Here is a 226782-nt window from a genome sequence, read left to right as displayed (position 1 = left end):
CAGCAGCGCCTCACGCCAGCAGGCGGTGAGCCCCTGACGGTCGAGGTACTGCGGGTGCAGCGACCAGAGCCTCACCCGCGCGCGGCCCACCACGCGAGCAGCGCCTCGCGGGCCTCGTCCTCGCCGACCGGCCCCCGCTCCATCCGCAGGTCGAGGAGGAACTTGTACGCCTGGCCCACCAGCGGCCCGGCGGGGATGCCGAGGATCTCCATGATCTGCTTGCCGTCGAGGTCGGGACGGATCGCCTTGAGCTCCTCGTGCGCCCGCAGCTGCGCGATCCGCTCCTCGAGGTCGTCGTACGCGGCAGAGAGCCGCATCGCCTTGCGCTGGTTGCGCGTGGTGCAGTCGGCGCGGGTGAGCCGGTGCAGCCGCTCGAGCAGCGGCCCGGCGTCGGTGACGTAGCGGCGCACCGCCGAGTCCGTCCACCCGCCGTCGCCGTAGCCGTGGAACCGCAGGTGCAGCTCCACCAACCGGGTGACGTCCTTGATCGTCTGCTTGTCGAAGCGCAGGGCCTTGAGACGCTTCGCCGTGAGCTTGGCCCCGACGAGCTCGTGGTGGTGGAAGCTGACCCCGCCGCCCGGCTCGAACCGGCGGGTGGCCGGCTTTCCGACGTCGTGCATGATCGCCGCGAGGCGCAGCACCAGGTCGGGGGCGGGAACTGGCCCGTCCGGCCCGGTCTCCAGCGCGATGGCCTGGTCGAGCACCGTCAGGGTGTGCTCGTAGACGTCCTTGTGGCGCTTGTGCTCGTCCACGGTCTGCTGCAGCTCCGCGAGCTCGGGCAGCACCACGTCGGCCACCCCGGTGTAGACCATGAGCTCCAATCCGCGGCGGGGGTGTCGGGAGGTGATGAGGCGCTCGAGCTCGGCGCGGATCCGCTCCGCCGAGACGATCCCGAGCCGGTCGGCCATGGCGGACATGGCGCTCATGACGTCGGGGTCGACGTCGAAGCCCAGCTGGGCGGTGAAGCGCGCCGCCCGCATGATGCGCAGCGGGTCGTCGTCGAAGGACTGGGTGGCGCTGACGGGCGTCCGCAGCAGGTGCTCGGCCAGGTCGCCGAGGCCGTCGTGCGGGTCGACGAACGTCAGCTCCGGCACCCGCACCGCCATGGCGTTGACCGTGAAGTCGCGGCGGGAGAGGTCGCCCTCGAGGGTGTCGCCGTACTGCACCTCGGGCTTGCGCGAGCCCACCTCGTACGCCTCGGTGCGGTAGGTGGTGACCTCGACGACCGTGTCGCCCCGGCGCGCGCCGATGGTGCCGAACTCCTTGCCGATGTCCCAGGAGGCGTCGCCCCACGCGGCGAGCAGCCGCTCGGTCTCGTCCGGGCGGGCCGAGGTCGCGAAGTCCAGGTCGTGCGAGACCACGCCGAGGAACGCGTCCCGGACCGGCCCGCCGACCAGCGCCAGCTCGTGCCCGGCGTCGGCGAACGCCTGCCCGAGCTCGCGGACGGAGGCGGGCAGGGCGGCGAGGGCGGAGAGGGCGCGGCGCTGGAGGTCGAGCCGGCGGTCGTGGCGGGAGGTGGTCGGGCTGGGCACCGACCAAGGGTGCCACGCCGAACAGTGGGCCCCGCAACGCCCCCGCGCGGGTGTCATTACAGTGTCCACATGCCTGCCGCCTTCCCTGTGCCGCGCCCCCAGGTGCCGCGGCCACCCCGGAACCGGCTGGTGAACGCTCGCACCTCGACGCTCCCCGTGGTCGACGAGACCTCGGCCGGTGGCCTGGTCGTGGACGTGGTGGAGGGACGGGCGTTCACCGCCGTCATCGCCCGCCGCAACCGCGCCGGGCGGCTCGAGTGGTGCCTGCCGAAGGGGCACCTCGAGGGCGAGGAGACGCCCGAGGAGGCGGCCGTGCGCGAGATCGCCGAGGAGACCGGCATCACGGGCCGGATCCTGCGCCACCTCGCCACCATCGACTACTGGTTCGCCGGCACGGACCGGCGCGTGCACAAGGTGGTCCACCACTTCCTGCTCGAGGCGACGGGCGGGGAGCTGACGATCGAGAACGACCCCGACCACGAGGCGGAGGACGTCGCCTGGGTCGAGCTCACCGAGGTGGCCACCCGGCTCGCCTACCCCAACGAGCGACGCGTCGTCTCCACGGCGCGGGACGTGCTGGCCGGGCGGGCATGACGCTGCGACGGGCGGCACGGCGCCCGGTCGCGGCCCTGACGGTCGCCCTCGGGGCGATGGGGGCGCTGCTGGCGGCCCCTGCCTCGGCGACGACGGCGCCCCCCACCGCCGCCCCGGCCGTGTCCGTCCCCGCGGCGGCCGGACCCGTGGCGGGCGGACCCGCGGCGGCCGGACCCGCGGCGGCCGGACCCGCCGTCGCCTCGGCCGGACCCGTGGCCGCATACGGCGGAAGGGACGCCGACCCGGTCACCGGCCCCGTCCCCGTCGGAGGCGCCGTCCCCGCGACGGCAAGGCAGTCGTCCGACGAGAAGACCGAGCTCGACGTCGAGATCACCGACCTCGGACCCCCGATCCTCCGGCCCGACGAGACCCTCACCGTCCGCGGCACGATCGACAACCAGACGCGCAAGGACGCCGAGTCGCCCGTGCTGCGCCTGCGGCTGCAGCGCTACACGCCGGTCTCGCGCACGGCGCTGCAGCGCTGGATGGAGCCGGGCTCCTACTCCACCACCGTCGTGCTGGCCCGCGAGGAGCTCAGGTCGATCCCCGCCGGTGCGAGCTCGACGTTCTCCGTGGAGGTCACCCCGGAGGAGCTCGGGCTGTCGTCGGGCTCGGCCACGTGGGGCCCGCACGGCGTCGAGGCCGCCGTGAACGACACCGCCGGCACCGACCTCGCCGGCGCCGACCGGAGCATCCTCCTGTGGTACCCGGACGTCGAGGTCGAGCCCACCCCCGTCAGCGTCCTCGTCCCGATCACACCGACGGCGCACGAGCGCACCGAGGCCTCCCTCGCCGGCACCACCGTGGGTGACGCCGCCGCCCCCCGCCTCCTCGAGCTGCTGGGCGCCGTCGACCGTCCGGGCGTGACGGCGGCCGTGGACGGCTCGCTCCTGGCCGCCCCGCCCGGAGAGGTGGGCACCGCCGTCGGGGCCGCCGCCGCCCGCGGGGGTGGGGAGCCGGGCGGGGACGAGGCGACGGACGACGGCGGCACCCCGCCCACGGGGGACGGCACCCCCGGCGGCACCCCGGAGAGCACGGACCCACCCGCCCCGGCCCCGACGTCGGACGGCCGGACGGAGCCGCCTCCCGGCTGGTCCGCCCTGCTCGACGCCGTCACCACCATGGGTTCCGCCTCCGGCCGGGAGGTCGCGGTGCTGCCGTGGGCGGACGCCGACGTCGCCGCGCTCGCGCACACGGGGTCGGACGCCGAGCTGGCCAGGACCACCGCGGAGGCCGCCGCGGCCGCCCGCGCCGCGGGGCTCGGTGACGCCCCGGTGCTGACCTGGCCCGCGACGGCGCGGCCCGACCTCGAGACGGTCGCCGCCGGGGACGCCGCCGGCACGGACGCCGCGGTGCTGCCGGTGACGGCCGCGACGCCGTTGGACGAGCTGACCTACACGCCCGAGAGTCGCGCGGACCTGGTGGTGGGCAGGGGCGCGGACCCGCACACGGTGCCGGCGGTGCTGGTGGACGACCGCGCGTCGGCCGTCCTGTCCGGCCAGATGCTGCCCCGGGTCGGCAGCGGTGAGGACGGTCCCGTCCACCTCGACCCCCTCGACGCCCGGCAGCTGCTGCTGGCCGACACCGCGGTGATCTCCCGCGAGCGCCCGTCGGACCCGCGCGCCGTGGTGCTGGCCCTGCCGCGCGACCAGGCGGGTGACGAGGAGGGGCTGGCGGACACCCTCAGGACCCTGCTCGACGCTCCGTGGGTGGCCCCCACGGAGCTCTCCGCCGTCGTCGACCGGGAGGCGCCCGAGCTCGAGCGCGGCACGCTGCCCGAGAGGGAGGTCGACCCGGACGAGATCGGCCGCGGCGAGCTGGCCGCGATGGACGCCACGGTCGCCCGGGCGCGTTCCTTCGCGTCCGTGACCGCCTCGCCCGAGCAGGTGGTCGACCCGGTCGTGAACGCGCTGGAGCCGGCCCTCTCGGCCGCGTGGCGCGAGCGTCCCGCGGGGCGGGCGGACCTGCTGGACCGGGTCGCCGCCCAGGTCACCGCGCTCGACTCCCGGCTCGTGGCCCTGGAGTCTTCGACCTACAACCTCATCAACTCGTCGGCTGGGCTGCCCGTCCACGTGCGCAACGAGCTGTCCACGGACGCCACGGTGGAGGTCTCCCTCAGGCCCTCGGACCAGCGCCTCCAGGTGCCCGGCCCCGTGTCGCTCACGATCCCGGCCGCCTCCCAGGCCTCGGTCACGGTGCCGGTGCGGGCGGTGGGCAGCGGCGACGTGACGGTCTCCGTCGAGCTCCTCGGCCCGGACGGGCGCACCGTGGGCACCCCGGCGGACCTGCGGGTGCGCGCGCGCCCCGACTGGGAGAACGTGGGCACCGCCGTCGTGGCCGGGGTGCTGGCGGTCATGCTCGTCGTCGGCCTGGTCCGGACGGTGCGCAAGGGACGACGGATGGACCCGGACACGCCGCTGCCGGAGGAGGAGACCTGATGAGTGCCGCACGTCGGCGGGGGGTGGCCGGATCGTCGGCCGTGATGTTCGCGGGCACCCTCGTCTCGCGCGTGCTCGGCATGGTCAAGTCGCCGCTGCTGCTCGGTGCCGCGATCGGCATCAACTTCGGCGCCGCGAACGCGTTCTCGGTGGCGAACAAGCTGCCGAACCTCATCTACATGCTCATCGCGGGCGGCGTGCTCAACGCCGTCCTCGTCCCGCAGATCGTGCGGGCGATCCGCAACGACGCGGACCGCGGCCAGGCATACGTCAACCGGCTGCTCACCCTCGCGATGGTCGGCCTCGGCTCGGTGACGGTGCTGCTCACCCTCGCCGCGCCGCTGCTCGTCAGCCTCTACGCCGTCAACCTCCCGCAGGAGTGGTACGACGTCGCCGTCTCCTTCGGGTACTGGTGCATCCCGCAGCTTTTCTTCTACGGCATGTACACGCTGCTGGGGCAGGTGCTCAACGCCCGGGAGATCTTCGGGCCGTACATGTGGGCGCCCGCGCTGAACAACGTGGTCGCCATCCTCGGCCTGGGGGCGTACCTCGTCGTGTTCGGCGGCACCGCGGCCGCCGACGACGCGAGCGCCTGGACCACCTCCCGGGTCGCGCTGCTGGCCGGCACGGCGACGCTGGGGATCGTGGCGCAGGCCGTCGTCCTGCTCGTGCCGCTGCACCGGTCCGGGTTCCGCTACCGCCCGCAGTGGGGCCTGCGCGGCTCGGGCCTGGGCAAGGCGAGCCGCATGGCGATGTGGGTCTTCGCCGCGCTGGCGGCGAACCAGGCCGCGTACGTCGTCGTCTCCAACGCCGCGGCGTACGCGTTCCGGGCCGGTGGCGGCGCGCGTGACGTGGCCGGCAACGGCGCCTACGACACCGCCTTCCTCATCTACACGCTGCCGACCTCCCTGGTGACCGTCTCGCTCGTCACGGCGTTGTTCACCCGGATGTCGTCCAAGGCCGCCGCGGCGGACCTGCGCGCGGTGCGCGCGGACCTGTCCGTGGGCCTGCGGACCGTCTCGGTCTTCACCGTCTTCGCCACCGGCGCGCTCATGGTGCTGGCGCTGCCGGTGGTGCGGATCATCGCCGCGACGGTCACGTACGCCGAGGTGCAGTCCATCGCGAACGTCGTGGTCGCGATGCTGGGCGGCCTCGTGGCGGTGGGCGTGTTCACCATGTGCCAGCGGGTGTACTACGCGTTCGAGGACGCCCGCGGGCTCTTCCGCCTGCAGATCCCCATGATCCTCGTGCTCGCCGCCGGGGCGGCGGCGTCGATGCTGCTGCCGCCGCGGTGGACGGTGGTGGGGATCGGCGTCGCGATGACCCTGTCGAACTGGATCGGCGCGCTCGTGACCTACCTGGGTCTGCGCCAGCACCTGCGCACGATCGACGGCGGCCGGGTCCTGCGCACCCACCTGCGCCTGGTCCTGGCGGCGGTCCCGTCGACCCTGGTGGGGTGGGGGCTGCTGCACCTGCTCGGCGTGGACTCCGGCCTGGGCATCTTCGGCGCGCTGTGGCGCATCGCGGTGGTCGGGACGGTCATGGGCGTGCTGTATGTCGTGGCGCTGCGCCGGCTGCGGGTCGACGAGCTCGACACCCTGGCCCGCCCGGTCGGGAAGGTGCTGGTCGCCGTGGGCCGGCGGGCGCCGGCCCCGGTGGGCGGGATGCTCGTGCGGGCGGGGGCGGCGCTGGCACCGGCCGCCGTCGCGACCACCCGGTCCGGCGGCCCTGACGACCACGACGGCGGACCCGGCGGTGGTCCCGACGGCGGACCCGCCGGAGGTCCCGGCGGCGGACCCGGCGGAGGCCCGGTGGGTGGTCCCGACGGTGGTCCCGCCGGTGGTCCCGGCGGAGGCCCGGGGTGTGGGTCCGACAGCGGGTCTGGCCGTGGCCCGGAGGGCGGGCCCGGCGGTCCGGGCCGGTCCTCGGGCGGCGGCCCCGGCGACACGTCCGTGCCCGACACCGGCAGCCCCGTGCCGGCACCGGTCGCGGCCGCCGAGAACGTCACCGTGCCGCCAGTCGGCGCGGCAGCGGGCGACCCGGTGCGTACACTCGGCCACGACGCCCGAACCGGGGCTGAGCACGACGCGGACAAGGGGAGCACGGCACTGGAAGCGCGCACGGACGACGCCGGCCGGGGGACCCGCCACGTCCTCGACGAGCGCTACGAGCTCGGGGCCGCCCTCGAGACCACCGTCGGCGGGGTGGACCGGCGCCGCGCCCACGACACGATCCTCGACCGGCCCGTCGAGGCGCTGGTGCTCCCGCCGGCAGGGTCCGGGGTGGCCGACGTCCTCGACGCCGCCCGCCGCGCCGCCCTGGTGGAGGACCACCGGCTGGCCCAGGTCCTCGACGTCGGGTCCGACGGCACGTCCGCCTACGTCGTCACCGACCCCGTCACCGGCCCCAGCCTCGCCGAGCTGACCGCGCACGGCCCGCTCGAGGCGGAGCAGGCCCGCGCCGTGATCGGCGAGGCCACCAGCGCGCTGGAGTCGGCCCGACGCCACGGGGTGCGGCACCTGGCCCTGCGCCCGGAGGCGCTGCACGTCACGCCCGACGGCGAGGTCCTCATCACCGGGCTCGGCACCGACGCCGTGCTGCTCGGCCTCGCCGACCCGGACGGCTCGCCGCTCGCCGCCACCCGCCGCGACGCCACCGACCTGGTGCGCCTGCTCTACCTGTGCCTGACCGGGCTGTGGCCGGCTGTGGACGAGGAGCCTCCCGCGCCCCGCAGCCTCAACCCCGAGGTGCCCGGCGACCTCGACGAGCTGTGCACCCGCACGCTCGTGGACAACGACGGACCGCGCAGCACCGGTGAGCTGATCCGGCTCCTGGCGCCGTGGCCCGACGTCGACGCCGCCTCGGTCCTGGGCCCGCCGCCCGCCCCGCCGTCGGCAGCGCCGGCTCCCTCCGCACCTCCTGCCGCCGAACCGGCCGAAGGCGCACCCGCCCCCGGTTCGTCCCGCACCGGGGAGGCACCGTCTGCAGGGCCGGCAGGCAACGGCGGCTCGACCGGTGCCGGGGCAGCCGCCGCTGTCGCGACCGGTGCCGCGGGCGCTGCCGGGGCCGCCGTTGCCGGTTCGACCGTGGCGGGCGCCGCCGCCGGCACGGAGCAGGCGGGCGGGCACCGCCTGGTGCCCACGTGGGCACGCGTCCACGCCGACCCGGAGCCGGTCACCGACCCCGCCGCGGCCGCTCCCCCCGCTCCCATGAACGACCCGACAGCCACGGCACCGCTCGACGCGGTCACCGCCGTCGACCCGGACGCCGTCGACGATGCCGCCGTCACCGTCGCGGGCCCAGCCACCGCCGTGCAGCCAACCGCCGGTGGCCCGGACGCCGGTCCGGCACCCGCGCCGCCGTCCACCGACCCGGCCGCCGTCGTCGGCCCGCCGCCACCGCCCCCTGTGGTCCCGTCCTCCGCCCCGGCGCCCGCCGGAACGGCCGCACTGCCGCTGCAGGCCGCGACCGACCGCCCGGCCACGGCACCCGGCCCGCGCACGCTGTCGTGGACGCCGAAGCGGCCGGCCAGCCCCGCCCAGCCCCCGGGCTTCCCGCAGATCCTCGACGTCACCGACGCCGACCGCGCGACCCCGTCGAGCCGTCACACGAAGAACCCGGGCGCCCTGGCCGGGCTCGCGGTCATCGCCGGCTCCGCCGTCGAGTCGCTCAAGCAAGGAGCCCGGAAGGCTGCCGAGGGGACGAAGGAGGGGGCGCGCAAGGCCGCCGAGGGCACCCGCACGGCGGCCGCCGCGACCCGCGAGACCGTCGGCTCCGCCGTCGTCGCCGGCAAGGAGAAGGTGGCCGAGGCCGGCGAGGCCCGGCGCAGCCGCCCGGAGACCGCGCCGATCCCGACGCAGCAGGTCCCCGTGCGGCCGTCGTACGACGACGACTCCCTCTCCGCCGTCGACGGCCCCGAGGTGCCGTTCGCGGAGCGCCGGATCAACCCCACGCCGGTGGTCCTCGTGGCCGTCGCGGCGCTGGTGCTCGTGCTCTTCCTGGTCGCCACCCGCACGCTTCTCGCCCCGCCCGAGCCGGTCTCCCTGCCGCGCAACAACCCCGCGCCGACGGCGAGCGCCGAGCCCACCCCGACGGCGGAGCCGACCCCCGAGCAGAGCGCCACCACGCAGGAGCCGGCCGCCGGTCCGCCGCTCATCGCCTCGCTCGCCCCGCTCGACCCTGAGGGCGACGGCGGCGAGAACCCGGACCTCGCCTCCCGGGCGATGGACGGGGACCCCGCGACGTACTGGCGCTCACGCTCCTACGTCAACCCGGAGTACGGCATGAAGACCGGCATCGGTCTTGCCGTCACGCTCCAGCAGCCCGCGACCGTGAGCAGCGTCGAGATCGACCTGCGCGGCACCGGCGGGCTGGTCCAGATCCGCAGCACCTCCCCGGAGACCCCGACCGAGGGCGACGTGCTCGCCGAGGGCGAGATGGGTCCCGGCACAGTCTTCAGGTTCGACCCGGTGGAGACCGAGAGCCTCGTGCTGTGGTTCCCGCGCCTGCCGACGGCCGAGTCGGACGGCAAGAACCGCATCGAGCTGGCCGAGGTGCGCGTCGGCTGACTGTGAGGATTCCTCTTGCAGCCTGTTGATGGTGGGCTGTGGGCGGTGATTGCGGACGTGACCCTTCGACTGACTGGCTTCGTGCCTTGCGCGCGACTTGTCCGTTCGTGGTCGCCGGCCCCGGCCCAGCCGGAGCAGCTGGCCTGATCAGGAGCTTGACCGTCGGCGTAGCCGCGCCGACGTGTCCCGTCACAGTCCTGCCGAAGCTCCGACCTGGACCGGAACCGTTTCGCGTCCGTCCAGGCAACAGGAGAACGCATGACCAGTGTGACCAGACTGTCCGAGGTTGTCGACGTCATCATCGGTGTCGACACCCATGTCCAGACCCACACCGCCGCGGCCGTCGAGGCCCGCACCGGGGCGCTGCTAGGCCAGATCACGGTGGAGACGACCCCGGCCGGGTACGAGGAGCTGACCGCCTTCGCCGATGAGCACGCCGCCCTGCGGGCCTGGGCGATCGAGGGCACCGGTGGCCACGGCGCGGGGCTGGCCCGTCACCTCGCCCATGACCAGGAGGTCGTGGTCGAGCTCGACCGGCCCGAGCGGGCCCGCCGTCGCAACGGGGCCAAGTCCGACCCGCTCGACGCCGAGCGTGCCGCCCGGGAGGCGATGGCCCGGACCCGGTTGGGCACCCCGCGTGCGGGCGGGGACCGCCAGGCCCTGTCCGTCCTGCTCGCCGCCCGCCGCTCCGCGGTCGAGGCAGCCACCCTCGCTCAGCGTCAGCTCTTCAGCCTGGTCATCGCCGCCCCTGAACCGATCCGGGCCCGGTTCCGCGGAAAGAAGATTCCCGCCATGGTCGCCACCGCCGCCGTGTTGCGGCTGGACCCGTCCTGGGACACCGAGACGACCACGACCGTGACCGTGCTGCGCTCTCTCGCCCGGCGTGCCCGTGACCTCGCCGCCGAGGCCGCGGAACACGAGAAGGCGATCCTGGCCATCGTGCGGGCCTGGCGCCCCGATCTCCTCGACCAGATCGGCGTCGGCCCCATCGTCGCCGCGACCGTGCTCTGCGCCTGGTCCCACCCCGGGCGGGTGCACTCCGAGGCCGCGTTCGCCATGCTCGCCGGCGTCGCCCCGATCCCCGCCAACAGTGGCCAGACCACCACCAGGTACCGCCTCAACCGCTACGGCGACCGCCAGCTCAACCGCGCCCTGCACACCGTCGCCCTGTCCCGGCAGCGCTACCACCAGCCCACCCGCGACTACACCGCCCGCCGCACCAGCGAGGGCAAGACTCCGCGAGAGATCAAACGCTGCCTCAAGCGCTACATCGCCCGAGACCTCTACCGACTCCTCGAGAACCCCTCACCCACCACTTGACGAACCATAGGAGCGTCGTCCGTGAGACCGAGGTCGCAGGGTCGGGGGAACATCGACCGCCTACCATCGGTTGAAGGACGTAGAGGTCCCAATCACGTGAGGAAGATCATGGCTGCACAGCAGAACACGCCCGAGGTCCGCGACGTCATCATCGTGGGGTCCGGCCCCGCCGGGTACACCGCGGCCGTGTACGCCGCGCGGGCGAACCTGCGGCCGGTCGTCTTCGCCGGCTCCGTGACCGCGGGCGGCGCGCTCATGAACACCACCGAGGTGGAGAACTTCCCCGGCTTCCCCGAGGGCATCCTCGGCCCGGAGCTGATGGAGAACATGCAGAAGCAGGCCGAGCGCTTCGGGGCGGAGATCCGCTACGAGGACGTCGTCGCCGTCGACCTGTCCGGGGACGTCAAGACCGTCACCACGGACGACGACGAGACGTTCGCCGCCCGCGCGGTGATCCTCGCCAACGGCTCGGCCTACCGCGAGCTGGGCCTCGAGGGCGAGAAGCGACTCTCCGGGCGCGGTGTCTCCTGGTGCGCGACCTGCGACGGGTTCTTCTTCCGCAACCAGCACGTCCTCGTCGTCGGCGGCGGCGACTCCGCGATGGAGGAGGCCACCTTCCTGACCCGGTTCGTCGAGAAGGTCACCGTGGTGCACCGCCGCGACGAGCTGCGCGCCTCGAAGATCATGGCCGAGCGCGCCATGGCCAACGAGAAGATCGAGTTCGCCTGGAACAGCGAGGTCGCCGAGATCCACGGCGATCAGAAGGTCAGCGGTGTGACCCTGCGCGACACCGTCACCGGTGAGACGCGCGAGATCGACGCGACCGGCATCTTCGTGGCCATCGGCCACGACCCGCGCACCGAGATCCTCAAGGGCCAGGTCAAGCTCGACGACGAGGGCTACATCGTCGTCGACCACCCGACCACCGCCACCACCGTGCCGGGCGTCTTCGCCTGCGGCGACGCCGTGGACCACATCTACCGCCAGGCGATCACCGCCGCGGGCACCGGCTGCTCCGCCGCGCTGGACGCCGAGCGCTACCTGGCCCGGCTCGACGAGGCGGGCGAGCCCGGCACCGACGCCTCCCAGACCCCCGAGGGCGCCGTCCTCGTCTGAGGCGCCAGTCCCTCCGAGTACGCCACCGGCCGACCGACCGAAAGGAACCCATGAGCACCGTCAGCGAGGTGACCGACGCGACCTTCGACGCGGAGGTCCTCAACTCCGACCAGCCTGTCCTCGTCGACTTCTGGGCGACGTGGTGCGCCCCGTGCCGCCAGATGGCGCCGATCATCGACGAGATCGCGGCCGCGCACGGCGACAAGATGAAGTTCGTCAAGCTCGACACCGACGCGAACCCCGCCACCGCGCAGCGCTACGGCATCGTGTCGATCCCGACGTTCAACGTCTACGTCAAGGGTGAGCTCGTGAAGTCCATCGTCGGCGGGAAGCCGAAGAAGGCCTTCACCGAGCAGCTGTCGGAGTTCCTCTCCTGACCGAATCTCGCGTCGAGAGCTGACCGTCGCCCCCGTTCCCGGACTTCCCGGGAGACGGGGGCGACGTCGTTCTGTGCCGGGGCGACGGGGGCGTCGTTCCGTGCCGGAGGACCGACGACGCGCCCAACTGGCGTCGCTCGCGGCGACCTCGTCCACCGCGGTGGCAGACTGCACGGGACGGTGACGAGCCGCGTCGCCGTCGTGACGACGTCAGGGAGCTAGGGATGAACGCACAGGGTGCGCAGGCAGGGCAGGGCGAGCACAGCGGGCACGAGGTCGCCGCCGCTGCCGCCGCCCGCGCCGGCACCCGGCTCGACCCCTGGTTCTCCAGCTACGCCGACCGGGCCCACGGCATGCGCGCCTCCGAGGTGCGGTCGCTGTTCGCCGTCGCCAACCGGCCCGAGGTGGTCTCGCTCGCCGGCGGCATGCCGAACATCGACGGGCTCCCGCTCGACTTCCTCGCCGAGATGACTGCGAAGCTGCTGCGCGAGCGCGGTGCGCGGGCACTGCAGTACGGCGGCGGCCAGGGCGAGGAGGAGCTGCGCGAGCAGATCGTCGAGGTCATGCGCTACGACCACATCCACGCCCACCCCGACGACGTCGTCGTCACCACGGGGTCGCAGCAGGCGCTCGACCTGGTCACCGAGATCTTCATCAACCCGGGCGACGTCGTCGTGGCCGAGGCCCCGAGCTACGTGGGCGCGCTCGGCGTCTTCCGCGCCTACCAGGCGGACGTGGTCCACGTCCCCATGGACGACGACGGACTGGTGCCCGAGGAGCTCGACCGCACCCTCACCGAGCTGGCCCGGGCGGGCCGCCGGGTCAAGTTCCTCTACACCGTGCCGAACTTCCACAACCCGGCCGGCGTGACGCTCTCCCTCGAGCGGCGCCCCCAGATCGTGGAGATCTGCCGCCGCCACCGCGTCCTGATCCTCGAGGACAACCCGTACGGCCTGCTCGGCTTCGACGCCGACCCGCTGCCCGCCCTGAAGAGCTTCGACTCCGACGGCGTGGTCTACCTCGGGTCGTTCTCGAAGACGTTCGCCCCCGGGTACCGGGTGGGGTGGGCGCTCGCCCCGCACGCCGTCCGGGAGAAGCTGGTGCTCGCCAGCGAGTCGGCGATCCTCTCGCCCACGATGATGGGCCAGCTCTCCATCGCCACCTATCTCTCCACCTACGACTGGTACGGGCAGGTCAAGCAGTACCGCTCGATGTACCGGGAGCGGCGCGACGCCATGCTCGGCGCGCTCGCGGAGTTCCTCCCCGAGTGCTCCTGGACCGTCCCCGACGGCGGCTTCTACACCTGGGTCACCCTGCCCGAGGGCCTCGACGCCCAGGCCATGCTCCCGCGGGCCGTGACCAACCTCGTCGCCTACGTCTCCGGCACCGCCTTCTACGCCGACGGGCAGGGCCGGGACCACGTGCGCCTGTCCTTCTGCTACCCGACGCCGGAGCGCATCCGCGAGGGTGTGCGTCGCCTCGCGACCGTCGTCCATGCCGAGAGCGAGCTGGTGAAGATGTTCGGCACCGCTCCGCACGGCCGCGTCGGCGACTCCGTCGAGTTCCCGTCACCGGACCAGGTCTGAGGAAGAGGTATCGATGTCCGACCAGCCCACCAGCGAGCTCACCGTCGCCATCCTGGCGGGCGGCCTGTCCCACGAGCGTGACGTCTCGCTGCGCTCCGGGCGCCGCGTCGCCGGCGTGCTGCGCGACGAGGGTGTGAAGGTGCACGTGCTGGACGTCGACGCCAACCTGGTGCCCCGCCTCGACGAGCTCCGGCCGGACGTCGTCTGGCCGCTGGTGCACGGCTCCACGGGCGAGGACGGTTCGCTGCAGGACCTGCTCGGGCTGCTGGACCTCCCGTTCGTCGGGAGCGAGGCGGCCGCCTGCCGGCTCGCCTCGCAGAAGCCGGTCGCCAAGGCGCTCCTGCGCCAGGCCGGTCTCCCGACGCCGGACCACGCCGCCCTGCCGCAGTCGCTCTTCCGGGAGGTGGGTGCTCGCACGCTGCTCACGGCCGTCGAGCGGAAGATCGGGCTGCCGCTGGTGGTCAAGCCCGCCGGCGGCGGCTCGGCGCTGGGAGTGACGGTCGTCGAGCGATCCGAGGACCTGCCCGAGGCCATGGTCGCCTGCTTCGCGTACGGGGACGAGGCCCTCCTCGAGCGCGCCGTGCGCGGCACCGAGGTGGCGGTGTCCGTCGTCGACCTCGGGGACGGGCCGCAGGCGCTGCCGGCCGTGGAGATCGTGACCGAGGGCCCGTACGACTACGACGCGCGTTACAACCCGGGCCGCAGCGAGTACTTCGTGCCGGCACGCCTCGACGAGACTCAGACACGCACCGTCCAGGACCTCGCCGTGGCAGTCCATCGCAGCCTCGGTCTTCGACACCTGTCGCGAACCGACATGATTCTCGACGACGATGGCGTGGCCTGGTTCCTGGACATCAACGTCGCGCCCGGCATGACCGAGACCTCCCTGTTCCCGCAGGCGGCACAGGCCGGGGAGTCGAGCACGGGCGAACTCTACGTCTCTCTGGTCCGGGCGGCGCTCCGGGGCTGAGATCCACCCGACGCCTCCATGACCGCCCAAGGCCAGGCATCCCGCAGCGCCTCGGCCCGGGTCTGGAATGCGCCGACGCCTGAATGACGAGGAGCCCCTTCCGCGGTCGGAAGGGGCTCCTCGTCATGCTGCTCCCGGCTAGCTCGCTGAGATGTGCTCCTCGCCGGGCGCCAGCACGTCGAGGATCCGGTTGAGGTCCTCCACGCTCGCGAACTCGATCGCGATCCGACCCTTGCGCTGACCGAGGTTGACCTTGACCCGGGTGTCGAGCCGATCCGCCAGGCGCGTGGCAAGGCGGTTGAGGTCCTCGGCGTGCGCACTCGCCCGCGGGCGGCGGCGCATCTCCGGGGCCACCGGCTCGTCCCCGAGGGCGACGATCTCCTCGGTCGCACGGACGCTGAGCCCCTCCGCCACGATCTTCTGGGCCAGGCGCTCCATCGCCGCACCGTCGGAGAGGCCGAGGAGGGCACGGGCGTGCCCCGCCGACAGCACGCCGGCCGCCACGCGACGCTGCACCAGCGGGGGCAGCTTCAGGAGGCGGAGCGTGTTCGAGATCTGCGGTCGTGAGCGGGCGATGCGGGACGCCAGCTCGTCGTGGGTGCAGCCGAAGTCCTCGAGCAGCTGCTGGTACGCGGCCGCCTCCTCAAGAGGGTTGAGGTCGGCACGATGAAGGTTCTCGAGCAGGGCGTCGCGCAGGAGCTGCCCGTCGCCGGTGTCGCGGATGATGGCGGGAACGGTGTCGTTCCCCGCCTGCTGGGAGGCGCGCCACCGGCGCTCGCCCATGATGAGCTCGTACTGCGGGCCGTCCGCCGACGCGCCCTGCAGCGGCCGCACGACCACCGGTTGGAGGACGCCGACCTCCCGGATGGAGGCGGCGAGCTCGTCGAGGTCCTCCTCGTCGAAGACCTGCCGTGGCTGCCGCGTGTTGGGCACGATGAGGTCGACGGGGACCTCGGCAAAGGTGGCTCCCGGAACCGGGAGGAGACCGCCGTCGTCAGCTTGCTCCTGCACGGTCGTCGCCGTGTCGGTCGAGGCAGCGTCCCCCGGGGTGTCGTCTCCCGCGGTGTCGTCTCCCGGGGTGTCGTCTCCTGGGGTGCGGTCTACCGAGCTGACCTCGTCCGTTGTGGCCCCGTCGGAAGCAACGTCCGCGGTCGACGACACACCCGACGCCACAACGTCCGACGGCGGCACCTCCGGGAGGCCCTCGGTGGCTGTCTTGCCGGCTGACTCAACGGGCTCTGCCGCCACGACTGAGTCGTCCGCTACGGGTGTCGCTTCAGCGGCGGGGCCGGCGTTCGGCGTCGGGGCAGAGGTTGCGGACGCCTCGTCGGCCGACGCGGAGGACTTCCGGTCGGTGACGCGCTTCCGTGATGTTGTGCTCTTGCTCCGGGAGCGCGACTTGTCGGGCTCCATCAGGGACCTGGCCGCTGCCGAGCGCGGTGCACGTCGCTGTGGTGCCCGCCCGTCGCCGGTCTCGGCATCGGTCGCCGGCACCTCCTCGGCGGAGGAGGCCGAGGTCGTCGAGGCAGCGAAGAACACATCCATGGGTCGAGCCACGGTCGCCGTTGCCACCGGACCGTCGGTAGCGGCGGCGTCGGCAGCGGGCTGCGGCGGCGCGCTGGGGATCAGCGCACCGATCCCACGCCCAAGTCCGCGTCGCTTCTCGCTCATCGGTTCTCCTTCTCGGCCTCGGCCGTGTTCTGCTGACCACGCCCCTGGTGGTCCGTGGTCGTCAAGGCGCCGCGCTCCGCGATCTCCTGGGCTGCCTCCCGGTAGGCGAGCGCACCGGTGGATCCTCCGTCGTAAGTCAGGACGGTCTGCCCGTAGCTGGGCGCCTCGGAGATCCGGACCGAGCGGGGAATCGTCGACTCGATCGTCTCGTCAGGGAAGTGCGACCGAACCTCTTCGGCCACCTCTCGGGCCAGGTTCGTCCGACCGTCGAACATCGTGAGCAGGATCGTCGACACGTGTAGATCAGGGTTCAGGTGACCGCGGATCAGCTCGATATTCTTCAACAACTGGGTCAGCCCCTCCAACGCGTAGTACTCGCACTGGATGGGGATGAGTACCTCGCGTGCCGCGACGAACGCGTTGATGGTGAGGAGACCGAGACTGGGCGGGCAGTCGATCAGCACGTAGTCAAAGGGCTTGAGGCCCTCGCGCTCGCGCCACAGCACGTGATCGCGGATCGCGTTCCTTAGCCGGTTCTCGCGCGCGACCATCGAGACGAGCTCGATCTCAGCGCCCGAGAGGTCGATCGTCGCAGGAGCGCAGAAGAGACCCGGGACGGCTTCGCACGGTTGGATCACATCGCCGAGCGGTACGTCGTCGATGATGACGTCGTAGATCGATGGCACGCCCGAGTGGTGATCAATGCCGAGGGCAGTCGAAGCGTTGCCCTGGGGATCGTTGTCGATCACCAGCACGTTCAGGCCGCCCATCGCCAGGGCAGCGGCCACGTTTACGGTCGTGGTGGTCTTGCCCACGCCGCCCTTCTGGTTAGCGATGGTAAAGACGCGGGGTTCGCTCGGGCTGGGGAAGACGGCCCCCTGCAGCTTTATCCGCCGGCGGACGTCTTCTGCCAGCTGTGCTGCGAGGGGAGTCGTCTCGTCTGCTTCCGGCACGCTCCGAAGAAGGGCGGCCCGCCGTCGCTCGTCCGGGCCGGCAAGGCTCTGACCTGCGGCGATACCTTCTGAGCCACGTTGTTCGTCCTGAGGCACAGCGTCCCCTTCACTCGATAGTGATGCCTGGTCCACATCGTAATTGCGTATCGCGCCGGGCCCCCGCATTGTCCACAGCGAGTCGGGTTTCACGTGAAACCGACGTCTCACCTTGGAACGACTCGCCACTCATTGCGCGGTGCCAGGCACCTGCTGGCCCTGGGAGAGCCTTTGGTATCGCAGATCCGCCCTGATGGCCAAGACACCGCGCCCCGGCTCCAGGCTGCCCGCTCCTGACTGACGTCTAAGCCCACGGAGACGAAGTTGGGCTTCGAGCCGCTACTTAGAGCCCGCTCCGCCGCTGTGTTTCACGTGGAACCGGCATTTCGACTGCCCGTCGCCGTTGGCCCTGCGCTGCGAATTTGAAGGCGCATCCTCGTCACCGTCTAGCCGCGCGGTTGCGATATCGCGAAGCTAAACGCGAGTGTCCCGTGATGGCGCCGAGTCCCGACTGCCCGCCACCGTCTTCAGGACGGTCTCTCGGCGATGTTATTGATACGGGGACGGGTGTCGACGGTGGGTTTCACGTGAAACGAAGACTCAGATGGACGTGAGGGCTGTGTCCCTCTGGGGAGTGCTCTTCGCCGGGGTCGAGGCGGCACGCACCGCCGCGCACCGATTGGATGGGGAATGGCCGCCGCAATCGTTATGAGGGATTAGTGGAGGGCACTACCCTCACAGTGCTTTAGTAAGCCAGCCGGGACGCTGGCGGAAGTGATTGCCCTTCATAAAGTCGCGCCGCTTCTGTTCCACATCGAACGGGCCGCACGTGGCCACGAAGCCGCGGGGGCACAGCCCCCTCCCGCCTGTCACCGTCGCACAAACCGAGGCGACACTTCCCGGTTCACGAGGGAGGCATGTAACTGATCGCTGAGCCGAGCGTCGCGGTCTGGAAGCAGACAACTCCTAGTCGGGCCCTGCGTCGCCAGGAGGAGAGGGGCTCCTGGGCGGGGTGGCCATTGCCGGCTAAAAAGCGCCCGGCGCTGAGGAGCGTGCGTTTTACGGGCATCTCCGGTGTTTCACGTGGAATCAGCACCACGCTAGGAGCGGCGCAGGAACTCCACACTTATCGGCTGTATCGAAGCCCTTTTCCCCGCGGCACCGCACGGCCACATCGTGTTCCCCCGCCCCCCTCGGGGAGGACCGGTATCCGGTGTTTCACGTGGAACAAGCAACACGCAAGGAGGGACGCAGGAACTACACACTTCTCCGCAGCATCGAAGGCCCTTTGCGTCCACCGCTCCGTCCCTGCCCATTTCAAATCCCAGACGCTGCAGCCAGGACCGCCTTTCCGTCGTGTCACGTGGAACCAGCGTCACTTCCGGAGGGGCACGTAAGCGCGCCCGCGACCGCTGTATCGGCCCCCTTGCCTTCGCGGTACGGCCACGGCCCTTTTGGTATCCCAGCCCCGGAACTACACCACCAGGCCGCGCCGTGTCCCTGAGGTTCCGGCTCTCGCTGCGCGCAGCGGCTCTCAAGCTCGGAACGATTCCGTCCGGGCATCCGACGCGCCACCAGTGGACGACGCACAAGTCAGCGAGCGCGCGTGGCGCGTACCCATGGGGTTGGCAGCGGGGCTCGGTTTCACGTGAAACGGGGCCGGGAGCCGCCGGATCGAAACGCCCGGCCCTTTACTCCCCGCCTGATCAAACTATGCGGCTGGTAGTTCATTAGATCACTCGGCTAGCCGGGCTGGCCACGGCCGCCGCCGTGGCTGCTATTAGCAACTGCGGCACAACGGAAAGCGCGGAACTCAGGAGCCCACGAACTCAGGAAGGCAATAGACAGCCGACCTTCGTCCTTCCAGTAGGACCGCGGCCGGCTGCCCCGCTCGCCCGTGCGTTTCACGTGAAACCGCGACCACCCCGCCGTTCTTCCCTTGCCGACTCGAAAGAGGCGCCAACACTGCGCCCGCGCATATCCGGAGGCGATGCCAACTGAGGGACTTCCCCGTAGACGCGCTCATGCGGCAAACAGGGCGAGGCCCGCACAGAATGGACGGGGCGAATCGCTGTGGTAGCGGCTGCCCCGGTACGCGCCGATCCGCCTACGCCTAGCCAAAGATGAAGAGGAGTACTCCCTATACGCGGCCAGTCCGCCGGGCCTACTGGCGGGCAGCAACCAGCATGAGGGCGTCCGGACGAAGTCCCACAAAGGCAACTGCGCGTGCAGGTACACCCACGGCAGGACAGTGGGGGCCGTTTCACGTGAAACCGGCGTCCGATTGATCGCAAATTCGGCGAGCGGCATGTGCTGGTGGCCGTGCGTGAGCAGGCGCTGGCGCCGACCGGCGAACAAGCCACACAGCCGAACCCACGCTCGCGCCTTTTGCCCGCTCGCTCTCTGACCCGTGGTGGAGCTCGGCCGCGCCCACGGTTGTGACCGGTCGGGACAGGCGGCGGCGCACCTAATCGCTGCCGGCCCTGGCGGGTCGGCCCATCTAACCGTCTGAGCGATCACGGACCGGATCGCCCCCACGCTGGCCCCGGCCGGTTTCACGTGAAACCGGCCCGTACCGGGGCTTTGCTCCCGCAACCCAGGGAAGCTTCGCCGCGACAGCACGCGGAGCGAAGCAGCGGCTACGCTAGACCGCTCCGAACAGTAGTTGTCCATACGAATTGGCCATTAGCCGGGTGGATCGGGCGATCCGTGCCGCCGTCGCCAGCGCGTGACAGGAACGGGCCGCGCCGGCAGCGAAGCGGCCGGCGCGATCTGGTTCTCCTCTCTCACATGGTCCGCCCACAACCGTCGCGCCCCATATGAAACGGCACATCCTGACGACCGCAGGGTTCCTGGCGCGCTGCTTTGGCTGGCCCGCATCGGCGACGCCCGCGCGACATCGCACGTTATTTTGCAGACACCGCAGGTTTCACGTGAAACGGCCGGCCATTTTCGCCCTGGCGTCCGCGGCGCAGGATGCCAGTGGGCATTGAACACCGGCCACGGCCCCGGCAGTAGTAGGTCGATCGGTCGGGAACCGGGAGACCTAAGAGCGCACATGCCGCTCGAGGACTACACAGGTCGTCAAAACGAGCGCGCATACGCAGGCCATCCCGCCGGGGCGCTTGCTTCTGCGTAGCTCACTCAACACTTGCAGCTTGCGTGGACGGAAGCCTAGCCGGGCCTACACCGGACAGACGTGAGCCGACATGCCCGCAAGTACCGATCGAGATGCACCCTCCCAGCGAATGGGGTGAGGCAAACAGGCCGCCGCCGAGGACGAGGAGCCGAGCTCGCCGTTCCGTGTCGCGGTCGGCGCGGTCGTCAGCGTCGACTGCCCCATGGACGGGACGTGAGTCGCAGACTGCGCCCGCCTAATGTGCCTCCGGCGACTCCCAGTCGACACAATCGCTCATCGATACTTATCGATCACTACGATCGTAGTGCTTTCCTCGCCGCGCGCTGGGTGCACGGTCTCGATCCGAGCCTCCCGCCCGCCAAGCTTCTTGACGACGTACTTGGCCTTCTCGACCTCGTCCTCCGCGCGCTGGCCTTTCAACGCGACCACGCGTCCCCTTGGCTTCGCCAGCGGGAGAGTCCATCGAGCAAGTTTGTCGAGAGCCGCAACGGCCCGCGCGGTGACGACGTCGTATGACGCCTTGCCGTGCAACTCCTCTGCCCGCGCCTGAACCACCGTGACATTGTCGAGATCAATCTCTTCGACGACGTCCGTCAGCCAGGCGACTCGGCGCTCCATCGGCTCGATCAGGTGCACCTCGAGGTCGGGCCGGATGATGGCCAGCACGACACCCGGGAACCCGGCGCCCGACCCGACGTCGGCCACAGTTCTCTCCTCACCGATGAATGGGGCGACCGCAGCGGAGTTGACGATGTGCCGGGTCCAGAGACGCGGCAGCTCCCGCGGCCCGATCAGACCGCGCAGCTCACCCTCCTCGACGAGCATCTCCGCGAAGTGCTGGATCGGCGCCCACGAGAGCCCGAACAGCTCGCGCACTGCTTCCGAGGGGGTCTCGACGGCCTCGTCCGCGGAACTCGTCATCGGATCACGCCGGATGGATGACCACGTGACGCTCGGGCTCGACACCCTCGGAGTCACTGACCAGTCCGGCGGCGGCAACGACGTCGTGCACAACCTTTCGCTCGAACGGGTTCATGGGCGGCAGCGCCTGCCGCGATCCCGACGCGCGAACCTCGCGGATCGCCTGCTCGGCGATCTCGGCGAGCTCCCGACGGCGGCCCTTGCGGTAGCCGGCGATGTCCAGCATGAGACGGCTCCGCTCGCCGGTCCTGGCCTGGACCGCGAGCCTGGTGAGCTCCTGCATCGCGTCCAGCACCTCGCCGTCCTTGCCGACGAGACGCTTGAGCCAGCGCGAACCGTCCTCCTCGGAGACGATCTCCACGGCTGCACGCCCGTGATCCACGTCGATGTCGATGTCGCCGTCGAGGTCGGCGATGTCGAGCAGCTCCTCCAGGTAGTCGGCGGCGATCTCGCCCTCCTCCTCGAGGCGCTTGATCGTCTCGGAACTCGCGGGTCGGGGGGTCTCGACGCCGGCCTTCTCGTCCTCGCTCACGGTGTTCCCTTTTCTCGTGCCTGACCGCCGCGCCGGCGGTCCAGTGGTTCGCGTGCGCCCGGAAGGCGCGGTTGCTAGTTCTTCTTGCCCTGGTTCTTGGCCTGAGCCTTACGCCTGGCGGCCGCTGCACGGCGCTGCGCAGCCCGCTCGTCGTACCGCTTCTGAGCCCGTTCCTCGGGGGTCAGGCCATCCTTGCCAACCCGGGCAGCCAGCGCCTCGTCGTCCTCGTCCACGTCGTCGGCTGCCGATGCGGCGCTCGGTACGGGAGTCGTGCCGGCGGGCCCGCTCTTCTTCGCACGGTCCTTGCGCTTGGGCTGCACGCGCTGCCCGCGCGGCTCCTCAACCACAGCGACCGCCTTCTCTTCCTCGGTCTCCGGAGGCAGGCCCTTCCGCGCGCGCTTCTTGGCAAGGCGCTCCTGGCGCGCCTTGTGCGCCTCAGACCCGGGCGCCGGCTGCCGGCGAATCGTGTAGAACTGCTGGCCCATCGACCACAGGTTCGACACGGACCAGTAGATGAGCACACCGATCGGGAAGTTGACGCCCGAGAAGGCGAAGACCAGCGGCAGGATGTACATCAGCATCTTCTGCTGCCGTGCCATCGGGTTGTCCAGCGCGGACGCCGGCATGTTCTTCATGGTCAGCTGACGCTGGGTCAGGAACGTCGTCACCGACATCAGGATGATGAGGAAGACGGTGACGATCTTGACCGACGTCAGATCCGAGGACAGGAAGGTGGCGGAGATGGGCGCGCCGAAGAGAGTGGAACTCTCCGCCTCCGCCGCCAGCTGCTGCGTGAGCGGGCCGATCGAGTCCTTGGGGTAGTCCCCGGTGGACAACGGACCGAGGCTGTTCAGCACCCGGAAGAGCGCGAAGAAGATGGGCATCTGCAACAGGATCGGCAGACACGACGCGAACGGGTTGGTCCCGTGCTCGCGGTAGAGCGCCATCATCTCTTCCTGCATCTTCTGGCGTGATGCAGGGTCGGTCTTTCCCTTGTACTTCTTCTGGAGCTTCTGCATCTCGGGCTGGACTAGCTGCATGCCTCGAGCGGCTTTGATCTGCTTGAAGAAGAGCGGGATGATCAAGATTCGGATCACGATCGTCAGCCCGACGATCGAGAGCACCCAGGCCCAGCCCGAGCCGGCCGACATCCCCAGCGCGACGAGCAGGTCGTGCACTCCGACCATGATCCACGCGACGGCGACCTTGATCGGGTACAGGATTGTGTCGAACCAGTCCATACCGTGTGCTCCTAGTGATCCTGCGGCGCGGTAGACCGCGCCCCCCGAGTATCTGCACCGAGGGTACGGGTTACGGGCCCCTCGTCCGAACAGTCGTGCTCAACGCCACTCGCCGTGGCGTCGTGGGTGCTGCCGTTCGACCATCGTCCGCGCGGTGGCACGTGATCCACGCCGCCAAGGCTCCAGGGGTTGCACCGCAGGAGCCGCCACGCCGCCAACGCGGTGCCCTTGAGGGCGCCGTGCCGTCGCAGCGCCGTCACCGCGTACGCCGAGCACGACGGGTAGTACTTGCAACTTGGAGGCAGCCAGGGCGAGACGACGGCCTGGTAGACGCGGACAAGTCCGAGAAGCAGCCAGGTCAGCGGGTTACGTGGGCGGCTGTCGGACGACGACGCAGCCCGGGCCGCGGTGTGAGCGTTGCGCGTCATCGCACGCCCCGGTCTGCGGCGGCTCGCACGCCGCCGCGCCGCTGCGCGCCGGCAAGCGCCTTGTCGAGGTCCCGGGCGAGCTCCGTGCTCGACGCACCGGCGGCCGCGGGAAGCGCTCGGACCACCACACGTGTGTCGTGCTCCAGACGGCCGACCCGCTCGGACATCAATGCCCGCAGGCGTCGCTTGACCTCGTTCCGTCTGACGGCGTTTCCCACAGCTTTGGGCACGACGAAGCCGACGAGGGCCGCGTGGTCGTCGCGGCCGCTCGTCGGCGTAAGGCTGGTCTCCGCGCCCGTTCGTAGGTGGACGACCAGACGGCGTCCACCGCTACGGGCACCCCGGCGAACGGCGTCGGTGAAGTCGTCCGACCGACGCATGCGATGCCGGGCGGGCAGCACCGTCGTCTCAGGCGGAAAGCTCGGAACGCCCCTTGCGACGGCGCGCGGAGAGAATGGCGCGGCCGGCGCGGGTACGCATCCGGAGGCGGAACCCGTGCACCTTGGCCCGGCGCCGGTTGTTCGGCTGGAAAGTGCGCTTGCTCACGGCATTACTCCAAAAACGATCGGTGATTCGTCAGGCCCCGCCACGGTCGGGCAGTGCAGGTCAGACCCGTCTGTGCGGGACTCACGGTTCGCACGCGGTCCGCGGGCACACCACAAGATCCGTCGAGACGGCCTCCCTACGGTACGTGAGCCGGAATCGGGGGTCAAACGCCACGGACGCCTCCGGTCCTGTGGATCCAGACACACATCCTGTGGACAGCTGCCCCCGCGACGGGTGTAGCGGCAGTCGTCCCACGTCCTCCGGCAACGGCTCCATGACGCGCAGATGAACACCTGTAGTTCTACCCACACTTGTGGAGAAACGTGTGGATGACCCGTGGTCCGTGCCAGACTCGCCTTCCTAGCCCACACCGCCACAGGGGGAGAGCAGTGCCCGAGAACGAACCGATCGCCGAGAGCTGGACGCGTGCGGTCGAGCTTCTGACCACCCGTGGTGAGATCGGCCGGGCACAGCTCGCATTCGTCGGGCTCACCCGCCCCCTCGGCGTCATCGACGGCACCATCCTCCTTGCAGTCCCCAGCGACTTCGCCAAGGATTTCCTCGAGACACGGGCGCGCATCCCGATCACCGAGGCCCTCAGCGAGGTCGTCGGTGCCCCCGTCCGGTTCGCCGTCACCGTCGACCCCTCGCTGGACGTCGCCCCTCCGCCGTCGTCGCCGCAGAGCCCGGCCACCCCGCCCGCGGGCAACGACTTCCGCACGCCGCCGACCGGGAACGACTTCCGCGCTGCGCCAGCCGGGAACGACCTGTGGACACAGCCCGCGGGCGATTTCCGGTCCGCTCCCTCGGCGCGTACGCCGGCCCGAGCCGGCGACGAGCGCCCGGTCCCGCACCGCAACAGCGCGGACCGCGGATCCTCGACCGCCGACAACTCGGTGGACTCGTCCCGGCTGAACCCCAAGTACACCTTCGAGACGTTCGTCACCGGCTCGTCGAACCGCTTCGCCCACGCTGCCGCGACAGCGGTGGCGGAAGCTCCGGCCAAGGCCTACAACCCGTTGTTCATCTACGGCGGGTCAGGACTCGGCAAGACGCACCTGCTGCACGCCATCGGCCACTACGCCCGCAATCTCTACCCCGGCATCCGCGTGCGGTACGTGAACTCGGAGGAGTTCACCAACGACTTCATCAACTCCATCCGTGACGACAAGGCGGAGAACTTCCAGCGGCGCTACCGCAACGTCGACGTCCTCCTCATCGACGACATCCAGTTCCTGGGCGGCAAGGAGCAGACGGTCGAGGAGTTCTTCCACACCTTCAACTCCCTCCACAACGACAACAAGCAGGTCGTGATCACCTCTGACCTGCCCCCGAAGCAGCTCAACGGCTTCGAGGACCGGCTGCGGTCGCGGTTCGAGTGGGGCCTGCTCACCGACGTGCAGCCGCCCGACCTCGAGACCCGCATCGCGATCCTGCGCAAGAAGGCCGTCAACGAGAACCTCCAGGCGTCGGACGAGGTGATGGAGTACATCGCCTCGCGCATCTCCACCAACATCCGCGAGCTCGAGGGCGCCCTGATCCGGGTGACCGCGTTCGCCAACCTCAACCGCCAGCCGGTCGAGCTGTCCCTGGCCGAGATGGTCCTCAAGGACCTCATCACCGACCCCGAGGGCGAGGACATCACCCCGGCGCTGATCATGAGTCAGACGGCGAACTACTTCTCCGTCTCGATCGAGGCGTTGTGCTCCGCCGACCGCTCGCGGGTGCTGGTCAACGCCCGGCAGATCGCGATGTACCTGTGCCGCGAGCTCACCGACCTCTCTCTCCCGAAGATCGGTCAGCTCTTCGGCGGCCGTGACCACACGACAGTCATGCACGCGAACCGCAAGATCCGCGAGCAGATGGCGGAGAAGCGTTCCACCTTCAACCAAGTGACCGAACTGACGAACCGGATCAAGCAGAAGGCACGCGGCGCCTAGGTTCCGCACGTCCGCGCCTGCCCCGGCGGGCCGGACCATCCGCGGCCGCCGCACCCACACGCGGCCGCCGCACGCATTCGTGACCGCCGGAGTGAGGTCGCCGCGGCCGCCGGATCGCCGGCGGTGACCTCCGGCACGGCTCTGGCGCGGACACGAGCCCGTCTCCACCTGCGCCCCGCTTTTTGAGCGCGGCACTGGCTCTTCTTTCTGATCGCTGAGCCGCTTCCTTGTGTGCACGCCACGTCGTCCTTCTTGCGCTCGCTGCGTCGCGCGCCTCACTGACCGCCGCACGACGCGCACGGCAGCGGGGCTCGTGACTGCCGGACGTGAAGTCGACGACCTCTCGACATTGGGGATCACCAGAAGCGTCCTGAGCGCAGGAAGACGCGCATCGCCGCCGCCGCGCGGACGATCCCCAGCCCTGGGGACTTGCCAGCGAACGTTCTGGCCTAGTAGTGGAGATTCACAGCTGTGCACAAAGCTGTGGATAGCGGTGGACAACTCAGAACCTTGTCGTGGACGAACGACAAGGTCTCGGTGGACGGCTGATGGGGACGAAATTCCGATCCACTGCCACGAGCCTTGGTGCACAGGCACGACCACGGACCGGCCCACACCCGCTCCGACCGCCCCACCTGCACAGATACGGGTTCTCCACAGTTTCCACACAGGCTATGACGATGAAGACACCTATAGAGAGCGAGTTATGTGGACGACCAACGACGCCCGGACCGGCCCAGTCCGAAGTTCGGGGTCACAGGTTTGTCATTCGGGTACCGGGCCGTTGATTCGGTCGCGTAGGGTTGGCCTGCGCTCCGTGCGCCCTCAGTGAGTCATCGAGAGAAGGTCATCCATCGTGAAGTTCAGGGTCGAGCGTGACGTCCTGTCCGAGGCTGTCACCTGGACGGCACGTTCCCTCCCCACGCGCCCGCCGGTCCCGGTCCTCGCCGGTGTCCGTCTCGAGGCCGACGCCGACGGGACGCTGACCCTCTCGAGCTTCGACTACGAGGTCTCCGCCCGCTCCGAGGTCCCCGCGGACGTCGAGTCCGCCGGCGTCGTGCTCGTCTCGGGCCGCCTGCTCGCCGACATCTGCAAGGCCCTGCCCGCCAAGCCGGTCGATGTCGACCTCGACGGCTCCAAGGTGGTGCTGACCTGCGGGGCGTCCCGCTTCACGCTGCTGACCATGCCGGTGGACGACTACCCCGCCCTGCCGGGGATGCCGGACGTGAGCGGCAGCATCGAGGCCGGTGTCCTGACCGAGGCCGTCGCCCAGGTCACGATCGCCGCCAGCCGCGACGAGACGCTCCCGCTCCTGACCGGTGTGCGCATGGAGATCGAGGGCGAGAAGGTCACGCTCCTGGCCACCGACCGCTACCGCCTCGCCATGCGCGAGCTCACCTGGCACCCCGCCTCGCCGTCGATCAGCTCCGCGGCGCTGGTCCGCGCCCGCACGCTCTCCGACGTCGCGAAGTCCATGACGAGCGCCGGCTCCGTGAACGTCGCCCTGGCCACCGAGGGGCCCGCGGCGCTCATCGGCTTCGAGGCCGGCGGCCGCCGCACGACGTCGCTGCTCGTCGAGGGCGACTACCCGCCCGTGCGCCGCCTCTTCCCCGAGACGACCACCACCCACGCCGTCGTCGGCACGCACGTGCTCGTCGAGGCGGCCCGGCGCGTCAGCCTCGTGGCCGAGCGCAACACCCCGATCCGACTGACCTTCTCCGAGGGGCAGGTCGTGCTCGAGGCCGGTCAGGGCGACGACGCGCAGGCGTCCGAGGCCCTCGAGGCGACGCTGACCGGTGAGGAGATCACCACCGCCTTCAACCCGCACTACCTGCTCGACGGCCTCGGCGCCCTGACGACGCCGTTCGTGCGCATGTCGTTCACCCACCCGTCCAAGCCCGCGGTGATGACCGGCCAGGGCTCGCTCGAGGGCGACGACGACCCGGAGTTCCGCTACCTGCTCATGCCCATCCGGTTCGCCGGCTGAGCCCCGCCGGGCCAGACTGGCCACGGAGCACGCCGCACCCCGCCGCCCCCCGGCGGCGCGGCAAGGGCACGAGCGGGCATGTCCCGGAGGGAGCCGAGATGCACATCGGAATGGTCGGCCTGGGTCGCATGGGCGGCAACATGGCCGAGCGACTGCGAGACGCCGGCATCCAGGTCACCGGCTACGACGCCAACCCGGAGAACACCGAGGTCGCCACGCTCGCCGAGCTGGCGGCGACGCTCCCCGGCCCGCGCCGGGTCGTGTGGGTGATGGTCCCGGCCGGTCCGCCCACGGCCGCCGTGCTGGAGGAGCTCGCCGGCGTCCTCGAGGACGGCGACATCGTCGTCGAGGGCGGCAACTCCCACTTCGAGGAGGACCGCGAGAACGCGGAGACCCTTGCCGAACGGGGGATCCGCTACGTCGACGTCGGTGTGTCCGGAGGCATCTGGGGCCGCGAGAACGGCTACGGGCTCATGGCCGGCGGCGACGCCGACGACATCGAGCACCTCATGCCGGTCTTCGACGCGCTGCGCCCCGAGGGCCCGCGCGAGGAGGGCTTCGTCCACGCGGGCCCCGTCGGCGCCGGCCACTACGCCAAGATGGTCCACAACGGCATCGAGTACGGCCTCATGCAGGCCTACGCCGAGGGCTACCAGCTCCTCGAGGCCCGTGACGACCTCATCCCCGACGTCGGAGCGGTCTTCGGCGCGTGGCGCCGGGGCACCGTGGTGCGCTCCTGGCTCCTCGACCTGATGGTCCGCGCCGTCGAGGAGGACCCGGGGCTGGACGACATCTCCGGCTGGGTCGACGACTCCGGCGAGGGCCGCTGGACCATCATCGAGGCCATCGACGCCGCCGTGCCGGTCCCCGTGATCTCCTCCGCGCTGTTCGCGCGGTTCTCCTCGCGCCAGCCCAACTCGCCCGCCATGCGGGCGGTCGCGGCGCTGCGCAAGCAGTTCGGCGGCCACGCCGTCCACGCCGCCGACGGCGCCGCCAAGGTCGCGACCCCGCCGGGGGGCGCCGCGGAGACCGGGTCCGTGGCCGGATCGCGTTCAGGGGCCGGACCCGGTTCGGGCGCGTCCGCGGCCGCGCACGGCACGAACGAGTAGCACCAGGAGCAGTCGAGGAAGGAGCAGGGCGAGGATGTACGTCTCGGACCTCGCCCTGAACGACTTCCGCTCCTACCGGGAGGTGGTGCTCGCCCTCGAGCCCGGCGTGACCGCCTTCGTCGGCCAGAACGGCCAGGGCAAGACGAACCTGGTGGAGTCGGTCGCCTACCTCTCGACGTTCACCAGCCACCGCGTCGCCGCCGACGCCGCCCTCGTGCGTCAGGGCACCGGCGGTGCCGTGGTCCGCGCCAAGGTCTTCCACGGCGAACGGCCCACGCTGGTGGAGCTCGAGATCGTCGCCGGCAAGGCGAACCGGGCGCGGCTCAACCGTGCCCCCGCCCGCACCCGGGACGTCCTCGGCGTGGTGCGCACCGTGGTGTTCGCCCCCGAGGACCTCGAGCTCGTCAAGGGCGACCCGGGCGTGCGCCGTCGCTTCCTCGACGAGCTCACCGTTCTGCTCACCCCCCGGCTGGCCGGGGTCCGCTCGGAGTACGACAAGGTGCAGCGCCAGCGCGGCGCGCTGCTGAAGTCGGCCGGCGCCGCACGTCGGCGCGGTGGGCGCGTGGACCTGACCACCCTCGACGTGTGGGACGCCCAGCTTGCCCGGGCCGGCGCGCAGCTCGTCACCGCCCGCACCAAGCTCGTCCGCACGCTGCGCCCCCACGTGGCGGCCGCGTACGAGCAGGTCAGCGCCGGTCAGGGGACGGCCCGCATCGACTACCGGGCGAGCATCGACGTCGTCGACGAGGTGCCCGACCCGACCGCGGAGGAGCTCGCCGACGGCGGAGCGGCCGGAGATGTGGCGCGCGCCGGCGTCGAGGCGCGCGAGGAGGCACTGCTCGACACCGAGGCCGTGACCACCCGGCTGGTCGAGGCCATGGGCCGCCTGCGGGACCGCGAGATCGAGCGCGGCGCCAACCTCGTCGGCCCCCACCGCGACGACCTGGTGCTCTCCCTCGGCAGCCTCCCGGCCAAGGGCTACGCGAGCCACGGCGAGTCCTGGTCCTACGCGCTCGCCCTGCGCCTGGCCTCCTACGAGGTGCTCCGGGCGGACGACACCTCCCCGTGGGGCCGGGACGGCGAGCCGGTCCTCATCCTCGACGACGTCTTCGCCGAGCTCGACACCCGGCGCCGGGAGCGGCTGGCGGGGATGGTCGCCGGCGCGCAGCAGGTACTCATCACGGCCGCCGTCCCCGACGACGTCCCCGCCTCCCTCGCCGGCGTCCGCTTCACCGTCCACCAGGGGCAGGTGACCCGTGCCTGAGGAACCTGGACCGGCCCAGACGCCTGATCACCTCGAGCCCCCCGCGGCGGAGGAGTCCGAGACCGAGGACCGCGACGCCGTCGCCCGCATCGCCCTCGAGCGTGCCCGGGAGGCGGCGCGCGCGAAGGGCCTCTACCGCGCCCCGGCGCCACGCCGTCGTCGGGGGACGACGGCGGAGCCCACGACCGACGTCGCCGACGACGCCCCCGCCCCCGGCGCCTGGCGGCCCGGACCCGGCCTCGGGTACGGCATCAGCGGACCGGGGCCCTCTCGGCGCGACCCCGCGGCGCTCGGCGGCATCGCCGCCCGGCTCTTCACCCAGCGGGGCTGGAGCGTGCCCCTGAGCGTGGGCGGCGTCGTCGGCCGCTGGCGCGAGGTGGTCGGGGACCAGGTGGCGGACCACTGCCAGGTGGAGACCTTCGAGGAGGGCGCGCTGGTGCTGCGGACCACCTCGACGGCCTGGGCGACGCAGGTCCGCCTGCTCCTGCCCCAGCTGGAGCGGCGGCTGGCCGAGGAGGTCGGCGAGGGGACGGTCACCTCGATCACGGTGCTCGGACCGGGTGGTCCGAGCTGGAAGCACGGCCGGCGCTCGGTGCCCGGACGCGGCCCGCGCGACACCTACGGCTGACGCCGGCCAGGCACTGTCCACCTGTGGACAGCGCCTGTGGATATTCGTGGTTTTCGGCCCGTTCGCTGTAGAATCGAGCGACCCACCCATGGGGCGCGAACCCGCGTCCAGGGGATCAAGCGGTAGCCCCGCGCCCGGCCCGAGCGCCAGGTGGTTTTCGGTGCGCTGCCCGCGAGACGAGGAGAGCCTGCGACTGTGGCTGACCACCGTGCTGACGCTGCCGAGAACACTGCCACCCAGGACCTGCCCCCGGCAGAGTCGGCACCCGAGGCACCGTCGGCGCACAGCCCCGGCACCGTGCCGACCTCCCAGGAGTACGGCGCAGGCAACATCACCGTCCTCGAGGGTCTCGAGGCCGTGCGCAAGCGCCCGGGCATGTACATCGGCTCCACCGGCGAGCGGGGCCTGCACCACCTCGTGTACGAGGTGGTCGACAACTCCGTCGACGAGGCGCTCGCCGGCTACTGCGACCACATCGGGGTGACGCTGCTCGCCGACGGCGGCGTGCGGGTGGTCGACAACGGCCGCGGCATCCCGGTCGACATCGTGGAGTCGGAGGGGAAGCCGGCCGTGGAGGTCGTGCTGACGATCCTGCACGCCGGCGGGAAGTTCGGCGGCGGCGGCTACGCCGTCTCCGGCGGCCTGCACGGTGTGGGCGTCTCCGTGGTCAACGCGCTCTCCCACCGCCTCCAGGTGGAGGTCAGGCGGGAGGGGTTCATCTGGCGCATGGGGTTCGTCGACGGCGTGCCCACCGGTCCGCTGGCCAAGGGGGACCCGACCGAGGAGACCGGCACCAGCGTCACGTTCTGGGCCAACGGTGACATCTTCGAGACCACCGAGTACAGCTTCGAGACGCTCCGGGCCCGCTTCCAGCAGATGGCGTTCCTCAACAAGGGGCTGCGCATCACCCTGACGGACGAGCGTTCGGGCGTCACCGACTCCGGCGACGAGATCACGGGCGACGAGACCGGTCCCGGCGACGACGCGCGGACCGGCCACCGCGAGGTCTCGTACATGTACGAGGGCGGGCTGCGTGACTACGTCAAGCACCTGAACTCCACCAAGAAGGTGGAGCTGGTCCACCCCGAGGTCATCTCGCTGGAGGCGGAGGACACCGAACGCCGCATCTCCGTGGAGATCGCGATGCAGTGGACCAACGGGTACTCCGAGGCCGTCCACACCTACGCCAACACGATCAACACCACCGAGGGCGGCACCCACGAGGAGGGTTTCCGCGCGGCGCTGACGACCCTCATGAACAAGTACGCCCGCGACAAGGGCATGCTCAAGGAGAAGGACGACAACCTCACCGGCGACGACATCCGGGAGGGCCTGACCGCCGTCATCTCCGTCAAGCTCGGCGAGCCGCAGTTCGAGGGCCAGACGAAGACCAAGCTCGGCAACACCGAGGCACGCACCTTCGTCCAGACCCAGCTCTACAACCACCTCGGCGACTGGCTGGACTCCCACCCCGGTGAGGCCAGGGACATCTTCCGCAAGTCCCAGCAGGCCGCCGCCGCGCGCATGGCCGCCCGCAAGGCGCGGGAGGCCACGCGCCGCAAGGGACTGCTCGAGTCCGCGTCGATGCCGGGCAAGCTCAAGGACTGCTCGAGCCGGGACGCGCGGGTCTCGGAGATCTTCATCGTCGAGGGAGACTCGGCCGGCGGCTCCGCCGTCCAGGGCCGCGACCCCGAGACCCAGGCGATCCTGCCGCTGCGCGGGAAGATCCTCAACGTCGAGAAGGCGCGTCTGGACAAGGCGCTGGGGAACCAGGAGATCCAGGCCCTCATCACGGCCTTCGGCAGCGGCATCGGCGAGGACTTCGACATCGCGAAGCTGCGCTACTGGAAGATCGTGCTCATGGCCGACGCCGACGTGGACGGCCAGCACATCACGACGCTGCTTCTCACGCTGCTGTTCCGGTACATGCGCCCGCTGGTGGAGAACGGCCACGTCTACCTCGCCCAGCCGCCGCTGTACCGCCTGAAGTGGTCCAACGCGCCGCACCAGTACGTCTACTCCGACAAGGAGAAGGACGCCTTCCTCGCCGAGGGCGCGCGCGCCGGCAAGCGGCTGCCCAAGGAGAGCGGGATCCAGCGCTACAAGGGTCTGGGCGAGATGAACGACCAGGAGCTCTGGGACACCACCATGAACCCCGAGACCCGCACCCTGCGCCAGGTCACCATCGACGACGCGGCCGCCGCGGACGAGACGTTCTCCATCCTCATGGGCGAGGACGTCGAGTCGCGCAGAGGCTTCATCCAGCGCAACGCCCACGACGTGCGTTTCCTGGACATCTAGCCACCGTAGAAGTACCCGGACCACTCGCGGCGCACCGGCCGCGACCTCCAGACGAGAAGGACACCCGTGACCCAGCCACCCGAGGACCAGGGACCCACCGAGCTGCCGGAGGGCACCGAGGACCCGGTGGTCGCCCTGCGCGACCACGTCGAGCAGGTGGACCTGCAGCTCGAGATGCAGCGTTCCTACCTGGACTACGCGATGTCGGTCATCGTCTCCCGCGCGCTGCCGGACGTGCGCGACGGGCTCAAGCCGGTGCACCGCCGCGTGCTGTACGCGATGTACGACGGCGGCTACCGCCCCGACTCGAGCTTCTCCAAGTGCTCGCGCGTCGTCGGGGAGGTCATGGGGCAGTACCACCCCCACGGCGACACCTCGATCTACGACGCCCTGGTGCGGCTGGTCCAGCCGTGGTCGATGCGCTACCCGCTCGTCGCCGGCCAGGGGAACTTCGGCTCCCCGGGCGACCTCGGGGCCGCGGCCCCCCGGTACACCGAGTGCAAGATGGCGCCGCTGGCCCTGGAGATGGTCCGCGACATCGACGCGGAGACCGTCGACTTCCAGGACAACTACGACGGCCGCAACCAGGAGCCGGTCGTCCTGCCGGCACGGTTCCCGAACCTGCTGGTCAACGGGTCCGAGGGCATCGCCGTCGGCATGGCCACGCGCATCCCGCCGCACAACCTGCGGGAGGTGGCCGAGGGCGTGAAGTGGTTCCTCGAGCACCCCGAGGCCACCAAGGAGGAGCTCCTCGGCGAGCTCATGCTCCGGATCAAGGGTCCCGACTTCCCCACCGGGGCGATGATCCTGGGCCGCAAGGGCATCGAGGAGATGTACCGCACCGGCCGCGGGTCCATCACCCAGCGCGCCGTGGTGACGGTCGAGGAGATCCAGGGCCGGCAGTGCCTGGTGGTCTCCGAGCTCCCGTACCAGGTCAACCCGGACCGGCTCTCCCAGAAGATCGTCGACGGCGTCAAGGACGGCAAGATCACCGGCGTCGCGGACATCCGCGACGAGTCCTCGGGCCGTAACGGCCAGAAGCTCGTGATCGTCCTCAAGCGCGACGCCGTGGCCAAGGTCGTGCTGAACAACCTGTACAAGCACACCCAGCTGCAGGACAACTTCCCGGCCAACATGCTGGCCCTGGTCGACGGCGTGCCGCGCACCCTCAGCCTGGACGGTTTCGTCCGGCACTGGGTGAACCACCAGATCGACGTCATCGTCCGCCGCACGCGGTTCTTCCTGCGCAAGGCGGAGGAGCGGATCCACATCCTGCGGGGGCTGCTGAAGGCCCTCGACGCCCTCGACGAGGTCATCGCCCTCATCCGTCGCTCGCCCACCGTGGAGGAGGCGCGCACCGGCCTGATGGAGCTCCTCGACATCGACGAGATCCAGGCCGAGGCGATCCTCACCATGCAGCTGCGCCGCCTCGCGGCCCTGGAGCGCCAGAAGATCCTCGACCAGTACCAGGAGGAGGAGGCGAAGATCCGGAACTTCAAGGCGATCCTCGCCTCCCCGGAGCGGCAGCGCGAGATCGTCGGCGAGGAGCTGACCACGATCGTCGACAAGTACGGCGACGACCGGCGCACGACGATCGTGCCGTTCGACGGCGAGATGTCCATCGAGGACCTCATCCCCGAGGAGGAGGTCGTCGTCACCATCACCCGCGGCGGCTACGCCAAGCGCACCAGGACCGATAACTACCGGTCCCAGCGCCGCGGCGGGAAGGGCGTGCGGGGGGCACAGCTCCGCGAGGACGACATCGTCGAGCACTTCGGGGTCACGACGACGCACCACTGGCTGCTGTTCTTCACGAACCTCGGCCGCGTGTACCGGGCCAAGGGCTACGAGCTGCCCGAGGGCGGCCGCGACTCCAAGGGCCAGCACGTGGCCAACCTGCTCGCGTTCCAGCCGGGCGAGTCGATCGCCCAGGTGGTCGCCCTGCGCGACTACGACCAGGCCGAGTACCTCGTCCTGGCCACCCAGCGCGGCCTGGTGAAGAAGACCCGCCTGCAGGAGTACAACACCAACCGCTCCGGCGGCGTCATCGGCATCAACCTGCGTGAGGACGACGAGGGCAACCCCGACCGCGTCATCGCCGCCCGTCTGGTCAACCCCGAGGACGACCTGCTCCTCGTCTCCCGCAAGGGCCAGTCCCTGCGGTTCACCGCCACCGACGAGGCGCTGCGCCCCATGGGCCGCGCCACCTCCGGCGTGACGGGGATGAAGTTCCGCGACGGCGACGAGCTCCTCGCGATGGACGTCCTGAAGGACTGGTACGAGAACTCCGCCCTGCTGGTGGTCACGGAGGGCGGCTTCGCCAAGCGCACCGACGTCTCCGAGTACCGCGTCCAGGGCCGCGGCGGCCTCGGCGTGAAGGTCGCCAACCTCGTCGAGGCCCGCGGTGACCTCGTCGGTGCCCTGCTGACCGGGCCCGACGACGAGGTCATGGTCATCATGGAGAGCGGCAAGGTGGTCCGCTCCGCCGTCAACGAGATCAACCTGACCGGCCGGAACACCCAGGGCGTCACCTTCGCCCGGCCGGACAAGGGCGACCGGATCATCGCCGTCGCCCGCAACGTCCAGCGCGAGGTCGACGCGCAGGTCGGCGTGGAGGGCTCGCCCGCCACCGGCGAGACGGCCGGGTCCGACGACACCGCCGCCACCGGCTCGACCCCGGAGGAGACGCCGACGTCCGGCGACACCGCCGCGGCAGCGCTGACGGCGGAGGAGTCCGACGCGGTAGCGTCGTCCCCTGAGGATGCCGCCGACGGCAGTGACGGAGGAGACGCATGAGCAGCACCACTCCTGGTAGGGACGGCAGCCCGCCGCCCCCACCTCCGCCCGGCGACGACCGCTCGAGCACGCAGACGCTGCGCCGCAGCGTCACCGACAGGTTCGGGGCACCGGGCGGCCACGCGGGTGACGCGCCGTCCGCCGGCTCCGCGCGGTCCGCGACCTCCGCGGGCGAGGCGCCCGGCACCGCCGCGCGGCCGGCCCCGGTCGCCGGCGGCCCGCGCCGCGTGCGGCTCTCGGTCTCCCGCATCGACCCCTGGTCGGCGATGAAGCTGTCGTTCCTGCTGTCCGTCGCGCTGGGCATCATGATCGTCGTCGCCGCGGCCCTGGTGTGGTTCGTGCTGGACTCCATGCAGGTGTTCGCCGACATCGAGGACCTGCTCGTCTCGATCGGGTCGGAGAGCTTCCTGCAGCTGATGGACTACCTCGCGTTCGACCGGGTCATGTCCTTCGCCACGATCGTCGGCGTCGTGGACATCCTGCTGCTGACCGCGCTCGGCACCATCGGGGCGTTCCTGTACAACATCGTCGCCGCGCTCGTCGGCGGCCTGCACATGACCCTGACGGACGACTGACCGGGTCCCGTGACTCTCGTCACCCGGGCCGGGATCGGTTTGGGACGAGCGCGGGCTCTGGGATAGTCTTGCTGCCGCGCACAGCGCACGCCCCCCAAGGATCTTCTGGTCCTGCCGGGTCGGCGGGGGCCTATAGCTCAGTCGGTTAGAGCGCTTCCCTGATAAGGAAGAGGTCGCTGGTTCGAGTCCAGCTAGGCCCACCCCGTACCGCCCCTGCGGGCCCCGAGGGGCATCACAGGAGGTACCGACGTGAAGAAGGCACTGATGCTGACCGCGGCTGCGATCGCGGGCTACGTCGCCTGGATCAAGGTTCGGCAGGACCGCGAGGAGCGGGACCTGTGGGCAGAGGTCACGGACAGCTTCGGCGAGCAGCCGCCCGCCCGCTGACCGCAGCACCCGCACCGCCAGGTGCGCAGGGGGCCATGGCGCAATTGGTAGCGCACCTGCTTTGCAAGCAGGGGGTTACGGGTTCGAGTCCCGTTGGCTCCACCGGACGAGGCCGCGACCTGCAGAGGTCGCGGCCTCGACTCGTGCACGCGTCTGCGCCGACTCGTGCACGCGTCTGCGCGCCCACCGCCGCACGCACGAGGCCCCGGCGAGCAGCTGCTCACCGGGGCCTCGGCACACGCTCTCGGGCGTCAGACGGTGCTCGTGCCGCCACCCTCCTGGTCGGGCTTCGCCTTGTCGGACTCCCACGACTGGCCCGGCTTGGCCGTGTCCTTCGCCTCGGACAGCTTGTCCTTGATCTCGCCGGCCTTCTCCTTGGCCGTCGCGGCGGCGCCACCGGCGGCGGACTTCGCCTTCTCCGCCGCGCCCGGCTCGGTCGAGGCTGCCGGCGAGGTGACCGTGGTGTCCTCCCAGTACTCCTCCGCCCACGGGTCGTCCACCGGCTGGCTCCGGCGCCACAGCAGGTAGCCGGTGCCGGCGGCCGCGGTGCCCACGAGCACCCAGCCGAGCGTCTTGCCGAACACGTGGCCGCCCTTCTTGGGCTCCTCGGCCAGCGCCTTGCGCGTGGCCTTGCCGGCCTTGGACGCCGCGGCAGCCTTGGCGCCACCCTTCGTGACCGCCGCAGCGGCCTTGGCACCCTTGGCGGCCTTGGCGGCCGCCTTGCCGTTCGCCGTCGCGGCGGCGTCGGCGGCGTCGTGCATGGCCTTCTGCACGCGGGGCAGGTAGTCGTCCACGATCCGCTCGTAGGCGTTGTCGACGACGGGGCGGACGGCCTCGGTGGCGTGCTCGACCTTCGGCGCGGTCGCCTTGACGGTCTCGCGCCACGCCTTGTCGACCTTCGGCCCGGCCCAGGCGGCGGCGGCCTCGACGCGCGGGGTCGCCCACTCCTTCCCCTGCTCGGCCAGGTGTGCTGCATGCTGACCGGCGAGCGCGGCCTGCTTGGCGGCCAGCGTGGCCTGCTCCTGTGCGATGGCACCGAGCTCCGCGGCCTGCTTACGCATCCGCTCCACGTCGATCTTGCGGACGTGCTCCGCCTCGATGGTCTTGCGCTTGCCCGACATGTGCTCTCCCTGATCGTCTCGAAGGACAGGTCCTGCGGCGGTGCGGACCACGGCGTGGTCCGCACTCCTGTGACCCATCTTGCACTCTCTCGCATCAACGTGCCCGCTCTTGGATCGTTCCGGGGCCGGCGCCGGCCGCGCACGTGGATCCCGGTGCCTGCTCTGGGTCGGAGGTCCCGGCCCGACGGCGGAGGCTGGACCCGCCGTGCCGCCGGGCGCCCGGGCGTGCGAGGATCGGGGCATGGAAGCCACTCTGCACACCTCCGCAGGCGACATCACCGTCGAGCTCTACCCGAACCACGCGCCGAAGACGGTCGCGAACTTCACCGAGCTCGCCACCGGCAGGCGGACCTGGACCGACCCCGCCACCGGCGAGCAGACCAACCGTCCGCTCTACGACGGCGTGATCTTCCACCGAGTGATCCCGAACTTCATGATCCAGGGCGGGGACCCGCTCGGGACCGGTACCGGCGGCCCCGGCTACCAGTTCGACGACGAGATCCACCCCGAGCTGAACTTCACCGAGCCCTACATCCTGGCCATGGCGAACGCCGGCAAGCGCATGGGCAAGGGAACGAACGGCTCGCAGTTCTTCATCACCACCGCGCCCACCACCTGGCTGCAGGGCAAGCACACGATCTTCGGCAAGGTCGTGGACCAGGCCTCGCGAGCCGTCGTCGACAAGATCGGCAGCACCGCCACGGGACCCATGGACCGTCCCGTCGAGGACATCACCATCAACTCGGTGACCGTCACCGAGTAGCGGCATGACGGAGCAGGCTCCCGGGCAGATCGGCACCCCGCAGGTGCCGGTCTGCCCTCGTCACCCCGACCGGGTCTCGTACGTCCGCTGCCAGCGCTGCCAGCGGCCCGCCTGCCCCGAGTGCCAGCGCCCGGCAGCCGTCGGGATCCAGTGCGTCGACTGCGTCAACGAGGCGCGGTCGCGGGTCCCCACGACCCGCACGGTGCTGGGCGGGCGGGCCCGCGAGGGCCGCCCCGTCGTCACCATCACGATCATCGCGCTGTGCGTGGTGGTCTACCTCGCCCAGCGGGTGCCGGGCCTCATGGTCACCCCCAGCTTCATCTTCATGCCGGCCCTGGGCGACCAGCAGCCCTACCGGTTCCTCAGCTCCGCGTTCCTCCACGGCGGCACGCTGCACCTCGCCCTGAACATGTACGCCCTGTGGCTGGTGGGCTCGGTTCTCGAGCCCGCCCTCGGCCGATGGCGGTTCGTGTCGCTGTACGTGCTCTCGGCCATCGGCGGGTCCGTGGCGGTGCTGCTGCTGGCCGACCCGTCCGGGCCCTCGTGGAGCACGTCCGTCGTCGGCGCGTCCGGCGCGGTGTTCGGACTGTTCTCCGCGATCTTCCTCGTCATGCGACGGCTCGGCCGGGACGCGACGCAGATCCTCGTGCTCATCGCACTGAACTTCGTGATCGGCTTCGTCGTCGCCGGCATCTCGTGGCAGTCCCACCTGGGCGGCGCCGTCACCGGTGCCGCGCTGGCGGCGGCGTACGCCTATGCTCCGCGCCGGCACCGCACGCTCGTGAGTGTGGCTGCGACGGTCGCGGTCGCCCTCCTCCTGGTGGTGCTCACGGTCGCTCGGTACGCCGCGGTCTGAACCGCCAGGCGTAGCCGCCGGACGGACGCAGCCCGGCTCAGGATCAGCGACGTGCTGGTGGCAGCGTGCCGCTCCCGCAGCGTCCCCGCGCAACTGGCGCGCCCCGAAGGCGAAGGGCGCGACCGGCCCGCTGTCGCGTGAGGCCGGCCGTCGCCGACAGCTCTCTGGCACCCGCCACAGACAGAGGCCCCGGGCCGCTGACGGCTCCCCGTCTCGTCCGTCCGGACGTCGGAGCCGCGCGCTGAGGACCTCGGCCGGTCCGGATGTCTGAGGCGGGAGAGATGCTGCCCCACGGCGGGGTCGTGACCCGGACGGGGCCGCTCCACCCGGGTCACGATGTGCTGCCCCGGCGGCCGGGCGGCGACTCTGTCCACAGGGGTTTCCCCAGCTGGGGACAATGACAGCGATGTAAGTTTCCACCGCTGTGCGCACAACTGTGGATAACCCCCGTGAACGGGTCCACAGGTGTGAAGAACCCTGTGGAGAACTACACCGGTGTTATTTCCTTCGCCCAGCGCCTCCTGAGCGCCGGAATTCCGGGCAGAACTGGCCGTCCGCGGAAGGCCCCGGACCGGTTTCCCTGAGCGGCTGTCCATAGGGCCGCGCACCATCTCCCCACATGTCCACAGATGCCCGTGTGGACAGCGCTCCGACCAGCATGGCTCTGCGTCCACCGCATGTGGACGGCCTGGTCCAGAGGTGTGGACCAGTGTGGGTTGCGGCCCGGCACACCCCGGAGAACGCCCCGACTGGCCCGCGACCAGGTGGAGGCGGCGGACGTGGGAGCGGGACCTGGCAGCAGTGAAGGGCGGACGTCCGCCGCGCCGACGCTTCGCACCGCTGCCGGGGAGAGGCGGTCGTGGTGACGCACGCAGACCCTGGCGACGTCGTCGAGGGACGGAGCCCGATGCGCGGTGCGTCTGGCCATGGGCCGGGCAGGAGTCACGCCGGACGGCGTGCCACCAGGGGGACGCGGCCGGAGGCGGGACGAAGCGCCGCCGTGGAGAGTCGTGCTCGGACGGCCCAGGCGGCGTGGACCGCCGGCGCAACCGGTGCGTGACGGGGCGTCCGGTGGGGTCGCTGGGGGCGGCGCGCAGGGCGGCGCCAGTGCCGGCCCAGTACCGGCCGGACGGCTGGCCTCAGTGGCCCGCCGACGCCCGTCCGAGGAGCCGGCAGGGGCCGGCCCGGGCCGTCGCCGGTGCAGGCCTGGTGAGGAGAAGGCTGCGGCGCCTCAGCGCCACCGCAGGGTCATGAAGAAGCCCACGATCATCACGCCGAAGCCGATGGCGAGGTTCCAGTTCCCCAGGCTGGGGACCGGCAGGTTGCCCTTGGTCAGGTAGGTCAGCACCACGAACACGAGGCCGAGCACCATGAGGGTCACCATGGTCGGCGCCCACCACCGCGGGCTCGCGGCAGGGGTCGCCGCCGGGCGCGGCTGGTTGCCGTTCGGGGTGACCTTCTTGCGCTTCTTGGACTCCGGCATCCTGCTTCTCCTCACGGGCGCTCCCCGAAGGGGGCCCACGTGTCTGCGCCCGGGGAGCTCCCGGGCACACGTCGCCGGCGCGACCCTTGGGCCGTGCCGATCACCTACCGTAGTGTCGCATGCACAGGACGCGGTTCATCCACGGCGCCGCGTCGGCCGGGAGGAGGACAGTGGGCGCTTCTCCCGCTCCGGCACCCGGCGCCCACGGGGGCCGGCGTCGGCGCCCGTGGTCCCGCCTCTCGCTCGGGACAGGACTTGTGGGTCTGGTCGCGGGGCTGCTGTTCGCCGCCAACGCCTCGGTCTTCGCCGACGACGGTCTCCGGCAGCCGCAGGACCTTCAGGGACTGGCACGGGCAGAGGCCGACCGCCTCGAGCAGCTCGAGGAGGAGAACGCCGACCTGCGCGCGGACATCGCGCCCTATCTCGAGGGTGAGACAGGGGACGAGGCGGGCGCCGACCCGTCGACCGACGGGCCTCCCCCCGCCGCCGTCGGGCTCGAGGCAGTCCACGGCCCCGGTGTCGAGGTGCAGCTCTGGGACGCTCCCCACGGTGACGGCAGCCCCGCCGGCTTCGCCCCCGACGACCTGGTGGTGCACCAGCAGGACCTCGAGGCCGTCATGAACGCCCTGTGGGCCGGCGGTGCCGAGGCCATGGCCGTGCAGGGCCACCGTGTCGTGTCGACGACCGGGGTGCGCTGCGTCGGCAACGTGCTGCACATCGCCGGCCGGACGTACTCCCCGCCGTACGTCATCCAGGCCGTCGGCGACCCCCACGCCCTCGAGGCGGCGCTCCACGCCTCACCCGGCGTCGCCGTCTACCTCCAGTACGTCGAGGCCGTGGGGCTCGGCTGGTCGGAGACCCGGCAGTCCGAGCTCCAGCTGCCCGCCTACTCCGGGACGATGTCGCTGCAGCACGCCGAGGTGCTGGAGGACGCGTGAGAGCCGGACCGATCGTGATGCGCCCGCGCAGGCGTGGTACCTATCTTCTGCGACCCTCCCAGGGCCGTGAACCAGCAGTCAGAACCGTGGGAGCGCACTGATGTCCCGGATCCTCGTCGTCGACAACTACGACAGCTTCGTCTACACCATCGTCGGCTACCTCCAGCAGCTGGGGGCCGAGACGACGGTGGTGCGTAACGACGCCGTGCCCGAGACCCTCGACGGCTACGACGGCGTGCTGGTCTCCCCCGGGCCCGGGACGCCCAAGGAGGCCGGCTCCTCGATGGAGGTCATCGAGGAGTGCGCGACGCGCGAGCTGCCCATGCTGGGGGTGTGCCTGGGCCACCAGGCTCTCGGAGAGGTGTTCGGCGGGGTCGTCACCCACGCGCCGGAGCTCATGCACGGCAAGACGTCCGACGTCACGCACGGCGGGACCGGCGTCTTCGCCGGACTCGCGAGCCCGTTCACGGCGACCCGCTACCACTCGCTAGCCGTCGTCCGCGACACCGTGCCGGAGGAGCTGGAGATCACGGCGGAGACGGCCACGGGGATCGTCATGGGCCTTCAGCACCGCTCCCTGCCGCTCCACGGCGTGCAGTTCCACCCCGAGGCGGTCCTCACCCAGGGCGGGCACCGGCTGCTGGCCAACTGGCTCGCGGTGACCGGCGACGACGACGCGGTCGCCCGCTCCGAGGGCCTCGCCCCGCTCGTCCGCCGCTGATCCACCTCGGCGGTCGGTCACCGGCCCCAGAGGCGGTCGACCCGCCCCTGCGGTCGTTCGCCGGCCCCGGCGACCGCCGAGCGGCACCGGAGGCCGCTGACAGGGCCCAGACCTTCGTCGACCGACCCGGCAGACCCGGGACCGGCCGCGAAGAGGGCTGGCGCCTGCGTCGTCAGCCGGTGTTGCCCGGGTTGTCGGTGTTGCCGTTGTTCCCGTCGGAGGGCGCCCCGTCCGACGGCTGGTCGGACGGCGGCGCGCTGGTCTCGGACGGCGACGGCTCCGGGCTCGGCTCGGGTGGCGGCGCGGTGGCGACCGTGAGCGTGACGGTGGTGCCGCGCTGGACGGCGCCCGCGGGGTGGGACTGCTGGACGACCTTGCCGGGGTCGGCCTCGCCGGTCTGCTGCTGGGTGATGCGCACGTTGAGGTCGAGCTCCGACAGCTTCGCGGAGGCTTCCTCCTCGGGCATGCCGCGCAGGTCCGGCAGGTCGACGAAGTTGCTGGCGACGGTGAGGTTCACGCGCGAGCCGGGGGCTGCGGACTTGCCGGCGGCCGGGTCCGTGGCGACGACGTCGCCCGGTGCGGCCTTGGGGTCGTTCACCTCGTTGACGGATCCCGACGCCAGGCCGGCGGCCTCGAGCGCGTTCGCCGCCTGCTCCTGGCTCATGCCGACGACGTTCGGGACCTCGACCGCCTCGGGGCCTGAGGAGAACGCGATCTCGACCTTCGTCCCGACCGGGACGTTCTCGCCGACCGCCGGGTTCGACTGGACGAACAGCCCCTCCTCGACGGTGTCGGAGGGAACGTCGTCGACGATGCTCGGGACGAGATCGACCGCCTCGAGCTTCTGGCGGGCAGCCACCTGGTCGAGCCCGGCCATGTCGGGCACCTGGACCATCTCGGGTGGCGGCGGCTCCTGGTTGCCCGGGTTCATCACGAGCGCGACGATGCCGACCGCGGCCGCCACGCCGAGCAGCGCCACCAGCCAGATCCACCAGCGGGACTTCTTCTGCTCCTCGTCCTCCCCCGGGGCGGCAGGTGGCGGTGCGCCCGTGCGCGTCGCGGTGCCCGCGGAGCTCATCATGCGCGTCGCCTCGGCCGCGGCCAGCGGGGTGGTGACCGCGGTGGCGGCCGCTCCGCCCGCCGCGCCCCACACGGCCGTCGCAGGCGCCTCGACCCGGCCGCCGCGCACGGCGGCGAGCAGGTCGGCGCGCATGTGCGCCGCGTCGGAGTAGCGGTCGTTCCTGTCCTTGGCGAGGGCCTTCAGGACGACGCGGTCGAGCACCTCCGGGATGTCCGGGGTCACGCTGGACGGCGTCTTCGGGGTCTCCCCCACGTGCTGGTACGCGACGGCGAGGGCCGAGTCACCGGTGAAGGGCGGCTGCCCGGTGAGCAGCTCGTACAGGAGGCAACCGGTGGAGTACAGGTCGGAGCGGGCGTCCACCACCTCGCCGCGCGCCTGCTCCGGGGAGAGGTACTGGGCGGTGCCGACGACGGCGTGGGTCTGCGTCATCGTCGCGGCGGAGTCCGTCATCGCGCGGGCGATGCCGAAGTCCATGACCTTCACCTGCCCGGTGGGGGTCAGCATGATGTTCCCGGGCTTGATGTCCCGGTGGACGATGCCCTCGCGGTGCGAGTACTCCAGCGCCGAGAGCACGCCGACGACGATCTCGACGGCCTCCTCGATCGGCACGGGGTCGCCGCCGGAGAGGAGGCTGCGCACCGTGTGCCCCTCGACGTACTCCATGACGATGAACGGCACGGTGATGTGCTGGCCGCTCGGTGTGGCGACCTGCTCCTCACCGGTGTCGTAGACGGCGACGATGGAGGGGTGGTTCAGCGCCGCGGAGGACTGAGCCTCGCGGCGGAAGCGCGCCTGGAAGGTCGCGTCGCGGGCCAGGTCCGAGCGCAGCACCTTGATCGCGACGGTGCGGGAGAGGCGGTTGTCGTACCCGATGTGCACCTCGGCCATGCCGCCGCGCCCGATCAGCTCACCGACCTCGTAACGCCCCGCAAGCACGCGCGGGATCTCGTCCACCACTAGTCGTCCTTCACTGAGATCGTGGGATAGGGAACCGCCGGTCCTCCGGCGGCGGAGCTGTCGGCGCCGCCCAGACTACCCAGGGCGGCGGCGACCAAGATCGTGAGCACCAGCAGGATGACCGCCATCGACCCCAGCCAGACCCGGTCGGAGGCCAGCTCCGCCCACGTGGGCAGCCGCCACCGCGAGGCGGGTGCGGCGCCCTGGCGGCGCGCCGGGTCGGCGGGATCGACGTCGGGGGCGAGGCGACCGACCACGGCGACGAGCTTCCGGCGCACGGCGACGGCCCTCCGGCGCAGCTCGGCGGACCGGCCGCCGGCCGACCGGAGCTCGCGGCGGGTCTGGATCACGGGCACGGCGGGGCTGACGACCTCAGGCGTCGCGACGGCCGAGCGAGACCCGGCGGACCGGGTACGGGCCGGGGTGGAGGCGGGACGGGACTCCGCGGACCGGGTACGGGCCGGGGTGGAGGCGGGACGGGACTCCGCGGACCGCGCGCGGGCGGGGCCGGGGGCGGCGCGGGTGGCCGTGGGCGGGGTGGCGAGCAGCGTGCGCACCGCGGACGAACCGTTCCGCGGCTCGGGCTGGCCACGACGTGACCGCCGCGGGCTGCCCGCGTAGAGCGCGGCCTCGAGCTCGCGCGCGCACACCAGCGCGCTCGCCGGCCGCCCGGCCGGGTCCTTCGCGAGCATCCGCTCGACGACGGCGGCCACAGGCGCCGGCACGCTGGCGGGCAGCGGCGGGAGCGGCTGGTTGACGTGCGCGAACGCGATGTCCACCTGCGTGGACCCGGTGAACGGGCGGTGCCCCACGAGGCACTCGTACGCGAGGATGCCGAGCGCGTACACGTCGCCGGCGGGGGTGGCCGCCCGGCCCATCGCCTGCTCGGGCGGGAGGTACTGCGCCGTGCCCATGACCATGCCGGCGGACGTCATGGGCGCCTGGTTCGTGCCCAGCGAGATGCCGAAGTCGGTCAGCTTGACGGTGCCCTCGGGCGTGATCATGACGTTCGCGGGCTTGACGTCCCGGTGCACCACGCCGGCGGTGTGGGCGGCGTGCAGGCCGCGGCACGCCTGGACCAGCAGCGGCACCAGCTCCCCCGCGGAGAGGGTTTCCTCGCGGTCCAGCCGGTCGGCGAGCGTCTCGCCGAGCACGAGCTCCATGACCAGGTAGCCGGAGCCCTCCTGCTCGCCGTGGTCGAGGAGCATCGCCACGTTCTGGTGCTGCAGGCCGGCCGTGTTGCGCGCCTCGGTGCGCAGCCGGGCGAGGAACAGCGCGTCGCCCACCAGCTCCGGGCGCAGCACCTTCGCGGCGACGGTCCGCCCGAGCCGGCGGTCGACCGCCTGCCACACCTCGCCCATGCCGCCGACGGCGATGCGGGTGGTGAGCTCGTACCGCCCGCCGAGCAGGAGCCCGGTGCGCGGGGCCATGGGCGTCGTCGGGGTCATCGCAGCACCGCCTCCATGACCGCGCGGGCCACGGGACCGGCGTTGGTGCCGCCGTCGCCCCCGTTCTCCACGACGACGGCGACCGCGACCTCCGGGTCGTCGGCCCCGGCGAAGCCGAGGAACCAGGCGTGCGGGGCGACGTCGGCGGAGATCTCGGCGGTGCCGGTCTTGCCGGCCACCTTCACGCCGGGGATCTGCGCGGCGGTGCCGGTGCCGTTCGCGACGACCTCGACCATCATCTCGGTGAGCTTGTCCGCCGTCTCGGGGCTGACCGACTCGCGCAGCTCCTTCGGCTGGGTGGTGCCGACGACCTCGAGGTCGGGCGAGAGCTCCCGCGCCACGAGGTACGGCTGCATCTGCACGCCGTCGTTGGCGACGGCGGCGGCGACCATCGCCATCTGCATCGGGGTGACCCGCACGTCCGACTGCCCGATGCCGCTCATCGCCAGCTGGGGCGGCGTCGGCTCGGCGGGGAAGCGGGACGGGGTGACCTTCAGCGGGATCTCCAGCGGCTCGCCGAAGCCGAACGCCTCGGCCTGCGCCCGGAGCGTCTCCTCGCCCATGTCCATCGCCAGCTGGGCGAACGTGGTGTTGCAGGACTGCCGGAACGCGGTGACGAGCGGGACCTCGCCGGAGCCGTCGCCGCAGGCCCGCTTCAACGGGTTCTGGATGATGTGGCTCGTCTGCGGCAGGGACAGCTCCGTGGGGCCGGGCACGAGCGTGTCCGGGGTCATGCTGCTGTCTTCCTCGAGCGCGGCGGCCGCGGTGATGACCTTGAACACCGAGCCGGGCGCGTACTGGTCGCCGGCGATGGCGCGGTTGACCAGCGGCTTGTCCGGGTCCTCGGTCAGGGCGGCCCAGGCTGCCTCGGCGTCCTCACGGTTGTGGGTGGCGAGGGAGTTGGGGTCGAAGCTCGGGCTGGAGACCATGGCGAGGACCGCCCCGGTCCTCGGGTCGAGCGCGACGACGGCGCCCTTGCGGTCCCCCAGCGCCGCGGCGGCGGCCTGCTGGGCGACCGGGTCGAGGGTCAGCTCGACGGCGCCGCCCTGCGGCTGCTGGCCGGTCACCAGGGTCTGGATCCGCTGGAGCAGCAGTGAGCTGGAGGTGCCGTTGAGGATCTCGTTCTCGGTCTGCTCCAGGCCGGTCAGGCGGTTGAAGGCGGTGGAGAAGTACCCCGTGGTGTGCGCGTAGAGCGCGCCCGGGGAGTACGAGCGCTGGTAGCCGTACACGTCGTCGACCGGGGTGGAGGTCGCCACCGACTCCCCGGCGACGACGATCGGCCCGCGGTCGCGGCCGTACTCGCGGTAGACGGTGCGGACGTTGCGGGAGTCGTTGTTGAGCGCCCCGGCCTGGAAGAACTGCACGGAGGTCGCGGAGACCATGAGTGCGAGGAACATGAGGGCGACGACGGTCGCCAGGCGGCGGATCGGCTGGTTCACAGGCGCACCACCTCCGTCTCCTGGCCGTCGGTCGGCTCGGGGCCGCGGCGACCGCCGTCGCCCACCTCGACCGGGGCGGCGGGGGCCGCGTCCTCGGGCGCCGGCTCCGGGGCGGGCGGGGCTGGCCGCCGGGCGGCGTCGGAGATGCGCAGGAGCAGGGCGACGATGATCCAGTTCGACACCAGGGAGGAACCGCCGAGCGCCAGGAACGGCGTCGTCAGGCCGGTGAGCGGGATGAGCCGGGTGACGCCGCCGACGACGACGAACACCTGGAACGCCAGCACGAACGCCAGCCCGGAGGCGAGCAGCTTGCCGAACCCGTCACGCACCCCGATGGCCGCGCGCATGCCACGCTGGGCCAGCACCAGGTACAGCAGCAGGATCGCGAGCATGCCCGTCAGGCCGAGCTCCTCGCCGAGGGAGGCGACGATGAAGTCGGAGTTCGCGTACGGGACCAGCTGCGGGTACCCGTACCCCCACCCGGTGCCGGTCAGGCCGCCGGACGCCATGCCGAACAGGCCCTGGACCACCTGCCCGGACCCGCCGGGGCTGCGGTTGTAGATCTCCGGCTCGAGGGCGTGGAGCCAGACGTCGAAGCGGGCGCCGACGTGCGGGAACAGTGCGGCCGCGGTGACGGCGCCGCCCGCGAACAGCGCCAGGCCGATGAGGACCCAGCTCAGCCGCTCGGTGGCCACGTAGAGCATGGCGACGAACAGCCCGAAGAACAGCAGAGAGGTGCCGAGGTCGCGCTCGAGGACGAGGACCGCGAGGGAGACGCCCCAGGCCAGCAGGATCGGCCCGAGGTCACGGGCCCGGGGCAGCTGCAGCCCGAGCACCTTCGGACCCGCGAGGGCGAGGGTGTCGCGGTTGGTGACGAGGTAGCCGGCGAAGAACACGGCCAGGACGATCTTGCCCAGCTCGGCCGGCTGGAACGACATGCCCAGCAGGCTGATCCAGATGCGGGCGCCGTTGATGCTCACCCCGAGGCCGGGCACCAGCGGCAGCACGAGGAGCACGAGGCCGACGACCATGGCGGTGTAGGTGTAGCGGCGCAGCACCCGGTGGTCGCGCAGGAACCACAGCACCGCGACCGCGGCCACGACGCCCACCAGCGTCCACATCAGCTGCCGGTCCGCGTCCCCGCCGTCGCCGCCCCGGGCGGTCATGGCCAGGTCGATCCGGTAGATCATCGTCAGCCCGATGCCGTTGAGCGCCACCACGATGGGCAGCAGCACAGGGTCGGCGTAGGGCGCCTTCCACCTGACGAGCATGTGCGCGGCCAGCGCCAGGAGCGCCAGCCCGCCCGCGCGGGTGGCGAGGTTGGCGGGCAGCTCGCCGCTGACGGCGAGCGAGACCTGGGCGTACGCGCCGACGACGAGCACGAGGGCGAGGCCGAGCAGCGCCAGCTCGGCGCCGCGGCCCGTCCGCGCCCGCTGCTGGGTGACGATGGCCATCAGGCGGGCTCCGTCGTCGGGGAGGCGCTGGGGGACGGCGAGGCCGTCGGGGACTCGGTGGGCTCCGCCGTCGGGGCAGGCTCGGCGAGGGACTCGCGCAGGTTCGCCACGACCTCCTCCGCGTCCGCGAGCGAGGACCGCGTGATCGGGCTCTGCAGGCGGTCCTGGGCGACCGGCGTGAGCTGGTCCACGCGCAGGTCGGTGCGTTCGTGCAGGCTCGCCAGACGGACCGGCCCCACCTCCTGCGGGATGCCCCGGTAGATGGCGACGTAGTCGCCGTAGGGCGAGACGAAGTACTGGGTCTGCGTCCACGAGTACCCCGCGTACCCGAGCCCGGCGAGGGTGCCCAGGACGAGGATTGCGGCGACGATCCGGCCGATCCACCTCCGCGCACGGGACGGGGCGGGATCGTCGTCCTCCTCGGGGGTGTCCGGGGAGGCGGCGCGGGCGACGTTCGTCAGGGCCGCCGCGCGTGCCGCGGCCCCACCCCCGCCGCGCGTGCCGCGCAGCCGGTCCTTCGCGGCCGCGCCGACCACCTGCGGTGAGTTGTCGGGTGAGCCGTCCGCCACGACGTCGGCGACGACGCAGGTGACGTTGTCCGGCCCGCCGGCGCGCAGGGCGAGGTTGATGAGGTCGTCCGCGCACTCGCCCGGGTCGCTGACGGTCTGGAGCGTCTCGGCGATGGTCTCGTGGGAGACGACGCCGAACAGGCCGTCCGAGGCGAGCAGCCAGCGGTCGCCGGGTAGGGCCTCGCGGAGGGACTCGTCGAGCTGGACCTCGCTGTCGTTGTCGCCCAGGGCGCGCAGGATGACGTTGCGCTGCGGGTGGCGCTCGGCCTGCTCCGGGGTGAGGCGGCCGGTGGAGACGAGGTACTGCACGAAGGTGTGGTCGGTGGTGACCTGGGTGAGCTCGCCGTCGCGCAGCAGGTAGGCGCGGGAGTCGCCGATGTGGACCATGGCGAGCTTGTTCCCCGCGCGCAGCACGGCGATGCAGGTGGTGCCGAGGCCGGCGAGCTCCGGGTCGGCCTCCGAGCGCCGGATGAGCTCGTCGTGCGCCGCGCCGACGGCGGAGCGCAGGAGGTCCAGGAGGTCGTCGGCGCTGTGGGCGTCGTCGAGCTCGGCGAGGTGGGCGACGGCCACCGAGGACGCGATGTCGCCGCCGGCCGGACCGCCCATGCCGTCGGCGAGGACGAGCAGGTGCGGTCCGGCGTAGCCGGAGTCCTGGTTCGACGCGCGGACGAGGCCGACGTCGGACCGGGCGGCGAAACGCAGCTGGACGGGCACGGGGCTCACCGGCGCAGCTCGATGAGGGTCTGGCCGATCCGCACCGGGGTGCCGGGCGGTACCTGCACCGGCTGGGTGATGCGGTCACCGGCGACGACGGTGCCGTTGGTGGAGCCGAGGTCCTCCACCCACCACGCGCCGTCCTTGGGGAAGAAGCGCGCGTGCCGGTTGGAGGAGTAGTCGTCGTCGAGCACCAGGGTGCAGGCGGGCGCGCGGCCGACCAGCACGGCCGAGGGGCCGAGCGGGATGGTGGTCCCGGCGAGCGGGCCCTGGGTCACGACGAGGCGCGTCGGGGCGTTACGGGGCGGACGCGCGGGGCGGGCGTCCGCCGTCGTCCGGCGGGAGGGGCGGCTGCGGCCGGGGCCGCGGGCGGTGACCCGGGTGCCGAAGAGGTCCTTGCGCAGCACTCCCAGGGCGGCGAGGACGAACAACCACAGCAGGATGAGGAAGCCGAAGCGCAGCAGGGTGACGACGAGCTCGCTCAAGCGTCACCTGCCGCCGTCGTCGGGCTCGTCGGCACCGGTCCAGAACATGATGCGGGTGCGTCCGACCGTGATGGTGTTGCCGTCGACGAGGGTGGCGGCGTCGACCCGGTGGCCCTCGACGAAGGTGCCGTTGGTGGAGCCGAGGTCGGTGGCGATGACGCCCGCGGGGGTCACGCGGATCTCGAGGTGACGACGGGAGACGCCGGAGTCGTCGACGACGATGTCCGCCTCGCTGCCGCGACCGATGACCGTGACCGGCCCGGTGAGCAGGTAGCGCTGGCCGTCGATGTCGACGATGGGGTGGCGCGAGGTGGCGACCGGCGAGGTGGCGGGGGCGACCGCGCCGCGGCGGGTGGCCGACCGGACCTGGAACCGCCCGGTGGTGAGGGACTCGTCCTGGGCGAAGCTCACCTCGACCGGGCCGACGAAGGAGTAGCGCTGGGAGGAGGCGTGCTCGGTGGCCGCGCCCACCATCTCGTCGGCAAGGGCGTCCGAGCCCCACTGCTCGACCTGCTCGAGGTCGGTCGGGGAGAGCTCGACGACGAACTCGTTGGGCACGACGGTGCGCCCCCGGGACACGGCGGCGGCGCGGTCGTCCATCTCACGGCGCACGGCGGAGGCGATCTCCACGGGTTTGACCTCGCTGCGGAACGCCTTGGCGAACGCGGCGCTGACGACGTGCTCCACGCCCTTCTCGAAGCGGTCGAGGACACCCATCGCGCACCTCCTTCCCCGGGGCGGGTCGCGGCCCGGATCGTGTCCGGCTCCTGCCGGCTCCTGTACCGGACCGTGCGGCCCGATGGTCCGTCCCCGGACTGGCCGTCCGGTGTCGCTCGCCGGGTGGCGCCCGGCACCGGCGCACAGGTCCGGCACGACGATCCTAACGAGGAGGGCTGCGAACAGCCGTATTGGGTCGACGGCGCGCGGGAGACCTCCGGGCCCCGCCGCACCAGGACGCGCCGTGCGGTCGGCGCAGGTGTCCAGGATCACGGCCGCGGGCGGGCGGACGGGTTCGGTGACGGACCGACGTGCGTGCTAACGTTTCCTTCGCTGTTCAAGCGAGCGCGAGTGGCGGAATAGGCAGACGCGCACGGTTCAGGTCCGTGTGCCCGAGAGGGCGTGGGGGTTCAACTCCCCCCTCGCGCACAGCAGAGAGTGGCGGAATCCCGGTGACTGGCCGGGGCTCCGCCACTCTTTTTGATGTATGACCTGAGCCCGGACCCCGGCCTGCCGCTGCGCGAGTGCCACATCGCCTCGAGCGCGCCGTCGCCGACGACGACGACGGCGACCAGGAGCACCGCCGGGCCGGCCCAGTGAAGGATGCGGTCGGCGGCCGCCTCGTCGCCCAGCCGCGGGCCGGAGGCCGGCGCACGGCGAGGACTGCTTCGAGCCGCGTCCCCAGTTGAAGGGGATCCCCGCTCGTTCGCCAGCGCGTCGGCGCGGTCGTCGCAACCATGGGGGTTCCTCGACGGAGGGGAGTGGCCATGGCCGCCGGCACGAAGACTGTCCAACCTGGCGCGGCAGCGCGAACCGCGACCCTGGTGCTGGTGGGGCTGCTGCGGGTGACCGGCGTACTGCTGCTCGGGGTGTCCGTGGTGTGGGGATGGCGGGCGTCCTGGGCCCGGTTCGGGGTGTGCTTCGGCGGTGCGGAGCCCGCGGTCGATCTGCCCGAGCCGCGCCGGGCGAGCGCGTGCGTGTACATGCAGGGTGACCTGTACGACCAGTACATGCCCGAGGTGCCGTGGGTGCCGATCGCGGACGCCGCACGGCTTGAGGGGCTCAGCCTGATGGCTCTCGGGGTGGGGCTTGCCCTGGTCGCCGCCTCGCTGGCGGGGCGGTGGTTCGTCTGGCTGCTGTCGCTCGTCGGGGGCTTGGGCATCGGTGCGGTCTGGGTCGCGATCGGGATCCCGGTGTGGCGGACCGCCCTGGCCGGGGAGCGGGTCGGGTACGAGGAGTACATGGCGGCGGTCTTGCTGACCTGGGGCACACCGTGGGTGACGACGGGCCTGGCGGTCCTGGCCTGGCGCTGGGGTGGCCGGGACGGGCGCCTGGTGGCGGCGTTCTGGGCGACGATGACGCTCGCCCAGCCGCTGCCGGAGGCCTTCATCACCCTGTTCCTGTGGCCCTCGCACGACACCTCTCCGCTGCACGGGATCTTCCGGTGCGTCCTGGTCGGCCTGGCCGCCCTGATGGTGCTGGTGTCGTTCCTGCCGCCGGCGTGGCGGAGCCGCTTCCTGGCCGGTCCGTTGAGGCGGGCGGGGAGCGGCATCGCGCGCGCGGCGGTGAAGGTGCAGCAGTGGGACGTGCGGGTGTCTCCGCGTCGCGACGGTGACGACCCGGTGGCCTGACCCGCGCATCGTTGCGGGCGCGTCTGTGAAGCGACGAAATACGCGTCGAACCTGCGCACTTTCCGGTCGGGTCTTCCAGCCGGTGGTTTCTGGTCACTAGCGTCCTGCTCGCGGCGCGGGTGCCGCACCCCTCACCCCTCTCGCAAGGACCACCACCGTGATCAAGTCGATGCCCTGGGCCCGCGACGCCGCGTGCACGAAGGCCCCGCCGGACGCCCTCTTCGTGCGGGGCGCCGCGCAGCGCTCCGCGCGTGAGCTCTGCTTCTCCTGTCCCGTCCGGATGCCCTGCCTCGTCGAGGCGCTGGAGTCGGAGACCGAGTTCGGGGTCTGGGGCGGGATGACCGAGCGGGAGCGCCGCGCGCTGCACAAGCGGTACCCCCGTGTCACCGACTGGGCGGCCTGGCTGGCCGAGCACCGTGACGACGTAGAGCCGCCGCAGGCGCGGGCCCGCCGGGCCCGGGCGCTGGCCGCCGTCACCGGCTGACCGCTCGGGATCGTCCGCTCATCATGGGGGACCGACACCAGTGTGCGGTGCGGTGCCTCCCGCTGATTGCCGTCGAGCTCTAGGTAGCCCTGCCGAGCTGGGCCGACGCTAGCGAGGCGGCCGTCGCCGCGGCTGCGGCACTCCGTGTCTCCGTAGGAAGAGGTGACGGGTCCCCGAGGCGCGCGAGGTGTCCGTGTCCGCCCGCCGCAGCCGGGGACGGATCCCCTTTCGGTCGAGGACGATGGCGATCGTCGAGGTCACGGCCCCGATGATGAGGAATACCGTCAGTCCGCCGGCCAGCCCCGTCATCGGGCACATGCTGGCTAGATACTGTCACGTCCGCCGAAAAAGGTCCGGGCGTCGTCGGCAACTGCCAGCATGTCGCCATGACACAGACCTCACGGCACGGGCGGTGCGCGGCACGGAGCTTCAGATTGCTGGTGCGGTCAACGTGAAGGTGCTGCGGTTGGCTGCGACCGCGCTGGTGCTCGCCGGATCGACGGCGGGCTGCAGCACCGGGTACTTCACGTTGGAGGAGAACCCGCCGGCCGCCGCGTGCGTGGCGCCGCACGTGAGCGTCGAGCCTGCCGTCGCGCGGCCGGGCGACGAGGTGACGGTCCGCGGCGTGGCGATGGTCGACGGGTGCGCCGACGCGATCAGCGTCGACGAGCACGGCAACCAGACGCCGAACGAGACGCAGTCTCCCATCGGTTCGATCGACGTCATTCTCCGCACCGGGGAGTTCGACATCGTGCTCGCGACGGTGGACGCGGACGCGAACGGCGAGTTCGAGGTGACGGTTGTCGTCCCGGAGGGCACACCGTCGGGGACCATGCAGGTGAGCACAGACGTCGAGCACACCGAGCCGGACGAGCTCGAGATCGTGCCCGAGTCCTAGGAGCACGGCAACGACCCCGCGCAACGTCCGGGGAGTGCCGCGCGTCAGTCCGTCACCGTGTGGACGAAGAACACCTCATCACCGCGCATGCACCGGTGCTCGAGATCGATGGAGCTGACCTCGTACGAGCCGCCGCCGAAGGCGACCTGGTCCCCGACCGTGAACGGCGCCCCGTCGACGGTCACGGTCTCAGCGTCCGGGTCCCAGGTGACGGTCTCGGGAAGTGCGACGGCGGCCGTGATGACGTTCTCGACATCGACGGCCAAGCAGCCGTCCTCGATCACCAGCGTGCCCGCGAGGCGAGCCTCGGGCGCGAAGTCGGCGCGCTGAAAGGTGGGAAACGGGAGATCGGCCGTCTGCCCTGCGGGCGGCGGGCTGACGGCGCACCCCACCAGCAGTCCCCAGGCAGCTGTTGCCAGCATCGCGGACCTCATCGTCACCGCCTCCGTGGTCGTGGCACCACCGTATCGAAGCAGGTGGGCGCGCGTCCCGACTCTTGCGGCGGTTCCGGCTAGGTGGCCGGCGCGGCCGAGGGGATCGGCTGCACCCCGTCGTCGAACGTCCGCCTCTGGGCCAAGGGCATCAGATCGCCGATCACGACGCTGCGAACCCGTGCTCGGTGGGGAGCAGAACGCGGATACCGGGGTGGTGGTCGAGGAGGACCTGGCGGTCCCTCCCGCACGGGCCGACCGGGCCTCGGCCGTGGTTGCCCACCGCGACGATGGTGGTGATCTCCTGGGCTCCGCCTGCACGGGCCGCGCCGAGGGCGACCAGCTCCGCGCAGGGTCCGCCGGTGAAGTGGTAGAGGTTGACGCCCGTGAACGTCCGTCCGTCCGCGGCGCGGACCGCCGCCCCCATGGTGTGGACGCCGTCCTCGTCCGGCCCGGCGTCGGTCGTGGCGTCGATCGTGGCGCGGGCGAGCTCCACGAGCTCCCACTCGTCGGCGGTCAGTTCGCGGGCGGACGCGGGTAGGGTCACCGCGCCAGCGTGCCACGAAGCGTTCGGTCAGCATGGCGAGCGGCCGTGGACACGCGGGCGAGCACCCGGTGACGGGGCTCCGCGCCGTCGGCCGTGCCGCCGAGATGCCCTAGGCGAACCTTGGCATGACCGTGCCGGTTCCGACGACGTAGATGAGCACCCCGACGATGCCCGTGGCAGCGATCCCGACCGCGGCGCCCGACAGTGCCCTCCCGGCCGGCCGCCGCACTCCGACGAGCCCCAGGACGAGGCCGAGGACGTCCAGGACGAGCACGATCCCCAGCGTGACGAGGGGGAACGTGTAGATGTTGTCGTAGTCGTAGGTGTACACCGCCCGACGCATGGCCCAAGGGGGGTCACCACGACCGAGACCCACGCGAGCACCGCTGCCATCACCGAGACGACCAGCGCCGCCCAGCCCACGCCGGAGCCCCGCGAGACCTGTGCGGGCGCCACTGACATCGCGTCCGGGTCCGTCCGCGCGTCGCCCATGCCCGAAGACTAGAGGTATCGGTGTTGTGCGTGTGGTCCGGCGTGGGGTGCTGCTATGAAGGGTTGCGCCCGCGCCGCTCCCTGAGGAGAACCGATGTCCCAGAGCCCGTACCAGCCGTACGAGCCGCAGCCCCCGTACCGGCAGGAGCCCTACCAGCAGGGCCCCTACCAGCAGGGCCCCTACCAGCAGCACCCGTACCAGGAGGGCCCGTACCCCGGGGCCGGCTACGGCCCGGCGACACCGCCGGCCCACGGCCACGACCGAGCCTCGGCCGACGCCAGCAGCGCCGCGACCCTCTCGATCATCTTCGGGGTCGTCGGCATCGTGCTGCTGCCGATTCTCGCCCCGTTGGCGGTCTGGCAGGCGAACAAGGCCGAGAAGCTCGGCACGCCCGCGACCGCCGGCAAGGTGCTCGGCTGGGTCGGCGTCGCGCTCCTCGTCGTCTACCTGCTGCTCGCGGTGCTGCTTGTCGTCTTCCTCGCCAACCTCGACCTGAGCGGGGTCTACTGACCGGCGGTTCCGCGTCGGCGACCGTGTACGACGGCTCTTGAGCGGCGTAGCGTGAACGCACCTCAACGGTGCGTCGACCATGAAGGTGATCGCTATGGCCGTGCTGGTGATGGCGCGACTGTCAGGTGACCCGGACGAGCTCGCAGAGAAGGTCCAGCAGCACCTCACTCCCGTGATGGACGAGGTGGCGCCGCCGCGGGGCGCGCTGTGGCACGCCCTCGCCAGGACGCCGGACGGCGTGATGGTCGTCGACGTCTGGGAGACCGCGGAGGGACTCGCCGGCACGCTCGGTGAGCAGCGGGTGCAGGACGCTATCGCGCAGGGTGCGCTGCCCGACCCTCAGATCGAGGTGTACGACCTCCTCGACCACCGCACGCTCTGAGCCTGTCGACAGCTCGACAGCTCGGCAGGTCGATGCGCTGCCGTGCACGGAACGGGCGTCCTGGCCCGACCACATGGTGGTGCCGGCGGACCAGCAGGATCGCCCCGGGGGAGAACGACCCTGCCGGCTCCGCCGGCTGGAGCCACCACACCATCGACGGCGGAGCCGGGTGTGCGTGTTCGCGGAGGATGCCGGGTTGAAAAGCGACCGCGGCAGGGTGAGGAGGCGCCCTGGAGAGACCACACCTTCGTACGCCGTCGGGACCGACGTCCCACAGTGACGGACGGCTGGGGGCCGATAGTCGAAGCGGACATTCGACCCATCTCAGGAGACCAGCCATGTCTGACCGATCCGCCACCGTCACACTGCTCACCGGACGCATCTGCCCGTACTACGCCGAGGTGCTGCACGTCCTCGACGAGGTCTCGAAGAGCTTCCCGCTCAAGATCCGTGAGGTTCTGGTGGGTTCCGTCGAGGCGGACGACCTCATCGAGGAGCACGCGCCGGCGATGCTGCCGCTGGTCCTGGTTGACGGCGCCTACCTCGGCGAGGGACCGCTGTCCCGCGAGACGTTGGAGCAGGTGCTGGCCGCACGCACCGCGGCGGCGCCCGCCTAGCGACCGTCCGCCTGCCCGGCCCTCGACGAGCGGCGGACGACGACCGACCATAATGTGAGACTCATGACGAGACTGGGATACGTGCGGGTCGACCGGCTGGGCGACGACGACAGCGATCAGCACGAGGCGCTCCGTCGCGCCGGTGTCCGACGCGCCAACATCTTCACCGACACGGCGTCCAGTACGACGACGGCGAGCTCGCGACCCGGCTGGCGGCTGCTGCTGGAGGAGCTGCGGCCCGGCGACACGGTCGTCGTCAGCCGGCTGAGCACCCTCGGTGGCGACCCGACCGACGTGGCTCTCACGCTCGGGGCGCTCGAGCTCATGGGGGCCTCCGTGCGCGCCGTGCACGAAGGTCTCGACACCGGTGAGCGACCCGGCCCGACGCTCGAGGCGCTCGCCGTCATGCTGGCTCCCAGCCCGCCCACTCTCAAGCCGTCGGCGGCCTGACAGCAGCGGCAGGCGCCGTTTCGGCGCTCCCGTCGCGCGACGTCGCCGGCAGCAGCACAGCAACGGGTACCCAGAACCTGTGTTGCACCCATTTCCCGTCGCATATCAGCGCTTCGCCGTAGCGTGACGCCTGACCTGTGGCGATCCGCGGTCGCGCGTCGACGCACGGCCGAGGCTTCCCCGCCGCAGCCGACCGGCGACGCGAGCGCTGCCCGAGGCAAGGAGGCAAGGGTGAACAAGTCCGTACGCGTGGCCGTGGTCACCGGCGTCTCGCTGCTGGTCGCTGCGCTGGCGGCCTGCAGCTCTGACGAATCCCCCGACGCTGCGGGGACGCCGTCGGCCAGCGCGGAGATGGCGGCGGAGCCGACCGCGGAGGCGCCGGCCGTCCCGGGCCACGGCGACATCATCACCGCCGGCCAGCTCAACCTTGTACCGGACGAGCTGACGGTGTTCGAGATCCCCGATGGCGAGGCCGTCGTGGTCGACCCGGCGCAGCCCTTGCCGCAGCCGATCGTCGACTATCTCGACTCGCTCACCGTGACGGAGCCGCCCGAGAAGCTCGACATGACCGACGCCGACAACGACCCGTACATGGCCAAACCCCTGGCGGCGACAGACGTCACGGAACGCACCGGCCGGTCGCTGGCATGGGTCGCCCACGTCGCCCTGTACGACACGGACGGCAAGCTGCTCGAGACCGCGTACACCGTCCAGGTGACCGGTGAGGCGAGCGACCTCCGCAACGAGGACGTGAAGTCGGGCGACTTCGACGCCTTCGCCACCTATCCCGACAAGGCCCAGGCCGAGGCCGGCCTCGAGGCGTTGCTCGCGCGGGTGAGCGACCGTTCCGTCTACGACGTCCTCCCCGCCGAGGGCTGAGGCGCCCGGGCACGACGGCGTCAGCGCGCGCGACGAGGTGCCGGTCGGGCGGATTCAGGCGGCGGGATCCGGACCAGGGATCCCGCCGCCGTCGCGCTCGGTGCTTCCGGACATGCCCGGCGACCGGGGGCGGTCGTCCGGCGCCGGGGTCAGAAGGAGCTGGGGTCCGCGGCCATGCCGACGAAGAGGATGATCGCGCCGATGATCCCGATGATCACCAGCGCGATCGAGATCCACCCGAGCACCTTGCCGGCCGTGGCGGACGCGCCGAGGCGCTCCGCCTTCTTCGCCTGCCACAGGGCGAGCGGACCGAAGACGATCGGCAGCAGGAGGATCCCCAGGATGCCGAAGACCCACGAGAGTGTCGCAGCGCTCTTCGCCTCCTGCGGGGTCGCGTCGTAGCCGTAGGCGGGCGGGGCGGAGGGCACGTAGCCGCCGCCGGGGCTGTTGTAGGAGCCGTACTGCCCCTGGGGGGTCTGCGGCTGGTTGGGCTGGTACGGGTTCTCGGACATCGTTCGTTCTCTCCTGATCGTGACGGCGCGGGCCGTCGCCCCGCGCACGTATGGGGAGCCTAGGGGGATTGTGCCGGTTTCGGGACCGAACCGGTCAGGAACACCCCGGCAGCCGGCCAGCCCGCGGTCCGTTGGCAGCAATCGGCCATGGCAACTATTGCCTCCGGATTTCGGACGTTCACGCAGCGAAGTGTTGGCAGTGTCGTGATGTCGGTACCGCACAACGGTCCTCTCCGCCGCCGCTGCGGTCCAGCACCTCGTCACCGGGAGTCGTTCTTGTCCAGACCCACGCTCAGCGCTGCAGCCACCACGCTGGCCGGCGCTGCGCTGCTGCTCGCCGCGGCTGTCCCGCAGGCTTTCGGGTCCGTGGACGCCGGCGCACCGATCACTCCGGGCGCGGTGAAGGTGGAGGCCGTGGGGGCGACCGTCACCGCCTCCGGCCGCGAGGCGGGCGACGAGCTCGTCGTGGTGCCGGGCGAGACCGTCACCTTCACGACGACGGCACGCGTCACCGTCGAGGGGGAGGGGCTGCGCGCCGTCCTCCGCCTCGACACCAGCGAGCTCTTCGCCGTCGCGCCCGACGCGCTGCGGGAGGAGCTCGACGCCGCCGTCGACGTCCAGGTGGCCGGGCTGAGTCCCGCCGACGCCGGCGAGAACACCTGGGTGGTGCCGGGCCGCAGCGAGCCCTACGAGGTCACGGCCGTCGTCAGCGTCGAGATGCCGGACCTCGACGACGTGCAGGGACAGCCCCTGTCGACCGGGGAGCTGACCTGGTCCGTCACGCAGGCCGCCGGCGGGGGTGAGCGCGGGTAGGTCGGGCGTTACCGTGTTCGCGTGCCGACGGTGACCGACCTTCCCGGCCCGGTGCCGCTGCCGCTGGTCGGCAACGCGCTGCAGCTGCGTCGTGACCGGCTCTCCTTCCTGACCCGGTGCGCCCGCGTGCACGGGGACGCCGTGGCGCTCCGGATCGGCTCCTCCCCCGTGGTCCTGCTCTCCCACCCGGACGCGGTGCGGGAGATGCTCACCGTCAGGCAGCACGACGTGACCAAGAGCCCCGTCCTGCAGCGGGCGCGGGCCGTCCTCGGGGACGGCCTGCTCACCAGCGAGGGCGAGGCACACCTGCACGACCGGCGGCTCCTGCAGGGCGCCTTCAGCCGCAGGCGCGTGGCCCGCTACGGCGAGGAGATGCTCGACGTCGCGGCAGCCACCGCGGACCGGTGGGTCCCGGGGCGCCCGCTGGACCTGCACGCGGAGACCGTGCGCTCGACCCTGACCGTCGCGGGCCGCACCCTTTTCGGGACGAGCCTGGACGACGACGTCGCGCTCGTCTCGGCGGCCGTGCGCGACCTGCTGTCGGCCTACCCGGTGCTCATGCTGCCGATGGGCGGCGCTCTGGTCCGGCTGCCACCGACCCGGTGGCGCGTCCGGCGCGGCACGCGGGCGCTCGACGCGCTGACGAGCCGGCTCGTCGCCGAGCGGGCGCACCGCAGAGGCGGTGACGACCTCCTCACCCTGCTGCTCGAGGACGCCGACCCCCGCCACGCCCGGGACCAGATCGTCACCATGCTGCTCGCCGGCCACGAGACGACGGCGAACGCGCTGGCCTTCGCCGGGCACCTCCTCGCCGCGTACCCGCAGGTCCAGGACCGCGTCGCCGCGGAGGTGCAGGACGTCACCGGGACGGGTCGCGGACCGTCGGTCGACGACCTCGAGCGCCTGCCCCTGACCCGTGCGGTGCTCGCCGAGGCGCTCCGGCTCTTCCCGCCGTCGTGGGCGATCGGGCGGCAGGCACGTGTCGCGACCCAGCTGGGCAGGGTCGAGATACCCCCCGGCACGGTGCTGCTCGCATCGCAGTGGGTGGTCCACCGGGACCCGCGATGGTGGCAGGACCCGCGATCCTTCGCCCCGGACCGGTTCCTGGGGCCCGGCGGCGAGCGGCCGCGGTTCGCCTACTTCCCCTTCGGTGGCGGGACCCGGCAGTGCATCGGCGAGCAGTTCGCCTGGACCGAGGGCATCCTCACGCTGGCGACGATCCTGGCCCGCTGGCGGCTCCGCCCGGTGCCGGACCGGCCGCTGACGCTCGACCCGCTCCTGACGCTGCGCCCGCGAGACGGGGCCTGGGTGGTCCCCGAGCCCCGGGCGTGATGCTCGCGGCCGCCGTCGGACTCGCCATCCAGGTTCCGGACTGTGGAAAAGAGTCCTGCGCGCAACGATTTCCCGGCAGGATGGGACCGAATCCTCGCGCGCCCGACGCCATCGGCGCGTCCGACGAGCGAAGGGCAGACCCGTGGAACTCATTCTCGGCAGCATCCCGGTCCTGGGGATCCTCATCGTGGCGGCTCTCGTCGTCTTCGTGACGATCCGGCGGTCCATCCGCACGGTGGACCTCAACGAGGCGCTCGTCATCGTCGGCCGCAGCGACCGGGGCGGCCCCACGGGCAGCCTCGACGCTCTTCCTGGCTCGACCGACGTCGCCGAGGGCAAGGGGCCGCGCGTCGTCATCGGCGGCCGGGCGTTCGTGAAGCCGTTCTTCGAGTCGGTCACCAAGATCTCTCTCGAGCAGCGACAGCTCTCCCTGACGGTCGAGGGGGTGGACAAGAACTTCATCGCGGTGGGCGTCAAGGCGTCGGTGCTCTTCAAGGTCCGCGGCGACGCCGACGGCGTGCGCCGCGCCGCCCAGCGCTTCACCAGCCAGCAGGCGAACCTCGAGCAGCCGCTCCAGCAGGCCCTCGAGGGCGCGCTCCGGCCGGTGCTCGGCTCGATGACGGTGGAGGAGATCATCTCCGACCGGGAGGCCCTGCAGCGGCAGGTGTTCGACTCCATCCGCCCGGACCTGCACCAGCAGGGCTTCCACATCGACCTGGTGAACCTCTCCGACATCTCCACCCCGGGGTCGGACTACCTCGCCAACCTGGGGCGCGCGCAGGCGGCCCGCGCCCGCCAGATCGCCGAGGTGCAGGAGGCCGAGGCACGTCTGGCGTCGGAGACCGCCCAGATCCAGGCGCAGGAGCAGATCGCCGAGCGCCAGCGCGACCTCGCCCTCAAGCAGGCCGCCATCCAGGCGCAGACTGACCGCGCCGCGGCGGAGGCCCAGGCCTCCGGGCAGCTCGCCCGCGCCGAGCAGGACCGGCTGGTGGCGGAGCAGGAGCGCGAGGCCCTGCAGGAGAAGGCCAGGGTGGCCGAGCAGCAGCTCGACATCGACGTGCGCAAGCCGGCCGACGCCTCCGCCTACGCCGCGGCCAAGCAGGCCGAGGGTGAGCGGGACGCCAGGAAGGCCGAGGCGGAGGCCGAGGCGTTCCAGCGCCGCACCCTCGCCGAGGCTGAGCTGGCCGCGCAGAAGAACGAGGCCGAGGCTGTCGAGACGCTCGGCCGGGCCCGCGCCGAGGCGGCCCGGGCGGAGGGTCTGGCAGCCGCTGCGGCCACCGAGGCCCAGGCGAAGGCGCTGGCCGAGCAGGGGCAGGCCGTGATCGTCCAGCAGCTCGTCACCACGCTCCCGGAGATCATGCGCGCGGCCGCGGAGCCGGTCGGGCAGATCGACAACCTCACGGTGGTCTCGACAGACGGTGCCGGCGCGGTCTCGAAGATCGCCGGGCAGGTGCTCGGCGAGGGCCAGGCCGTGGTGCAGGGTCTGTCGGGGATCGACCTCGGTGCCCTGCTGGGTGGTTTCGCGGCCCAGTCGGGCGGCACGGTCCGCTCCACGGATGACCGCCGGGCCACGGGCGACGGGCGCTCCACGGGCGGCAGCCGTGCCACCGGCGGCAGCCCGGCCGACGGCGGTGGAGAGCCCGACCTCGTGCCGGCCGAGCGGATCAGCGAGACCCGGTAACCCCGGCCACTCGGCGCCGGTGGACGCTCGTCCGTGCGGGGGCCGACTCCGTCAGGACCCCGCCGGGTTCGTCGCTACGCGTGGCCGGCCCGTCCGGAGACGAAACCGGCCCCGGCCTGGACGACCATGGCGCCGATGAGGAGGGTCAGCGGAGCGGTCCAGCCTCCCGTGGTCGCGTGGAGGAAGCCGACACCGAGGGGGCCGACGATGGCCAGGAGGTACCCCAGGCTCTGCCCGACGGCGGAGAGCCACGCGGTGTCGGCCGGGGTGGCCGCCCGGAGGCTGAAGAACGCCAGGGCCAGCGGGAAAGCGCCGCCTCCGACACCCAGGAGGATCGCCCAGAGCAGCGCCGCCTCGGCCGGGGCCACGAGGAGTCCGGCGAGACCGACGATCGCCGCGGCGGTCAGACCCACGGCCCACCAGCTCTGGTGGTGGTTGCGGGCGGCCAGCGACGGAACGGTGAACGAGATCGGCACCCCCACGAGGATGGAGACGGCGAGGAGTGTGCCGGCGCCGGTCTCGCTGAACCCGGCGTCCCGGTAGATGGCCGGCAGCCAGCCCATCACCGAGTAGGCGAGCAGGGACTGGGTCCCGAAGAACAGCGTCAGTGCCCAGGTCCGCGGGCTCGACCACAGGCGGCGTGACACGGGACGCTCACGCGGGCCCCGTCCGGCGCGGCGCCGGCGGTCGGCCGATCGCAGCGCACCCGTCGCCGTCCACCACGTCACGGCGGCCAGGGCGGCCGGGACGGCCCAGACCCCCAGGCCCAGGCGCCACCCGCCGGCGAGGGCGATGGGCGCCGTGACGCCCGCCGCCAGGGCGGACCCGGCGGCGAGGGCCGCCGTGTAGACGCCGGTGACGAAGCCGATGCGCAGGGCGAAGCGCCGCTTGACGACCACCGGGATCAGCACGTTGGCCACCGCGATGCCCGCGCACGCCAGCAGGGTGCCGGTCAGCAACCAGGTCGCGTCTCCCGCGAGGCGGACCACGAGCGCGACGGTGAGGAGGGACACCGCCGCGCCCATCACGCGGTCCACGCCGAACCGGCGCACCAGGGCAGGGCTCGCTCCCCCGAGGAGGGCGAAGCTGAGCACCGGCAGCGCCGTCAGCACGCCGGCCTGCGCCGTCGACAGTCCGGTGGCCGCGCCGACCTGGTCGAGGATGGCTCCCACGCTGGTGATCGCGACCCGGAGATTCGCGGCGACGAGCGCGACCGCCACCAGCAGCCACGCAGCTGAACGGTTCGTCCCAGGGTCTGTCGACGTCGAGACTGACCGCGCGGGAGTGGCGTCGTCTCGGGGCCCGACCGGTGGGCGAGCCCGGCCCTCGTGGGCGGAGTTCTCAGCCCCGTTCACAGGCTCCAGCCACCATGTCTACTTTCTGCATCGCGAAAGACGCTTTTCAGCGGCGATGCTAACAGCGGAGTGCGCCGGGAGAGCGGGGAGAGCCGCCCCAGGTGCTGTTGTCGTCCTCACCGCCTCTGCGAATGCGTGGGTCTGGTGCCCGGGTGAAGATGCTCGAGAGCCGCCCTGACGAACGCTTGGAGACTCGTTGCTGATTCACGCCGCCACCCCGGGGACCTCGCTGGCCACCATCGGGACGCCGACGCTGTGGACGGTGACGATCGGGTTCGTCGTCGCGCTGCTCGTCCTGGACTTCGCGGTGACCCGCAAGCCGCACGAGGTCTCCATGAGGGAGGCGGTCGGCTGGAGCACCTTCTACATCGCTCTGCCCCTGGCCTTCGGTGCCTGGATCTGGGCCAGGTACGGGTCGACGACGGGTGTGGAGTACCTGACCGGATACCTGGTGGAGAAGTCCCTCTCGGTCGACAACCTCTTCGTGTTCATGCTTCTGCTGTCCGCGTTCGCGGTCCCCGCCGTCCTGCAGCAACGCGTGCTGCTGTTCGGGATCGTCGGTGCGCTGGTGCTGCGCGGCATCTTCATCGCCCTGGGTGCGGCGGTCCTGGCGAACTTCAGCTGGGCCTTCCTGCTGTTCGGCGCGATCCTGCTCGTGACCGCGGCGAAGATCCTGCGGGACCAGCTCGCCGGGAGCAGTCATGACGTGGACGTGTCGTCGATGCGGTCGGTGCGGATCCTGCGGCGGTTCATGCCGGTGACCGAGGACTACCGCGGTCCCCGCCTGAGCGTCGTCGAGGGTGGGCGCCGGATGCTGACACCGCTCGCCGTCGTCGTGGCCGCGGTCTTCGCGACGGACGTCGTCTTCGCCGTCGACTCGGTGCCGGCCGTGTACGGCATCACCGGAGACCCCTACCTGGTCTTCGCGACGAACGCGTTCGCCCTGCTGGGGCTGCGGGCGCTCTACTTCGTCCTCCAGGGCGCGCTGAGCAAGCTGGTGCACCTGGGCTACGGGCTGGCTGCGATCCTCGGGTTCATCGGGGTCAAGCTCGTCCTGCACTGGGCCCACGGCGTGTGGCCCGGCGTGCCGGAGATCCCGACCCTGCTGTCGCTCGCGGTCATTCTCGTCATCCTGGCCGTGGTCACCGCCACCAGCCTGTACGCCACCCGTGAGCGGGGAGACGCCGAGGGCTCCGCCCACGTGGCACAGCCCCGGGGTCACCACGAGCGCGGGCACTGATCGACGGCTACGGCCGGGCGGCGGACGAGGTCCCGCCCAGCCCGGCCAGCCGACGGCGCAGCAGGTCCCGCTCCGCCTCGTTCCCGGTCAGGCCGATCGCCCGCTCGAGCGCTGTCGCAGCCTCCGCGCGGCGGCCGAGCCGGGCCAGCAGGTCCGCGCGCACGGCGTGGAACAGGTGGTAGCCGTCCAGGTCCAGGCCGTCGACCACCGCCAGGGCCTCCGCGGGCCCGGCCACCTCGGCGAGGGCGACGGCGCGGTTCAGCCGGACGACCGGCGTCGGCGCCATGGCCAGCAGCTGGTCGTAGAGCGCGAGCACCTGGGACCAGTCCGTCTCCTCCGCGCTCGCGGCGTCGCTGTGCACGGCGGCGATGGCGGCCTGGACCTGGTAGGGACCTGGCGCGTTGCGGCGCAGGCAGTCGCGCACCAGCCGCTGCCCCTCGGCCACCAGGGCCCGGTCCCACCGCGAGCGGTCCTGCTCCGGCAGCGGTACCAGCGCACCGTCCTCCGTGGTGCGGGCGCCGCGGCGTGACTCGGTGAGGAGCATGAGGGCGAGCAGGCCGCGGACCTCCGGCTCGTCCGGCATGAGCTCCAGGAGCACGCGTCCGAGCCGGATCGCCTCGGCGGAGAGGTCGGGGCGGGTGAGGTCGGCGCCGGCCGAGGCGACGTAGCCCTCGTTGAACACCAGGTAGATCACGGCGAGCACGGACCGCAGCCGGTCCGGCAGGTCATGGTCCTCCGGCACGCGGTACGGGATCCGCGCGGCGCTGATCTTCCGCTTCGCCCGGACCAGGCGCTGGGCCATCGTCAGTTCCGGCACGAGGAAGGCGCGGGCGATCTCCGCCGTCGTCAGCCCGCCGAGGGTGCGCAGGGTGAGCGCCACCCGGCTCGCCGGCGCGAGGGCCGGGTGGCAGCACGTGAAGAGCATGCGCAGCTGGTCGTCTCTCACTGGCCCCACCGGTTCCGGTCCGTCCTGCGCGAGCAGCAGCGCCGCCTGGGCCTGCTTGTCGTCGCGCTTGGCCTCCCGGCGCAGGCGGTCGATCGCCCGGCGCCGGGCGGTGACGACGATCCAGGCCCCCGGGTTGGGCGGGACGCCGTCGGCCGGCCACCGCTCGACGGCCGTGGCGAAGGCGTCCTGGACCGCGTCCTCGGCGGCGGTGAGGTCGCCGAGGACGCGGGTGAGGGTGGCCACGCACCGGCCGTACTCCTCGCGGAAGACCCGGCCGACGGCGTCCGTCGCCGCCGTCGTCACCGCACCACCGCCGTCGTCACCGCACCACCGCCGTCGTCACCAGGCCACCGCCGTCGTCACCAGGCCACCGCCGTCGTCATCGGACCACCGCCGTCGCCACCGCGCAGACGTCACCGGCGGGCGCCGTCGTCACTCCGCCTGGAAGGGGCGGACCTCCACCTTGCCCATGCAGGCGGCCGAGGCCTCGCGGGCGAGGTCGAGGGCGGCGTCGAGGTCGGGCGCCTCGAGCACCCAGAAGCCGCCGAGCTGCTCCTTGGTCTCCAGGAAGGGTCCGTCGGTGACGACGGCGTCGGCTCCGTTCGACGCGTCGACGGTGGTGGCGGTGCTGGGCGCCTCGAGACCGCCGGCGAAGACCCACGCGCCGGTCTCCTGCATCCGCTTGTTGAAGGCCTCGACCTGCGCGTACGCCTTCTCCATGACCTGTGGGTCGGGGTTCTCGTAGGACTCCTCCTCGGTGCCCCACACGGAGATCAGGTACTGAGTCATCCTCGGCTCCTTCGTCTGGGGGACGGACCCTCTGTCCGTCCCTCACCTGCTCAACGAACGAGGGTGCCGCGGATCGACACCCGGAGGGAAGGGAAAAACGGGCGGTGCGCGGGACGGCCGCCGGAGGGCCCGGCCGTCCCGCGCACCGCCGCGCCTCAGCCGTCGAGGAAGATGTACCTGGCCACCAGGAGTGCGGCGACGAGGTACAGGATGATGTGGACCTCGCGCCCCTTGCCGGTGAAGAGCTTGATGGCGCAGTAGCTGATGACGCCGAGGCTCACGCCGTTGGCGATCGAGAAGGTCAGCGGCATCGAGATGATCGCCAGGAAGGAGGGGACGCCCTCCGAGATCTCGTTCCAGGCGATGTTGCGGATGCCGTCCATCATCAGCGCGCCGACGAGGATCAGCGCCGGGGCCGTGGCGGCGCCGGGGATCGCGCCGGCGAGGGGCCACAGGAACATGGCGGCCGCGAAGAGGATGCCCGTGGTCGCCGACGTCAGCCCCGTGCGGCCGCCGTCCTCGATGCCCGAGGCGCTCTCCACGTACGCGGTGGTGGTCGAGGTGCCCATGAAGGCGCCGAACATGGCGGCGAGGCCGTCCATGGCGAAGGTGGTCTTGGCGCGGGGCATGTCGCCGCGCTCGTCGAGGTAGCCGGCGCGCTGCGCGAGGCCGGTCAGGGTGCCGGTCGCGTCGAAGAAGTCGACGAAGAAGAAGGTGAAGACCACGCTGAGGAGGCCGAGTCCGACGGCGCCCGCGAGGTCGAGCTGGCCGACGAGCTCGGAGGGCCAGATGGGGGCCGCGACCACGCCGTTGCTGAACCCGCCGAAGGACTGCATCTCGCCGTCGGCGCCGGGGTAGACCTTGGCGCCGCTCGCGATGGCGATCACCGAGCTGCCGAGGATGCCCCACAGGATGGCGCCCTTGACCTTGAGCTGGAGGAGCACCGCGGTGACCAGCAGGCCGATGATGGCGATCCAGGCGGTCGGGTTGCTCAGCGACCCCAGGCTGACCATGGTCGCCTCGTTCGTGACGACCAGGCCGGCGCTGCGCAGGCCGAGGAAGGCGAGGAAGCAGCCGATGCCGGCGGTGATGGCGAGCTTGAGGCTCATGGGGATCGCCATGACGATCGCCCGGCGGGCGCCCACGGCGCTGAGCACCACGAAGAGCACGCCGGAGATGAACACGGCGCCGAGGGCCGTCTGCCACGGTACCCCCATGCCGGCCACCACGGTGTAGGAGAAGAAGGCGTTGAGCCCCATCCCGGGCGCCTGGGCGAACGGGTAGCGGGCGATCACACCCATCACGAGGGAGCCGAAGCAGGCGGCGATCGCCGTCGTCATCAGCAGCTGGACCGAGGCGTTGGGCACGTCGATCGCGGCCGAGAGGACCTGGGGGTTGACGAAGAGGATGTAGCTCATCGTCAGGAACGTGGTGAAGCCGGCCCGCAGCTCGCGCGGGATGGTGGAGCCCTCGGCGGTGATGCCGAAGTAGCGGTCGAGGAACCCGCGGCGCGCCGCGGTGTCCGTGGCCTTCCTGGTGCCGATGGTGGTGCTCATGTGGTCTCCATGGGGGAAAGGGAGCCGTCACGGCTCAGCTGTGCCGGCGCGGTGACGACCTGGCCGGCGACCCACACGACATCGATGTCGGCGGGGGTGCCAAGGGTGAAGATCTTGGCGAGTGCGTCTGTGGCGTCCTTGGGGTGGCGGAGCGCGACGTCGAGGGTGCTGCCCGGCCGGGGGTGGAGCCGGACGGCGTCGAACTCGCGCCCGACGCCAAGGTCACCGACCCGGTCGCCGAGCCCGAGGGCGAGCGCACCGGAGCGGGTGGCGAGGTGGAGCAGGTGGGCGGGCGTCAGGGTGAGCCCGTCCGGGCCGAGCAGCTGCTGGACGAAGTAGGCCTGCAGGCCCTCCTTCAGCAGGGAGAAACCGGTCCCGGCGCCGACGTCCGTGCCCAGCGCCACCCGCACGCCCGCGTCCAGGTGGTCCCGGAGCGGGAACAGGCCCGACCCGAGGGCGGAGTTCGAGGACGGGCAGTGCGCGACCGCGGCGCCCGCACCGGCGAGCACGCCCAGCTCGGCGGCGGACGGGTGCACGTTGTGGGCGAGCACCGAGCGGGCGTTGACGAGCCCGTGCGCGTCGTAGGTGCCGAGATAGTCCGCGGCGCCCGGGAACAGGCGGTTCACGTGCTCGATCTCGTCGACGTTCTCGTTCAGGTGCGAGGTGAACCACAGCCCGGGCGCGGCGTCCATGAGCGCCGCGCAGGACTCCAGCATCGCCTCGCTGGCCGAGAGGGCGAACCGCGGGCTGACGGCGTAACGCAGCCTGCCGCGCCCGTGCCAGCGGGCGACGAGCTCCTCGCCGTCCCGCAGCGCCGCCGCCGGCGTGGTGTGCAGGCCGGGGGCGAGCAGGCGGTCGCTCACCACGAGCCCGGCGGTGATGCGGAGCCCCACCGTCTCGGCCTCGGTGAAGAGCGCGTCGACGGCGTCGGCGAAGTGGGAGCCGAAGACGAGCGCCGTCGTCGTGCCCGCGTGGACGAGGCCGCTCAGGAAGTCCCGGGCGACGCCGTGGGCGTACACGGGGTCGGCGAGGCTGAGCTCCTCCGGCAGCGCGCACTCGCGCAGCCAGTCGAGCAGCGGCATGCCGAGACCGCCGACCACCCGCACCTGCGGGTAGTGGACGTGGGTGTCGACGAACCCGGGCAGCAGCACGCCGCCCCGCAGGTCGACGACCTCCTCGTCCGGGAACGCCGCCCGGACGCCGGCGAAATCGCCGCGGAACGTGATGATGCCGTCGTGGACGACGAGGCCGCAGTCCTCGGACGCGCGCAGGCCGTCCGCCGTTGGCAGGTCCCCGGGGGTGTCGAGCACCGTCGCTCGGTAGAGGGTCACGTTCGTGCCCCCGCCGTCGTCAGGGCCCGGGCCCGGTCTGCGCGTCGCAGAGCTGGCGCCATGGCGCACTCCTCCCATGCCACGGTCCGTCGGTGGACCGGCATGGTTGAGGACTCCGCCCGACCCGCAGGTTATCCATGCCAACAACGGCGTCGGTGAGCCAGGACCATAGTCCCTGGTGATCTGGACCACAAGGAATTACGGAAGAGAATTTCCGCGGCGTGGAGCCTGGACGGGGGCAGGTGGCGGCCGAGGCCGTCAGGAGCGGGGGTCCGCGCTCCCCGCCGGCGTGTCGTTGGCCTCCGGCAGGTCGGCCTCCCGACGGCGGCGCTCGAGCTCGAGCCGGCGCTCGAAAGCGCGCCGGGCGCGGGCGACGGCGGGGGTGGGGGAGTTGTAGCCGGACCTGCTCATGCTCTCGATCGTCATCCGCCGCCACGACGGGCGGCTGGGACTTTCGGACCGCTCCGCCGGTGAAGATGCTCTCGTTCGTCCCGCTGTTCCGGTCTCAACTCGTCCGTGCCAGGATCGGCGGAAGAGGTGTCGGGTTGAAGGAGATCGACATGGCGCGGTGGACGTTCCAGGGGCACGGCGGCGAGATCGCCGCGAGGTCGTGGCCGGTGCCGCGAGCTCGCTACGTGGCGGTGCTGTGCCACGGCTACGGCGAGCACATCGGCCGGTACGAGCGGGTGGCCGCCACGCTCAACGACCACGGCGCCGCCGTCTACGGGCACGACCACGTCGGTCACGGCGAGAGCGCCGGCGAGCGGGTCCTCATCGCGGACTTCGAGCCCGTGGTCGAGAACCTGCACCTGCTGGTGAAGCAGGCGATCGAGCAGAACCCCGACCTGCCCGTGGTGCTGATCGGCCACTCCATGGGCGGGATGATCGCCGCGCGCTACGCCCAGGAGCACGCCGACGAGCTCGCCGCCGTCGTGCTCTCCGGCCCTGTGCTCGGACGGTGGGACGTCGTGGGCGAGCTGCTCGCCCAGGACCCGATCCCGCCGACGCCGATCGACCCCGCCACCCTCTCGCGAGACCCCGCCGTGGGCAGCGCCTACGCCGAGGACCCGCTCGTGTGGCACGGGGACTTCCGGCGCCCCACGCTTCAGGCCATCAGCGAGATGCTGACGACGATCAACGCCGCCGGGTCGGTGGGCGAGCTCCCGCTGCTGTACCTCCACGGCGAGGCCGACGAGCTCGTCCCGATCGGGCCGAGCCTCGAGGGCCTGGAGGCGATCCGCGGGCCGCGCACGGAGAGCCGGACCTACCCCGGCCTCCGCCACGAGATCTTCAACGAGACGACGAAGGACGAGGTTCTCGCCGACGTGACCGCCTTCGTGGACCGGGTGCTCGCGGCGGCTCCTGGCTCGGCGGTACCCGAGCTGGCGGACGCCCCGACCGAGTGACGCGGTACTCCGGGCGAGGGCGCGCCCGTGGTGGCGCACGCCGTCGTCGTCCCGCCTTCGGAGGAGGGTCGGCCGGCGATCGTCCGGATGCCGGAAGGAACTGGTCTACCTACTGTGGAGCAAGGCGGTGGCCGGCCTCGGCCGGGGCACCGCAACGTCGCCGAGGGAGGGCCTGATGTCGCAGAACGGCGCACGAGACCGGACGGTCGCCGCGTCCGCGCCCGTGCGGCCGCACCTGCGCGCGGCTCGTGCAGTGGGCCGCTGGCAGGTCCGCAGCCCGGCCGACCTTCCGCTGCTGCGCCGCGCCGTCCTCGCCGCGGAGCTGCGGACGGGGGCGGGCGCGCGCGAGGCGAGCCTGGACCACAGCAGGCTGGCGCTCGTGGCGACCGAGCTCGCCACGAACGCCCTGAAGTACGCCTCGGGGCCCTGCGTGGCGGGCATCTCCCGCGCGGCCGGCGGTTGGCTGCTCGAGGTCATCGACTCCAGCCCGGAGAGCCCTCCGGTGCGCTGCCCTCCGGAGCCCGGCCGTCCCGGCGGCAACGGGCTGCTCATCATCGAGCAGCTCTCGTCGCGCTGGGGCTGGTACCGCGCGACGGACGGCGTCCACAAGCACGTCTGGGCCGAGCTGGCCGACTGAACCGTCCCGCCGGAAGGCCGGTCCGGCAACCTCATGCCGTCTCACATGATGGCCACGTCGGTCCACACTTCGGGAACCCTGCGTAACGTCTCCTGGTCAATTCCGGAACAGGAGACTCTCTCGTGAGCACGACCAGCACGAACACCGACACGGCCGGCGCGGTCGAGACCGGCGCCACGCCCGTCCCCCGGGGGCGGGTCATCTTCGCCAGCCTCGTGGGCACGTCGATCGAGTTCTACGACTTCTACATCTACGCCACGGCGGCCATCTCGGTCTTCCCGCTTCTCTTCTTCCCGGCCACCAGCGCCACCGGCGCGCTCCTCGCGTCCCTCGCCACCTTCGGCGTCGCGTTCATCGCCCGGCCGGTCGGCTCGGTCCTGTTCGGGCACTACGGCGACCGCACCGGCCGCAAGGCGACGCTGCTCGGCTCGCTGCTCGTCATGGGGATCGCCACGGTCCTCATCGGCCTGCTCCCCACGTACGCGCAGATCGGCCTGTGGGCGCCGGCGATGCTCGCCATCATGCGCTTCTGCCAGGGGCTCGGCCTCGGCGGTGAGTGGAGCGGGGCCGCGCTGCTGGCCACCGAGTACGCCGAGAAGGGCAAGCGCGCCCGCGCCGCCATGTGGCCGCAGCTGGGTGCGCCGATCGGGTTCCTGTTCGCCAACGGCTTCTTCCTGCTGCTGACCGTGTGGATGGGCCACGACAGCACCGACCCGGCCCACGACGGCGCCTTCCTCACGTGGGGCTGGCGAGTCCCGTTCCTGGCCTCCGCGGTGATCGTCGCGCTCGGCGTCTACGTCCGCGTCAAGCTGGAGGAGACCCCGGTCTTCGCCCGCGCCGTCGCCCGGGGCGAGAAGGTCAAGACCCCGCTGAAGACGGTGTTCCGCACCAGCTGGCGCCAGCTGATCCAGGGCACCTTCATCATGCTGGCGACCTACACGCTGTTCTACCTGTTCACCACGTGGATCCTCAGCTACTCCATCGGTGCGGTCGAGAACGGCTTCCTCGGCATCCCGTACCAGGACTTCCTGGTCCTCCAGCTGATCGCCATCCTCTTCTTCGCCGCGTTCGTCCCGGTCTCCGGCGCGCTGGCGGACCGCTTCGGGCGCAAGCCGTTCCTCATCGTGGTCACGTCGCTCATCCTCATCTTCGGGATGACGTTCAACGCCTTCCTCAGCCCCGACGTCATGGGCACCGGCGAGGCCGCCAACATGGGGCTGATGCTGGTCTTCCTCATCATCGGCATGATCCTCATGGGCCTGACCTTCGGCGTGCAGAGCGCGATCCTGCCCGAGCTCTTCCCGACCAACGTGCGCTACACGGGCTCGGCGATCGCCTACAACTTCTCCTCGATCCTCGGTGCCGCCGTGGCCCCGTTCATCGCGGCCTGGCTGGCGAGCAGCTACGGCGTGGGCTGGGTGGGCGTCTACCTCGGCTCCATGGCCGTGCTGACCCTGCTGGCGCTGTTCTCCACCCGGGAGACGCGCGACCTCGACCTCGACAACGTGGAGGACGCGGCGGTCTCCGCCTGAGGCCTCCCTCGGCCGGCACGACCTCGCCGGCTCCCCTCACGGGCCCCGTCACCCTCCGTGGGTGACGGGGCCCGCGTGCCGTGCCGGCCGTTGCCGGAGCTGGAGGCGGACCTAGAAGGAGTCGGCGGTGCGCTGGAGCCGCCCGACGTAGTCGGTCCACCACTGCTCGTCCCGGTCCGGGAGGTTCGACACGCCCTTGCGCAGCCCGGCCTGACCGTCGATCTGCTCGCGGAGGATGTCGAGGTGCCCCGCGTGCCGGGCGGTCTCGGTGAGGACGTGCACGAGGATGAGGTGCAGGGTCACGGGACCGGTCCTCCACCACGGCACCTGCCGCTCGGTGTCGAGCGGCACGGCGTCGATCGTCCGCAGGCTGTGCTCCAGGGCGCGGTCGTACAGCTCCAGGACGAACTCACGGGACTGGTTCTCGGTGGCCCACATGTCGGCGTTGTCCTCGGCGCCCTCCTCGAACCAGGGCAGCGCGACCCCGTGCGGCTCCCCGAACAGCTCGAGGTAGCCGAGCTCGACGCTCGCCAGGTGCTTGACCACGCCGAGGATGTTGGTCCCGGTCGGGGTGAGCGGCCGGCGCAGGTCGCGCTCGCCGAGCCCGTCGACCTTCCACCGCACCGCCTCGTGCAGGCCTTCGAGGTACCGCTTGAGCGTCGCCTTCGTCGCATCCATGGTCGCGACACTAGGGCCGCCCGGCCGGTCTCGCCTCAGAGCCGGTGCAGCGCCACGTCCAGCTTGCCGGGGCCGTCGAGCACGGCGGTCATGTAGGTGCGGTGCGGCTGGCGCCGCCGGTCCGTGGGCGAGCCGGGGTTGAGCAGCCGCAGGCCGGCCGGCGTCGTCGTGTCCCAGGGGATGTGGCTGTGGCCGAAGACGAGGACGTCGTCGTCCGGGAACGCGGCGTCCATGCGGCGCTCGCGGCCCTGTGCCTGGCCGGTCTCGTGCACGACGGCGAGGCGCGTCCCCTCCAGCGTCACCCGGGCCACCTCGGGGAGACGACGGCGGATCTCCGGCCCGTCGTTGTTGCCCCAGCAGGCGACGAGCCGCCTCGCCCGCTCCTCCAGCTCGTCGACGAGCCGCTCGTCGACCCAGTCGCCGGCGTGCACGACGACGTCGGCCGCCTCCACCGCCTCCCAGACCGGCGCGGGCAGCTCCCGCGCGCGCTTGGGCCAGTGGGTGTCGGCGAGCAGCAGCAGGTTCGTGGTCATCCGTCGGCCTCCGGAGGTCGGGTCGATGCCGAACGATAGGCCGTCGGACACGCTCGGGCGTTGTCGGCGTTGTCGGCGTTGTCGGGCGTTGTCGGGGTCCTCGGGAGAGTCGGGCCTCGCCCCCACAGCGTGGGGCGGCGCGCCCGCAGGTGCGCGGATAGCCTCGGTGGATGGCGACGACCCGGTCCGTCACCGAGGGCGCCGGGTTCGCCGGACGCGTCCGGCGGGCGGTGCGGAGCCTCGCGCCCGGGTACTTCGCGCTCGTCATGGGCAGCGGCATCATCTCGGTGGGGCTGCGGCTCGAGGGTTTCGACGTCCTCTCCGCGCTGCTCGGGTGGGTGTGCGCCGGCGCCTACGTCCTCCTGGTGCTGCTGACCCTGTGGCGCCTGGTGAGCTACCCGGCGGACGTCCGTGAGGAGTTCGACGACGCCCGGCGCGCCTTCGGGTACTTCACCTTCGTCGCCGGCACGAACGTCCTCGGCGTGCGGCTGGCGATGGACGGCCACGTCGGGTGGACGGCGGGTCTGCTGGTGCTGTCCTTCGTGACCTGGCTGGTCCTCGGCTACGTGGTGCCGTGGACGGCGGTGCTGGGCCGGACCGAGCGACCGGTCGTGGCGACGGCGAACGGGACCTGGTTCATCTGGGTCGTGGCCAGCCAGTCGGTCGCCGTCGCCTCCGCCTCGCTCCAGCCGGGGTCCGACCAGGTGCGGGGCGGCCTGCTCGCGGTGCTGGCGGTGGTGTCGTGGTCCGTCGGGATCTTCCTGTACGCCGCCGCCGGCGTGATCGTCGCGCTGCGCATGCTGCTGTACGAGCTGCGGCCCGTGGACCTGACCCCGCCGTACTGGGTGGCCATGGGCGCCTGCGCGATCACCGTGCTCGCCGGCGCCCGCATCGTCGAGATGGACGACGCCCCGATGGTCAACGCCACCCGCGGACTGGTCGCCGGCCTGTCGGTGGTGTTCTGGGCGTTCGCGACGTGGCTCATCCCGCCGCTGGTGGCCGCGGGGTGGTGGCGTCACCGGCGGCACCGCGTCCCGCTCGTCTACGAGGCCACGCTGTGGAGCATCGTGTTCCCGCTGGGGATGTACGCCGTCGCCGGTATCTACCTGGGGCAGGCCGACAGGCTGCCTGTGGTCGGAGCGATCGGCGCGGTCGAGCTGTGGGTGGCGTTCGCCGCCTGGTGCCTGGTCCTCGCCGGGATGGTCGTGCACCTCTGGCGCACCGTGGCTACCTCGCGGTCCTCGTTCCCGCGGAGAGAATGACATCTCACCGAAGAGATGACATCTCAGTGAGGGAATGACATCTCAGCGAGGAGATGACTTCTCGCCGGGGAGGGGGGAGGCGGAGACGTCGGGGCCGCCACCCGCACGACGGCGCGGTGGCGGCCCCGGTGGGGGACCCGTACCTCAGGTGAGGGGGCGGTCCTCGGTACGGGCCGGTCCGACGTCGCCCTCGTGGCGGCCGTGCGGGCGGTCGTCACGGAAGTCGTCGGCGTCGGGATCCAGGGCGGAGGCGTCCCGCTGGTGCTGCTCCGCCTCGTGGCGCACCCGCTCGGCCTCCTCGGCCCGCATCCGCGCCTCGTGCTCGAGCCGGTCGGCCTCCACGCGCGCCTGCTGGGCCTGGGCCTCCGTGGCCGCGGCCTGGGCGGCGCGCTCGCGGGCGGCGAGGTCCTGCTCCTCGCTCCGTGCACGCAGGTCGCGGGCCTGCTGGCGGCGCTCCTCCTGAAGGGCGAGCTCGCGCTCCTTGCGCTTCCGGCTCGCGGTCATGACGACCGCGATGATGATCGCCACGACGACGACCGCGATGACGATCCACATCCAGGTTTCCATGGACCCTGCCTCCTTAGGTTCGGTCCTGCGTGGTCCCATGGAACCGGAGGCGCAGGGTTCCGGCCACCGGAGAGCGCCTCCCACCTGGGCCGATGCCGCAGCCTCCGGCGCTCGCGCGTCAGGGTCGGCGGCCGGCCGGGGCTGCCGCCGACGTCCGCCCGCCGTATCCAGGACAGGGCAGACTTGCCCCATGACGAGGCCGGGGCAGGGTTCGATGATGCAGATCGGGAAGTTCGCCGATCGCTCCGGGGTGTCGATCCACACCCTCCGCCACTACGACGAGGTGGGCCTGCTGCGTCCCTCCGGGCGGAGCGAGGGCGGTTTCCGTCTCTACACCGAGGAGGACCTGGAGCGGTTCCTGGTGATCCGCCGGATGAAGCCCCTCGGGTTCTCCCTGGAGGAGATGCGGCAGGTGCTGGAGGTGGTCGACGCCCTGCCCGGCGCGACGGACTCGCAGAGGGATCAGCTGCACGCCCGGCTGGACGGCTTCATCGAGGCGGCGCGGACGCGGCGGGCGAAGGTCCTCGAGCAGGTGGCGATGGCGGACGAGCTCATCGGCCTGCTCGAGGACCAGCGCCTTGCCTAGAGGTCAGCGCCTTGCCTAGAGGTCTCAGCCTCCGCCGGCCAGGTGGCCGGCGAGGCGTTCGTGACGCTCGGCGCTGGACCCGTTCAGGCCGATGATGGTGGCCTTCTTCCCCTTGGCCGCGTACTTGGTGGTGATCGCGTCCAGGGCGGCCACGGTGGAGGCGTCCCAGACGTGGGCCTCGGACAGGTCGATGACGACGTTCTCCGGGTCGCCGGCGTAGTCGAACTGGTAGACGAGGTCGTTGCTGGAGGCCCAGAGCAGCTCCCCGCGGACGGCGTAGACGCGGGTGCTCTCGTCGGGGTGCGCGACGTCGACGACCTCGGTCAGGTGCGCGACGCGGCGGACGAACATCAGCGCGGCGACGACGACGCCGGTGATGACCCCGTACGCGAGGTTGTTGGTGGCCACGGTGACGGCGACGGTCGCGAGCATCACCAGGGTCTCCGAGCGGGGCATCCGGCGCAGCGTGGCCGGCCGGACGGAGTGCCAGTCGAAGGTGCCGACCGACACCATGACCATGACCGCGACGAGCGCGGCCATCGGGATGGTCGCGACGACGTCGCCCAGGCCGACGACCAGGACCAGCAGGAACGCACCGGCGAGGAAGGTGGACAGGCGGGTGCGTGCCCCGGAGGCCTTCACGTTGATCATGGTCTGGCCGATCATCGCGCAGCCGCCCATGCCGCCGAAGAGGCCGGTGACGACGTTCGCGACGCCCTGGCCCCAGGACTCGCGCGTCTTGTCCGAGTGGGTGTCCGTGACGTCGTCGACCAGCTTGGCCGTCATGAGGGACTCCATCAGCCCCACCAGGGCCATGGCGACGGCGTAGGGGCCGATGATCTGGAGCGTCTCGAGGATCATCGGGACGTCGGGGACCATCAGCGTGGGCAGGGACTCGGGCAGGTCGCCCTGGTCACCCACGTTCGGCACGTCAAGCGCCGCCACGACGGTGATCACGGTGAGGACGACGATCGCGACCAGGGGCGCCGGTACCACGTCCGTGAGCTTCGGCAGCAGCACGATGGTGGCGATCCCGGCGGCGACCATGGCGTAGACGACCCAGGAGACCCCGATCAGGTGCGGCAGCTGGGCCAGGAAGATCAGGATCGCCAGGGCGTTGACGAAGCCGACCATGACGCTGCGCGGGATGAACCGCATGAGCTTGGCGACCCCGAGCACGCCGAGGAGGACCTGGACGACGCCGGCCAGGATCACGGTGCCGATGAGGTGGTCCATCCCGTGCTCGCGCACCACGGGGGCGATCACCAGGGCGATGGCGCCGGTGGCGGCGGAGATCATCGCGGGCCGGCCACCGAGGAAGGCGATCGAGACGGCCATGGTGAAGGAGGCGAACAGGCCCACCCGCGGGTCCACGCCCGCGATGATCGAGAAGGAGATCGCCTCCGGGATCAGGGCCAGGGCCACGACGAGACCGGCCAGGACCTCGGTGCGCAGGCGTCGCGGGTCGCGCAGCGCGCCGATCACCGAGGTGACGCCCTCCGTGCGGGCGAGCTTGCGGTCCTCAGGGGTGGTGCGCCGGGCGCGCAGGGCGGCGAGGGGCGATGTCACACGGACTCCCAGGGGCTGTGGGCGCGCAGCGACGCCCGACGGTCAGGTCAGAGGCGGCGCACCGTCGCACCAGAGAGGAGTGCCGGCACGGGGCGCGGGACGGGGACGCTCCGGCGGGCACCGGCAACTCTAACCTAACCCGAGAGTAGAGAGGGTGTGACGTCAGCCATGGCGGGGGACCTCAGCCATGACGGCGGAGCACCTGCTGCACGAAGGCGTCCAGGCGTCGCCCGTGCGCCCCGTGCCAGTACGGCCGGCCGCACCCGGTGCAGCGCCGGAACTCGCGGTACGTGCGCAGCGTCCCGGGCTCGAGCAGGTGCGCCACCTCGTCGGCGGCGACCGGCTCCAGCTCGCCGCCGCACGCCACGCAACGGGTGAACGGGGCGAGGCGGGGCGCGAACCGGTCGAGGACGTCGTCGAGCTGGTCCGTCACCGCGCTGCCGCGCACGTGGGCCGCCCGCGCGAGCGGGCTGCTGCCGTCGGGCGCGGGGGCGGGCACCAGGGCACGACGGCGGAGCAGCGCGTGGTCCTGCGTGAGCAGGACGCGTTCCTCGGCCAGCGCGCGGGCGACGAGCTCGGCGTCCGCGGTGTCGTTGCCGTAGGCGACGTCGGGGCCCAGGAGGCGCAGGCGACGGGCCAGCGCGCCGAGATGCACGTCGAGCAGGAAGCGCTCGGAGACCGCCGGCTGCGGCCGCGCCACCGGGAGGACCTCCACCACCTCTCCCGGGGAGGGGCGATGCACCGGAGGCACCTCAGCGCCCTCAGGGGCCGCGCCGACCGGTCTTCCGCTGGGCGCCGCGCCGTCGACCGCTCCGCCGTCCACGCCGCCGTCGACCACCCGCAGTGCCCCGACCTCGGTCAGCGGGACGCCCGCGGCGGGGACGAGGTGGGTCAGCGGGGTGCCCGGGTCGAGCGGCACGTCGAGCCCGCCGTCGTCCCGGGAACGCGGTGGGAGGAAGGCGCGCAGCTCGGGCGCGACGAGGAGGCGGACCCATGGGTGCGCCGCGCCGCGCCGCAGGTCTCGCACCGGCGCGCCCATCGCACTAGGCCCCGAGCGCCGCCAGGACGACGACGGCGGCCCGCTCGGCCGCCTCGTCGACGCCGAGGTGGAAGTCCTGGTCCGCCTCGGGCCCGCACAGGTCCGAGATGCCGCGCACCGAGAGGAACGGCAGCGAGTAGGAGTGGGCCACCTGCGCCAGGGCGGTGGTCTCCATGTCGGTGCTCAGCGCGTCCGGGAAGTGGGCGCGCACCTCGGCGACGTTGACGTCGGTGACGAAGGAGTCGTCGGAGACCATCTGCCCGACGCGCAGCGTGCCGAGCGGCAGCTGCGCGCGGGAGGCGGCGGCGAGCAGGTCAGGGCCGGCGTCGTAGGCGACGGGCATGCCCGGCACCTGCCCGCGGACGTAGTCGAACGCCGTCGCGTCGGCACCCGCGTAGGTGTAGCGGTCGCCGACGACGACGTCCCCCACCTCCACACCGCGGGCGAGGCCCCCGGCCGACCCGGTCGAGACGATCGCGCGTGCGCGAGCCTGGGAGAGGGCGGCGACGGCCGCCGACGCCGCGTTGACCAGTCCGATCCCGCTGCGCACGATGAGCAGCGTCGCGGCGCCGATGGTGACCACCTGGCCGCGGGCGTTGCCGCGCTGGACCACCGGGCCGGCCTGGGTGGCGCGGCGGGAGTACGGCCGGATCTCCTCGTCCATCGCCCCGACGACGACGGCGTCCACCCGCGGGCCGTGGCCGGGCGCGGTGGCCTCGGCGCCGGGGTCGCCGGTGGGGTTGTGGCCCTCGGTCATGCCGTGACCTGGGCCCACTCCTCGCGCCGCTCGAGCATGGCGCGCGCGGCGTCCTGGGCGCCGGTCAGGGTGTGGCTGGCGGCCCACCCGCACTGCGTCTCGTTGGCGGCGGGGACCTCGGTGGCGTCGACGACGTCCTGCAGCGTGGTGGCGACCAGGTCGAGGACCTCCTCGTAGGGGTGGTCCCCGACCAGCAGCAGGTAGAAGCCCGTCTGGCAGCCCATGGGGGAGAAGTCGACGACGTCGTCGGAGTGGTTGCGCACGTGCTCGGCGAAGGTGTGCTCGAGCGAGTGCACCACCGGCATCTCGAGGTGGTCGACGTTGGGCTGGCAGAAGCGCACGTCGTACTTGGTCAGCACGTCACCGCCGGGCAGCTGCTTGGTGTCGGCGACGCGCACGTACGGCGCGGCGACGGTGCGGTGGTCGAGGTTGAAGCTCTCGACGTTCATGGGCATGGGGTGCTCCTTCGGGTCTGGGGTGTCATCCGGCGGCGGGCGCGGGAACGAGGAGCGCGCGGATCTGCTCCGCGTCCACCTCGTCCACCCGCGCGGGCGACCAGGATGCCTTGCGGTCCTTGTCCACCAGGACGGCGCGCACGCCCTCGGCGAAGTCGGGGCGGGCGATGAGCCAGACGGCGGCGCGCAGCTCGTTCTCCAGGCACTGCCCCAGCGTGGAGGCGGCGCCGGCCTTCAGCAGCTCCAGGGCGACGACCAGGGAGGTGGGGCACATGATGCGCAGCGCGGCCGCGGTGCCTGCCGCCCAGTCGTCGCCGGCGTCGTCCAGCCGCTCCAGGATCTCGGTCACCGTGCCGGCCGAGAACGTCGCCTCGATCCGGTCGCGGTACGGCGCCAGGGACGGCTCGCCGGCCTCCGCCGGGTCGGCCGCGTGCCGGGCGAGGGCGGCCGCGGTCCCCTCGGCCCCGGCGTCGTCGAGGAGGGCGTCGACGGCGTTCGCCGGGACGAAGTGGGTGGCCAGGCCCAGGGCGAGGGCGTCGGCGGCGCCGATGCGCGCGCCGGTCAGCGCGAGGTAGCGGCCGACGGCTCCGGCGGGGTCGCCGTCGAGGTGGGAGAGGAAGTAGGTGGAGCCGACGTCGGGGGTGAAGCCGAGCGCGGTCTCCGGCATGGCGAGCGCCGCCCGTTCGGTGACCACGCGGGCGCTGCCGTGGATGCTGACGCCCAGGCCGCCGCCCATCGCGACGCCGTCGATCACGGCGACGTACGGCTTGGGGAGCTCGGCGATCGCGCCGTTGAGGGCGTACTCCTCGGCGAAGAACGTGTCCGCGAGCTCCGCGCGCCCGGCGAGGACGGCCTCGCGCGCCGCGCGGACGTCACCGCCGGAGCAGAACGCCCGCCCGCCGGCCCCGGTGATGACCACCTCGGCGACGTCGTCGTCGCTCCGCCAGCGGTCGAGCGCCTCGCGCAGCCCGCGGATCATGTCCAGGTCCAGGGCGTTGAGCGCCGCCGGCCGGTCCAGCTCCAGGCGACCGACCGTCCCGTCGGTCCACGACCTCACCTTCATGCCGTCACCTTCTCACGCCGGGCCGCCAGGCGACCGCGGTGCCTGGTGTCGCGGTCGAGTACCGAGACGGCCGCAGGGCGGGTGCGGGTCGCGGCAACGGTGAGGACTCGGCGCGCCTGCGCCGTCGGGTCCCGTCGCGTCGGGACCGCTGGGACATCACGAGCACCGGGCGCCGGAATGCTACAACTTCGACGCCCTGCGCCGTCGGGTCCCGTCGCGTCGGGACCGCTGGGACATCACGAGCACCGGGCGCCGGAACGCTACAACTTCGACGCCCATATCGCACCGAAGTTGTAGCGATCGTGGCAGGTGGCAGGTGGCAGGTGGCCCGTGGCCCGGCTGCCAGCTCAGCCCTCGGGGTGGCTGACGAGCCCCTCGGAGACCATCCAGTCCATCGCGACGTCGGCCGGCTCCTCGCCGTCGACGTCGACCCGGGCGTTGAGCTCGATGAGCAGCTCGTCGGTCAGCAGCGGGGTGATCTGCTCGAAGACCTCGGTGACGCGCGGGAACTCCTCGACCAGGTCGGTGCCCAGGTACGCGGCCACGTTGTAGGACGGGAAGTACGCCGCGTCGTCCTCGAGCACGGTGAGGTCGAGGGCGAGGATGCGCCCGTCGGTCGTGAAGATCTCGCCGAAGTTGCAGGCTCCGTTCGCGGTGGCGGCGTAGATGGCGCCCGTGTCCATGACGCGGATGTTGTCGCTGGGGACGCCGTCGGGGGAGTCGAGCGGGATGCCGTAGTGCTCGAGCATCGGCTCCAGGCCGTCGTCGCGGCTGCGGAACTCGCTCTCGACGCAGAAGGTGCGCTCCTCGACCGGCAGCTCCTTGACCTGGGAGAACGCGGTGATCCCCAGCTCCGCGGCGGCGTCGGGGCCCATCGCGAACCCGTAGGTGTTGTTCATCGGGGCGGGCGGCAGCCAGGTCAGCCCGTTGGCGAGGTCGGCGTCGTGGACCGCCTGCCACTGCTCCTGCTGGTCCGGGATGCCCTGGTTGCCCATGTAGACCACCCAGGCGGTGCCGGTGTACTCCCACTGCATGTCCGTGTCCCCGGCCAGCTGGCCCTCGCGGGCGGCCACGGAGCCGGGGATGTTGGTGGAGTCGGTGACCTGGAAGCCGGCGGCCCGCAGGGCGAGGACGGCGATCTTGCCGAGGATGAGCTGCTCGGTGAAGTTCTTCGACCCCACGCTCACCGAGACCTCCTCGGCGCCGTCGATCGGCTCGATGGCGGCCGGGGCGACGGCGGGGACGTAGCCGGTGGCCGGCTGCAGCCCGCAGCCCGCCAGGCCGAGGGCGGCGGTGGCGGCGGCCAGGGCGGCGGCGGTGCGGGTGCGGCGGGGGGTCCGGTGGGTCATCACAGTCCTCGGGGGTGGGCGACGTGCTCGACGACGCGGCCGAGCCAGTCGATCAGCAGGGCCAGCAGCGCCACCAGCAGGGCGCCGGAGACCAGCAGGTTGGGCAGGTACAGGTTGATGCCGGTGGTGATGAGGATGCCCAGCCCGCCGCCGTCGATGAACACGGCGAGGGTGGCGGTCCCCACGAGCAGCACGAGCGCGGTGCGCACCCCGGCGAGGATGACCGGCACGGCCAGGGGCAGCTCGACGCGCAGGAGCACCGACAGGGCGGACATGCCCATGCCACGGCCGGCCTCGACGAGGCGCTCGTCGACGCCGCCCAGGCCGACCATCGTGTTGCGCAGCACCGGGAGCACGGCGTACGCGACCAGGGAGACGACGGCGGTCCACGGCCCGAAGCCGAGCCACATCGCCAGCAGGACGATGAGCCCGATGGCGGGCGCCGCCTGGCCGACGTTAGCCACGGCGATCACCGGCCCGGCCAGCCGGCGGAAGGGCCGACGCGTCAGCAGGATGCCGAGGGGCACAGCGAGAACGACGACGATCGCGGCGGAGACGAACGTCAGCCGCAGATGCTCGCCGATGGCCGGTCCGAGGGAGCCCCAGGAGAGCGGGCGGCTCTCGACGTCGGAGAGCTCCGCCGTCGCCAGCCAGAGGAAGTACCCCGCCAGGACGACGGCGATGAGGACCGGCTGGACCAGCAGGCTGCGCCAGGACCGCCCGCCCTCGGCGGACTCGATGGCCGCCTCGACCGCGCCGGCGTCCTGGGGGCGGCCGGGCCCGCCCGCGGCAGGGGCGGGCAGGCGGGCCCCGGACTGCGGCCCGGCGTCCGCCTGCGCCGTCACGACGCCGCCTCCTGCGCCGGGGCGTCCGGCGTCATGTGCGACATGACCTGGTCGACGGTGACGAACCCGAGGTAGGCGTCGCGGCGGCCGGTCACGATGACGCCGTTCTGCGAGGCCGTGAGCATGGTGTCCAGCGCCTCGCTCAGGGTCGAGCGCCGCGCGAGGGTCGGCAGCATGTCGTCGAGCGTGCCGGCGATCGTGGTCTCGGCCTCGAGCTCGTCCACCGGGTGCCAGCGCCGGGGCCTGCCCCGTCCGTCCAGCACGACGACGTGCCTGTCGCCGGCGGCCCGGGCGCGGGCGGCGGCGTCGGGGCCGGACTCCCCGATCTTCGCCGTCGTCCCCTGCTGCAGGGGCAGGTCGCTCACCCGGGTGAGCGAGAGGGTCTTGAGGGCGGCGCCCTTGCCGATGAAGTCGGTGACGAAGTCCTCGGCGGGGTTGGCGAGGATCTCCTCCGGGGTGTCCAGCTGGACCACCCGGGCGCCGACGTCAAGGATCGCGATGCGGTCACCGAGCTTGACGGCCTCGTCGAAGTCGTGGGTGACGATGACGATCGTCTTGCCCAGCTCCTCCTGGATGTTGAGCAGCTCGTCCTGGAGCCGCTGGCGGGTGATGGGGTCCACCGCGCCGAACGGCTCGTCCATGAGCAGCACCGGCGGGTCGGCGGCCAGGGCGCGCGCGACCCCCACCCGCTGCTGCTGGCCGCCGGAGAGCTCGCGCGGGTAGCGGTCGCGATAGGTGTCCGGGTCCAGGCCGACGAGGTCCAGCAGCTCGTCCACCCGGGCCGCGGTGCGGGCCTTGTCCCACTTGAGCAGGCCCGGCACCAGGGCGACGTTCGCCCCCACCGTCATGTGCGGGAACAGGCCGCCCGCCTGGATGACGTAGCCGATCCGGCGGCGCAGCCAGTCCGGGTCGGTCCGGGTGACGTCCTCGCCGTCGACGACGATCCGCCCCGAGCTGGGCTCGATGAGGCGGTTGATCATCTTCATCGTCGTGGTCTTGCCGCAGCCCGACGGCCCCACGAGCACGAGGATCTCGCCGGCGCGGATCTCGAGGTCGATGTTGTCCACGGCGGGCCGCGCCTGCCCCGGGTACTGCTTGGTGACGTTCTCGAGGTGGATCGAGACGCCCGTGGTGCCGGCGTCGGCGGTCTCGCGCCGGTCGCCGGCGGCTGCGCCGACGCCGGGTGCGGTGGGTGCGGTGGTCTCAGGCACGGATCCCCCTGGGGATGGTGAGGCGGCCGACGAGCACGAGCAGCAGGTCGACCACGAGGGCGAGGAGGACGACGGCGATCGTCCCGGTGAGCGTGGAGTAGACGGAGTTGGCGCCGCCGAGCCGGGCGAGGCCGGAGAAGATGAAGCCGCCGAGACCGGGCCCGAGGACGTACGCCGCGACGGCGGCGATGCCCATGACCATCTGGGTGGACACCCGGATCCCCGCGAGGATGACGGGCCAGGCCAGCGGCAGCTCCACCCGCGCGAGCGTGTCGAGCCGGCTCATCCCGATCCCGCGCGCGGACTCGACGGTGGCGCGGTCCACCCCCGCGAGCCCGACGACGGCGTTCCGCAGGATCGGCAGGGCGGCGTAGAAGGTGACGGCGATGACGGCGGGCAGCACGCCGAAGCCGAAGGGCGCCAGCAGGATGCCGAGCAGCGCGAACGAGGGGATCGTCAGGCCGATCGCGGACGTCGAGTTCGCGAGGGAGGACAGCCGGGGGCTGCGGTACACCAGGACGGCCACGACCAGGGCGATCACCGTGGCGAGCAGCACGCACTGGATGACCAGGCTCGCGTGCTGGTACGAGAGGAAGAGGATCTGCCCGCGTCGCTCGAGCACGTAGTCCCACATTGCGGTGGTGTCTCCTCCTGCGCCGAGGTACGGCGCCGTGTCGGTTCCGCCCGCGACGGGTCGGCCGCCGCAGTCGGTGCGGGGGCAGGGTTACGGGCGGCGTCAGACCATATAGGTGTTCGCGGGTGTGCGCGACCGGAGGGCCTCGCCCCGACTGCTCCGGTCTTCCTGTCCGGGCCGCCCAAGCCGACTCGCGGCCGGCCAGGTCGGCACCGGCGGTGCCGGGACGGACGACACGCCGGGGCGACCTCGACACGCCGGTATTTCGGAGCCGCATCTCCACTGTCTGGGCAGTCAGTCCTGGTGCCAGATGCACAACGTGTGGACGACGCGCCGCGCGACCGGTCCACAGCCCTGTGCGCGGAGCTGGGGGTGCCCCGATGTCAGTGGGCGCTGGAAGTCTTCCGTCGTGGGCCCGCAACGTCAGCAGGGCTGCCGGAGCGGTCGTCCACAGGGTGTCCCCACATGGGGAAATCGAATCCACAGAAGGCGGACGGTGGTGTGGACAGGGAAAGTGGCGCGACACGCACCGCCACATCATCTTGGGGTCCTCGGGGAGAAGGACCCCAAGTTGTAGTGTTCGAGACCCGGGATGACGTAGAGTTCACCCGAACCACACACCTGTGGTTACACCAGTGTCAGACACCGTTTCTGACCAGTGACGACGCACGAGGCAAGGAGACCGGCTCAGATGAGCATCACCGTCTACAGCAAGCCGTCCTGCGTCCAGTGCGACGCCACGTACCGGGCGCTCAACAAGCAGGGTCTGGAGTACGAGGTCGTGGACATCACGACCGACGCCGAGGCGCTCGAGAACGTCAGGGCGCTCGGCTACCAGCAGGCCCCGGTCGTCTTCGCGGACGGCGACCACTGGTCCGGGTTCCGTCCCGACAAGATCAAGGCGCTCGCGGCGCACAAGGCCGCCGCACTCAGCGCCTGACGTTCGCCACTCAACTTCGGCCGGGTCATCGCGACCCGGTGGCCCGGCCGAGCACCAACTGCGCCGCCCGCGGCGCCGTCTGGAGCACCGGGAGGGTAGGAATGGGCAGGATCGTCTACTTCTCCTCCGTCACGAACAACACGCACCGCTTCGTGGAGAAGCTGGGGCTGCCCGCGGACCGCATCCCCGTGCGGCCGGGTGACCCGTTCCTCCGCGCGGACGAGGAGTACGTGCTCGTCCTCCCGACCTACGGCGGCGGCAACGGCCGGGGAGCGGTGCCCAAGCAGGTGATCCGGTTCCTCAACGACGAGCACAACCGTTCGCTCATCCGGGGCGTCATCGCCGCCGGCAACCTGAACTTCGGTGCGGGCTACTGCCTCGCGGGCGACATCATCGCCGCGAAGTGCAAGGTCCCGTACCTGTACCGATTCGAACTGATGGGAACTACCGAGGACGTCACGCGCGTCCGCGAGGGATTGGGGCAGTTTTGGCAGCAACGCTCACAGATACCGGCGTAGAGGTCGCCAGCGCACCGGAGCTCGACTACCACGCGCTGAACGCGATGCTCAACCTGTACGACGCGGACGGCAACATCCAGTTCGACAAGGACCGCGAGGCGGCCCGCCAGTACTTCCTCCAGCACGTCAACCAGAACACGGTCTTCTTCCACACGCTCAAGGAGAAGCTCGACTACCTGGTGGAGGAGGGCTACTACGAGGGCGAGGTGCTCGAGAAGTACTCCTTCGACTTCCTCACCCGGCTGTGGGACCTGGCCTGGTCGAAGAAGTTCCGGTTCGAGACGTTCCTCGGCGCGTTCAAGTACTACACCTCGTACACGCTGAAGACCTTCGACGGGAAGCGCTACCTCGAGCGGTTCGAGGACCGCGTCGTCATGGCCTCCCTGGCCCTGGCCGACGGCGACGAGGCGCTCGCGACCAACATGGTCGAGGAGATCCTCGCCGGCCGTTTCCAGCCGGCGACGCCCACGTTCCTCAACGCCGGCAAGGCCGCCCGCGGCGAGCTGGTCTCCTGCTTCCTCCTGCGCATGGAGGACAACATGGAGTCGATCGCCCGCGGCATCAACTCCGCGCTGCAGCTGTCCAAGCGCGGCGGCGGCGTGGCGCTGTCCCTCACCAACATCCGTGAGGCCGGCGCCCCGATCAAGAAGATCCAGAACCAGTCCTCCGGCGTCATCCCCGTGATGAAGCTCCTCGAGGACTCCTTCTCCTACGCCAACCAGCTCGGGGCGCGTCAGGGCGCGGGTGCGGTGTACCTGCACGCCCACCACCCCGACATCATGAAGTTCCTCGACACCAAGCGGGAGAACGCGGACGAGAAGATCCGCATCAAGACCCTCTCGCTCGGCGTGGTCGTCCCGGACATCACCTTCGACCTGGCGAAGAAGAACGAGGACATGTACCTCTTCTCGCCTTACGACGTCGAGCGCGTCTACGGGGTGCCCTTCACCGAGGTGAGCGTCTCGGAGAAGTACCACGAGATGGTCGACGACGGCCGGATCAAGAAGACCAAGATCAACGCGCGCGAGTTCTTCCAGACCCTCGCCGAGCTGCAGTTCGAGTCGGGCTACCCCTACATCGTCTTCGAGGACACCGTGAACCGGGCCAACCCGATCAAGGGCCGGATCACCATGTCGAACCTGTGCTCGGAGATCCTGCAGGTCTCGACGCCGTCGGAGTACAACGAGGACCTCAGCTACGCCGAGGTGGGCAAGGACATCTCCTGCAACCTGGGGTCGCTGAACATCGCCAAGGCGATGGACTCCGGGGACCTGGGCCGGACGGTGGGCACCGCGATCCGCGCGCTCACCGCCGTCGCCGACCAGACCCACATCTGGTCCGTGCCGTCCATCGAACGCGGCAACAACGACTCGCACGCCATCGGCCTGGGGCAGATGAACCTGCACGGCTACCTGGCGCGCGAGCGGATCCACTACGGGTCCGAGGAGGGCCTGGACTTCACCAACATCTACTTCTACACGGTCGCCTTCCACGCCGTGGCCGAGTCCAACCGGATCGCCATCGAGAAGGGCCGGACCTTCAAGGGCTTCGAGGACTCCAAGTACGCCTCCGGGGAGTACTTCGAGAAGTACGTCAACGGCACGTGGGAGCCGCGCACCGAGCGCGTGCGCCAGCTCTTCGCGGACGCCGGCGTGCACATCCCCACCCAGGACGACTGGCGTGCGCTGGCGGAGTCGGTGAAGACGCACGGCATCTACAACCAGAACCTCCAGGCCGTGCCGCCCACCGGGTCGATCTCCTACATCAACAACTCGACGTCCTCGATCCACCCGATCGTGTCGAAGGTGGAGATCCGCAAGGAGGGCAAGATCGGCCGCGTGTACTACCCGGCGCCGTTCATGACGAACGACAACCTGGAGTACTACCAGGACGCGTACGAGATCGGTCCCGAGAAGATCATCGACACCTACGCCGAGGCCACCCAGCACGTGGACCAGGGGCTGTCGCTGACGTTGTTCTTCAAGGACACCGCCACCACGCGCGACGTCAACCGGGCGCAGATCTACGCCTGGCGCAAGGGCATCAAGACGCTGTACTACATCCGGGTCCGCCAGCTCGCTCTCGAGGGGACCGAGGTCGAGGGCTGCGTCAGCTGCATGCTCTGACCCACCCCCTGCCCGCGAGATGTCATTTCCTCCGTGGCAGGCAGTGGCCGACGGCGGACGCCAGGTTCCGCCGTCGGCCCTCGGTGGGAGGATCCCACCCGGGCAGCCCCCGCTCCCGAGAAACGCCACACACCCCGGCCGCGCGCCGGAAGACGAAACAGGAGAGGCACGCACCGTGTCGGAGAAGCTCAAGCTGGTCAGCAGCGTCCAGGCGATCAACTGGAACCGTGTCCAGGACGAGAAGGACGTCGAGGTCTGGGACCGCCTGACGTCCAACTTCTGGCTGCCCGAGAAGGTGCCGCTGTCCAACGACATCCAGTCGTGGGCGACGCTGAACGAGGCCGAGAAGCTCATGACCACACGCGTGTTCACCGGCCTGACGCTGCTCGACACGATCCAGGGCACCGTGGGTGCGGTCTCGCTGATCCCGGACGCGGTGACCCCGCACGAGGAGGCCGTCTACACGAACATCGCGTTCATGGAGTCGGTCCACGCCAAGAGCTACTCCTCGATCTTCTCCACGCTCATCTCCTCCAAGGAGATCGACGAGGCCTTCCGCTGGTCGGAGGAGAACGAGAACCTCCAGCGCAAGGCGCAGATCGTCATGGACTACTACCGCGGCGATGACCCGGAGAAGCGCAAGGTCGCCTCGACCATGCTCGAGTCCTTCCTGTTCTACTCGGGCTTCTACGCCCCGATGTACTGGTCGAGCCACGCCAAGCTGACCAACACCGCCGACCTGATCCGCCTGATCATCCGCGACGAGGCCGTCCACGGGTACTACATCGGCTACAAGTACCAGCGTGCGCTGGAGAAGGCGTCGCCCGAGCGTCGCCAGGAGCTGAAGGACTACACGTTCGAGCTGCTCTTCGAGCTCTACGACAACGAGGAGCAGTACACCGAGGACCTCTACGACCCGCTGGGGCTGACCGAGGACGTCAAGGCGTTCCTGCGGTACAACGCCAACAAGGCGCTCAACAACCTCGGCTACGAGGGCCTGTTCCCCAAGGACCAGACCAACGTCAACCCGGCCATCCTGTCCTCGCTGTCCCCGAACGCGGACGAGAACCACGACTTCTTCTCCGGCTCGGGCTCGAGCTACGTCATGGGCAAGGCCGTCAACACCGAGGACGAGGACTGGGACTTCTGAGTCCACGCACCCCGTGAGTGCCGCCCCGCCGTCGTACGACGGCGGGGCGAGGTGTCTCCGTCGACCAGCAGCCGTGTGGCAGGGCGCGGGGCATCTCCCGGACACGGGGCGCCGGTACGAGGCGCCACGCGCGACTCAGCGGGTGAGCGGGCCGAGGGTGTCCAGCGCGCGGGCGAGGATGTCCGGGAACGGTTCGCGCGGCACGGCGGAGCGTGACCAGGCCCGCAGCGCGGCGAGGAAGGCGCCCGCGTGCGCCCTCCCGAGAACGTCGGCAGCGAGGTCCTCGGCTCCCCGACGGCGGAGGTGGGCGGCGATGATCTGGCCCGCGCGGCCCTGGCGGCGGGCGGCGGACTCCTCCAGCTCCTCGGTCACCCCCATCGGCTCGGCGTTCGCGAAGGCCAGGACGACCGTGCCGGGCTCCATCCCGGCGGCCAGCCGGAGCAGCGCGTCGCGGACCTCGGCCACGGCGGCGCGCGGCCCGTCGCCCCGGCCGGTCGCGGCCAGATCCGCGGCCAGGGCCTCCAGCGCGTCGTCGACCGACGTCCACAGCAGGTCGCTCTTGGTCGGGATGTAGTTGAAGAACGTGTTGCGGCTCACGCCCGCGCGCTGGGTGATGTCCGCCACGGACGTGGCGCCGTACCCCTTCTCGAGGAACAGCTCGCAGGCCGCTTCCTCCAGCATCTCGCGGGACGCAGATCGGGGCCGGCCCGCCCGGCGTCCTGTGCCCATACCGCGATCGTACGGTCCCCGGGGCTGGACGACGGGTTATTGTTGGTCCCCGCCCAACAATCGACCGAAGGTGCTGATCCATGGTCACCCGGCTCTTTGACCTGCCCACCCGACGTGGCCGGACGGCAGCGGGGGCGGCGGCGCTGACCCTTGCTCTCGCCGCCTGCAGCGGCGGCGGTGACGACACCGCGAGCGGCGAGGGCGAGCCGGTCGACGGCGGCACCCTCGTCTACGCCACCGGTGACGCCGAGCCCACCTGCCTGGACCCGCACGTGGGCGGCAACTACCCCCAGGCGCTCATCAGCACCCAGTACCTCGAGCCGCTCGTCGGCCGGGACGCGGACGGCGAGATCCAGCCCTGGCTCGCCACCGACTGGACGGTGCGCGACGACGGCCTGACGTGGGACCTCACCCTCGCCGAGGGGATCACCTTCACCGACGGCACCCCGCTGGACGCGGAGGCGGTCAAGGTCAACATCGAGCACCTCCAGGACCCGGACACCGCCTCGTCCACCGGCTGGCTCGCGGTGCAGAAGATCGCGGAGGTCGAACCGGTCGACGAGACCCACGTGCGCCTGCACCTGTCCGAGCCCGACTCCGCGCTGCTGGAGTCGCTGTCCATGCAGTGGACCGCGATGCAGTCGCCGGCGGGCATCGCGCGCGGCATGGAGGAGAACTGTGCCGCCCCGATCGGCACCGGTCCCTTCGTCGTCGCGGGCTGGGTGCCCCAGCAGCACGTCATCCTCGAGCGCAACGAGGACTACGCCACCCCCGGCCCCCAGACGGAGAACGACGGCCCCGCCCACCTCGAGCGGATCGAGTGGCGCTTCCTGCCCGACCCGGCCACCCGCTGGGCCGCGCTGCAGTCCGGCGAGGTGCACGTCATCGACAACCCCGAGCCGGAGGCCATCGTCGCGGCCGAGGCGGGCGGGGAGATCACCCACATCGACGCCCCGCGCCCCGGGTCGGTCAACCGGATCGAGCTCAACTCCGCGCAGGCCCCCTTCGACGACGTCCGCGTGCGTCAGGCGTTCGTCCACTCCGCCGACGTCGACCCCGGCATCGAGACCCTCTACCAGGGTGTGGCCACCCGCTCCCACTCCCCGCTCTCCAGCGTCGAGCCGATGGCCTACTCCGACCCCACGCTCTTCACCACCGACCTGGAGGAGGCGGAGCGGCTGCTCGACGAGGCCGGCTGGTCGCAGGTCGACGACGAGGGCTACCGCGTCCGCGACGGCGAGCGGCTCACCGTGCGCCTCCCGGTGAGCACGAACCAGTCCGTCGCCGCCGAGCAGGCGCTCTTCGAGCAGATCCAGGCCAACACCCGCCGGGTCGGCTTCGAGGTCGTCCTCACCCCGCTCGACCTGTCCGCCTGGTACGGCGCCCTCGCCGCGCCCGAGGACGGCGGCAAGAATGACTACGAGGCCGTCAGCGCCCCGTACACCAAGGTCGGCCCGGACGTGCTGCGGATCCTCTACCACTCCGACAGCACCGTGCCCGCGCCCAGCGGCTACTTCGCCAACCTCTCCCAGGTGACCGACCCCGAGCTCGACGCCCTCCTCGACGAGGCCGCCCGCAGCACCGACCCGGAGCGGCGCGCCGAGCTGTACACGGAGGTCCAGAAGCGAGTCCTCGAGGGGTACTACATCCTTCCCCTGTACGACCAGCAGAACCACTTCCTCGCCCGCGGGGTCACCGACGTCCGGACGCTCGGCACCGTGTCCACCCCGACCTTCGTCGACGCCCGCCTGACCTCCTGAGGGGACCTACCTCATGACCGTGCTGCGCTGGCTGCTGGGGCGCCTCGCCGCAGCGGCGCTCGTGGCGTGGGTGGTCGCCACCGTCGTGTTCTTCGCGCTGCGCGCGGCAGGGGGCGACCCCTCCGAGGCGATCCTCGGCGGACCCGGCTCCCAGGCGAGCGAGGAGGCGATGGCCCGCGTGCGGGCGGAGTACGCCCTCGACGAGCCGCTGGTGGTGCAGTACCTGCTCCAGCTCGCGCGCACCGTCACCTTCCAGCTCGGGGACTCCTACGCCCGACGCCGCCCCGTCGCCGAGCTCGTCGGCGACCAGCTCGGCGGCACCCTCGCCCTGGCGGCGCTCGGGCTCCTGCTCGCCTGGCTCCTCGCCCTCGCGGTGGCGACGGCGGCGGTCCGGGCCCGTGGCCGGGTGGCGCGCCGGGCCGTCGGCCTGCTGCGCGCCGGGGAGGTCGTCGCCTCGGTGACGCCGCACTTCTGGCTCGGGGCCGTGCTCATCGCCGTCGTCGCCGGCGGCGCGGGCTGGCTCCCGGCCACGAGCAGCGACAACTCGCTGCGCTCGCTCCTCCTGCCCGCGGTCACCCTGGCCGTGCCGGTGGCCGGTTTCCTGGGGCAGGTCATGCGCGACGGCCTCGAGGAGGCCCACACCGCGCCGTTCGCGACGACGGCACGCACCCGCGGCGCCTCGGAGGGCTGGGTCCTCTGGCGGCACTCCCTGCGCCACGCCGCCCTGCCGGCGATCGCGCTCAGCGGCTGGGCCTTCGGCTCGCTGCTCTCCGGCGCCGTCGTCGCCGAGACGCTCTTCGGGCGCCCGGGCCTCGGTCGGCTGCTCGTCGACGCCACCCACTCGCGCGACGTCCCCCTCGTCATCGGCGTGGTGCTCGTCATCGCCCTGGGGTACGTGGCCGTCATGACCGTCGCCGACGTGCTCGAGCGCGTCGTCGACCCGCGGCTGCGCGTCCGGGTCGAGGCCGTGCGGACCGCGCCCGCCGGCGAGGTGGTCGCGTGACGCCGGACCTCGCGCTCAACCGGCGACGGCGCGACGCGGTGCGGGAGGCCACCACCCGCTGGGCACGCACCCTGGGCCCGGGCGGTGCGGTGAGTGCCGCCGTCGTCGTCCTCGTCCTCCTCGCAGCGCTCTGGCCGACGCTCCTCGCCCCCGGCGACCCGACCGCCGTCGCCCCGGCGCAGGCCTACACCCCGCCCGGTCCCGGCGCCGTGCTCGGCACGGACGCCTCCGGGCGGGACGTCTACACCCGGGTGGTCCACGGGGCCGGCCAGTCCCTCGGCGTCGGGGCGGCGGCCACCGCGATCGGCCTCTCGCTCGGCGTCGTCCTCGGCTTCGGGGCCGCGCTCGGCCCGCGCCGGCTCGACGCCGTGCTCAGCCGGGTCGTCGAGGTGCTGTTCGCCCTGCCGAGCCTGGTGCTCGCGCTGCTGCTGGTGGCGGTGCTCGGCGCAGGCGTGGGGCCCTCGGTCCTTGCCGTCGGGCTGGCCACCGCGCCCGGCTACGCCCGCATCCTGCGGGCCCGGGCACAGGCCGTCGCGCAGGGCCCGTACGTCCAGGCCGCGCGGCTGGAGGGGATGTCCGCTCCCGTGGCGTTCGTGCGGCACGTGCTGCCCAACACGCTGTGGCCGCTCGTCGCCGTGGCGACCCTGGGGATCGGGCAGGCGATCGTGTGGGTCTCGGCCCTGAGCTACCTCGGCCTCGGTGCCCTGCCGCCGTCGCCCGAGTGGGGCGCCATGCTCAACGCCGGCCGGCTGCACATCACCACCGCCTGGTGGCTGACGGTCGCGCCGGGACTGGCCATCACGGTGACGGCGGCCGCGCTGACCTTCCTCGGCCGGCGCCTGGGCACGGTGGCACCCGCATGAGCGCCGTGCTGGACGTCGCCGGGCTGACCGTGAGCTTCCCCGGGGTCGGGGAGGTGCTGCGCGGGGTCGACCTGCGCCTGGAACCGGGGCGCTGCCTGGCCGTCGTCGGGGAGTCCGGCGCCGGGAAGTCCGTGCTGGCGCGCAGCGTCGTGGGCCTCGCCGGCGAGGGCGGGGCACCCGCGACGGTCGCGGCCGAGCGTTTCACGGTGGCAGGGCAGGACGTCACCCGCGCCGACCAGCGGCGGTGGCGCCGGCTGCGCGGGGAGCAGGTCGGCTTCGTGCTGCAGGACGCGCTGCAGTCCCTCGACCCCCTGCGGACGGTGGGCGCCGAGGTCGGCGAGTCGCTGAAGCTGCGCGGGGTCGGACTCCCCGAGCGGCGGCGCCGGGTGCTGGACGCCCTCGCCCGGGCCGGCCTGGACGAGCCGGAAACCCGCGCCGCGCAGCGCTCCGGCGAGCTGTCCGGCGGGATGCGGCAGCGCGCTCTCATTGCCTCGGCGATCGTCTCCGAGCCCTCGCTGCTGGTCGCCGACGAGCCGACCACCGCCCTGGACGCGACGGTGGCCCGCGGGGTGCTCGAGCTCCTCGGGCGGCTGCGCGACGCGGGGACGGCGGTGCTCCTGGTGAGCCACGATCTCGGCGCGGTGGCGCGGCTTGCCGACGACGTCGTCGTCCTCGACGGCGGTCGCGTCGTCGAGGCGGGGCCGGTCGGCGAGGTGCTGGGCGACCCCGCCCACGACGTCACCCGGGCGCTGCTGGCCGCCGTGCCGCGCGGGGCGCGCCGCCGTGCGCCGGTGCCGGCGAGCGAACCCGAGGTGCTGCGCGCCACCGGCCTGCACCGCCGGTACCGGCTGCCCGGCGGCCAGGCGGTGGACGCGCTGGACGGCGTCGACCTGGTCGTGCGCCGCGGGGAAGCGCTCGGAGTGGTGGGGGAGTCCGGGAGCGGGAAGTCGACGCTGGCGCGGATGCTCGTGGCCGCCGAGCGGCCGGATGCGGGGCGGGTGGAGCTGGCCGGGGAGCCGTGGAGCGAGCTGCCCGAGCGGCGGCGCCGGTACCGCCGTCACCTCGTCCGCCTCGTGCCCCAGGACCCGCTGGCCTCCTTCGACCCGCGGTGGAGCGCCGGACGGATCCTGCAGTCGGCGTTGCGGATCGCGGGCAGCAGCCGCACCCCGGCGCAGCTGCTGGAGCTCGTGCGGCTGCCGGCGTCGGTCCTGGGCCGGCGGCCACGGTCACTGTCGGGCGGCCAGCGTCAGCGGCTGGCCATCGCCCGAGCGCTGGCGGCGGAGCCGTCCGTCCTCGTGCTGGACGAGCCGGTCTCCGCACTCGACGTCACGGTCCAGGCCGCAATCCTCGACCTGCTCGTCGACCTGCAGGAGCGCACCGGGACCGCGCTGGTGGTCATCTCCCACGATCTTGCTGTCATCAGGAAGGTCTGCGAGACGGTCGCCGTCATGCACGACGGGCGGATCGTCGAGCACGGCCCGGTCGAGCAGGTGTGGCACAACGCGACCGCCCCCTTCACCCGTGCCCTGCTGGAGGCAGCGGCGAGCGACTCGTGAGCGTCTGGCCCTGGGAGCGTGCGGACCGGTGCGGTCGCCGAGTGGCGGCCGCGGTGATGCGGCCGCACGCTGAGTCATGGCTAAGCACACGCTGACGGTCGAGATCGACGCCGAGATCACCGACGAGGCCGCCCTGGTGGACTTCGTCCGATCGGAGACCCCGGAGGGATCGCTGTCCCCGGACGACATCCGGGAGGAGGACCGTGCGGCCTCGTCCGTCGTTGCGGGCGTCTCCAAGGTGCTCAAGGATCTGTCGGTCCCGGGGCTGACGATCCACGAGCCGAAGGTCACCGCCCGCGACGCCTGAGCCCGACGCGTGGGCCGGCTGTGCCCGCGGGACTGGGCCCCCAGGCGCTGACGCCGCGGAGCAGAGGGTGCCTCGGTCAGGTGTCCGGCACGAGCACGATCTTGCCCCTGGTCGCCGTGCTCTCGAGCAGCTCGTGGGCGTGGCGGGCCTTCCCGAGCGGCAGGCGCTCCGCCACCACCGGGCGGATCTGACCGCGGCGCAGCAGGTCCACCAGCACCAGGAGGTCCTTGCGGAACCAGTCAGGTCGGCGCGGGCCGCCGCCGACGAGTCGCGCCGGACGGCGCCCGGCCACCGGCAGCAGCTGACGGGAGTCCCTCAGCCGCTGGATCCGGTAGACCAGCACCTGCCGGTGCGGCGAGAGCAGCCCCAGCAGCGCAACGGCCGCCGTCATCCCGTACCACTCGAACCAGCCGCGCCAGCTCTTCCGCCCGCCCGCCATGGTGGCGTAGTGCCCGTACAGGACGAGCCGACCGCCCCGCCGCAGCGTGCGGAAGGAGCGCAGGGAGATCCCGCCGCCGAACCCGTCGAGCGCGACGTCCACGCCGTCGTCCGTCAGCTCGCGCACCCGGACCACGAAGTCCTCGTTCCGGTAGTCGATCGCCGCGGCTCCGTACTTCTCCACGGCGCCGCGGTCGCGGGCCGACGCGGTGCCGATGAGACGCAGACCTGCCAGCGCCCCGAGCTCCCGGACGGCGGTGCCGACCCTGCCGGCGGCACCGTGGACGAGGACGGACTCGCCCGGCCGCACCCGGGCCGCGCGGTGCAGCAGCTGGTACGCCTTGGTGTAGGTGAGGACCAGGCTCACCACCTCGGCGGGGTCGAGGTCTGCCGGCACCTCGACCGCCTCCGCCTCCGGCACGCAGACACGTTCCGCGTACGCGCCGTAGGCCGTCAGCGCCGCGATCCGGTCCCCGGGCCGCAACCGGGAGCACCCGGCACCCAGCTCCTCGACGACGCCCACGAGCTCGTAGCCCGGTGTGAAGGGTGGCCTCGGCACACCGAGGTACGTGCCCGCACGCAGCAGGGCGTCGGTGAAGGAGACGCCCGCGGCCAGGACCCGGACGAGGACCTCGCCAGCACCCGGCCGGGGCTCCTTGCCCTCCACCGTGCGCAGCACCTCAGGACCGCCGAAGCGGTCGACCACGACCCGCCGCATGCTCCAATGCCAACGCCGAGCGTGCCCTCGGTCGAGGGACCTTCGTCCCCGGGGAGAACGGTGACGGGCCGGGCTTTCGCCGCCCGGCACTAGGCTCGTGCCGTGGACCAGTTCTGGCAGTTCGTCGGCTCGTTCTGGTGGCTGATCTTCCCGCTCGGCGGTGTCATCGGCGGCGGCATCAAGGGCCTGCAGGAGTGGGACGAGCGGCGCCGTCGGGACAAGATCGAGCTCGCCCGGATCAAGTACGGCCAGGCGACCCAGGCACCGCCGGCTCCCCGGCCCGCTGCCTTCGGCAGGATCACCGACGCGGACGTCCAGCGCCTGCTCGCCGAGCACGACGAGGTGAGGCGTCGCTGGCTCAGCTACGAGCTCAACGTCGCGAAGCTCATCGACTACCCGATGATGAGCGACATGCGCGAGCCGCTCACGGTCGAGTTCCACCGGGCGAGGCGCAACGCGGACGGTCTGCGGCCCGCGAACCCGAAGGACCTCCGGGACGCCGACCGTTTCGTCGCCTACCGCACCGCGGTGCAGGACCTCGCCGTCGCGTTCGACGTGGCGGAGCGGGAGGCCCGCCGGCGCCGCACCTCGGACTTCACCGACACGGAGCGGGAGGTCCTGGGCCGTGCCAAGCACCTCATCGCCCTGGCCGAGGACCGCGGTGCCTCCCGAGAGGAGCGCCAGACGGCCTACCGGCGTGCCATGCGCGAGCTCGAGGGCCTCATCGTCGTGCCCGAGGAGGCGACCGAGGCGCTCGAGCAGCGCATCGCCGGCCAGCTGCCCGGTGCCCCGGGCGCACGAAGCCCGGAGAACGACGAGCGCGGCGGGCGCGAGACGCCGCACGCGTAGGCGTCGTCAACGGCCCGTCGGCCGAAGACCTCTCCACAAAGTCGGTGCGCCACGCACCGGCCTCGACGATGATGAGGCCGACCGCTGCTGCGCGAACAGGGAGTCGGCTCGATGACGAAGTACCTGATCTCCTTCCCGAGCGAAGCCATAGACGTCCCCGAGGGGGAGCTGCAGGCGGTCGCGGACGCCGCGCACGCGGTCGCGCAGGACGCGAAGGACGCCGGGGTCTGGGTGTTCGGTGGCGGCATCGACGAGAGCGTGCCGCCCGTCGTCGTCGATGCCGACGGGACCGTGACCGAGGGAACGTACCCGCAGACGAGCCAGATCGAGGGCGGTTACACGGTGCTGGAGCTGCCCTCCTACGAGGCGGCGCTCGAGTGGGCCGCGAAGTTCGCGCACGCCTGCCGGTGTGCGCAGGAGGTCCGCGCGTTCGGGCACGACCCCGCCAGCTGAGCCGCCGAAGCCCGTCAGGCCCCGGCACCCGAGCGGCGGGGGAGCCGGGGCCGTCTGTGCGCCGGGACCAGGGTCGCGGCGACGGTGCACGCGCCGACCGCGACGACGGCGCACCGGAAGAAGCCCGACAACGGCGACGAGTCGTGCGACGCCCACAGCGTCAGCGTGATGAAGAACTCTGCGAGGGGATGCGTCGCCACCATCGCCAGCCAGAACACCGCGAGGAGCCTGCCGTCCGGGTCGAACCCTGCTGCGGCGCGGCGCCAGGACAGCACGGCGAGGCCGACCGGCACCAGGGGAACGAGCAAGATCAGCGCGGCCACCGCACCGGGCGGACCCACGTCGACCGGCTTCCCGGCCAGCCCGCTCTGCAGCGTCGGCACCCCGGCGGCCAGCCACGTGGCGCCGATGGCGGCACCGCCGGCCACGGTGGGCAACGAGACGGACCACCGGTCCACCACGGAGAGGGAGACGAGCAGGACCGCAACCCCGAGCGCCATGAGGCTCAGCCCCTCCCGCTGCGCGGCGTCGGCGATCGGCACCCAGGGCTCGGTGGGGAAGGTGTAGTCGTACAGGTGGTTCTGGAGCGCCACGCAGCCGCCGGCGCCGTCCTCCGGCAGCCCGGCCACCGGCGGTTCCCCGCCCACGAAGCACACCGACCACCGCGACCACGCCGCCTGGATGCCCAGCACGGCCGAGGCAAGGAGCGTCACGACCGCCGCCACACGGACCGAGACCGCCACGCGTCGTCGCCGCAGCGTCCGCTGCGCCGTGAGGGTCGGGGCACCCGGCACCATCGCCGCTCCTTCCGCCGCTGAAGGAGCCCCCATGGTGCCCGGTCCCGTGGCTCTCCGCCGGCGAACGGGCAGTCGGAGCGGGCCCGTTCCCCGCCCGGGGTCGCCGCTACGCCTGCCGGAGCGAGGAGGGCGTGGTGGTGGACCTTGCCGGCGATGGTCTTCTCCCTGGGCGCCGTCATGGTCGGTGCCGGCACGACCTTCGACGGGTGGCAGGAGTCGCGCAACGACTGCAGGCAGCTCTTCTGCGACGCGGGCCTCTACCTCGGCCCCGTCGTCCTCGGCTGGTTCATGCTCGTCGCGGCGGCCGTCGCCTACCAGGCGAGGCTGCTCCGGGGTGCCCGGGGGCCCGAGGCGCTCGCAGCCCCCGGCTGAACCGGCGCCTCGAGGTGCGCGTGGAGTCCGGCCCGGCCGGAGGGCCGACGGCGTAGCGGCCCCCGCGCCGTGCCCCGGGTCCGCTCGTTACCGTGAGCGGATGCGTCCCCGATCGCCCGGTCCCCGCCGCACCCGCCAGCGCTTCGCCGGCAGCATCACCGGCCTGGGTACCCGCGAGGGCACTCGCGCCGTCGTCGGGCACTGGCCGGTCTCGCCGTTCGGCGCCTTCGCGGACGTCATGCTCGAGCGCGCGGACGGCCACCGTGTGCTCCTCGCCCCGGACGACGACGTCGCCGAGTTCGTCTCCGCCACCTACGTCTTCGACGAGGTCGTGACCACGTCGGTCACCGTGACCGCCGACGGCGACCGGCGGGCCGTCCGGGCCGGTCCCCTCGACCTGTGGTTCGTCGTCGGCGGACGGACGGCGCTCGGACACCTGCTCCGGGCCGTCCCCGGCCCGCTGGCCGAGAGCCCCGGCTGGGCCCGGCTGACCGACCCCCTGGCCGCGGCGGTGCTGCCCGGTGTGCGCACCGTGGGGACCGCGGGCGGCGGGCGGCGCGAGTGGTACGCCGCCCGGGACTTCCGGCGGGTGGCCGCCGCGCGGCTCCGCTGGGACGGCACCGAGCTCGGCGACCTCCGCCCCGTCGACCCGCCCGCCCGCTTCGGTTTCAGCTCCACGCCCGCCGGTCCCAGCCACGTGACGGTGGTCAGCACCGTGGAGGTGGAGGCGGCCGCTCCGCCGTCGTCCCTCGGGTGAGGGCGCCGGTCCCACGACGCCGACAACCGGTCAGACGAACGCCGACACCCCCGTCAGGGCCCGGCCCACGATGAGCTGGTTGATCTCCTGCGTCCCCTCGTAGGTGTACATGGCCTCCGCGTCGCCGAAGAGTTTGGCCATCTCGTAGTCGGTGGTCATGCCGTTGCCGCCGAGCAGGTTCCGGCCGAGCGCCACGGTCTCCCGGGCCTGGGCGGTGCAGGTGGCCTTGACCATCGCGGCGTGCGCCATCTCCAGCGTCCCGGCGTCCTGCAGCCGCGCCACCTGCACCATGAGCGCGAGCGAGGAGGCGGCGTTGCCGGCCATCCGGGCGAGGGACTGCTGCACCAGCTGGAACCCGGCCAGCGGCCGGCCGAACTGCTGGCGCTCGCGCACGTAGGACCGGGCGACCTCCAGCGCCGCGAGCTGCAGCCCCACCGCCTGCCAGCCGACCCAGGCGCGGGAGTGGCGCAGCACCGTGTTGACGGCGCCGAACCCCACCGCGCCGGGCAGGCGGCTGCTCTCGGGCACGCGGACGCCGTCGAGCGTGACGTCGGCGTTCTGCATGATGCGCAGCCCAATCTTGTTCCTGATCGGGACGGCGGCGAAGCCGGGAAGGTCGGTCCCGACGACGAACGCCCGGACCGTCCCGTCGGCGACGTCGCGCGCCCAGACGATCGCGAACTCGGCCACCGTGGCCAGTCCGATCCACCGCTTGGCGCCGTCGAGGACCCAGTCGGTGCCGTCGCGCCGCGCCGTCGTGGTCAGCCCGCGGGCGACGTCGGAGCCGTGCTCCGGCTCGGTGAGCGCGAACGCACCGAGGCTGCGCATGGCGGCCAGCCGGGGGAGCAGGGCGCGGCGCTGCTCCGGGGAGCCGAGCGCGTCGACCACCCCGACGACGAGCTCGTTGTGGACGCCCAGTACGGTCGACATCGACAGGTCCGCGCGGGCGACCTCCGCGTGGACGAGCCCGCGGAACAGGGCACTGGTGCCCTCGAGCTGGAGCGCGCCGAGCCCGGCGTCGGCCAGGACGGCGAGGAGGTCCGGGGCGAACTCCTCGCGGTTCCACGGGTCGACCGACTGACGGCGCAAGAGTGTCTGGGCCAGGTGGTGGACGTCGGCGAGACGGGCCCGCTCGTGCTGGTCGAGGAGCCCGGCGGCGCCGAGCAGGTCCAGCTCCGCGAACCCGCCGTGGGCAGGCGACGGTGGTGCCGATCTCACGGCGGCCGGCGACGCGGCGGGTGTGGACGTGGTGGCCGGTGAGGGGGCGGCGGTGGGCGCCGGCGCGGGGGAGGGTGGCGTGGGCGGCTCCATGGGCACGGCGGCCGGTGCCGGCGCGGACGGGGAGGCGGCGGGGACGCGGGGCAGCGTGTCGGTCATGTCCTCGCCCCCCTCAGCGCGGCGCCATGCGCAGGGCGCCGTCCATGCGGACGGTCTCGCCGTTGAGGTAGTCGTGGTCGACGATCGCGAGCACGAGCTTCGCGTACTCCTCGGGCCGCGCCAGCCGCTGCGGGAAAGGCACGCCGGCGGCCAGCCGGGCGCGGAACTCCTCGTCGATCTGCCCCATCATCGGGGTGTCGACGATGCCCGGCGCGATGGTGCACACCCGGATGCCGTGCTGGGCGAGGTCGCGGGCGGCGGGCAGGGTCAGCCCGACCACCCCGCCCTTCGAGGCGGCGTACGCCACCTGGCCCACCTGCCCCTCGAAGGCGGCCACGGACGCGGTGTTGACGATGACGCCGCGCTGCCCGTCGCCGTCGGGCTCGGTGGCGGCGATCCGCTCCGCGGCAAGGGCGAGGAGGTGGAACGTGCCCACCAAATTGACACCCACGACCTTGGCGAACAGCGCCGGGTCGTGCACGCCCTGCCTGCCGAGCAGTCGCGCGCCCGGCGCGATGCCCGCGCAGCTGACGGCGATCCGCAGCGGCGCCGGTCCCTCCGCCGCGGTGGCGACGGCGGCGCGCAGCTGGTCGTGGTCCGTGACGTCGGCGGCGAGGTACTCCACGCCGTCGTGCCGGGTCGCCCGCTCGAGGGCGGCGGGCAGGTCGACGGCGAAGACGGCGGCTCCGCCGTCGGCCAGTGCCGTGACGGTGGCCGCCCCCAGGCCGGAGGCGCCGCCCGTGACGACGGCGGCAGTGCCGGAAAGTTCCATCCGTGAAGCTCCTTCGCTCACGTGCCGGGGATCACCCCGCACGCCGGTCAGAAACACGGCGTCGGGGCGGGAGCTGGTGTCCCCGGTTCGTGGCCTGGCCCCGTCGCCGCTCACACCGTACCGGGGACCGCCCATGACCGAAATGTCGTTCGGGGCGGACGCCTCAGGCGCGGGGACGCCAGTCCTGCTGACGGAGCCGCTCGAACCCGTCCAGCAGGAGGTCGAGCGTGAACTCGAACTCGAACTGGTCGTCGCAGCCGCCGCCGACCACGTAGTCCGCGCGGTGGGCGGCTCCGGCACCGGCGATCTCGGCGATGTGCGGCCACCGCGAGGTCACCTGGCGGAACATCGCCTCTCGCAGCGCCGGGTCCTCGGGCGGCGGGGCGCTCGGGAAGACCTCCTGGGTGAAGCCCCACATCCGGCTGCCGAGCGCGTGCATCACGTGATGGGTCAGCTCCGCCGAGAAGCCGCCGGCGCGGAACATCGCCACGAGCGAGTCCATGTGGTCCAGCACCGCCGGTGAGGCGCCGGTGCGCGTCTCGATGACGGGCCGCGCCCACGGGTGACGCAGCAGCACCCGCCTCGCGGAGAGCACCCGCTCCCGCACGGCGGCCCGCCAGTCGGCCGCCTCCAGGGGCGGGTCGATCTCGGAGACGACGACGTCGACCATGCCGTCGAGGAGCTCCTCCTTGTTGGCCACGTGCTTGTAGAGCGCCATCGGGACGACGCCCAGGCGCTGGGCCAGGCGGCGCATGCTCAGCGCCTCGATGCCCTCCTCGTCGGCGAGGGCGACGCCGGCCCGCAGCACGCGGTCCCGGCTGAGGGGGCGTCGCGTCGTCCCGACCTGAGAAGCCTCCATCATTCCCCCGCCTTCCGATCAGTCGACCAAACCCCTTGACGAGTGTACTGCGTACACCTATCTTCTGGGTGTACGGCGTACACCTGCCGTGCCCCACGAGAGAGAAGACCGACATGGCCCCCACCGCGCCCACCGAGACGCCAGCCAGAACCCGCATGAGCTCGCCGAGGAAGATCGCGCTGCTGGCGGGTGCGCTCTACCTGACCACCTTCCTGGCGTCGATCCCCGCCGTCTTCCTGCTCGACCCGGTGCTGAACGACCCGAGCTACATCGTCGGGCCGGGCCAGGACACACGCGTCCTTCTCGGCGGCCTTCTCGACATCGTCAACGCCCTGGCCTGCATCGGCACCGCCGTCGTGCTGTTCCCCGTGGTCAGGCGGCAGAGCGAGGCTCTCGCCCTCGGCTTCGTCGCGGCCCGGATCCTCGAGGCCGCGATCATCTTCGTCGGCGTCATGAGCCTCCTCGCGGTCGTCACCCTGCGGCAGGACCTCGGCGGCACGGCCGGTGCGGACGCGGGATCGCTGATCGCCGTCGGGGCGGCGCTCGTCGCGGTCCGTGACTGGTCCTTCCTGTTCGGGCCGGGCCTCGCCGTCGCCAACGCCCTGCTCCTGGGCACGCTGATGTACCGGTCCCGGCTCGTGCCGCGCGTGATCCCGCTGATGGGTCTCGTCGGGGCGCCGCTGCTCCTCGCGTCCAACACCGCGACGATGTTCGGCATCAACGACCAGTTCTCGCTGCTGTCCCTGGTCGCTCTGCCCGGGATCTTCTTCTGGGAGCTCTCGCTCGGCGTCTACCTGGTGGTCAAGGGGTTCAGGCCCTCGCCCCTCACCGAGGCACCGAGCGTCGGAAGCGGGTCGGGCTCCGGAGACATGCGCGCCCTTGCCCGCTGACGAGGACCTTCCGTAGCGTGACGGTCCTGACGAGGGAAGGGACGACGATGTCCGGTGAGCTGGCCTTCTTCGAGCTCGGCGTCCAGGACGCCGCCCGCGGTCGCAGGTTCTACGAGTCGCTGTTCGGCTGGGCGTTCTCGCGCGGCCCTTCCGGCGGCGACGGCGGCATGATCACCACGCCCAACGTGCCGGGCGGGATCCACGGCGGCGACGCCGGCGCGTCGCCGTACCTGTTCTTCCGGGTCGACGACATCGACGCCGCCGTCGCCCGGGTCCGCGAGCTCGGCGGGTCGGTGGACGGCACCGACGTCGAGGGCGACGAGGAGGTCCAGGCCTCGTACGGCCGCTTCGTGCTGTGTCGGGACGACCAGGGCTCGCCGTTCGGGCTCTACCAGGCGCCGAAGGGATCAGCGACGACGGGCTGACGCCGCGGCACGCGCGTCGACCTGCTGCGCCGCGGGTCACGCCGTGCCTACGCTCGCCTCGTCGGCCGGGGCGCCGACGGGCAGGGGACGGAGCAATGACGCGCCAGGAGCCGTACGCCGACCGTCGCGAGGCCGGGCGGGACCTCGCCGACCAGCTGGCCGAGTACGCGGGTCGGGACGACGTCGTCGTGCTCGGCCTGCCACGCGGCGGTGTCCCGGTGGCCGCGGTGGTCGCGCAGGCCCTGGGGGCGCCGCTCGACGTGGTGGTGGTGCGCAAGCTCGGCGTGCCGGGCCAGCCCGAGCTGGCGATGGGCGCCATCACCGGCGTGGGCGAGGACGTGGTGCTCGTGCGCAACGAGCGCGTCCTCGGGCACACCGGGGTGCGCGAGCACGCGTTCCAGCGGGTGCTGACCGCGGAGCGTGCCGAGCTGCGACGGCGGGAGGAGCTCTACCGCGGTGACCGCCCGCCGGTGCCCGTGCGCGGCAAGGTGGTGATCCTGGTCGACGACGGGCTCGCCACGGGGTCGTCCATGCGGGCGGCCATCGCGGCGCTGCGCCGCCAGGAGCCCGCGCGGCTCGTTGTTGCCGTGCCCGTGGGGTCGGCGTCGAGCTGCGCGGTGGTGGGCCAGGAGGCCGACGACGTCGTCTGCGCCTGGGCGCCGGAACCGTTCTACGGGGTGGGGCAGGGCTACTACGACTTCTCCCAGACCTCCGACGCGGAGGTGCGGGACCTGCTCGCCACCTCGCGCGCGCAGTGGGACAGTGCCGGGCGTGACGACGGCGCACCACGCGCCGGCGGCGACGCCGCGCCCCGCGGGGACCGGCCGGTCCTCGAGGACGCGGTCCGGATCCCCGTGGGCTGGGCGACCCTCGACGCCGACCTCACCGTGCCGGGGAGGCCGCGGGCCGTCGTCGTCTTCGCGCACGGGTCGGGCAGCGGGCGCCACAGCCCACGCAACCGGCACGTGGCCGCGGCGCTCAACCGGGCCGGGTACGCGACGCTGCTCATGGACCTGCTCACCGAGGACGAGGAACGCGTCGACCTGCGCACCCGTGAGCTGCGCTTCGACATCGGCCTCCTCGCCACCCGCCTGACCGGCGCGGTGGACTGGTGGACGGCGGAGCACGGGACCGACCTGCCGGTGATCACGTTCGGTGCCAGCACGGGTGCGGCGGCGGCGCTGATCACCGCGGCGGAACGCTCCGCCGTCGTCGGCGTCGTCTCCCGCGGCGGGCGGCCCGACCTGGCGGGCGGCGCGCTCGGGCGCGTCGTCGTGCCCGTGCTCCTCGTGGTCGGCGGCCTCGACCACCAGGTGCTCGACCTCAACCGGCGGGCGGCGGCCGCGATCCCCGGACCGGTGGAGCTCGACGTCGTCCCGGGCGCCACGCACCTGTTCGAGGAGCCCGGCACGCTCGACGAGGTGGTCCGGCTGACCGTCGCCGCCCTCGACCGGTGGCTGGCGTCCCCGGCCGGCTGACCGCCCCCGTCCGGCTGACCGCTCCCGTCCCGCTGACCGTCGCCGGCCGGCTGAGCTACGGCTCGACCTGCGGCCCCGAGACGGGGAAGACCACGCGGGTGCGCCAGGTGCCGGGGTCCGGGTCGGACTCGGGGCCGGCCTCGTAGATCTCCCACGACTGGTCGAGCCGCTGCAGGTCGTGCTCGGTCATCCAGCGCGCGACGGCCTCGTACGTCTCGGGGAGGCGGTCGTACGTGCCCTCGTGGATCGTCTCGACCGCCCGGGCCGCCGGCAGGGTCTCGCCCTGGACGTCGCCCGACCCGGGGAACGGCTCGCTGACCGGGAAGCCGATCTCGACGTCGACCGTCTCGCCGATGTCGCCGTGATACCGGGCGTAGGGCGCGCCGGCCGGTGCGACCCCGGCCGACTGCAGCGCCTGGAGCACCTCCTGGAAGCGGGTGTCGAAGATGGTGGTCATCTCGTCCATGCGGATCCGCTGGCGCACGCCGGCCACGGCCTGCTCTGGGAGCTCGATGAGGTGGATGTCGCCCATGATCATCTCCTTCGTCGTGCCTCGATGGTGCCGCGAACCCCGGCGTCCGGTCCAGGGCGGCGGATGGTCCCGGACCGGCCGGCCGGGCAGGCTGTGCCAATGGGGGAGGAGCGATGGCCCATGGGGGACGAGCAAGGGCACGACGGAGGCACCCGCCCGGTCGCGGTGCTGACGTGCGGGCCGGCCGGCGCGGGCAAGACCACCTACGCCCGGGAGCTCGAGCGGCAGGGCTACGTGCGGCTCTCCCACGACGTCGAGGTGCGGCGGCGGTTCGGCCGCTACGGCCGCGACACCCCCTTCGAGCGGTTCGAGGAGTACAACGACGCCGTCCGCCCGGTCGTGAAGGAGCGGCTGGCCGAGCTGCTTCGCCAGGGCCGCGACGTCGTCGTCGACCTCTCGCTCTGGCGCCGGGCCGACCGGGACGCCTACAAGGCGATCGTCGAGGCCGCCGGCGGGCGCTGGCGCCTCGTGTACTTCGACGTGGCGCCGGAGGAGCTGCGGCGCCGTCTCCGTGCCCGGCGCTCGCGGGACGACGCCGACGCCTTCCCTGTCCCCGACGAGCTCCTCGAGCGTTTCCTCGCCGGTTTCGAGGTTCCGGCCGGCGAGGGCGAGGAGGTCGTCAGACCTGCAGCGCCCTGACGACGGCGGGCAGGGTCCGAGGGTCCGTCTGGATGATGAGGGTGGTGACAACGCTGGCCTGCCACGCGGCGAGCTGCTCGCGCAGCTGGGCCGGGCTGCCCGCGAGGGCGACGTCGAGCACCAGTTCGGTGGGGACCGCCGCCACGGCGCCGGGGCGGTCGCCGTCGGCCCACCGCCGGGCGATCTCCGCGCACGCCGCCTCGTACCCCAGCCGCTCGACGGCCTCGCGGTGGAAGTTCGTCGACTCCGACCCCATGCCGCCGATGTAGAGGGCGAAGTACGGCCGCAGGGTGTCGGCGGCCTCCTCGACGTCCTTCCCGAGGGCCACCGGCACCGCCGCCGAGACCTCGAACGCCAACGACGGCGACCGCTCCCGTGCCCGGCGCGCGAACCCGGCCGCGAGGTGCTCCGCGTAGGTGGCGGACAGGCGGGGGGAGAACAGGAACGGCAGCCACCCGTCGGCGATCTCGGCGGCCAGCGCCGTGTTCTTGGGACCCTGCGCCGCGAGGTGGATCGGCAGGTCGGTGCGCAGCGGGTGGATGGTGGGGCGCAGCGCCTTGCCCTGGCCGGTGCCGCCCCGCAGCGGCAGCTGGTAGTGGGCGCCGTCGAGCCGGACGGGCTCCTCGCGGCGCAGCACCTGGCGGACGATGTCGACGTACTCGCGGGTGCGCTCGAGCGGGCGCGGGTACGGCTGGCCGTACCAGCCCTCGACCACCTGCGGCCCGGAGGCGCCCAGGCCCAGGACGAACCGTCCGCCGGAGAGGTGGTCCAGCGTCATGGCGGCCATCGCCGTGGCCGTCGGGGTGCGGGCGGACATCTGCGCGACGGCTGTGCCCAGCCGCACCCGCCGGGTGCTGGCGCCCCACCACGCGAGCGGCGTGAGCGCGTCCGAGCCGTAGGCCTCGGCGGTCCAGACGGAGTCGAGCCCGAGGTCGTCCGCGGCGGCGACGGCCTCCGCCGCGCCGGTCGGCGGCCCGGCCGACCAGTAGCCGGTGGAGAACCCGAGGCGGAGCGGGGTGGCGTCGTCGTCCATGGCGAGCATCATGCCCGACGGCGAAGGTCGCCAATTCCCTTGGCCGCCCGTCCCGCACCCGCCACACTCGGTGAGAGGTCATCTCCTCGGTCAGAAGTCATCTTCTCCCTGACGACTTCTCGCGGAGGACTTGACGCCTCGCGGAGGACTTGACGACTCACGGAGGAGTTGACGACTCGGCGCGTGACGGGAGGAGGACGGGGATGACCGAGGACGAGCTGGTACTGCCCGACGTGGCCGCCTGGCGTGCGTGGCTGGCGGAGAACCATGCCTCCAGCGACGGTGTGTGGCTCGTCGTCGGCAAGAAGAACGGGACGACGACGGCCCTCACCTACGAGCCCGCCGTGCTCGAGGCTCTGTGCTTCGGCTGGATCGACGGCCAGGCCCGGCGCCGCGACGAGCACACCTACGCGCAGCGGATGACCCCGCGGCGGCCGAGGAGCCCGTGGTCGGCCAGCAACGTCAGGCGCGTCGCCGAGCTCGAGGCGGAGGGCCGGATGACGGAGGCCGGGCGTGCGGCCGTCCGCGCCGCCCAGGCCGACGGGCGCTGGGACAGGGCGTACGTGGGGCAGGCGGACGCCGAGCCGCCCCCGGACCTGGTCGCGGCGCTCGACGCCGAGCCGCGGGCGCGGGCGATGTTCGACATCCTGACGAGGTCGAACCGCTTCGCCGTCATCTACCGGGTGACCGAGGCGAAGCGGCCCGAGACACGGGCGCGCCGGATCGCGGGATTCGTCGAGTCGCTCGCGCGCGGCGAGCCGCCGTACCCCCAGAAGCGGCGGCTGGAGGACCTGCCCGGCTGACGGTGCGTCCGCCGAGCCGGCCTCCGCGGTCAGCTCGCGGCGAGGTCCCGACGGCGGTAGCCCACCAGGCCGAGCACCACGAGCCCGGCGGCGATCGCCGCCGTGACCAGGACCGGCGTCCAGCGCATCGCCTCGACCGGCAGCTGCGGCAGCTGCGCGAACGGCGTCAGCTCGAGCAGCCAGTCGGGCAGGTTCAGCAGCGCCCCGATCCACGTGACCACCAGGGACCATCCGACCACCAGCCAGGCCACCCACCCGAGGCGCGGCAGCCAGCCGAGCAGCAGCATCCCCAGGCCCGCCACCAGCCACACCCCGGGCAGCAGGGCCGCCGCGCCGGAGACGACGTCGCCCACCACGCCGGGGTCGCCGTCGGCGACCGCCTGCGGCACGGCCATCAGCGCACCGCTCGCCAGGATCAGCACGGTAGGCACCACCAGGGCCAGCTGGAGGTGCGAGCCGGCGAACCCGGTGCGCCGCACCGCCGTAGAGAGGACCACCTCTGCGTGGCCCGCGGTCTCCTCCTGGTGCAGCCGCCCCAGCAGCTGCAGCCCGAGCGCCGCCACGACGAGCACCACGATGCTGAGCATGGCCACGAAGAACCCCTGGGTGAGCTCCTCGGCGCCGGCACCCATCCGGCGCAGGACCATCTCCAGGCGCGGCACGTCCTGGAACATCGACGAGAAGCTGGTGGTCAGCGAGCCGATGGCCACCGAGAACACCAGCAGACCGATCGTCCAGCCGAAAATGGTGCCGCGCTGCAGCCGCCACGCCAGCCCGGCGGGGGAGGAGAGCAGCGCGCCGGCCCCCGGCGGGCCCGGGCGGGGCGGCCATGGCCCGGAGCCGTGGTCGCGCCGGGCCTCCAGGCGCACCGCGAGAGCCACCAGCACGGCGGTCAGGGCGGCGGGGAGCAGGAGGACCCACCAGCGCTCGTCCGCGTAGGGGCGCGCCAGCGCCATCCACTCCACCGGCGAGACCCACTGCAGGCGACGCACCGGGGAGTCCGCGGCGACGCCGTCGGCCAGGGCGCGGAGCAGGTAGGCCGCGCCCAGCACCGCGAGGGCGATCCCGCGCGCGGTGCGGGCGGAGCTGGTCAGCTGGGCCGCGAACGCGCCGACGCCCACGAAGACCGCCGCGGTCAGCGCCATCCCGAGCCCGAACGCCACCGAGCCGGTCGCGTCGGTCCCCGCGCCGGCCATGCCGGCGGTGACCAGCACCCCGAGCACCGCGCACGCGGCCAGACTTACCAGGACCGCGGCGACCAGCGGGACGTGACGCCCCACGACGCCGGAGCGGACCAGCTCCGTGCGGCCTGCCTCCTCGTCGGCCCGGGTGAGGCGGACGGTCGCGAGGATCGCCATCACGCCGGCGACCGTGGCGACGAAGGTGCCGACCCGCCAGACCGTGAACCCGCCGGGCTCCACCAGCGAGAACGGGGGGCCGAGCATCGCCCGCATGGTGGGGTTGTTGGACAGCCCCTCGATGATCGGTCCAGCCTGCACCGGGTCGGGGATCACCTGCTCGTAGGCCGTGGCCGTGGCGGGCACGACGACGAACAGCCCGAGCAGCCACACCGCCAGGTACAGGCGGTTGCGCCGGGCCCCGAGCCGGACCAGCGTGCCCAGGCCGTTCATGGCGCCAGGCCGCTCATCGTGCCGCTCCGTTGATCGCGCTGCGCCGCTCATCGGGCTGCGCCGCTCATCGGGCTGCGCCGCTCATCGCACGGCCGGGGCGTCCTGGTAGTGGCGCAGGAACAGCTCCTCCAGCGTCGGCGGGCTGGAGGAGAGGCTGCGCACCCCGAGGGCGCCGAGACGGGCGACCAGGCCGGCCAGGGCGGCGTCGTCGACCTGGCACGCGAGCCGGTGGCCGTCGACGACGGCGTCGTGCACCCCGGAGAGCCGCACCAGCTCGTCCGGGACGGGCCCGGGCAGGTCCGCCACCACCTGCGTCCGGGTGAGGTGACGCAGCTGGGTCAGCGTCCCGCTCTCCACCACCCGGCCGGCCCGGACGATGCTGACCCGGTCGCACAGGTGCTCCACCTCGGAGAGGATGTGGCTGCTCAGCAGCACGGTGCAGCCCTCCCGGCGCTCCAGCACCACGCGGCGGAACTCGGCCTCCATGAGCGGGTCGAGGCCGGCGGTGGGCTCGTCGAGGAGCAGCAGCTCGACGTCGGAGGCCAGCGCCGCCACGAGCGCCACCTTCTGCCGGTTGCCCTTGGAGTAGGTCGCGCCCTTCTTGCGCGGGTCGAGCTCGAAGCGCTCGATCAGGGCGTCGCGGCGAACCGGGTCCAGGCCGCCGCGCAGCCGGCCGAGCAGGTCGATGACCTCGCCGCCGGTGAGGTTCGGCCACAGGGCGACGTCACCCGGCACGTAGGCCAGCCGCCGGTGCAGCTCGGGCGCCTGCGTCCACGGGTCGCCGCCCAGCAGCCGCAGCGTCCCGGCGTCGGCGCGCAGCAGCCCCAGGAGGAGGCGGATGGTGGTCGACTTGCCGGCGCCGTTCGGCCCGAGGAGACCGTGCACCTCACCCTCGGCCACGTCCAGGTCGAGACCGTCCAGCGCGACGGTGTGCCCGAACCGCTTGACCACGTCCCGGATGGCGACGGCGCCCATACGGCCGACGCTACTCCGGCGGCCGGGCCGCCAGGTCGGCTTCGCCGTCGGCCCTTCGGGGGTTCGAGGTCGCCCGCCCGCGCGCGCCGCCGGGCGTCGCGCAGCCCGGGCTCGCAAGGTCTCGCGCAGCCCGGGCTGGCCATGTTTTGCCCTAGTCGAGCTTGGCCATCACCTCGGAGGCGATGAGGTCCAGGTGCTCGAGGTCGGAGATGTCGAGGCACTGCAGGTACACGCGGCTCACGCCGATCTCCGCGAGGGCGCCGATGCCGTCGAGGACCTCGGCCGGGCTGCCGGCGAGGCCGTGCTCGCGCAGCTCGGCGGGCTCGCGGCCGATCGCGTCCGCCCGGCGCTGCACCTCGGCCTCGTCGGAGCCGACGCAGGCCACGAACGCGACGGAGTAGGTGAGGTCGTCGGGGTTGCGGCCAGTCTCCTCGCAGGCGTCACGCACGCGGGCGATCTGCGGGGCGATCGTGTCCTTCTCCGGGAAGGACTGGTTGTACTCGCTCCCGAACCGGGCGGCCAGGCGCGGGGTGCGGCGCGGGCCGTTGCCGCCGACGACGATCGGGACCGGCGACTGCGCGGGCTTGGGCAGTCCCGGGTTGTCCGACAGCTGGTAGTGCTTGCCGTCGAAGCTGTAGCGCTCGCCGACCGGCGTGGACCACAGGCCGGTGACGATCTCGAGCTGCTCCTCGAGCATCCCGAACCGCTTCTCCGGGAACGGCACGCCGAGCATGGAGTGCTCCTCCGCGAACCAGCCGGTGCCGAGGCCGAGCTCCACGCGCCCGCGGGACATCTGGTCCACCTGGGCCACCTGCACGGCGAGGATGCCGGGGTGGCGGAAGGTCGCCGAGGAGACGAGGGTGCCGAGGCGGATCCGCGAGGTCTCGCGGGCCAGGCCGGCCAGCGTGGTCCAGGAGTCCGTGGGACCGGGCAGGGGGTCGCCGTCGCCCATGCGCAGGTAGTGGTCCGAGCGGAAGAAGGCGTCGAAGCCGAGCTCGTCGGCGCGCTGCGCCATGGCGAGCTGGTCGTCGTAGGAGGCGCCCTGCTGAGGCTCGGTGAAGATGCGAAGGTCCATGCCCCCAACCCTGCCAGCAGCCCGGTCACGTCGCCGACCGGGGCCGGTCGCTGGACCGGGCCAGCTCGCGGGAGATGCCATTCCTCTTCGGGTGAGGCGTGCGCGAGGTCCGAGGTTTCCGGGGGTGTTCGAGATGCCCGTAGATTCCGTGTGAGCGTGAGCGACCACCATCAGGATCGCGCCTGGGTGCCACCGTTTCCACAGCGGACCACCTTGTCGGGGCCGATGTCAGTGGGTCGCACTAGTGTTCGATACATGGATGCGGAGCGGGGTCGGCAGGTTGGCGGGTGGTGCTGCCCGGAGGACGGGTGGCGTGGCCCGTGCGCGCATCTGCGGGCCCTGGCCGGGCGGGCGGGCGCGGAGGAGCGCGTGGCCCGGGCGCGGGAGCTGTCGACCGTGGGGCTGGCGGGGCTGGGGGTGCTGCTCGAGGCCGGGGACCCGTGGGCGCAGGAGGTGCTGGCGGACCTGATCGGCCCGGACGACTCCCCGGCCACGGCCACTCCGACGTGCGACGGCGAGGGCGGGGCCGTGCTGGCGGGCCTGGCGCCGGCCGGGTTCACCCGCACCGGCGCCCTCCCGGACGACGACGCCGGTCACGGCAACGACGCCGCCGACGAGCCCGGCACGGGCACCGGCGGGACCGCGTGCCAGGTCGCCGGGGCCGGCGACCCCACCGGTGACACCGACGCCAGCGGTGAGTCGGACGCGGATGACGCGGAGGGGGTCGGGCCGGCGTGGTCGCGGGCGTTGCGGCGGCGGATGGAGACGGTGTTCGACCCGGGGGAGGACGTCTCGGTGCTCGGGGTCGGGATCGCGGCCCTGGCCGGGATGCGCGCCGGGGCCGACCTGGCCGCGGTGCTGACCGGCACGCACACCCGCACCCTGGGGCGGGCGGCGGGGATCGAGGTCCTCGCCGCCCACCGCCGCATCGAGAGCTGGGCCGCGGGGCAGGTCGCCCGCGCCGCCGCCGGCCTGTCCGACGCGGCGACCTTCTTCGCCCACCCGGCGGTCGAGAAACCGGTGGACGTCACCGCCGAGGAGATCGCCATGCGCCTGGCCGTCTCCCGCCAGGAGGCCCGCACCCTCATCACCGTCGGGCACGGCCTGACCCGCACCTTCACCGAGACCGCCGCCGCCGTGGCCGCCGGGGTGGTGGACTACCCCAAGGCCCGGGCCATCGTGACCACCCTGGCCACCTCCCCCGTCCCCGTCGCCGTCCAGGTCGAGCACGACGTGCTGGAGGAGGCCGACGGGCGCACCGTGGCCCAGGTCCGCCGCGACCTGGCCAAGGCCCTGGTCACCGTCGACCCCGCCGACGCCCAGGCCCGTCACGCCCGCGCCCGGGCGAAACGGCACGTCAACCACACCCGGGCCCTGCCCGACGGGATGGGCTCGATCTACGCCGTCCTGCCCGCCCAGGACTGCGTCCAGGTCGACCTGACCCTGAACCGCCCCGGGTTCCGTGGAGGGTTCCTTCCTTGGAAGGATCGATCTCATGTCGAAGACGACGAAGCGGTACCCGGAGGAGCTCAAGCAGCGCGCTGTGCGCATGGTCCTGGAGCACCGGCAGGACTACACCAGCGAGTACGAGGCGATCAGGACGATCGCGGAAAGGCTGGGGGTCGGGCACGAGACGCTGCGTAAGTGGGTGCGCCGGGCCGAGGTCGACGCCGGCGCAAGACCCGGGGTGACCAGCGCCGAGGCGACGCGGATCAAGGAGCTGGAGAAGGAGAACCGCGAGCTGCGGCGGGCGAACGAGATCCTGAAGTCCGCGGCGTCTTTCTTCGCGCGGGAGCTCGACCCGCCACAGCGGTGATCTGCCGGTTCATCGACGAGAACCGGGCCAGGTTCGGGGTCGAGCCGATCTGCCGCGTGCTGACCGAGCACGGCTGCAAGATCGCCCCGAGCACCTACTACGCCTACCGCTCCCGCCGGCCCGCGGCGCGGACCGTCTCCGACGCCACCGTCCTGCACGAGCTGCGCCGGCTGCGCCTCGACGCCCACGGCCGCCCGACCCCGGAGAGCCTGTACGGGTACCGCAAGACCTGGCACGCCCTGCGCGCCCGCGGCGTGACGGTCGCCCGCTGCACTCTCGAGCGGCTCATGCGCGAGCACGGGATGCGCGGAGCGGTGCGCTCGGGGAAGGTCCGCACCACCGTCCCGGGCAAGGACGGCAGCCGGGCCGGGGACCGGCTCAACCGCGACTTCACCGCCGCGGCCCCCAACCTGGTCTGGGTCGCCGACTTCACCTACGTGCGGACCTGGGCCGGGTTCGTCTACGTCGCCTTCGCCGTCGACGTCTTCTCCCAGGCCGTCGTCGGCTGGCACGCGATGACGACCAGGCACACCGACCTGGTGCTGACCTGCCTGCGCATGGCCACCTGGGCCAGGAGCCACCAGGGACACCCCGTCACCACCGGGCTGATCCACCACTCCGACGCCGGCAGCCAGTACACCTCGCTGCGCTTCACCGAGCACCTCGACCTCGAGGGCATCGCACCCTCGATCGGCAGCGTCGGCGACGCCTACGACAACGCCCTGATGGAGTCGATCGTCGGCCTGTACAAGACCGAGTGCATCAAGCCCGACGTCTTCCACGCCGGCCCCTACCGGTCGATCGCCGACGTCGAGTACGCCACCATGGCCTGGGTCGAGTGGTACAACACCCGACGACTCCACTCCGCGCTCGGCTACCTCACCCCGACCCAGCACGAAGCCAACCACTACGCCAAGCACGACTCCGTCCAGCCGGTCGGAGCCAACAACTGAACTCTCCACGGAACCCGGGGCGGTTCAGAGCCGTCCGACGCCGACCTCGACACGGGCGCCGAGCGCGCCCCCGGAACCGGCGCCGCCACGACAGCCACGGACACCGCCGGCGCCGACCCGGCCAGCACGGACCCCACCGACGCCGAGGGGGCCGAGGGAGCCGAGGGGGCCGAGGACGAGCAGCCCATGGAGGCGGCCCACCTCGACGGGTACGGCCCCATCACCCCCGACATCGCCCGCGCCCTCGCCGCCGGCGGCACCTGGCGCCGCCTGATCACCGACCCCCTCAGCGGCGTCGTCACCGACCTCGGGCGCACCCGCTACCGACCCCCCGCCGCCCTCCAGGACCTCGTCCGCGCCCGCGACACCACCTGCGTACGCCCCGCCTGCACCGTCCCGGCCCGCCGCGCCCAGATCGACCACACCAAAGCCTGGTCCGCCGGCGGCACCACCGCCCTCCACCAGCTCGGCTCCATGTGCAACCGCGACCACACCACCAAGACCGTCGGCGCCTTCCACGTCACCCAGCCCGAACCCGGCATCTTCGTCTGGACCACCCCCTCCGGCCACACCTACCGCCGCGAGACCAACGGCACCACCACCCTCATCGCCATCGGTCCGCCCCTCCACAGCGTCCCCGAACCCCTCCACGACCACGACGACCCGCCGCCCTTCTGAGCACGAGCAAATTGGATACAAAGGGCGGCCAGCGGCCGCGTAGGCTCGACAATCGCGCGTTCACGCACCGGTCCGCTCCTACGATGAGGCGCATGCTGACCCGGACGGAGGTCGCGCTCCTGAGGCTCGTCGCCCAGCGCGTGGTCGGACCCCGCTGCCCGACCGCCACCGAGACCGTCCGTCACCTCTGCGCCCTCCAGGCCCAGGACTTCCCCGCCGCTCTCGCGGCCGTCACCCTCCGCACCGAACCGGCGGACGACGGTGGGATCGTGGGCTCTCTGGACCGTGGTGAGGTGGTCCGTTCCTGGCCCATGCGCGGCACCCTGCATCTTGTCGCCGCCGAGGACCTGTCCTGGATGCAGAGCCTGACCACTGACCGTCTCATCACGGGCGCCGCCCGCCGCCGCGCCCAGCTCGGCATCGACGACGCGATGCTCGACCGTGCGCTCGAGGTCGCCACGGCTGCGCTGAGCGGCGGCCGGTCGCTCAGCCGGTCGGAGCTGATGACGCTGTGGAATGAGGCTGGCCTCCTCGAGGCGGGGCAGCGCGGCTACCACCTGCTGTGGAACCTGGCCCAGCGGGGGTTCCTTTGCCTCGGCCCGACGGCGAACGGCGAGCAGCGCATCGTCCTCCTCCACGAGTGGGTGCCGGAGCCACGCCAACTGGAGCGCGAGGAGGCGCTGGGGGAGTGGGTGCTCCGGTACTTCCGGGGTCACGGCCCCGCGACCCTCAAGGACTTCACCTGGTGGACCAAGCTCACGGTGGCCGACGCCAAGATCGGTCTGGCCGTCGCCCGGCCGCACCTGGAGAGTGTCGAGGTTGACGGCGTCGAGCACCTCATGGACCCGACGACGCCGGAGCTGCTCGCCGAGCACCGGCGGGCGGCCCGAGGGGTGGTGCTCCTGCCGGCTTTCGACGAGATGATCCTCGGCTACCAGGACCGCTCAGCGACCCTCCCGCCCGAGCACGCCGACCGCATCGTCCCGGGCGGCAACGGGATGTTCCGTCCGATCGTCGTGTCCGGCGGGCGGGTGGTCGGGACCTGGCGGCGGGTCGGCAACGGCAGCAGGAGACGCATCGAGACCGAGCCGTTTGCGACCCTCACCGCGACGGTGGAGCGGGGCGTCACCCGAGCGGCCGACTCCTACCCGGAGCTCGCCCTCGGCAGGGCGTGACCACGCCGGGGCTCGGCCCGGTCGACGAAGGCATGACGCGCCGAGGGCGACACCGGCGGGCCTTGCGGGCATCCTCCGCTAACTTCTCCGAACAACACGCCGGGCGTGTGTCGCACCGGTGCGGGATGGCCCAGCAACGGAGATGGAGATCAACCATGACACGTCCCACCAGCCGCGGAGCGGTACGAGTGGACCTGAACATCTCGCTCGACGGCTTCATGACGACGACCGATCAGACTCCTGAGAACCCGTTCGGCGACGACTGGTCGCGACTGACCGGTGCGTACACGGCGACCCGTACCTTTCGTGAACGGGTCCTCGGCGACACGAGCGGAGCGGGCACGACCGGCGTCGACGACGCCTACGCGCAGGCGTACTTCGCGGAAGTCGGTGCCGAGATCATGGGCGCCGGGATGTTCGGGTTGCACGACAACCCGGACGATCCCGAGTGGCGCGGCTGGTGGGGTGACGAGCCTCCGTTCCGGGTTCCGGTCTTCGTCCTCACTCACTCCCCGCGTCCCTCGATCGAGATGGCCGGCGGCACGACCTTTCACTTCCTGTCGGCGTCTCCCGCCGAGGCGCTCGAGCGTGCGCACGCGGCAGCGGCCGGCAGGGACGTGCGGATCGGAGGCGGCGCCACGGTCGTCCGAGAGTTCCTGGCCGCGGGTCTTGTCGACCGTCTCCACGTCGCGATCGCGCCGATCCTCCTCGGTCGCGGCATCCGCCTGTGGGACGACCTCCGGGGCCTGGAGGCCGGCTACGAGGTCACCGCCGAGACGGCACCGAGCCAGACCACGCACATCACCTTCGATCGATAGGTCCCTGCTCGCAGCCGAAGAACATGGATCCCGCCGTCGGCCGTCTTCCGTCCTGCCCAGTACATGCCATCCGTCGTGTAGGCCCGCTAGTTCTTTGAAATGGTCACATCTGAACCGTCAGTAGTTATGGGTGGCATGGTGCCCGACGCAGGGATTCAGCGGAACCTCCTTCGGCCAGGTCATGTCCGTCCGGTTCCGGGATCGGCTACCGGACGGCGTCGGAGGCGACGAGTTCGACCTTGAACCGCTCGGCTTTCTCCAAGAAGGCGGCGTAGTGCTGGTCGCCGCCTGCCCGCGGGTGCCGATCGGCATAGAGCCGACTCCAGCCATTCTGCGGCGCTGCCGTCCACAGGCGATCCACGTTCTGCATCGTCCCGGCGTGGAAGGCGAGGTGGCTGAGTCCGGGGAGACGGCGATCGTGTGCACCGCCTCGTGAAGCGCTGGCGAGGACGATGTAGGTAGACCCGTGCCGCCAGCCGCGACCGCCACTCCACTCCTGATGAGGCGTGTATCCGAGTGCGTCGAACAACCATGTCCAGGTATCGACGGATGACCGAAGATCGGACACCTGCTGCAGCTCAACGTGATGAAGCGATCCGAAGTTGTCCACCCCGCCATCCTTGCCTGGCAGCAGGTGCGCCCTGCAGAGGGATCCTCACCAGGGGCGCGATCATCGATGACCTCCTGGTCGCTACAGCACGCAAGTCCCCTTCCTAGCGTTTGGTACTTGCACGACTCCCACCTTTGGGGCGAACCCCAACCTAAGGTAGTAGTTGGAAACGGCCCAGGCAGCGCCCGGACTCGGCGTCGCCCCGCTTGGAATCCCGCCAGAGGTTCGCGGGCACATGTCGTGACAAGGAGAACTCATGAAGGCCCTGATCTACACCGCGCCCGGCGAGACCGAGGTCCAAGAGGTTCCGGATCCGGTGATCCAGGAGCCCACCGATGCCATCGTCGACGTCATTGCGACGTCCATCTGCGGCTCTGACCTGCACGTGGTTTCAGGGGACCTGGTGCCGGACACCGGATTCGTTCTCGGTCACGAGATGGTGGGCCGCATTCGTGAGCTCGGCTCCGCGGTGAAGAACTTCTCCGTCGGCGACCGCGTGACGGTCTCCCCCGCTCCTTACTGCGGTGCCTGCGCTAGCTGCCGCGGCGGGAACTATGCGCATTGCGAGTTCGGCGGCGTGTACGGCTGCGGTGAGACGTATGGCGGTTTCGCCGGTTCTCACGCTGAGTTGCTGCGCATTCCCTTTGCCGGCCGCGACATGATCCGGGTACCTGACCACGTCTCCGACGAGTCCGCACTCGCGATCTCGGACGCACTCACCACAGGAGCCGGCGGCGTCACCAAGGCCGTGACGCAGCAGGGGCGCACGATCGCAGTCTTCGGCTGCGGTCCGGTGGGGCTCTCGGCCCTCCACTACGCGACGATCTGGAAGCCGGCGAGGTTGATCGCGATCGACCCGGTACCCGAGCGCCTCGAACTCGCCCGCCAGTTGGGGGCCACCGACGTCATCTCAGCCGCTGATCCCAGAGAGGATCTGCAGCGCATCACCGGAGGCGCTGGCTTGGATGCCGCGATCGACTGCGCAGGCGTGGAGGCGACCTTCCAGGCGGCGCTGGACTCTCTCGCCCCGGAGGGTTTCCTTTCCATTATCGGAATCCCCCACAAGCCCGTCAGCTTCGACATCGCCGCTGCACTTAGCAAGGGCCTGAACCTGTGGACGGGCCTCGCGGATGTGGGCCCCGCTCAGACGATCATGGATTACATCGCGGATGGGCTGCTCGATCCGGACGCGATTTTCAATCACGAGGCCAGCCTCGATGAGGCGCCCGCGCTCATGAAGACCCTCATGACTAGCCGCGACCACGGCATCGTCAAGGCCGTGATCAGGCCGTGAGCCCGTTCTGAGACGCGGCGGCCGGCAGACGCTTGCGAACCCCGTCCCTCAGCAGCACGCGCAAGGGGCGCCCACGCCATTCGTGGGTGCCCCTTGCGCGGTATCTGGCGCGCCTCAGGCGGCGGCGGTGACTACTTGAAGCTCAGGTAGCCGTCGTCCACGGGGATCACCGACCCATTGATGGCGTCAGCTGCGTCAGAAGCGAGGAACGCGACAACGTCGGCGACACGCTCGGGCTCGATCACGTCGTTCCTCATGTGCTTCACCTTGATCGCCTCAAGCGCCTCCGCCGGGTACTCCTTGAGGATGTCGGTGTTGATAGTGGCAGGCGCGACGCCCACGACCCGGATGCCGTGCGGGGCGAGGTCGGCTGCTGCCGTCTTCGTCGCCTGCACCACCGCTGCCTTCGCCATGTTGTAGGTGATGTTGCTGGGGTAGGCAAGGAACGCGAAGGTGCTGGCCGTGTTGACGATGACGCCCCGCACGCCGAGTTCCTTCATCTTGTCGGCACCGGCCTTGATTCCGTAGAAAACACCGTGCTGGTCCACGCTGATCAACTTGTGGTAGTCCTCGATGTCCTCGTCGAGAACATTTGCCACGTGAGAAACGCCGGCATTATTGAAGAGCACGTCGAGGGTGCCGTACTCTCGGACGGCAAAATCGACCATCGCCTCAACTTCGTCGTACTTGGAGACGTCGACCTTGAAGAAGGTGGCCTCACCACCCGCGTCCTCGATCTGCTGGACCGTCTCCTGGCCGTTGGCCTCGTTGACTTCGGCGACGACAACCTTGGCCCCGTTCTGAGCGAAAGTCAGTGCTGTCTGGCGACCGATGCCCGAGCCTGCGCCCGTGATGATCGACACCTTGCCTGAAAGATTACCCACGTAAGAATCACTCCTTCTCAAAGCTTGCACGAGATGCAGTGGTCTTCCCGTCCCGCAGTCGCCCGATGTTGCGGGCGAAATTTCGCAGGGCGGCCGATCTGCATTTCACGAGGTATAACCACTGGTTATTCGTGTCTATTCCGCGACTTTACCGTCTCGTCACAGATGAGGGTGTAGAAAGGGGTCGGTTTCGCATCTGCGTGGCGGGGTTCTCCCGCTAGCGGGGTACGGCCCGGCCCCGTGCGGACGACTCCCGATAGTCGTGCGGACGACTCCGGAATGACCGCGTCCTGCGACCACCTGACTCACGCGACGTCCCGACGCGCCGTTCGCCACAGCCCGAACGTGAGCGGCAGCAGCACCCACACCGCCGCCGAGGTGCCGAGCCGGGCCCATGCGTCGCCGGTCATCTCGCCCGCCATGAGAGGCAGGACCGCGGTGTTCAGGTCCAGCCACTCGGCCGGTCCGCGCAGGGTCGACACCACCATCGTGAGAACGGACCAGACGGTGGGCAGCCCGAGGTAGGCCACGATCGCGACCGGGGTGCTCAGCAGCGACAGGCCGAACGCGACGCCCTGCGTCACCAGGATCAGCAGCGAGAGCGACATCCCGGCCAGCACGGCCCACTCCATCGCCCATGAGCCGTCGCCGTCGCGCCACACCAGGCCGACGACGTTGAACACCGCCCCCGCGGCCAGCGCGAGCACCATGACGACCACCCCAAGCCCGACGGCGGAGGTGAGCTTCGCCAGGTTGACCCGGGTGCGCCGCGGCTCGAGGGCGAAGGTGGTCAGGGCCGTGCGCTGCGACCACTCGCTCGTGGCCGCCATGATGCCGATGAGCGGCAGGAGGAGCATCTGCCCCCACGACGACGCCCCCGTGAGCTCCAGCCACGTCAGGTACTGCGGCTCCGCGTTGAACAGCGTCAGCAGGATGAACCCCACGTTGACGGCGACGATCACGCCGAGCAGCCAGGCCCCGGCGCGGGTGTCGACCTGCTTGCGCAGCTCGACCCGGACGAGACGGGCGAACGGGACCGGCCGTGCTGCGCCGTCGGCCGCGGCCGCAAGGCGAGGCGTGGGCGCCGGTGAGGTGCGGGAGTTCGTCGTGACGGTGCTCATGCGGGGATCTCCTCTCGCCCGTGCTGGGCGGTCATGTCGAAGAACAGCTCTTCCAGCCCGGTGGTGGCCGCCGGCCGCAGATTGGTCAGGACGACGGCGGCGGCCAGTGCGGCCCGGCCCACCTCCTCGGTGGTCGCCGAGGTCGACAGGCCCTGGCGGGCCGGGGCCACGTGGTGGCCGGCCGCCGTGAGTGCGCGGGCGAGGCTGTCGTCGTCGGTGCTGCGCACCTCGGTGCCCGGGGCGGCGAGGAGGTCGGCGGCGCTGCCCTGGGCGAGGATCCGGCCGCCGCCGATGATGACGAGGTCGTCGGCGACGGCCTCGACCTCGCGGAGCAGGTGCGAGGACAGCAGCACGGTGCCTCCGCCGTCGGCGAAGGAGCGGAGCAGGTCCCGCATCCAGCGGATGCCGGCGGGGTCGAGCCCGTTGACCGGCTCGTCCAGGACGAGCACCTCCGGGTCGCCCAGGAGGGCGTGCGCCAGCCCGAGGCGCTGGCGCATGCCGAGGGAGTAGGTGCGGGTCCGGGCGCCCGCCTCGCGGGAGGTCAGACCGACGAGGCGCAGCACCTCGTCCACCCGCCGCCGATCCAGGTCCATCAGCCGGGCGGAGAGCAGCAGCGTCTCGCGGCCGCTGCGGCCGGCGTGCTGGGCGGAGGCGTCGAGCAGCACGCCCACGTGCCGCCCCGGGTTGGGCAGCTCGCGGAACGGCCGGCCCAGGACGGTCGCCCTGCCGGACGTCGGGGTGGTCAGCCCGCACAGCATGCGCATGGTGGTGGACTTGCCCGCCCCGTTGGGGCCGAGGAAGCCGGTCACGCGCCCCGGGCGGGCGGTGAGGGAGACGCCCTCGACGACCGTGCGGTCCCCGTAGCGTTTCGTCAGTCTCTCTGCGGTGATCATGGCGTCAACCCTCCCGACGGCGAGGGCGCGGCGGATCGGCATGACGGCTCGCCCTGATCCACCTTTGGTCGGAGACCCCCGAGCCCGACGGCGGAGCCTGCCGGGCGCCGTCGTCCGTAGGGTGATCAACCGTGACCACCCCGGCCGTCCGGCAGCTGCCGCCACCCCCGCGCCTTCGACCGTGGTCGCGGATCTGGCGCTATCTCCTCGCGGGGGGCCTGGCCCTCGTCGCGTGGATCACTGTCGTCGACGACCTCCTGCCCGACGAGCCCGCCGCGGCCGTGCCCGACGTCGTCAACGGCGTCATCGTGCTCGACCTGTTCCTCGGCGTCGTTGCGCTGGCCCTGCTGCCCCTGCGCCGGCGCTACCCGGTGCTCGTCGCGTCGGGGACGGTCGCGCTGTCCGCGGCGTCGGCCGCGGCGTTCGGCGCGAGCGTGCTCGCCGCCGTCTCGATGGCCACGCGGCGGCGCGTGCGCGGCGTGCTGGTGGTCGGGGCGTTCTGGCTGGCGGCGACCCTCGTCTACGAGACGATGTACGGCCGGACGTTCGAGGCGACGGGGGTCGACTACCCGGCCGTGTACTCCTGGGTCGGCGGCGGCCTGGTGCTGGCTGTCTACGGCATCTGCGTGGCCACCGGCTTCTACGTCGGGGCGCGCCGCGAGCTGGTCGCCAACTTGCACGAGCGCGCCGTGACCGCGGAACGGGAGCAGGCGCTCCGGGCCGAGGCTGCCCGGGAGGCCGAGCGCACCCGGATCGCCCGGGAGATGCACGACGTCCTCGCCCACCGCATCTCCCTCGTGGCCATGCACGCCGGCGCCGTCGCCTACCGCACCGACCTCAGCCGCGAGGAGACGACCCGGGCGGCTGGCATCATCCAGGACAACGCCCACCTCGCGCTGACCGAGCTGCGGCAGGTCCTCGGCGTGCTCCGGTCGGACGACGGCGCAGCGTCCTCTCGCGACGGCGCCGCCTCCCTGCGCGGCGGCGCAGCGTCCCTTCAGGGCGGCGCGACCTCCGGTGAGGGTTCCTCAAACGGCGGGACGTCGGCGGAGCGCCCGGTCGAGCCGCCCCAGCCCACGCTCGCCCAGCTCGACGTGCTGGTCACAGAGACCACGGGCACCGGCTCCGCGGTGCGCCTCGACGTCTCCGGCCTGCCCGGCGGTGACGCGGCGGCCCTGGCGGAGCTGCCGGTGACCACCTCGCGAACCGCCTACCGGATCCTGCAGGAGGCGCTGACCAACACGCGCAAGCACGCCCGGGGCGTGCCGGTCGACGTGCGGCTCGGCGGCGGGCCGGGCGGGCTGCTCACCATCGAGGTGCAGAACGCGTCCGCCATCGCCGCCGCCACCGCGCGTGCGGGCACCCCGCTCGCCGTGGCTGCGCCGCCGGGCGCGGGCGTCGGGCTGACCGGGCTGACCGAGCGGGCGCACCTCGTCGGCGGCGTGCTCGAGCACGGGTTCGAGGAGGACGGCTCGTTCGCCGTGAGAGCGTGGCTCCCGTGGGAGGACGAGTGAGCAGCGCCGAGAACGCACCGGCGTCGCAGGCGGTGCCGGCGGCGGCAGGGCCGGCCCCGCGCGTGCGGGTCGCGATCGTCGACGACGACGCGCTGGTGCGCGCGGGCCTGCGCATGATCCTCGGCGGTGACCCCGGGATCGTCGTCGTCGGTGAGGCCGGCGACGGCCACGACGGCCTCGACCTGGTGGACCGGGAGCGGCCCGACGTCGTGCTCATGGACATCCGGATGCCGCGGCTGGACGGGCTCGTCGCCACCCGCCGGCTGGGCGAGCGCGGCGCGAGCACCCGGGTGATCGTCCTGACGACCTTCGACACCGACGAGATGGTGCTCACCGCGCTGCGGCACGGCGCCGCCGGGTTCCTGCTCAAGGACACCCCGCCCGAGGACCTCGTGCAGGCGGTGCGCCGGGTGGCCCGCGGCGAGCCGATGCTCTCGCCGAGCGTCACCGCCCAGCTCATCGCCGCCGTCGCCCAGCCGCCCGACGCCCGCGAGGGCTCTGCCCGGGAGCGGCTCGCTCGCCTGACCGACCGGGAGCGGGAGGTGGCGGTCGCCGTCGCCCGCGGGCTGTCGAACGCCGAGATCGCCCGGGAGCTCTACATGGGTGTGGCCACCGTGAAGACCCACGTCGGCCACCTGTTCGCCAAGCTCGAGGTGGCCAACCGGGTCCAGATCGCCCGCTGCGTGCACGACGCCGGGCTGGTCTGAGACCGTGCGGCGGCGAGGGGGCGACGGTGCGGGCGCGGTCGGCGTGGCGGCGGTCGACCTCCGGGGTGACCGGCTCGTCGTCTACGCGAGCTCCCAGACGAAGGACGGTTTCTGGATCACCAACGGCACCTTCGAGCTGCTGGACCACGACGCCGGGGACGAGGAGCTGGGCGCCGCGGTGCTTCGCGTGCTGGCCACGTCCCGGTCCGGGGTCCGCACCCCGAACCTGCGACGGGCACCGTCACCTTTCACGCCGGTCCTCGACGCCCTGGGGCTGGGCTCGTGGAACGCCTACGCCCGCGGGGTCCGGCACGTCCACGTCGAGCGCACCGGGAGCACGGTTCAGGTGTCGCCGAGCCGCAACGGTGGCGCGAAGGAAGGGTTCGTCGGCGCCGCCGAGCCGGCCGCCGTCGTCACGGATCCGACGGCGGAGGCGCTGGGTGCGGCGGTACGGGCGGTGCTGCTGAGGTCGACGTGAGGTCGGGGCCGCCGACCGGCGTCCGGGCAGGGAAGAGCCCGCGGGTTCCCGGCCGATCGGCCGGGGTGCCGTGATGGACGATGTCACGGCCCCCGCGGGTCCCGGTGACCACCTGGTTCTCGCCGCCCGTCGGGCGGGAGGACCCTGAGGTCCGTCCACAGACGGGCTAGCGGGTAGCCACCTCACGCGTCCGAAGAATATTCACCTCTGGACCACCTCCCTTCTCGTGTGCGCACAACCGTAGGTCGCGTGCCCGGCGGTGTCACTACCTTTTTCGAGACTGATCTCGGACGACGGCGGCAAGGAGGTCGGTCGCCACGACGACGGGGCCTGGGAGGTTGGTCACCACCACGACGGCCGCCGTCGGGCCCCTGGCACCATGGGGGGCATGACCGCTTCCGCCGACCGGCCCTTCCGCATCCTTGTCGTGTGCACCGGCAACATCTGCCGCTCCCCGATGGGCGAGGTCGTGCTGCGTGAGCGGCTCGCGGAGGCCGGGCTCGACGGCGCCGTCGAGGTGGCGTCCGCCGGCATCAGCGACGAGGAGCACGGCCGTCCGATCGACCGCCGGGCCGGCGCGGTGCTCGCCGAGCACGGGTACCCGGTGCCGCAGCACCGAGCCCACCAGGTGGCCCCGCACGAGCTCGCGGAGTATGACCTCGCGCTCGCGATGACCAACCAGCACGCGCGGGCGCTGCGGCTGCAGGCCGAGCGGGACGACGACCCGCGCACCGCCGAGGTGCGCCTGTGGCGCGAGTTCGACGACACCGCGCCGGACCTGGCGACGGCGGGGGAGTACGACCTCGACGTCGCCGACCCCTGGTACGGCGACCAGGAGGGCTTCTACGACACCCTCGACGTTATCGAGCGGGTCTCCGACGCGCTGGTCGAGCACCTGCGCGAGCGGCTGGGGCGGTCGGTCTCGGCCGTGCCGAGCTCCTGATCGTGAACGGCTGACCGGACGCGCCTGGCCCCGGCGACGCCCGTCGGCGCCTCGTCGGCCCGCCCCGCGTCGCTACCTGTAGAACCCCTCGCGCAGGTTGATGCCGTGCTCCACCCACGCCTTGAGGGCGGCCAGCATGCCGGTCCAGCCCTCGCAGTTGCCGAAGGCGCTCCGGGCGCCGTCCGGCGTCGGGCGCCACGACGACTCCGTGATGGTCACCAGGGTGCGGGTGTCGCCGTCGAGCGGCTCGAACTCGAACGTCGTGGTGGTGGTGCCCCGGTCGTTCGCCGTGGCCTCCCCGTCCCACTCGATGACGATGCGCCGGGGCGGGTCCGCCTCCATCACCCGGACCGCGAACTCGCCCGGGAAGTCGTGGAAGTCCCACGTGACGTCGTGTCCCGGCTCGAGCCGCCCGCGCGCACCGCCGGTGGTGAAGTAGCGCGAGAGCTGGTCGGGGTCCGCCACGGCCTCGTAGACCTCGGCGCAGGGGCGCGAGACCCGGCCGGAGACGGTGAAGGAGAGCTCGGTCAGTTCGTCCTGACTCATGTGATATTTTTACAACGTGTCGGAGGGTCGCGTCAACGGGTCCGACGACGACCGCGTCTTCAAGGCCCTGGCCTCGCCGACCCGGCGCCGCATGCTCGACGTGCTCAAGGGCGGCTCGCGCACCACGGGGGAGCTCTGCGAGCACTTCCCGGAGCTCGACCGCACGACGGTGCTCCAGCACCTGCGGGTGCTGGAAAGGGCCGAGCTCGTGACGGGACGCAAGGTGGGCCGTGAGCGGCACCTGTCCCTGGCGCCCGTGCCGATCAAGCGCATCTACGACCGCTGGATCGGCGAGTACGCGCGCGCCGCCGTCGAGCTGCTCGACGAGCTGGACAGTACGTGAGGGCACCGCGGCGGCCCGCCGCCGCGGGAAGAAGGGCTCAGAACTCCTCGGTGACCGGCGGCTGGGAGGACCAGGGGAACATGATCCAGCGGTCGGTGCGGCGCCACACGTAGTCGGGGTCGATGACGGAGCGCGGCTTGGCGTAGATGACCGCCGAGCGGGCGTCGACGGCGCCCGAGAAGTCCGGGGTGCCGTCGCCGTCGAGGTCGCCGCCGGGCAGCCCCTTGGACCGGACGAGGTCCATCACCAGGGCGAGCGTCCGACCGGAGTCGGCGACGTCGTCGACCACCAGCACCTTGCGGCCGGGCAGGTCGGAGGTGTCCATGAGCGGCGGCAGCACCACGGGCTCGGGCAGCGTCTCGGCGACGCCCGTGTAGAACTCGACGTTCAGCGTGCCCATCGCCTTGGTGCCGAGCGCGTAGGCGACCGCGCCCGCCGGCACGAGCCCGCCGCGCGCGACGGCGACCACGAGGTCCGGGACCCAGCCCGACCGGACGACCTCGCGCGCCAGCTCGCGCGCGGCCTCGCCGAACTGCTCCCAGCCGAGGACCTCGCGCTCCTCGGACGTGGAGGTGCTGGCGCCGTCGTCGAACGCGGTGGCTTCGCTCATCGCGCCATCGTAGGACCTCGCCGCGGGCGCCTCGCCGCAGGGGCCCCGCGTCGCCCGGCCTACCGGGAGCCGGGCTCCGACTCTGCGGGTGACGTCTCGTCCGACGTCGCCCGCGGCGCGCCCGGGACCAGCTTCAGCCCGATGACCGCGGCGATGATCCCGGTGATGAAGACGACCTTGCCCACCGAGATGCTCTCGGTCCCGGTCGCCATCGCGTAGGTCACGGTCAGCGCCGCACCGACGCCGGTCCACACCGCGTACGCGGTGCCGATCGGGATGTCCCGGACCGCCCGGCCGAGCCCCAGCATGCTCAGCGTGAGCGCGACGAAGAACACGACGGTGGGCACGGGCTCGGTGAACCCGTCTGCCATCCCCAGAGCCGTGGCCCACACGGCCTCGAAGAGGGCGCTGACCAGCAGGATGATCCACGCCACGTCAGCTCACCGCCTTCAGGCCGATGACTGAGCCGACCAGCAGGCCGAGCAGCAGGACGCGGGCGAGCGTCGGCCGTTCCTGCCCGGTCACGAAGCCCCACACCACGGTCAGCGTCGCGCCGATCCCCACCCAGACGGCGTAGGCGGTGCCGGTGGGCAGATAGACCATCGCCCATGCCAGGCCGGCCATGCTCACGGTCATCGAGACGAGGAAGAGGACGGTGGGACGCCACCGTCGGAAGTTCTCGGAGGCGGACAGTGCCGAGGCCCAGACGGCCTCCAGCATGCCCGAGACGACCAGGACGATCCACGCCATGACAGCTCCTCGTGAGTCAGTCTTGTCGTGGTGCGGGTACTGCTCCCTCGTCCGCGAACCCGGTCGGGGTTCCGGCACCGATTCTACCGAAACCGGACCGCTTCGGCCGGTCAGACCGGTCACCACGTCCTACCCGCGCAGCGAGACGTGCACGTGGTCGTAGTGCCCGCCGGTGGCGTCGCCGGGGTCGTACACCCCGCCACCGGTGTAGGGCGCCCAGCCCAGCTCGGCCCGGTCGGCCATCCAGATCCGCCCCTGCCAGATGACGTAGGAGACGTCGAGCGCCTCGGCGTGAACCCGCAGCCACTGCGCCGTGCGCCAGCCGTCCACCAGGTCCTCGCCCTCCGGGAACTGCCCCGCGGCGCCGAAGAAGACGTCGCAGCCGCGCCCGGCCGGGTGGTCGGAGGCGGGGTTCCACGCGTGCTCCGACCAGCACGTCACCGGCCTCGTCCCGACGGCGGAGCGCAGCTTCTCCACCAGCCACGCGGTCGCGCCGGTGACGCAGCCTCCGGTCCCGCTGGGGTCCGGAACCGTGCAACCGGTCCGCCCGCCGGTCCACGGCTGGGGCGGCTCGGGCAGCTCGACCACCGGACCGACGTTCGCGCTGAGCGCCTTCGGCGGCGGACCGCCGACGACGGCGTGCACGGCCGAGCCGGCACCGACGAGCAGCAGCAGAACCACGACCGCCCGCATGATCCGGACCCGACGGCGGACCACCTGGCGGCGCGCCGGGGACGACCGGCCGCCGGCGGTGGTGCGGCTTGCGGAGCCCGTCCGGCGCGCCGAGGCGGTTCGCCGTGCCGGCGCCCTCCGCCGTGCCTGCCGCGAGCCGTCCACCAGCTAACCCAAGCACGCCCGCGCGCGGGGAGAGCGGCATGCTGGGGCCGTGCCCGACGTGACCACCTGGCGCCGGCGTGCGCCCGGACTCGTCCTGACCGCCGTCGTCGCCCTCCTCGCCCTCGCGGTCAACCGCGCCGTGCCGGTGATCTCCGCGCTGCTGGTGGCCATCCTGGTCGGCGTGCTGCTGCGCAACACCCGGCTCCTCCCGGCCGCCACGGAGGAGGGCGTGCGCTACAGCGCGCGGACGGTCCTGCGCCTGGGCGTGGTGCTGCTCGGGCTGCAGCTCTCGGTCCCGGAGGTCGTGGGCCTGGGGTGGGGCGCGATCGTCGTCGTCGTCCTCACGGTCGCGGGCACGTGGGCGCTCACGCTGCTGGTGGGCCGGTTGCTCCGCGTCCCGGCCGCGCTGCGGCTCCTGCTCGCCACCGGCACCGCGATCTGCGGCGCGTCGGCGGTCGCCGCGATGGCGGCCGTCGCGGAGGAGGGGCAGGGGTCCGACGAGGAGGACGTCGACGCGGCCGCCACCACCGCCGTCGCCGCCGTCACCATCTTCGGGACGGTCGCGATGCTCGGTCTGCCCCCGCTCGCCGCGGCCCTCGCGCTGGACGCGCACGCCACCGGGGTGTGGCTCGGGGCAGGGATCCACGAGGTCGGCCAGGTGGTCGCGGCCGGCGGGCTGGTGAGCGAGGCGGTGCTCGCGACGGCGGTGGTCACCAAGCTCGGCCGCGTGGTGCTGCTCGCGCCGCTGGTCGCCGGCGTCGGGTACGCCGTCAGCCGGCGTGCGCGGGCGGAGGCGGAACGTCGCGCCGCCGTGGAGTCCGCCGACGCCGTCCTCGAGGGGGCGGAGCCGGCGGCGCACCCGGCCGGGCCGCCGCTCGTGCCGGGCTTCGTCATCGGGTTCCTGGTGCTGGTGGCCGTGCGCTCGCTGCTGCCCGTGCCGGCGGAGGTGCTCCACGCGGTGCAGCTCGCCTCCACGTTCCTCCTCACCGCGGCCATGGTGGCGCTGGGCACCGGGGTGAACGTCCGGGCGCTCGTGACCCGGGGCGGGCCCGCGCTCCTGCTCGGCCTCGTCTCCGCCGTCCTCGCGGCGGGGATCTCGCTCGTGGGCGTCCTGACGCTGCTGTGACACCGGCGGCCCACACCCCGGGCCCGTGACCAGCAAGAGGGACGAATGCTCCCGGGCCGTGAGACGAACGCGCACTCCGATCGTGCGGACCGCACACCGCCCCTACGATCAGCGCCATGGCAGCAGCGACGGGGCAGCGCCGTTACGTCCTCGAGAGGATCGCGAAGGGACTGTGCGCCCGGGCGTCCGACGCCCAGGTGCTCCGGGTGGCGATCGACGGCCCGGACGCGGCGGGGAAGACCACCTTCGCCCGGCAGCTCGACGACATCCTGCACTCGATGCTGCCCCCCGGGCCCGAGGTGCGGCGGTTCAGCGCGGACGACCTCATCATCCCGCTGCACGTGCGCCGCTCGAACCAGGCGGCGGACCCGCAGTGGGTGTACGAGAACGTCTACCCGCTCGACCGCATCCGCGAGATCACGGTCGGCGACCCCGCCCACGAGAAGCCCGGCACGGTGGTCCTGGTGGACGGCATGAGCCTCCTGCGGCCCGAGCTCGCGGACCTGTGGGACGTGACCATCTACCTGTCGGTGCCGGAGTCGGTCACGGTGGGCCGGGTGCTCGACCGGCTCGACGCCGAGGACGACGAGCCGGACGCCGTCGAGGCCCGCTACCGGGACCGCTACCTGCCCGCCCTGAAGCTGTACCGGGAGATCGCCGACCCGGTCAGCAGCTCCGACGTCGTCATCGACATGGTCGACGCCGACAACCCGGTGGTCCTGCGCTGGGGCGGGATGTAGCCCGGAGCAGGGGCAGGGCGGCACGCCGCTCAAAAGGGGACAAAGTCCCATGTGCTCCCCGTCTCGCCGCCTAGGCTCGATGGGGTGAGCATCATCGCAGCGCCGCGAGAGCCCGCTCCGGAGACTCGTGTCGCCCTGGTCCCGGAGGTCGTGGGCTCGCTCGTGCGCGCCGGCCACCGGGTCCTGGTCGAGTCCGGGGCCGGCACCGCCGCCCACCACGACGACGACTCCTACACCGACGCCGGCGCGGAGGTGATCCCCGCGATCGACCTCGCCGCCGTCGACATCCTCGCCCACGTCACGCCGCTGCCGGCCACCGCCCTGGGACGCCTGCGCGAGGGCGCCGTGACGATCGGGCTGGACGCGCCCCTGGACGACGACGAGCGCCTCGCCGCCGCCAACGCCCGGCGCATCACCATGCTCGCCTTCGAGCGGCTGCCCCGGACCTCCCGCGCCCAGGCGATGGACGTGCTCTCCTCCCAGGCGCTCGCGGCCGGGTACCGCGCCGTCCTCGAGGCCGCGGTCCGCCTGCCCCGGTTCTTCCCGCTGGCGATGACCGCCGCCGGCACCGTCCCGCCCGCGAACGTCGTCGTGCTCGGCGTCGGCGTGGCCGGGCTGCAGGCCATCGCCACGGCGCGGCGGCTCGGCGCGAAGGTCTCCGCCAACGACATCCGGCCCGACTCCGCCGAGGAGGTCCGCTCGGTCGGGGCGACGTTCATCGACGTCGGCCTCGACGCGGCCGAGGGCACCGGTTCGGGCGGGTACGCGCGGAGCCTCGGCTCCAGCGCCGCCGAGCGGCAGCAGGCAGCCCTCGCCCCGCACATCGCGGCCGCCGACGTCCTCATCACCACCGCCGCCGTGCCGGGCCGCCGCGCCCCGCGGCTGGTGACCGCCGACATGGTCGCGGCGATGCGGCCGGGCTCGGTCGTCGTCGACCTCGCCGCCTCGACGGGCGGCAACGTCGAGGGCTCCATGCCCGGCATGGACATCGCCGTCCCGAGCTCGCGCGGCGGCGGCACCGTCACCGTCGTCGGCCTCGCCTCCGCCGCGTCCGACCTGCCCACCGACGCCTCCCGGCTCTTCGCCAAGAACGTCGCCAACGTCGTCGCGCTGCTCACGGGCAACGACGGCGCCCTGGTGGTCCCGCTCGACGACGACATCGTCGCCGGCATGGCCCTGACCCACGACGGCGTGACCCGGGACCGCGAGGGGCGTCCCGTGACCGCCGCCGCGGAGCCGGGCGAGCTTCCCACCCACAGCTACGCGGAGGGGTCCCGATGAGCGGGCTGACCATCCTCACGATCTTCGTGCTCGCCGCCTTCGTCGGCGTCGAGGTGGTGTCCAAGGTGTCCTCCACCCTGCACACCCCCCTGATGTCGGGCGCCAACGCGATCCACGGCATCATCCTGGTCGGCGCGGTGATGGTCACCGCGCACGCGACCTCCCCGGTGCTCCTCGTGCTCGGCGCGATCGCCATCCTGCTGGCCACGGTCAACCTCGTCGGCGGGTTCGTCGTCACCGACCGGATGCTCGAGATGTTCTCCGGGAAGAAGCCGGCGCAGCAGCGGGCCCAGGAGCCGGTGGGGAGCGAGCGGCCGTGAACGTCCTGCCCTCTCCCGTGACCGAGCTGGCCTACCTGGCCGCCGCCGTCTGCTTCATCCTCGCCCTCAAGGGCCTGTCCTCCCCGCGCTCCGCCCGCCGCGGCAACCTCCTGGGTGCTGCGGGGGCCGCGGTCGCCGTCGTCACGGTGCTGCTCTCCACCGACTTCGAGGGCGCCAACCTCGCCGTCGTGCTCGGCTCGGTGGGCGTCGGCTCCGCCGTCGCCGTGCCCGCCGCACGGCGGGTGAAGATGACCGAGATGCCGCAGCTCGTGGCGATCTTCAACGGCGTCGGCGGCGGCGCGGCCGCGATCGTCGGGATCATGGAGCTCGCCGAGTTCGCGGGGCACGACGTCAAGCTCGTCGTCGCGGGCACCACGGCCTTCGCCGTCTTCGTCGGCGCCACCTCACTCCTCGGCTCCCTGCTGACGTTCGGCAAGCTCCAGGGCACGATCACCTCCCGGCCGATCGTCCTCCCGGGCGCCGGGGTGCTGCTGGTGGCCGCGCTGGGGGCGGGCCTGGGTGCCGCCGTCGCCGTCACCCTCACGGCCGACGTGTGGTTCGGCGTCGTCCTGGCGCTGCTGGGCCTGGCGTTCGGCGCCCTGCTCGTGCTGCCGGTCGGCGGCGCGGACGTCCCGATCGTCATCTCGCTGCTCAACGCGTTCACCGGGCTCGCGGTCGCCGCGTCCGGGTGGGCGATGGGCTCGACGCTCCTGCTCGTGGCCGGCACCCTCGTCGGCGCCTCCGGCACCATCTTGACCCTCGCGATGGCGACGGCGATGGGCCGCTCCGTCAACGGCATCCTCTTCGGTGCGCTCAAGGGCGGCTCGACCGCCGGGTCCACGCAGGTCTCCGACCGTCCGGTCCGCCGGGCGCAGGCGGAGGACGTCGCGATCACCCTGGCGTACGCCAGCCGCGTGGTCGTGGTGCCGGGGTACGGCCTGGCGGTGGCGCAGGCGCAGCACGTGGTGGCCGAGCTCGTCACCGCGCTGCGCGCGCGGGGCGTGGACGCGGTCTACGGCATCCACCCGGTGGCGGGCCGCATGCCGGGGCACATGAACGTCCTGCTGGCCGAGGCCAACGTGCCCTACGAGCAGCTCATCGAGGCCGACGACATCAACGCCGCGATGCCTTCCACGGACGTGGTCGTGGTGGTCGGCGCGAACGACGTCGTCAACCCTGCCGCCCGCACCGACACCTCGGCGCCCATCTACGGGATGCCCATCATCAACGCCGACCAGGCGGGGCAGACGATCTTCCTCAAGCGCTCCATGCGGCCCGGGTTCGCCGGCATCGAGAACGAGCTGCTCTTCGCCGACCGCACGCAGGTGCTGTTCGGGGACGCGAAGGAGTCGCTCACCAACATCGTCTCCGCGCTCAAGGACGTCTGAGCGCGGTCCGCTTCCGGTGCACGTTCCTGCGTTCGGTGTGTGGTGCAACCGGCACCGAACGCAGGAACCATCACCGAGACTGAGGCCGGGCGGCGCGGCGCTCAGCTGCCGGCTGCCGCGCGCTCCGACCGGTCGTCGGGGAACGGCTGGTCATGCCCGGGCGGGGCCGCGCTCCCGCGGCCCTCGGACAGGTCCACCGGGCCGTGCAGCGCGCGCTGGAGCAGGGCCTGCATCTCCGGGCTGGGGGTCAGCCCGAGCTCGGTCTGGAGCAGCTCGCGGCACCGGTGGTACTGCCAGATGGCCTCCGCACGGTTGCCCTCCGCGAGGTGCGCGAGCATGAGGGTGCGGTGCGCGCTCTCCCGCAGCGGCTCGACCGCCAGGGCGAGCAGGCCGGCCTCCACCGCGTGGGCGTGGTCCCCGCTCTCGCTCAGGTGCCGGCTCAGCACCTCGAGCGCGTGCAGCCGGAGCTGGCGGAAGTGGTGCTGCTCCGCGGCCAGCCAGTCCTCGGACCACGACGGCAGGAAGTCGTGGCGCAGCGTCGCCAGCGCGGCCGACGCCGAGATCTTGCCCGGCCCCCGGTCGATGATGCGCATCGCCAGGCGGCGGGCCGCCTCCACGTCCACCCGCACGTCAGGGCTGAGCTGCACGCTCGTCCCCAGGGCCGTCACCGGGCTGGGGCCGAGCCGCGCCAGCCCCCACAGCGTCGAGCGCAGGCTCGAGTAGGCGCGCGACGCGGAGACGTCCGGCCACAGAGTGCCCGCGAGCTCCGCCCGGTCGACCGGGCCGCCCCGGACGGCGAGCAGCACGAGGACGCGCTGTGACCGGTGCGCCAACGGCACCGACTGGCCGGCGACCCGGAGGTCGAAGGTGGGCAGGCACCTCAGCTCGGTCAGCTGCTTGGAACTCCGGACTCCCTCGGGCACCATGTCGACTCCAGCGTGACAGGTCCTCAACACTTCGGTGATCCCCCGGTCACATCCACGGTAGCCGCGCGAGAGGGCAGCGACAATCGCCCTTCCGGCCGGACCGGGACGCCTCGGATCATCCCCCGGACGGTCCCCGCTACCCCCGCGGTCGTCCTACGCTCGGGCCCCTGCACGAGGTCGAGCCGGAGGCTCGGGCGCCCCGCGGACCTCGGCGGTCCGTGCTCCCGGACCACGACGTCCGCCCGCCCGGACCACGGCGCTCCGGCGATCCGGACGGTCTCCGGCCGACGGCGGTGGCAGAGTGGGCGCAGACGCGACGAGGCGAGCACCGAGAGGGATCCATGACCGTCCGCACACCGGCCCCTTCGGCGACGAGCCGTGAGCATGGCCTTCCCGACCACGGGCGCCGCGACGCCGACCCCGGCCGCCCCGAAGCCGACCGCAGGCCCTCCGACCTGGCGGCCGTCACGCGGGCCGCGGGCGCGGACCACGTCTCGACCGCCGTCGTCGACCGGGCCCGCCTCGCCCACGACGCCTCGCACTTCCTCCTGACACCGTCCGCCGTCGTCACCGCGACGTCCACGGAACAGGTGGCCGCGGTGCTGGCCGCCGCCACCCGCTCCGGCACCCCCGTGACCTTCCGCTCGGGCGGGACCTCCCTGTCCGGGCAGGGCGTGACCGACGGGGTGCTGCTCGACGTGCGGCGCCACCTGGCCCGGGTCGAGGTCCTCGACGACGGCGCCCGGGTGCGCTGCGAGCCCGGTGCGGTGCTGCGGCGCGTCAACGCGGCCCTGACCCGGTACGGCCGGCGTCTCGGCCCGGACCCGGCGAGCGAGATCGCCTGCACCATCGGGGGCGTCGTCGCGAACAACTCCTCCGGCATGACGTCCGGGACGGTCGCGACGGCGTACCGCACGCTGGAGTCGATGGTGCTCGTGCTGCCCTCCGGGACGGTGGTGGACACCGGCCGCCGTGACGCCGACGACCTCCTGCGCACCCTCGAGCCGGAGCTGTACGCCGGGCTGCTGCGGCTGCGCGACCGGGTGCGCGCAGACGTCGCCCTGCGGGCGCGCATCGAGCACCAGTTCTCGATGAAGAACACGATGGGCTACGCCCTCAACGCCCTGCTCGACCACGACTCCGCGGCCGACATCCTGGCCCACCTCGTCGTCGGGTCGGAGGGGACGCTCGCCTACGTCGCCGAGGTGACGCTGCAGACCGTGCCCGCGCTGCCGCACGCCGCGACCGCGCTGTGCGTCTTCGACACCATCGACCGCGCGACCGACGCGATCATCCCGCTGACCGAGGCGGGCGCCGTCGCCGTCGAGCTGCTCGACGCCTCCTCGCTGCGGGTCTCCCAGCGCGACCCCAAGGCGCCCGATCTCATGCGCGCCCTGGACGTGCGGGAGCACACCGCCCTGCTGGTCGAGGTCCAGGACGCCACCGCCGACGGGCTGGCGGCCGCCGCGAACCGCCTGCGCCCCGTCGTCGCCGGGCTCGACCTGACGGCGCCCGCCGAGCTCACGACGGACGCCGCCGCCCGGGCGCGGATGTGGGTCACCCGCAAGGTCCTCTACGCCGCCGTCGCCGGCGCGCGCCCGCAGGGGACGACGGCGCTGCTCGAGGACATCGTCGTCCCGCCGCCGGCGCTGCCGGGCGCCGTCCGTGACCTGGGGGCGCTCCTGCGCCGGTACGCCTACGACGACGCGGTGATCTTCGGCCACGCCAAGGACGCCAACCTGCACTTCCAGATCAACCCCCGGCTCGACGACCGCGCCGAGCTGGACCGCTTCGCCGCCTTCACCGAGGACCTCGTCGAGCTCATCCTCGGCGCGGACGGCTCCCTCAAGGCCGAGCACGGCACGGGCCGGATCATGACCCCGTACGTGCGGCGGCAGTTCGGTGACGAGCTCTACGACGTCATGCGCGAGCTCAAGCGCCTCTGCGACCCCGCGGGCGTGCTGAGCCCTGGCGTCGTCCTGGGCGACGACCCCGAGGCCCACCTGAAGAACCTCAAGACCTTCCCCGCCGCGCACCCCGAGCTCGACCGGTGCGTCGAGTGCGGGTACTGCGAGCCGGTGTGCCCCTCGCGCAACACCACCACCACGCCGCGCCAGCGCATCGTGCTGCTGCGGGAGATGGCGCGGTCGACGCCGGAGCGGCGGGCGGCGCTGGAGCGCGAGTACGACTACCAGGCCGTCCAGACCTGCGCCGCCGACTCGCTCTGCGTCACCGCCTGCCCGGTGGGCATCGACACCGGCAAGGTCATGAAGGAGTTCCGTGCCGAGACGCGCCCCGCTCCGGTCCAGGTGGCGGGCGACCTCCTCGCGAGGAACTGGGCCCCGGCGACGACGGCCCTGCGCACCGCCCTCGGCGTCGCCGACGCGGTGCCCGGCCCGGTGCTCGCGGCCGTCACCAGGGGGCTGCGCGCGGTGGCGGGGGAGACGCTGCGGGACTGGATCCCGCAGGTGGGCGAGGACCTGCCCGGCCCCGGCGGGTCGCGGGCGGCGCTCGCGGAAGGGTTCTCTGCCGTCGTCGGGACGGCGGCCGACGTCGTCTTCTTCCCCGCCTGCATCGGCTCGCTCTTCGCCGCCGAGGGCGACGGCGAGGGCGCGGCCGCCGCGTTCCTGCGGCTGTGCGAGCGGGCCGGGCTGCGCGTGGCCGTCCCCGCGGGGATCGACGCCCTGTGCTGCGGGACCGTCTGGGAGTCGAAGGGCCTGCACGACGGCGCCGCCACCATGGCCCGGAAGGTCGCCGACCAGGTCTGGGACCTCACCGACGGCGGACGCCTGCCGCTCGTGTGCGACGCCTCCAGCTGCACCCACGGCCTCACCGGCATCGGGCGCCACCTCGACGGCGAGGCGGCCGAGCGGTGGTCGCGCGTGAAGGTGGTGGACGCCGTCGTCTTCGCCCGCGAGCACCTGCTGGACCGGCTGCCCGTGGCGCCCGGCCGGCGGCTGCCCTCCCTCGCCGTGCACCCCACCTGCTCCGCCGTGCACCTGGGAATGGTGGCCGACCTCGTCACCGTGGCCGACGCCGTCGCCGACGACGTCACCGTGCCGCCCTCCTGGGGCTGCTGCGGCACCGCCGGCGACCGGGGCATGCTGCACCCCGAGCTCCCCGCCGGGGCCACCGAGGCCGAGGCGGCCGAGATCGCCGCCGCCGAGCGGTCGGGCGGGCCGTTCGCCGCCTACGCCTCGTGCAACCGCACCTGCGAGATGGGGATGACCGCGGCGACGTCACGGCCCTACCGGCACGTGCTCGAGCTCCTCGAGGAGGTCACGCGGCCGCCCCTCGGACCCACGTGACGAACGCCCAGGTCTCAGCACCCGGACATCGCCCGACCCCCCTGGGGCCGGTGCACGGCAGCGGGCTACGCTGCGGACAGCGGTAACTGCCGACGTGATGCGTCCGTAGGGCCGGGTGTGCTGCACCTGCTCGACGACGTGTCACGGGTCCCGACGTCCGAGGGGAAGTCCACACTTGCCGACGCCTGCTGCCGCCCCCAAGGCCCTCGACCACGTGGTCGTCACCACCCCCGACCTCTCCGCCGCCGTGGCGGAGTTCGAGGCCGCCACGGGCGTGCGGCCCGAGGCCGGCGGCGTCCACCCGACCTTCGGGACGAGGAACTACCTCGTCACCTTCGGTGACGACGCCTACCTGGAGATCCTCGGCGTCGACCCGGAGAACGCCGGGTTCTCCGGTGTGCGCCCCTTCGGCGTCGACGACGTCCGGGAGACGGCCGTCTCGACGTGGGTGGTGCACCCCGACTCGATCGAGGCCGCCGTCGAGGCGGCCCGCGCCGCCGGTCTCGACCTCGGTGACCCGTTCCCCGGCTCCCGGCGCACGGCGGACGGGACCCTGCTGGAGTGGCGGCTCACGCCGGACCACGCCGAGCCGACCGGGCTCGTCCCCTTCCTCATCGACTGGGGCACGAGCACCTCGCCCGCACGCAGCACGGACGCTCGGGTCAGGCTGATCGAGCTCTCCGCCACCCACCCGCGGCCCGAGGAGATCTCCGCCGTGCTGGCCGCCGTCGGCACGGACCTCGAGGTCCGGCCCGGCGAGCCGTCGCTCCGGCTCACGGTCGAGGGCCCGGCCGGCCGCCTGACCATCTAGCCCCGCACGGCACCGCGCACCCGCGCCGCTGACCCGGCACCACTTCCCCGCTACAGAAGGACACCATGAGCAAGACCATGCGAGCAGTCGTCCTGGACGCCCACGGCGACGTCGACGACCTCCGTCTCACCGACGACCACCCCTATCCCGCCCTCGAGCCGGGGCACGTCGTGGTCAGGGTGCGCGCCACCTCCCTGAACTACCACGACATCTTCACCGTCAAGGGGATGCCCGGGATCAGGATCCCGTTCCCGGTGGTGCCCGGGCTCGACGTCGTCGGAGAGATCGCGGAGCTGGCGGACGACGTCGAGGGCTGGGAGGTCGGCGACCGGGTCCTCGTCCACCCCCTGCGCGGCGCGGACCTCATGGGGGAGACCGTCGACGGCGGGCTGGCGCAGTACTCCCTCGTCGCCGCCGAGCAGCTCATCGCCCTGCCCGACAACGTCACCTTCCCGCAGGCCGCGGCCCTGCCGGTGGCCTACGGCACCGCCCACCGGATGATCGTCGACAAGCAGACGATCAAGGCCGGCGACAAGGTGCTCGTCCTCGGCGCCTCCGGCGGCGTCGGCACGGCCTCGGTGCTGCTGGCCAAGAAGCTGGGCGCCTACGTGGTGGCCGCCGTCGGCTCGCACGACAAGGGCGAGCGGATGCTCGAGATCGGCGCAGACGAGTACATCAACTACCGCGATACCGACTTCTACGAGTGGACCAAGGAGCACGTCGGCAAGCCCAGTCGCATCTCCGCGGACACGGGCTTCGACGTCATCGTCAACTACACCGGCGGCGACACCTGGAAGCCCACCCTCAAGAGCGTCAAGCTCGGCGGCAAGATCCTCGTCTGCGGCGCGACCGCCGGGTTCGACCCCAAGGAGGACCTGCGCTACATCTGGACCTTCGAGATCCAGGTCATCGGCTCGAACGGGTTCAGCGACCGGGACTTCCGCGCCCTTCTCGACGACGTCTCGGCCGGCCGGCTGGACCCCGTCATCGACGACGTCGTCCCGCTCGAGGGTGCCGTCGACGCCCTGCGCCGTGTCCGGGACCGCGGGGTCATCGGCAAGATCGTCATCGACCCGTGGGCGCAGGCATGAGCGGCGCTCGCACCCTGCCCACCGCCGCCGAGGTGGAGGAACAGATCCTCCGGAGCCCGTACCACCGCTGGCTCGGTCTGCGCGTGGTCGAGCTCGACGCCGACCGCATCGTCCTCGAGGCCACCGCCCGCGAGGAGTGGGCGAACGCCGACGGCGCGGACGTGGTCCACGGCGGGATCCTCGCCGGACTGCTGGACCTCGCCGCCGACTGGGCCCTCGTGGGCGCGCTCGGCACGGGCGTGCCCACCATCGACCTGACGGTGAACTACCTGCGCGCCGCCTCCCTGGGCACCCTGCGCATCACCGGCCGCGTCATCCGGCCCGGCCGCCAGGTCTCGGTCGCCGAGGCGGAGATCCACGACGCCGGAGGCCGCCTCATCGCCGTCGGCCGCGGCTCCTTCCTCTCCGCCGTGGTGGCCCCGCGATGAACCTGCCGTTCGCGAACCAGGGCGACGCCGTCGACCTGAGCCGCCCGGACCACGAGGCCATCGTGGAGGTCCGGGACGGCGCCACCCGGCGCGTCACCTACCGCGCGTTCGACGCGGCGGTCGAGGCGCTGGCCGACGACCTCGCCGGCTCCGACCTGCCGGCGGGGTCGAAGGTGGCGATCCTCGGCGCGAACGGCACGGACTGGCTGGTCGCCTTCTACGCCACCCTGCGCGCCGGGCACGTGGCCGTGCCGGTCAGCTACAAGCTGCCGCCCGACGGCCTCGCCTACGTCCTCGAGAACTCCGAGGCCGCTCTCGTGCTGGCCGATGACGTCGACCCGGTCCGTGCGGTCGCGGCGGCCGGCGTGGAGGTGCGACCGCTTCGCGGCCTGGCGGACCTGGGCCAGGCGGGCGGCGCCGCTGGCGGTCAGGGGGCCGCCGCGGCCCGGTCTGCCGCGACCGCCCGGTCCGCCCGGCCCGCCCGGCGCCCCCGCTCGCTCGACGACCCCGCGATGATCCTCTACACCTCCGGCTCCACCGGGTACCCCAAGGGTGTCGTCCTGTCCCAGCGCAGCCACCTGTGGGTGATGTCGGTGGCGCTCGAGCGCGGGATCGACCCGGCCGCACGGTTCGTCGTCGCCGCCCCGCTGTACCACATGAACGCGCTGTCGAACGTGCAGACCGCGCTCGCCGGCGGCGCCACCGTCATCCTGCTCGACCGGTTCGAGCCCCGCGCCTTCCTCACCGCCGTCGCCACCGAGCGCGGCACCCGGGTCACCGGCGTGCCGCCCATGTTCGCCATGATGCTCGCCGAGACAGACCTGACCACCACGCTCGACCTCACCTCGGTCGACGACATCTTCGTCGGGTCCGCGCCGGCCGGGGACGCCCTGCTCGAGAGCATCGAGCGGCTCTTCCCCAACGGTGCGCTGCACTTCGGGTACGGCACCACGGAGTCCGGCCCCGTCGCGTTCGGCGACCACCCCGACGGCCTCCCCACCCCGCGCGGGTCCGTCGGCGCCGCGTCGCCGGCCGTGGACCTGCGACTGGTCGACGACGCCGGCCGGCCCCAGGAACGGCGCGGCGTGCTGGAGATCCGCTGCCCGGCGCTGCTGACCGGGTACTACCGGCGCCCGGACGTGCCCACGCCGGTCACGCCGGACGGGTTCTACCACACCCGTGACGTGTTCGAGATGGACGAGAACGGGTTCTACTTCTTCGCCGGCCGCGAGGACGACATGTTCTCCTCCGGCGGGGAGAACGTGTACCCGCGCGCCGTGGAGCAGGTGCTGGAGTCCTACCCGGGCGTGCTGCACGCGGCCGTCGTGCCGGTGCCCGACGACGTCAAGGGGGCCAAGCCCGTGGCGTTCGTCGTGCCGGTGCCGGGGCAGGAGGTCACCGAGGCCGAGCTGCGCCGGCACGTGCTGAGCCAGCTCGAGCCCTACGCCCACCCCCGCCGCGTCTTCTTCGTCGACGAGCTGCCCCTCGCGGCCACCAACAAGGTTGACCGGCACGTTCTCGAGGAGCGGGCCGCCCGTCTCCTCCGGAGCGGCGGATGAGCGCGGCGACGCAGGCCGACGGCGCCCGGTCCGCCGTCGGGAGGGGGCGCCCCGCCCGGCGGTCCGGCAGGTTCGCCGGGCCCTGGCTGCCGCTCGGCGTCGTCCTCGGCTTCCTGGTGCTCGTCCAGCTCCTCTCCGTCACGGGCGTGCTCCCGCGCGCCGACTTCCCGCCCCCCACCGAGGTGGCGGCCGCGCTCGGGCAGCTCCTGACCACCCCGGCCCTGTGGACGGACGTCGCCCAGACGCTCGGCGGGTGGGCCGTCTCCCTGGTGATCGCCGTCGTCCTCGGAACGGCGCTCGGCGTGGTCCTCGGCCGCGTCCGCGTGGTGCAGGCGCTGTTCACCCCCGTCATCGAGTTTCTCCGGCCGATCCCGTCGATCGCGCTCATCCCGCTGGTCATCCTCACCATCGGGGGCGGCAAGCCGGGCGAGATCTTTCTCGCGGCCTACGCCGCGGTCTGGCAGATGCTGGTCGCGGCGATCTACGCCGTCGGCTCGGTCGACCCGGTGGCAGCGGAGACCGCCCGTGCGTTCAGCTTCTCCCGGCGCGACACCCTGCGCTGGCTCACCCTGCCCTCGATGCTGCCCGGACTGGTGACCGGGGTGCGCATCGCCTCGGCGACGGCCCTCATCATCGTCATCACCTCGGAGATCCTCATCGGTGTCCCCGGCCTCGGGTCGGGCCTCAACCTCGCCCGCAACGCCGCCGCCGTGGACCGCATGTACGCCTACATCGTGGTCATCGGCCTGGTCGGGTACGGGCTCAACGCCGCCATCCGCGCCGTGGAGCGCCGGGTCATCGGCTGGCACCCGTCCGTCCGGAAGGAGGGCCGATGAGACTGACCGCGCTGAAGGTGCTCGGCGCCGTGCTGGCCGTCGCCCTGTGGTGGGTGACCTCCTCGGCGTCCACGAACCCGTACTACCCGCCCCTGCCCAGGGTGCTGGAGTCTGTGCAGTCCTACTGGATCACCGGACCGGGCCAGGAGGACTTCGCGTCGAGCATGAAGAACCTCGGTGCCGGCCTCGGCCTGGCGATCGTGCTGGGGATCGCGGTCGGGCTCGTTGTGGGACAGAACCGGGTGCTCGACCGGGCGCTCTCGCCGTCCTTCGAGTTCGTCCGGGCCATCCCCGCCACCGCGCTGCTGCCCTTCGCGATGCTCATCTTCGGCCTCGGCACCGGGATGAAGGTCTTCATCATCGCCCTCGGGTGCTTCTTCCCGATCCTCCTCAACGTCATCGACGGCTGCCGCGGGCTCTCGCCGACCCTGCACGACACCACCCGCAGCTTCGGCATCAACGGGTGGTTCCGGCAGGTGTTCGTCGTCGTCCCGGCCGTGGCGGCGCGGGCGGCCGCGGGCATCCGGATCGCCATCCCGCTCGGCCTGATCCTCGTGGTGACCTCCGAGATGACGGGCTCGAACCAGGGCATCGGCTACGTCCTCAACAACGCCCAGAACTCCTTCAACCTCGTGGCCGTCTGGTCCGCGGTGCTCATCCTGGGCACCCTCGGCGTCGTGCTGAACCTCGTGTTCGGCGCGATCGAGCGGCGCGGCCTGAGGTGGTACTTCGACCAGCAGGCCCGCACATGACCGGAGACACGATGCTACGAGTCACCCAGCTGTCCAAGACGTACGGGGAGGGCAGGAACGCCTTCCAGGCGCTCGCGGACATCACCGTCGAGATCGGCCGCAACGAGTTCTTCACCATCGTGGGGCCCTCCGGCGCGGGCAAGACGACGTTGCTGCGCTGCCTGGCCGGGCTGCAGCCGCCCACCTCGGGGACGGTGGAGTTCGAGGGGCGCGTCGTCGACGGGGTGCCGCGCGAGTTCGCCGTCGTCCTGCAGGACTACTCGCGCTCGCTCTTCCCGTGGTTCACCGTCGAGCGCAACGTCGCCCTGCCGCTGCGCGCCGCCGGCGTGCCCGCGGCCGAGGCGCGCACCCGCGTGGCCGAGGCGCTCGAGCAGGTGGGCCTGACAGCCGCCGCCCGCAAGCACCCGTGGCAGCTCTCCGGCGGCATGCAGCAGCGCGTCGCCATCGCCCGCGCGATCGCCTACCGTCCGGCCGTGCTGATCATGGACGAGCCGTTCGCCTCCGTCGACGCCCAGACCCGCGCCGACCTCGAGGACCTGCTGCTGCAGATCCGCAACGAGTCCGACATGACCCTCGTCTTCGTCACGCACGACGTGGACGAGGCCGTGTACCTGTCCGACCGCGTCGCGGTCATCTCGAAGTCGCCGAGCCGTATCACCACGATCGTCGACATCGACCTCCCGCCCGAGCGCGACCAGCTCTCCACCAAGGAGCTGCCGCGCTTCAGCGCCCTGCGCTCGCAGGTCTTCGCCGAGATCCGCGACCTCGTCCGCGCGCCCGTCGCCGGCGCGGGCACGACCGACCAGCACCAGCCCGAGTACACGATCTGAGAGAGCACCACCATGAACCGCAGGTCCCGCACGTCCCTCGCCGCGGCGCTCGCCGCGGCAGCCTCGCTCGCCCTGGCCGCCTGCTCCGGCGGGTCCGCGCCGCAGCAGAACGAGGAGGGGCTCACCGAGCTCACCGTCATGCAGATCCCGACCATGGACGCCGGCCCGCTGCACCTCGCCGTGGAGGAGGGCTTCTTCGAGGACCACGGGCTCGACGTCGAGGTGAAGATCGCCGAGGCCGGCTCCGCCATCGTGCCGTCGGTGGTCAACCAGGAGAGCCCGATCGGTTACGCCAACGTCGTGTCCGACCTGCAGGCCATCGACCAGGGCCTGGACATCAAGCTGGTCTCCAACTGCTGCGGCACCGGCTCCGACCCGGAGAAGGACACCTCCCGCATCTACGTCCTTCCCGACGGCGACATCCAGTCCGTCGACGACCTCGCCGGCGCCAACATCGCCGTGAACTCGGTCAACAACCTCGGCGACCTCACCATCAAGGCCGCGTTGGAGAAGGAGGGCGTGGACGTCTCCGGGCTCGAGTTCACCCCCATGCCGTACTCGGACATGCCGGCCGCCCTGGAGCGCGGCGATGTCGACGCCATCTGGTCCGTCGAGCCGCACAAGTCCATCTCGGACAGCCGCGGCTTCAAGCCGCTGATCTCGAACTTCGTGGAGCCCTTCCCGGACACCATGCTCGGGTACTACATCACCTCGGGCGCGTTCGCCGAGGCCAACCCCGAGGTCGTCGCGAACTTCCAGGCCGCGATGGACGAGGCGAACCAGTTCGCCACCGACAACCCCGACCGGGTGCGCGAGATCATCTCCGAGAAGCTCGAGCTCGACCCCGAACTCGTCGCGAAGACCAACCTGGCCGTCTACCCGCCCGGGCTGGACGAGGAGAGCGTGCACACCTTCGCCAAGGCCGCCGTGCAGCACGGAATGATCAGCAAGGAGCCGAACTACGACGAGATCTTCGTGCGTCCCGAGGGCTGATCGCTCGCGTTGACGTGCACGGCGGGCGGTCCTTCGGGGCCGCCCGCCTCGTGGTTCCACGCTGCGGGCCGGGAGTTCTCGGGGGCAGCGAGGGGAACGCCGCGGTCAGCCCCGCGGGCCCGGCGTGATTGTCAGGTCGGTGACCTCGGCGTCGGCGGGCGCGGTCAGCGCGTGGCGCACGGCGGCAGCGACCGAGGCCGCGCTCATCGCTGTCGTCGGATCGAACTCGGCGCCGCGCTTGGCGGCGATGTCCCGCTGCATGCCCGTGTCCGTGCGGCCAGGGAAGACCGAGGTCACGCCGACCCCGTGAGGGCGCTCCTCGACCCGCAACGTGTCCGCGTACGCGCGCAGCGCGGCCTTGGACGCAGAGTAGGCGCCCCAGCCGGCGAACGTCTGCAGCGCTGCTGTGGAGTTCACGAACACCACCCTGCCGCGGCGGCGCCGCAGCCCGGGCAGCAGCTGGCGTGTCAGCTCGACCGGTCCGTTCAGGTTCACGGCCAGGACCGACGCGAGGAACTCGGGCTCGAGGTCCGCGGCGGAGGCGGTGCCCTCCACGCCGGCACAGTGGACCACGCCGTCGAGGTCGGGGAGCTCGCTGCACGCGCCCGCGAGGGAGGTGATGTCCGCCAGGTCCAGCAACAGTCCGGTCGCCGCGGCGCCCGGGGTTTCCGTGCGCACACTCTCGACGACGGCGGCGACGTCCTCGGCCCGGCGGCCCACCACGACCACCTCGAAGTCCGGGGCCAGTGCCACGGCGACGGCCCGTCCGATCCCGCGGGTCGCTCCGGTCACGAGCACCCGCCGCCCTCGGGACGTGCTCTCGCTGCCGCAGGTTCCGGCGTCGTCCATCTCTCGGCTCTCCTTCGCTCGCGCAGGGGACCGGTCCGGCCCGTTCTTCCCGGCGAGACCCTACCGACGGGTGACCGGCCACGGAGCCGCGTCGATCCCCGGCAAGGAGAGCGTCGGGGTCGACTAACGTTGCGCCGTCGGGCACCGGCCCTAGGAGTTGCCATGGCTCAGCGCATCCCCCCGAGCACGTCCAGGCCCGACCGGTTCGTCCGGTTCCGGTGGTGGGGTCTGCTCGCGATCAGCCTCGGCGTCGCCCTCATCATCATGGACTCGACGATCGTCTCGGTCGCGGTGCCCTCGATCGTCGCGGACCTGGGGATCTCCAGCACCGAGATCCAGTGGGTGCAGGAGGTCTACACGCTGATCTTCGCGGCGCTCCTGCTGACGTGGGGACGCGTCGCGGACCGCTTCGGCAGGCGCCGGATCATGCTCACCGGCGTCACGCTCTTCCTCCTCGCCAGCGTGCTGTGCGCGGTGGCGGGCAGCGGTGCCGTGCTCATCACCGGGCGCGCGCTCCAGGGGCTCGGCGGGTCCATGATCCTGCCCACCTCGCTCGCGCTCCTCAACGCAAACTTCCACGGGCGCGAGCGTGCCATCGCATTCGCGGTGTGGGGCTCGACGATCGGCGCCATGGCCGCGATCGGTCCGCTCGCCGGCGGATGGCTCATCGAGAACGCCAGCTGGCGGTGGGCCTTCGGCATCAACATCCCCGTCGGCGTGCTGATCGTCGCGGGCCTGCTCCTGTTCGTCGCCGAGTCGAGGGAGACGGCGACCGGGGCGCTGCAGCGGCTCGACCTCAGGGGCGCGCTGCTGTCCGTCGTCGGGTTCGGTGCACTCGTGTTCGGCCTGATCGAGGGGCGCAACTACGGCTGGTGGGCGGCTGAGCCCACGGCACCGTTCACCGTCGGCGGCCTCTCGCCCGTGCCGTTCGCCTTCGTCGTCGCGTTCGTCGCCCTCACGAGCTTCGTGCTGTGGGAACGGGCTCGTGGGCGGGCCGGCAAGGGAGTTGTCCTCGACCTCACCCTGTTTCGCATCCGCTCGTTCGCGAACGGCAACGTCACCGCGCTCATCGTGAGCTTCGGCGAGTTCGGCCTCATCCTGTCGCTGCCGCTGTGGTTCCAGAACGTGCTCGGCTACACGGCGTTCGAGGCCGGGCTGGCCCTTCTGCCGCTCGCCGTCGGCGCCTTCCTGGCCAGCGGGGCGGTGGCGGGGCTCTCCCGCAGGCTGTCGCCGATCCGGGTCGTGCGCGTCGGGCTGTTGCTCGAGATCCTGGCGATCTCCTCCCTCGCGCTGCTCATCCGACCTGACAGCACGGCATGGCTGACGTCCCCGGTGCTCTTCGTCTACGGGATGGGGGTGGGGCTCGCTACCGCGCAGCTGACGAGCGTCGTGCTCGCGGAGGTGCCGGTGGAACGCAGCGGTCAAGGCTCGGCGACGCAGAGCACCGCGCGGCAGACCGGTTCCGCGCTCGGCATCGCCGTGCTCGGCACGGCGTTCTTCAGCACCCTCAAGCTCGGCACGGAGGACCGGCTCGCGGCCGAGGTCGCCGCGAACCCGGCGGTCCAGCCGCTCGTCGACTCGGTCAACGCGACGTCGGGCGGCGTGATCGCCCGGCTCGCCGCCGACCCGCAGACGGCGTTCGTGGCCGACGCCGCCCGCGCGGCGATGACGGACGGGGCCTCGCTCGCGGCCTGGATCGCCGCGGGGGCGCTCGTCGTCGGGCTGCTCTCGAGCCTGCGGATCGGCGCGACACCGCAGGAGCCACCGGTCAGCGCGGGGGCACCGGCTCGACATAGGCGAAGGGCACGGTGAGGCGGTCCTCGCCGCGGCGTACGTGGTAGCGGGTCCGGGCGCTCTTGAGGATGGTGACCCTGCTGCCGAAGTACTTCCCCGGGGCGGTGATGCGGACGACCGTGCCCGGCGTGAGGCGACCTCGGGCCGCCAGGTCGCGGGCAGGGTCGCGCTCGGGGGCGAGCGTGCCACCGCGGGCCGCCGCGTCCGACGCCGCGCTGGCTGCGGCGCGCCCGGCGGCACCGAAGGCGTCCGGCAGTCCCGGGATCGGCAGGCCGGCCCGGTCGCCGCCGCGACGGCTGCGGGCACCGAGGAGGCGTGAGAGCTCGCGCTCGTACTGCGGGCCCGGGGAGGTGGCCCGGCCGTGGAACGTCCAGGTCAGCAGGTAGTCGGGGTTGAACCGTCGGTCGCACCGGGTGCAGCTGGCGGGCCGTGCGGGGCGGCGGTGCCGGTCGTACGTGTGACCGTGCGGGCAGGTCCCGCGCCACGGCGCGGGCGCCCGCGGCGCGTCGGCGTCGACGAGCCGGGATCCGGAGCACCCGATCGCCAGGGCCTTGGCCCGCCAGACGCGGTCGTGCCCGTGCTTCGGGCCGACGAGGGCGTGCGCGATCTCGTGCAGGATCGTGTCCCGGACGTGCTCCTCCGAGTACAGCGCCATGAGGTGGCGGGAGACGGAGATGGTGCGGGTGTCGAACTTGCACGCACCGGCCCGGCGCTTCGCGTTGTCGAACGCGAACCGCCACGACGTCAGGCCGTGGAGCGCGAGGAGCTCCACCCCGAGAGCGCGCACCGCCCGCAGCTCCATGCACGTGCTCCTTCCCCGACTCCCCGGCTCCCTGACTCCCCGGACCGACTGCCGCCGCTGTCCAGCCGGTCTGCTGACCGGACGTCATCGAGACTACGGGGCGCCGCCGACACCGGGCGTCGCCGGTGTGGAACGCCTTGGTCGGGCCCGCCGGGCTGTGGACGACCGGAGTGGGACGCCGGTGTGGGACGCGGGCGCCGCAGTCACTCCTCGGGCTCGGCGGGCCGGTCGGTGCGCCGCTTGAAGTACGTCCAGGGGAACGAGACGTCCCCGGCCACCTCCCAGCCGTCGTCGACCATGCGCCGCAGCCGGGCGCCGGTGCTCCAGACCGTGCGCCGGTGCTCCCACTGCCACGGGGACTTCTCCACCAGGTGGTGCAGCGTCCCGGAGCTGACGACGTGCCAGCCGTGGCGCCCCGCCTCCTCGAGCGCGGCCATCTCGGTGAAGGCCGTGACCGGGGTGATCACCCGACGGGACGCCCTCGCCGACCCCGCGTCACCACCCGCCCCTTCCACGGGGCGTGGCGCGGCGAACCGCTGCTGGGCGGCCTGGCGGCTCACGCCGAGGACCTGACCGATCGCCTCCCAGCTGTGGCCGGCCGACCGGGCGCCGTCGACGGCCGAGCGCAGCAGGGCCGCCGTCTGGTCTGCCGCCTCCCGGGCCGAGGCGACCAGCAGCAGGTGCGCCGCAGGGTCGCTCTCGAGCGCGTCGGGGAGCCCGTCGTGCGCGGTGAGCACCGCGGTGGTCACCGCCTCGCGGATGTGGCTGGCGGCCTCGTCCGTCAGGCTCGGTGCAGCTGGTTCAGCCATCGCTCGCTCCCTTCATGTCAAGAACCCCTTGACGTGGTGTCAACGTACCATTGACACAGCCGTGCCGTGGCCGATGCCACGGCGCCGTCCGGAAGCCTTTGTCGTCGGCCCGCGTTGTCACGGACATGACCACCTCTCCGCTCTCGATGCCGCATGCCGGCCTCGAGGCGGCGCGCGCTCGTCCCGACGAGACAGGCGGCCCCGCCTGCGAGGCTGTCCCGGTCGACCTCGTCGTGATCGGCGCGGGGCAGGCCGGACTCTCGGCGGGCTACCACCTTCGCCGTCGCGGGTTCGTCCCGGCGCTCGGCGCGGAGGAGGAAACGACTTCTCGCGGAGAAGATGACGTCTCGCGCCCGGAGGGGGTGGGCGCGGAGGACATGACCTCTCGCGCGGGAGATGACGTCTCGCGCTCACACGGGGCGGGGACGTACGTCATCCTCGACGCCGAGGACGGACCCGGCGGGGCCTGGCGTCACCGCTGGCGCTCCCTGCGCATGGCGACCGTCAACAACATCTACGACCTGCCTGGGATGGCCCAGCCCGAGGTTGACCCGCAGGCGCCCAGCGTCGACGTCCTGCCCGCCTACTTCGCCGACTACGAGCGCACCCTCCACCTCGGCGTCCTCCGCCCGGTGAAGGTCCGCGAGGTCCGTCGTGCCAACGACGACCCCTACGGCCGCCTGCTCGTCGCCTCTGACGCGGGCACGTTCGCCGCCCGAGCCGTCATCAACGCGACCGGCACCTGGACGAAGCCGTTCTGGCCCTACTACCCCGGCCAGGAGAGCTTCCGCGGCCGCCAGCTCCACGTGGCCGACTACGTCAGCGCGCAGGAGTTCGCCGGCCGGCACGTGGTGGTCGTCGGCGGCGGCATCTCCGCAGTCCAGCTGCTCGAGGAGATCTCCCACGTGGCGAAGACGACGTGGGTCACCCGCCGCGAACCCGTCTGGCGGGACGAGGACTTCGACCCCGAGGCCGGACGCCGGGCGGTCGCCCTCGTCGAGGAGCGCGTCCGGCAGGGGCTGCCACCGCTGAGCGTCGTCTCCGTCACCGGACTGATCTGGCGGCCCGAGCTCCGCGCGGCCGCCGAGCGCGGAGTGCTCGACCGGCACCCCATGTTCACCCGCATCGAGCCCGACGGCGTCCGCATGGCCGACGGCTCCTTCCAGCCGGCCGACGTCATCCTCTGGGCCACCGGCTTCCGCGCCGCGCTGGACCACCTGCGCCCGCTGCACCTGCGCGGCCGCGGCGGCGGCATCACCATGGACGGCACCCAGGTGGCCGACGAGCCGCGCCTGCACCTCATCGGGTACGGGCCGTCGTCGTCCACGGTCGGCGCGAACCGCGCCGGCCGAGAGGCGGTCACGCGCATCCTCACGCACCTGCGCTCCGGGGACGACGGCGGCTCCGCCGTCGGGCCCGACGCCGCCGGCGCGAGCCAGGGTGACGGACGGAACGCGAGGGCGCGGACGCTCGTCGGCGCCGGGGTGGAACGCTAGAACCGTGCTCGACGTCCTCGCCTCCTCCTCCCTCCTGACGATGATGCTCGTCGTCGCCCTCGGGACCCTCGTCGGCATGATCCCTTTCGGGCCGGTGCGCTTCGGCCCGGCCGGCGCGCTGTTCGTCGGGCTCGCCGTCGGTGCGATGGACCCGCGCCTGGGGGAGGGGCTCGGGCTCGTGCAGTCCCTGGGCCTCGCCCTGTTCGTCTACACGGTCGGGCTGGCCGCGGGCTCCGGGTTCTTCCGTGACCTGCGCAGTCAGCTGCCGCTCATGGGGGGCTCCGTGGTCGTCCTGGCGGTGGTCGCTGTCGTCACGATGCTGCTCGGTGGTGCCCTGGGGCTCCCCCCTGCCCTGAAGGCCGGCACCTTCGCCGGCTCGCTCACCTCCACCCCGGCGCTCGCGGCGGCGACGGCGCAGGCCGGGAGCGAGGAGCCCGCCGTCGGGTACTCGCTCGCCTACCCCGTCGGCGTGGTCGTGACGATCCTGGTGGTCGCCGTCGTCCTCGCGCGCCCCTGGCAGACCCGCCGCGACCCGGACCCGGTGGCCGGCGTGGGGCTGATCGACATCAGCGTGGAGGTCGAGAACCCGACCCGGCTCCTGGACATCCCGGGGATCGCCGACCGGCAGGTGCGCCTGTCCTACCTCGAGCGCGAGGGCGAGACCCGCGTCGTCGCCTCCGACGAGGAGCTGCGGGCAGGGGACCGGGTGGTGGTCGTCGGGCCCGAGCACGCCGTGCGGCGCGCGCGTCAGCACCTCGGCCGCCGGGTGAGCGAGCACCTCGCGCACGACCGCAGCGAGGTCGACTACCGGCGGTTCATCGTCTCCAACCGTGCCGTGGCCGGCCGGACCGTCGGCGATCTCGACGTGCCCGAGCGGTTCCACGGTGTCGTCACCCGGGTCAAGCGGGGCGACCTCGACCTCCTCGCGCACGAGGACCTGGTGCTCGAGCTCGGCGACCGCGTCCGCGTGGTCTACCCGCGAGGGCAGGTGCACGGGCTGAAGGAGCTCTTCGGGGACTCGCAGCGGCGCGTCAGCGAGATCGACGCCCTCTCGCTCGGGATCGGGCTGGCGCTCGGCCTGCTGGTGGGCCTGGTGACGCTGCCGCTGCCCGGCGGGGTCACGTTCGCGTTGGGTTCCGCGGCCGGTCCGCTGGTGGTCGGGATGATCCTCGGCCGGCTCGAGCGCACCGGCCCGCTGGTGTGGGGCCTGCCCGGCCCGGCGAACCTCACCATCCGCCAGCTGGGGCTGCTGCTCTTCCTCGGTGCCACCGGGCTCGCGTCCGGCCAGGCGTTCGCGGCGTCGGCGTTCAGCCTGACCGGGTTGAAGATCGTGGCGCTCGCGGTGGTGGTCGTCGCGGTGGCGGCGCTCGCGTTCGTCGGGCTCGCCAGGCTGGTCGGGACGTCGGCGCCTCGCGCGGCCGGCGGGCTGGCCGGGTTCGTCGGGCAGCCGGCGATCCTCGCCTACGCCAACGGCCGCACCGTGGACGAGCGAATCGACGCCGGCTACGCGGCCCTGTTCGCACTGGGGATCATCGCCAAGATCGTGCTCGTGCAGGTGGTCGGGGCGGCGTAGGGCCGCTGCGGCGTCGCTGGCGCCCGGTCCGGCCCGGTGCCGGCGCTACGCTGGCCGCGTCTCGCCGTCGTCGACGAAGGAGTCCTGGGTGAGCGACCACGTGCTGGTGGAGCAGGCCGACGGTGTGCTCACGCTGACGCTCAACCGGCCCGAGAAGAAGAACGCGCTGAGCGCGGCGATGTACGCATCGCTGGGTGCCGCGGTCGCCCGGGCCGACGACGACGACGCCGTCCGGTGCATCCTGCTGCGCGCGGCCGGGGACAGCTTCTGCGCGGGCAACGACCTGGCGGACTTCGTGGCCGTCGGTGGTGCCGAGAGTGACGGGGCCGCGGCACCCGCCGCCGTGGCGGCGTTCTCCTTCCTCCGGGTGCTCGCCACCGCGCGCACCCCGATCGTCGCCGCGGTGCAGGGGCGGGCGGTCGGGATCGGGCTGACCATGCTGCTGCACTGCGACCTCGTCCACCTGGCCGAGGACGCGCTCCTCTCCGCCCCGTTCGTCGACCTCGGCCTGGTGCCCGAGGCGGCGTCCACGCTCACGCTGCCTGCGCGCATCGGGCACGTGCGGGCGTTCTCGATGTTCGTGCTCGGGGAGACGGTGAGCGCGGAGGAGGCACATGCCTGGGGCCTCGCGAACACCGTGGTCTCGGTTGACGAGCTCGATGCCTTCGCGCGCGCGTCCGCGGCACAGGTGGCCGCCCGCGCTCCCGGTGCGGTGGCGATCACCAAGGCGCTCATGCGCGACGCCGACGCGCTCGCGGAGCGGGTCGACGTGGAAGGGCGTCACTTCCTCGAGCGGCTGCGCTCGCCGGAGGCGCAGCAGGCGTTCGAGCAGCTGCTGCGGCGGCGGCGCTAACCCGGCGAGGCTCACAGCGAGCCCGTCTGCGGCCGCGACCTCGACCTCGGCCGGTGCGCAGTCGTCGAAGACCTAGGTCCCCGAGCGCCGCCGCCGACTGCCCATAACTTAGGAGGCGGACACGGTCGTCCACCTCGCTACCAGGGAGCAGTCATGGAGATCGCTGAGAAGGTCTTCGTCGTCACCGGCGGCGGCAACGGCATCGGCCGGGAGGTCGTGCTCGCGCTGCTCGCCCGCGGGGCCCGTGTGGCGGCCGTCGACGTCGGCGCCCAGGCGCTCGCGGACACCGCCGCGCTCGTGCCCACCGCCGACCAGCGGCTCTCCACCCACACGGTCGACGTCACGGACAGGGCCGCCGTCGAGGCGCTGTCCGCCGCTGTGATCGCCGCGCACCGGCAGGTGGACGGCGTCGTCAGTGTCGCCGGGATCATCCAGCGGTTCGTCCGCGTCGAGGACCTGCCGTACGAGGAGATCGAGAAGGTCATGGCGGTGAACTTCTGGGGCGTGGTGAACATGTCCAAGGCGTTCCTGCCGCACCTGACCGCCCGGCCGGAGGCGTGCCTGGTCAACGTCTCGAGCATGGGCGCGCTGGCGCCGGTGCCGGGTCAGTCGGCCTACGGGGCCAGCAAGGCGGCGGTCAAGCTCTTCACCGAGGGGCTGTACGCCGAGCTGCGCGGCACGCCGGTGGCCGTGACGGTCGTCTTCCCCGGCGGTGTCGCGACCGACATTGCGGCCAACTCCGGCGCCATGGTTCCTGGCCAGAACGCCTCGGCGGAGAACTCGTCGGTGTCGCTGACGACGGCGCCCGAGGCCGCCCGCCAGATCCTCGCGGGCATCGAGAAGGGTGCCTTCCGCGTGGTGATCGGCAGGGACGCCCGCATGATCGACCTCTTGTCCCGGCTCGCGCCCCGCAGGGCCGTGAACCTCATCGCCGACAAGATGAAGTCTCTGCTGGCACCGACGCCGGAAGCTGAGAAGGCGGACTCGCGTTAGTCCGGCGGAGCTTGTTGGGCCTCCGGATGAACCTCCCGAAGCTCGTCGTTGACGCCAGGCTCAGCAAGGGGAGCGCGCGTGGCCGTCTGGGTGTCTGCCGGTGTGTCAGCCGAAGACGATGGTGACCCGGGTGAGCGGCTCCTGCGTGGCGACGTAGGCGTCGGCGACAGCCTTGGCCTCGTCCATGGTGTCGAAGAAGGTCTGCATGTCGGCGTAGGTGCCCCAGTACGACGTCACCTTGCCTGCTTCGGCGTCCTCAGGGGTGCGGTGCCCGGTGGCGGGGTAGACCGCGACGATCTTGCGGCCGGTCTCCTCGACCTTGCCCTCGGTGTAGGCGATGAATGCCTGGCTGCTCTCCGCCGTCAGTGCCCCGCCCGTGACCTGGTTACCGCCGGCGACGACGTCGTCGATGACGACCTGGGGCAGCTCCTCGGCGTCAGCGATGGCCACCTGGGAGCCATCGATCATGGTGTAGGCGCGGAAGCCTTCCGCCAGGCCGACGACCTGCTCGGCGGTGATCGTGTCGCCGCTGGCGAGCGGCTTCTCCGCCGTCTCCTCGGCGACCGGCTCGGACGTCTCGGGTGCTGGTGCGGCGGCCGTCGGCGCCGCCGTGGCGGCCGGCTCGGCCTCCGCGGAGCAGGCGCTCAGGCCCGTGAGGGCAATCGATGCGGCGGCGAGCATGGGGAGGACCTTCACGGTGAGGCTCCTAGGTAGGGGGACAGCTCGCTGCATGGCATGCGTAGTGAGCCCGGAACATTGTCGACGTCCTCTGACCGTTTCCCATGTGAGTCGGGCGTCCCATGTTCTGGGGAGCGACGGGCGGCACGCGCCGCCCGGGACATGACACGGCCGCACCGACCAGAAGCCGGTGCGGCCGTGCCGCGGTACGAGAGGGGTGCTTACTCGTTCACCGCCACCTCGACGTTGACGTCCACGGAGGTCGTGGCCTCGGGGTTGGGGACGGCGGCCGGGTCGGTGGCGTCGGGCTCCTCGGTCACCGGGGCGTCAGCCACCGGGTCCTCGTCGGTCGGGGCCTCGATTACCGGCTCCTCAACGGGCGGCTCGACGGCCACAGGGGCGTCGTCCACCGGTGCCTCGTTCACCGGCGGGACGATCTCGTCCGCAGGCTCCTCGGCGACCGGCTCGTCAGCCTCGGGCTCCTCGGCGGGAATCTCGTCGACCGGGGCCTCAGCCTCCGGCTCCTCGGTCACCGGGGGGGTGTCCTCGTCGGCCGGCTCCTCGGCGGGAATCTGGTCCGTGGGCTCCTCGCCCTCGGGCTCGTCCGCCGGAACCTCGTCGGCCGGAATCTCGTCGACCGGGGCCTCAGCCTCCGGCTCCTCGGTCACCGGGGGAGTGTCCTCGTCGGCCGGCTCCTCGGCGGGAATCTCGTCCGTGGGCTCCTCGCCCTCGGGCTCGTCCGCCGGGACCTCGTCGGCCGGAATCTCGTCGACCGGGGCCTCAGCCTCCGGCTCCTCGGTCGCCGGGGCGTCGCCGGCATAGGGATGGTCGTGGTTGAGGTGGCCCAGGCCGTGGGACATCAGGTGCCCCAGGCCGATCCTGTGGCCGAGCTTGAGGCCGTCGGTGCGGTCCTCATCCGTGAGCTCGTGCTTCAGGTGCCCCAGGGCGAGTCCCCGGGCGTGGCCACGCTTGCCGTGGTCGTCCTCGGCGCTCCGGTCGAAAAAGGCGCTCTGACGGATCTCGCCGCTGGGCTTGGCGTCGTGGACCGGGTGCGCGATGGCACCGGAGGCACCACCGACGAGGCCCAGGGCGGACAGGCTGGAAACGAGCCAGATCTTCTTGCTGTTCAAGGGAACTCCCTCTCTCAGACGTGGCCGGCCACGGTGACCGGCGGGCGCCAACGTACGGACGTCTCGAGGGCGGCGAAAGTCGAAACACTCCACGTACGTCCGAAACCCGCCCGGTGTTGCGGGTCGCTCGGCGTGTCGCTCTTCGGGCCGTTTTGCCAGCCCTTCACCAGCCGGTTTCCAGGACTTCACCGTCCCGTCCGGGCGGGTCCGTTCCCGGCTTCTTCCGTGCTCACTGGCCGGCAATGCGAGGCCACTCCAACGTGGTTGGCGGGGTGATCCAACACGCCGAGGCCAGGGGTGGACAGGCGCAGGGTTCGCGCCCTCGACGTCACACCTGCGCCAGCGCCTTGCGGATCCGCTTCTCGGAGACCTTCACCGGGGTGCCGAGCTGCTGGGCGAAGAAGCTGACGCGCAGCTCCTCGATGAGCCAGCGCACCTCCTCCAGGGTGGCGTCGCGGGCCGGATCGGGCGCCAGCCGCTCCGAGGCGTCGACGGCGGATTCGTACGCGTCCTCCAGCTCACCGATCGTCCACGCGAGGTTCGCGTCCTGGTGCACGTTCTGCTGCGCCCGCTCGATCCGGCGCTGCGCGGCCCGCAGGTAGCGCGGCAGGTGCACCAGGCGCTCGGGCGGAGTCGCGGAGATGAACCCCGGACGCACGAGCTTCGCCACCTGGTCGCGCACCTCGGTGAGGGTGTTGAGCAGGAACATCGACGTCGCGCCCTTGATCGTCGCCTCAAGCTCGCGGTGCGCGTCGAGGGTGGCGACGACCTGGCGGATCAGCTGGTGCACCCGCTCCTCCAGGTGCGTGCGAACGTGGGCGACCAGCTCGCCGTACGCCGCGGCGTCCCGGACCTGTCGTCCGCCCTGGCTCGCGGTCCACTCGTCCACCAGCGCCCCGACGGCGGCCAGCTGCACGTCCGCGACCAGCGCCTCCGTGCTCGGGTACGGGCTGGCGGCGAGCGTCAGCGCCTCCTTCCCGGTCCACCGGGTCGTGACCCGCTGGGCGTTCATGGCGGTCTCGATCAGCACGAGCCGGCGCAGGCCGATGCGGTGCGCGCGGACCTGCGCGGCGGCGTCGGCCAGGACGCGCAGCGCCACGGTGGGCCCCGTCTTCGCCCCCCGCGCCGGCCGCTCCTCGACCAGCGCCGGGTACCCGCGCACCACGAGCCCGTGCGCCCCGGTCGACTCCACCTGGCGGGGGATCTTCCCGCCCGGGACGTCCGGCCAGGTGGTGAGGTTCTCCTGCTCCGGCAGCATCGCCGTCGGGCCGGCCCCAAAGGCACGGCCGTTCCCGGGCTCGGCGACGGCCCCCGCCGGGCCGGCCGGGGCACCGCTCCCGCCCGCGGCACCGGTAACGGGTCCCGCGGCCCGACCCGAGCGCGCCTGGGCCTCCTCGAGCGCGATCCGCACCGCCCCGCGCACGGCGGAGCTGACGGCCCGCTGCGTCTGCGGGGCGAGCTCGCGCTGCAGCGCCACGAGGTTCTTGCCCTCGGACAGCACGGCGCCGCGCTCGGAGAGCACCCGGAACGTCATCCGCAGATGGTCGGGCAGCTTCTCGTCGTCCCAGGCGTCCTCGGGGATCTCGACGTCGCGCAGGGTGCGCACCGCCGTCGCGAAGGCCTCGTGGTACGACGGCGCTCCCGGCGCCGCGGGGGCCACCGAGGCCCAGTCCGGCAGCAGCTGGACCACCTGGGCGGCGACGTCGGGGGCCGGGACGAGCTGCACGCGGATCTTCTTCGGCAGCGCCCGGATCGTGGCGGTGGCCAGCTCGAGGGCGAGGCCCGGGACCATCCAATCGAACCCGTCGGGCCGCAGCCGTCCGAGCACCTCCACCGGGACGTGCACGGTGACGCCGTCGGAGTAGCTGCCCGGCTCGAACTGGTAGGTCAGCGGCAACGTGAGGTCGCCCTGGCGCCAGGTGTCCGGAAAGTCGGTGGCCGAGACCGCTCCGGCGTCGGGGACGAGCAGGTCGAGGGTGAAGGTGAGCAGCTCGGGGTCCTCGCGGCTCGCCTTCTTCCACCAGGAGTCGAAGTGGCGCGCGGAGACGACGTGGTCCGGGATGCGCTCGTCGTAGAAGTCGAACAGGCCGTCCTCGTCGAGCACGAGCCCACGACGGCGCGCCCGGTTCTCGAACTCCCCGGCCTCGGCGAGCAGCTCACGGTTGCGCGCGTAGAACTTGTGGTGCGTGCGCCACTCGCCGCCCACCAGCGCGTGCCGGATGAACATCTCCCGGGCCAGCTCGCGGGCGGTGACGTCGCCCATCGGGAGGTCGCCGAGCCGGCCGAGCAGCACGTTCCGGTCGGCCACGAGGGTCATGCCGTAGAGCAGGACCTTCTCCTTGACCATGGCCGCGCCCTGCTTGGTGGACCAGTACGGCTCGGAGTAGGAGCGCTTGACCAGGTGCCCGGCCAGCGGCTCGACCCACTCCGGCTGGATCCGCGCCACGGTGCGGGCGAACAGCCGGGAGGTCTCGACCAGCTCGGCAGCCATGACCCAGGCCGGGGTCTTCTTCACCAGTCCGGACCCGGGCCAGATCACGAAGCGGGTCCCGCGCGCGCCGGCGTACTCGCGGCGCCGCTCGTCGTAGGAGCCGAGGTTGGACAGCAGGCCGACCAGCAGCGACTGGTGCAGCGCGTCCGCGCTCACGGCGTCGGAGGACCGGCCGACGGCGACCACCGCCCGGGCCGTGTCCGGCCGGCCGTCCTGGGTCTTCTCCGCCGTCGCCGCGATCTCGCCCTCGTGGGGCAGGGCGATCGGCTTGAGCGTCAGCCCGAGCGGCTTGGCCAGCTGGCGCAGCTGGGCGACGACGTCCTGCCACTCGCGGACGCGCAGGTAGTTGAGGAACTCGGAGCGGCACAGGCGGCGGAAGGCCGAGCCGGAGAGGTCGCGCTGCTGGGTGCGCAGGTAGCGCCAGAGGTTGAGGTAGGCGAGGAAGTCCGAGGTGGGGTCGGTGAAGCGGCGGTGCTTCTCGTCGGCGGCCTGCTGGTGCTCGGCCGGGCGCTCGCGCACGTCCTGCACGCTCAGTGCCGCCACGATGACCATGACCTCGGCGGCGCAGCCGTTCTTCTGCGCCTCGAGCAGCATCCGGCCCAGGCGCGGGTCGATCGGCAGCTGGGCGAGCTGGCGGCCGACGTCGGTGAGCCGCTTCCGCGGGTCGGTGGCGGCCGGGTCGAGGGCACCGATCTCGTGCAGGAGCTGCACGCCGTCGCGCACGGCGCGGGTGTCGGGCGGGTCGACGAACGGGAACTTCGCGACGTCGCCCAGGCCGAGCGCCGCCATCTGCAGGATCACGGAGGCGAGGGAGGTGCGCAGGATCTCCGGCTCGGTGAACTCCGGCCGTGAGGCGAAGTCGGACTCCGAGTACAGGCGGATCGCGATGCCGTCCGCCACGCGCCCGCACCGGCCGGAGCGCTGGTTGGCGCTGGCCTGGGAGATCGGCTCGATCGGCAGGCGCTGAACCTTGGTGCGGCTGGAGTACCGCGAGATGCGCGCCGTGCCCGGGTCGATCACGTACCGGATGCCCGGCACCGTCAGCGACGTCTCCGCCACGTTCGTCGCCAGCACGATGCGCCGGGTGGTGTGGTGCTCGAAGACGCGGTGCTGCTCCGCCGAGGAGAGGCGGGCGTACAGCGGGACGATCTCGACGGCGTCGGGCCGGAGCCCGGACCCCTTCGCCGTGCCGGGGGCGAGGTAGCGGGGGCCGAGGTGCTCGGCGAGGGCGACGTGGGTGTCCCGGATCTCCCGCTCGCCGGACAGGAACACCAGGATGTCGCCCGGGCCCTCGGCCATGAGCTCGTCCGCGGCCATCGTGATGCCGGTGACCTGGTCGATCGGTTCCTCGCGGGGGCCGCCGGCTCGGCCGCCGACCACGCCCTTGCTGCCCGTTCTCGGGGCCGAACGGGCACTTTGGGCGTTCTCGTCGTCGCCGCTGTCGGGGGAGTCGTCGGACTCCTCGTCCGCGTCGGGGACGAGGGGCCGGTACCGGAGCTCGACCGGGTACGTGCGGCCGGACACCTCCACCACCGGCGCCGGTCGGACCAGCTCGCCGTCCGGGCGGTCGCCCTCGCGCACCCCGAAGTGCGCGGCGAAGCGCTCGGAGTCGATCGTGGCCGAGGTGATGATGAGCTTGAGGTCCGGCCGCCTGGGCAGCAGCTGGGCGAGGTAGCCCAGCAGGAAGTCGATGTTCAGGCTCCGCTCGTGGGCCTCGTCGACGATGATCGTGTCGTAGCGGCGCAGCAGGGGGTCCTGCTGGATCTCCGCGAGCAGGATGCCGTCGGTCATGAGCTTCACGAGCGTCGTGGCCGAGACCTGGTCGGTGAAGCGCACCTGGTAGCCGACGGCCCCACCTAGCTCCACGCCGAGCTCCTCGGCGATGCGCTCGGCCACCGTGCGGGCGGCGATCCGGCGCGGCTGCGTGTGACCGATCGTTCCCGTGATCCCGCGGCCGAGCTCGAGGCAGATCTTGGGGATCTGCGTGGTCTTCCCCGAACCGGTCTCGCCGGCCACGATCACCACCTGGTGGTCGCGGATGGCCTCGGCGATCTCCTCGCGCCGCGCCGAGACGGGCAGCTGCTCGGGGTAGGTGATCTTCGGGAGGGCGGCGCGGCGGGTCGCCAGCTGCTCCTCGGTGTAGGGGCGGAAGCCGCCGCGACGACGGCCGCGCGGGCGGTCGGTGTCCCGGTTGTCGTCGCGTCGGTCGGGGCTGCCGTCGCCGCTGTCACGCTGCGGGGGGCGGCCGCGCTCGCCGTCGGGCTGCTGTCCACGCTCAGGCGCCGGCCGGCCGCGGCCTCCGCGGCGGCGGGGACGTCGTCGCGCACCGTCACCGCGGGCGCCGTCGCCGCGGGTGCCGTCATCGCTGCGCTCGTCCGTGCGTCGGCGGTCATCACCCGGGGCGTCACCGGTCGGCAGGGGCGACGACGCTGCCTGCGCCGCCGTCGACTCGTCCCGGTTCGTGCTCACGATCTCCCATTGTCGCCGATACGACCCGCGGCTTCGTCCCGGGGCTGATGGCACCGCCTGACCGCGCGTCCGAACCCGCCGGACGGGTGGCCCCCATCGTCCCCCCCTGCCGCCTGCCCAACTGACTCCTGGCCGCCCTGTGCGACTCCTGGACGGTTCGCGACGGCTCCTAGTCGCACAGACCGGCTAGAAGTCAGCGAGGACCAGGGGGAAGTGGGGCCGTGAGAGACCGCGGTGCTGCGGCCCGGTGCCGTGGCAGGCACCTCCGCACTCAGGCCGTGACCTCCACCGGCTCGCGCGGGGCCGTGCGGAACCGGCGACGGTACTGCTGTGGGCTCAGCCCCCGCACGCGCCGCAGGTGGTGTCGCAGCGTCGCGGCGTTCATAAACCCGACGTCGTTCGCGATCTGGTCGACGGACCGGTCGGTCCCCTCGAGCAGCTGCTCGGCCCGGTGGAGGCGCTGCGTGGTGATCCAGGCGTGCGGCGTCGTGCCCGTCTCCGCGCGGAAGCGCCGGGCGAAGGTGCGCGGCGACATCGCGAACCGTGCGGCGAGGTCGTCGACGGCGAGCTCCTCGTCCAGGTGCTCGACGATCCAGGTGAGCACCGGACCGAGCGTCTCGCTGTCGCACTCGGGCACGGGGTTGGCGATGAACTGCGCCTGGCCGCCCTCGCGCTGCGGCGGCACCACCATGCGGCGCGCGACCAGGCTGGCCGCGGCGGCGCCGAACTCCTCGCGCCACAGGTACAGGGACGCGTCCAGCCCGGCGGCCGTGCCGGCCGAGGTGAGGACGCGGTCGTCGTCGACGTAGAGGACCTCGGGGACCACGTGCGCCTTGGGGAAGCGGGCGGCCAGCTCGTCGGTGTGCATCCAGTGAGCGGTGCACCGACGCCCGTCGAGCAGCCCGGCCGCCCCGAGCGCGAACGCCCCCGAGCACACCGACATCACCCGCGCGCCGCGCGCGTGCGCCTCCCGAAGCGCCTCGACGACCGCCGGCGGCACGTCGGCGGCGCGCGGCACCGCCGGGATGACGACGAGGTCGGCGTCGGCCGCACGGTCCAGGCCGTGGTGCACCTGCAGGTCGAACCCCATCGACGTCCGCACGGTCCCCGGCTCCGGCGCGCACACGGCGAAGTCGAACGTGGGCAGCCCCATCTCAGAGCGGTCCATGCCCCACGACTCACACACCACGCCGAGCTCGAACGGGGAGACGCCGTCGTAGACGATCGCGACCACGTTGGTGATCATGCGGACCATCGTCCCACGGATGTGGCAGGAAATCGATGGAACGGGGCATAGCTGCCACTGGTGGCAGATGAACAACGACAGCAGTATTTCTGCCATGGGCATCGCACCACTTATCTGGCTGATCGCGGGGCTGGCGCTCGCGGTCTACACGCTCCACCTCCTGCGCGTCGTCCGCGACGACGACCGCGGCCACGCCTTCACCCACCGTCCCTCCCCGCAGAGCCACCCGACGGACAGCACCGCCTGGCCGCCGCGTGCGGCCTGAGGGCGCTGACGCCGCACGGACCCCGCCCCGACGGCGCCGGCCCGTACCCCACCCGGACGTCCTGACCACCCACCTCAGACACACAAGGAGAAATCCGATGGAGCCCTACGTCGGGCACCCGCACGAAGTTCTCGGCCGGATCCGCCTGGACGAGGCCCTGGCCGCCGCCGAGCTCGCGCGCCTCCTGCGCGAGCAGCCGGACCGCGTGGTCCGGCGTCCCCTGCCGGGCGCCGCCCTCGTCGCGCGGCTGCGTGAGCGCGTCGGCGCCGGTCGCGTCGCCGCCGCCCGCGCACGGACGACAACGGCATCTGCGCGCACCGCTGCGGGGCAGGCCTCGCTCGGGGTCGCCGACTGCTGACGACGGCGCCGGCTGACCCCCGGCCCGCGGCGAGCGCCCGACGGACCGCCGGGCGGAATGCCGCGCCGCCTGGCGGGGTTCACCCCCGCATGACCCTCTCCATCGACCGCGACACCGTCCGGTGGTCCGCTCCCGCCGGCAGCCGCGCCGGCCGTCCCCTGCTGGTGCTCCTCCACGGCTACGGCTCCAACGAGAACGACCTCTTCGGACTGGCCCCGCACCTGCCGGCGGACGCCGTCGTCGCGTCCCTGCGCGCCCCCGGCACCAATCGGGTCGGCTATGAGTGGTTCCCGCTCGACGGCGAGCTCGCCGGGCCTCTCGGCCACCGCCAGACCCCGACGACGGACCGCCTGCGCGAGGACGGCACCAACACCGCGGCGCTCGCGGTGCTGGACTGGCTCGACAGCCTGGACGAGGCCCCGTCCGCCGTCGGCCTGCTGGGCTTCTCCCAGGGCGGGGCGGTCGCGGTCCAGGCCATGCGGCAGCGCCCGGAGGCCGTCGACCACGTGGTGCTGCTGTCCGGGTTCGTCGCGCCGGGGGACCTGCCCGGCGACGCCGTGCTCGCCGAGCGTCGCCCGCCGGTGCTCTACTCGCGCGGCGCCGCGGACCCGGTCATCGCCTCCTTCCTGGTGGACCGGACCGACGCCTGGCTGCCGCGGCACTCCGAGCTCACCGCCTCCGTCCATCCCGGCCTCGGGCACGGCGTCTCCGCGGACACCGTCGCTGAGGTGCACGCGTTCCTCCAGGCTCAGTACGCCTGACGGGCGGGTCGCCACCGCCCGACGGGCGGGCCCGGTACGCGTGAAGGGGGCGGCCCGGACCCCGCGCTGCTGCCAGACTCGCTCCCATGGAGACCACCGCCCCGAGCGACGACGCCCTCGAGTACTTCTGGGCCGAAGCCCGCAAGGTCCTCGGGCTGACCAAGATCGAGCCCATCGGCGGCGTCGGCACCGCGGGGTCCCTCACCCCGCCGGCCTGGTCCTTCGGCGACAGTGCCGAGATGGCCGACGAGCTCCTCGCCCTCGTCCTCGCCGGCCGCAAGACGGCCACCTCCAGCGCCCTGTGGGAGTGGGAGGCCGACGGCGAGGCTCTGCCCGAGCCGGGTGCGCTCGGCATCCTCTGCGACGGGTCCGGGGAGCCGCGGGCGCTGATCCGCACGGAGGCCGTCGAGGTGGTGCCGTTCGACCGTGTCCCCGCAGACCACGCGGCCGCCGAGGGCGAGGGTGACGGCTCGCTGGAGCATTGGCGCGAGGCGCACGCGGCGTACATCACCGAAGTGCTGGCCAAGGTCGGACGCACCTTCGCGCCCGACATGCCGGTGGTGCTGGAGCGCTTCGCCGTCGTCCATCCCAAGCCCCGCCGACAGCGGTAGAGGAGGGCGCGGCCCACGCCACGCGATCGCCTCTGCCCGCGCCACGCCGATCGCCTCGGCCCACGCCGCGCGATCACCCCGGGCCGCCCCGTCCCGGGTGCTTCAATGACGGCGTGCGCGTGATCGGCTGGCTCCTCGTCCTGCTGCTGGGCGCCGCCGCCGTGCTCACCGTCAACCCCGAGTGGCTCGCCAGGGTGAACCCGGAGTGGGCGGGCCTGACCACCACGTACCCGCTCGTCCAGGTCATCGCGCTGCGCCCGCTCCTCGCGGCGCTCTTCGCCGTCGTCGGCGTCGTCGTGCTGATCGTCGGCGTCGTGCGGAAGTCCTGGTTCTCCGGCGGCAACAAGAGCTTCCTGCTCGGGGCGGTCCTCCTGGGCGTCGCAGCGGCGCACGCCTGGTACGTGTGGGACCGGGGGCTGGCCAACCCGCACGAGCTCACCGCGGACCGCGGCCTGCGCGAGGCCGACGCCGGCGACGGCACGATCACCGTGCTGACCTACAACACCCTCGAGGGCCGCACCGGCGCCGACGACGTCGCGGCGCTCGCCGAGGAGACCGGCGCGGACGTCCTCGTCCTGAACGAGACGTCGCAGCTCCAGGCGCAGCAGGTCGCCACCTACCTCGGCGCCGACGGCGAGACGTTCCAGGTCTTCGCCGCCAGCGCCGGCCACGAAGGCGCGGCGGACGCCCCCACCACCACGCTCCTGGTCTCCTCCGCGATGGGCGAGTACGTGCAGACCGACGGGCCGGCCACCGAACGCGTCTCGGTCCGGGCCGAGCCCGCCTCCGGCGTCGGCCCGGTGCTCGTGGGCGTGCACGCTATGGCCCCCGTCCACGAGACGCACGAGGCGTGGCTGACCGACCTGGAGGCGATCGTCGGGCTGTGCGGCCCCGGCGGCCCCGACGGACTGATCCTGGCCGGCGACCTCAACGCGACCCTCGACCACGCACCGCTGCAGGACCTCGGCCGGTGCGTCGACGCCGGCGTGGAGGCCGGCCTCGGCGGGATCGCCACGTGGCCCTCGCGGCTGCCCGTCTTCCTCGGCTCGACAATCGACCACGTGCTCGTCGACCCCGCCCGCTACGACGTGACGGCGGCGCTCGTCGCCGAGCGCGGTCGCAGCGACCACCGGGGAGTCGTGGTGCGCCTGCACCCGACCAGCCCCTGACCCGACCAGCCCCTGACCCGACCAGTCCGTGACTCGGTTCCGTCCGCCCCGGGACGTGGGCGCCAAAAAACGTGGTGCCCGCGCGGCGGCCGGTGCGATCCTCCCGGCATGGAGATGCGCGTCGTCGAGGTGCCGCGGCCCCCGCACACCGACGCGCCGGCGTCGGCAGCGGTGCAGGCGTGGCACGAGGTCTTCGCCGAGTCCATGCGTGCCGTCCTCGGCCACGACGACTTCGCCGACCCGCCCGCCGCTCTCGTCGCCATGCTCGCCGAGCAGCGCCACGCCGCCCGGACGCTGCTGGTCGCCCTCCGCGACGGCGCGGGAGCCGGGGACGACGCCGGAGCCTCCCTGCCGTCCGACCCCGCAGACGTCCTCGGCTACGCGTGGTTCTCCCTGCCGCGCACCGACAACCACCACCTCGCCGAGGCGGAGGTCGTGGTCCGGCCCGCCGCCCGGCACCGCGGCGTCGGGACCGCGCTGTGGCACGCCGCCGAAGAGCGGATCCGCGCGGCCGGCCGTGCCACGGTGACCACCTGGACCTCCCACGCGGCCGAGGCGCCCGAGGGCAGCGACGCCGTCGTCCCGCGCACCGGCGTCGGCCGGATTCCCGCGGACGACGACGCAGCCCGCTTCGCGCGCCGGCACGGGTTCGCCCTCGAGCAGGGCGAGCGGCAGTCGACGCTGCACCTGCCCGTGGACCCCGACCGGGTGACCGCGTGGCGCGGCGAGGCGGAGGCGGTGGCCGGGCCGGACTACCGCCTCGTGCAGTGGACCGACCGGGCCCCCGAGGAGTGGCTCGACTCCCTCGCCGAGCTCCAGCGGCGGATGAGCGTCGACGTGCCCCTCGGGGGCCTGGACTTCCGCGAGGAGGCCTGGGACGCGCAGCGCATCCGGGACATGGAGGAGGAGCTGGCCGGCGCGGACCAGCGCTACGTGCTCAGCGCGGCCGAGCACGTGCCCGGCGGGGAGCTCGTCGCGTTCACGTACGTGGTGCTCCCGCGCAGCCGGCCCGAGGTGGCGTACCAGTACAACACCCTCGTCCACGGCGAGCACCGGGGCCGCCGCCTCGGTCTGCTCGTCAAGGCGGCGAACCTCCAGCTCCTCGCGACGACGCAGCCGGCCCTGCGGCGCCTGCACACCTGGAACGCCGGGGAGAACCGGCACATGCTGGCCATCAACGAGCGGATGGGGTTCGTGCCCGCCAGCCTCGAGGGGGCCTGGCAGCGCCGCTACGACGGCGAGGCGGACTGAGCCTCAGCGGCTCCCGAGCTCCTCCCGGTCGAAGCGCAGGTGCTCCGCGACCCAGTCCAGCGCGAGCTCGACGACCACGTCGATCCGGTCCCGCATCCCGTGCGCGGCGCCGTCGACCACCTCCAGGCGTGACCCGGCGGGCAGGAGCGGCAGCCCCTCCCGGCTCAGGGCCACCAGGTCGGTGCCCGCCTCGTCCTCCTCGCCGTGGATGAGCAGCACCGGCACGCGCACGCCGCCCAGCAGCTCTGCGGGGTTGATGAGGGAGTAGTCCGCCAGGGTCTGCTTGGAGATCACCGAGTACTCGCGGGTGGCGGCCTCGTTGTCGTCGGGGATGCGGGCGTAGCCGTGCTGCTCGAGGTCGTCGAGCTGGCCGGGGGAGAAGATCTCCTCCCACGGGTAGGACATCGGGCCCGTGAGCGGCCCGGTCAGCACCATCGTGACGACGTCGGGCGGCTGGGCGCGCATCGCGGCGAGCGTGCCGAAGGAGTGGGCGTGGACCACCTGCACCGGGTAGCCCTGCTCCGTGAGCCAGGCCGACGCCGAGCGCAGGTCCTCGACCTCCCCGGCGACCGTGACGACGTCGTCGCCGCTGGCGCCGCACCCGGAGAAGTCGAGCTGCAGGGTGGCGTGACCGGCGGTGCGGTAGGCGGAGGCGAGGATGTCGAACCGCATCGAGGAGTGGCGGTCCGAGAGGAAACCGTGGGCGAAGAGCACCGCCGTCGTCCCCGTCCCGGGTTCGAAGGTGCCCGCGAGGATGACACCCCGCGGCGTGGCGATCTCGACCTCGGCCATGTCTCCACCGTAAAGGGCGGGTATGGGTGGGGTGAGGGGCTCACCTCCTCGTCTCGCCATGCGATCGGGTACGTGCCGCCTTTCGGGCGCGGCCCGACGGCGGCTCGGGGCGCCAGGTGCTGACGACGGCGGCCGGTCAGGCGCTGACGACGGCGGCCACCCCGTTCCGGTGCGGAACCGCTGAGGTCCGACCGGGGCTCAGGCGCTCAGGGCGCGGCGCAGGAAACCGTTGGCCCGGGCCAGCAAGCCACGTGCCGTCGGCGCATCGACGTCGCGCGTGATGCAGACGATCGCCGTCTTCACCTCCTGATCGGCTGCGGCGAGCGCAGCCCGGGCAGTCTCGACGTCGACCCCGGTGATCTCTCGCACCAGATTCTGGGCCCGGACCTCAAGCTTGTGGTTGGAGGCCGACACGTCGACCATGAGGTTGCCGTAGGTCTTCCCCAGCTTCACCATCGACAGGGTCGACAGCATGTTGAGCACCTGCTTCTGTGCCGAACCCGCCTTCAGACGCGTCGATCCCGAGATGATCTCCGGCCCGACAACCACCTCGATCGGGAACTCGGCGGCTGCGGACAGACGCGATCCCTCGTTGCTCGACACCCCGACGGTCACCGCCCCGACGGCGCGGGCGGCCCGCATCGCGCCCAGCACGTAAGGGGTCCGCCCCGAGGCGGAGATCCCCACCACGGCGTCCTTCGCGTTCACGCCCAGCTCGTCCAGGTCCCGACGGCCGGCGTCCTCGTCGTCCTCCGCACCCTCGATGGCCGCGGTCAGCGCGGACGGACCTCCGGCGATGACGCCCTGCACCATCCACGGTTCGGTCGAGAACGTCGGCGGACACTCGGACGCGTCGAGCACACCGAGCCGACCGGGAGTTCCCGCACCGACGTAGAGGAGACGTCCGCCCGCGGCGAGCTGCGCGGCGACGGCGTCGACGGCCGCGCTGAGCGCGCGTGAGGCGGCGGCCACCGCGCGGGGCACCTCGGCCTCCGCCTCATTCATGGCGCGCACCATCTCGTCGGTGGTCATCAGGTCGAGATCGCGGTACGTGGGGTCGACCATCTCGGTGGTGAAGCCGTTAAGCGCATCAGGCTGAAAGGTCGGAGAGTCCACGTCGAGCTCCACTTCGTCAGGGATCGCATCGGTAGGGAATCTTCCGACTACGGATTGCGACTGGAGATTAACTACATGCTGAAAGCCCCGTCAACGTGCCGGTCCGGGCGCGTCAGAAAGTTTCCTCCGAGGCAGGTCGAGGTCGCGAAGGAAGTTGACGTAGTCGCGGGTCCACTCCTAACCTCGTCCTAAGTCCGTGACGGAGTGGTCATGCCTTCCACAGGCCGGATGCCTCGGTACGGAGGAACGTCAGCGTTTTCTGGGCAATGCCTGGGGACTTGGAAGGAACAAAGATGTTGACCAAGAGCGGTTGGAAGAGGGCAGCTGTTGCTGCGCTCATGGCTGGTGTGCTGGGGCTCTCGGCCTGTTCGGGCTCGGACTCCCCGGCCGGCGGCGGATCGTCCGCAGGGACGGAGGTGAAGACCGAGGGCCCCGTGCTGGCCGTGTTCGCGGGCTCCCAGACGCCCATCGTCGCAAACTTCAACCCGTACTCGCCGACGCTGCTTCCCGGCACGCTCGGCTCGATCTACGAACCTCTCTTCTTCTACAACAAGGCCGACGTCGGCGACCCCATCCCGCTGCTCGGTACCGAGTACGAATGGTCCGAGGACGGGACGTCGTTGAAGATCGGCATCCGCGAGGGCGCGAAGTGGAACGACGGCACCGACCTCACCGTCGATGACGTCATCTACTCCTTCACCAACGAGGCCGTGTCCATGGACTACCTGGCCGAGGCCGTGAAGGCGGACGACACCACCGTCGAGCTGAAGTTCAAGGAGCCCTCGTACACCAACGAGTACGCCATCCTCGGCTCCACCTACATCGTCCCGAAGCATGTATTCGAGAAGGAAGCCGATCTGGTGACCTTCACCAACGCCGAAGCCCCGGTCGGCACCGGCCCGTTCAAGCTCTCGACGGTCACCGACGCGTCCTACAACGTCGTGAAGAACGACAGCTACTGGGATGCGGAGCGCCCGACGATCAACGAGGTCCAGTACCTCGGCATCGACGGCAACTCCTCGGCCGAGTCGCTCTTCAAGGCCGGTCAGCTCGACTACTCGACGATGTTCGTCCCGGACCCGACGACGCTCACCGCCGACGGTCACCTCGGCTACCTGCGACTCAGCTCGCCCAACCCGCTCACCATCCTCACCTGCTCCAACGCAGAGCTCGGATGCGAAGGCGCGCAGACCGACAAGGCCGTGCGCCAGGCGTTCAGCAAGGTGCTCAACCGTGACGAGATCAACGAGAAGGCGTACTACGGTCACGCCAGCCTCGCCGCGCCGACGTTCACCCTCCCCGAGCGTGACGAGCAGTGGATCAAGGACGGCCTGCCGCAGCTCGTCGACGGTGGCGCCGACGTCGAGGAGGCGAAGAAGATCCTCGAGGACGCCGGTTACACGCTCGGTGGCGACGGCATCTACGCCAAGGATGGCCAGCGCGCGTCCTTCACCGTCAACTCCGTCGAAGGTTGGTCCGACGCCAACGCCGCGGCCGAGCTGATGGTCTCCCAGGCCAAGGCTGCCGGGATCGAGGTCAAGTCCGAGACCGTGACCCTCGACCAGTACACGGAGGATCGTCAGGTCGGCGACTACGAGATGATCATCTCCGCGCTGTTCGGCACCCCGATCTCCGATCCGTACACGATCTACCGCAACTCGTTCACCACGGACTACACGACCCCGGTCGGTACCCCGCTCGACGCGCGTCAGACCAACTTCGCCCGGTACTCGAACCCGGTCGTCGACGAGGCCGTCCACACTGCCGCCCAGACGAACGACGAGGCTGTGAAGAAGGAGGCCTACGGCAAGATCCAGGAGGCCATCGTCGAGGATGTCCCGTACATCCCGCTGTTCCACGGTGGTTCCCAGACCTTCTACAACCAGGACGACTTCGACGGTTGGCCGACCGAGGACAACAAGTACGCCTTCCCGGCTTCCTGGGACGCCCTCCAGGCCGCGTACGTCATGTCGCAGCTGACCTACAAGTAGCCAGCATCGTCGGTGTGGGGGGTGGCCCGGGCCGCTCCCCACACCGACGTTCGCTGTTCCCCACTCACACGTTTCGTCGCGCCGGACCGCCCCGGTCCGGGGCCGGCGAAGAAGGGCCAGTCGTGAAGTACTACCTTCGCCGGATCGTCTTCTACCTGATCACGCTGTGGGCGGCGATCTCGTTGAACTTCATGTTGCCGCGCCTCATGCCCGGTGACGCGAGGGCGATCTTCATCGACAAGCTCATGCGCCGCGGCGGCGAGATCACTCCTGCCATGGAGAACTCCATCGACCTCGTCTTCGGCACCGCGGACTCCTCTCTCTGGGAGCAGTACCTCCGCTACTGGGGCAACCTGCTGCGCGGCGACCTCGGCATCTCGATCACCAAGTTCCCGGCTCCGGTCACCGAGCTGATCGCCGCCGCGCTCCCGTGGACCCTGATCCTGGTCGGCACCGCCACCGTCATCTCGTTCATCCTGGGCGTCGCGCTCGGCGCCCTCGCCGGCTGGAAGCGCGGCACGGCCGCCGACGCCATCATCCCCGGCATGACGCTCCTGCAGTCGGTGCCCTACTTCTGGCTCGCCCTCATCTTCGTCGCCTACTTCGCGGTCCAGTTCCGCCTCTTCCCGATCATCGGCGGCTACTCCCTGCGGGACTTCCCGGCCGGTCCGGAATGGAGCTGGGCGTTCGCCCAGAGCGCGCTCTACCACGCGGTCCTTCCCGCCATCACGATCATCATCGCCTCCGTCGGCGGCTGGGTGCTCGGCATGCGCAACATGATGGTCTCCACGCTGTCCGAGGACTACGTCGTGACGGCCGAGGCCAAGGGCCTCACCCGGGGCCGCATCTTCACCTGGTACGCGGCCCGCAACGCGGCGCTCCCGTCGATGGCGGCCTTCGGCATCACACTCGGCTTCGTCGTCGCCGGCTCCATCGTCATGGAGCAGGTGTTCACCTACCCCGGCATCGGCAAGCTCATGATCAACGCCGTGCAGGACAAGGACTACGCGCTCATGCAGGGCGTGTTCCTCGTCATCACCGTGACCGTGCTCGCCGCCAACTTCGTCATGGACCTCATCTACGGCCTCATCGATCCGAGGGCTCGCAACAATGTCTGACAAGCAAGCAATCATCGACGTCGAGCTGGCTCCCGCCTCCGTGCCCGGTCAGATCACCATCACGGACCAGACGGTCGACGAGACCGGGGGCAGGCGCTCGAAGCGCCGCCACCTCCTGGGCGTCGACCTCCCGCGCATGGACGTGAAGCTCGGGCTCGGCCTCTTCCTCACGCTGTCGATCGTGCTGTTCGCCATCCTCGGCCGCTACTTCACGCAGGACCCGCGCAACTACGACAACCCGACGTTCGCGCCCCCGAGCGCGGAGCACCTGCTCGGCACCAACAACCTGGGCGCCGACGTCCTCGCACAGATGGCCGAGGGCGCCCGCGGCTCGCTGCTCGTGGGTGTGACCGCCGGCTTCATCGCCGTCGTGCTGTCGCTCCTCTTCGGCATCGTGGCGGGCTACCTGGGCGGCTTCGTCGACGAGATCCTCTCCCTCATCACCAACATCATGCTGGTGATCCCCGGCCTGCCGCTCGTCATCGTCATCGCCTCCTACATGGAGACGCGTTCGATGTGGATCATCGCGCTGGTCCTCGGGTTCACCTCGTGGGCGGGTTCGGCCGTCGTCCTCCGGCTCCAGGCGAAATCGCTGCGGACGAGGGACTACGTCGCGGCCGCGAAGGTGGCCGGCGAGCGGACCCACCGGATCGTGCTCGTCGAGATCCTTCCCAACCTGCTGCCCCTCCTCGCCGCGATGTTCCTCTCCGCCGTGGTCCTCGCGATCCTCTCCGAGGCGGGCCTGTCGTTCCTCGGCCTCGGTCCGTCGGGCGCGATCACGTGGGGCACGATGCTCAACCAGGCGTCGCAGCACAACGCGTTCCACGTGGGTGCGTGGTGGTGGTTCCTGCCGCCGGGTGCGCTCATCGCGCTGCTCGGCTGCGGCCTGTCCCTGATCAACTTCTCCATCGACGAGACGATCAACCCGAAGCTGCGCAGCGCGCCGGAGGCAGTCCGCGCGGTCCGCAAGGCGGAGAAGACCGCCCGTCGCAACCAGCGCGCGAAGGCCGCCCAGCGAAAGGTGGTCCAGCCATGACCGGCTCCGCACCGCTCAGCACCCCGGACCACGCGGACTACATGGCCGCCCGCGAGCCGGTCCTCACGGCCGAGCACGTCACCATCGACTACCAGGCGGAGCGTCCCGTGCGCGCCGTGGACGACGTCTCGCTCGTCCTCAACCGTGGTGAGATCCTCGGCCTGGCAGGGGAGTCGGGCTGCGGCAAGACGACGCTGGCCTACGGCATCAACCGTCTGCTGAAGCCGCCGGCGATCCTCCGCTCGGGCGCTGTCACTCTGCACGACAAGAACGGCGCGGACATCGACGTGGTCGGCCTCGTCGACGAGGACCTCCGCAAGTTCCGCTGGGACAAGACGTCCATGGTGTTCCAGGGCGCGATGAACGCCCTCAACCCGGTGCTGTCCGTGAAGGCGCAGCTCTCCGACGTCTTCACCACCCACCGTCCGTCGATGTCCAAGCAGGAGCGGCAGGCCGCCTCCGAGGAGCTGCTGTCGCTCGTCGGCGTCGATCCGGCACGACTCACCGCCTACCCGCACGAGCTCTCGGGCGGTATGCGGCAACGCGTGATGATCGCGATGGCGCTGGCGCTGAAGCCCCAGGTGATGATCATGGACGAGCCGACGACGGCGCTCGACGTGGTCGTCCAGCGCGGCATCCTGCGTGAGGTCATGCGCCTGCGGGAGCAGTTCAACTTCGCGGTCATCTTCATCACCCATGACCTGCCCATGCTGCTCGAGATCTCCGACCGCATCGCGGTCATGAAGGCGGGCAGGATCGTCGAGATCAACACGTCCGAGAACATCTACGAGCGCCCGCAGCACGACTACACGAAGCAGCTGCTGCGCTCGTTCCCGTCGCTGCTCGGCGATCGCGGCGGATTCGTTCGCGGCAAGGAGGAAGCACATGTCGCTCGAGGTTGATCACGTCACCAAGCGGTTCAAGATTCGCAAGGGGCTCCGCTCCTCGGATCTCGTCGCCGTCAACGATGTGTCGTTCAGCATCCAGCCGGGGCAGACCGTCGCGCTCGTCGGTGAGTCCGGCTCGGGCAAGTCCACCATCGCGAAGATGATCCTGCGGCTCGAACAGCCGACGCAGGGCAGCATCACGATCGACGGCGTCGACTCCCGCGAGGGCGGACTGCGGAACTACCGGCGTCTCGTCCAGATGGTGTTCCAGGACCCGTTCGCGTCGCTCAATCCGTACCACTCGATCGGTCACCACATCGAACGGCCGCTACGCCTCCACAAGAAGGTCTCCGGCAAGCAGGAGACGCGGGAGACGGTCGCCGAGCTGCTGCAGCGCGTCAACCTCGATCCGGACATGGCGGATCGCCGACCGCACGAACTCTCCGGTGGTCAGCGTCAGCGCGTCGCCATCGCACGGGCACTCGCGCCCGGTGCGCGGTACCTGATCGCCGACGAGCCCGTGTCGATGCTCGACGTCTCCATCCGTCTCTCGGTGCTCAACCTGCTGGCCCGTCTGCAGCGTGAGGAGAACCTGGGCGTCCTCTACATCACGCACGACCTCGCCACCGCCCGTCACTTCTCTGACGACATCATGGTGATGTACAAGGGCAACGTCGTCGAACGAGGAGCATCGGACGACGTCATCCTCAGCCCCCAGCACGACTACACCAAGCTGCTGCTGGATGCGGCGCCCGAGCCGGCGAACCACGGCAAGCTTCGGCAGGAAGTTCGCGATGAACACCTCGCGTCGCAGACCAGGTAGCGCCGAGGCGGCCGCCAGGACCCTCTGCCTCGTCCCGAGTCCTTCCGTCGTCGACGAACAGCCCGGCAGCGTCTCGCTGCCGTCCTCGCTCGGCATCACGGGCAACGACGTCGCCATTCAGGCGGTGCGCCCGTTGCTGCGCACGCTCGAGGACTGCGGGGCGATCCAGCAGTGGAGCCGCGCCGACGACGGCTTCGTCACGATCGAGATCAACGATCTCGACGACGAGGCCTACTCCCTGCGCATCGACGACGACCGGATCATGCTGAGCGGGTCGGACCGCGGCGTGCGGCACGGGGTGCAGACGCTGCTCGCGCTCCTGCCGTCGGCCTGCCTCATGCCAGGTTCGGGAGCCCGGGCCATCCTGCCGACGGTGTCCATCGCCGACGCCCCGCGACTCGGCTGGCGGGGGCTGCTCATCGACGTCGCCCGCCACTACATGCCCGTGAGCTGGCTCCGCACCGTCGTCGAGATGCTGGCGTTCCACAAGCTCAACGTGCTCCACCTGCACCTGACCGACGACCAGGGCTGGCGCATGCCCGTCGACGCGTTCCCGAAGCTGACCACCGTCGGTGCCCGGCGCCGGGAGACGCTCTCCGGTCCGGCCCCCGGCAACACGTTCGACGGACGTGCCCACGGCGGCGCGTACACCAAGGAGGAACTGCGCTCCCTCGTCGCGTTCGCGCGCGAGCGCGGCGTCATGGTCGTCCCCGAGATCGATCTGCCGGGCCACATGGTGGCGGCGATCTCCGCCTACCCCGAATGGGGCAGTGCCAGCGATCCGCTCGACGTGCTGACCACCTGGGGCATCTCGTCGGACATCATCAACGTGCGCCCCGAGACGGTCGACGCACTGCGCACGATCCTCGACGAGGTCATGGACGTCTTCGACTCGCCCTTCATCCATATCGGTGGCGACGAGGTCCCCACGAGGGACTGGGAGTCGTCGGCCGAGGTGGCGGAACTCATGGAGCGCGAGGGCATCACAGAGATCCGGCACGTGCAGGGCTGGCTCATGACGCAGCTGGTGGAGCATCTGAAGGCGGCCGGACGCACCCCGATCGTGTGGGACGAGGCCGTGGATGCCGGCATCGGCACCGACGTGATGGTGCAGGGGTGGCGCAGCCCGGAGGCGATCGACGCCGCCATCGCCGCGGGTCACCCGACGATCGCGTCGCCGCAGCAGCACTGGTACCTCAACTACTCGAACACGCTCGGTGAGGACGAACCGCTCGGCTACGGCGTCGGCAAGAACATCGCGACGTCGCTCGAGGAGGCGTTCGCCTACCGCGTGCCCGACCGGGCGACCGGCGCCGAGGCCGCCCTCTGGGCGGAGTACGTGAAGACCCCGGAGAAGGCATCGTTCCAGCTGCTGCCTCGTCTGGCCGCCGTCGCGGAACGGGCGTGGGCGGGCAACAACCTCACCTTCGACGAGTTCCTGCCCTCGGTGCGCGCACAGCTGGAGCGCTACGAGGCCCTCGGCTGGGCCCACCGACCGCTCGACGGTCCCGGTCCGCGCTGGTCCCGCACCCTCGAGAAGGATGGCGACGATGACTGACTCGGAACGTCGTGGGAGCGTCGACGGCTGGACGCTCGAGCAGGTCGTCGGCCAGCTCTTCTGCGTGTCGGTGGGGCACCACGTCGACGGTTCGTACGGCTTCACCGACACCGTCGACGAGGTGGGCGGCCTCATCCGCGACCTGCACCTCGGCGGCGTGTGCTACTTCCCGGCGGGGCCGGGCGGCGCGCAGCCGGCGGTGATCGCGGAGCAGCTCTCGGCGTTGCAGGACCACGCCGACGTGCCGCTGCTCATGACGATCGACCAGGAGGGCGGGCTGGTCACGCGCATGCGCGAGCCCTCCACCCGCTGGCCGTCCGCGATGGCGCAGGCCGCCGCGTTCGGTGGCCCCGAGGCGCGGTGGTCCAAGGTGACGGAGATGGCCCGCGCCTCCGGCCGGGAGCTGCGGGCCGTCGGTGTCTCCCAGACCTATGCGCCGGTCGCGGACACCAATGTCGAACCGAACAACCCCGTCATCGGCATCCGCTCCGCGAGCAGTGACGTCGCCGAGGTGGGCAAGTTCGTGGAGGCGAGCGTCCGAGGCTTCGCGGAGGCGGGCGTCGGGTCCTGCCTCAAGCACTTCCCGGGGCACGGGGACACCGCCGTCGACTCCCACTTCGGTCTCCCCACCCTCGACCTCACGCTCGAGGAGTGGCACGAGCGCGAGCGCGTCCCGTTCGCTGCGGGGATCGCGGCCGGCGTGGACGCGGTGATGATCGGCCACCTGCGGGCCCCGGGTCTGGACCCGTCGGGTGCACCCGCGACGTTCTCCCGCGCCATCGTGTCCGGCCTGCTCCGCGAGGGGCTGCGCTTCGACGGCGTCATCGTCACCGACGCCATGGACATGGCGGGCGCGCAGGTGCCCGAGGACGAGCGCGGCAGGTCGGGATCAGCCGTCGCCTGCGTCGCGGCGCTGGCCGCCGGCGTCGATCAGGTCCTGATGCCCAGGGACGTGCGCGAGGCCGTCGCCGCCGTCACGCACGCCGTGCGCGCCGGTGAGCTCGACGAGGAGCAGCTGCGTGCCTCGGCGAGGCGGATCGTCGCCCTGAAGACCAAGCTGGGACTGTTCGACGCCCCGGCGGGGCGGCGTGCGGACGTCGAGCGTCACGGGCGTCTGGCCCGGATGGCCGTCTCGCGGGCCCTCACGTGGCGGGACTCGGGGACATCGCTCCGGCTCGGCGACGATCGACCGCTCGTCGTGCTGCACGATCCCGAGCCCCCGAGCGCCGGCCGCGGCATCGAGGACGTCCCCACGGTGCTCGCGGACACCCTGCGCGGCCGGGGCTGGTCCGTCGAGCAGCTCCCGCTCGGCGCGGAGCTGCCGGAGGACGCCGACATCATCCTGATCACGCGCGACGCGTGGCGCTTCGGCACCGTGGCCGAGCAGGTGCGGGAGGTCGCGGGACGAGTCCGGATCGCCCTCGCGGCCCGATCGCCGTACGACTCCGCGTTCGTGCCCGAGCACGTCCCGATGCTGCTGGGCTACGGGGATCTCCCCGGGGTGGGTGAGGCCGTGGCCGACGCGCTGGTCGCCGGGGTGGCGATGGGTGCGCTGCCCGTCGACCTCCCCTCACCGACCGAGCCTTCGACACTGCGTTGGCGTCGAAGCGGATCTCCCGGCGCGTCCCCGGTCGCTGCCGTCACGATCCGCCCCTACCGCGACGAGGATCGTGCGGCGATCGGGCGCATCTGCCTCCGCACCGGCGACTCCGGCGGGGACGCGACGGGCAAGTTCTTCAGCGACGACCTGCTGCCGTGGATCTACGCCTATCCCTACGTGGACTACGAGCCCGAGTCGTGCAGGGTGGTCGACGTCGACGGTGAAGTGGTGGGGTACATCATCGGTGTCGCCGACGTCCGCGACTTCGTCCGGTGGTGGAAGGAGCACTGGCGCGCGGCCTTCGCCGCCCGATTCCCCGACGATCCGGCATGGACCGACCGGGAGCGCGCGCTCGTGCGCAAGGGTCTGGAACCGGCGCTGATGGTGCCCCCGTGGGTCGACGAGATCCCCGCCGAGCTCCACATCGACCTCCTCCCGGTCGTGCAGGGCATGGGACTCGGCCGAACGCTGGTCGACGAGTTCCGTGCCGTGATGCGGGAGCGAGGCGTGTCGCGTGTCGGCCTCGGCGTCGGAGGACGCAACACCGGTGCGATCGCGTTCTACCGACGCCTCGGCTTCGACGTCGTGCGCGAGCACCGCAACGCCGAGGGCGAGATCACCGGATACGCGATGTCGATCGACACGAGCGAAGGAGACGCTGATGCCGATGCCATCGGTGCAGCTGGGCGTTGACCGGCTGCTGGGGGACCACGGCCTCGTCGCGGGCGAGCGCTGGGGGCTGATCACCAACTACACGGGGGTCACCTCCGATCTCGAGCTCTCCTCCGTCGCGCTCCGGCGCAGCGGCGCCCCGCTCGCTGCGCTGCTCTCCCCGGAGCATGGCCTGCAGGGCACCGCCCAGGCGGGTGAGTCGGAGGCGTCAGGCAGCGACCCGCGCACCGGCCTCCCGGTCCTCGACACCTACATGCTCGCCGACGAGGCACTCGACGCCGCCATCCGGGAGCTCGACGTCGATGCGCTCGTCGTCGACATCCAGGACATCGGCGTCCGCTGCTACACGTACGTCTGGACGATGGTCGACTGCCTGCGCAGCGCGGCACGGCTCGGGATCCCGTTCCACGTGCTCGATCGCCCCAACCCGCTCGGTGGCCGCACCGTCTCCGGACCCGGTGTCGAGCCTGGTTTCGAGTCGTTCGTCGGACGTCTTGACGTGCCGATGCGCCACGGCATGACGATCGGTGAGATGGCTCGGGTTGCTGCGCAGCTGGATCGCGCCGGGGGGCACGACGTGCCGGACCCGAACGTCGTCGAGATGCGCGGCTGGAGCCGCTCCATGCTGTGGGCGGACACGGGCCTCGAGTGGATCATGCCTTCCCCCAACATGCCGACGCCGATCACCGCCCTGGCCTACGTCGGCACCGCGCTCTTCGAGGGCACCAGCCTCTCCGAGGGGCGTGGCACGACCCGCCCGTTCGAGCTCGTCGGGGCACCATGGATCGACGACCGGTACGTCGACGAACTCAACCGTCGTGAGCTGGCCGGGGTGCACTTCCGGAGCACGTCGTTCATGCCGACGTTCAGCAAGTGGCGGGGCGAGGCGATCGGCGGCGTGCAGCTGCATCTGCGCGATGCCCGTTCCTTCGATCCGCTCGTGACGGCGACGACGATGCTCGTCGTGGCGCAGCAGATGTTCCCCGACGATTTCGCCTGGAGCGAGCCGATGTGGGAGAACGGCGTTGCCCGTCCACACTTCGTCGATCTGCTGTGGGGTGGTGGAGAGCTTCGGGGCCTGGTCGAGACAGCGGACTTGGAGGCGATCGTCCGCGAGCTGGAGCGTGCGTCGGCCCTGCGCGACCGAGACTCAGAATGGCTCTTGTACGGAGATGAGGATGGCCATGGCCGCTAGCTGGGGTTCGAACCGGGGGTTCGCGGAGTCGCGGGTGCCCCTCACCACGCGGATCCGCGGGGCCCTCGGCGGGCTCCAGCCCGCGATGGCACGCGTCGGGTCGTTCATCGTCGCGCACCCCAAGGACGTCGCGGGAATGACCATCTCGAGCCTCGCGGAGGCGACGGAGGTCTCAGAGGCGACGGTGGTGCGCTTCTGCCGCGAGGTGGGGATCGACGGCTACTCGCAGCTCCGTCTGGGGCTCGCCCTCGAACTGGGCGCCAGGAGCGAGGTCGATGACCGCTTCGAAGGCTCCACGGACATCTCGCCGGAGGACACACTGGCGTCGGCGGTCGAGAAGATTCTCTACGCCGACGCGCGTTCCGTGGAGGACACCGCCAAGTCGATCTCGATGGAGACCCTCGCGGCCGTCGTCGGGCACGTGACCAACGCCCGACGGATCGACATCTTCGGCGTCGGCGCCTCCGGCCTCGTCGGGCTCGACCTGCACCAGAAGCTGCACCGGATCGGCCTGATCTCCTTCAGCCACATCGATCCCCACCAGGCGATGGTGTCCGCGGCGCTGCTCGACGACACGTGCGTCGCCATTGCGATCTCGCACTCCGGCGTCACGACGGACACGATCGAGGCGCTCGCCACGGCGAAGAAGAAGGGGGCCACCAGCGTCGCCGTCACCAACGCGCCACGTTCCCCGCTGGCGGCAGCCGCCGACTACGTGCTCACCACCTCCGCCATGGAGACGACGTTCCGCTCTGCCGCGACCGGCAGCCGGCTGGCGCAGCTCGCCGTCGTCGACTCCCTGTTCGTCGGGGTGGCGCAGCAGCGGTTCGAGGAATCGATGCACGCGCTCGACGAGACGCGACGGGTGATCGCCTCCAAGCGCGTCCACGGCACCGAGTAGGAGTTGGCGGCCGGTCAGGCGTGGACGACGGCGGCCAGCGCGGCCAGGCTGTCGCGCCAGAACTTCTTGGTCTCGCCCACCGCGTCGCCGTCGGGCAGGCGCAGGTGCTGGACGGAGAGCCGGACCTTCGCGCGGCCGTCCCGTCCGGGCGCGAGCTCGTCGACGAGCAGGGTGATCCGGGAGCCGTCGTCGGCGGTCATCCGCACCGACCGCGGCTCGGTGACGCCCAGCATCTGCCAGTCCACGTCGAGCCAGTCGCGCCGCAGCTCGTCGTCGGCCAGGTGCGGCCAGAGCGCCTGCGGCGTGGTGTACAGCGTCTTGGTTGCGCCGGCCTCCCACGTGCCGTCGCTGCGCTGGCCGGGCGCCCGCATGCCACGCGACTGCTCGTACCCGACCGTCACGCTCTGCGCCCACCAGCCGTCCACGTCGTGCTCGCCGCCGAGCCACCGGGCGATGCGGGTGTGGTCCCACGCCTGCGCGCCGGCCTCGTCCAGGACGGCGTACCACTCGGCGCGGCTGCGTCCCGTGGCCTCCCGGAGCCGCTCCTCGCCCACCTGCTGGGCGTTGCTGCGCGTGACCATGGCACGGAGCCTACGCGCGGGCGGTCACCGCGTGCGGCCTGCGGCGGGGCCTGGAGCGTGGGGCGTCCGCGGTACTACGGCGTGCGGCGGCGCGCGAGTTACGGCGTGCGGCGGCGCAGCGTCGCCGCCCCGAGGAGGAGCACGCCGACGACGCACCCCACCAGCACCGACAGCTCGAGTGTGAGGTCGGGGTCGGCCTGGGTCGAGACGGCGTTCATGGCGTCCACCGCGTAGGACAGCGGCAGCACGTTCGAGACGTACTCCAGAGCCCGAGGCAGCTCCGACCGCGGCACGAGCAGCCCGCACAGCAGGAACTGCGGCAGGACGATCGCCGGCATGAACTGCACGGCCTGGAACTCCGTGTGGGCGAAGGCGGAGACGAAGAGGCCGAGCGCGACGGCGAGGAGGGAGTCCAGCACCGCCACCAGCACCAGCAGACCCCAGGGGCCGGCGGTCTCGAGCCCGAGGGGGCCGAGCATGAGCGCCGAGGCCACCACCGCCTGCACCATGGCCACGAGCCCGAATGCGAGCGCGTACCCGAGCAGGAACGAGACCTTGCCCAGCGGCAGCGTCAGGAGCCGTTCCAGGGTGCCGGAGCGGCGCTCGCGCAGCGTGGTGATCGAGGTGATGAGGAACATGATGATGACGGGGAAGAGCGCCAGGAGCGCCGGGCCGATCCGCTGGAAGACCGGGCCGCCCTCGTCGTAGATCCACCACAGCAGCGTGAGCAGCACGACCGGCACCACCACGACCATGCCGATCGTGCGCGGGTCGTGGCGCAGCTGGGAGAGCACGCGCAGCGCCGTCGCGGTCATCGCGTCCCCTCGGGTCCGTGGCGGACGAGGTGGAGGAACGCCTCGTCGGCGCTGGTGGTGCCGGTGGAGCGCAGCAGCTCCCCGGGCGTGGTGTCGGCGAGGACGCGGGCCGCCCGCAGCAGGACCAGCCGGTCGCACCGCACGGCCTCGTCCATGACGTGGGAGGAGACCAGCAGCGTGGTGCCCGAGGCGGCGATCCGCCGGAAGGTCGACCAGAGCGAGTCGCGCAGGACGGGGTCCAGCCCGACGGTCGGCTCGTCCAGCACCAGCAGCTCGGGGGAGCCCAGCAGGGCGGTGGCGAGGGAGACGCGGGAGAGCTCGCCGCCGGAGAGGGTGCGCACCATCTGGCGCCGGTGGCCGCCCAGGCCGACGGTGTCCAGCGCCTCGTCCACCGAGACGGTTCTGGGTCCGCCGGCCCCGGCGCGCCGCGGGGGCCGGTCGGTGGAGCTCTCGTGGGCGGCGCTCTCGGCGCGTCCGGCCCCGGAGCGTCGCGGGACCCCGAGGATGCGGGCGAAGTAGCGCAGGTTCTCCTCGACCGTGAGGTCCTCGTAGACGCTGGGAGCCTGCGTGACGTAGCCGACCCGGCGCCGCAGCTCCGGGCTCCCGGCCGGACGCCCGAGCACGGTGACCCCGCCGCCGGCGACCACCTGGACGCCGAGGATCGCCCGCATGAGCGTCGTCTTGCCGGCCCCGGAGGGGCCGAGCAGCCCGGTGAGCGTCCCGGCGCGGACCGTCAGGTCGACGTCGTCCAGCGCCGTCCGTCCGCCGCGGACCACGCGCAGCTTCCGCACCTCGACGGCGGTCTCCATGACTGCATCATGGACCGTCCGGCACCTCGCAGCGTGGGCCTTCAGCCGCCCGGCACCGCGGCGACGTCGAGCACCGCCGTCGCGACCTCCTCCGGCTCGGTCTCCGGCAGCCAGTGCCCGGCCGACAGCTCCACGAACCGGTACGGCGCGTCCACGTGCCTGCCCGTGCGGCGGGCCGCCGTGCGCCGCAGCGCCGGGTCGCCCGCGCCCCACAGGTAGGTGGTCGGCACCGTGACGTCCCCGGGACGCAGCCGGCTCAGCGGGAGGGCCCGGTACCAGTTCAGCGCGCCTCGCACCGCGCCGGGCTCGCGCATGCGCAGCGTGTACCGCTCCACCCACGGGTCCGGCAGCCCGGAGGCGGCCAGCAGGGACGGGAGCCGCCGGACCAGCACCGCCTCGGGGAGGCGGGGCAGCTGGAACGCGCCCATGTACCACAGCCGCGCCGCCTGGTCCGGGCTGAGCAGCGCCCCGGCCAGGGCGCGGGGGTGCGGGGTGGAGACCGCGGTGAGCGAGGCGACCCGGTCTGGATGCTCGGCCGCCAGCGCCCATGCGACGCCGCCGCCCCAGTCGTGGCCGACCACGTGCGCCCGGCCCACCCCCGCCGCGTCGAGCACGGCGACGGCGTCGGCCACCAGGAACTCCAACCGGTAGGCCGCACGCTCCGGCGGACGGGCCCCGGGGGAGTAGCCGCGCTGGTCGGGGGCGAGCGTGCGCAGCCCCTCGCCCTGCAGCGCCGGGACCACCTCGTCCCAGCAGGAGCCGTCCTGCGGGAACCCGTGCAGCAGGAGCACGGTGCCGCCGTCGACCGGTCCCTCGTCCCGGACGTCCAGGACCAACCGGCCGCGCCGCACCTGCCTGACCCGCACGGCTCAGCTCGCCCTGCCGCGCCCGCGGGCGCCTGCAGTCGCGTCCATGTGCGTCCTCCCTCGGTGCCGTGCCTCCCAGCATCCCCCGTCCCCGCCCCGTGCACACGGGGAACGCCGGGCCTCGGCGCCGTCCGGCCGTCCGCGTACGCTGGTCGCACCCCGTCGCGAGGGAGCCCGCCGTGCTCGTCAGCCCGAAGTCGCTCGTGAAGATCGCCAGGTCGGGCAACGCCCTCGAGCGGCTGCGCGCCGTCCGCGACGGCCAGGCCGCCATCCGGGTCGCGGCCGTCGGCGGGGCCCTCTCCACCGGGGTGCTCCACGCCCTGCGCCACCCCCGGACGACGGCGGACCTCGCCCAGGAGATCGGTGCCCGGGACGTCGAGCTGCTCGAGGCCTTCCTCCGCGCGCTCACCGCCGCCGGCCTGGTGCGCAGCACCGACGGCGTCCACCGGCTGACCAGCCGCAGCCGCGCCGTACTGGGCGACGACGTGGTCCGGGCCGCCTACGAGGGCTTCAGCGACTTCCACACCGGCCTGTACCGCGACCTGCCCGGTCAGCTCGCCGGCGGCCGGGCCCGCGAGGACGTCACCCGCCGCGGCGACGTCATCGCCCGCCTGTCCCGAGCGATGGAGCCCCTCGTCCACGACGCCCTGGCGAGGGAGGTGCGCGAGTCCGGCGCCCGGCGGGTCCTGGACGTCGGCTGCGGCGACGGCAGCCACCTCGTCCACATGCTCGCCGCCGCCCCCGAGGCCCACGGCGTCGGCATCGAGATCGACCCGGCGGCCGCCGCGCTCGCGATCCACGCCCTCGCCGGCGCCGGCGTCGCCGACCGGGGCCGGGTGCTCACCGCGGACGTGCGCGAGGTCGCCGCCGAGGGGGCCGAGGCGCTCGGCGGACCCGTGGACCTGGCGCTGGTGGCCAACGTCGTCTACTACCTGCCGGCGGAGGAGCGCACGGAGCTGCTGCGCGCGGTGGGTGCCCTGCTCGCGCCCGGTGGCCGGCTCGTCGTGGTGTCGACGATGGCCGAGGACTCCGCGTTCAGCCGGCACTTCGACCTGCTCCTGCGGGCTCAGGACGGGGAGATGTCCCTGCCCCGGCCCGACGAGGTCGCGAGCCAGCTCACCGACGCCGGGCTCGACGTGACCGGCATCCAGCGCCTCGCACCCGGTGACCCGCTGTACGCGGTGACCGCGCAGCGTGCCCGGCCGGAGGCGCCGGGCACCTAACCTGGGTCCGTGATCGACCTGAAGACCCCCGCCGAGATCGAGGCCATGCGCCCGGCCGGCGCCTTCGTCGCGGACGTGCTGACCGCCCTGCGGGCGAAGGCGGCCGTCGGCGTCAACCTCCTGGAGCTCGACGCCCTCGCGCACGACATGATCCGCCGGCGCGGCGCCGAGTCCTGCTACATCGACTACCACCCCTCGTTCGGGGCGCGGCCGTTCGGCTACGTGCTGTGCACGTCCGTCAACGACGCCGTCCTCCACGGGCTGCCGCACGACTACACGCTGCGCGACGGCGACCTGCTCTCCGTGGACTTCGCCGCGAGCGTGGACGGCTGGGTGGCGGACTCGGCGATCAGCGTGGTCGTCGGCCAGGCTCGCGAGGAGGACCTCAGGCTCATCGAGGCCACCGAGACGGCGCTCGCCGCCGCCATCGAGACCGCCGTCGTGGGCAACAGGGTCGGTGACATCTCCGCACGCATCGGGGCGGTAGCCGCGTCCTACGGCTACCGCGTCAACACCCAGTTCGGCGGGCACGGCGTCGGGCGGACCATGCACGGCGACCCGCACGTGCCCAACGACGGCCGCTCCGGCCGCGGGCTGCCCCTGCGGCCCGGCCTCGTCGTCGCGATCGAGCCGTGGTTCATGGCCGGCACCGACGAGATCTACACCGACGCCGACGGCTGGACCCTGCGCAGCAAGGACGGCTCACGCGGCGCGCACTCCGAGCACACGATCGCGGTCACCGAGGACGGACCGGTCGTCCTCACCGCCCGCGCGGACTGACGGGCGCCGGCCCGGCAGCACGCTCCCGGGTACGACCGGAGTGTGCTCCGGTCTAACCTCGGAGGCGTGCCCGGCTACCCGACGGTGTCCTTCGAGCTCTTCCCGCCGCGGCGGCCCGAGCTCGACGAGATCGTCTGGCAGCGCGTGCTCCGGATGGCCGCCGCCGGGCCGGACTTCTTCTCCGTCACCTACGGTGCCTCGGGCTCGTCTCGCGCCGCCTCGGCCGACCTGGTCCGCCGCCTGCTCGCGGAGACGCACATCCCGCCCATCGCGCACCTGACGTGCGTGGGCGCCACCCGGGAGGAGCTCGCCCAGCGGGTCCGTGACCTCCTCGACTCCGGTGTCCGCGACTTCCTCGCCCTGCGCGGCGACCCGCCCGCCGGCGAGACGGAGTGGCGGCCGGTCCCTGGTGGCCTGAGCCGCTCGAGCGAGCTGGTGGCGCTCATCCGCCAGGTCGAGGGCGAGTATCTGGGCCTCCGCGGCGCCGAGCGGGGTACCGAGGACGACGACGCCGGCGTGCACGGCACCGGCGTGCACGACGGCGGACATGGGCCGACGCCGGAGCCGCCCTCCGTCGTCGCCCGGGAGGTCGGGGTCGAGCCCGCGGACGTCGTCTCGGTCGCCGTCGCCGCGTACCCGGCGGGGGAGAGCCACGGCCGCGAGGCGGAGCTCGAGGCGCTGCGGGAGAAGCAGGAGGCGGGCGCCGACTTCGCGATCACCCAGGTGTTCTTCGACCCCGAGGCCTACGGCTCGCTCGTGGCCGAGGCCCGCGCCGTCGGGATCCGCATCCCGATCCTCCCGGGCGTCATCCCGATGACCGACCGGGGACGCCTCCACCGCCTCTCGGAGCTCACGGGCGTGCCGGTGCCCGCCACCATCGACGCGCTGCTCGCGACCGACGACGAGCACGAGCGGCTGCGCCGCGGCATCGACGCCACGCTGGCCCTCATCGACCGCGTGCTCGCCGCCGGGGCCCCGGGCCTGCACCTGTACACCTTCAACCACGACCGCCCCGCCCTCGACGTGCTCGAGCACCTGCGCGCCCGCGGCCTGCGCAACCCCGCGATCGTGGGCGGGCCCGAGGTCGCCGTCGGGCGGGCAGGGCGGGGCGACGGGACGGCCGGCACAGGCGCCACCGGGCGGGCGGGCGGCGGCCGCGCGCGCTAACGTGCGCCGCAGGACCCGGGGATCCGAGCCGAGCACCGGAGGAGGACCGCGATGTCGAGCCCGGAGGAGGTCGACCGCACCGTCCCGTGGTTCCCGGGGGCCACCGTCCTCGGGTACCCGCGCATCGGGCGCAACCGCGAGCTCAAGCGGGCGCTCGAGGCGTTCTGGGCCGGGCGCAGCGAGCCGGACGACCTCGAGGCCGCCCTGGAGAGCCTGCGCGGCGCCAACCGCCGGCGTCTGGCCTTCCTGGGCCTGACGAGCGACGACGCGGCCGTCCCGCAGGACTTCTCCGTCTACGACCACGTGCTCGACACGGCCGTCATGCTCGGCGCGATCCCCGAGCGCTTCGCCGACCTGCTCGACGACCGAGGTCGCCTGGACCGCACGGGCTACTTCGCCCTCGCCCGCGGCCACGGGGACCGCGCGCCGCTGGAGCTGACCAAGTGGTTCGACTCCAACTACCACTACCTCGTGCCCGAGGTCGGGCCGGACACCCCGCTCCGGCTCGCCGACGACCGGGTGGTGCGCGAGTTTCTCGAGGCCGCCGCCGACGGCGCCACCCTGCGGCCCGTCGTCCTCGGTCCGCTGTCCTTCCTCCTGCTGGCCAAGCCGGTCGCCGGCGCCCCCGAGGGGTTCCACCCGCTCGACCGGCTCGACGACGTGCTTCCCGCCTACGCGGAGCTGCTCGGCGAGCTCTCCCACCTCGGTGCGCCGTGGGTGCAGATCGACGAGCCGGCGCTCGTGGCCGACACCTGGGACGTCCCGCGCGGACGCGTGCTGGCCGCGTTCGACCGGGTGCTCGAGGAGCTGGCGGAGCGCCTCGCCCGGCCGGCCCGGCCCGCGCTGTTCCTCACCACCCCCTACGGCGATCCGGGCGACGCCCTGCCGCGCCTCGCCGCGAGCCACGTCGAGGCGGTCGCGCTCGACCTCGTCCGCGGGCCGCTCCCGGACGCCGGGACGCTCGCCGCGCTCGCGGGCAAGGTCGTCGTCGCCGGCGTGGTCGACGGGCGCAACGTGTGGCGCACCGACCTCGAACGGGCGCTCGACCTGCTCACCGCGCTCAGCGACGGCATCGGCGAGGGCGCCCGGGTCGGCGTGTCCACATCGTGCTCGCTGCTCCACGTGCCGCTCGACGCCGGGAACGAGCGGCACCTGGCTCCTGAGCTGCGCTCCTGGCTGGCCTTCGCCGACCAGAAGGTCGAGGAGGTCGTGCTGCTCGCGCGGGGGCTGGCGGAGGGGCGCGAGGCGGTCGAGGAGGAGCTGGAGGAGGCCGCGGAGGCGAGACGCTCCCGCCTGGCCCACTCCGGCGTCGTCCGGGACGACGTGCGGGAGCAGGTCGCGGCGAGCGCGAGGGAGGATCTGGCGCGGGCGCCGTACGAGGAACGGGTGGCCGCCCAGGGGGAGATCCTCGACCTGCCGGTGCTCGCGACGACGACGATCGGCTCCTTCCCGCAGACGCCGGAGCTGCGCCGGGCTCGGGCGGCGCTGCGGCGCGGGGAGCTGGACCGCGCCGCCTACGAGGACACGGTGCGCGGCGAGATCGCCCGGGTGGTCCGGATGCAGGAGGAGCTGGGGCTGGACGTGCTCGTCCACGGCGAGCCGGAGCGCAACGACATGGTGCAGTACTTCGCCGAGCAGCTCGACGGGTTCGTCGTCACCGAGCGCGGCTGGGTGCAGTCCTACGGCTCGCGGTGCACGAGGCCGGCGATCCTGTGGGGCGACGTCGTCCGGCGCAGGCCGATGACGCTGCCCTGGATCTCCTACGCCGCGTCGCTGACCGACCGGCCCGTGAAGGGCATGCTCACCGGACCGGTCACGATGCTGGCGTGGTCCTTCGTCCGCGACGACCTGCCCGTCGGCGAGGTGGCCCAGCAGCTGGCGCTCGCGCTGCGGGACGAGATCGCCGACCTGCAGGCGGCCGGCATCCGCATCGTGCAGGTGGACGAGCCGGCGCTGCGCGAGAAGCTGCCGCTGCGGCGCGCCGACCGCGACGGCTACCTGGCGTGGGCCGTGCGGGCGTTCCGGCTGGCGACCTCGGCGGCGGAGCCGGCGACCCAGATCCACACGCACCTGTGCTACTCGGAGTTCGGCGAGATCCTCGACGCGATCGACCAGATGGACGCCGACGTCACGAGCATCGAGGCGGCGCGCTCGCGGATGGAGATCCTGCCCCAGCTGCGGGCCGCCGGGTTCCGACGGGGCATCGGCCCTGGCGTGTACGACATCCACTCCCCGCGCGTGCCCAGCACCGAGGAGATCGCCGGGCTGCTCACCGCCGCGCTGGACGCGGTGCCCGCCGGGCAGCTGTGGGTCAACCCGGACTGCGGGCTGAAGACCCGCCGCTACGAGGAGACGACGGCGGCGCTCGCCAACCTCGTCGAGGCGGCAAGAACCGTCCGTGACTCCCTCTCCTGACCTTCCCGCTCCCCTCCCCGCGAGACGTCAACTTCTCCGCGAGCGGTCAAGTTCTCCGTGAGACGTCAACTTCTCCGCGAATGGTCAAGCTCTCCGTGAGATGTCAACTTCTCCTTGAGCGGTCAAGTTCTCGTTCTCGTCGAGTGGTCACGTTCTCCACCGGGTGCCGGGCCCGGGCGGCAGCACCGGCTCAGTCGGCGAGCTCCGGCGGCCACACCACGCGGAAGCGCTCGAAGACGATCTCGTCCTCGTCGGTGAAGCGCGCGCCCCGCGCGGCGCACGTGCGTTCCCAGTAGCGGCGGTGCTCGCGCAGCCACGACTCCAGGGTGCGGTCGTCCTCGCCCTCGTCCCGGGCGAACGCCTCGTCGGCGTCGGCGATGGTCCCCAGCCGCAGCTCGGTGCTGCGCAGCACGGCGCGCGGCACTCCGGCGCCGTCGCACGCCACCCAGTGGGAGCCGACCTGGGGCAGCCTCTCGCCGCGCGCGAGGAACTCGGACACGAGGTCGGCGGTGGCGCGCTTCGGGCCGTGGAGCACGAGACCGAGCAGCTCGTCGGACAGCTCGGCGGAGTCGCCGAACCGGTCCACGGTGTGCTGCGGCGCGGCCGCCACCGCCTCCGGGTGGGCGGCCGCGTACGCGGTCCACATGCGTTCCGCGGCCACCGTGTCGAGCGGGGACGGCGGGGTGCGCCGCCCGGGCGTCGTGCGGTCGGCGCCGTCCGGCGTGGGCACGTCCCGGGCGGCGTCAGCCGGCCGCACGTCCTGATTCGTCATGCCGGGGATCGTCCCACGGTCGCCCGCTCAGCGGCGGGGTGCCCGCACCCCCCGGCCGGTCGCGAGGTCGACGAAGATCGGGTCGCCCTCGCCCGCCCACAGCTCCGGCGTCTCGGGCTCCGGCACGGGCCCGACGCCGCGCAGGAGCAGCACGTTGAGGATCGCGTCCCCGGACTCCAGCGCGTAGTAGCGCTCGTGCAGCCGAACCGGGGAGCCGGGCGGCGCGACGACCGAGAGGTCGTGGTGCTGCCAGATCTCGGCCGTGCCGGAGCCGTCGAGGTAGTCGACGACGGCGACGTTGTCCTCGCCCGACGCCCGGACGACGCCGTCGCGCCAGCCCCAGGGCGTCCGCCGGATGAACCCGGCGTGGATGAAGTGGATGAGGTGCCCGGCGCGGTAGGACCGGCACGGCCCGGGGCGCGTGCACTCGCGGTCCGGGACGGCCGCGGCTCCGCCGTCGTGGCCGGGGAAGGACGGGGTGGGGCTCATGGAAGCTCTCCTGGGTCAGCGCTCTTCTCGCGCCGGGCGGCGCGGGCGGGTCTTCCTCCGGGGGCACCGTGCGCGTCGCGCGGTTGCCGGACCAGCACGCCGGAGGGCGTGGCGCTGGTCCTCTTGACCACCACGCACCCTACCGACCCGCGCCGACATCGGGACCCGCAGCCCGCCGACCTCCCCATTTCTGGTGGCTGACCGCAGGGGCGGGCGCTGGCTACGCTCCTGGACCGTGCGGTCGACGAGGACCGGCGTGACGGAACGGACGGCGGAATGCTCCGACAGATCGGCTCCCGGGTCGCGGCCGGTGCGCTGGCCGCCGTCGTCCTCGGGGTTCTGGCGGGCGGTGTGGCCCGCGTGCTCATGCGGCTGCTCGTGGTGCTCAGCGGGGACGCCCCCCGCTTCTCCACCACCGGCACGCTGGGCGTGCTCCTGATCTTCGCGATGGTCATGCTGCCGGGCGCGATCGTCACGGCGCTCGGTCGGCGCCGCGCGGGCACGGTGCTGCTCGTGCTGGGCGCTGCGCTCCTGGTGTTCCAGAGCGTCAACATCCCGCTGCAGGAGGACCGGACCGGCTTCATGTCGGCGGGGCCGGGCGCGCTGGCCCTGACTCTGGTGGTGCTGCTCGCCTTCCCCGCGGTCATCGTGGCCCAGACCGTCGCGACGTCCCAGCTCGCCGTCGCCCTGACGCGGCGGCTCGCCGTCGTCGTCCCGACGGCGGAGCGGGCCGCCGTCTAGAGTCCCGTGGGCGCGAGAAGCAGGCGCGCGAGGATCGTGGCCCCGGCGCTGGAGGCGATCGTCACCACCCGGGCGAAGGTGCCCTCGTCGAACGGCCACTCCTGGATGCGCTCGGCCCGTCGCTCCAGGCTCTCGGCGGCACCGAGGAGGCCGGCGTGCTGCTGGAGGACGTCGAGGGTCGGAGCTCCCCGTAGGTCCCGGTACGCCTGCCGGTAGAGCTCCGTCGCCTGCGCGCGCTCGCGTTCCTTGACGGCCACCATCTGCCGATGAAGGTCGCTCAGGGAGAGGAAGAACAGCGCCACGGCGGCCACCAGCACGCCCGCGCCGACGAGCGTCACGGGAAGGTCGGACAGACCGGTCAGCACCACCGGGCCGACGCTGCCCAGGATCAGCCAGAACCCCGTGAACGCGAGGCGGCCCACCGGCTGGAGCCCGAGGGTGCGGTCGCCGTCGTAGTCCCGCAGCGTCACGTGCCCGCGTCCGAGGCGGATCAGGCCGAGCTGGAGCGCCACGTACACCCAGAACGCCGTGCAGAGCGGGATGCCGATCACCACCCACGTGACGCCCTGGATCAGGGCCGCCCCGGGCTCGGCGCGGACCATCTCGTCCAGCGGCAGCACGACGCCGGTCGCCGCCAGGAGGACGAGCGGGGCGGTCACGCTGTCGAGGCCGCGGAAGAGGTGCTCCACGTCCGGCCGCGCCTCCTCGACCGAGTCCGTCAGCCTCACCTGCAGCCGCCGGAGCTCCTCGGTGATGCGGGAGACGCCCCAGAGCGAGAGGACGACGGCGAAGGACGTCGCCGTTCTGTTGAGCACCTCTCCCCACGGGATCCCGCCGGGCCACGACGGGGCCAGGAGAGCCACCGCGGCGAGGTTGAGCCACGGCACCAGACCCCAGACGACGATCAGCAGGGGGCGGGACCCGGGCAGCGCGGCGAGGATCCGCTCTGTCGGGGGAGCCGCCGGCGGGCGGGTGGTCCGGCCGGCGGCGACGTCCGAGGTCCGTGCGCCGTGCAGGGCGTCGGCCACGGCCTCACCGGCGCCGGAAGGTGGTTCCCGGTAGCGCATGTCGGCACCGCCATCTCTGGTCAGCGTCACCGGCCGCTTCCGAGGTCCTCCCGCGCCCGCCGTCCCACGCCGTCCCCACTCCGTCGCCGGACGGAGCGAGTGGTCGGGCCTCGCCGGTGGCTGGTGATCCTGATTATCGGCGCTCGACGCGGCCGTGGGTACTGCGGGTGCGCCCCTCGGGGTGGGTGCCTACCGTCGAGGGGGTCAGGGTGGGCGCCCGCCGGGCGCCCACCGAGCGCACGAGACGGAGAAGGGGAACCCTATGAGGACTACCGAGATGCTGGCCGCGCACCCGTCGGAGCCGACCATGGACGCGAAGCTCCTGAGCCGGGCGATCGACGCGCTCGCCGCCTGCGCCCAGACCTGCACGGCCTGTGCCGACGCCTGCCTGGCCGAGGACATGGTGGCCGAGCTGCGCGGGTGCATCCGCACCGACCTGGACTGCGCCGACATCTGCGCGACGACGCTGCGCGTCCTGACCCGTCAGACCGGGGCCGACGTCACCGTGGTCCGAGCCCAGCTGCAGGCGTGCGTCGTGGCGTGCCGCACCTGCGGGGACGAGTGCGAGTCGCACGCCGAGATGCACGAGCACTGCCGGGTGTGCGCCGAGGCGTGCCGGGAGTGCGAGGAGGCCTGCACGCAGCTGCTCGCCACCATCGCCTGACGGCTGCGCGGCACCGAACGAGAGATCTCCGCGAGGAAACTCTTCGGCCGGGCGGGAACAGATGCGGTGGCTGGGTGGTTACGACTCATACCCCCCTGGGGTATGAAAGCAACAGTCTCGGCCCAGACGGCCCGGAGAGAGAGCGACGACCATGGCGCACCACGAGCACGCCGAGCACCGGAGCGGAGCAGGATCGCCCCCGCACGAGGGGCACGCCGCGCCACCGCCTGAGCACGACCGTCACGGAGGCGTCGACACCCGCGCGCTCCACGCCGCGCACGCGGGGCACGACATCTCCGGTCACGACGCCCATGCGGCTCACGACGCCCACGCGGGTCACGACATGTCGGGCCACGGCGGCCACGGTCACGCCGGGCACGGGGACCACGTCGGGCAGTTCCGCCGGCTCTTCTGGATCATGCTCGTCCTGGCGATCCCGACCGTGCTGCTCAGCCCGGTGTTCGCCATGATCATCGGCTACGAGCTGCCCGACCTGCCGGGCATCACCTGGGTCGCCCCCGTGCTCGGGACGGTCATCTACGTCTGGGGCGGGCGGCCGTTCCTCACCGGCGCCGTCAGTGAGCTGCGGGCCCGGAAGCCCGGGATGATGCTGCTGATCGGCATGGCCATCACGGTCGCCTTCGTCGCCTCCTGGGGCGCACAGCTCGGCCTCCTCTCGCCCCAGCTCGAGTTCTGGTGGGAGCTCGCCCTGCTGGTCGTGATCATGCTGCTCGGCCACTGGATCGAGATGCGCTCCCTCGCGCAGACCTCCTCCGCGCTCGACTCGCTCGCCGCGCTCCTGCCGGACGAGGCGGAGCGGGTCGACGGCGACCAGGTCACCAAGGTCGCCCCCGCCGACCTGCGGCTGGGAGACGTCGTCATCGTCCGCCCCGGCGGCCGGATCCCGGCCGACGGCGAGGTGGTCGACGGCGGCGCCGACGTCGACGAGTCGATGATCACCGGTGAGTCGAGGCCGGTGCGCCGCGAGGCCGGCGACCACGTCGTCGCCGGCACCGTCGCCACGGACAACGCGCTGCGGGTCCGTATCTCCGCCGTCGGTGAGAACACGGCGCTGGCGGGCATCCAGCGGCTCGTCGCCGAGGCGCAGGCCTCCTCCAGCCGTGCCCAGCGCCTGGCCGACAAGGCCGCCGGCTGGCTGTTCTGGTTCGCGCTCGGCGCCGCCGCGATCACGCTCGTCGCCTGGTCGCTGCTCGGCACCCCGGAGCAGGCCTGGATCCGCGTCATCACCGTGCTCGTCATCGCCTGCCCTCACGCCCTGGGCCTCGCGATCCCGCTGGTCGTCTCGATCGCCACGGAACGCGCCGCGAAGGGTGGCGTGCTCGTCAAGGACCGCATGGCGCTCGAGCAGATGCGCACCGTCGACGCCGTCCTCTTCGACAAGACCGGCACCCTCACCGAGGGCCGGCCCGCCCTGACCGGCGTCGTCGCTGTCGGCGGCACCGGCGAGGGCGAGCTGCTCGCGCTCGCCGCGGCCGCCGAGTCCGACAGCGAGCACCCGCTCGCCCGGGCCATCGTCGACGGCGCAGGCCACCGCGGTCTCGACGTCCCGCGGGCGACGGACTTCTCCGCGTCGACCGCCGTCGGGGTCCGCGCCACGGTCGAGGGACGCTCGGTCGCCGTCGGCGGGCCCGCCCTGCTCCACGAGCACGGTCACGACCCGCTCCGGGAGACGGCGGAGTGGTCCGCTGCCGGCTCGACGGTGCTGCACGTCCTCGTCGACGGTGAGATCGCCGGGGCGCTCGCGCTCGCCGACGCCGTCCGCCCGGTCTCGCGCGAGGCGGTCGACGCGCTGCACGACCTCGGCGTGCACGTCGTCATGATCACCGGCGACGCGGAGCCCGTGGCCCGAGCGGTGGCCGAGGAGCTCGGCATCGACCAGGTCTTCGCCCAGGTCCGGCCCGAGCACAAGAGCGAGAAGGTGGCCGAGCTGCAGCAGCAGGGCCGCACCGTCGCGATGGTCGGCGACGGCGTCAACGACGCCCCGGCCCTGGCGCAGGCCGACGTCGGTATCGCCATCGGTGCCGGCACGGACGTGGCCATCGCCTCGGCAGGCGTCATCCTCGCCTCGGACGACCCTCGCTCGGTGCTCTCGGTCATCCAGCTCTCGCGGGCGGCCTACCGGAAGATGAAGCAGAACCTGTGGTGGGCGGCCGGTTACAACCTCGTCTCCGTGCCGCTCGCGGCCGGGGTGCTCGCGCCCGTCGGGTTCGTGATGCCGATGGCGGTGGGCGCGCTGCTCATGTCGCTCTCGACCGTCGTCGTCGCGATGAACGCCCAGCTGCTGCGACGGCTCGACCTCAGCCCCGAGGCGGCTGTCGCCGCGTCCGCCGGGGCGCCGAAGGTGCAGCCGGTCCGCGAGCGGGAGCTGGTCGGCGCCGGGCGCTGACCGCCACCGCACGCAGGAAGGGTCCCGGACCGCCAGGAGCGGTCCGGGCCCTGCCGCGTCAGGAGTCCGACGATCGGCCCTCCGTGGCGATGGCTTAGTATCTGCATGTGCACGCAGATAAGCAGGCTCGCGCATCGGTGTCGGACGACGAGTACGTCGAGCTGGCGGTAGAGGTGTTCGCCATGCTGGCCGACGCCACGAGGGTGCGGATCGTCCTGGCGCTGTCCGACGGAGAGCGGTCCGTCAACGAGCTCGCCGAGGTGGTGGGGAAGTCACCGGCCGCCGTCTCTCAGCATCTCGCCAAGCTGAGGCTGGCACGGATGGTCGCGACGCGGCACGAGGGGACGCGGGTGTTCTACCGGCTGCTGAACGAGCACGCCCGCCAGCTGGTGTCCGACGCGATCTTCCAGGCCGAGCACGCGCTCGAGGCTGTCCCGCGTCACCACCGGCCCGCCGTGGTGAAGGGCGTGGGTGAGGCGTCGTGACGACCGTGAGGCGGGAACCCGGACCCGATCGCTCGCGCGAGCACGATCACAGCCATGCGCACGACCACGGTCATGACCACGAGCACGAGCACGACCACGAGCACGAGCACGGGCACAGCCACGGCGGACTACGGGGACTGCTCCATCACGTCTTCGTGCCGCACAGCCACGGCACCTCGGAGAAGGTCGACGACGCCCTCGAGGCCAGTGCCCAGGGCGTCCGCGCCGTGAAGTTCAGCCTGCTGGCGCTGGGTGCGACCGCGGCGCTGCAGCTGGTGATCGTGGCGGTCAGCGGTTCGGTGGCCCTGGCCGCGGACACCGTCCACAACTTCTCCGACGCGCTGACCGCGGTGCCGCTGTGGATCGCCTTCGTGCTCGGCCGGCGCGCCGCCACCCGGCGGTACACCCACGGCTTCGGCAGGGCGGAGGACCTCGCCGGGCTCTTCATCGTCGCCATGATCGCGCTGTCGGCGGTCCTCGCCGCCTACGAGTCCGTGCGCCGGCTGCTGGACCCCCGGCCGCTGGAGCACATCGGCTGGGTGCTGGCGGCCGGAGTCATCGGCTTCCTGGGCAACGAGGCGGTGGCGGTCTACCGGATCCGGGTGGGGCGGCGGATCGGGTCGGCAGCGCTGGTCGCCGACGGCGTCCACGCCCGCACCGACGGGTTCACCTCGCTCGCCGTCGTCGCGGGCGCGATCGGGGTCTGGCTCGGGTTCCCGCTGGCCGACCCGATCGTCGGCCTGCTCATCTCCGCCATGATCACCCTGCTCCTGTGGGGCACCGCCCGCGACGTCGGGCGGCGCCTGCTCGACGGCGTCGACCCGGACCTGACCGACCGTGCGGAGCGCGCCGTCCGGGAAGTCGGCGGCGTCTCGGACGTCCGCGAGCTGCGCCTGCGGTGGAGCGGTCACCGTCTCAACGTCACCGCCACCGTGGCCACAGATCCGGACCTGACGACGTCGCAGTTCCACGAGCTCGCCGGCCGGGCGAACCACCTGCTGCACCAGGCGCTCCCGGGGGTCGGGAGAGTGGTCCTCAGTCCGGTCCCCGCCTCGACGCCAGCGCCGGCGCGGTCTACCTGACGCCCTGACCGACCGCCGCAGGCGCAGGGTGGCGACAGCGGTGTACCGCGACGGCTCCGTGCGTCGAGTGCCGAACGCTGGCGCGAGATCAGTCGTGGTGGTGCGGCTCGTGGCTCGCGTGCCCGGCGGGTTCCAGCTGGAACGTCGAGTGCTCGACGCTGACGGGGAAGTGCTCGGCGACGCACGCCTGCAGCTCGTCGAGGACGCGCGGGGCGTGGCCGTCGTGGAAGCACGAGTCCTCGAGCACCACGTGGGCGGAGAGCACCGGCATGCCGGTCGCGATCTGCGAGGCGTGCAGGTCGTGGACGTCCAGGACGTGCTCGAGCTCGAGGATGTGCCCGCGCACGGCCTGAAGGTCGAGCCCGCGCGGGGTCGCCTCGAGGAGGACGTCGGTGGACTCGCGCAGCAGCACGAGGGTGCGGGGGATGATGAGCAGGCTGATGAACATGGCCGCGAGGGCATCGGCGCGCTCGAAGGACGTGGTCGCGATGACGACGGCGCTGACGATGACGGCCACCGACCCGAGGGCGTCGTTGAGGACCTCGAGGAACGCGGCGCGCATGTTGAGGTTGTCGGTGCGTCCGCCGGCCAGCGCCACGATGGCGACGAGGTTGCCGAGGAGACCGACGACGCCGAAGACCAGCAGGCTGCCGGCCGGCACCTCGGGCGGTGCGGACAGGCGCCTGATGCCCTCGATGAGCGCGTAGATGCCGACGGCGAAGAGCACGAGCGCCTGAGCCGCGGCGGCGAGCACCTCGGCGCGCCGGTAACCCCAGGTTCGTTCCGCCGTCGCGGGCCGGGCGGCGAGGTTCGCGGCGACGAGCGCCATCCCGAGGCCGGCCGCGTCGACCAGCATGTGGCCCGCGTCCACCAGCAGGGCCAGCGACCCCGTCCACCACGCGCCCACGATCTCCGCGGCCAGGATGATTACGGTGACGGCGAAGGCGATCGTCAGTCGCCGGCGGTTGACCGACTGGGTGGCGTGGTCGTGGGCCATCAGCGCGCCTCGGCCGTGTTCGTGGGGCACAGCGTGACCGCGTAGCCCGTGGCGGCGAGCAGCTCCTCGGCGGCCGAGAGCAGCGAGAGGAGGGCGCGGTCGGTGGTGAGGAAGTACAGCGAGGCCCGGCCCTGCGGCCGGGAGTCGACCAGGCCGCAGCCCTTGAGGCACGCGAGGTGGGCGCTGACCGTGGACTGCGCGAGGCCCAGGTGCTCCGTGAGGTCGCGCACCCGGTGCTCGCCGGCGGTGAGGTGCTGCACGATCGTCAGCCGCGTGGGGTCAGAGAGGCTGTGGAAGAGCGCGGCCGCCGGCTGGAGGTCGGGGTGCGCCGCGGGCTCCGGCGCCTTCGCCTCGCCACGAGCGCGGGACGGCCGGGTGCCCTCATCGCGCACCAGCGCTTTCATCGTCATATGGCGATGTTAACTGATGGTCAGTGGACGCTGACCTCGGGAAGCGTCCGGCCGGCGAGCACCCCGCCCAGGCCGAGCAGCGCCAGGAACACCAGCGCGACCTCGGCCCCGAGCAGGGCCAGCGCGCTGGAGAGAGCGCCGGCCACGAGCAGCAGCACACCCATCGCGGTGTTCGCCACGGCCACGTACTCGGTCCGCCGGTCGCCCTGGGCCATGTCGACGACATACGTCTTGCGCGCCACGCGGACCCCGGTGTGCGTGAGCGCCAGCAGCAGGTAGACCGCGGGGTAGAGCAGCGTCCAGCCGCGGGCGCCGGGCACCAGGAGCAGCCCCAGGAACAGCAGGATGACGGCGGAGGCGGTACCGGCCCCGACGATCATCAGCCTCCGGCTCGACCGGTCCGCCCAGCGGCCGAAGATCCGGCCGCCCACCAGGCTGGCGACGCCCGAGGCGATGACGAACGCGCCCAGGCCGCCCAGACCGCTGCCGTGCTCGGCCGCCAGCGCCACGACGAACGGAGGGCTGAGGGCGGACACCAGCAGCAGGGTGCGCACCATGACGAACCGGCGGAAGGCGGCGTCGTCCCGCAGCAGCGCGACGGACCGGGCGGCCCAGCCTGCGCCGTCGCCGCGGGCGGGGGAGGGCTCCTCCGCGGGCTCGCGGATGCCGGCGTAGACCACGAGCGCCGCCACCCACGCCAGCGCGGCGGCGCCGAGAAGGACCACGAGGGGTCCCACGTCGTCACCGCCGAGCAGCCGGATCCCGACGCCCACGGTGATGGCGACGACGCCGGAGAGCACCGTGGCCAGCCCAGTGATCTGCCCGCGCTGCCCCTTGGGGATGGTGCGGCCGAGCACGTCCTTGCTGGCCAGGGAGTTCAGCGCGCGGGAGAGCGAGAAGACCGCGAGGGCCACCAGGACGGCGACGCCCGCGGCCACGCCCGTGGCGGTCGCCGCCGTCACCGCCATGGCGGCGGTGGCGAGGGCCTGGCCGGAGGAGCCGGCGACCCAGAGCCACTTGCGCACCCGGTGCCGGCGCACCCACGGCACCATCGCGGCCTGGGGCAGCATCGAGCCGGACTCGCGGATCGGCACGAGCAGGCCGACCAGCGCGGCGGGCACGCCGAGCGCGGCGAACAGCCACGGCAGCACGGTCTTGGCGTTGACCACCTGGTCGCCGGTGCTCTGCAGCGCCTGGGCGGCGATCTGCCGCAGCCCGTTGGCGGGGATGTCGCGGACCGCCTGCTCCGGCAGGGTGGCCCGGGAGCCCTCAGGGAAGCGGACGAGACGTTCGTACAGGTTCGCCGCGGTCACAGGCCGGTCCTCGAGGTGCTCACCCTTCTCGTTCTACGCCGTCGTCGCGTCCGCCGCATGCCGGGCGCGCGACGCACGGACCATCACCGCGGCCGCCGAGGGGCCACCACCGCGGCCACCACCGCGGCCGCCGCCGCGCTCACCCGCGCGAGGGATCCTCCACGAGCGAGGACGCCCAGTCCGGCACGTACGAGGAGACCTCGATCGGGGGGCGCTGGTAGCCCGTGCCCGGCGGCCGCTCGGGCAGCGTCACCTTCTCCTGGTGCACCTCCCGGTACGGCAGCGACTCCAGCAGGTGGTGGATCATGTTCAGCCGCGCCTGCTTCTTGGAGTCGCTCGCCACGTGGTACCAGGGGGCGACCTGCGTGTCGGTGTGGACCATCATCTCGTCCTTGGCGCGCGAGAAGTCCTCCCACCGCGTGATCGACTCCAGGTCGATGGGGGAGAGCTTCCACTGCCGCAGCGGGTCGGTCAGGCGCTTGCGGAACCGCTCGAGCTGGACGTCGTCGGAGACGGAGAACCAGTACTTGCGCAGGTGGATGCCGTCCTCGATCAGCATCTGCTCGAAGATCGGGCACTGGCGCAGGAAACGCTTGTGCTCCTCCGGGGTGCAGAACCCCATGACCTTCTCGACGCCGGCGCGGTTGTACCAGGACCGGTCGAACAGGACCATCTCCCCGGCCGAGGGCAGGTGCTCGACGTAGCGCTGGAAGTACCACTGGCCCTTCTCCCGCTCGGTGGGCGCGGGCAGGGCGGCGATCCGGGCGACGCGGGGGGAGAGGTACTCGGTGATCCGCTTGATCGTGCCGCCCTTGCCGGCCGCGTCCCGGCCCTCGAAGACGACGACGACTCGCGCGCCCGTCGACTTCACCCAGGTCTGCAGCTTCCCCAGCTCACCCTGCAGCCGGTACAGCTCGGCGTTGTAGATCTTGTTCGGGATCTTCGTCGTGCGGAACCCCACGACCTCCGACGGCGCACCGTGTGCCTCGCCGTCCGGCCCGTCCGCCGCGGCGCCGCCCGCCGCCGTGCCGCTCGTCAGGGCGGCGCCGGCAGCGCCGTCGGCCCGCTTCTTCGCGTTCGCCATGGGGAAAGGCTAGACCCGAAGGCGCGACGGCGGGCGGGTGAGGGCGATGGGCCCTACGCTCGGGAACCAGCACCACATCCGATCACGGCACGGAGGTTTCGCACATGGGCAAGTTGACGTTCGTCGTAGGCGCCGGCCTCGGCTACGTGCTGGGCACCCGCGCGGGCCGCGCCCAGTACGAGAAGATCAAGAAGGCCAGCTCCAAGGTGTGGGACAACCCGCGCGTGCAGCAGAACGTCCAGAAGGTCGAGTCCCGGGTGACCGAGCTGGCCAGGGAACGCGGCTCGGCGGTGACCGACAAGGTCGCCTCCACCGTCAAGGACCGGCTCCACCGGAGCGGGGACCAGTCGGCCACCGGCCAGGGCTACGCCGGTGGCGACGCCGGTCAGGCGGGCGGCTCCTCCGACTCCACGCAGTCGCAGTCAGGCTTCTGACGGCGGGGCGGCTGCAACGGCGCGGGCGTCGTCGCGGGCCTGAAGGCCACCCGTTGCGGGCCTGAGCTCAGAAGGGCACGCCGCAGGTCAGCACGACGTTGGCGTACGGCGTCGCCTCGCCCGTGCGGATGAGGAGCCTCGCCGAGGCGCTCGCGGCCTTGAGCTCCTCGTGGCTGCACCAACCCGGCTCGCCGAAGAGCTCTCGTACGAGCGCGAGGGCGGCCGGGTTGGCCTCCCGCGTCTCGGTGGCCATGGTCGTGGACTCGACGACGATCTCGCCCGCCAGCGCCCTGACGACGTCGGCGAAGGACGGCACCCCGAACGTCACCGCGAGGTCGACCACCGGGACCCCGGCGGGCCGGGGCAGCCCGCAGTCGCCCACGACGACCCGGTCGGTGTGCCCCAGGCCGGCGAGCGCCGCGGAGAGCGGCTGGTTGAGGATGCCGGCGCGCTTCATCGCCCCGCCTCGGCGTCCAGGCGACCGACCTCTTCCAGGGTGGGGAACGAGGTCTGCGCGCCCCGCCGGGTGACCGCGACGGCGGCCACCCGCGTCGCGAGCCCGACCGCCTGCGCCAGCCCGGCACCGGCGGCGAGCTCGACCGCCAGGGCGCCGACGAAAGAGTCGCCGGCCCCGGTGGTGTCGACGGCCTCCACCCGGACGGCCGGCACGTGGGCCACGTCGGCCCCGCCGTCGTCCTCCTGAGCCTCGGCCACCACCGCGCCCGCGGAACCGAGGGTGAGCACGACCGACCGGGGGCCCAGCCCCAGGAGGGCCTGCGCGGTGCGCGCGGCGTCGTCCCGCTCGCCGTTCTGCCCGCCCGGCGGCTGGCCCGGGCGGCTCTCCCCGCCGGCATCCTGCAGGAGGAACGCCGCCTCGCTCTCGTTGACCACCAGCGGGTCGGCGGCCGCGAGCACCCGGGCCGGCAGCGGGGCGGCCGGAGCCGCGTTGAGCACCACGCGCCCGGCGGCCTGGGTCGCCACGAGCTCGACGGACTCCAGAGGGATCTCGAGCTGGAGGACGACCACCGGCGCCGTGGCCCACGAGGACCGGGCCTCCTCGAGCACCGCCGGAGTGACGTGCCGGTTGGCGCCCGGGGAGACGATGATGGAGTTCTCCCCGTCCGGCGTCACCATGATGGTGGCCGTGCCGGTCGGGGCTTCGACCGTGCGCAGCTGAGTCAGGTCCACGCCCGCGGACGCGAGCGAGTCGCGGAGCAGCGCGCCGTGGTCGTCGTCCCCGACGCACCCGACGAACGCCACGGACCCGCCCATCTTCCCGGCGGCGACCGCCTGGTTGGCGCCCTTGCCGCCGGGGGTGGTGACGACGTCGGAGCCGATGATCGTCTCGCCGGGCGCCGGCCGGTGGTCGATGTCGAGGACGAGGTCGGCGTTGGCCGAGCCGACGACGACGACCTGGGGTGTCTGCATGGTTCGTGCTCCGTGGGTCTGTGCGGCCCGCCGCGGCCGGGGCCGCGGCGGGCCGTGATGAGGGTCGGCGGTCAGGTCCGGGTCAGAGGTCTTCCTTGGTCACGGCGACCACCGGCACCGAGATGGTCTTGTCCACCTGCTCGCCGCCGATGAGCTTCAGCGCCGCCTCGACGGCGGCCTTGCCGAGCTCCTCCGGCTGCTGGGCGATCGACGCGTACATCGTGCCCGCCTTGATGGCGGCCTGGGCGTCCTCCGTGGCGTCGAAGCCGACGACGAAGACGTCCTTGCCGGCGCGGGCGCCGAGCGCCTGGACCGCTCCGAGCGCCATCTCGTCGTTCTCGGCGAAGATGCCGACGACGTTCGGGTTCGCCTGGAGCAGGTTGGTGGCGACGTCGAGACCCTGGGCGCGGTCGAAGTCGGCGGGCTGGGTGGCCACGACCTTGATGTTCGGGAACTCCTTGATGCCCTCGGTGAAGCCCTGCCCGCGCTCGCGGGAGGCGGAGGTGCCGGCCACGCCCTGGAGCACGATGATCTCGCCCTTCTCGCCGATGGCCGTGGCGAGGGCCTGCGCGGCGAGCTTGCCGCCCTCGACGTTGTCCGAGGCCACGAAGGAGTTCACCTCGGCGCCGTTGACGGCGCGGTCGACGGCGACGACGGGGGTCTTGGCGGCGATGAGCGGCGAGACGATCGGCCCGGCGGCGTCGGAGTCGACGGGGTTGATGATGACGGCGTCGAGCTGCTGAGTCTGGAAGTTCGCGATCTGGTCGGCCTGCTGGGTGGCGTCGTCGCGGGCGTCCGTGACGGTCAGCTTCGCGCCGGCGTCGTCGGCCGCGGCCTGGGCGCCGTCGCGCAGGGAGACGAAGAACGGGTTGTTGAGGGTGGAGAGCGCGAGGCCGATGGTCTGTCCGCCTCCCGACCCGGCGGTGCCGCCGCCGGCTCCTTCGGTGGCAGTGCCGCCGCCCCCGCCGCCGCTGCCGCACGCGGAGAGCAGCAGGGCGGACGAGGCGAGGAGAGCGGCGAGGCGGATGGCGGGCTTCTTCATCGGAACCCCTTCCTTTCTTCTGGGGCGACCGGGATCCGTTCCCGGGCGGTGGGGGGTGGTGGTTCGGTAGGTGCGGGGAACAGGAGTCAGGCGCGCCGGCGGCGCAGGGTGTCGCTGAGGACGGCGAGCGCGATGACGGCGCCGATGACGACCTGCTGCCAGAACGAGGAGACGTTGAGCAGGTTCAGGCCGTTGCGGATCACCGCGAGGACGAGGGCGCCGACGAAGGTGCCGAACGCCCGCCCGGACCCGCCGGCGAGGCTGGCGCCGCCGATGACGACCGCGGCGATGGCGTCGAGCTCGTACCCGGCGGCGGCCTGCGGCTGGCCGGAGGCGAGCCGGCCCGCGAGCACGAGGCCGGCGACGGCGGCGAAGAGGCCGGAGAGGGAGTAGATGATCAGCTGCTGGTGGCGGACGTTGATGCCGGAGAGCCGGGCGGCCTCCTCGTTGCCGCCGATGGCGTACATCGCCCGCCCGGAGAAGGTCCGGTTGAGGATGAACGCCGCCAGGCCGCCGAAGACGATCATCACGAGCACAGGGACGGGCAGCCAGCCGCCGATGGTGCTGCCGAGCCAGGCGACGGCGGGCGGCTGGGCGATCGGGACGCCGTCGGAGAGGACGAGCGCCAGGCCGCGGGCGATGGAGAGCATCGCGAGGGTCGCGATGAACGCCGGGAGACGTCCGTAGGCGACGAGCGCGCCGGAGACGAACCCGGCGGCCACGCCGGTCAGCAGGCCGATGATGATCGCCAGCACCGGGTTCACGCCGGTGGTGGTGGCGGTGTAGGCGGTCACGATGGAGGCGAGCGCCGCGACGGACCCGACCGACAGGTCGATCCCGGCGGAGACGATGACGAAGGTCTGGCCGAAGGCCAGGATGGCGACGACGGCGGCCTGGACACCGACGTTGAGCAGGTTCTGCGTGCTGAGGAACACCGGGCTCAGGAACGCCATGACCCCGCCGAGGAGCACGAGGGCGACGAACGCCCCGTTCTGCCCGAGCAGCGTCTGGGCCCGGGCGCCGAGAGACTCGCGCGTCTCGGTCCGTGCGGTTGCGGTCTCAGTGGGCACGGGAGGACTCCACTTCCTTGACGGCCAGGGCCATGACGGCGTCCTGGGTGGCTTCTTCGCGGGTGAGCTCGCCGACCAGGCGCCCCTGGGCCATGACGAGGATGCGGTCGCACATGCCGAGCACCTCAGGCAGCTCCGAGGAGACGAGCAGCACGCCGCGGCCGGAGGCGGTGAGCTCGTTGACGAGCTGGTAGATCTCGACCTTGGCCCCGACGTCGACGCCGCGGGTCGGCTCGTCCAGGAGCAGGACCGCCGGGTCGGCGGCGAGCCACTTGCCCATGACGACCTTCTGCTGGTTGCCGCCGGAGAGGTTCTTCACGGTGGCCCGGGTGGAGGGCGTGCGGATGCGCAGGTTCTTCACGCTGGTGCGGGCCTGGTCGCGCAGCCGGGCCCGATCGACGAGCCCGGCGCGGGTGGCGGAGCGGAGGATGGCCAGGCCGAGGTTCTCCTCGACGCTCGCGCCGAGCACGAGCCCCTGGGCCTTGCGGTCCTCGGGGACGAGCCCGAGGCCCGCGCCGATGGCGGCGTGGACGTCGTGCCCCGGCACCGTGCGGCCGCGCACGGTCACCGTGCCGGAGTCGTAGGCGTCGGCGCCGAAGATCGCGCGCAGCACCTCGGTGCGGCCTGCGCCGACCAGGCCGGCGAGCCCGACCACCTCGCCCGCGCGCACGCTGAGCGAGACGTCCTCGAAGTGCCCCTTGCTCGTCAGGTTCTCGACACGGAGGAGCTCCTCGCCGACCGGCGGCTGCTGGCGCGGGTACTGCGCCTCGATGGAGCGGCCCACCATCATGCGGACGAGCTCGTCCGTGCCCGTGGTGGCCGGGACGGTGCCGACCGACTGGCCGTCGCGCAGGACGGTGACGCGGTCGCCGATGCGCTGGATCTCCTCGAGGTGGTGGGAGATGAACACCATGCCGACGCCCTTGTCCCGCAGCTCGGCCATGAGTTCGAGCAGGCGGTCCACCTCCGCGTCGGTCAGCGCCGCGGTGGGCTCGTCGAGGATGAGGACCCGGGCGTCGAGGCTGAGCGCCTTGGCGATCTCCACGAGCTGCTGGCGGGCGACCCCGAGGGTGGAGACCGGACGGCGCAGGTCGACGTCGAGCCCGACCCGGTCCAGCGCTGCCCGGGCGAGGGTGTGCATCCGCCGTCGGTCGACCATGCCGAACCGGCGCGGCGGCCGGCCGAGCAGGACGTTCTCCGCCACGCTCAGCTGCGGGACGATGTTGAACTCCTGGTGGATCGTCGCGATGCCGAGCTGCTCGGCGTGGGCCGCCGAGGAGATGTGGACGCGCTCGCCGTCCACGACGATCGTGCCGCCGTCGGGCTGGTAGACGCCGGCGAGGCACTTGATCAGCGTCGACTTGCCGGCGCCGTTCTCACCGAGCAGGACGTGGACCTCGCCCGCGTGCAGGTCGAACGAGACGCCGCCGAGGGCGACCACGCCGGGGAACTCCTTGACGAGGTTCTCCACGCGCAGCAGCTCGGGCCCGGTGGGTGGTGCGACGGTGTTCACGCGGACCTCCTGGGGAGCGTGGAGTCACGGACGGTGAGGCGGCACCGGAGGGCGTCGCCGTCGGGCAGGTCGGTGCCGTTGATGCGGGCCAGGAGCAGCCGCATGGCCCGCTCGCCGAGCTCCGCCGTCGGCTGGGCGATCGCGGTGACGGTGGGTCGCAGCAGCGTGAACCAGGGCATGTCGTCGAACACGGCGAGCGCGATGTCGTCCGGGACGAGCAGCGGGTCGGCGGCGTGCTGCTCGGCGAGGAGCTGGAGCACCCCGAGCGCCATGGAGCCGTTGGTGACGAACACGGCGTCCGGCCGGGGCTCGGCCGCCAGCAGGGCCGCCATCGCGTCGTGGCCGGAGGCGGCGCGGAAGTCGCCGTGCAGCACGCGTTCGGGGCGCAGCGCGATCCCGTGCTCGGCGAGCGCCGCGCGGAAGTGCTCAAGCCGCACCCGGGCCGTGCCCACGTGCTCGGGCCCGGCGATGATCGCGGGGTCGGTGCGTCCGCCGGCCACCAGGTGGTCCACCAGCTCCGCGATGGCGGAGGAGGCGTCGGCCAGCACGGTGGGCGCGTCGACGTCGTCGGCCGGGCGGTCCACGAGGACGAGGTTGTGGTTGAGCTCCGCCGCCTCGCGCAGCAGCGGCGAGGTGTCCACGGTGGGGACCACGATCAGCCCGTCCACCTGCCGCTCCAGGAGGATGCGGATGTAGTGGTCCTGCTGGGCGGGGTCCTCGTCGGCGTTCCCGACGATCACCGAGTACCCCGCCGCCCGGGCGGTGTCCTCCACGGCCCTAGCGAGCTCGGTGAAGTAGGGGTTGAGCAGGTCGGAGACGACGAGGCCGACCGTGCGGGTGCCGGTGCTGCGGAGGGACCGGGCCACGGCGTTGGGCCGGAAGTTCAGCTCCCGGGCGGCCGCCAGGACCCGCTCCCGCATCTCCGGCGACGTGGCCGGGTGGTTCGTCAGGACGCGGGAGACCGAGGCCGTGGAGACGCCCGCCGCGCGCGCGACGTCCTTGATGGTCGGCACCACGTTCCTCCTCCGACACCTTTGTCCCGGTCTGTGTAATCGATCCCATGGGATCGATTACACGAGTATGAGCGGCGTCACGATCGCCGTCAAGGGGCGGCGGCCCCACTTCCGGTGCACGTTCGTTCGTCCGGTGCCCGGTGCAACATGCGCGGGACGAACGAACATGCACCGAAACAGGGGGGGAACCGGGCGGGGCGGATGGCCGGCGCCCGCTGGGTCGCCTGCGGCTAGTGTGCCGACGTGCCCCCGCATGCCCCCGGACGAGTCACCCTGACGAATGCCGTCGTCGAGCTCACGCCGCTGACGGCCGACGACGCCCGGGATCTCTTCGCCGCCCTGGACGATGCCCGCGTCTGGGCCGCCGGGTACGGCGGTGGGCCGGCCGGGCGGCCGGGAGACGTCGCCGGGATGCGCGACTACGTCACCGGTCACCTGCTCGGCTTTCCGGACCGCGTCTCGTGGGCCGTCCGCCGGCGCAGCGGTGAGCTGGTGGGCACGTCGAGCCTCGGCGACGTCGACCTCAGCAACGAGTCAGCGCACCTCGGCTGGACCGCATATGCGCCGGCCGTCTGGGGGACCGCCGTCAACCCGGCCGCGAAGCTCGCAATCCTGACCCACGCCTTCGAGGAGTGCGGCCTCGGCCGGGTCCAGCTCCAGACCGACGTGCTGAACACCCGGTCGCAGGCTGCCATCGCCCGGCTCGGCGCCGTGCGCGAGGGCGTGCTCCGACGGCACCGGCGGCGCGCCGACGGCACTTTCCGCGACACGGTCGTGTTCTCGATCCTCGCCGAGGAGTGGGCCGGCGTCCGGGCAGGACTGGAGCGGCGGATCGAGCACGTCTCGCTGCGGCCCTGACGGTGGACGCCCGCGTGCCTGCCGGACTCCCAGCCGTGCCATGCGGCCACACCGTGCCGCCCTCGGGCGAGGAGGACCGCGAGCACCTGGTCACCTCGCCCGACCGCACGCGCGCCGGGCTGCCCGCCCCGGCGTTTTCGGCGGAATGACGCGGATTCTTCGGCTCGGCGAACAGTGTCGGATCCCACCGGACCCTTGGTTGGGAGGATCCCACCGGGCTGCCACGATGGTCGTTATGTCCCCTTCAGCAACCCCCGACGAGCGCGAGGGCCGCTCCGCCGCCCCGGCTCAGCAGGCGCCGAGCCGCGAGCAGGTCCGCCGGTGGCGGCGCTACCTCGCGGACGAGCGCGCCGAGGGCGCCGTCTACCGCCACCTGGCCTCCCGGCGGGAGGGTGAGGAGCGGGAGATCCTGCTCGGCCTGGCCGACGCCGAGAGCCGTCACGAGCAGCACTGGCGCGACCTCCTGGGTGACCAGGTGGGACGGGTCGGGAAGGGGGCGCTGCGCACCCGCCTGCTGGGGTGGCTGGCCCGCACCTTCGGCGGGGTGTTCGTCCTCGCGCTCGCCCAGAACGCCGAGGCCCGTTCCGCCTACGCCGACGACGAGGACGCCACCGACGCGATGGCCGCCGACGAGCGCGTCCACGGCGAGGTGGTCCGCGCGCTGGCCACCCGCGGCCGGGCCCGGATGTCCGGGACCTTCCGGGCCGCCGTCTTCGGCGCCAACGACGGGCTGGTCTCCAACCTCGCCCTCGTACTCGGTGTCGGGGCCACCGGCGTCCCGGCCGGCACCGTGCTCGTCACGGGCGTCGCGGGGCTGCTCGCCGGCGCGCTGTCCATGGGGGCGGGCGAGTACGTCTCGGTGCGCTCCCAGCGCGAGCTGCTCGAGGCGTCCATCCCGGACGCCGACGCCCACGACTCCATCCCCGCCCTCGACGTCGACGCCAACGAGCTCGCCCTCGTCTACCGCGCCCGGGGCATGGCGCCGGCCGAGGCGGAGGAGCACGCGGCCGGGGTCCTGGCCCAGGTGCACGCCGGGGAGGGGATGCCGCCGTCCGCCGTCGTCCACGCCTACGAGGAGATCGGCAACGGCTGGTCCGCCGCCCTGTCGAGCTTCTGCTTCTTCGCCTCGGGCGCCGTGATCCCGATCCTGCCGTACCTGTTCGGGCTCAGCGGCCTGCCCGCGGTCGCGGTGGCCGCCGCCATGGTGGGGCTGGCACTGCTCGGCACGGGTGCCGTCGTCGGCGTCCTCTCCGGTGCGCCGCCGCTGCGCCGCGCGCTGCGCCAGCTCGCCATCGGCTTCGGCGCCGCCGCGGTCACCTACGTCCTGGGCCTGGCGTTCGGCACGACGATGGTCTGACCGGCCGGATCCTCCCGGTGACGGCCTAGGCTCTCGTCCGGCAGGCCACGGGAACCGGGAGGGCAGCATGTCGGAGCGTCAGGCGGACGTCGGGCTCATCGGCCTCGGGGCGATGGGCCGCCCCATGGGCGCGCACCTGCTCCGGACGGCGCGCGAGCGCGGCGTGGACCTCGTCGTCCACAGCCGCCGGGAGTCCACCGCCGCCGAGCTCGTGGCCGACGGTGCCGTCTGGGCCGCCACGCCGCGGGAGGTCGCGGCACGCTGCGACGTCGTCGTGACGATGCTGCCGGACCTGCCCGACCTCGACGACGTCCTCGACGGCGACGACGGCCTCCTGGCCGGTCTGACCCGTCCCACCGTCCTGGTGGTCTCCTCGACCAGCTCGCCCGACGGCGTCCGCCGCCTCTCCCGCGACCTCGCCGGCCGGACGGAGGGCCGCCTCGCCGTCGTCGACGCCCCGGTCTCCGGCGGGGTGGAGGGGGCGGCCGAGGGCACGCTGTCGGTCATGGTCGGAGGCGCGGACGACGACGTCGCCCGGGTGCTCCCGTGGCTCGCCGCCCTCGGCACCGCGGTGCACCTCGGGCCGATCGGGGCGGGGCAGGTGGCCAAGGCCTGCAACCAGCTCATCGTCGCCGCCGCCACGGTGGCCCTGGGCGAGGCGAGCGTCATCGCGGAGCGAGCCGGGCTGGACCTGGGCAGGCTGCTCGACCTGCTCGGCGGCGGGTACGCCGGCTCGCGGGTGCTCGAGGTGAAGAAGTCCCGCCTCGCGGCCCACGACCACACCCCGGCCAGCCCGGCGCGGTTCATGATCAAGGACCTCGCCTTCGCGGCCGCCGAGGCCGAGAGCACGGGCACGGCGGTCGAGCAGCTGCCCGTGCTGCAGCGGGTCTACGAGGCGATCACCGAGCAGGGGCTCGGCGACCTGGACAGCTCGGTGGTGCAGCGCTACGTGGACGAGCGGTCCGCCTGACGGCTCAGCGCGCCTTGTGCGCCACCAGGGTCTCCGGGGCCCGCGTCCACACGAGCGCCGCGATCACGGTGATGGCGCCGGAGAGCGCGAAAGCGGCGCCGTAGCCGGCGTGATCGACCAGGAGGCCGGCGAGGACCGGTCCGAGGATCTGCCCGGCGTCGCTGAACATCTGGAAGGTGGCGAAGACCGGGCCGGCCGTGCGCTCGCTGCCCACGACGTCGGCCACGGTCGCCTGCTGGGCGGGGTTGAGCATGCCCGCGCCCACGCCCGCCAGGGCCGACACGACCAGCATCGGCACGAGGTCCCCGGTCAGCGCGAGCGCCGCGGTGAGCACGCCGTTCAGCAGCAGCCCCGTGACGAGCAGCGGCTTGCGCCCGCGTGAGTCCGAGGCCCGGCCGGCGGGCGTGAGCGCGAGCGCGTTGCCGATCGCGAAGGCGGCGAGCGCCGCGCCCGCCGCCCAGGGCCCGGCGCCGACGGCCGCAGCGGCGAACAGCGGCAGGATGGCGACCCGGACACCGAAGTTGGACCAGCCGTGCGCGAACGCCGAGACGAGGGCGGCCCGGTAGGCCGGGTGCGCCAGCGCGTCACCCAGCCGCATGACCGGCAGCTGCGCGGTGCCGGCCGGCCGCCGCAGCGCGGACGGCCGGAGGAACACCGCGACCACCGCGACGGCGACCAGCAGCGAGGCGGCGTAGACGAGGAAGGGCACGCGCAGGCCGGCCTCGCCGAGCAGACCGCCGACCAACGGCCCGCCGATGTTCCCCAGGAGGAACGCCGTGCCGTACGCGGAGGACGCCCGCCCGCGCGCCGTCGGTGGTGCGAGCCGCACGATGAGTCCCATCGCGGAGACCGTGAACATCGTCGAGCCGATGCCGCCGAGCCCGCGGAAGATCAGCAGCTGGGCGTAGTTCTGCGCGAACGCGGTGGCCGCCGTGGAGCCGGCGACGACCAGCAGCCCGGTGAGGTAGACGGGGCGCTCGCCGAGGCGGCCGATGAGCTTCCCGCCCACGGGGGCGAACACCAGGCGGAAGAACGCGAAGACGCTGACCACCACGGAGGCGGCGGTCACCCCGACGTCGAAGCTGCGGGCGAACTGCGGCAGCACCGGGGCGACGAGGCCGTAGCCCATCGCGATGACGAAGGCGGCGGAGACGAGGACCCAGATCTCGCGGGGCAGGGGAGCGGGGCGGGTGTTGGACATGGCTGGGCCGATCATCGCACCTGGGCGTGCCTACCCCTGCCCCGCTCGCCCCTTCGCCGCCTGTGAGGTGTGACGCCCCTGCGCGTCGAGGTCTGTCGGACGCCGCAAGGTCTGTCGGCGTCCGCCGAGGTCTGCCGCTGGGGAGGCAGACCTCGCCGCGACGGAAAACCTCGGCGAGAGCCGGGGCGCAGGTGGGCGTGCCCTACTTGCCCATGCCGGCGGTGAGGCCGGAGATGATCTGCTTGGTGGCGAGCAGGAACAGCACCACGAGCGGCAGCGTCGCGATCACCAGCCCGGCGAAGAGCGTGGACCAGCTGGTCTGGTACTCGCCGAAGAACGTCGTCAGGCCCACCGGCAGCGTGTACCTGGTGCGGTCGCGCACGAGGATCAGCGGGTAGAAGAAGTCGTTCCAGATCGGCACGAACCGGAACACCACCACCGTGGCCACGGCGGGGCGGACCAGCGGCAGCATGACCGACCAGAACATGCGCAGCGGCCCCGCGCCGTCGATGCGGGCGGCCTCCTCCAGCTCACCGGGGAGCTGACGGAAGAACGTGCCGAGCACGAACACGGAGAAGGGGATCGACACCGCCGCGTAGACGAGCACCAGCCCGGTGCGGGTGGAGACCATGCCGATCGAGTCGAGCAGGTAGAAGATCGGCACGATCATGAGGAACACCGGCATCATCAGGCCGGAGACGAACACCTGTTCGAGCGCACCCATGAGCCGGGAGCGGCTGCGCGCCAGCGCGTACGCGGCGAGCAGCGAGACCACGGTGGAGAGCGCGACCGACCCCACGGTGACCACGATCGAGTTCCAGAAGTACGTGGAGAACGACGCCTCGATCCACGCCTCCTGGTACGCCGCCAGGCTCGGCTCGGCCGGCAGGCCCAGCGGCTCGGACACCAGCTCCTGGTTGGTGCGGAAGGAGTTCAGCACCATCGTCAGCAGCGGCAGGATCGCCACGGCGGCGTAGACCCACAGCAGGGTGGACGTCGCCGCCGCGCGCACCCCGCCGGTGCGGCGCCCGGGCGGGGTGGCCGGCCGGTTCGTCGTCGTGGCGGTGCCGGGGGCGGTGAGGGTGGTGGCCATCAGAACAACCGCCTCTCGGCCCGCCGGAACCACTTGTTGAACGCGATCGAGAGCCCGAAGATCACCAGGAACAGCAGGATGGCGATCGCCGAGGACGTGCCGATCGCGTTGGACGAGCCGGACTGGAACGCGGTGCGGTAGAAGAGCAGCGACATCACGTCCGTGGCCCCGGCGGGGGAGCCGGTCGAGCCGCCCAGGGCGTACGGGATCGGGAAGGCCTCCATCGAGAAGATGAAGGTCAGCACGCTGACGGTCCCGATGATCGGGGTGAGCAGCGGCAGGGTGATGTGCCAGAAGCGCTGACGGGCGCTGGCGCCGTCGAGCTCGGCCGCCTCCTCCAGGGAGTGGTCCAGGCCGCCGAGGGCCGCCCCGTAGAGCAGCAGCGGGAAGCCCACCCACTGCCACGCGGTCACCAGCACCACGACCCACAGCGCGGTGGTCGGGTTGCCGAGCCACGGCAGGGCCAGCGCGTCGAGCCCGACCGTCTTGAGCAGGGCGTTGACCGGCCCGAACAGCGGGGAGAGCAGCAGCGACCACAGGTAGCCGATGACCAGCGGCGAGACCAGGTACGGCATCGTGTACAGCACCTGGAAGAGCCGCTTGAACCGCCGACGGCGGTGCAGCACCACGGCGAGCAGCAGGCCCACCGAGTTCTGCACCACCATCGAGCCGGCGAAGAGCAGCAGGTTGTGCGCGAACGCGCGCGGCACCTGGGTGGCGTACGGCTCGGCCGTGAAGAGCGTGACGAAGTTCCCCAGCCCCACGAACGACTCCTGCGAGGTGCCCCGCCAGGAGTACAGCGAGTACGTCAGCGCCGTGACCATCGGGTAGAGCACGAAGAAGCCGAACAGCAGCGCCGCCGGGAGGAGGAAGACCAGGGCCGTCCCCGTCGGCAGGGCCGCCGTGAGGGGAGGGCGACGGTGCCCGGCCGACGGCGAAGTCTCCTCCGCCGTCGGCCCGGTCACCGTCGCGGGTCCGGAAGGAGCCGTCACTGGCCCGGGGTCCACCAGGCCGAGAGCCCGTCCTGGATCTTGCTCGCGACACCGGCCGCGTCGAGCTCCCCGAGGAAGAGCTGCTGGCCGCCCTCACCCATGAGGTCGGTGCCCACCGGGTCGCCGTAGCGGTAGTCCACGAGCAGCAGGTACGGGGCGGGGTTCTCCTGGTACAGGTCCCACATCTCCTGCATGAGCGGCTCGTCGAACGTCACGCCCGGAACCGGGGAGAACTGCTTGAGGTCGTTGGCGACCATCTGCCCGAACTCCTCGCTCGCCAGCCAGTTCAGCAGCGTCTCCGCCTCCTCGGGGTTGTCCGAGGCGGCCGAGAGGCCCCAGTTGCCGTCGGCGTAGCCGGGGCTGACGGGGTGGTCGAGCGCCGAGCCCTCCGGCGGCGGGACCTGGAAGACGCCGAGCTCGAGCTCGGGGTTGGTGGACTGGAAGAACGCCAGCTCGTAGGAGCCGCCCGCGAACATCGCCGCCGCGCCGGAGGTGAAGAGCACCTGGGCGTCGGTGTAGGCCACGCCGACGACGTCGTCGGGCATGTACTGCTCGAGGTCGGCGAAGCTCTGGATCGACTTCACGTACGCCGGGTCGTTGAAGTCGGTCTCGCCGTCGCGGAGCTTCTGCTGGAACTCCGCGCCGCCGTACTGGGCGGCGGTCAGCGCGTCGTGGACGGTCGGGACGAACCAGGCGTCCTTGGCCCCGACGGCGAGCGGCGTGACGCCGGCCTCCTTCAGGGTGTCGTTGGCGGCGATGAAGTCCTCCCACGTCTCCGGCTCCTCGAGGCCGTGCTCCTCGAAGATGGCGGTGTTGTAGAAGACCTGGATGGTCTGAGCGGCGAAGGGGACGCCGTAGATGCCGCCGTCCTCCTTGCCGCGGGCGCCGTCGAGCGCGGCCTCGTCGAAGTCCGCCAGGGCGGGGACGACGTCGTCCAGCGGGGCGAGGTTGCCGCCCTCGACGAGCGGCTGGAGCAGGCCGTAGGAACGCACCTGGGCGACGTCCGGGCCGTCCGAGCCGGTGAGGCCGGTCTGCAGGATCTGGTTGTACTCGGTGTTCTTGTAGGCCTGGAAGTTCACCGTGATGCAGGGGTTGGCCTCCTCGAAGACGTCGAAGATGGTCTCGTAGGTGTCCTTGTCCTCGGTGCGCCAGGACCACACGTCGAGGGCGACCGGCTCGGCGCACTCGTCGGAGCCGGCGGCGGAGGTCGCCCCGCCGTCGGCGCCCGGGTCGGGTGCGTCGTCGGAAGGGGCGCAGGCGGACAGTGCGAGGACGGCCGCCGCCGCGGCGGCGGTGGAGGCAAGGAGTCTGCGGCGGTGCATGGTGTGTCCTTTCAGGCCGGCCCGGCCGCTCGGCGCCACACGGTCGGTGGCCCGGGCACGGCTCGAGGCGTCGTGACCACGGTGTCAGCAGGACATTTCCGCGAACACGCGGGTATGTCAAGAGTTTCCACCAGACTGTAACCTTGGCTCACTGATTTACACGACTGACCCGCCGGTGCGCGTCGCGGCGCCCGGCGAGGTCGCAGGCAGGAGGCTCCCATGAGCGAGGCACCGACCGTCGGGCTCGTCAGTCGCGTCCGGGGCATGCTGCCCGAGCTGCGGCCGGCGGAGCGCCGCGTGGGGGAGGCCGTGGTCGCCGACCCGCTGCTGGTGGCGCGCGAGTCCGTGACCTCCCTCGCGGAGCGGTGCCGCACCTCGCCGCCGACGGTCGTGCGCTTCTCCCAGCACATGGGCTTCTCCGGCTTCCCGGAGCTCAAGCTGGCCCTGGCGACGGCGGCCGGCATCGAGGAGGGGCGCAGCTCGCGCGTGCCCCTGTCCGGGGACATGGACCCCAGCGACAGCCTCGCCGACATCGTCGCCAAGATCGGCTACGCCGACTCCCGCGCCGTCGAGAGCACCACGGCCGGGCTGGACGTGGCCGTGCTCGAGCAGGTGGTCGACGCGCTCGTCGGCGCCCGCCGCATCGACCTCTTCGGCATCGGCGCCTCCGGCCTGACCGCCTCCGACCTCGGCCAGAAGCTCTCTCGCCTCGGTCTCGCGGTCAGCGTGGCCACCGACCGGCACGCCGCCATGACCCTGGCCTCCCTCCGCGGGCCCGAGGACGTGGTCATCTCGATCTCGCACTCCGGGGCGACGTCGGACGTCATCGAGCCGCTCCGCATCGCCGGGCAGGGTGGCGCCCGGACCGTGGCGCTGACGAACCACCCGCGCTCCCCGCTCGCGCGCCGGGCCGACCTCGTCCTGACGACGACGACGCGCGAGACCACGTTCCGCTCCGGCGCCATGGCGAGCCGGATCGCCCAGCTGACCGTCGTGGACTGCGTGTTCGTCGGCGTCGCGGCCCGGGACTTCGAGCGGACCCGCCGGGCCCTGGACGCCAGCTTCCGGGCCGTCGGGGAGCTGTAGGGCGGCGCCGGACGCGGGTCCGGACTCTCGACTTTCCTCGAGCCAGCTTCGCGGGATGCGCGCCCGTGCCGATGGTGAGACGCTGCGAGCCGGACAGGATCTGGCACCGCCCGTCGCGAGGAGGCGCGCTGTGGCCGTACTCAGTCGCATCAAGTCCGTGGAGCAGTCCATCCGGGACACGGAGGCACCGGAGCACCGGCTCAACAGAAATCTCTCCGCCCTGGACCTCATGGTCTTCGGCGTCGGAGTCATCATCGGGACCGGCATCTTCGTGCTCACCGGCGTCGTCGCGAAGGAGCAGGCCGGCCCAGCCGTGGCCATCTCCTTCGTGGTGGCCGGTGTCGTGTGCGGGCTCGCCGCCCTGTGCTACGCGGAGTTCGCCTCCACGGTGCCGGTGGCCGGGTCGGCGTACACGTTCTCCTACGCCACCTTCGGCGAGTTCGTCGCCTGGATCATCGGCTGGGACCTCGTGCTCGAGCTCGTGCTCGGCGCCGCCACGGTCTCGGTCGGCTGGTCGGGCTACTTCAACCGGCTGCTCGGGGACCTCGGCATCCCCCTGCCGTCGTCGATCGCGGGGGAGACGGCGAGGCTGAACATCCCGGCGATGGCCATCGCGCTGGCCGTGACGGTGGTGCTCGTCCTGGGGATCAAGCTCTCCTCGCGGGTCACGGCCGTCATCGTGGCGATCAAGATCACGGTCGTCCTGCTGGTGATCGTCCTCGGCCTCTTCTACATCAACACCGCCAACTACAGGCCGTTCATCCCGCCCGCGGAGCCCGGCACCTCCGGCGGGAGCGGCTGGACCGCGCCGCTGATCCAGCTGGTCGGCGGCTTCACCCCGAGCACGTTCGGCGTGAGCGGCATCTTCGCCGGCGCGGCGATCGTGTTCTTCGCCTTCATCGGCTTCGACATCGTCGCCACCGCCGCCGAGGAGACGAGGAACCCCAAGCGGGACCTGCCGCGCGGGATCATCGCCTCGCTCGCCATCTGCACGCTGCTCTACGTGGCCGTCTCCGTGGTGGTGACGGGCATGCAGAACTACCGGGAGCTCTCGACCGACGCCCCGCTGGCCGAGGCGTTCCGCAGCGTGGGGCTCACGTTCACCTCCGGCCTGATCTCCGTGGGCGCCATCGCCGGGCTGACGTCGGTGGTGCTCATCATGATCCTGGGACAGTCCCGGGTGCTCTTCGCGATGAGCCGCGACCACCTCCTGCCGCCGGCCCTCGCGGTGGTGCACCGCCGCTACCGCACGCCGTACCGGATCACCATCATCACCGGCATCGCCGTCGCCCTGCTCGCCGGGCTCGTCCCGCTCTCGACCCTCGCCGAGCTCGTCAACATCGGGACGCTGTTCGCCTTCGTGCTCGTCTCGCTGGGCGTCATCGTCCTGCGGCGGACCCGGCCGGACCTGCCCCGCGCCTTCAAGGTCCCCGGCGTGCCCGTGCTGCCGCTGCTCTCCGCCGCCGCCTGCATCTGGCTCATGCTCAACCTGCCGGCGGAGACCTGGCTGCGGTTCGGGGTGTGGATGGTGATCGGCCTGCTGCTGTACGCGGTCTACGGCCGCCATCACAGCCGGCTGGCCAAGGGGGCGGAGCCGGACGCGGCCGGTGAGGCGCGGCAGCAGGCGTGACGGCATCGGCGGCCACGGGCGTGCCCGCGGCGGGCGGCCGGGGGTGTCGGCCGGGGGTGTGACGTCGGCAGCGGGCGGCCGGGGGCGTGCCCCTCAGCACCGTCCGACGACAACGGTGAGGATTCGATGCCGGTAGAGCACCGAATCCTCACCGTTGTCACGACTGCTCCGGTCGGGGCGTCACTCCCGGTTCAGCCTGGGCTCCCCTCCGGCCCGGCAGCCGGAGCGCGGCTCCGGATCGGCAGCCGTGCGCGGGCCCGAGCCGTCGGGCGTCAGTCCCGGCCGATGGTGAACGCCGGCGACGTCCACGTCTCGACGTGGTCGGGGTTGCGCGGGTCCCCGAGCGCCTTCACCGCCGTGACCACGACGACGTAGTCGCCGTCGGGCAGCGTGCGCAGCTTGTCGTTGCCGCTGCTGAGCGGGGTCGTGCCGTCCCAGCCGACGAAGTCGAGGGTTTGGCTGCGCCCGAGCTCCCCGGTGCTGAGGGCCGTGTGGAAGCGCGGGTGCACGGGCGCGCCCTTCTTCCCGTCCGCCGTCGCGCGGTAGACGTCGAGGCGCAGGTCGCTCACAGGGTAGTCGAGCCGGTAGACCACGTACGGGACGTCGTCGCCGGTCATCGAGTAGGTGTGGCCGCCGTCGAGCGTGTACAGCTCACCGTCCACCGCCGCCCCCAGTGCGGGCAGCGGCAGGCCGGGGTAGTCGGTCAGCACCGTCACGTCCTGGTAGTCGCCCGCCAGGCCGGCGAACGGGACCACGAGCTCGTCGTCGCCGGAGGTGAAGGTGACCCACCCGCCGTAGACGAAGCCGGGCAGCCCCTCGGGGTCGGGGGCGGTGACGGTGACGTCCACGCTCGCCGAGCCCCCCGCGGGCACGGTGACCGACGCCGGAGCGTCCACCACGGCCTCGCCGAGGTAGAAGCCGGGCAGGAGCGAGGAGCCCGCGGTGGCGATGCCGCTGTCCGAGCCGATCGCGTACGTCACGGCAGCGTCGGAGTCGTTGGTCAGCGTGAGCGTCGTGGTGACGGGGCCGGTCTCGCTCTCGCCGAGCGAGATCTTGCCGGGGGAGACGGCGGTGGTCGCGAGGATCGCGTCGTCGATGTCGAGCAGGCCCGCGCCCTGGCGGTGCACCGGCTCCAGCAGGCCGAGACCGGGGTTGCCGGACCACACCTGCCGGTCCGCGCTGTTCTGCAGCACGTCACGCACCTGCGCCGGGGACAGGTCCGGCCGGGCCTGCAGCAGCAGCGCCACGGAGCCCGCGACGTGCGGCGCCGCCATGGAGGTGCCGGAGATGGAGGCGTAGGCGCCCTCCTCCAGCGGGTAGGTCGAGTAGATCTGCCCGCCGGGCGCCCCGAGGTCCGGCTTGAGCGTGAGGTCGGCGGAGAGCCCGTACGAGCTGAAGTCGGAGACGAGCCCGCCCGCCGGGTTCACCGTCTGGGTGGTCTCCTCCGTCCAGGTCAGGGTGGCGGCGCCGTCGGCCAGCGCCCCCTGGATCGCCAGGCCGCTCTCGAGGGACACGGTGACCACCGGGATGGTGATGGGCGTGGCCCCCTCGACGGTCGCGTTGATCATGCCCGGGACGTTGTTGTAGATGATCAGCGCCGCGGCGCCGGCCTCCTGCGCGGCGACGGCCTTCTGGTGGAACGAGCACGTGCCACGGCTGACCAGCAGCGCCTGGCCCGCGACGCCCTCCACCGGCGTGCAGCCCAGCAGCGGGGAGTCGGCCGGGACGGGGCCGTCGGGGTGCGGGGCCGGGGCGACGACCTCGAGCGAGCCCGACGTCGGCGCCGGCGGGGCGCCCGTGGCCGTGGCGTAGCCGACGGTCTCGCCGGAGTCGAGCGTGAGGGCGGGGGAGGTGACGAGGGTGTTCTCGAAGGACGCCACCGAGATCGCCTTGTCGGACACCGACGGCGCACCGCCGGAGAAGGTGCCCATGTCGCCCTCGTTGCCCTGGGAGATGACCATGACCACGCCGCGGTCGACCATCGTGTCGGCCGCGACCGCCGTCGGGTAGCTCGGCCAGGTCACGTACGAGGCGCCGAGGGACATGTTGACCACGTCCATGCCGTCGTCGGCCGCCCGCTCCATGGCCGCGAGGATCACCTCGGTGTCCGAGGACCCGGAGCAGCCGAAGACGCGGTAGGCGCCGAGGGTGGCGCCAGGCGCGACGCCGACAACCCCGCCGGCCGCCGCGTCGCCGGACGCACCCACGATGCCGGCGACGTGGGTGCCGTGGCCGCCGCAGTCGTCGGGCAGCGTGTCCGGCTTCGGCACCGCGGCGTCACCGGAGGCGCTGGCGTCGTAGGCGTCGCCGACGAAGTCGTACCCGTAGGCCACGCGGGCGGTCGGGAAGGTGGTGGTCCCGTTCCGGCCCGTGCCTCCGAAGTCGGGGTGGTCGTAGTCGATGCCGGAGTCGATGACCCCGACCTTGACGCCCTCACCCGTGAGGCCGAGCTCGCTCTGCGCGACGTCGGCGCCCGTCATCGCCAGCGCGGAGGCGAGCTCGGGGGCCGCCACCGGCTCCGCGGGCCTCTCCACGGTGTAGACGGGGAAGACGTCGACGACGCCCGCGACCTCGCGCAGGACGCCCACCTCGTCGTCGGCGACCTCGACGGAGATCCCGTTCCACGTCGTCGAGAAGCGCTCGCGGACCTTGAGGTCCAGACCCTGGCTCGCGGCCCGGGAGACGACGGCGTCCTGGGCCCGGTCCGCAGCCCGGGCGCTGCCGCCCCGCGCGGTGGGCTTGCCCCCGACCTCCACGAACCAGCGGCCGGAGACCGCCGGCTGCGGCGTCGGTGCCTGCGGGACCGTCCGGTCGGTGGTCGTGGCGAGCGGTTCAGGTGCGTCCGGGGCCGCGGTGGCGGGGAGCACGGCGGCGGCGCCGAGCAGCGCCGCGCCGGTCAGGCACGCGCCGATGCGTGCGGGGAGGCGCCGTGGGTCGCGGCGCCGGCTGGAGCGGGTCATGTCTCTCCTCGGGTGGCACGGGGAGACTGACCTGCGACGTCGTCCGGCGTTCTCCCCCTGCCGCCGGAGCCGGGAGGTTATCGGCGACGGCGCCCCTTCCGGGCCAGGTCCGTCCGGTGGTCGCCGGGTGACTTCCGGCCATGGCAGCAGGTGGCCAGCCGGGGCCGTCCGGGGGCTGCTCGCCCGCCCGGGCCGGGCGTAGTCTCGTCGGTGAGGGCGGTGACGAGGCCGGCCGCGGGGGAGATGCGCGCGGGCGCACGAGACGACGCCGGACGGCGGAGGCGCGCCATGACGTCCCAGGGCCGGAGCGACCGGCTGCTGCTTCCCACGCAGGTGCTGCTCGGCCTGTTCGCGGTTCTGACCGCGCTCGCCGTCGGCGTCCTGTTCCTCCGCCCCGACCGGACCGCCGAGTCCTTCGCCTGGACGATCGAGCCGGCCGTCACGGCCGCCTTCCTCGGCGCCGGCTACGCCTCCGGGACGGTGCTGGTGGTGCTGTCCTGGCTCGGTGGCAGCTGGGCCCGCACCCGCATCCCCCTGGTGACGATCCTCGTCTTCACCGCACTGACCCTCGTGGCCACCCTCGTCCACCTCGACCGGTTCCACCTCGGCGCCGACCTCGCCCTGGCGCGGTTCGCGGCCTGGTTCTGGCTGGCTGTCTACGTGGTGGTGCCGGTGGGCATGGCGGTGGTGCTGGTGGTGCAGCAGCGGCGCGCCCTTCCGCCGGGTCGTCGTCGGCCCCTGCCCGTGTGGCTCGTGGTCCTCCTCGCCGCCGAGGGGCTCGTGCTCCTCGCCGTCGGCCTCGCCCTGTACCTCGCGCCGGCGACGGCGGAGGTGCTCTGGCCGTGGACCCTCACCCCGCTCACGGCGCGGGCGGTCGGCTCGTGGCTGGTGGCCTACGGGGTGGCGGCGGCGCTGCTGCTGCGCGCCGGCGACCTCGATCTCCTGCGCGTGCCCGCGGTCGCCTACGCCGTGCTCGGCGTGCTCCAGCTGGTGGTGGTCGGCAGGTTCGCCGACGTCGTCAGCTGGGGCTCGGCGTCGGCCCTTGGGCTCGTGGTCATGGCGACGGCGGTCGCGGCCACGGGCGCGGCGGCCTTCATGGCCGCCGAGGCCGGGCCGGCGGCCGTGCGGGAGACGGTGCGGCCGTGACCCGGCCCGCCATCGTCCTGCTCAGCAGGGAGCCCGGCATGCGCGCGCTGGTGCAGCGGGCGCTGCGCCGTCGCTACGAGCAGGACTACCAGGTGCGGGTGCACGGCGACGTCGCCTCCCTGCGGGAGACGCTCGGGCAGCTCCGGGCCGACGAGACGCCCGTGGCGCTGCTGATGGTCGGCTACGGCGAGGAGGAGCCGGACGGGCTCTCGGTCCTGGAGTCGCTGGAGGTGGACCGCACGGCCCTGCGGGTGACGGTGGTGCGGTGGGGTGACTGGAGCGCGGCCCGCCCCATCTTCGACGCGATCGGCATGGGCCTGGTCGACCGCTGGATCACCGTGCCGGAGCTGGAGACGGACGAGGAGTTCCACCGCACGGTCAGCGAGTTTCTCGACGACGCCGCCAGCCGCCGCGGCACCTCGTTCGAGGCGGTTCGGCTGGTCGGGCACCGGTGGGACGGCCGCACCCAGCACCTGCGCGACCTGTTCGACCGCAACCACATCCCGACCGGCTTCTACGACGCCGCCACGCCCGACGGCCGCGCCGTCCTGCTCGGCGCCGGGGTGCAGGACCCGACCTTTCCCGTGGTGCTCCTGCACTTCCGCCGCGACGCCACGGTGCTGCAGAACCCCACCGACATCCAGATCGCCGACGCCTTCGGCCTGTTCGAGCCGTTCGGCGAGGAGGAGGAGTTCGACCTGACGATCGTGGGAGCAGGGCCCGCAGGGCTGGGGGCGGCGGTGTACGCGGCGTCGGAGGGGCTGCGCACCATCGTCCTGGAGACCGAGGCGGTGGGCGGTCAGGCGGGCACCTCCTCCCTCATCCGCAACTACCTCGGCTTCCCCAGCGGCATCTCCGGGTCCCGCCTGGCCTTCCGCGCCTACGAGCAGGCGTGGACGTTCGGGGCCCGGTTCCACTTCATGCGCGCCGCCACCGGCCTCGCCCGCTCCGGCGACCACCTCTCGGTGCGGCTGAGCGACCACTCCTCCGTGCGCAGCGCGGCCGTGATCGTCGCGACCGGCGCCGCCTACCGGCGTCTCGGCGTGCCGGAGCTGGAGACCCTGACCGGGCGCGGCGTGTTCTACGGGGCCACCGTCTCCGAGGCGCCGGCCATGCGCGGGCAGCAGGTGTACGTGGCCGGCGGCGGCAACTCCGCGGGGCAGGCCGCCGTCCACCTGGCCCGATACGCCGAGCACGTCACGATCCTCGTCCGCCGCCCCACGCTCGCCGAGACGATGTCCGAGTACCTCATCAAGGAGATCGACGCGGCCCCGAACATCACGGTGCGCCCCCGCACCGAGGTGGTCGGCGGGACCGGGACGGAGTTCGTCGAGTCGCTGCGGCTGCGCGACGTCGGCACGGGCGCCGAGGAGGAGGTCCCCGGCGTGCTCTTCGTGCTCATCGGCGCCGAGCCGCGCTCGCACTGGCTGGGCGACGACGTGGCCAAGGACCGCCGCGGCTACGTCCTGACCGGGGACGCCGCCCCGCACGAGCCGGGCCTGCCGACGCCGGCGCTGCTCGAGACGTCCGTGCCGGGCGTCTTCGCGGCCGGGGACGTGCGCCACGGGTCGGTCAAGCGGGTGGCGTCCGCGGTCGGGGAGGGGGCGCTCGCCGTCAGCCTGGTGCAACCCCACCTGGGGTGGCTGCGGGCGCGGCGGTAATCGGCGCGTGGTGAGGTGGTCACGGGAAGATCTGTGGGGCGCCTCCGTAAGTGCCCTTGCGCAGAAGCAGTCGGCCTGGGCCGACTTCATCTGCGCAGGCCCACTGACTGACCTGCCGCGATCGGTGGACCGACGGGTCGGCAGGGGGCAGCGGGCGGGCCGCTGCAGGGGAGCGCCCGCACGGAAGGGGCTGCGTCCAGGCGTTGGAACCCTGGCGGGCCGCCGATCGTCACAAGTAGTGTGGACGTTGCGGGCCTTGCTCCCGCGAGGGTGAGGGGTGAGCCGAGATGACAGTTGCCGCTGGTGCGGACCTCGCCGACACGGTGGCCCAGGTGGTGCTCGTCGGCGGTGCCGTCATGCTCCTTCTCGGCCTCGCGGCCGCCGGTACCGTCTGGTACCTCGTGCGCCGCATCCGCCGTTCGCGCCGCCTGCGCCGCGGCGTGGAGCGCAGCCGGCTGACGGTCAGGTCCGTGACAGGGGACGACGTCGCGCGGCGCCTCGCCCGCATGCGGCTGGAGCTGCAGCGCTCCATCGACGCGACCGAACGGGCCATCGGCTCCGCGCAGGCCCAGCGTGCGCCGGTGGGCGGCATGCCGTCGATCGCGGCCAGCCTGGTGCGCACGGGACACCAGCTCGACGGCGAGCTCCGGCTCGCGGAGGCCGAGCC

At 72.5% G+C, this 226782-nt stretch carries 209 protein-coding genes, 3 tRNA genes, 2 pseudogenes, 2 riboswitches and 1 other annotated feature (2 of these 217 only partly in view); of the genes and pseudogenes, 122 read left to right on the top strand and 92 right to left on the bottom strand.

Going from position 1 to position 226782, the window contains the following annotated elements; genetic code table 11:
• Both ATJ97_RS11365 and ATJ97_RS11360 read right to left on the bottom strand, forming a co-directional pair.
• Window positions 1-75 carry the start of a pyrimidine dimer DNA glycosylase/endonuclease V gene (locus ATJ97_RS11365; RefSeq protein ID WP_098485411.1) on the bottom strand. It extends 375 nt beyond the left edge of the window, so only the first 75 of its 450 coding nucleotides appear in the window; it begins with the start codon at window positions 73-75; its stop codon lies beyond the left edge, outside the window.
• Window positions 72-1589 (bottom strand): CCA tRNA nucleotidyltransferase, encoded by a 1518-nt coding sequence (locus ATJ97_RS11360; RefSeq protein ID WP_098483837.1) that lies wholly within the window; start codon window positions 1587-1589, stop codon window positions 72-74. The genes ATJ97_RS11365 and ATJ97_RS11360 overlap by 4 nt, the downstream gene beginning before the upstream one ends.
• Before the next feature lie 12 nt (window positions 1590-1601).
• Here ATJ97_RS11360 and ATJ97_RS11355 point away from each other — a divergent pair, with 12 nt between their 5' ends.
• The 8 genes from ATJ97_RS11355 (at window position 1602) to ATJ97_RS11315 (ending at window position 14501) form a co-directional block, all read left to right on the top strand.
• Window positions 1602-2126 (top strand): NUDIX hydrolase, encoded by a 525-nt coding sequence (locus tag ATJ97_RS11355; RefSeq protein ID WP_098483836.1) that lies wholly within the window; start codon window positions 1602-1604, stop codon window positions 2124-2126.
• Window positions 2123-4564 (top strand): DUF6049 family protein, encoded by a 2442-nt coding sequence (locus ATJ97_RS11345; protein WP_170037400.1) that lies wholly within the window; start codon window positions 2123-2125, stop codon window positions 4562-4564. Before ATJ97_RS11355 ends, ATJ97_RS11345 begins: the two co-directional genes overlap by 4 nt.
• On the top strand, window positions 4564-9132 hold the full coding sequence (gene murJ, locus ATJ97_RS20055) for a murein biosynthesis integral membrane protein MurJ (RefSeq protein WP_211287183.1): 4569 nt from the start codon (window positions 4564-4566) through the stop codon (window positions 9130-9132). Before ATJ97_RS11345 ends, murJ begins: the two co-directional genes overlap by 1 nt.
• A gap of 267 nt (window positions 9133-9399) precedes the next feature.
• Window positions 9400-10452, top strand: coding sequence for an IS110 family RNA-guided transposase (locus ATJ97_RS11335; protein ID WP_098485410.1), 1053 nt, complete (start codon window positions 9400-9402; stop codon window positions 10450-10452).
• A 108-nt stretch (window positions 10453-10560) separates the two neighbouring features.
• Window positions 10561-11568 (top strand): thioredoxin-disulfide reductase, encoded by a 1008-nt coding sequence (gene trxB / locus ATJ97_RS11330; RefSeq protein WP_098483833.1) that lies wholly within the window; start codon window positions 10561-10563, stop codon window positions 11566-11568.
• A 50-nt stretch (window positions 11569-11618) separates the two neighbouring features.
• A complete protein-coding gene (gene trxA / locus ATJ97_RS11325; RefSeq protein ID WP_098483832.1) occupies window positions 11619-11945 on the top strand; it encodes a thioredoxin in 327 nt (108 codons plus the stop codon).
• A 224-nt stretch (window positions 11946-12169) separates the two neighbouring features.
• Window positions 12170-13531 (top strand): aminotransferase-like domain-containing protein, encoded by a 1362-nt coding sequence (locus tag ATJ97_RS11320; RefSeq protein WP_098483831.1) that lies wholly within the window; start codon window positions 12170-12172, stop codon window positions 13529-13531.
• 13 nt (window positions 13532-13544) lie between these two features.
• Window positions 13545-14501: a D-alanine--D-alanine ligase family protein gene (locus tag ATJ97_RS11315; protein WP_098483830.1), complete on the top strand. Its 957-nt coding sequence runs from the start codon at window positions 13545-13547 to the stop codon at window positions 14499-14501.
• 138 nt (window positions 14502-14639) lie between these two features.
• Here the strand turns inward: ATJ97_RS11315 and ATJ97_RS11310 are convergent, their stop codons facing one another.
• The 8 genes from ATJ97_RS11310 to rpmH all read right to left on the bottom strand — a co-directional run bounded on the left by ATJ97_RS11310 (window position 14640) and on the right by rpmH (window position 23968).
• The gene (locus ATJ97_RS11310; protein ID WP_483866835.1) at window positions 14640-15512 is read right to left on the bottom strand and encodes a ParB/RepB/Spo0J family partition protein; all 873 of its coding nucleotides are present in this window, start codon (window positions 15510-15512) and stop codon (window positions 14640-14642) included.
• Between the two features lie 656 nt (window positions 15513-16168).
• Entirely contained in the window at window positions 16169-17290 is a 1122-nt protein-coding gene (locus tag ATJ97_RS11305) for an AAA family ATPase (RefSeq protein WP_098485409.1), read from the bottom strand.
• Window positions 17291-20573: 3283 nt separating this feature from the next.
• Complete coding sequence (gene rsmG, locus ATJ97_RS11300) at window positions 20574-21221, bottom strand: 16S rRNA (guanine(527)-N(7))-methyltransferase RsmG (protein WP_098483828.1); 648 nt, start codon at window positions 21219-21221, stop codon at window positions 20574-20576.
• Window positions 21222-21225: 4 nt separating this feature from the next.
• Window positions 21226-21753 (bottom strand): Jag family protein, encoded by a 528-nt coding sequence (locus ATJ97_RS11295; RefSeq protein ID WP_098483827.1) that lies wholly within the window; start codon window positions 21751-21753, stop codon window positions 21226-21228.
• Between the two features lie 74 nt (window positions 21754-21827).
• Window positions 21828-22994 carry a membrane protein insertase YidC gene (yidC, locus tag ATJ97_RS11290; protein ID WP_098483826.1) on the bottom strand — a complete coding sequence of 389 codons (1167 nt, stop codon included), beginning with the start codon at window positions 22992-22994 and terminating at the stop codon, window positions 21828-21830.
• Between the two features lie 11 nt (window positions 22995-23005).
• On the bottom strand, window positions 23006-23356 hold the full coding sequence (gene yidD / locus ATJ97_RS11285; RefSeq protein WP_483866848.1) for a membrane protein insertion efficiency factor YidD: 351 nt from the start codon (window positions 23354-23356) through the stop codon (window positions 23006-23008).
• A gap of 62 nt (window positions 23357-23418) precedes the next feature.
• Window positions 23419-23823, bottom strand: coding sequence for a ribonuclease P protein component (gene rnpA / locus ATJ97_RS11280; protein WP_098483824.1), 405 nt, complete (start codon window positions 23821-23823; stop codon window positions 23419-23421).
• A 7-nt stretch (window positions 23824-23830) separates the two neighbouring features.
• Window positions 23831-23968: a 50S ribosomal protein L34 gene (gene rpmH, locus ATJ97_RS11275; RefSeq protein ID WP_098483823.1), complete on the bottom strand. Its 138-nt coding sequence runs from the start codon at window positions 23966-23968 to the stop codon at window positions 23831-23833.
• A gap of 389 nt (window positions 23969-24357) precedes the next feature.
• On the opposite strand from rpmH, the gene dnaA reads away from it, so the two are divergent.
• The 11 genes from dnaA to ATJ97_RS11225 all read left to right on the top strand — a co-directional run bounded on the left by dnaA (window position 24358) and on the right by ATJ97_RS11225 (window position 37057).
• Window positions 24358-25908 carry a chromosomal replication initiator protein DnaA gene (gene dnaA, locus ATJ97_RS11270; RefSeq protein WP_425432752.1) on the top strand — a complete coding sequence of 517 codons (1551 nt, stop codon included), beginning with the start codon at window positions 24358-24360 and terminating at the stop codon, window positions 25906-25908.
• A gap of 856 nt (window positions 25909-26764) precedes the next feature.
• Window positions 26765-27895, top strand: a complete 1131-nt coding sequence (gene dnaN, locus ATJ97_RS11265; RefSeq protein WP_098483821.1) for a DNA polymerase III subunit beta — start codon at window positions 26765-26767, stop codon at window positions 27893-27895.
• A gap of 98 nt (window positions 27896-27993) precedes the next feature.
• Window positions 27994-29004: a phosphogluconate dehydrogenase (NAD(+)-dependent, decarboxylating) gene (gene gnd / locus ATJ97_RS11260; protein WP_098483820.1), complete on the top strand. Its 1011-nt coding sequence runs from the start codon at window positions 27994-27996 to the stop codon at window positions 29002-29004.
• 34 nt (window positions 29005-29038) lie between these two features.
• Window positions 29039-30268 carry a DNA replication/repair protein RecF gene (recF, locus tag ATJ97_RS11255; RefSeq protein ID WP_098483819.1) on the top strand — a complete coding sequence of 410 codons (1230 nt, stop codon included), beginning with the start codon at window positions 29039-29041 and terminating at the stop codon, window positions 30266-30268.
• Window positions 30261-30896 carry a DciA family protein gene (locus tag ATJ97_RS11250; RefSeq protein WP_098483818.1) on the top strand — a complete coding sequence of 212 codons (636 nt, stop codon included), beginning with the start codon at window positions 30261-30263 and terminating at the stop codon, window positions 30894-30896. Before recF ends, ATJ97_RS11250 begins: the two co-directional genes overlap by 8 nt.
• Before the next feature lie 297 nt (window positions 30897-31193).
• The gene (gene gyrB, locus ATJ97_RS11245) at window positions 31194-33197 is read left to right on the top strand and encodes a DNA topoisomerase (ATP-hydrolyzing) subunit B (RefSeq protein ID WP_245862838.1); all 2004 of its coding nucleotides are present in this window, start codon (window positions 31194-31196) and stop codon (window positions 33195-33197) included.
• Window positions 33198-33299: 102 nt separating this feature from the next.
• Window positions 33300-35993 (top strand): DNA gyrase subunit A, encoded by a 2694-nt coding sequence (gene gyrA, locus ATJ97_RS11240; RefSeq protein ID WP_425432786.1) that lies wholly within the window; start codon window positions 33300-33302, stop codon window positions 35991-35993.
• A gap of 227 nt (window positions 35994-36220) precedes the next feature.
• Complete coding sequence (locus ATJ97_RS20815; protein ID WP_483866847.1) at window positions 36221-36568, top strand: DUF3566 domain-containing protein; 348 nt, start codon at window positions 36221-36223, stop codon at window positions 36566-36568.
• 126 nt (window positions 36569-36694) lie between these two features.
• Window positions 36695-36768: transfer RNA gene (locus ATJ97_RS11230), tRNA-Ile, on the top strand.
• A 49-nt stretch (window positions 36769-36817) separates the two neighbouring features.
• Window positions 36818-36955, top strand: a complete 138-nt coding sequence (locus ATJ97_RS19820) for a DLW-39 family protein (protein WP_170037395.1) — start codon at window positions 36818-36820, stop codon at window positions 36953-36955.
• Between the two features lie 29 nt (window positions 36956-36984).
• Window positions 36985-37057, top strand: a tRNA-Ala gene (locus tag ATJ97_RS11225).
• A gap of 149 nt (window positions 37058-37206) precedes the next feature.
• On the opposite strand, the gene ATJ97_RS11220 is transcribed toward ATJ97_RS11225, so the two are convergent.
• A complete protein-coding gene (locus ATJ97_RS11220; RefSeq protein ID WP_098483815.1) occupies window positions 37207-38076 on the bottom strand; it encodes a hypothetical protein in 870 nt (289 codons plus the stop codon).
• Between the two features lie 241 nt (window positions 38077-38317).
• On the opposite strand from ATJ97_RS11220, the gene ATJ97_RS11215 reads away from it, so the two are divergent.
• A complete protein-coding gene (locus ATJ97_RS11215) occupies window positions 38318-38839 on the top strand; it encodes a peptidylprolyl isomerase (protein ID WP_098483814.1) in 522 nt (173 codons plus the stop codon).
• 4 nt (window positions 38840-38843) lie between these two features.
• The gene (locus ATJ97_RS11210) at window positions 38844-39695 is read left to right on the top strand and encodes a rhomboid family intramembrane serine protease (RefSeq protein ID WP_098483813.1); all 852 of its coding nucleotides are present in this window, start codon (window positions 38844-38846) and stop codon (window positions 39693-39695) included.
• Window positions 39696-40926: 1231 nt separating this feature from the next.
• Here ATJ97_RS11210 and ATJ97_RS11205 read toward each other — a convergent pair.
• Window positions 40927-41178, bottom strand: coding sequence for a cell division protein CrgA (locus ATJ97_RS11205; RefSeq protein ID WP_098483812.1), 252 nt, complete (start codon window positions 41176-41178; stop codon window positions 40927-40929).
• A 257-nt stretch (window positions 41179-41435) separates the two neighbouring features.
• On the opposite strand from ATJ97_RS11205, the gene ATJ97_RS11200 reads away from it, so the two are divergent.
• Window positions 41436-42116: a DUF881 domain-containing protein gene (locus tag ATJ97_RS11200; RefSeq protein WP_245862401.1), complete on the top strand. Its 681-nt coding sequence runs from the start codon at window positions 41436-41438 to the stop codon at window positions 42114-42116.
• 100 nt (window positions 42117-42216) lie between these two features.
• On the top strand, window positions 42217-42837 hold the full coding sequence (locus tag ATJ97_RS11195; RefSeq protein WP_098483810.1) for an aminodeoxychorismate/anthranilate synthase component II: 621 nt from the start codon (window positions 42217-42219) through the stop codon (window positions 42835-42837).
• A gap of 172 nt (window positions 42838-43009) precedes the next feature.
• Here the strand turns inward: ATJ97_RS11195 and pknB are convergent, their stop codons facing one another.
• Genes pknB through ATJ97_RS11160 form a run of 7 tightly spaced genes read right to left on the bottom strand, consistent with a single transcriptional unit; the run spans window position 43010 to window position 51701 of the window.
• Entirely contained in the window at window positions 43010-44872 is a 1863-nt protein-coding gene (gene pknB / locus ATJ97_RS11190; RefSeq protein ID WP_098485407.1) for a Stk1 family PASTA domain-containing Ser/Thr kinase, read from the bottom strand.
• Window positions 44873-44874: 2 nt separating this feature from the next.
• On the bottom strand, window positions 44875-46323 hold the full coding sequence (locus ATJ97_RS20405) for a serine/threonine-protein kinase (RefSeq protein ID WP_245862398.1): 1449 nt from the start codon (window positions 46321-46323) through the stop codon (window positions 44875-44877).
• The gene (locus ATJ97_RS11180) at window positions 46320-47762 is read right to left on the bottom strand and encodes a peptidoglycan D,D-transpeptidase FtsI family protein (protein WP_098483809.1); all 1443 of its coding nucleotides are present in this window, start codon (window positions 47760-47762) and stop codon (window positions 46320-46322) included. Before ATJ97_RS11180 ends, ATJ97_RS20405 begins: the two co-directional genes overlap by 4 nt.
• Window positions 47759-49216: an FtsW/RodA/SpoVE family cell cycle protein gene (locus ATJ97_RS11175; RefSeq protein ID WP_098483808.1), complete on the bottom strand. Its 1458-nt coding sequence runs from the start codon at window positions 49214-49216 to the stop codon at window positions 47759-47761. Before ATJ97_RS11175 ends, ATJ97_RS11180 begins: the two co-directional genes overlap by 4 nt.
• The gene (locus ATJ97_RS11170) at window positions 49216-50499 is read right to left on the bottom strand and encodes a protein phosphatase 2C domain-containing protein (RefSeq protein ID WP_098485406.1); all 1284 of its coding nucleotides are present in this window, start codon (window positions 50497-50499) and stop codon (window positions 49216-49218) included. The genes ATJ97_RS11175 and ATJ97_RS11170 overlap by 1 nt, the downstream gene beginning before the upstream one ends.
• Before the next feature lie 5 nt (window positions 50500-50504).
• A complete protein-coding gene (locus ATJ97_RS11165) occupies window positions 50505-50984 on the bottom strand; it encodes an FHA domain-containing protein FhaB/FipA (protein WP_098483807.1) in 480 nt (159 codons plus the stop codon).
• Window positions 50985-50987: 3 nt separating this feature from the next.
• A complete protein-coding gene (locus ATJ97_RS11160) occupies window positions 50988-51701 on the bottom strand; it encodes an FHA domain-containing protein (RefSeq protein ID WP_098483806.1) in 714 nt (237 codons plus the stop codon).
• Window positions 51702-52046: 345 nt separating this feature from the next.
• Here ATJ97_RS11160 and ATJ97_RS11155 point away from each other — a divergent pair.
• The 4 genes from ATJ97_RS11155 (at window position 52047) to ATJ97_RS11140 (ending at window position 54714) form a co-directional block, all read left to right on the top strand.
• Window positions 52047-52130: transfer RNA gene (locus ATJ97_RS11155), tRNA-Leu, on the top strand.
• Window positions 52131-52468: 338 nt separating this feature from the next.
• Entirely contained in the window at window positions 52469-53332 is an 864-nt protein-coding gene (locus ATJ97_RS11150; RefSeq protein WP_143426999.1) for a hypothetical protein, read from the top strand.
• A 169-nt stretch (window positions 53333-53501) separates the two neighbouring features.
• A complete protein-coding gene (locus tag ATJ97_RS11145) occupies window positions 53502-53816 on the top strand; it encodes a WhiB family transcriptional regulator (RefSeq protein ID WP_098485405.1) in 315 nt (104 codons plus the stop codon).
• 466 nt (window positions 53817-54282) lie between these two features.
• Window positions 54283-54714, top strand: coding sequence for a hypothetical protein (locus ATJ97_RS11140; protein WP_143426998.1), 432 nt, complete (start codon window positions 54283-54285; stop codon window positions 54712-54714).
• 44 nt (window positions 54715-54758) lie between these two features.
• On the opposite strand, the gene ATJ97_RS11135 is transcribed toward ATJ97_RS11140, so the two are convergent.
• From ATJ97_RS11135 to ATJ97_RS11125, 3 genes and pseudogenes are all read right to left on the bottom strand, one after another.
• A complete protein-coding gene (locus tag ATJ97_RS11135; protein WP_143426997.1) occupies window positions 54759-55136 on the bottom strand; it encodes a hypothetical protein in 378 nt (125 codons plus the stop codon).
• 89 nt (window positions 55137-55225) lie between these two features.
• Window positions 55226-55692: pseudogene (locus ATJ97_RS11130) on the bottom strand (cytidine deaminase family protein).
• A 109-nt stretch (window positions 55693-55801) separates the two neighbouring features.
• Window positions 55802-56035: a hypothetical protein gene (locus ATJ97_RS11125; protein WP_098483802.1), complete on the bottom strand. Its 234-nt coding sequence runs from the start codon at window positions 56033-56035 to the stop codon at window positions 55802-55804.
• Between the two features lie 243 nt (window positions 56036-56278).
• Between ATJ97_RS11125 and ATJ97_RS19505 the strand changes: the two genes are divergently transcribed.
• The 5 genes from ATJ97_RS19505 (at window position 56279) to ATJ97_RS11095 (ending at window position 59023) form a co-directional block, all read left to right on the top strand.
• Window positions 56279-56695, top strand: coding sequence for a hypothetical protein (locus ATJ97_RS19505; RefSeq protein ID WP_143426996.1), 417 nt, complete (start codon window positions 56279-56281; stop codon window positions 56693-56695).
• Between the two features lie 79 nt (window positions 56696-56774).
• On the top strand, window positions 56775-57077 hold the full coding sequence (locus ATJ97_RS11110; protein ID WP_143426995.1) for a hypothetical protein: 303 nt from the start codon (window positions 56775-56777) through the stop codon (window positions 57075-57077).
• Window positions 57078-57415: 338 nt separating this feature from the next.
• On the top strand, window positions 57416-57694 hold the full coding sequence (locus ATJ97_RS11105) for a glutaredoxin (RefSeq protein ID WP_098483798.1): 279 nt from the start codon (window positions 57416-57418) through the stop codon (window positions 57692-57694).
• Between the two features lie 63 nt (window positions 57695-57757).
• Entirely contained in the window at window positions 57758-58144 is a 387-nt protein-coding gene (locus tag ATJ97_RS11100) for a recombinase family protein (protein ID WP_098483797.1), read from the top strand.
• Between the two features lie 231 nt (window positions 58145-58375).
• The gene (locus tag ATJ97_RS11095; RefSeq protein ID WP_098483796.1) at window positions 58376-59023 is read left to right on the top strand and encodes a hypothetical protein; all 648 of its coding nucleotides are present in this window, start codon (window positions 58376-58378) and stop codon (window positions 59021-59023) included.
• 149 nt (window positions 59024-59172) lie between these two features.
• Here the strand turns inward: ATJ97_RS11095 and ATJ97_RS19815 are convergent, their stop codons facing one another.
• Complete coding sequence (locus tag ATJ97_RS19815; RefSeq protein WP_098483795.1) at window positions 59173-59535, bottom strand: DUF4190 domain-containing protein; 363 nt, start codon at window positions 59533-59535, stop codon at window positions 59173-59175.
• A 276-nt stretch (window positions 59536-59811) separates the two neighbouring features.
• Here ATJ97_RS19815 and ATJ97_RS11085 point away from each other — a divergent pair, with 276 nt between their 5' ends.
• From ATJ97_RS11085 to ATJ97_RS11075, 3 genes are all read left to right on the top strand, one after another.
• Window positions 59812-60348, top strand: coding sequence for a hypothetical protein (locus ATJ97_RS11085; protein ID WP_098483794.1), 537 nt, complete (start codon window positions 59812-59814; stop codon window positions 60346-60348).
• A 21-nt stretch (window positions 60349-60369) separates the two neighbouring features.
• Window positions 60370-61680: a cytochrome P450 gene (locus ATJ97_RS11080; protein WP_098483793.1), complete on the top strand. Its 1311-nt coding sequence runs from the start codon at window positions 60370-60372 to the stop codon at window positions 61678-61680.
• 142 nt (window positions 61681-61822) lie between these two features.
• Window positions 61823-63361 (top strand): SPFH domain-containing protein, encoded by a 1539-nt coding sequence (locus ATJ97_RS11075; RefSeq protein ID WP_098483792.1) that lies wholly within the window; start codon window positions 61823-61825, stop codon window positions 63359-63361.
• A gap of 74 nt (window positions 63362-63435) precedes the next feature.
• On the opposite strand, the gene ATJ97_RS11070 is transcribed toward ATJ97_RS11075, so the two are convergent.
• A complete protein-coding gene (locus ATJ97_RS11070) occupies window positions 63436-64581 on the bottom strand; it encodes a CynX/NimT family MFS transporter (RefSeq protein WP_170037392.1) in 1146 nt (381 codons plus the stop codon).
• Between the two features lie 337 nt (window positions 64582-64918).
• Here ATJ97_RS11070 and ATJ97_RS11065 point away from each other — a divergent pair, with 337 nt between their 5' ends.
• Window positions 64919-65956: a TerC family protein gene (locus tag ATJ97_RS11065; protein ID WP_098485404.1), complete on the top strand. Its 1038-nt coding sequence runs from the start codon at window positions 64919-64921 to the stop codon at window positions 65954-65956.
• Window positions 65957-65963: 7 nt separating this feature from the next.
• On the opposite strand, the gene ATJ97_RS11060 is transcribed toward ATJ97_RS11065, so the two are convergent.
• From ATJ97_RS11060 to ATJ97_RS19810, 5 genes are all read right to left on the bottom strand, one after another.
• Window positions 65964-67205, bottom strand: coding sequence for an RNA polymerase sigma factor (locus tag ATJ97_RS11060; RefSeq protein ID WP_098483790.1), 1242 nt, complete (start codon window positions 67203-67205; stop codon window positions 65964-65966).
• Between the two features lie 129 nt (window positions 67206-67334).
• A complete protein-coding gene (locus tag ATJ97_RS11055) occupies window positions 67335-67691 on the bottom strand; it encodes a YciI family protein (RefSeq protein WP_098483789.1) in 357 nt (118 codons plus the stop codon).
• A 155-nt stretch (window positions 67692-67846) separates the two neighbouring features.
• Entirely contained in the window at window positions 67847-69247 is a 1401-nt protein-coding gene (locus ATJ97_RS11050) for an NCS2 family permease (RefSeq protein WP_098483788.1), read from the bottom strand.
• The gene (gene guaD, locus ATJ97_RS11045) at window positions 69244-70578 is read right to left on the bottom strand and encodes a guanine deaminase (protein ID WP_098483787.1); all 1335 of its coding nucleotides are present in this window, start codon (window positions 70576-70578) and stop codon (window positions 69244-69246) included. Before guaD ends, ATJ97_RS11050 begins: the two co-directional genes overlap by 4 nt.
• A gap of 258 nt (window positions 70579-70836) precedes the next feature.
• A complete protein-coding gene (locus ATJ97_RS19810) occupies window positions 70837-70989 on the bottom strand; it encodes a hypothetical protein (protein WP_170037389.1) in 153 nt (50 codons plus the stop codon).
• Window positions 70990-71138: 149 nt separating this feature from the next.
• Here ATJ97_RS19810 and ATJ97_RS11040 point away from each other — a divergent pair, with 149 nt between their 5' ends.
• The 3 genes from ATJ97_RS11040 (at window position 71139) to ATJ97_RS11030 (ending at window position 74153) form a co-directional block, all read left to right on the top strand.
• Window positions 71139-71984 (top strand): alpha/beta hydrolase, encoded by an 846-nt coding sequence (locus ATJ97_RS11040; RefSeq protein WP_098485403.1) that lies wholly within the window; start codon window positions 71139-71141, stop codon window positions 71982-71984.
• Between the two features lie 175 nt (window positions 71985-72159).
• Window positions 72160-72621, top strand: coding sequence for an ATP-binding protein (locus tag ATJ97_RS11035; protein WP_143426994.1), 462 nt, complete (start codon window positions 72160-72162; stop codon window positions 72619-72621).
• A gap of 122 nt (window positions 72622-72743) precedes the next feature.
• Entirely contained in the window at window positions 72744-74153 is a 1410-nt protein-coding gene (locus tag ATJ97_RS11030; RefSeq protein WP_098483785.1) for an MFS transporter, read from the top strand.
• Window positions 74154-74264: 111 nt separating this feature from the next.
• Here ATJ97_RS11030 and ATJ97_RS11025 read toward each other — a convergent pair whose 3' ends face one another.
• Together ATJ97_RS11025 and ATJ97_RS11020 are read right to left on the bottom strand one after the other, a co-directional pair.
• The gene (locus ATJ97_RS11025; protein WP_098483784.1) at window positions 74265-74831 is read right to left on the bottom strand and encodes a DinB family protein; all 567 of its coding nucleotides are present in this window, start codon (window positions 74829-74831) and stop codon (window positions 74265-74267) included.
• Window positions 74832-74866: 35 nt separating this feature from the next.
• Complete coding sequence (locus tag ATJ97_RS11020; protein WP_098483783.1) at window positions 74867-75364, bottom strand: metallophosphoesterase family protein; 498 nt, start codon at window positions 75362-75364, stop codon at window positions 74867-74869.
• Between the two features lie 170 nt (window positions 75365-75534).
• Between ATJ97_RS11020 and ATJ97_RS11015 the strand changes: the two genes are divergently transcribed.
• Complete coding sequence (locus ATJ97_RS11015) at window positions 75535-76626, top strand: tellurite resistance/C4-dicarboxylate transporter family protein (protein ID WP_098483782.1); 1092 nt, start codon at window positions 75535-75537, stop codon at window positions 76624-76626.
• Window positions 76627-76770: 144 nt separating this feature from the next.
• Here ATJ97_RS11015 and ATJ97_RS11010 read toward each other — a convergent pair whose 3' ends face one another.
• Window positions 76771-77193: a hypothetical protein gene (locus ATJ97_RS11010; RefSeq protein WP_143426993.1), complete on the bottom strand. Its 423-nt coding sequence runs from the start codon at window positions 77191-77193 to the stop codon at window positions 76771-76773.
• Between the two features lie 190 nt (window positions 77194-77383).
• On the opposite strand from ATJ97_RS11010, the gene ATJ97_RS11005 reads away from it, so the two are divergent.
• Window positions 77384-77779, top strand: coding sequence for a MerR family transcriptional regulator (locus ATJ97_RS11005; RefSeq protein ID WP_098483780.1), 396 nt, complete (start codon window positions 77384-77386; stop codon window positions 77777-77779).
• A 24-nt stretch (window positions 77780-77803) separates the two neighbouring features.
• Here ATJ97_RS11005 and ATJ97_RS11000 read toward each other — a convergent pair whose 3' ends face one another.
• The 9 genes from ATJ97_RS11000 to ATJ97_RS10960 all read right to left on the bottom strand — a co-directional run bounded on the left by ATJ97_RS11000 (window position 77804) and on the right by ATJ97_RS10960 (window position 86701).
• Entirely contained in the window at window positions 77804-79327 is a 1524-nt protein-coding gene (locus ATJ97_RS11000) for a SulP family inorganic anion transporter (protein WP_170037664.1), read from the bottom strand.
• Between the two features lie 202 nt (window positions 79328-79529).
• Window positions 79530-80387 (bottom strand): Mut7-C RNAse domain-containing protein, encoded by an 858-nt coding sequence (locus ATJ97_RS10995; RefSeq protein ID WP_098483779.1) that lies wholly within the window; start codon window positions 80385-80387, stop codon window positions 79530-79532.
• 4 nt (window positions 80388-80391) lie between these two features.
• Window positions 80392-81144 carry a 5'-methylthioadenosine/S-adenosylhomocysteine nucleosidase gene (gene mtnN / locus ATJ97_RS10990; RefSeq protein ID WP_098483778.1) on the bottom strand — a complete coding sequence of 251 codons (753 nt, stop codon included), beginning with the start codon at window positions 81142-81144 and terminating at the stop codon, window positions 80392-80394.
• Entirely contained in the window at window positions 81141-81599 is a 459-nt protein-coding gene (locus ATJ97_RS10985) for an S-ribosylhomocysteine lyase (RefSeq protein ID WP_098483777.1), read from the bottom strand. The genes mtnN and ATJ97_RS10985 overlap by 4 nt, the downstream gene beginning before the upstream one ends.
• A gap of 25 nt (window positions 81600-81624) precedes the next feature.
• Window positions 81625-82662, bottom strand: coding sequence for an enoyl-CoA hydratase/isomerase family protein (locus tag ATJ97_RS10980; RefSeq protein WP_098483776.1), 1038 nt, complete (start codon window positions 82660-82662; stop codon window positions 81625-81627).
• 347 nt (window positions 82663-83009) lie between these two features.
• Window positions 83010-84011, bottom strand: a complete 1002-nt coding sequence (locus ATJ97_RS10975; RefSeq protein ID WP_098483775.1) for a glycine betaine ABC transporter substrate-binding protein — start codon at window positions 84009-84011, stop codon at window positions 83010-83012.
• On the bottom strand, window positions 84011-84751 hold the full coding sequence (locus tag ATJ97_RS10970; RefSeq protein WP_211287349.1) for an ABC transporter permease: 741 nt from the start codon (window positions 84749-84751) through the stop codon (window positions 84011-84013). Before ATJ97_RS10970 ends, ATJ97_RS10975 begins: the two co-directional genes overlap by 1 nt.
• 101 nt (window positions 84752-84852) lie before the next feature.
• Entirely contained in the window at window positions 84853-86067 is a 1215-nt protein-coding gene (locus tag ATJ97_RS10965) for an ABC transporter ATP-binding protein (protein WP_098483774.1), read from the bottom strand.
• A complete protein-coding gene (locus ATJ97_RS10960) occupies window positions 86060-86701 on the bottom strand; it encodes an ABC transporter permease (protein WP_098483773.1) in 642 nt (213 codons plus the stop codon). The genes ATJ97_RS10965 and ATJ97_RS10960 overlap by 8 nt, the downstream gene beginning before the upstream one ends.
• Window positions 86702-87392: 691 nt before the next feature.
• Here ATJ97_RS10960 and nrdH point away from each other — a divergent pair.
• The 4 genes from nrdH to nrdF all read left to right on the top strand — a co-directional run bounded on the left by nrdH (window position 87393) and on the right by nrdF (window position 91435).
• The gene (gene nrdH, locus ATJ97_RS10955) at window positions 87393-87641 is read left to right on the top strand and encodes a glutaredoxin-like protein NrdH (protein ID WP_098483772.1); all 249 of its coding nucleotides are present in this window, start codon (window positions 87393-87395) and stop codon (window positions 87639-87641) included.
• Window positions 87642-87742: 101 nt separating this feature from the next.
• Window positions 87743-88159, top strand: a complete 417-nt coding sequence (nrdI, locus tag ATJ97_RS10950) for a class Ib ribonucleoside-diphosphate reductase assembly flavoprotein NrdI (protein WP_098483771.1) — start codon at window positions 87743-87745, stop codon at window positions 88157-88159.
• On the top strand, window positions 88129-90285 hold the full coding sequence (gene nrdE / locus ATJ97_RS10945; RefSeq protein WP_098483770.1) for a class 1b ribonucleoside-diphosphate reductase subunit alpha: 2157 nt from the start codon (window positions 88129-88131) through the stop codon (window positions 90283-90285). Before nrdI ends, nrdE begins: the two co-directional genes overlap by 31 nt.
• 175 nt (window positions 90286-90460) lie before the next feature.
• Window positions 90461-91435: a class 1b ribonucleoside-diphosphate reductase subunit beta gene (gene nrdF / locus ATJ97_RS10940; RefSeq protein ID WP_143426992.1), complete on the top strand. Its 975-nt coding sequence runs from the start codon at window positions 90461-90463 to the stop codon at window positions 91433-91435.
• A 135-nt stretch (window positions 91436-91570) separates the two neighbouring features.
• On the opposite strand, the gene ATJ97_RS10935 is transcribed toward nrdF, so the two are convergent.
• Window positions 91571-92164, bottom strand: coding sequence for a TetR/AcrR family transcriptional regulator (locus ATJ97_RS10935; protein ID WP_098483768.1), 594 nt, complete (start codon window positions 92162-92164; stop codon window positions 91571-91573).
• A gap of 80 nt (window positions 92165-92244) precedes the next feature.
• Between ATJ97_RS10935 and ATJ97_RS10930 the strand changes: the two genes are divergently transcribed.
• The 5 genes from ATJ97_RS10930 (at window position 92245) to ATJ97_RS10910 (ending at window position 97653) form a co-directional block, all read left to right on the top strand.
• On the top strand, window positions 92245-93924 hold the full coding sequence (locus ATJ97_RS10930; RefSeq protein ID WP_098483767.1) for an ABC transporter substrate-binding protein: 1680 nt from the start codon (window positions 92245-92247) through the stop codon (window positions 93922-93924).
• A gap of 13 nt (window positions 93925-93937) precedes the next feature.
• The gene (locus ATJ97_RS10925) at window positions 93938-94927 is read left to right on the top strand and encodes an ABC transporter permease (RefSeq protein ID WP_098483766.1); all 990 of its coding nucleotides are present in this window, start codon (window positions 93938-93940) and stop codon (window positions 94925-94927) included.
• Window positions 94924-95790 (top strand): ABC transporter permease, encoded by an 867-nt coding sequence (locus ATJ97_RS10920; protein ID WP_342746889.1) that lies wholly within the window; start codon window positions 94924-94926, stop codon window positions 95788-95790. The genes ATJ97_RS10925 and ATJ97_RS10920 overlap by 4 nt, the downstream gene beginning before the upstream one ends.
• A complete protein-coding gene (locus ATJ97_RS10915) occupies window positions 95787-97346 on the top strand; it encodes an ATP-binding cassette domain-containing protein (protein WP_098483765.1) in 1560 nt (519 codons plus the stop codon). The genes ATJ97_RS10920 and ATJ97_RS10915 overlap by 4 nt, the downstream gene beginning before the upstream one ends.
• A gap of 76 nt (window positions 97347-97422) precedes the next feature.
• Window positions 97423-97653 (top strand): hypothetical protein, encoded by a 231-nt coding sequence (locus ATJ97_RS10910; protein ID WP_098483764.1) that lies wholly within the window; start codon window positions 97423-97425, stop codon window positions 97651-97653.
• 76 nt (window positions 97654-97729) lie between these two features.
• Here ATJ97_RS10910 and ATJ97_RS10905 read toward each other — a convergent pair whose 3' ends face one another.
• Window positions 97730-98809 (bottom strand): medium chain dehydrogenase/reductase family protein, encoded by a 1080-nt coding sequence (locus tag ATJ97_RS10905; RefSeq protein ID WP_170037386.1) that lies wholly within the window; start codon window positions 98807-98809, stop codon window positions 97730-97732.
• A 102-nt stretch (window positions 98810-98911) separates the two neighbouring features.
• Here ATJ97_RS10905 and ATJ97_RS10900 point away from each other — a divergent pair, with 102 nt between their 5' ends.
• Window positions 98912-99658, top strand: a complete 747-nt coding sequence (locus tag ATJ97_RS10900; RefSeq protein WP_098483763.1) for a hypothetical protein — start codon at window positions 98912-98914, stop codon at window positions 99656-99658.
• Window positions 99659-99769: 111 nt separating this feature from the next.
• Window positions 99770-100111, top strand: a complete 342-nt coding sequence (locus ATJ97_RS10895; RefSeq protein WP_098483762.1) for a YciI family protein — start codon at window positions 99770-99772, stop codon at window positions 100109-100111.
• 14 nt (window positions 100112-100125) lie between these two features.
• On the opposite strand, the gene ATJ97_RS10890 is transcribed toward ATJ97_RS10895, so the two are convergent.
• On the bottom strand, window positions 100126-100908 hold the full coding sequence (locus tag ATJ97_RS10890; RefSeq protein ID WP_098483761.1) for a hypothetical protein: 783 nt from the start codon (window positions 100906-100908) through the stop codon (window positions 100126-100128).
• Window positions 100909-101061: 153 nt separating this feature from the next.
• Here ATJ97_RS10890 and ATJ97_RS10885 point away from each other — a divergent pair, with 153 nt between their 5' ends.
• Together ATJ97_RS10885 and ATJ97_RS10880 are read left to right on the top strand one after the other, a co-directional pair.
• Window positions 101062-101280, top strand: coding sequence for a hypothetical protein (locus ATJ97_RS10885; RefSeq protein WP_098483760.1), 219 nt, complete (start codon window positions 101062-101064; stop codon window positions 101278-101280).
• Between the two features lie 100 nt (window positions 101281-101380).
• The gene (locus tag ATJ97_RS10880; protein WP_098483759.1) at window positions 101381-102037 is read left to right on the top strand and encodes a hypothetical protein; all 657 of its coding nucleotides are present in this window, start codon (window positions 101381-101383) and stop codon (window positions 102035-102037) included.
• 30 nt (window positions 102038-102067) lie between these two features.
• On the opposite strand, the gene ATJ97_RS10875 is transcribed toward ATJ97_RS10880, so the two are convergent.
• From ATJ97_RS10875 to ATJ97_RS10865, 3 genes are all read right to left on the bottom strand, one after another.
• Complete coding sequence (locus tag ATJ97_RS10875; RefSeq protein ID WP_245862388.1) at window positions 102068-103414, bottom strand: acyl-CoA dehydrogenase family protein; 1347 nt, start codon at window positions 103412-103414, stop codon at window positions 102068-102070.
• Between the two features lie 13 nt (window positions 103415-103427).
• A complete protein-coding gene (locus ATJ97_RS10870; RefSeq protein WP_098483758.1) occupies window positions 103428-104186 on the bottom strand; it encodes an SDR family NAD(P)-dependent oxidoreductase in 759 nt (252 codons plus the stop codon).
• A 163-nt stretch (window positions 104187-104349) separates the two neighbouring features.
• The gene (locus ATJ97_RS10865; RefSeq protein WP_483866834.1) at window positions 104350-105048 is read right to left on the bottom strand and encodes a TetR/AcrR family transcriptional regulator; all 699 of its coding nucleotides are present in this window, start codon (window positions 105046-105048) and stop codon (window positions 104350-104352) included.
• A 110-nt stretch (window positions 105049-105158) separates the two neighbouring features.
• On the opposite strand from ATJ97_RS10865, the gene ATJ97_RS10860 reads away from it, so the two are divergent.
• The 3 genes from ATJ97_RS10860 to ATJ97_RS20400 all read left to right on the top strand — a co-directional run bounded on the left by ATJ97_RS10860 (window position 105159) and on the right by ATJ97_RS20400 (window position 107838).
• On the top strand, window positions 105159-105935 hold the full coding sequence (locus ATJ97_RS10860) for a DUF4386 domain-containing protein (protein ID WP_245862384.1): 777 nt from the start codon (window positions 105159-105161) through the stop codon (window positions 105933-105935).
• 47 nt (window positions 105936-105982) lie between these two features.
• Window positions 105983-106360, top strand: coding sequence for a VOC family protein (locus ATJ97_RS10855; protein ID WP_098483756.1), 378 nt, complete (start codon window positions 105983-105985; stop codon window positions 106358-106360).
• A 95-nt stretch (window positions 106361-106455) separates the two neighbouring features.
• A complete protein-coding gene (locus ATJ97_RS20400; protein WP_098483755.1) occupies window positions 106456-107838 on the top strand; it encodes a phosphoribosyltransferase family protein in 1383 nt (460 codons plus the stop codon).
• 55 nt (window positions 107839-107893) lie between these two features.
• Here the strand turns inward: ATJ97_RS20400 and ATJ97_RS10845 are convergent, their stop codons facing one another.
• Window positions 107894-108370, bottom strand: coding sequence for a GyrI-like domain-containing protein (locus ATJ97_RS10845; protein ID WP_170037383.1), 477 nt, complete (start codon window positions 108368-108370; stop codon window positions 107894-107896).
• 120 nt (window positions 108371-108490) lie between these two features.
• On the opposite strand from ATJ97_RS10845, the gene ATJ97_RS10840 reads away from it, so the two are divergent.
• A complete protein-coding gene (locus tag ATJ97_RS10840) occupies window positions 108491-109009 on the top strand; it encodes a P-loop nucleotide/nucleoside kinase family protein (protein ID WP_098483753.1) in 519 nt (172 codons plus the stop codon).
• Here the strand turns inward: ATJ97_RS10840 and ATJ97_RS10835 are convergent.
• On the bottom strand, window positions 108990-110042 hold the full coding sequence (locus tag ATJ97_RS10835) for an LLM class F420-dependent oxidoreductase (protein ID WP_098485396.1): 1053 nt from the start codon (window positions 110040-110042) through the stop codon (window positions 108990-108992). The genes ATJ97_RS10840 and ATJ97_RS10835 overlap by 20 nt on opposite strands.
• Window positions 110043-110245: 203 nt before the next feature.
• Between ATJ97_RS10835 and ATJ97_RS10830 the strand changes: the two genes are divergently transcribed.
• On the top strand, window positions 110246-110845 hold the full coding sequence (locus tag ATJ97_RS10830) for a YdeI/OmpD-associated family protein (protein WP_098483752.1): 600 nt from the start codon (window positions 110246-110248) through the stop codon (window positions 110843-110845).
• Between the two features lie 29 nt (window positions 110846-110874).
• Here ATJ97_RS10830 and ATJ97_RS10825 read toward each other — a convergent pair whose 3' ends face one another.
• From ATJ97_RS10825 to ATJ97_RS10815, 3 genes are all read right to left on the bottom strand, one after another.
• Window positions 110875-112476 carry an ABC transporter permease gene (locus ATJ97_RS10825; protein WP_098483751.1) on the bottom strand — a complete coding sequence of 534 codons (1602 nt, stop codon included), beginning with the start codon at window positions 112474-112476 and terminating at the stop codon, window positions 110875-110877.
• Between the two features lie 81 nt (window positions 112477-112557).
• On the bottom strand, window positions 112558-113451 hold the full coding sequence (locus ATJ97_RS10820) for an ABC transporter ATP-binding protein (RefSeq protein WP_098483750.1): 894 nt from the start codon (window positions 113449-113451) through the stop codon (window positions 112558-112560).
• 151 nt (window positions 113452-113602) lie between these two features.
• Window positions 113603-114526 carry an LLM class F420-dependent oxidoreductase gene (locus tag ATJ97_RS10815; RefSeq protein WP_098483749.1) on the bottom strand — a complete coding sequence of 308 codons (924 nt, stop codon included), beginning with the start codon at window positions 114524-114526 and terminating at the stop codon, window positions 113603-113605.
• Between the two features lie 255 nt (window positions 114527-114781).
• Here ATJ97_RS10815 and ATJ97_RS20395 point away from each other — a divergent pair, with 255 nt between their 5' ends.
• From ATJ97_RS20395 to ATJ97_RS10795, 5 genes are all read left to right on the top strand, one after another.
• Window positions 114782-116170, top strand: coding sequence for a DUF222 domain-containing protein (locus ATJ97_RS20395; RefSeq protein WP_245862893.1), 1389 nt, complete (start codon window positions 114782-114784; stop codon window positions 116168-116170).
• A protein-coding gene (locus ATJ97_RS10810; RefSeq protein WP_425432785.1) for an IS3 family transposase occupies window positions 116076-117295 on the top strand; the annotation gives its coding sequence in 2 pieces (ribosomal slippage) (window positions 116076-116304 and window positions 116304-117295; 1221 coding nt in all). Before ATJ97_RS20395 ends, ATJ97_RS10810 begins: the two co-directional genes overlap by 95 nt.
• Window positions 116300-116431: a sequence feature (AL1L pseudoknot), on the top strand. It overlaps the preceding gene by 132 nt.
• A gap of 186 nt (window positions 117296-117481) precedes the next feature.
• Entirely contained in the window at window positions 117482-117973 is a 492-nt protein-coding gene (locus tag ATJ97_RS19495; RefSeq protein ID WP_143426991.1) for an HNH endonuclease, read from the top strand.
• Window positions 117974-118065: 92 nt separating this feature from the next.
• Window positions 118066-119148, top strand: a complete 1083-nt coding sequence (locus ATJ97_RS10800; protein WP_098483748.1) for a winged helix DNA-binding domain-containing protein — start codon at window positions 118066-118068, stop codon at window positions 119146-119148.
• 155 nt (window positions 119149-119303) lie between these two features.
• Window positions 119304-119966 carry a dihydrofolate reductase family protein gene (locus ATJ97_RS10795; protein WP_098483747.1) on the top strand — a complete coding sequence of 221 codons (663 nt, stop codon included), beginning with the start codon at window positions 119304-119306 and terminating at the stop codon, window positions 119964-119966.
• 205 nt (window positions 119967-120171) lie between these two features.
• Here ATJ97_RS10795 and ATJ97_RS10790 read toward each other — a convergent pair whose 3' ends face one another.
• Entirely contained in the window at window positions 120172-120576 is a 405-nt protein-coding gene (locus ATJ97_RS10790; RefSeq protein ID WP_098483746.1) for a VOC family protein, read from the bottom strand.
• Between the two features lie 256 nt (window positions 120577-120832).
• On the opposite strand from ATJ97_RS10790, the gene ATJ97_RS10785 reads away from it, so the two are divergent.
• Complete coding sequence (locus ATJ97_RS10785) at window positions 120833-121870, top strand: zinc-dependent alcohol dehydrogenase (protein ID WP_098483745.1); 1038 nt, start codon at window positions 120833-120835, stop codon at window positions 121868-121870.
• 131 nt (window positions 121871-122001) lie between these two features.
• Here ATJ97_RS10785 and ATJ97_RS10780 read toward each other — a convergent pair whose 3' ends face one another.
• The 3 genes from ATJ97_RS10780 to ATJ97_RS10770 form a co-directional block, all read right to left on the bottom strand.
• Complete coding sequence (locus tag ATJ97_RS10780; RefSeq protein WP_098483744.1) at window positions 122002-122754, bottom strand: SDR family NAD(P)-dependent oxidoreductase; 753 nt, start codon at window positions 122752-122754, stop codon at window positions 122002-122004.
• 305 nt (window positions 122755-123059) lie between these two features.
• Window positions 123060-123875, bottom strand: a complete 816-nt coding sequence (locus ATJ97_RS10775; RefSeq protein WP_098483743.1) for an ABC transporter permease — start codon at window positions 123873-123875, stop codon at window positions 123060-123062.
• On the bottom strand, window positions 123872-124768 hold the full coding sequence (locus ATJ97_RS10770; protein ID WP_098485395.1) for an ABC transporter ATP-binding protein: 897 nt from the start codon (window positions 124766-124768) through the stop codon (window positions 123872-123874). Before ATJ97_RS10770 ends, ATJ97_RS10775 begins: the two co-directional genes overlap by 4 nt.
• A gap of 131 nt (window positions 124769-124899) precedes the next feature.
• Between ATJ97_RS10770 and ATJ97_RS10765 the strand changes: the two genes are divergently transcribed.
• The 4 genes from ATJ97_RS10765 (at window position 124900) to ATJ97_RS10750 (ending at window position 128410) form a co-directional block, all read left to right on the top strand.
• Window positions 124900-126282 carry a sensor histidine kinase gene (locus tag ATJ97_RS10765; protein WP_098483742.1) on the top strand — a complete coding sequence of 461 codons (1383 nt, stop codon included), beginning with the start codon at window positions 124900-124902 and terminating at the stop codon, window positions 126280-126282.
• The gene (locus ATJ97_RS10760; protein ID WP_098483741.1) at window positions 126279-126989 is read left to right on the top strand and encodes a response regulator; all 711 of its coding nucleotides are present in this window, start codon (window positions 126279-126281) and stop codon (window positions 126987-126989) included. The genes ATJ97_RS10765 and ATJ97_RS10760 overlap by 4 nt, the downstream gene beginning before the upstream one ends.
• A 4-nt stretch (window positions 126990-126993) precedes the next feature.
• A complete protein-coding gene (locus ATJ97_RS10755; RefSeq protein ID WP_098483740.1) occupies window positions 126994-127467 on the top strand; it encodes a hypothetical protein in 474 nt (157 codons plus the stop codon).
• A gap of 388 nt (window positions 127468-127855) precedes the next feature.
• The gene (locus ATJ97_RS10750) at window positions 127856-128410 is read left to right on the top strand and encodes a low molecular weight protein-tyrosine-phosphatase (RefSeq protein ID WP_098483739.1); all 555 of its coding nucleotides are present in this window, start codon (window positions 127856-127858) and stop codon (window positions 128408-128410) included.
• Window positions 128411-128482: 72 nt separating this feature from the next.
• Here ATJ97_RS10750 and ATJ97_RS10745 read toward each other — a convergent pair whose 3' ends face one another.
• A complete protein-coding gene (locus tag ATJ97_RS10745) occupies window positions 128483-128956 on the bottom strand; it encodes an SRPBCC domain-containing protein (protein ID WP_098483738.1) in 474 nt (157 codons plus the stop codon).
• A 16-nt stretch (window positions 128957-128972) separates the two neighbouring features.
• On the opposite strand from ATJ97_RS10745, the gene ATJ97_RS10740 reads away from it, so the two are divergent.
• Window positions 128973-129299, top strand: a complete 327-nt coding sequence (locus ATJ97_RS10740) for an ArsR/SmtB family transcription factor (protein ID WP_170037380.1) — start codon at window positions 128973-128975, stop codon at window positions 129297-129299.
• A gap of 37 nt (window positions 129300-129336) precedes the next feature.
• On the opposite strand, the gene ATJ97_RS10735 is transcribed toward ATJ97_RS10740, so the two are convergent.
• The 4 genes from ATJ97_RS10735 to ATJ97_RS10720 form a co-directional block, all read right to left on the bottom strand.
• Window positions 129337-129909: a phosphoribosyltransferase gene (locus tag ATJ97_RS10735; RefSeq protein WP_098483737.1), complete on the bottom strand. Its 573-nt coding sequence runs from the start codon at window positions 129907-129909 to the stop codon at window positions 129337-129339.
• Window positions 129910-129968: 59 nt separating this feature from the next.
• The gene (locus ATJ97_RS10730; RefSeq protein ID WP_098483736.1) at window positions 129969-130343 is read right to left on the bottom strand and encodes a DMT family transporter; all 375 of its coding nucleotides are present in this window, start codon (window positions 130341-130343) and stop codon (window positions 129969-129971) included.
• 1 nt (window position 130344) lies between these two features.
• Entirely contained in the window at window positions 130345-130659 is a 315-nt protein-coding gene (locus tag ATJ97_RS10725; RefSeq protein ID WP_098483735.1) for a DMT family transporter, read from the bottom strand.
• Between the two features lie 10 nt (window positions 130660-130669).
• Window positions 130670-130735: riboswitch (guanidine-III (ykkC-III) riboswitch) on the bottom strand.
• 53 nt (window positions 130736-130788) lie between these two features.
• Window positions 130789-131352 carry a VldE C-terminal domain-containing protein gene (locus tag ATJ97_RS10720; RefSeq protein WP_098483734.1) on the bottom strand — a complete coding sequence of 188 codons (564 nt, stop codon included), beginning with the start codon at window positions 131350-131352 and terminating at the stop codon, window positions 130789-130791.
• Window positions 131353-131545: 193 nt separating this feature from the next.
• Between ATJ97_RS10720 and ATJ97_RS10715 the strand changes: the two genes are divergently transcribed.
• From ATJ97_RS10715 to ATJ97_RS10695, 5 genes are all read left to right on the top strand, one after another.
• Complete coding sequence (locus ATJ97_RS10715; protein ID WP_211287178.1) at window positions 131546-132622, top strand: YeiH family protein; 1077 nt, start codon at window positions 131546-131548, stop codon at window positions 132620-132622.
• 116 nt (window positions 132623-132738) lie between these two features.
• Window positions 132739-133362, top strand: coding sequence for a nucleoside/nucleotide kinase family protein (locus ATJ97_RS10710; protein ID WP_098483733.1), 624 nt, complete (start codon window positions 132739-132741; stop codon window positions 133360-133362).
• An 84-nt stretch (window positions 133363-133446) separates the two neighbouring features.
• The gene (locus ATJ97_RS10705) at window positions 133447-134643 is read left to right on the top strand and encodes an NAD(P) transhydrogenase subunit alpha (protein WP_098483732.1); all 1197 of its coding nucleotides are present in this window, start codon (window positions 133447-133449) and stop codon (window positions 134641-134643) included.
• The gene (locus tag ATJ97_RS10700; protein ID WP_098483731.1) at window positions 134640-134963 is read left to right on the top strand and encodes an NAD(P) transhydrogenase subunit alpha part 2; all 324 of its coding nucleotides are present in this window, start codon (window positions 134640-134642) and stop codon (window positions 134961-134963) included. Before ATJ97_RS10705 ends, ATJ97_RS10700 begins: the two co-directional genes overlap by 4 nt.
• Window positions 134960-136351: an NAD(P)(+) transhydrogenase (Re/Si-specific) subunit beta gene (locus tag ATJ97_RS10695; protein ID WP_098483730.1), complete on the top strand. Its 1392-nt coding sequence runs from the start codon at window positions 134960-134962 to the stop codon at window positions 136349-136351. The genes ATJ97_RS10700 and ATJ97_RS10695 overlap by 4 nt, the downstream gene beginning before the upstream one ends.
• Window positions 136352-136452: 101 nt before the next feature.
• Here ATJ97_RS10695 and ATJ97_RS10690 read toward each other — a convergent pair whose 3' ends face one another.
• Window positions 136453-137277 carry an AfsR/SARP family transcriptional regulator gene (locus tag ATJ97_RS10690; protein WP_098483729.1) on the bottom strand — a complete coding sequence of 275 codons (825 nt, stop codon included), beginning with the start codon at window positions 137275-137277 and terminating at the stop codon, window positions 136453-136455.
• A 341-nt stretch (window positions 137278-137618) separates the two neighbouring features.
• Here ATJ97_RS10690 and ATJ97_RS10685 point away from each other — a divergent pair, with 341 nt between their 5' ends.
• The 9 genes from ATJ97_RS10685 to ATJ97_RS10645 all read left to right on the top strand — a co-directional run bounded on the left by ATJ97_RS10685 (window position 137619) and on the right by ATJ97_RS10645 (window position 147885).
• Complete coding sequence (locus ATJ97_RS10685) at window positions 137619-140585, top strand: FAD-binding and (Fe-S)-binding domain-containing protein (RefSeq protein WP_098483728.1); 2967 nt, start codon at window positions 137619-137621, stop codon at window positions 140583-140585.
• 175 nt (window positions 140586-140760) lie between these two features.
• Window positions 140761-141396, top strand: coding sequence for a VOC family protein (locus tag ATJ97_RS10680; protein WP_098483727.1), 636 nt, complete (start codon window positions 140761-140763; stop codon window positions 141394-141396).
• Window positions 141397-141461: 65 nt separating this feature from the next.
• Window positions 141462-142487, top strand: a complete 1026-nt coding sequence (locus ATJ97_RS10675) for a zinc-binding dehydrogenase (RefSeq protein WP_098483726.1) — start codon at window positions 141462-141464, stop codon at window positions 142485-142487.
• Window positions 142484-142915, top strand: a complete 432-nt coding sequence (locus tag ATJ97_RS10670; protein ID WP_098485393.1) for a PaaI family thioesterase — start codon at window positions 142484-142486, stop codon at window positions 142913-142915. Before ATJ97_RS10675 ends, ATJ97_RS10670 begins: the two co-directional genes overlap by 4 nt.
• Window positions 142912-144474: a class I adenylate-forming enzyme family protein gene (locus ATJ97_RS10665; protein ID WP_098483725.1), complete on the top strand. Its 1563-nt coding sequence runs from the start codon at window positions 142912-142914 to the stop codon at window positions 144472-144474. The genes ATJ97_RS10670 and ATJ97_RS10665 overlap by 4 nt, the downstream gene beginning before the upstream one ends.
• A complete protein-coding gene (locus tag ATJ97_RS10660; RefSeq protein ID WP_098483724.1) occupies window positions 144471-145310 on the top strand; it encodes an ABC transporter permease in 840 nt (279 codons plus the stop codon). The genes ATJ97_RS10665 and ATJ97_RS10660 overlap by 4 nt, the downstream gene beginning before the upstream one ends.
• Window positions 145307-146062: an ABC transporter permease gene (locus ATJ97_RS10655; RefSeq protein WP_098483723.1), complete on the top strand. Its 756-nt coding sequence runs from the start codon at window positions 145307-145309 to the stop codon at window positions 146060-146062. The genes ATJ97_RS10660 and ATJ97_RS10655 overlap by 4 nt, the downstream gene beginning before the upstream one ends.
• 11 nt (window positions 146063-146073) lie before the next feature.
• A complete protein-coding gene (locus ATJ97_RS10650; RefSeq protein ID WP_098485392.1) occupies window positions 146074-146892 on the top strand; it encodes an ABC transporter ATP-binding protein in 819 nt (272 codons plus the stop codon).
• Window positions 146893-146904: 12 nt separating this feature from the next.
• On the top strand, window positions 146905-147885 hold the full coding sequence (locus ATJ97_RS10645; protein ID WP_098483722.1) for an ABC transporter substrate-binding protein: 981 nt from the start codon (window positions 146905-146907) through the stop codon (window positions 147883-147885).
• Window positions 147886-147990: 105 nt separating this feature from the next.
• Here the strand turns inward: ATJ97_RS10645 and ATJ97_RS10640 are convergent, their stop codons facing one another.
• Window positions 147991-148734 carry an SDR family oxidoreductase gene (locus ATJ97_RS10640; protein WP_098483721.1) on the bottom strand — a complete coding sequence of 248 codons (744 nt, stop codon included), beginning with the start codon at window positions 148732-148734 and terminating at the stop codon, window positions 147991-147993.
• A 162-nt stretch (window positions 148735-148896) separates the two neighbouring features.
• Here ATJ97_RS10640 and ATJ97_RS10635 point away from each other — a divergent pair, with 162 nt between their 5' ends.
• The gene (locus ATJ97_RS10635) at window positions 148897-150546 is read left to right on the top strand and encodes a DHA2 family efflux MFS transporter permease subunit (RefSeq protein ID WP_098483720.1); all 1650 of its coding nucleotides are present in this window, start codon (window positions 148897-148899) and stop codon (window positions 150544-150546) included.
• On the opposite strand, the gene ATJ97_RS10630 is transcribed toward ATJ97_RS10635, so the two are convergent.
• Both ATJ97_RS10630 and ATJ97_RS10625 read right to left on the bottom strand, forming a co-directional pair.
• Entirely contained in the window at window positions 150503-151330 is an 828-nt protein-coding gene (locus ATJ97_RS10630) for a SprT-like domain-containing protein (protein ID WP_098483719.1), read from the bottom strand. The two genes, ATJ97_RS10635 and ATJ97_RS10630, sit on opposite strands and share 44 nt — an antisense overlap.
• A gap of 203 nt (window positions 151331-151533) precedes the next feature.
• Window positions 151534-152139: a hypothetical protein gene (locus ATJ97_RS10625; protein ID WP_098483718.1), complete on the bottom strand. Its 606-nt coding sequence runs from the start codon at window positions 152137-152139 to the stop codon at window positions 151534-151536.
• Between the two features lie 125 nt (window positions 152140-152264).
• On the opposite strand from ATJ97_RS10625, the gene ATJ97_RS10620 reads away from it, so the two are divergent.
• The 4 genes from ATJ97_RS10620 (at window position 152265) to ATJ97_RS10605 (ending at window position 157054) form a co-directional block, all read left to right on the top strand.
• Window positions 152265-153635: an NAD(P)-binding domain-containing protein gene (locus tag ATJ97_RS10620; RefSeq protein WP_245862380.1), complete on the top strand. Its 1371-nt coding sequence runs from the start codon at window positions 152265-152267 to the stop codon at window positions 153633-153635.
• Window positions 153636-153675: 40 nt separating this feature from the next.
• Window positions 153676-155208, top strand: a complete 1533-nt coding sequence (locus ATJ97_RS10615; RefSeq protein WP_098485390.1) for an aspartate-alanine antiporter-like transporter — start codon at window positions 153676-153678, stop codon at window positions 155206-155208.
• A gap of 88 nt (window positions 155209-155296) precedes the next feature.
• Window positions 155297-156061, top strand: a complete 765-nt coding sequence (locus ATJ97_RS10610; RefSeq protein ID WP_098483717.1) for an enoyl-CoA hydratase-related protein — start codon at window positions 155297-155299, stop codon at window positions 156059-156061.
• Between the two features lie 153 nt (window positions 156062-156214).
• Window positions 156215-157054 (top strand): SDR family NAD(P)-dependent oxidoreductase, encoded by an 840-nt coding sequence (locus ATJ97_RS10605; protein WP_098483716.1) that lies wholly within the window; start codon window positions 156215-156217, stop codon window positions 157052-157054.
• Between the two features lie 105 nt (window positions 157055-157159).
• Here the strand turns inward: ATJ97_RS10605 and ATJ97_RS10600 are convergent, their stop codons facing one another.
• From ATJ97_RS10600 to ATJ97_RS10585, 4 genes are all read right to left on the bottom strand, one after another.
• On the bottom strand, window positions 157160-157750 hold the full coding sequence (locus ATJ97_RS10600) for a hypothetical protein (protein ID WP_143426990.1): 591 nt from the start codon (window positions 157748-157750) through the stop codon (window positions 157160-157162).
• A gap of 203 nt (window positions 157751-157953) precedes the next feature.
• Window positions 157954-158862, bottom strand: a complete 909-nt coding sequence (locus ATJ97_RS10595) for a hypothetical protein (protein WP_098483714.1) — start codon at window positions 158860-158862, stop codon at window positions 157954-157956.
• A gap of 328 nt (window positions 158863-159190) precedes the next feature.
• Window positions 159191-163822 (bottom strand): DUF3418 domain-containing protein, encoded by a 4632-nt coding sequence (locus ATJ97_RS10590; protein WP_245862379.1) that lies wholly within the window; start codon window positions 163820-163822, stop codon window positions 159191-159193.
• A gap of 271 nt (window positions 163823-164093) precedes the next feature.
• Window positions 164094-165068 carry a helix-turn-helix domain-containing protein gene (locus tag ATJ97_RS10585; RefSeq protein ID WP_098483713.1) on the bottom strand — a complete coding sequence of 325 codons (975 nt, stop codon included), beginning with the start codon at window positions 165066-165068 and terminating at the stop codon, window positions 164094-164096.
• A 67-nt stretch (window positions 165069-165135) separates the two neighbouring features.
• Here ATJ97_RS10585 and ATJ97_RS19490 point away from each other — a divergent pair, with 67 nt between their 5' ends.
• The 6 genes from ATJ97_RS19490 to ATJ97_RS20575 all read left to right on the top strand — a co-directional run bounded on the left by ATJ97_RS19490 (window position 165136) and on the right by ATJ97_RS20575 (window position 169483).
• Window positions 165136-165333 (top strand): hypothetical protein, encoded by a 198-nt coding sequence (locus ATJ97_RS19490; RefSeq protein ID WP_143426989.1) that lies wholly within the window; start codon window positions 165136-165138, stop codon window positions 165331-165333.
• 97 nt (window positions 165334-165430) lie between these two features.
• Window positions 165431-165691, top strand: a complete 261-nt coding sequence (locus ATJ97_RS10580; RefSeq protein WP_098483712.1) for a hypothetical protein — start codon at window positions 165431-165433, stop codon at window positions 165689-165691.
• A gap of 89 nt (window positions 165692-165780) precedes the next feature.
• On the top strand, window positions 165781-166452 hold the full coding sequence (locus ATJ97_RS10575) for an alpha/beta hydrolase (RefSeq protein WP_098483711.1): 672 nt from the start codon (window positions 165781-165783) through the stop codon (window positions 166450-166452).
• Window positions 166453-166538: 86 nt separating this feature from the next.
• A complete protein-coding gene (locus tag ATJ97_RS10570) occupies window positions 166539-167063 on the top strand; it encodes an ASCH domain-containing protein (RefSeq protein WP_098483710.1) in 525 nt (174 codons plus the stop codon).
• 113 nt (window positions 167064-167176) lie between these two features.
• A complete protein-coding gene (locus tag ATJ97_RS10565; RefSeq protein WP_170037377.1) occupies window positions 167177-168232 on the top strand; it encodes an endonuclease/exonuclease/phosphatase family protein in 1056 nt (351 codons plus the stop codon).
• A 108-nt stretch (window positions 168233-168340) separates the two neighbouring features.
• Window positions 168341-169483, top strand: a complete 1143-nt coding sequence (locus ATJ97_RS20575) for a GNAT family N-acetyltransferase (protein WP_098483708.1) — start codon at window positions 168341-168343, stop codon at window positions 169481-169483.
• Window positions 169484-169486: 3 nt separating this feature from the next.
• Here the strand turns inward: ATJ97_RS20575 and ATJ97_RS10555 are convergent, their stop codons facing one another.
• Window positions 169487-170275 carry an alpha/beta hydrolase family protein gene (locus tag ATJ97_RS10555; RefSeq protein ID WP_098483707.1) on the bottom strand — a complete coding sequence of 263 codons (789 nt, stop codon included), beginning with the start codon at window positions 170273-170275 and terminating at the stop codon, window positions 169487-169489.
• A 198-nt stretch (window positions 170276-170473) separates the two neighbouring features.
• A complete protein-coding gene (gene murQ, locus ATJ97_RS10550; RefSeq protein WP_245862377.1) occupies window positions 170474-171391 on the bottom strand; it encodes an N-acetylmuramic acid 6-phosphate etherase in 918 nt (305 codons plus the stop codon).
• Window positions 171392-171684: 293 nt separating this feature from the next.
• Between murQ and ATJ97_RS10545 the strand changes: the two genes are divergently transcribed.
• The 9 genes from ATJ97_RS10545 to ATJ97_RS10505 all read left to right on the top strand — a co-directional run bounded on the left by ATJ97_RS10545 (window position 171685) and on the right by ATJ97_RS10505 (window position 183172).
• A complete protein-coding gene (locus ATJ97_RS10545) occupies window positions 171685-173382 on the top strand; it encodes an ABC transporter substrate-binding protein (RefSeq protein WP_170037374.1) in 1698 nt (565 codons plus the stop codon).
• 122 nt (window positions 173383-173504) lie between these two features.
• Window positions 173505-174500, top strand: coding sequence for an ABC transporter permease (locus ATJ97_RS10540; protein WP_098483705.1), 996 nt, complete (start codon window positions 173505-173507; stop codon window positions 174498-174500).
• Window positions 174493-175536 (top strand): ABC transporter permease, encoded by a 1044-nt coding sequence (locus ATJ97_RS10535; RefSeq protein WP_098483704.1) that lies wholly within the window; start codon window positions 174493-174495, stop codon window positions 175534-175536. The genes ATJ97_RS10540 and ATJ97_RS10535 overlap by 8 nt, the downstream gene beginning before the upstream one ends.
• A complete protein-coding gene (locus ATJ97_RS10530) occupies window positions 175533-176438 on the top strand; it encodes an ABC transporter ATP-binding protein (RefSeq protein ID WP_098483703.1) in 906 nt (301 codons plus the stop codon). The genes ATJ97_RS10535 and ATJ97_RS10530 overlap by 4 nt, the downstream gene beginning before the upstream one ends.
• A complete protein-coding gene (locus ATJ97_RS10525) occupies window positions 176422-177246 on the top strand; it encodes an ABC transporter ATP-binding protein (RefSeq protein ID WP_098483702.1) in 825 nt (274 codons plus the stop codon). Before ATJ97_RS10530 ends, ATJ97_RS10525 begins: the two co-directional genes overlap by 17 nt.
• Window positions 177218-178804, top strand: coding sequence for a beta-N-acetylhexosaminidase (locus ATJ97_RS10520; RefSeq protein ID WP_170037371.1), 1587 nt, complete (start codon window positions 177218-177220; stop codon window positions 178802-178804). Before ATJ97_RS10525 ends, ATJ97_RS10520 begins: the two co-directional genes overlap by 29 nt.
• A complete protein-coding gene (locus ATJ97_RS10515) occupies window positions 178797-181097 on the top strand; it encodes a GNAT family N-acetyltransferase (RefSeq protein WP_170037368.1) in 2301 nt (766 codons plus the stop codon). Before ATJ97_RS10520 ends, ATJ97_RS10515 begins: the two co-directional genes overlap by 8 nt.
• Window positions 181066-182271: an exo-beta-N-acetylmuramidase NamZ family protein gene (locus tag ATJ97_RS10510; protein ID WP_098483699.1), complete on the top strand. Its 1206-nt coding sequence runs from the start codon at window positions 181066-181068 to the stop codon at window positions 182269-182271. The genes ATJ97_RS10515 and ATJ97_RS10510 overlap by 32 nt, the downstream gene beginning before the upstream one ends.
• Window positions 182272-182305: 34 nt before the next feature.
• Window positions 182306-183172 carry a MurR/RpiR family transcriptional regulator gene (locus ATJ97_RS10505; RefSeq protein WP_170037366.1) on the top strand — a complete coding sequence of 289 codons (867 nt, stop codon included), beginning with the start codon at window positions 182306-182308 and terminating at the stop codon, window positions 183170-183172.
• A gap of 14 nt (window positions 183173-183186) precedes the next feature.
• On the opposite strand, the gene ATJ97_RS10500 is transcribed toward ATJ97_RS10505, so the two are convergent.
• The 4 genes from ATJ97_RS10500 to ATJ97_RS10485 all read right to left on the bottom strand — a co-directional run bounded on the left by ATJ97_RS10500 (window position 183187) and on the right by ATJ97_RS10485 (window position 186243).
• Window positions 183187-183753, bottom strand: coding sequence for a hypothetical protein (locus ATJ97_RS10500; RefSeq protein ID WP_098483697.1), 567 nt, complete (start codon window positions 183751-183753; stop codon window positions 183187-183189).
• Between the two features lie 98 nt (window positions 183754-183851).
• On the bottom strand, window positions 183852-184568 hold the full coding sequence (locus tag ATJ97_RS10495; protein WP_098483696.1) for an ABC transporter permease: 717 nt from the start codon (window positions 184566-184568) through the stop codon (window positions 183852-183854).
• Entirely contained in the window at window positions 184565-185377 is an 813-nt protein-coding gene (locus tag ATJ97_RS10490) for an ABC transporter ATP-binding protein (RefSeq protein ID WP_098483695.1), read from the bottom strand. The genes ATJ97_RS10495 and ATJ97_RS10490 overlap by 4 nt, the downstream gene beginning before the upstream one ends.
• A gap of 41 nt (window positions 185378-185418) precedes the next feature.
• Entirely contained in the window at window positions 185419-186243 is an 825-nt protein-coding gene (locus ATJ97_RS10485) for an alpha/beta fold hydrolase (RefSeq protein ID WP_098483694.1), read from the bottom strand.
• Between the two features lie 179 nt (window positions 186244-186422).
• On the opposite strand from ATJ97_RS10485, the gene ATJ97_RS10480 reads away from it, so the two are divergent.
• The 4 genes from ATJ97_RS10480 (at window position 186423) to metE (ending at window position 191828) form a co-directional block, all read left to right on the top strand.
• On the top strand, window positions 186423-187466 hold the full coding sequence (locus tag ATJ97_RS10480; RefSeq protein WP_211287172.1) for an SAM-dependent methyltransferase: 1044 nt from the start codon (window positions 186423-186425) through the stop codon (window positions 187464-187466).
• A gap of 9 nt (window positions 187467-187475) precedes the next feature.
• The gene (map, locus tag ATJ97_RS10475; RefSeq protein ID WP_098483693.1) at window positions 187476-188246 is read left to right on the top strand and encodes a type I methionyl aminopeptidase; all 771 of its coding nucleotides are present in this window, start codon (window positions 187476-187478) and stop codon (window positions 188244-188246) included.
• 66 nt (window positions 188247-188312) lie between these two features.
• Window positions 188313-189413 (top strand): methylenetetrahydrofolate reductase, encoded by a 1101-nt coding sequence (locus tag ATJ97_RS10470; protein ID WP_245862375.1) that lies wholly within the window; start codon window positions 188313-188315, stop codon window positions 189411-189413.
• A 51-nt stretch (window positions 189414-189464) separates the two neighbouring features.
• On the top strand, window positions 189465-191828 hold the full coding sequence (gene metE, locus ATJ97_RS10465; protein ID WP_098483692.1) for a 5-methyltetrahydropteroyltriglutamate--homocysteine S-methyltransferase: 2364 nt from the start codon (window positions 189465-189467) through the stop codon (window positions 191826-191828).
• A 190-nt stretch (window positions 191829-192018) separates the two neighbouring features.
• On the opposite strand, the gene ATJ97_RS10460 is transcribed toward metE, so the two are convergent.
• Window positions 192019-192474 (bottom strand): ASCH domain-containing protein, encoded by a 456-nt coding sequence (locus ATJ97_RS10460; protein ID WP_098485385.1) that lies wholly within the window; start codon window positions 192472-192474, stop codon window positions 192019-192021.
• Window positions 192475-192627: 153 nt separating this feature from the next.
• Window positions 192628-193089: a hypothetical protein gene (locus ATJ97_RS10455; protein ID WP_098483691.1), complete on the bottom strand. Its 462-nt coding sequence runs from the start codon at window positions 193087-193089 to the stop codon at window positions 192628-192630.
• 15 nt (window positions 193090-193104) lie between these two features.
• Window positions 193105-193218: riboswitch (SAM riboswitch) on the bottom strand.
• A 147-nt stretch (window positions 193219-193365) separates the two neighbouring features.
• Between ATJ97_RS10455 and ATJ97_RS10450 the strand changes: the two genes are divergently transcribed.
• On the top strand, window positions 193366-193830 hold the full coding sequence (locus tag ATJ97_RS10450; RefSeq protein WP_098483690.1) for a hypothetical protein: 465 nt from the start codon (window positions 193366-193368) through the stop codon (window positions 193828-193830).
• Here the strand turns inward: ATJ97_RS10450 and ATJ97_RS10445 are convergent.
• Window positions 193827-194927 carry a hypothetical protein gene (locus tag ATJ97_RS10445; RefSeq protein WP_143426988.1) on the bottom strand — a complete coding sequence of 367 codons (1101 nt, stop codon included), beginning with the start codon at window positions 194925-194927 and terminating at the stop codon, window positions 193827-193829. The genes ATJ97_RS10450 and ATJ97_RS10445 overlap by 4 nt on opposite strands.
• Window positions 194928-195159: 232 nt before the next feature.
• Here ATJ97_RS10445 and ATJ97_RS10440 point away from each other — a divergent pair, with 232 nt between their 5' ends.
• From ATJ97_RS10440 to ATJ97_RS10425, 4 genes are all read left to right on the top strand, one after another.
• Window positions 195160-195561 carry a four-helix bundle copper-binding protein gene (locus ATJ97_RS10440; RefSeq protein WP_098483688.1) on the top strand — a complete coding sequence of 134 codons (402 nt, stop codon included), beginning with the start codon at window positions 195160-195162 and terminating at the stop codon, window positions 195559-195561.
• Window positions 195562-195712: 151 nt separating this feature from the next.
• Window positions 195713-197968 carry a heavy metal translocating P-type ATPase gene (locus ATJ97_RS10435; protein ID WP_098483687.1) on the top strand — a complete coding sequence of 752 codons (2256 nt, stop codon included), beginning with the start codon at window positions 195713-195715 and terminating at the stop codon, window positions 197966-197968.
• 107 nt (window positions 197969-198075) lie between these two features.
• The gene (locus tag ATJ97_RS10430; RefSeq protein WP_281254945.1) at window positions 198076-198453 is read left to right on the top strand and encodes an ArsR/SmtB family transcription factor; all 378 of its coding nucleotides are present in this window, start codon (window positions 198076-198078) and stop codon (window positions 198451-198453) included.
• Window positions 198450-199535, top strand: a complete 1086-nt coding sequence (locus ATJ97_RS10425) for a cation diffusion facilitator family transporter (RefSeq protein ID WP_425432748.1) — start codon at window positions 198450-198452, stop codon at window positions 199533-199535. The genes ATJ97_RS10430 and ATJ97_RS10425 overlap by 4 nt, the downstream gene beginning before the upstream one ends.
• An 88-nt stretch (window positions 199536-199623) precedes the next feature.
• Here the strand turns inward: ATJ97_RS10425 and ATJ97_RS10420 are convergent, their stop codons facing one another.
• From ATJ97_RS10420 to ppk2, 4 genes are all read right to left on the bottom strand, one after another.
• Window positions 199624-200532, bottom strand: a complete 909-nt coding sequence (locus tag ATJ97_RS10420) for a cation diffusion facilitator family transporter (RefSeq protein WP_098483686.1) — start codon at window positions 200530-200532, stop codon at window positions 199624-199626.
• Complete coding sequence (locus ATJ97_RS10415) at window positions 200532-200942, bottom strand: ArsR/SmtB family transcription factor (RefSeq protein WP_281254944.1); 411 nt, start codon at window positions 200940-200942, stop codon at window positions 200532-200534. The genes ATJ97_RS10420 and ATJ97_RS10415 overlap by 1 nt, the downstream gene beginning before the upstream one ends.
• 20 nt (window positions 200943-200962) lie before the next feature.
• On the bottom strand, window positions 200963-202255 hold the full coding sequence (locus ATJ97_RS10410; protein WP_098483685.1) for an MFS transporter: 1293 nt from the start codon (window positions 202253-202255) through the stop codon (window positions 200963-200965).
• A gap of 139 nt (window positions 202256-202394) precedes the next feature.
• Entirely contained in the window at window positions 202395-203339 is a 945-nt protein-coding gene (ppk2, locus tag ATJ97_RS10405) for a polyphosphate kinase 2 (RefSeq protein WP_098483684.1), read from the bottom strand.
• 104 nt (window positions 203340-203443) lie between these two features.
• On the opposite strand from ppk2, the gene ATJ97_RS10400 reads away from it, so the two are divergent.
• Window positions 203444-203773, top strand: coding sequence for a YtxH domain-containing protein (locus ATJ97_RS10400; RefSeq protein WP_098483683.1), 330 nt, complete (start codon window positions 203444-203446; stop codon window positions 203771-203773).
• 67 nt (window positions 203774-203840) lie between these two features.
• Here the strand turns inward: ATJ97_RS10400 and rbsD are convergent, their stop codons facing one another.
• The 5 genes and pseudogenes from rbsD to ATJ97_RS10370 all read right to left on the bottom strand — a co-directional run bounded on the left by rbsD (window position 203841) and on the right by ATJ97_RS10370 (window position 209839).
• On the bottom strand, window positions 203841-204230 hold the full coding sequence (gene rbsD, locus ATJ97_RS10395; RefSeq protein ID WP_098483682.1) for a D-ribose pyranase: 390 nt from the start codon (window positions 204228-204230) through the stop codon (window positions 203841-203843).
• Window positions 204227-205201 (bottom strand): ribokinase, encoded by a 975-nt coding sequence (locus ATJ97_RS10390; RefSeq protein WP_098483681.1) that lies wholly within the window; start codon window positions 205199-205201, stop codon window positions 204227-204229. Before ATJ97_RS10390 ends, rbsD begins: the two co-directional genes overlap by 4 nt.
• A gap of 82 nt (window positions 205202-205283) precedes the next feature.
• Window positions 205284-207313 (bottom strand): annotated as a pseudogene (locus tag ATJ97_RS20810) (ABC transporter permease/substrate-binding protein).
• Window positions 207303-208826: a sugar ABC transporter ATP-binding protein gene (locus ATJ97_RS10375; protein WP_211287171.1), complete on the bottom strand. Its 1524-nt coding sequence runs from the start codon at window positions 208824-208826 to the stop codon at window positions 207303-207305. Before ATJ97_RS10375 ends, ATJ97_RS20810 begins: the two are co-directional and overlap by 11 nt.
• Window positions 208823-209839, bottom strand: a complete 1017-nt coding sequence (locus ATJ97_RS10370; protein WP_211287170.1) for a LacI family DNA-binding transcriptional regulator — start codon at window positions 209837-209839, stop codon at window positions 208823-208825. The genes ATJ97_RS10375 and ATJ97_RS10370 overlap by 4 nt, the downstream gene beginning before the upstream one ends.
• A 243-nt stretch (window positions 209840-210082) precedes the next feature.
• On the opposite strand from ATJ97_RS10370, the gene ATJ97_RS10365 reads away from it, so the two are divergent.
• The 3 genes from ATJ97_RS10365 to ATJ97_RS10355 all read left to right on the top strand — a co-directional run bounded on the left by ATJ97_RS10365 (window position 210083) and on the right by ATJ97_RS10355 (window position 213024).
• Window positions 210083-210697, top strand: coding sequence for a GNAT family N-acetyltransferase (locus tag ATJ97_RS10365; protein ID WP_098483679.1), 615 nt, complete (start codon window positions 210083-210085; stop codon window positions 210695-210697).
• 226 nt (window positions 210698-210923) lie between these two features.
• Entirely contained in the window at window positions 210924-212054 is a 1131-nt protein-coding gene (locus ATJ97_RS10360; RefSeq protein ID WP_098483678.1) for a VIT1/CCC1 transporter family protein, read from the top strand.
• Window positions 212055-212121: 67 nt separating this feature from the next.
• Complete coding sequence (locus ATJ97_RS10355) at window positions 212122-213024, top strand: NAD(P)-dependent oxidoreductase (RefSeq protein WP_098483677.1); 903 nt, start codon at window positions 212122-212124, stop codon at window positions 213022-213024.
• Between the two features lie 4 nt (window positions 213025-213028).
• Here ATJ97_RS10355 and ATJ97_RS10350 read toward each other — a convergent pair whose 3' ends face one another.
• From ATJ97_RS10350 to ATJ97_RS10335, 4 genes are all read right to left on the bottom strand, one after another.
• A complete protein-coding gene (locus tag ATJ97_RS10350) occupies window positions 213029-214240 on the bottom strand; it encodes an MFS transporter (RefSeq protein WP_211287169.1) in 1212 nt (403 codons plus the stop codon).
• 187 nt (window positions 214241-214427) lie between these two features.
• Complete coding sequence (locus tag ATJ97_RS10345) at window positions 214428-215318, bottom strand: carbohydrate ABC transporter permease (protein WP_098483675.1); 891 nt, start codon at window positions 215316-215318, stop codon at window positions 214428-214430.
• Window positions 215318-216283, bottom strand: coding sequence for a carbohydrate ABC transporter permease (locus ATJ97_RS10340; protein WP_245862369.1), 966 nt, complete (start codon window positions 216281-216283; stop codon window positions 215318-215320). Before ATJ97_RS10340 ends, ATJ97_RS10345 begins: the two co-directional genes overlap by 1 nt.
• 23 nt (window positions 216284-216306) lie before the next feature.
• On the bottom strand, window positions 216307-217632 hold the full coding sequence (locus ATJ97_RS10335) for an ABC transporter substrate-binding protein (RefSeq protein ID WP_098483674.1): 1326 nt from the start codon (window positions 217630-217632) through the stop codon (window positions 216307-216309).
• A gap of 219 nt (window positions 217633-217851) precedes the next feature.
• On the opposite strand from ATJ97_RS10335, the gene ATJ97_RS10330 reads away from it, so the two are divergent.
• Both ATJ97_RS10330 and ATJ97_RS10325 read left to right on the top strand, forming a co-directional pair.
• A complete protein-coding gene (locus ATJ97_RS10330) occupies window positions 217852-218718 on the top strand; it encodes a MurR/RpiR family transcriptional regulator (RefSeq protein WP_098483673.1) in 867 nt (288 codons plus the stop codon).
• Between the two features lie 130 nt (window positions 218719-218848).
• Complete coding sequence (locus ATJ97_RS10325; protein WP_098483672.1) at window positions 218849-220348, top strand: amino acid permease; 1500 nt, start codon at window positions 218849-218851, stop codon at window positions 220346-220348.
• Window positions 220349-220620: 272 nt separating this feature from the next.
• On the opposite strand, the gene ATJ97_RS20570 is transcribed toward ATJ97_RS10325, so the two are convergent.
• Window positions 220621-223308, bottom strand: coding sequence for a S8 family serine peptidase (locus ATJ97_RS20570; protein ID WP_098483671.1), 2688 nt, complete (start codon window positions 223306-223308; stop codon window positions 220621-220623).
• 288 nt (window positions 223309-223596) lie between these two features.
• Between ATJ97_RS20570 and ATJ97_RS10315 the strand changes: the two genes are divergently transcribed.
• From ATJ97_RS10315 to ATJ97_RS10305, 3 genes are all read left to right on the top strand, one after another.
• A complete protein-coding gene (locus ATJ97_RS10315; protein ID WP_098483670.1) occupies window positions 223597-224454 on the top strand; it encodes a hypothetical protein in 858 nt (285 codons plus the stop codon).
• Complete coding sequence (locus tag ATJ97_RS10310) at window positions 224451-226115, top strand: NAD(P)/FAD-dependent oxidoreductase (protein ID WP_098483669.1); 1665 nt, start codon at window positions 224451-224453, stop codon at window positions 226113-226115. The genes ATJ97_RS10315 and ATJ97_RS10310 overlap by 4 nt, the downstream gene beginning before the upstream one ends.
• Before the next feature lie 287 nt (window positions 226116-226402).
• A protein-coding gene (locus tag ATJ97_RS10305) for a hypothetical protein (RefSeq protein ID WP_143426987.1) crosses the window boundary here: on the top strand, window positions 226403-226782 show its 5' portion. 214 nt of this gene lie beyond the right edge of the window; only the first 380 of its 594 coding nucleotides appear in the window; the start codon lies at window positions 226403-226405; the stop codon falls past the right edge of the window.

This window comes from Georgenia soli (assembly GCF_002563695.1).
GTDB classification, from domain to species: Bacteria; Actinomycetota; Actinomycetes; order Actinomycetales; family Actinomycetaceae; genus Georgenia; species Georgenia soli.
Note: the sequence above shows the minus strand (reverse complement) of the source record. Positions and strands in the feature narration are given on the sequence as shown.

Bases quoted from the DNA above. Each gene is read 5' to 3' on its own strand.
- ATJ97_RS11360 (WP_098483837.1), bottom strand. From the start codon at position 1,589: ATGACACCCGCGCGGGGGCGTTGCGGGGCCCACTGTTCGGCGTGGCAC.
- ATJ97_RS11355 (WP_098483836.1), top strand. From the start codon at position 1,602: ATGCCTGCCGCCTTCCCTGTGCCGCGCCCCCAGGTGCCGCGGCCACCC.
- ATJ97_RS11345 (WP_170037400.1), top strand. From the start codon at position 2,123: ATGACGCTGCGACGGGCGGCACGGCGCCCGGTCGCGGCCCTGACGGTC.
- murJ (WP_211287183.1), top strand. From the start codon at position 4,564: ATGAGTGCCGCACGTCGGCGGGGGGTGGCCGGATCGTCGGCCGTGATG.
- trxB (WP_098483833.1), top strand. From the start codon at position 10,561: ATGGCTGCACAGCAGAACACGCCCGAGGTCCGCGACGTCATCATCGTG.
- trxA (WP_098483832.1), top strand. From the start codon at position 11,619: ATGAGCACCGTCAGCGAGGTGACCGACGCGACCTTCGACGCGGAGGTC.
- ATJ97_RS11320 (WP_098483831.1), top strand. From the start codon at position 12,170: ATGAACGCACAGGGTGCGCAGGCAGGGCAGGGCGAGCACAGCGGGCAC.
- ATJ97_RS11315 (WP_098483830.1), top strand. From the start codon at position 13,545: ATGTCCGACCAGCCCACCAGCGAGCTCACCGTCGCCATCCTGGCGGGC.
- ATJ97_RS11305 (WP_098485409.1), bottom strand. From the start codon at position 17,290: ATGCGGGGGCCCGGCGCGATACGCAATTACGATGTGGACCAGGCATCA.
- rsmG (WP_098483828.1), bottom strand. From the start codon at position 21,221: ATGACGAGTTCCGCGGACGAGGCCGTCGAGACCCCCTCGGAAGCAGTG.
- yidC (WP_098483826.1), bottom strand. From the start codon at position 22,994: ATGGACTGGTTCGACACAATCCTGTACCCGATCAAGGTCGCCGTCGCG.
- gnd (WP_098483820.1), top strand. From the start codon at position 27,994: ATGCACATCGGAATGGTCGGCCTGGGTCGCATGGGCGGCAACATGGCC.
- recF (WP_098483819.1), top strand. From the start codon at position 29,039: ATGTACGTCTCGGACCTCGCCCTGAACGACTTCCGCTCCTACCGGGAG.
- ATJ97_RS11220 (WP_098483815.1), bottom strand. From the start codon at position 38,076: ATGTCGGGCAAGCGCAAGACCATCGAGGCGGAGCACGTCCGCAAGATC.
- ATJ97_RS11215 (WP_098483814.1), top strand. From the start codon at position 38,318: ATGGAAGCCACTCTGCACACCTCCGCAGGCGACATCACCGTCGAGCTC.
- ATJ97_RS11210 (WP_098483813.1), top strand. From the start codon at position 38,844: ATGACGGAGCAGGCTCCCGGGCAGATCGGCACCCCGCAGGTGCCGGTC.
- ATJ97_RS11205 (WP_098483812.1), bottom strand. From the start codon at position 41,178: ATGCCGGAGTCCAAGAAGCGCAAGAAGGTCACCCCGAACGGCAACCAG.
- ATJ97_RS11195 (WP_098483810.1), top strand. From the start codon at position 42,217: ATGTCCCGGATCCTCGTCGTCGACAACTACGACAGCTTCGTCTACACC.
- ATJ97_RS20405 (WP_245862398.1), bottom strand. From the start codon at position 46,323: ATGACCCCGACGACGCCCATGGCCCCGCGCACCGGGCTCCTGCTCGGC.
- ATJ97_RS11175 (WP_098483808.1), bottom strand. From the start codon at position 49,216: ATGGCCATCGTCACCCAGCAGCGGGCGCGGACGGGCCGCGGCGCCGAG.
- ATJ97_RS11160 (WP_098483806.1), bottom strand. From the start codon at position 51,701: ATGGGTGTCCTCGACCGCTTCGAGAAGGGCGTGGAGCACGTCGTCAGC.
- ATJ97_RS11150 (WP_143426999.1), top strand. From the start codon at position 52,469: ATGGCCGCCGGCACGAAGACTGTCCAACCTGGCGCGGCAGCGCGAACC.
- ATJ97_RS11145 (WP_098485405.1), top strand. From the start codon at position 53,502: ATGCCCTGGGCCCGCGACGCCGCGTGCACGAAGGCCCCGCCGGACGCC.
- ATJ97_RS11135 (WP_143426997.1), bottom strand. From the start codon at position 55,136: ATGCTGGCAACAGCTGCCTGGGGACTGCTGGTGGGGTGCGCCGTCAGC.
- ATJ97_RS11125 (WP_098483802.1), bottom strand. From the start codon at position 56,035: ATGCGTCGGGCGGTGTACACCTACGACTACGACAACATCTACACGTTC.
- ATJ97_RS19505 (WP_143426996.1), top strand. From the start codon at position 56,279: ATGTCCCAGAGCCCGTACCAGCCGTACGAGCCGCAGCCCCCGTACCGG.
- ATJ97_RS11110 (WP_143426995.1), top strand. From the start codon at position 56,775: ATGAAGGTGATCGCTATGGCCGTGCTGGTGATGGCGCGACTGTCAGGT.
- ATJ97_RS11105 (WP_098483798.1), top strand. From the start codon at position 57,416: ATGTCTGACCGATCCGCCACCGTCACACTGCTCACCGGACGCATCTGC.
- ATJ97_RS11100 (WP_098483797.1), top strand. From the start codon at position 57,758: ATGACGAGACTGGGATACGTGCGGGTCGACCGGCTGGGCGACGACGAC.
- ATJ97_RS19815 (WP_098483795.1), bottom strand. From the start codon at position 59,535: ATGTCCGAGAACCCGTACCAGCCCAACCAGCCGCAGACCCCCCAGGGG.
- ATJ97_RS11055 (WP_098483789.1), bottom strand. From the start codon at position 67,691: ATGACTCAGTACCTGATCTCCGTGTGGGGCACCGAGGAGGAGTCCTAC.
- ATJ97_RS11050 (WP_098483788.1), bottom strand. From the start codon at position 69,247: ATGAGCACCACCATCGGCACCAGGAAGGCCACGGACACCGCGGCGCGC.
- ATJ97_RS19810 (WP_170037389.1), bottom strand. From the start codon at position 70,989: ATGAGCAGGTCCGGCTACAACTCCCCCACCCCCGCCGTCGCCCGCGCC.
- ATJ97_RS11040 (WP_098485403.1), top strand. From the start codon at position 71,139: ATGGCGCGGTGGACGTTCCAGGGGCACGGCGGCGAGATCGCCGCGAGG.
- ATJ97_RS11035 (WP_143426994.1), top strand. From the start codon at position 72,160: ATGTCGCAGAACGGCGCACGAGACCGGACGGTCGCCGCGTCCGCGCCC.
- ATJ97_RS11025 (WP_098483784.1), bottom strand. From the start codon at position 74,831: ATGGATGCGACGAAGGCGACGCTCAAGCGGTACCTCGAAGGCCTGCAC.
- ATJ97_RS11020 (WP_098483783.1), bottom strand. From the start codon at position 75,364: ATGACCACGAACCTGCTGCTGCTCGCCGACACCCACTGGCCCAAGCGC.
- ATJ97_RS11015 (WP_098483782.1), top strand. From the start codon at position 75,535: ATGGCGACGACCCGGTCCGTCACCGAGGGCGCCGGGTTCGCCGGACGC.
- ATJ97_RS11010 (WP_143426993.1), bottom strand. From the start codon at position 77,193: ATGGAAACCTGGATGTGGATCGTCATCGCGGTCGTCGTCGTGGCGATC.
- ATJ97_RS11005 (WP_098483780.1), top strand. From the start codon at position 77,384: ATGACGAGGCCGGGGCAGGGTTCGATGATGCAGATCGGGAAGTTCGCC.
- ATJ97_RS10995 (WP_098483779.1), bottom strand. From the start codon at position 80,387: ATGGGCGCGCCGGTGCGAGACCTGCGGCGCGGCGCGGCGCACCCATGG.
- mtnN (WP_098483778.1), bottom strand. From the start codon at position 81,144: ATGACCGAGGGCCACAACCCCACCGGCGACCCCGGCGCCGAGGCCACC.
- ATJ97_RS10985 (WP_098483777.1), bottom strand. From the start codon at position 81,599: ATGCCCATGAACGTCGAGAGCTTCAACCTCGACCACCGCACCGTCGCC.
- ATJ97_RS10980 (WP_098483776.1), bottom strand. From the start codon at position 82,662: ATGAAGGTGAGGTCGTGGACCGACGGGACGGTCGGTCGCCTGGAGCTG.
- ATJ97_RS10975 (WP_098483775.1), bottom strand. From the start codon at position 84,011: ATGACCCACCGGACCCCCCGCCGCACCCGCACCGCCGCCGCCCTGGCC.
- ATJ97_RS10960 (WP_098483773.1), bottom strand. From the start codon at position 86,701: ATGTGGGACTACGTGCTCGAGCGACGCGGGCAGATCCTCTTCCTCTCG.
- nrdH (WP_098483772.1), top strand. From the start codon at position 87,393: ATGAGCATCACCGTCTACAGCAAGCCGTCCTGCGTCCAGTGCGACGCC.
- nrdI (WP_098483771.1), top strand. From the start codon at position 87,743: ATGGGCAGGATCGTCTACTTCTCCTCCGTCACGAACAACACGCACCGC.
- ATJ97_RS10935 (WP_098483768.1), bottom strand. From the start codon at position 92,164: ATGGGCACAGGACGCCGGGCGGGCCGGCCCCGATCTGCGTCCCGCGAG.
- ATJ97_RS10930 (WP_098483767.1), top strand. From the start codon at position 92,245: ATGGTCACCCGGCTCTTTGACCTGCCCACCCGACGTGGCCGGACGGCA.
- ATJ97_RS10925 (WP_098483766.1), top strand. From the start codon at position 93,938: ATGACCGTGCTGCGCTGGCTGCTGGGGCGCCTCGCCGCAGCGGCGCTC.
- ATJ97_RS10915 (WP_098483765.1), top strand. From the start codon at position 95,787: ATGAGCGCCGTGCTGGACGTCGCCGGGCTGACCGTGAGCTTCCCCGGG.
- ATJ97_RS10910 (WP_098483764.1), top strand. From the start codon at position 97,423: ATGGCTAAGCACACGCTGACGGTCGAGATCGACGCCGAGATCACCGAC.
- ATJ97_RS10905 (WP_170037386.1), bottom strand. From the start codon at position 98,809: ATGCGGCGGGTCGTGGTCGACCGCTTCGGCGGTCCTGAGGTGCTGCGC.
- ATJ97_RS10895 (WP_098483762.1), top strand. From the start codon at position 99,770: ATGACGAAGTACCTGATCTCCTTCCCGAGCGAAGCCATAGACGTCCCC.
- ATJ97_RS10890 (WP_098483761.1), bottom strand. From the start codon at position 100,908: ATGGTGCCGGGTGCCCCGACCCTCACGGCGCAGCGGACGCTGCGGCGA.
- ATJ97_RS10885 (WP_098483760.1), top strand. From the start codon at position 101,062: ATGGTCTTCTCCCTGGGCGCCGTCATGGTCGGTGCCGGCACGACCTTC.
- ATJ97_RS10880 (WP_098483759.1), top strand. From the start codon at position 101,381: ATGCGTCCCCGATCGCCCGGTCCCCGCCGCACCCGCCAGCGCTTCGCC.
- ATJ97_RS10875 (WP_245862388.1), bottom strand. From the start codon at position 103,414: ATGACCGACACGCTGCCCCGCGTCCCCGCCGCCTCCCCGTCCGCGCCG.
- ATJ97_RS10870 (WP_098483758.1), bottom strand. From the start codon at position 104,186: ATGGAACTTTCCGGCACTGCCGCCGTCGTCACGGGCGGCGCCTCCGGC.
- ATJ97_RS10865 (WP_483866834.1), bottom strand. From the start codon at position 105,048: ATGATGGAGGCTTCTCAGGTCGGGACGACGCGACGCCCCCTCAGCCGG.
- ATJ97_RS10860 (WP_245862384.1), top strand. From the start codon at position 105,159: ATGGCCCCCACCGCGCCCACCGAGACGCCAGCCAGAACCCGCATGAGC.
- ATJ97_RS10855 (WP_098483756.1), top strand. From the start codon at position 105,983: ATGTCCGGTGAGCTGGCCTTCTTCGAGCTCGGCGTCCAGGACGCCGCC.
- ATJ97_RS20400 (WP_098483755.1), top strand. From the start codon at position 106,456: ATGACGCGCCAGGAGCCGTACGCCGACCGTCGCGAGGCCGGGCGGGAC.
- ATJ97_RS10845 (WP_170037383.1), bottom strand. From the start codon at position 108,370: ATGGGCGACATCCACCTCATCGAGCTCCCAGAGCAGGCCGTGGCCGGC.
- ATJ97_RS10840 (WP_098483753.1), top strand. From the start codon at position 108,491: ATGGGGGACGAGCAAGGGCACGACGGAGGCACCCGCCCGGTCGCGGTG.
- ATJ97_RS10835 (WP_098485396.1), bottom strand. From the start codon at position 110,042: ATGGACGACGACGCCACCCCGCTCCGCCTCGGGTTCTCCACCGGCTAC.
- ATJ97_RS10830 (WP_098483752.1), top strand. From the start codon at position 110,246: ATGACCGAGGACGAGCTGGTACTGCCCGACGTGGCCGCCTGGCGTGCG.
- ATJ97_RS10825 (WP_098483751.1), bottom strand. From the start codon at position 112,476: ATGAACGGCCTGGGCACGCTGGTCCGGCTCGGGGCCCGGCGCAACCGC.
- ATJ97_RS10820 (WP_098483750.1), bottom strand. From the start codon at position 113,451: ATGGGCGCCGTCGCCATCCGGGACGTGGTCAAGCGGTTCGGGCACACC.
- ATJ97_RS10815 (WP_098483749.1), bottom strand. From the start codon at position 114,526: ATGGACCTTCGCATCTTCACCGAGCCTCAGCAGGGCGCCTCCTACGAC.
- ATJ97_RS20395 (WP_245862893.1), top strand. From the start codon at position 114,782: ATGGATGCGGAGCGGGGTCGGCAGGTTGGCGGGTGGTGCTGCCCGGAG.
- ATJ97_RS19495 (WP_143426991.1), top strand. From the start codon at position 117,482: ATGGAGGCGGCCCACCTCGACGGGTACGGCCCCATCACCCCCGACATC.
- ATJ97_RS10800 (WP_098483748.1), top strand. From the start codon at position 118,066: ATGCTGACCCGGACGGAGGTCGCGCTCCTGAGGCTCGTCGCCCAGCGC.
- ATJ97_RS10795 (WP_098483747.1), top strand. From the start codon at position 119,304: ATGACACGTCCCACCAGCCGCGGAGCGGTACGAGTGGACCTGAACATC.
- ATJ97_RS10785 (WP_098483745.1), top strand. From the start codon at position 120,833: ATGAAGGCCCTGATCTACACCGCGCCCGGCGAGACCGAGGTCCAAGAG.
- ATJ97_RS10775 (WP_098483743.1), bottom strand. From the start codon at position 123,875: ATGAGCACCGTCACGACGAACTCCCGCACCTCACCGGCGCCCACGCCT.
- ATJ97_RS10770 (WP_098485395.1), bottom strand. From the start codon at position 124,768: ATGATCACCGCAGAGAGACTGACGAAACGCTACGGGGACCGCACGGTC.
- ATJ97_RS10750 (WP_098483739.1), top strand. From the start codon at position 127,856: ATGACCGCTTCCGCCGACCGGCCCTTCCGCATCCTTGTCGTGTGCACC.
- ATJ97_RS10745 (WP_098483738.1), bottom strand. From the start codon at position 128,956: ATGAGTCAGGACGAACTGACCGAGCTCTCCTTCACCGTCTCCGGCCGG.
- ATJ97_RS10735 (WP_098483737.1), bottom strand. From the start codon at position 129,909: ATGAGCGAAGCCACCGCGTTCGACGACGGCGCCAGCACCTCCACGTCC.
- ATJ97_RS10725 (WP_098483735.1), bottom strand. From the start codon at position 130,659: ATGGCGTGGATCGTCCTGGTCGTCTCGGGCATGCTGGAGGCCGTCTGG.
- ATJ97_RS10720 (WP_098483734.1), bottom strand. From the start codon at position 131,352: ATGCGGGCGGTCGTGGTTCTGCTGCTGCTCGTCGGTGCCGGCTCGGCC.
- ATJ97_RS10710 (WP_098483733.1), top strand. From the start codon at position 132,739: ATGGCAGCAGCGACGGGGCAGCGCCGTTACGTCCTCGAGAGGATCGCG.
- ATJ97_RS10700 (WP_098483731.1), top strand. From the start codon at position 134,640: ATGAGCGGGCTGACCATCCTCACGATCTTCGTGCTCGCCGCCTTCGTC.
- ATJ97_RS10690 (WP_098483729.1), bottom strand. From the start codon at position 137,277: ATGGTGCCCGAGGGAGTCCGGAGTTCCAAGCAGCTGACCGAGCTGAGG.
- ATJ97_RS10685 (WP_098483728.1), top strand. From the start codon at position 137,619: ATGACCGTCCGCACACCGGCCCCTTCGGCGACGAGCCGTGAGCATGGC.
- ATJ97_RS10675 (WP_098483726.1), top strand. From the start codon at position 141,462: ATGAGCAAGACCATGCGAGCAGTCGTCCTGGACGCCCACGGCGACGTC.
- ATJ97_RS10670 (WP_098485393.1), top strand. From the start codon at position 142,484: ATGAGCGGCGCTCGCACCCTGCCCACCGCCGCCGAGGTGGAGGAACAG.
- ATJ97_RS10665 (WP_098483725.1), top strand. From the start codon at position 142,912: ATGAACCTGCCGTTCGCGAACCAGGGCGACGCCGTCGACCTGAGCCGC.
- ATJ97_RS10660 (WP_098483724.1), top strand. From the start codon at position 144,471: ATGAGCGCGGCGACGCAGGCCGACGGCGCCCGGTCCGCCGTCGGGAGG.
- ATJ97_RS10655 (WP_098483723.1), top strand. From the start codon at position 145,307: ATGAGACTGACCGCGCTGAAGGTGCTCGGCGCCGTGCTGGCCGTCGCC.
- ATJ97_RS10650 (WP_098485392.1), top strand. From the start codon at position 146,074: ATGCTACGAGTCACCCAGCTGTCCAAGACGTACGGGGAGGGCAGGAAC.
- ATJ97_RS10645 (WP_098483722.1), top strand. From the start codon at position 146,905: ATGAACCGCAGGTCCCGCACGTCCCTCGCCGCGGCGCTCGCCGCGGCA.
- ATJ97_RS10640 (WP_098483721.1), bottom strand. From the start codon at position 148,734: ATGGACGACGCCGGAACCTGCGGCAGCGAGAGCACGTCCCGAGGGCGG.
- ATJ97_RS10635 (WP_098483720.1), top strand. From the start codon at position 148,897: ATGGCTCAGCGCATCCCCCCGAGCACGTCCAGGCCCGACCGGTTCGTC.
- ATJ97_RS10630 (WP_098483719.1), bottom strand. From the start codon at position 151,330: ATGGAGCTGCGGGCGGTGCGCGCTCTCGGGGTGGAGCTCCTCGCGCTC.
- ATJ97_RS10625 (WP_098483718.1), bottom strand. From the start codon at position 152,139: ATGGCTGAACCAGCTGCACCGAGCCTGACGGACGAGGCCGCCAGCCAC.
- ATJ97_RS10620 (WP_245862380.1), top strand. From the start codon at position 152,265: ATGACCACCTCTCCGCTCTCGATGCCGCATGCCGGCCTCGAGGCGGCG.
- ATJ97_RS10615 (WP_098485390.1), top strand. From the start codon at position 153,676: ATGATGCTCGTCGTCGCCCTCGGGACCCTCGTCGGCATGATCCCTTTC.
- ATJ97_RS10605 (WP_098483716.1), top strand. From the start codon at position 156,215: ATGGAGATCGCTGAGAAGGTCTTCGTCGTCACCGGCGGCGGCAACGGC.
- ATJ97_RS10585 (WP_098483713.1), bottom strand. From the start codon at position 165,068: ATGATCACCAACGTGGTCGCGATCGTCTACGACGGCGTCTCCCCGTTC.
- ATJ97_RS19490 (WP_143426989.1), top strand. From the start codon at position 165,136: ATGAACAACGACAGCAGTATTTCTGCCATGGGCATCGCACCACTTATC.
- ATJ97_RS10580 (WP_098483712.1), top strand. From the start codon at position 165,431: ATGGAGCCCTACGTCGGGCACCCGCACGAAGTTCTCGGCCGGATCCGC.
- ATJ97_RS10575 (WP_098483711.1), top strand. From the start codon at position 165,781: ATGACCCTCTCCATCGACCGCGACACCGTCCGGTGGTCCGCTCCCGCC.
- ATJ97_RS10570 (WP_098483710.1), top strand. From the start codon at position 166,539: ATGGAGACCACCGCCCCGAGCGACGACGCCCTCGAGTACTTCTGGGCC.
- ATJ97_RS20575 (WP_098483708.1), top strand. From the start codon at position 168,341: ATGGAGATGCGCGTCGTCGAGGTGCCGCGGCCCCCGCACACCGACGCG.
- ATJ97_RS10555 (WP_098483707.1), bottom strand. From the start codon at position 170,275: ATGGCCGAGGTCGAGATCGCCACGCCGCGGGGTGTCATCCTCGCGGGC.
- ATJ97_RS10545 (WP_170037374.1), top strand. From the start codon at position 171,685: ATGTTGACCAAGAGCGGTTGGAAGAGGGCAGCTGTTGCTGCGCTCATG.
- ATJ97_RS10535 (WP_098483704.1), top strand. From the start codon at position 174,493: ATGTCTGACAAGCAAGCAATCATCGACGTCGAGCTGGCTCCCGCCTCC.
- ATJ97_RS10530 (WP_098483703.1), top strand. From the start codon at position 175,533: ATGACCGGCTCCGCACCGCTCAGCACCCCGGACCACGCGGACTACATG.
- ATJ97_RS10525 (WP_098483702.1), top strand. From the start codon at position 176,422: ATGTCGCTCGAGGTTGATCACGTCACCAAGCGGTTCAAGATTCGCAAG.
- ATJ97_RS10520 (WP_170037371.1), top strand. From the start codon at position 177,218: ATGAACACCTCGCGTCGCAGACCAGGTAGCGCCGAGGCGGCCGCCAGG.
- ATJ97_RS10515 (WP_170037368.1), top strand. From the start codon at position 178,797: ATGACTGACTCGGAACGTCGTGGGAGCGTCGACGGCTGGACGCTCGAG.
- ATJ97_RS10510 (WP_098483699.1), top strand. From the start codon at position 181,066: ATGCCGATGCCATCGGTGCAGCTGGGCGTTGACCGGCTGCTGGGGGAC.
- ATJ97_RS10500 (WP_098483697.1), bottom strand. From the start codon at position 183,753: ATGGTCACGCGCAGCAACGCCCAGCAGGTGGGCGAGGAGCGGCTCCGG.
- ATJ97_RS10495 (WP_098483696.1), bottom strand. From the start codon at position 184,568: ATGACCGCGACGGCGCTGCGCGTGCTCTCCCAGCTGCGCCACGACCCG.
- ATJ97_RS10490 (WP_098483695.1), bottom strand. From the start codon at position 185,377: ATGGAGACCGCCGTCGAGGTGCGGAAGCTGCGCGTGGTCCGCGGCGGA.
- metE (WP_098483692.1), top strand. From the start codon at position 189,465: ATGTCGAGCCCGGAGGAGGTCGACCGCACCGTCCCGTGGTTCCCGGGG.
- ATJ97_RS10460 (WP_098485385.1), bottom strand. From the start codon at position 192,474: ATGTGGACCGCGTACGCGGCCGCCCACCCGGAGGCGGTGGCGGCCGCG.
- ATJ97_RS10455 (WP_098483691.1), bottom strand. From the start codon at position 193,089: ATGAGCCCCACCCCGTCCTTCCCCGGCCACGACGGCGGAGCCGCGGCC.
- ATJ97_RS10450 (WP_098483690.1), top strand. From the start codon at position 193,366: ATGCTCCGACAGATCGGCTCCCGGGTCGCGGCCGGTGCGCTGGCCGCC.
- ATJ97_RS10440 (WP_098483688.1), top strand. From the start codon at position 195,160: ATGAGGACTACCGAGATGCTGGCCGCGCACCCGTCGGAGCCGACCATG.
- ATJ97_RS10435 (WP_098483687.1), top strand. From the start codon at position 195,713: ATGGCGCACCACGAGCACGCCGAGCACCGGAGCGGAGCAGGATCGCCC.
- ATJ97_RS10420 (WP_098483686.1), bottom strand. From the start codon at position 200,532: ATGGCCCACGACCACGCCACCCAGTCGGTCAACCGCCGGCGACTGACG.
- ATJ97_RS10415 (WP_281254944.1), bottom strand. From the start codon at position 200,942: ATGACGATGAAAGCGCTGGTGCGCGATGAGGGCACCCGGCCGTCCCGC.
- ppk2 (WP_098483684.1), bottom strand. From the start codon at position 203,339: ATGGCGAACGCGAAGAAGCGGGCCGACGGCGCTGCCGGCGCCGCCCTG.
- ATJ97_RS10400 (WP_098483683.1), top strand. From the start codon at position 203,444: ATGGGCAAGTTGACGTTCGTCGTAGGCGCCGGCCTCGGCTACGTGCTG.
- rbsD (WP_098483682.1), bottom strand. From the start codon at position 204,230: ATGAAGCGCGCCGGCATCCTCAACCAGCCGCTCTCCGCGGCGCTCGCC.
- ATJ97_RS10390 (WP_098483681.1), bottom strand. From the start codon at position 205,201: ATGCAGACACCCCAGGTCGTCGTCGTCGGCTCGGCCAACGCCGACCTC.
- ATJ97_RS10360 (WP_098483678.1), top strand. From the start codon at position 210,924: ATGGTCGTTATGTCCCCTTCAGCAACCCCCGACGAGCGCGAGGGCCGC.
- ATJ97_RS10355 (WP_098483677.1), top strand. From the start codon at position 212,122: ATGTCGGAGCGTCAGGCGGACGTCGGGCTCATCGGCCTCGGGGCGATG.
- ATJ97_RS10350 (WP_211287169.1), bottom strand. From the start codon at position 214,240: ATGATCGGCCCAGCCATGTCCAACACCCGCCCCGCTCCCCTGCCCCGC.
- ATJ97_RS10345 (WP_098483675.1), bottom strand. From the start codon at position 215,318: ATGGCCACCACCCTCACCGCCCCCGGCACCGCCACGACGACGAACCGG.
- ATJ97_RS10335 (WP_098483674.1), bottom strand. From the start codon at position 217,632: ATGCACCGCCGCAGACTCCTTGCCTCCACCGCCGCCGCGGCGGCGGCC.
- ATJ97_RS10330 (WP_098483673.1), top strand. From the start codon at position 217,852: ATGAGCGAGGCACCGACCGTCGGGCTCGTCAGTCGCGTCCGGGGCATG.
- ATJ97_RS20570 (WP_098483671.1), bottom strand. From the start codon at position 223,308: ATGACCCGCTCCAGCCGGCGCCGCGACCCACGGCGCCTCCCCGCACGC.
- ATJ97_RS10315 (WP_098483670.1), top strand. From the start codon at position 223,597: ATGACGTCCCAGGGCCGGAGCGACCGGCTGCTGCTTCCCACGCAGGTG.